This is a genomic window from Paeniglutamicibacter sp. ZC-3, assembly GCF_025847175.2.
GTDB lineage: Bacteria > Actinomycetota > Actinomycetes > Actinomycetales > Micrococcaceae > Paeniglutamicibacter > Paeniglutamicibacter sulfureus.
The window spans coordinates 57,672-288,357 of record NZ_JAOYTG010000003.1 but is presented as its reverse complement, the minus strand read 5'-3'; the positions used below and the strand labels follow the sequence as shown (position 1 = coordinate 288,357).

Below are 230,686 nucleotides of genomic sequence, written 5' to 3'. Positions count from 1 at the left end.
CCAGGGGCAGGTGCCGGTATTCGCCGGTAAGCTCCGGCAGCAGGGTGTGGGCATTGGCGTCGATGGCGCGGACGCCGGAGAGTGCGTCCTGGTGCACGCGCAGCCCGCGCACCCCGGCCTCCAGCGCCCCGAGGACCAGCGCGCCGTAGTGGTCGTTCAGGACCACCACCCGGCCTGGCTCGCCCGGCCATCCGGCCTCGGCCGCCAGATCCAGCAGCAGCCTGTCCGCTGCATCGACGGCCAGCAGGTTCTCCGCCTCCACGTCGGGCCAGCGGCGCAACTTCTCGAAGTCAAGGCTCATCGGACATCCACCCATTCGGTTCCAAGGTTTATTGCGGTGCTGGCCCCGGCACTGAGGCTGGCCAACCGGTCGGCGAACGCCGCGAGGACCGGCGCCTGGTCATTGAGCGCCACCCGCAGCGTGGCAAGCCGTGGCCCGTACTCGGTGCCCAGGACCTGGATGCCGGCGGCGCGCAGGTCGTTTTCCAGCCGGCCTGCAGCGGCGTAGTCCGCATCGACGCCCAGGATCCGCAGGCGTTCGCGGCGCAGCAGCGGGGCAGCGTCCAGCGCCGTGGACACCGACTCGGAATAGGCGCGCACCAAACCTCCGGCGCCCAGCAGGATCCCGCCGAAGTAGCGCACCACCACTGCGGCGATGTCGGAGAGGTCGGTGGTCCCGGGCGCGGTCTCCCGCTTGGCCAGCGCGTCGAGCATCGGGATGCCGGCGGTGCCCGATGGCTCGCCGTCGTCGTTGCTGCGCATCGCGGTGCGGTCCGGGCCCAGGATGAAGGCGCTGCAATGGTGGCGTGCGTCGAAGTGCTTCTTGCGCAACTCGGCGACCAGGGCGCGGGCAGCTGCCTCGGAATCGACCCGGCGCAGGTAGGTGATGAAGCGCGAGCGCTTGATCTCCAGCTCGGCGGCGAAGTCGCCGTCCACCGTCGTGTAGGCCGTCGCCACCGAATCATTGTCCATTACCTGATCAGTCTAGTGTTTTGCGCCTCCGCGTGCCCGCCGCGCCTCGGTATGCTGGGACACATGCTCAATGTGGGACTCACCGGCGGGATAGCCGCCGGAAAATCGGCAGTCGCCCGGCAGCTTGCCGAACTCGGCGCCGTGCTCATCGACGCCGACGCCATCGCCCGCTCCGTGGTGAACCCCGGAAGCCCGGGCCTGGCGGAGGTCGCCGAGGCCTTCGGCCCCGGAATGCTCACGGAAGCCGGCGAGCTGAACCGCCCGGCATTGGGGGCGCTGGTCTTTGCCGACGCGACCGCCAGGGAAAAACTGAACTCCATCGTCCACCCGCGCGTGCGGGCCGAGGCCGCCCGGCAACGCGCCGCGGCGCCGGCGGACGCGGTCATCGTCCAAGACATCCCGCTGCTGGTGGAAACCGGGCAGGGGAGCGACTTCGACCTGGTCATCGTGGTCGCAGCGCCGTTGGACGAACGCCTGCGCCGCATGGTCGAGGACCGCGGAATGGACGAGGCAGATGCCCGCGCCCGGATTGACGCGCAGGCCACCGACGCGCAGCGAGCGGCCGTCGCCGACATCGTCATCAACAACTCCGGCACGCTGGCGCAGCTGCGCCAACAAGTCACAGAGATCTGGGAGAAGAACATTGCCCCATCCACCAGCCGTGCCCGCTGAGCCCCCTGCGGACCCCGGGAACGACGGGAACTCGCGGGCCCGGGCGGAACTTGCGGCGCTACTGGCCGCCGAATCCGCCAAGGCCCGCACCGAAATGCGCGTCGTCCGCGGACTCTGGGCCTTGGCGTTCATCGCCCTGGCCGGTGCCCTGGTGCTCTGGCTCTTCTTCGGCGGGCGCGAGCAGTTCGTCTCCCGGGACTCCGGCTACGACGCGCAGGTGCTGCTCCCGGCCTGGCTGGCCCTTGCCGGGCTCCTCTCCGCCACCGGAGCCACCATCGTGTTCATGATCCGGTTGATGCGCGGCGCGCTGGGCAACATCGTGGAGCGGCAGGCCCGCAAGTGAGGACCTCGATGGTCGCCGAATCCTTCCTGAGGCACGCACCTGTCGACGGCTCGGCCCCGCAGCTTCTCAGCATCCAGCGTGACCCCGAACGCGCAGCGACGCTGGAAGGCACCATCGGATCGGTCCAGCTGCGCTACCACTCGCTGCAGCTGGTCCCCGTCGACCTTGTCGACGACCTGCCCGGGATCTGGCATGCCCTGCTGGAAGCCGTCGAGGGCTATCTGGCCGACGGGAGCTCGGAGGTTCCCTACCCGTCCATCGAGGCGAACATCCTGCTGACGGGAACCGGGAGCATCGCCAAGTTCACCGTCGGGAAGGTGCGCCACATCGTGGATGCCGGCGAGCTGGTCGAGGGCATCCTGGGCGGGGCGGCCGACTACTTCGGCTTCGCCTCCGGCGCGCAGGACGAGCCGATCGCCCGCATCGGCCGGCTGCGTACAAGGGTCGCCGCTGCCGGCCTTTCAGCCTGAGGCGAGCGCGCGGGCAAAGCGGGGGTGCCAGGGCGTAGCCTAGATGCATGAGTCTTGCGCAGCAGATCAACCGCGTCGTCGCCCCCTTCGAAGTCATCAGCGAGTTCAAGCCCGCCGGAGACCAGCCAACCGCCATCAAGGAGCTGTCCACCCGCATCAACGCCGGGGAAAAGGACGTGGTCCTGCTGGGTGCCACCGGCACCGGCAAGTCCGCGACCACCGCCTGGCTCATCGAGCAGGTGCAGCGCCCCACGCTGGTGATGGTGCAGAACAAGACCCTCGCCGCGCAGCTGGCCAACGAGTTCCGCGAGCTGCTGCCCAACAACGCCGTGGAGTACTTCGTCTCCTACTACGACTACTACCAGCCCGAGGCCTACGTCCCGCAGACCGACACCTTCATCGAGAAGGACTCCTCGATCAACGAGGAGGTCGAGCGGCTGCGCCACTCGGCCACCAACGCGCTGCTGACCCGGCGCGACGTCATCGTGGTCGCCACGGTCTCCTGCATCTACGGACTGGGCACCCCGGAGGAATACGTCGCCGGCATGGTCACCCTGAAAAAGGGCATGGAACTGAACCGCGATACGCTGCTGCGCAAGTTCGTCTCCATGCAATACGCCCGCAACGACATGGACTTCCACCGCGGCACCTTCCGGGTGCGCGGGGACACCGTGGAGATCATCCCGATGTACGAGGAGCAGGCGCTGCGCATCGAGTTCTTCGGCGACGAGATCGAGTCGATCCACACGCTGCACCCGGTCACCGGCGAGGTGATCCGCGAGGAAAACGAGATGTACGTGTTCCCCGCCAGCCACTATGTCGCCGGCGCCGAGAGGATGAGCCGGGCCGTCAAGGACATCGAGGACGAGCTGCAGCAGCGCCTGTCCACCCTGGAGAACCAGAACAAGTTGGTGGAGGCCCAGCGGCTGCGCATGCGCACCACCTACGACCTGGAGATGATGGAGCAGATGGGCTTCTGCAACGGCATCGAGAATTACTCCCGGCACATCGACAACCGTGCCCCGGGCACCGCCCCGCACTGCCTCATCGACTACTTTCCCGATGATTTCCTGCTGGTCATCGACGAATCCCACGTCACCGTCCCGCAGATCGGCGCGATGTACGAGGGCGACATGTCGCGCAAGCGCACCCTGGTGGAGCACGGCTTCCGCCTGCCCTCCGCGATGGACAACCGGCCGCTGAAGTGGGACGAGTTCCTCGAGCGCATCGGGCAGACCGTGTACCTCTCGGCGACCCCGGGCAAGTACGAGCTCGGCAAGGCAGACGGCGTGGTCCAGCAGATCATCCGGCCCACGGGCCTGATCGACCCCGAAATCATCGTCAAGCCCACCAAGGGCCAGATCGACGACCTGCTCGACGAGATCCGCGCCCGGGTCGAACGCAACGAGCGCATCCTGGTCACCACGCTGACCAAGCGGATGGCCGAGGACCTCACCGACTACTTCACCGAGCACGGGGTGCGGGTCCAGTACCTGCACTCCGACGTGGACACGCTGCGCCGCGTGGAATTGCTGCGCGAGCTGCGCATGGGCCTGTTCGACGTGCTGGTCGGCATCAACCTGCTGCGCGAGGGTCTTGACCTGCCAGAGGTCTCGCTCGTGGCGATCCTGGATGCCGACAAGCAGGGCTTCCTGCGCTCGGCCACCTCGCTGATCCAGACCATCGGGCGCGCCGCGCGAAACGTCGACGGCCAGGTGCACATGTATGCGGACAAGATCACCGACGCCATGGCCCAGGCGATCGAGGAGACCAACCGGCGCCGCGAGGTGCAGCAGAAGTACAACAAGGACCACGGCGTGGACCCGCAGCCGCTGCGCAAGAAGATCGCCGACATCACCGATTCCCTGGCCCGAGAGGACGCCGACACCCAGGAACTGCTGAACAACCAGCGCCTGGCCAAGACCGCCAAGCGTTCCAGTGCCGGCACCAAGAAGGCCCACGAGACGGTGCGGGCCGACGGGCTGGCTGCGGCGCCGGCGGAGAACCTGGTGGACATGATCGAGCAAATGACCGAGCAAATGCACGCGGCCGCCGCGGAGCTGCACTTCGAGGTCGCCGCCCGGCTGCGCGACGAGGTCTCCGAACTGAAGAAGGAATTGCGCCAGATGAAGAACGCGGGCCACGCGTAGGTCAGCCAGCCGATCCTGCCGGCAATGCCGCGCGGATCAATAATTCCAGACCAGGTCATACTCGCGGTATGCGTGCACGTCGAGGGCATGTATGACGATATGGGCCGGATGCGTTGCCGCTTCCTCATGGGCAGCCTTTACTGCCTCTTTGGCCTGGTCATTCACGTGCCTGAAACATGTTTGCGTTAGAGTGGTCCAAGCGTAGGGGAGTATCCCAATTGTGCTGTGATCGTCAACACGCGGGGCAATGATGCCCCGCCGGGCGCAGCGGCCGACCTAATCTGAACGGGCGGCGGAGAGACTTGCGGTAATTCCACGTACCCCGTTTTGAAAGGCCCCACATTGGGAAACCACGGCTTGTCACTGCAGTTTGAGATTATTTCTCTTTCCGCATTGTGCATCATTCTTCTGCTTGACCTGCTTTATGTGGTCAAGAAACCACACGAACCCTCGATGAAGGAATCCGGCCTGTGGGTCGGTTTCTATGTCACCCTGGCCCTGATCTTCGGCGCCGTTGTCTGGTGGCAGGCGGGCCCGGACATCGGCCAGCAATTCATTGCCGGCTGGGTCACCGAATACTCGCTGAGCATCGACAACCTCTTCGTGTTCATCATCATCATGGCCCGCTTCTCGGTGCCGCGTAAATACCAGCAGGAAGTGTTGATGTTCGGCATCATCATCGCCCTGATCCTGCGCGGCATCTTCATCATTCTCGGTGCAGCTGTCATCGAAAACTACTCGTGGGTCTTCTACATCTTCGGTGCGTTCCTGCTCTGGACCGCCTGGAAGCAGGCCACCGACAAGGGCGAGGACGAGTCCGAGGGCGCCAACAACGGCCTGGTCTACAAGATGACCAAGAACCTGCCGATCGCCAAGGAATACGACGGCAACAAGCTGCGCACCGTCGTCGACGGCAAGAAGATGTTCACCCCGATGGTCATGGTCTTCGTGACGATCGGCATGACCGACCTGCTCTTCGCCGTGGACTCGATCCCGGCCATCTTCGGCCTGACCCAGTCGCCGTTCATCGTCTTCACCGCGAACCTGTTCGCGCTGATGGGCCTGCGCCAGCTGTACTTCCTGCTCGGTGGCCTGATGGACCGCTTGATCTACCTCAAGCACGCGCTGTCGATCATCCTGGCCTTCATCGGCGTCAAGCTGGTCTTCCACGCGATGCACGTCAACGAGCTCTCCTTCATCAACGGTGGCCGTCACATCGAGTGGGTGCCGGATATCTCGATCACCGTCTCGCTGGTGGTCATCCTGGGCACCATCGTGATTGCCACGGTTGCCTCGCTGCTTTCCCCGGCCGGCCGCCGCGCCGCCGAGGAGCACAAGGCAGCAAAGGCAGAACAGGCAATAGAGGACGCCAACAACGACTCCAAGTAGTCGCCAGGCGCAGGCGGGGTCTGTTTCCTTCGGGAAGCGGGCCCCGCAGCTCTTTAACCCCCGCGTACGTTGCTAGACTGCCGAGGTGACTGTATCCCGGAAAACCCTGCTCATCCCCGAGTCAACGCGCACCAGGGCGCAGCGCCGCGTGGTCTTCACGCTTTCCGCCTCCCAGCTGCTGTCCGGCGTGGGAAACGGCGCGGGGCTGGCCATCGGGTCGCTCATGGCCGTGGAGCTGACCGGGTCCAACGCCTTCGCCGGTGCAGCCACCACCGCGATCTCTGTCGCGGGCGCGCTCAGCGCCCTGCCGCTGGCGGCCCTCGCGGTGAAGCGCGGCCGCCGCGTGGCGCTGTCCTTCGGCTACTTCCTGGCCGGGCTGGGCGCCGTCGGCATGATGCTGGCCCCGGTGCTGGAGAGCTTCGCTGTGCTGATGCTCGGGGCTGCGCTGCTGGGCGTGGGGTCCGCGGCAAACCTGCAGGCCCGCTTTGCCGCCACCGACCTTGCCGAAGACGCCACCCGCGGTCGCGATCTGGGTCTGGTGGTCTGGGCCATCACGATCGGAGCGGTTGCCGGCCCGAACCTCATTGGACCGGGAGCAGTGCTGGGCCAGGGCTTGGGGCTGCCGCCGATGAGCGGGCCGTTCCTCTTCTCGCTTGCCGGAATGGTCCTGGCCATCCTGGTGCTGAACATCGGGCTGCGCCCGGACCCCATCGACCTGGCCCGCGCCTGGGAGGCCGCCGACGGCATTGCCCCGCACCCGCCGGCGGTGGGCCGCCGACGCGGATCGCTGGCCACCGGGCTGGTGGCGGTGCGGGAATCGCCGGGGGCGACCCTGGGCATCTCCACCATCGTGGTGGCGCACCTGGTGATGGTGGGCGTCATGTCGATGACCCCGGTGCACCTCAAGGATCTTGCCGCCATCCCGGGGCACGAGATGCACGGGGGCACCGCCGACATCTTGGTGGTCATCGGGTTCGTGATCTCGCTCCACATCGCCGGCATGTATGCGCTCTCCCCGCTCGTCGGCTCACTGGCCGATAGGATCGGGCAGCCGCGGATGATGCTGGCGGGCCAGGGCGTGCTGGTGGCGGCGGTGCTGGTCGCCGGGCTGGGTGCCGACTCGCGGGCAGCGGTCACCACCGGCCTGGTGCTGCTGGGCCTGGGCTGGTCCATGTGCACCGTTTCCGGCTCGGCGTTCCTGGCCTCGCGGGTGGAGCGCGGCCGCCGCGTGCTGGTCCAGGGTGTTTCCGACACCCTCATGGGTGCCGCCGGGGCATTGGGCGCCGCCGGTTCCGGATTGTTGCTGGCGTGGCTGGGCTACGCCGGGCTCGGCTACCTGTGCCTGGGCTTCATCCTGCTGGTTGCCGTCTTCTGCGTGCGCGAGGTTGCGCGGGCCTAGGAATCCGCGTTGCTCATTTCCAGCAGCTTCGCGAAGATCATCGAGCCGTCGTCGCCGATTCCGTCGTGGTGGAATTCGTCGGTTTCCCACACGCGCATGTTGCCCACCGCGGCGGCGGCCTCCATCGACAGGTCCCTGTCCACGTACACGTCGTGCGTGTAGACGGCGGCAGCGACCGGCACGGTGTTGGCAGCCAAGACCTCCGGGTCGTAGAGTCGGCCCCAGTCCTCGTGTTCGGCCAGGATCCGCGCGGTTTCCTCCAGCGGGCGCAGCACCGGGTCGGAGTCGAAGTACCAGCTGTACACCATTTCCCCGGTCAGCAGCGGGGACGCCGCGTCGGGGGAGAAGGCCGGGAATTCCCCGAGCACGCGTTCGGCGGCCCAGTTGGTGGCTGAGCCCTGTCCGTAGATCGACTCGTGCAGCACCGCATAGAGCGGGTTCGTGGTGCGGTCGGCCTGCTCGGCCACGGCGGCCAGGAAGGTGTCCGAGAGCCGCTTGCCGCCGGGGGTGTCGATGAAGGCGCCCTCCAGGACATGGTGCAGGGAGTGCACCCGGGTGTTGCCGCCCAGGAACTGGCCGAGCATCTGCACTAGCGGCACGGTCAGGGACCGCCCGTTGGGCAGGTGCTCCTCGGTGGCGCGCAGGTGCGCGACGACCTCGTCCAGGACCAGGCGGTCTTGCGGGTACCAGCCGAAGTATTCCTCGTTGCGCGCGGCCATCCGTGCATAGGTGGCGCGGTAGACGGTGTCGGCGTCGGCGGTGAGCGAGGCCAGCCCGCCGGTGACCAGGCAGCGGTCAAGGGCCGTGGGGGCCAGGGACAGGTAGGTCAGCGTGCAGAAGCCGCCGTAGCTTTGGCCGAAGGTGCTCCAGGAGGAGATCCCCAGGGCGCGGCGGATCGCCTCGGCGTCGTGCACGATCGCATCGGCGCGGAAGTGGGTGAGGTAGGCGGCCCGAGCCGCCGCGTCCCCGCGCAGCGGCAGGGACTGGCGGTTGGCCGGGGTGCTCAGGCCGGTGCCGCGCTGGTCCAACAGCAGGATCCGGAAGGTCTTGGCGGCCTCCGCCATCCAGCCGGTGAGCGAGGCGGGGCGCGGGGACTTGCCGCCGGGCCCGCCCTGCAGGAAGAGCAGCCACGGCATCGCCGAGGGGTCCTCGTGCTTGGTGGAGGTGATTTCGCGGGCGAACACCGTGAGGGTCTCGCCATCGGGCCGGGAGTGGTCAAGCGGCAGCTCGAAGTAGTGCTCGGTGCTGCGCATGCCGCGGAAGACGTGGGTGGTGCTCATTTCCGGTTCCCCAATGCAGCCAGCGCCGCTCCCTCGAGCCGGCGCACCGTCCAGCCGTCCATCGATCCGGCGCCCAGCGAGTCGTAGAAGCCGATGGCCGGTTCATTCCAGTCCAGCACGCTCCACTCCACGCGGCGGTAGCCGCGCTCCACCGCGATCTGCGCCAGGGTGGCCAGCAACGCCTTGCCGTGTCCGGCGCCGCGGGCACTCTCGCGCACGTACAGGTCCTCCAGGTGGATCCCGTGCGTGCCCTCCCACGTCGAATACGTCAGGTACCACAGGGCGAAGCCCAGGACGGTGCCGTGCTCCTCGACCACGTGCGCATGGACCTTCGGGTCGGCTCCGAAGAGGTGGGCGACGAGATCGGCCTCGGTGTTTTTCACCGCGTCGGGCTCGCGCTCAAAGATGGCCAATTCGTGGATGAGATCCAGGATGGCGGCGGCGTCGGAGGGCTGTGCCGGGCGAATCAAATGCATGTGACCAAGCCTACCGGCAGCGTTTGCGTGCCGTGAATCCAACGCGTGGGTGCGGGCCCCTAAGGTTGGGGGCGATCGACACGCAAGAACAAAAGCAAGGACGGCACCAAGCAATATGATGGGCGGCCACCACGCGGCCACCGGCGCAGCAGCCTGGATCGCGTTGACCACGAATTTCAAGCTCCCCACCGGGAGCCTCCCCGAGCACCTTCCCTGGCTGCCCGACGCCATCCCGCTGGGCTTCGGCCTGCTGGAGCAGTCCCCGATTGCCGGGGTCGCGGGGGCGATGGTCTGTGCCGGGGCGGCGCTGCTGCCCGACGCGGACCATCGCCGGGCAACCATCGCGCACTCGCTGCCGCCGGTGTCCAACGCGATCTGCGCGGGCATCGGCGAGGTGTCCGGCGGCCACCGCAACGGCACGCACTCGTTGCTGGGCATTGCCGCATTCACGTTCATGGCGTGGGTGCTGGGCATGTGGACAGTGGATTCCACCCGCTTCGGGTTGGTCTATCCGGGTGCCGGGTTGCTGGCGGTGCTGCTGGTGTCCTTCGCGTTGAAGGCGTTGAAGTTCATTCCCGACACCATGGCGAAGCTGCCGTGGATCCTCTCGGTGCCGGCCGGCATCTTCGTGGCGGTGTTCTCGCCGGACGAGCAGAATTGGCTGGTGCTTGCGGTGGCAGTGGGCTGCGCGGTGCACATTGCAGGTGACATGCTCACCGTTGGCGGCTGCAACCTGATCTGGCCGGTGCGGATCCGTTCCCCGCGTTTCATCCGCCGCGTTCCGCTGCTCAAGGACGTGTGGAAGCCAGGTGGTCGCATAGCCATTCCCGTGCTGGGGCGGGCCGGTTCGGTGCGCGAGTGGCTGCTCTGCGTGCCGGTCTCCGCATACGCGCTGGCCGGGCTGGTGGTGCCGATGGTGCTGTTGGCCCACAACCAGGTGCTGCCGCTGACGAAGTTGCTGGGCTTTTAGCGCAAAGGAAATGCGCCCGCCGGAATGATCCGGCGGGCGCATTTGCAGGTGCCGTCCTAGTCCTGGCGCCCCACGCCTGTCACCGTGATGACCGGGTAGCCGGCCTCGTCGGAGTCGGCCAGGTTCACCGTCGCGTCGATGCCCCAGTCGTGGTGATTGGCCGGGTCGGCGAAGACCTGCCGCACCTTCCATGACTCCTTGGACGGGGTGATCAGCAGAAGGTTGGGGCCACGGCCACCGGGGCCGTCGTCGATGTCCTCATGTTCCTCGAAGTACGCGTCCATGGCATCGGCCCAGACATCGGCACCGAAGCCGCTGTGCCCGTCCAGCTCGCCCAGGGCACCGTCCTGCTCGTCGGCGAAGAGCTTCACGCGGCGGAACATTTCGTTGCGCACCATCACGCGGAAGGCGCGCTCGTTGGAGGTCAGGCGCTCGGGGGCCGGCGGGATGATCTCGGCGTCGGGCTCGTGCAGCACGCCGTTGGCCAGCTCCTCCCATTCGTCCAGCAGCGAGGAGTCGATCTGGCGGATCAGTTCCCCGAGCCATTCGATGAGGTCCGACAGGTCCTCGCGCAGCGCGTCCTGCGGCACGGTCTGGCGCAGCGCCTTGAAGGCGTCGGTGAGGTAGCGAAGCAACACGCCCTCGGAGCGGGCCAGCGAGTAGAACTGCACGTATTCGCTGAAGCTCATGGCGCGTTCGTACATGTCGCGGACCACCGACTTGGGGGCGACCTCGAAGTCGCCGAGCCACGGGGCGCCGGCGCGGTACTGCTCAAAGGCGTTGCCCAGCACCTCGGCCAGCGGCTGCGGGTAGCTGACCTCCTCGAGCGCCGCCATGCGGTCGTTGTACTCCATGCCCTCGGCCTTCATCGCGGCGATCGCCTCGCCGCGGGCCTTCTTCTCCTGGGCCGAGAGCACCTGGCGCGGCTTTTCCAGCGTCGCCTCGATGACCGAGACCACATCCAGCGCATAGCCGGGGGACTCGGCGTCGAAGAGCTCAAGGGCCGCCAGCGCGAAGGGGGACAACGGCTGGTTCAGCGCGAAGTTTTCCTGCAGGTGCACCGTGAGGGCCAGCATGTTCCCGTGCTTGTCGGGGTGTTCGAGACGCTCAACGACGCCGGTGGCCAGCAGCTCGCGCAGGATGCCCAGCGCCTTGCGCTGCAGCGCGCGCTGGCGCACCGGCGGCTCGTGGTTCTCGGTGAGCAGTCGGCGGGCCGCGGCAAAGGAATCGCCCTCGCGCGCCAGCAGGTTCAACAGGATCGAGTGGGTCACCGCGAACGAGGAATTCAGCGTCTCGGGGGTGGAGACGATGATCCGTTCGTAGGTCTTCTCGCCCCAGGTCACGAAGCCCTGCGGCGGCTTCTTCTTGGTCACCTGGCGCAGCTTCTTGGAGTCGTCGCCGAACTTCGCCAGGGCCTTCTCCATGGCCTTCTTGTTCTCGATGGAGTGCTCGGGGGCCTGCACGACGACGGTCCCGGCGGTGTCGAACCCGGCGCGGCCCGCGCGTCCGGCGATCTGGTGGAATTCGCGGGCGTTCAGGATGCGCGTGCGCACCCCGTCGTACTTGGACAGCGCGGTGATCAACACCGTGCGGATGGGCACGTTGATGCCAACGCCCAGGGTGTCGGTGCCGCAGATGACCTTGAGCAGGCCGGCCTGGGCCAGCTGCTCGACCAACCGGCGGTACTTGGGCAGCATGCCGGCATGGTGCACGCCGATGCCGTGGCGGACCAGCCGGTTCAGCGTCTTGCCGAAGCCCGGGGCGAACCGGAATCCGGCGATCAGCTCGGAAATCCGGTCCTTTTCCTCGCGGGTGCACACGTTGATGCTCATCAACCCGCTGGCCCGGTCGATGGCCTCCAGCTGGCTGAAGTGCACCACGTAGATCGGCACCTGCTTGGTGCCCAGCAATTCCTCGATGGCTTCCTGCACCGGGTCCTGCGAGTAGTAGTAGTGCAGGGGGATGGGGCGTTCGGCGTGCGCCACGGTGGTGGTGGCGCGCCCGGTGCGCAGCGTGAGTTCGTCCTCGAACCGGGTGACGTCGCCGAGGGTCGCGCTCATCAGCAGGAATTGCGCCTGCGGGAGTTCCAGCAGCGGGACCTGCCAGGCCCAACCGCGCTGCGGGTCGGCATAGAAGTGGAACTCGTCCATGACCACCGGACCCAGGTCGGCGTTCTTGCCTTCGCGCAGCGCAATGTTCGCCAGGATTTCGGCGGTGCAACAGATGATGGGTGCATCCTGGTTCACCGAGGAGTCACCGGTGACCATGCCGACGTTCTCCGCGCCGAAGATCTTGCAGAGGTCAAAGAACTTTTCCGAGACCAGCGCCTTGATCGGCGCCGTGTAGTAGCTGCGTTCCCCGCGGGCCAGTGCATGGAAGTGCGCGGCGACCGCCACCAGGGACTTGCCTGAACCCGTGGGTGTGGCCAGGATGACGTTGTTGCCTGCCACGAACTCCATGACGGCCTCGTCCTGCGCCGGGTACAGCCCGATGCCGCGGTCCTCCACCCACTTCACGAAGGCTTCATAGGTTGATTCGGCGGTGGCACCGCGCGGGGGAGTGTTGGGCAGCAACTCGGTAAGTTTCATGATGTGTCCAAGACTATCGGTTTACGTGGACCTTTCCGCCTACGCTGTGGTTATGAAATGGGACCCGAACAAGTACGTGCAGTTCGCAGATCACCGAGATCGTCCGTTTTACGATCTGACGGCCCGCATCACCGCCGCGACACCGCAACTGGTGGTGGACATGGGGTGCGGTCCCGGACCGCTGACGCATTCCCTGGCCGAGCGCTGGCCGGACGCCCGCGTGGTGGGCCTGGACTCGTCGGTGGAAATGATCGATCAGGCGCGCTCCAAGCACCATGCGGAATACCTCTCCTTTGAATTCGCCGATGCAAGGCAGTGGACGCCAGAGCCAGATACCGACGTACTTGTCTCCAACGCCATGCTCCAATGGATTCCCGAACACCGGCAGTTGATCGCCCGCTGGCTGGAGGCGTTGGCGCCGGGGGCGTGGTTTGCCGCGCAGGTCCCGGGCAACTTCCATTCGCCGTCGCACGCGCTGATGAGGCAGCTCGCGGAATCGGAGCGCTGGGCGCCGCAACTGTCCGGCGTGCTGCGGCAGGACGACGCGTCGGGGGAACCCTCCGATTACCTGAAGATCCTGCTGGATGCCGGGTTTGAACCCGATGTCTGGGAGACCACCTATGGGCAGATCCTCTCTGGACCGGACCCGGTGCTGGAGTGGGTCCGCGGAACCGCGCTGCGCCCGGTCCTGGCCCGGCTCAGCGCGACAGACGCCGCCGACTTCGAGGCCCAGTACGGAGCCTTGGTGAGCGAGGCCTATCCGGCCGTTGACGACCACGGCGGCGGGACCGTCACGCTCTTTCCCTTCCGTCGCATCTTCATGGTGGGCCGCAAGCGCTAGATTGCCCCGGGGACCCGTGCCCTCTCGTAGGGTGGGGACATGGGAAAAAGCCTCTTGCCCGCGCTCGCCGTGGCCACCCTTATGCTCAGTGCCTGTGCAGGACGATCGGCCGACGAATTTCGCCAGCGCGATGTCCAGGGAAACACTGCCTGCATCCACTTTGGCAGTGGTTATACGGACGATGGAAGCGTAGGCCGCGCCAACATGGCCAAGGCCGCGGAACATGGCGCCGCGTCGTCAACCGAGTCGATTCGCGCGGCGGTGTCAACTGATGCCGCCGGAGTACCGGTCATCACGGACGAGGAATCTTTCAAGAGCGCCTGCGAGGCGCAGGGGATGCGTTTCAAGTAGGCAGGGGGTGTCGAACGTGCTCCTCCGCACGTTGCCCAAGGTGGTATCTCGATCCCGCGGTGACATGGATTTTCGGGAGCCTGAAAATTCATCAAGCTCTTCATATTTGTCTGGAACAGGCGTATAGTAGTAAATATGTTCGAAGAGTGCGAAGGCTACTTGTCGAACCCGAGCTCGCTCTCCGCCGAGGCTGCCGGGGAAATTCTCCTTGGCCACCGCCACATACCCGTAGGCATGGAAATGCCCGCCAGGGAACGCGCGTTGGCGCAAAGGCCAGGGGATGAATACGTCGATTTCATCGACGATGTCGGCGTTGCCATGACCCTCCTGCCCCAGAATGTTGGAGAACGGGTCAGAGTGGCGAGGATTTCGGCACTGGAAAGGGCCAAGGCCGCAATCTGTGCGGCCCAGGCCAAGGAAGCCTACGGGCTCGAGCAGGACATCATCGCCCGGCATGAGGATGAGGGGATCTACACGGAGAACCCGAACCGCGGTGCTGGTGCCGAAGTGGCGCTGGCTCGCAAGGTCGCACAACGCCTAGGGTCGAGCTTTATCTCTTACTCGAAATCCATGATCGAGCACATGCCCTATACCTATAACGCCTTGGAGCGCGGAGAACTCAACGAAGATCGGGCCATGCTCCTGGTGCGCGAAACCAACAAGTTGGATCCCGGCGTCCGAGAACTCATTGACCGGGAAATCGCTGGCGAGCGTGGGGCGTTGGAAGGCGTAGGCGACAAACAACTCCTGGCTCGAGCCAAGAAGGAAGTTCTGGCGTTCAGCAACAAAACGGATATGAACAACCATGCCGACGCGATGAACAAGCGACGCATATCCGTGACGCCCACTCCGGACGGGATGATGCGAGTGAGCGGGCTGCTGCCAGTGGTGCAAGGCGTCGCCCTTAAAGAGGCGCTGGCCAAGGCTGCTGCCAAACGCCGCTCAGCGGAAGACAAGCGAACCGATGCGCAGGTCATGGCCGACTTCGTGGTGGAGTGTGTCACCGGCCAGCAACTGGCCTCGCGACCGCCACTGTCGGTTGAGGTCGTGATGACGGACCGATGCTTAATGGTAGGTGACAGCGAGCCGGCATTCATCAAAGGCTACGGAACCGTATCCGCAGAGTATGCACGCTGGATGATCACTGGTGACCGCACCGGTCCCGACGGTGAAAATGAAGCAGAAGCATGGGTCCGACGCCTATATACGGCTCCGGTTAGCGGTCAGCTCGTGGCCATGGACTCGGAAGCTCGGATTCTTCCCCAAAAGCTGAAGGAATTGATCTCGATACGAGATCAGTTCTGTCGCACACCCTATTGCGACGCCCCGATTCGCCACTACGACCACGTTTACCAAGTGGCCAGGGGCGGAAAGACGACGGAAGTCAATGGCGATGGACGATGCGTTCGCTGCAACCAGACCAAGGAAACGTCCGGTTGGGAAGAATTCGTGATTCTGGGTCCCCGGCACACGATCCTGATAAAAACGCCCAGCGGGCAGATGTACCGAGCCATGGCGCCGCCGTTGCCGGGGACGCCCGAATCGCCTCCACCTGGCTCGACCGACAGTGTCGTGATTACCAGCCTCTAGCGCGCCACTCCGCCAGGCTCGGCCGCTCCGCGCCCAACGTCGTCGTGGCCCCGTGGCCCGGAAGCACCAGGGTTTCATCGGGATACTGCTCGAAGAGTCGTGTGGTTACGTCATCAAGCAACGTCGTGAAGCGCTGCGGATCGTTCTGCGTGTTCCCCACGCCACCCGGGAACAGTGAGTCGCCACTGAAGATCACCGTGGTGCCTCCGCTGTCACGAAGTACATAGGCGATGGATCCTGGGGTATGGCCACGCAGGTGCACGCACTCCAGGACCGTTGTCCCCACCGACACCGTGTCGCCGTGGTTCAATGCAACGTCAATGGCCACATCGGCACCCTCGGCAATTCCCTGTACGTCCTCAGTACCCGCATAGGTCTTCGCGCCGGTGCGCTTCGCGTACTCGTGCAGCGCCCTGATGTGGTCCCAGTGCTGGTGAGTGGTCGCGATGCCCTCAAGCCTCGGGGCAACCTCCGAGTCGGACGAAGCGGATGCGATCAGGCCGTCGATGGCCGGCACGTCGTCGGCGGCATCAATCAAGAGTTGCGAGCCGTCGCTCTTCGAAGTCACCAAGTAAATGTTGTTGGACATTTCGGAGACGCTCAAGGATCGTATGCTCACGTCGGTGAGGTCAAGGAAGATTTCTGTCATGACTTCACCTTACGTGGCGCAGCCATGGCCAGGCGATAGTCTGAAACGAAGGCCCTGCCCCCAGCATCAACGAAGGAAGGCTCGCATGGACAGCAATCCACTGGCATTTGTCACTGTCGACAGCACCGACAAAACCCCTCCCTACCAACAAGTCAGGCAGCAGATCCTGGCCGCCATCTCCAAGGGGCGCCTCAAGGCAGGAACCAAGTTGCCTTCGGTTCGGGCGCTCGCCGAGCAGTTGGGCCTCGCGGTCAACACCGCGGCAAAGGTCTACAAGGAGCTGGAAGCCAGCGGTGCGGTCGTGACCCGCGGGCGACACGGCACCATTGTCCAGGCCACCGGCGACGAAGGATCGGTTGCGGTAGCCGACGCCGCGTCGGAATTTGCTGCCGTTGCGACACGCTGGGGGATCTCCGAAAAAGCAGCCGTCGGCTACGTTCGCGCAGCGTTCAGTTCCCAGGTCGGCTAGACCCAAGTCTTGTTCCTCACAAGGACGCGCAATTCGAACCAGTTTTCGATTAGCATGTTCTGGTGGCTACTTCCCGCTCCCTTGAAACCCTCCGTCCGCACGACCTGACCCGCTTGGTGGTCAAGGGCGCGCGCGAGCACAACCTGCGCAATGTCGACCTGGATTTGCCGCGCGACGCGATGATCGTGTTTACCGGCCTCTCCGGCTCGGGCAAGTCCTCCCTCGCATTCGACACCATCTTTGCTGAGGGGCAGCGGCGCTATGTCGAATCGCTGTCTGCTTACGCCCGACAATTCCTCGGCCAGGTCGACAAGCCCGACGTCGACTTCATCGAGGGACTCTCGCCGGCGGTGTCGATCGACCAAAAGTCGACCTCCAAGAACCCCCGCTCCACCGTGGGAACCATTACGGAAATCTACGACTACATGCGCCTGCTCTGGGCCCGTGTGGGTCGCCCCTATTGCCCTGTCTGCGGCGAGGCCGTCACGAAGCAGACCCCGCAACAGATCGTTGACCAACTGCTTGAGCTGGAACCCAAAACCCGTTTCCAGGTCCTGGCACCCGTGGTCCGCGGCCGCAAGGGGGAATTCGTCGACCTGTTCAAGGAACTGGGTTCCAAGGGCTATTCCCGCGCACGGGTCGACGGTGAAACGATCCAGCTCAGCGATCCGCCGAAGCTCGGCAAGCAGTTCAAGCACACCATCGAGGTCGTCATCGACCGTCTGGCCATCAACGACACCGTTCGCCAGCGCCTGACCGACTCCATCGAAACCGCGCTCAACCTCGCCGAGGGCCGGGTCCTGATTGATTTCGTGGACCTCGATCCGGAAGACGAGGGTCGTATACGCGCCTTCTCCGAAAACCTTGCCTGCCCCAACGAACACCCGTTGGCCATCGATGAGATCGAGCCCCGCTCGTTCTCCTTCAACAATCCATTTGGCGCATGCCCGGCCTGCAGCGGCATCGGCACGCGCCTTGAGGTCGACGAAGACCTGATCATTCCCGACGTCGAGATGCCGCTGGGACAAGGCGCCATCGCGCCATGGTCGCTGGGAGCAGCAACCAGCGAATACTGGAACCGCCTGCTCGAGGGCCTTGGCGCCGAACTCGACTTCACACTCGAGACCCCTTGGAACAAGCTGCCCGCGGTGGCCCGGCAGGCCATTCTGCACGGCAAGGACCACAAGGTTGTCGTGCAGTACAAGAACCGCTTCGGTCGGGAACGGAAGTACTCCACCGGTTTCGAGGGAGTGGTGCAGTACATCCACCGCAAGCACCTGGAAACCGAGTCGGACAATGCCCGCGACAAGTACGAAGAGTACATGCGGCAGATCCCGTGCCCGGAATGCAACGGCGCACGCCTGAACTCAGCGTCCCTCTCGGTGCTGATCAACGGCAAGTCCATTGCCGAGGTCTCCGCCATGCCGATGCGCACTTGTTCCGAGTTCCTTGAGAACCTCGTCCTGAGCGGGCGCGAGGCACAGATTGCCACCCAGGTGCTCAAGGAGATCCAGGCCCGCCTGCGCTTCCTGCTGGACGTCGGACTCGAGTACCTGAACCTGGAACGCGCCGCCGGCACGCTCTCCGGCGGCGAGGCCCAGCGCATCCGCCTGGCCACGCAGATCGGCTCCGGCCTGGTCGGCGTGCTCTACGTGCTTGACGAGCCCTCCATCGGCCTGCACCAGCGCGACAACCGCAGGCTCATCGAAACCCTGACCCGGCTGCGTTCGCTGGGCAACACCCTGATCGTCGTCGAGCACGACGAGGACACCATTGCCGAGGCCGACTGGATCGTCGACATCGGTCCGGGCGCCGGGGAACACGGCGGCGAGGTCGTGCACTCCGGATCACTGGCGGACCTGAAGGCGAACACCCGCTCCATCACCGGCGATTACCTCTCCGGGCGTAGGAAGATCGAGGTGCCCGCCAAGCGCCGCAAGATCGACAAGAAGCGCCAGGTCACCGTCGTGGGCGCCCGCGAAAACAACCTCGAGGACCTCACCGCGCGCTTCCCGCTCGGTGTCCTGACGGCCATCACCGGCGTCTCCGGCTCGGGGAAGTCCACCCTGGTCAACGACGTCCTCTACAAGGTGCTGGCCAACAAGCTCAACGGCGCCAAGCAGGTCCCGGGGCGGCACACCCGCGTCGAGGGCCTCGAGCACCTGGACAAGGTCATCCACGTCGACCAGTCGCCCATCGGCCGCACCCCGCGATCGAACCCGGCGACCTACACCGGGGTCTTCGACCACATCCGCAAGCTCTTTGCAGAGACCAACGAGGCCAAGGTCCGCGGCTACCTGCCGGGCCGATTCTCCTTCAACGTGAAGGGAGGACGCTGCGAATCCTGCTCGGGCGACGGCACGCTGAAGATCGAGATGAACTTCCTGCCCGACGTGTATGTCCCGTGTGAGGTTTGCCATGGTGCGCGCTACAATCGCGAGACCCTGGAAGTGCACTACAAGGGCAAATCCATTGCCGACGTGCTGAACATGCCGATCGAGGAGGGCGCGGAATTCTTCGCCGCCTTCACCCCGATCGCCCGTCACCTGCGCACGCTGGTGGACGTGGGGCTCGGCTACGTCCGCCTCGGACAGGCCTCCACCACGCTTTCCGGCGGCGAGGCTCAGCGCGTGAAGCTCGCCGCGGAATTGCAGAAACGTTCCAACGGCCGCTCCATCTACGTGCTCGACGAACCCACCACGGGCCTGCATTTCGAGGATATCCGCAAGCTCCTGCTGGTCCTGCAGGGTCTCGTCGACAAGGGCAACACCGTGATCACTATCGAGCACAACCTCGATGTCATCAAGTCCGCCGACTGGGTCATCGACCTGGGCCCCGAGGGTGGATCCGGCGGCGGCGAGATCATTGCCGTCGGCACCCCGGAAGAGGTCGCCAAGGTCGAAGACAGCTACACCGGAAGGTTCCTCGCGCCGCTACTTGGATAGGCCCCACGGCCGTTCGTGTATGCCGCTTCGGGCATGCACGAACGGCGATGGCGCCCAGTCCATGCGAGAATACAACAGTGATGATTGCTCCCTCCGCCGTGCTCCTTGACCTCGATGGAACCCTCGTGGATCCGGCCGGGGCCATCACCTCGGGTATCCGCCATGCGTTGACGCAGGCGCAGATCCCCGACCCGGGTGAAGAAAAACTCCGTTCCCTCATCGGGCCGCCGCTGAGCATCGGGCTGGCCTCCATCGACGGCGTCACCGCCGCCGACATCGGCTTCCTGATCGCCACCTACCGCGCGCAATATGCCGAAACCGGCATGGCAGCCTCGCGTCCCTACCCGGGCGTGAAGGAGCTTCTGGCAGCACTTCGCACCGCCGGGACCACGGTGCTGGTGGCCACGGCCAAGCCCACGCACATTGCCCGCCAACTGCTTGCGGTGCAGGAAATCACACCGCTGCTTGACGGGATCTTCGGCAACGACGACGAGGGCGACGGCACATCGTCCTCCAAGACCCACATCATCGCCGCGGCGATGAGCGAACACAACCTGGACCCGGCAAGCTGCGTCATGGTGGGGGACCGCCGCTACGACATCGAGGCCGCCCACGAGAACAACATCGCGTCCATCGGCGCGGGCTGGGGGTTCGCCGACGACGGCGAACTGGCAGCCGCCGGGGCAGGCGCCCACGCGGCGGACCTTGCCGAACTTGCCGACCTCTTGCTGGGCAACGCCGCCGGGGAAGCCGTGCGCGCATCGGTCATGGCCGCCACCACCAAGGGAGCCATCGCCTAAATGAGCCTGTACACCATGACCCGCTCTTCGATCCGCGGGCTGCTTTCGGGGCTGTGCCGTCCCACCGTCACCGGCCTGGAAAACGTGCCGCGCACCGGGCCCGTCATCATCGCCTCAAACCACCTCTCCTTCCTGGACTCCATCATCATCCAGGCGCTGACCCCGCGCGACGTGGCGTTCTTCGCCAAGGCCGAGTACTTCACCACCCCCGGCCTCAAGGGCAAGGCCATGAAGACCTTCTTCGAGTCCGTGGGCTCCATCCCGGTGCAGCGCGGCGAGCAGGCTGCCTCCGTGGCGGCACTGGAATCCCTGGTCGACATCCTGGAAACCGGCGGCGGCATCGGCATCTACCCCGAGGGCACCCGCTCCCGCGACGGCATGCTCTACCGCGGACGCACCGGCGTGGGCTGGCTGGCGCTGAGCACCGGGGCGCCGGTGGTGCCCGTCGGACTCATCGGCACCGAGAAGCTGCAGCCTGCCGGAACCAACCGGATTACCCCGCACCACTTCACCCTGGCCTTCGGCAAGCCGCTGCAATTCGAGCACCTGGGACGCAAGCACCCGCTGCCGCAGCGCCGCGCAGCCACCGACACCATCGTCGATGCCATCGCGGAGCTCACGGGCCAGGAACGCGTGGACGCCTACAACCAGACACCCATCACCGACTAGCAACGAAGGGCGCAGACGTGGCAGACCCAAGAAGCTACCGCCCCGCGACGGGGGACATCCCGGTCAACCCCGGGGTGTACCGCTTCCGCGACGAAGTGGGACGGGTCATCTACGTCGGCAAGGCCAAGATGCTGCGCTCCCGGCTGAACTCCTACTTCGCCAACCCGGCCGGGCTCACCCCCAAGACGCACGCCATGGTGCACACCGCCGTCTCAGTGGAGTGGACCGTCGTGGGATCCGAGCTCGAGGCCCTCCAGCTGGAATACACCTGGATCAAGGAGTACAACCCGCGGTTCAACATCGTCTTCCGCGACGACAAGTCATACCCGTACCTCGCGGTGACCATGGGGGAGAAGTACCCGCGTGCCCAGGTGATGCGCGGGGACAAGCGCAAGGACACCAAGTACTTCGGGCCGTTCTACCCGGCCAAGGCCATCCGCGAAACCCTCGACACGCTGCTGCGTGTCTTCCCGGTGCGCAGCTGTTCGGCAGGGGTGTTCAAGCGCGCCGAATCCTCCGGGCGGCCCTGCCTGCTGGGCTACATCGACAAATGCGCGGCCCCCTGCGTGGGGCGCATCAGCCCCGAGGACCACAAGCAGCTCGCCGCGGACCTGTGCCAGTTCATGGGCGGTGAGGGCACCCGCTTCATCAAGGAGATCGAAGCCAAGATGGCCGATGCGGTCTCCAAGCTCGAGTACGAGCAGGCCGCCCGCCACCGCGACGACATCGCCGCGCTGCGCCGGGTCTTCGAACGCAACGCGGTGGTGCTGGCCGAAAACACCGAGGCCGACATCTTCGCCGTGCACGAAGACGAGCTCGAGGCAGCCGTGCAGGTCTTCCATGTGCGCAACGGGCGGATCCGGGGCCAGCGCGGCTGGATCGTGGAAAAGGTCGAGGACTCGACCCCTGCCGAATTCATCGAGCACCTGCTCACCCAGGTCTACGGCGAGGCCGCCGGGGACGACAGGATTCCGCGCGAGGTGCTGGTCCCGGTGCTGCCGGAGAACACCGAGCAGGTGGCCGCGTGGCTGCACGAACGCCGCGGCTCGGCCGTCTCGCTGCGCGTTCCCCAACGCGGGGACAAGGCGACGTTGGCCGAAACCGTGCGGGAAAACGCCGAGCAGTCGCTGCGCCTGCACAAGTCCCGGCGCGCCGGGGACCTGACCACCCGCTCGGCCTCGCTGCAGGAACTGCAGGACTCGCTCGGGCTTCCCACCCCGCTGCTGCGCATCGAATGCTATGACGCCTCCCACACCCAGGGCACCAACGTGGTCGCCTCCATGGTGGTGTTCGAGGACGGGCTGCCGAAAAAGAGCGACTACCGCAAGTTCGCGATCACCGGTGACGCTGCGCGGGACGACACCGCCTCGATGTACGACGTGATCTCCCGCCGCTTCAGGAACTACCTCGCGGAAATGGCCGACACCGTGCCGATGGTCAGCGGCGAAATCGACATCGCCGACGCCTCCGAACGACTGCCGGCGCGCAAGTTCGCCTACCCGCCCTCGCTGGTCATCGTCGACGGCGGCCCGCCGCAAGTCGCCGCCGCCTCCCGGGCGCTCGCGGACCTGGGCATCGACGACATCTACGTCGTCGGCCTGGCCAAGCGGCTGGAGGAACTGTGGCTGCCCGATGACGAGTTCCCGGTGATCCTGCCGCGGGCCTCCCACGCGCTGTACATGGTCCAGCGGATCCGCGACGAGGCGCACCGTTTCGCCATCACCTTCCACCGCCAGAAGCGCTCGGCCTCGATGACCACCTCACTACTTGACACCATCAACGGCCTGGGCCCGGCCAAGCGCGACGCCCTGCGCAAGCACTTCGGCTCGATGAAAAAGATGCGCGCCGCCTCCGTCGAGGAACTCACGGCCGTTCCCGGCATCGGCCCGGTGCTTGCCGCCACGGTGCATGAGGCGCTGGCCGCCGCCGGCACCGGTGCGCCGGCAGTGAACATGACGACCGGAGAGGTACTTGACTAGCAGGTTGGGCGCGCAAAGGCGACTAGGCTAGGGGTCATGACCTCCGAGCTTGCCCCCGTGAAACCTCCCGAGTCCGAACTTCTGGTGATAACCGGCATGTCGGGTGCCGGCCGCACCACCGCCGCCCACGCGCTGGAAGACCACGGATGGTACGTGGTGGAAAACCTCCCCCCGACGCTGCTGGGCATGCTCACCGAGATCGTGGCCCACTCCGGGGGATCGATCCCCAAGCTCGCGGTGGTGATGGACGTGCGCTCCAAGTCGCTCTTCCCGCAGCTGCGCGAGAACCTGAACGCGCTGACCAGCGCCGGCATCGCCTACCGCGTGCTCTTCCTTGACGCGGCCGACGACCTTCTGGTGCGCCGCTTCGAGCAGGGCCGGCGCCCTCACCCCTTGCAGGAGGACGAGCGGATCGTCGACGGGATCAACCGCGAACGCGAGGTGCTGCGCGAGCTGAAGGAAGCCGCGGAGATCGTCGTGGACACCACCGAGATGTCGGTGCACGACCTGGCGCGCTCGATCACCGAGCTCTTCTCCGAGTCGGGCCCCATCGTGCTGCGGCTGAACGTGATGAGCTTCGGCTTCAAGTACGGGCTGCCCACCGATGCCAACTACGTGGCGGATGTCCGCTTCATCCCCAACCCGCACTGGGTCCCGGAACTTCGCCCGCACACCGGAAAGGAAAAGCAGGTCTCCGACTACGTGCTGTCGGCCAAGGGGGCGGCGGAATTCATCGAGCGCTACATCGGCGCCCTGGAACCGGTCTTCGAGGGCTACCGCCGGGAAAACAAGCACTACGCCACCATCGCGGTGGGCTGCACCGGCGGCAAGCACCGTTCCGTGGCCACGGCCGAGGAGATCGGGCGCCGGCTGGCCCAGCTGCCCAGCGTGCGGGTCAACATCACGCACCGGGACCTGGGGCGCGAGTAGTCCACCATGGCGTTTTTCACCGGCCCCATCCCCATCCAGCCCCCCGCACGTTCCGCCGAGGACAACCAGGTGGTGCGCGTCGTCGCCCTCGGCGGCGGCCACGGTCTCTCCGCCTCGCTGTCGGCGTTGCGCCGGCTCACCACCGACTTGACCGCCGTTGTCACGGTCGCCGACGACGGGGGCTCCTCCGGGCGCCTGCGCGAGGAACTCGACGTGCTGCCACCCGGGGACCTGCGCATGGCCCTTGCAGCCTTGTGCGATGACACCGACTGGGGGAGGACCTGGCGCGATGTCATGCAGCACCGCTTCACCTCCAAGCCGGGCACCAACGCCACGCTGGACCAGCACGCTGTCGGCAACCTGCTGATCGTGGCCCTGTGGGAATTGCTCAAGGACCCGGTGGCGGGGCTGCGCTGGGCAGGTGCACTGCTGGGCGCCCGCGGCCAGGTGCTGCCCATGAGCACCACCCCGCTGACCATCACCGGGGACGTGCTGCAGGAGGACGCCGGCACCGGTCTGGTGCGCAGGCGCATCTCCGGCCAGGCGAACCTGGCCGAGGCAGGGGAGAGCGCGCTGGTTTCCAATGTGCGCCTGGAACCCGCCGACGCCGCCGCCTGCACCGAGGCGCTTGACGCCATCGAGCTGGCTGACTGGGTCGTGTTGGGCCCCGGCTCCTGGTACACCTCGGTGCTGCCCCACCTGCTGCTGCCGGAAATGCGCGAAGCGCTGCAACAAACCCCTGCCCGCCGGCTGCTGACCATGAACCTCTCCACGACCACCGCCGAGACCGGCGGGATGGATGCGGCGGCGCACCTCGAGGTCATCTCCAGGTACGCTCCACAGCTGCGCCTGGACGCCGTATTGGCCGACCCGACGACGATTTCCGACCACGAGGCCTTCACCCAGGCCGCCGCCCGGCTAGGTGCCCGCACGTTTTTCGGTAAAGTAGGGGTTGGTGCCGGACGAGCAGTCCACGACCCCTTGAGACTTGCCGCCGCCTACCACGACGTGTTCACCACGTTCAGCACAGACGAGCCCAGCAGTTAGGAAACAATCCATGGCACTGACGGCTTCCGTCAAGGACGAGCTGTCCCGGCTTGAGATTCGGAGATCCTCCGAACGCAAGGCTGAGGTATCCACCATGCTGCGATTCTGCGGTGGACTCCACATCATCTCCGGACGCATCGTCATCGAGGCCGAGGTCGACCTCGCCTCCACCGCCCGGCGGCTTCGTGCCGCCATCGCCGAAGTCTACGGACACACCTCTGAAATCATCGTCGTCTCCGGCGGCGGCCTGCGCCGCGGCAACCGCTACGTGGTCAGGGTCGTCCGCGACGGCGAGTCCCTGGCGCGCCAGACCGGCCTGCTCGACGGGCGCGGCCGCCCCGTGCGCGGATTGCCCTCGGTCATCGTCAACGGTTCCACCGCCGACGCCGAGGCCGTGTGGCGCGGAGCGTTCCTCTCCCACGGCTCGCTGACCGAACCCGGGCGGTCCTCCGCACTGGAAATCACCTGCCCCGGCCCCGAATCGGCGCTCGCTCTGGTCGGTGCCGCGCGGCGCCTGGGCCTGGTGGCCAAGGCGCGCGAGGTCCGCGGCGTTGACCGCGTGGTCATCCGCGACGGCGAGGCCATTGCGCAGCTGCTCACCCGCATGGGCGCCCACGATGCGTTGATGGTCTGGGAGGAGCGCCGCATGCGCAAGGAAGTCCGTGCCACGGCCAACCGGCTGGCCAACTTCGACGACGCCAACCTGCGCCGCTCGGCCCAGGCAGCCGTTGCCGCCGGTGCCAGGGTCGACCGCGCGCTGGAAATCCTCGGCGAGGAAGTCCCCGAGCACCTCAAGTACGCCGGAGCCCTGCGCGTGGCGCACAAGCAGGCCAGCCTCGACGAGCTTGGCCGCATGGCGGAGCCGCCCATGACCAAGGACGCGATCGCCGGGCGGATTCGCCGGCTCTTGGCCATGGCCGACAAAAGAGCTTCCGAGTTGGGAATACCCGGCACCGAGGCGAGCGTTCCCTTGGATATGCTGGAGCACTGAAACCACGAGTTTTCCGCCAGCTGCGCGGAGATGCAGTAACGAAGAAGAGTGCGCCCGCGTCCCGCTGGGTGCCGAAGAGAATGAGGAGTCATTTTGGCTATTTATACCTTGCCTGAGCTGCAGTATGATTACGCGGCCTTGGAGCCGAACATTTCGGCGCGGATCATGGAGCTGCACCACTCGAAGCACCATGCTGCCTATGTGGCCGGTGCGAACACGGCGTTGGAGCAGCTGGCCGAGGCGCGGGAGAAGGGCGAGTTCGGGAACGTTCCGAAGTTGTCCAAGGACCTGGCGTTCCACTTGGGTGGTCACACGAACCACTCGATCTTCTGGAACAACCTGTCCCCGGAGGGCGGGGACAAGCCCGAGGGCGAGTTGGCTGCGGCGATTGACGACGCGTTTGGTTCCTTTGACGCTTTCCGTGCGCACTTCACGGCCGCGGCGATGAGCCTGCAGGGTTCGGGCTGGGCGTTGCTGGGCTTTGAGGGCCTGGGCGGCCAGTTGGTCATCGAGCAGTTGTATGACCAGCAGGGCAACGTGCCGGTGGCGACGACTCCGTTGTTGATGTTGGACATGTGGGAGCACGCGTTCTACCTGGATTACGTGAATGTGAAGGCCGATTACGTGAAGGCTTTCTGGAACATCGTGAACTGGGCCGATGTTTCGGCCCGCTTCGAGGCGGCGCGTGCCGGTGCCCCGAAGCTTGTCGTCCCCGGCAAGTAATCCGAGGACTTGGAGACGTAAGCCTCCTCACATTTATCGCCTCTATGGCGTAAGATGTAAACATCGAGTTTTGCGTGTCTTGCGGTTAATTCCGCAAGACACGCAATAACCCGGTCAGCATCCCAGCTGACGACACAACGGAGTGTCCAATTTTTTCCAAGCCACTCCGTTTCCTGTGTCCCAACACCGGGGCCCTCTTTTCGCGGCAGTGGCAACACCACTCTGTTTAGGAGAAATACACGTGACTACCCGTGTTGGCATTAACGGTTTCGGACGCATTGGTCGCAACTTCCTGCGAGCCAGCCTGGCTCATGGCGCAGACATCGAAGTTGTTGCAGTAAACGACCTGGGGTCCATCAACGACCTGGCCATGCTGGTCAAGTACGACTCGATCATGGGCCGCCTGGAAGAAGACGTGACCGTCGACGGCGCCTTCATCGTTGTGGGAAAGAAGCGCATCAAGGTCCTCTCGCAGAAGGATCCCGCCCACCTGGGCTGGGGCGAACTGGGAGTGGACGTCGTCATCGAGTCCACCGGCTTCTTCACGAAGGCCGCGGATGCCGAGAAGCACCTGCAGGCAGGCGCCAAGAAGGTCATCATTTCCGCGCCGGCTTCCAAGGAAGACATCACCATCGTCATGGGTGTCAACCACGAGAAGTACGAGGCCGACAAGCACCACATCATCTCGAACGCCTCCTGCACCACCAACTGCCTGGGCCCCGTGGCCAAGGTCCTCAACGACCAGTTCGGTATCGTCGACGGCCTGATGACCACCATCCACGCCTACACCGCAGACCAGCACCTGCAGGATTCCCCGCACAAGAAGGATCCGCGCCGCGCACGCGCCGCCGCCTTGAACATGATCCCGACCTCCACCGGTGCAGCGAAGGCCATCGGCCTGGTCCTCCCGGAGCTCAAGGGCAAGCTCAACGGCTACGCCATGCGCGTCCCGGTCCCGACCGGCTCGGCCACCGACCTCACCGTGAACCTGGCCCGCGAGGCCTCCGTCGAGGAGATCAACGAGGCCTTCAAGAAGGCAGCGGAAGAGGGTCCGCTCAAGGGCTTCCTGAAGTACTCCGAGGATCCGCTGGTCTCCACCGACATCGTCCACGATCCGCACTCCGCGGTCTTCGATGCCGGCCTGACTTCCGTCATCGGCACCACCGCGAAGGTCGTCGCCTGGTACGACAACGAGTGGGCCTACTCGACCCGACTTGTTGACCTCACCGTTTATGTCGGCGCGCGTCTCGGTTAGTCCCGGACTCTTCCGATAGCCTAGTCAAATGACTTCCCACACTCTCGACGAATTGATCGCCGATGGTGTCCTTGGGCGGCGCGTTCTGGTCCGCAGCGACCTGAACGTGCCGCTCGATGGCCTCACCGTCACCGACGATGGGCGTATTCGCGCCTCCATACCCGTGGTGCAGAAGCTGGCCGAGGCCGGCGCACGCGTCATTGTCATGGCTCACCTGGGTCGCCCCAAGGGCGAACCCGACCCCCAGTACTCCATTGCCCCGGCGTCCACCCGGCTCGCCGAGCTCTCCGGGCTCGACGTGCGCACGGCCACCGACGTCGTGGGCCCCTCGGCCCGCCAACTGGCCGGGGAACTGACCGACGGCGCCGTCCTGGTCCTGGAAAACGTGCGCTTCGATGCGCGCGAGACCTCCAAAGACGCCTCGGCACGCGCCGAATTCGCGGCGGAGCTCGCCGCGCTGACCGGCGAAGACGGCGCGTACATCAACGACGCCTTCGGTGCGGTGCACCGCAAGCACGCCTCGGTCTTCGACATCGCCGCACTGCTGCCGGCCTACCAGGGCGACCTGGTGGCCACCGAGGTGAAGGTCCTCAAGACCCTCACCGAGGCTCCCAAGCGCCCCTACGTGGTCGTGCTGGGCGGGTCCAAGGTCTCGGACAAGCTTGCCGTCATCGACAACCTGCTGGGCCGCGCCGACCACCTGCTGATCGGCGGCGGCATGGCCTTCACCTTCCTCAAGGCCCAGGGCCACGAGGTCGGCGGGTCCCTGTTGGAGGAAGACCAGCTCGAGACCTGCCGCGGCTACCTCAAGCGCGCCAAGGAACTGGGCTGCGACATCGTGCTGCCCACCGACGTGGTCGTGGCCTCCAAGTTCGGGGCAGATGCCGAGCACGAGGTGCTGGCCGCGGACAACATCACCGGCGGTGCCTTCGGCGCCACCGGCCTGGGCCTGGACATCGGTCCGGATTCCGGGGAGAAGTTCGCCAGCTACATCCGCAGCGCCAACACGGTGTTCTGGAACGGCCCGATGGGGGTCTTCGAGATCCCGGCGTTCGCCAACGGCACCCGTGCCGTTGCCGGTGCGCTGTCCGACTCGGAGGCATTCAGCGTCGTCGGCGGCGGCGACTCCGCCGCGGCCGTGCGCACGCTGGGTTTCCACGACGACGACTTCGGACACATTTCCACCGGCGGCGGTGCCTCCCTCGAGTACCTCGAGGGCATGGAACTGCCCGGCCTGACTGCCTTGGAGGCGCGTAAGTGACCACATCCACGAATGGAAAATTCGACCGGAAGCCGCTGATTGCCGGCAACTGGAAGATGAACATGGACCACGTCCAAGGCATCACGCTTTTGCAGAAGCTGGCCTGGACCCTTGCCGACGCCGAGCACGACTTCGAGCGCGTCGAGGTGGCGGTCTTCCCGCCGTTCACCGACCTGCGCGGCGTGCAGACTCTGACCATGGGTGACAACCTGCCGGTGCGCTACGGCGCCCAGGACCTCTCGGCGCAGGACTCAGGTGCCTACACCGGGGAAATCTCCGGGCAGTTCCTCTCACGGCTCGGTTGCGCCTACGTGCTGGTGGGCCACAGTGAGCGCCGTGCGCTGCACGGGGAGTCCAACGAGCTGCTGGCCACCAAGGTCGCCGCAGCGTACCGCCACGGGCTGGTCCCGGTATTGTGCGTGGGCGAGGGACTTCAGATCCGCCAGGCCGGCACCCACGTTGAATACACGTTGGAGCAGCTGCGCGGTTCGCTGGCAGGCATCACTGCGGAACAGGCCGAGACCCTGGTGGTGGCCTACGAACCGGTGTGGGCGATTGGCACCGGCGAGGTGGCGGGACCGGCCGACGCGGAGGAACTCTGCGCGGCCATCCGCACCGAGCTCGCGCAGCTGTTCGGCGACGAGACGGCCTCCAAGGTCAGGGTCCTTTACGGCGGTTCGGTGAAGGCGTCGAACGTGGCGCAGATCCTGGCCGAACGCGATGTCGACGGCGTGTTGGTCGGAGGGGCATCCTTGGACGCCGCCGAGTTTGCTAATATTGTTAGGTTCGAGCACCACCTGGTGACCGACTAATCGCCACCGAGCTGATTGAAGGGCAATTATGGACGTCATCAAGTTGGTTTTGCAGATTTTGCTGCTCATCACGAGCCTGCTGCTCACGCTACTGATCCTGCTGCACAAGGGTCGCGGCGGAGGCATGTCAGACATGTTCGGCGGTGGCATGACCACCTCGCTGGGTTCTTCCGGCGTCGCCGAGCGCAACCTCAACCGGGTGACCATCGTCCTGGGCATCATCTGGGCCGTCGTCATCATCGGGCTGGGCCTGGTCATGCGCTTCAGCGTGGAGTCCTAGCCCCCGGCACCCCAAGCAGCACAAAGCGCGGCCCGCCCTCTTCGAATCGACGAGGGCGGGCCGCGCTTTTGCGTTTGCCGGCTGTTGCTAGATCAGTGCCGCGGCGGCGGCATCCATGAGCCACCAGGTGCCCTGCGTGCCGGCGACCCCCGAGGCAGGGACGCGTTCACGTGTCACGGGAGCCTCGCCGAGGGCGACTCCTGCGGCCGGCGCCTTGTCGGCGCCCGCCACCACGAGCCACACCGCGCGGGCGGTGTTGATGGCATCAAAGGTCAGCGAGACGCGCATCGGCGGCGGCTTGGGCGAATCGTGGACGCCGATGACGGAGACCCCGGTGCGGGTGGCGCCCTCGTGGTCGGGGAAGAGCGACGCGACGTGCGAATCCGGGCCCATGCCCAGCATCAGCACGTCGAAGACGGGCAGCGCGCCCGCGGTGCCCTCGGCGGCGGCTTCCTCGGCCAGCAGCTGCGCGTAGGCCCCGGCGGCGAGTTCGGGGGTGGCGAAGTCGTCGGGGGAGCCCATCGGGTGCACCCGGCCGCGGTCCAGCCCGTGGCCGTCGAGCACGCCCAGGAGCACCTCGGCCTGCACGGCGTTGCGGTCGGGGGAACCGGATTCGACGAAGCGCTCGTCGCCCCAGTAGATGTTCACCCGCGACCAGTCCACAGCGCCGAGGGCAGGGGAGGCGGCCACCTGTTCCAGGGACTTGATGCCCAGTGTGCCGCCGGTGAGCACGATGCTCGCCTCGCCGCGTGCGGCCTGCGCGTCGAGGATCGCGGTGACGAGCCGGGCCGCGACGGCCGCCGCGGTGGCTGGCAGGTCGGGATGGATGACGACGTGTCGCCTAGCGTTCACTGGCACGGATGCTCCTCAGGTTGGTGCGCTTCAGGCCCTCGCGCACGACCTCGCCGAATACCTCGTCCGGGTCCAGGCGACGCATTTCCTCGGCCAGGCAGTCTGCCACGGGGCGCTGCGGCAATGAAATCAGCTGGGCCTTCTGGCCCGGCTGGTACAACTCGGCCACATCCCCCGGAGGACGGGTCAACTCGACGTCCCCGGAGGGCAGGGAAAAGCGCACGGAGCGTACACCGGTGCCCTCGGGGGAGGAAGCGAGGGTCACCGGGATCTTCAGGCACAGCCGCAGCCAGGCCGCGAGCAGCACGGTGGAGGGGGAATCCACGGCACCGGTGACGGTCGCCGCGGTGACCTGCGCCGGGTCCAGCTGGTCGAAGACCGAGGCCAACTGGGCGCGCCAGAGCGTCAGCCGGGTCCAGGCCAGGTCGGTGTCGCCTGCACGGTAGGATTCGGCGAGCGAGAAGAGCGCGGCCCGTGGATCCGTCTCGGCACCGGAATCGGTGATGCGGCGGTGCGCGATCTTTCCCAGCGGGCTGCCGGCGGCGTCCTTCGGCACCCCGTGCGGCCACCAGGCCACGATCGGGGCGTCGGGCAGCAGCAGCCCGGAGACCAGGGACTCGTCCACGTGCGCGTCGGGCCCGAAGGTGTGCAGCACGATGACCTCGGCGGCGCCGGCGTCCCCGCCCAGGCGGATCTGGGCGTCCAGCCGGGTCCTGCCGTCGGCAGCGCCCTGGACCACCACCACGATGCGGCAGGGGTGTTCGCGACTGGCCAGGGAGGCAGCTGCAATGGCGTCTTCCTCGTACCCGGCACTGGTGATCACCAGCAGGGTCAGCACGCGGGAGAGCGCCGAGGATCCCCCGGCCCGACGCATGGTGACCAGCTCCTTGGAGATCTTCGAGGTCGTGGTGTCTTGCATCTGCACTATCATGGGCGGCGCCATGTCCTTCCGTCGCGGGCCATCAATTCGTCGGCCGAGGCCGGGCCCCAGGAGCCGGGGGCGTAGGGTTCGGGCTGTTCGGGCAGCGACGCCCAGTGCTCCTCGAACGGGTCAAGGATGCGCCAGGACTGCTCGACTTCCTCGTGGCGGGGGAACAGCGGGGGCTCGCCCAGCAGCACGTCGAGGATCAGCCGCTCGTAGGCCTCCGGGGAGGACTCGGTGAACGCGTGCCCGTAGCCAAAGTCCATGGTCACGTCGCGCACCTCCATCGAGGTCCCGGGGACCTTGGAGCCGAAGCGGATGGTCACGCCCTCGTCGGGCTGGACCCGGATGACGATGGCGTTCTGCCCGAACACGTCGTCCTTGTGGTCGGTGAAGAGCAGGTTCGGGGCGCGCTTGAACGCCACGGCGATCTCGGTGACCCGGCGGCCCAGGCGCTTGCCGGCGCGCAGGTAGAACGGCACCCCTGCCCAGCGGCGGGTGTTGATCTCCAGCTTGATGGCCGCGTAGGTCTCGGTCTTGGACGCGGGGTTGAAGCCCTCCTCGTCCAGGAAGCCGGTGACCTTCTCCCCGCCCTGCCAGCCGGAGGTGTACTGGCCGCGGGCACTTGCCTGCGCAAGGTCTTCGGGCAGCCGCACGGCGGCCAGGATCTTTTCCTTCTCGCTGCGCAGGTGCTCGGCGTCGAAGGAGATCGGTTCCTCCATGGCCGTCAGCGCCAGCAGCTGCAGCAGGTGGTTCTGGATGACGTCGCGGGCCGCGCCCACCCCGTCGTAGTAACCCGCGCGCCCGCCGATGCCGATGTCCTCGGCCATGGTGATCTGCACGTGGTCCACGTGGTTGGCGTTCCACAGCGGCTCGAAGAGCTGGTTGGCGAAGCGCATGGCCAGCAGGTTCTGCACCGTCTCCTTGCCCAGGTAGTGGTCGATGCGGAAGACAGCGTCGGGCGGGAAGACCGACTCGACGATTTCGTTCAGCTCGCGGGCGGACGCCAGGTCGTGGCCGAAGGGCTTTTCGATGACCACCCGTGACCAGCCGGCGTCGGCGGATTCGTCGTTCGCCAGCCCGTGCCGCGAGAGCTGCTCGCAGACGGTCTCGAAGGAATTCGGCGGGATCGAGAGGTAGAAGGCGTGGTTCTTGCCGGTGCTGCGGCTTTTTGCCAGGTCGTCGAGGGTCTCGCGCAGCGCGATGAACGCTTCGTCGTCGTCGAACCCGCCGGAGATGAACCGGAACCCGCTGGCCAGCTGCTCCCACACGGTCTCGTTGAAGGGGGTTCGTGCGTGGTCCTTGACCCAGGCCTTGGCCTCGGCGGCGAACTGCTCGGCGCTCCAGGAGCGGCGCCCGAAGCCGACGACGGCGAAGTTCGGCGGCAGCAGGCCGCGGTTGGCCAGGTCGTAGACGGCGGGCATGAGCTTCTTGCGGGCCAGGTCGCCGGTGATGCCGAAGAACACCAGGGCGGAGGGCCCGGCGATGCGGTCAAGCCGCCGGTCCCGGCGGTCACGCAGGGGATTGTGGTGGTTGCGCGCGGGGCGCCGAGCGGACTCAAGCATCAAGATCGGGACCTTCGGATGTTGGGAGGGGGGAACTTAAACAGGGGTGCGCACACCGGGTGCGGGGGATGCACCCGGTGTGCGGCGGAAGGAACGGAGGATCAGGCCTGGGCCATCTCCCGCGCCAGCTTGTCCAATTGCCGGATGCCGGCTTCCTTGTCCGTCAGGTGCAGGCGCAGCACCGGGCGACCAAGGTCGGCCAGTACCTGCGCATCGCCGCTGGCCTGGGCGGCAATCAGCTCGCCGAAGGTGAAGGCCCGCTCCGGAATGGACAGGTCCATCGAGGACTCCGCGGTGAGCTGAAGGTAGGCGCCCACGCGCGGTCCGCCCTTGTGGAACTGTCCGGTGGAGTGCAGGAAGCGCGGCCCCCACCCGAAGGTCACCGGGCGGTTGGCGGCGGCGGCAAGCAACGGACGGATGTTCTCCAGCTCGATGTCCGACCGGCGGTCCAGGTAGGCGTGGATGCCGAGGTAGCCGTTGGACGGCATCGCGGCAACCAGGGCCGCCAGGGCGCCGGCGAGCGAATCGACGCCATCGAGCAGGCCCGCGGAAGCACGGACCTCGATGGCGCCGTCGGTGAACGCGGCCGGAACGGATTCCGGGGTTCCTTCCAACAGCGAGCGGGCGGCAACCTTGGCGGCCTCCACGTCGGGCTGGTCGAACGGGTCGATGCCCAGCAGGCGCCCGGCCACGGCGGTGGCGTACTCCCACAGCAGCATCTGCGCGCCCAAGGCGCCGGAGAGCGCGACCGAGGCGGCCTCGGCGTCGATGTCCTCGTCGGTGAGCAGGCCGGTGTCGGCGACCAGGCGGATCTGCAGGAAGTCGGCAGCCGCGCTGATCGTTTCCGGTGCCCGGTCCTCCACGACAACCGGCAGCACGCCGGTCTGCTCCTTGCCGGTGGATTCCGAGATGAGCTGTTCCGCCCAGTCGGCGAAACCTGCCAGTCCCGAGCCCTCGTCGGCGAAGATGAGCTTGTCGCGCAGGGGGCGCGTGCCGGCCATTGCGGCGCCCAGGGCCAGGGCGATGTTGTCCTCGTCGTCCTCGGCCAGGAACTCGGCCGCGGCAGCGGCCTCGTCCAGGAAGGCCTCGATGTCGACGCCCGCCAGGCCGGCGGGAACCAGCCCGAAGGCGGTCAGCGCCGAGTAGCGCCCGCCCACGGACGGGTCGGCGTTGAACACCGCGCGGTAGCCCGCCTTGCGGCTTGCCTCGTCCATCGGCGAGCCCGGGTCGGTGACCACGATGATGCGCGAGGCGGCATCGAGGCCGGCGTCGTTGAACGCCTGCTCGAAGACCCGGCGCTGCGAGTCGGTCTCCACCGTGGAGCCGGACTTGGAGGCAACCACCAGGGCGGTGGTGGCCAGGCGGTCGGCGAGGATGCCGGCGACCATTTCCGGGTCGGTGGAGTCGCAGACGACCAGCTCGACGTCGTTGGTCGCGCAAATGACCTCGGGCGCCAGGGAGGATCCGCCCATGCCGGCAAGCACGATGCGGTTCACCCCTTCGGCGCGCAGCTCGTCGCGCAGTGCCAGGATGCCGGGTACCAGGGCGCGGGAGTTTTCCGGCGCGTCGACCCAGCCCAGGCGGACGGAGGCCTCGGCGCGGGCCGACTCGACCCACACGGTCGCGTCCTTGGCGGCGATGCGGCTGGCGACCTTCTCGGCCACCAGCGACGGCACATGTGCCTCGATGGCCGCCTGCGCGGCCCCCGTGGCTATGAACCCCAGGGAACTCATTTCACGTTCGCGTTCTTGAGCGAGGCCTCGAGGTCGGTCAGCAGTTCGTTCCAGGCGGCCTCGAACTTCTGAAGTCCCTCGACCTCGAGCTTGGCCACGACGTCGTTGTAGCTCACGCCCAGGGCCGCCAGCGCGTCAAGCACCGCGTTGGCCTCGGCGTAGCTGCCGGACACAGCATCCCCGCTGATTTCTGCGTGGTCGGCGGTGGCCTCGAGGGTCTTCTCCGGCATGGTGTTGACGGTGTTCGGGGCGCACAGCTCGGTGACGTAGAGGGTGTCCGGCAGGGCCGGGTCCTTCACGCCGGTGGAGGCCCACAGCGGGCGCTGGGCGTTGGCGCCGGCCGCGGCCAAGACGTTCCAGCGCTCGGAGGTGAAGGTCTCCTCGTAGACCTGGTAGGCCAGGCGGGCGTTGGCGACGCCGGCCTTGCCGCGCAGGGCCAGGGCTTCGTCGGTGCCGATGGCATTCAGGCGCGCATCGATCTCGGTGTCCACGCGGGAGACGAAGAAGGAAGCGACCGAGTGCAGCTTGGACAGGTCATGCCCGTTGACCTTGGCTGCCTCCAGGCCGATGAGGAAGGCGTTGATGACAGCGCGGTAGCGCTCCAGCGAGAAGATCAGCGTGACGTTCACGGAGATGCCTGCCGCCAGGGTCTCGGCGATGGCCTCCAGGCCCTCGACGGTTGCCGGGATCTTGACCAGCACGTTCTCGCGGCCGACCATCTCGTGCAGGACCTTGGCCTCGGCGATGGTCTCGGCGGTCTTGCGGGCCAGGCGCGGGTCGACCTCGATGGAAACGCGTCCGTCGACGCCGTTGGTGGCGGCATTGATCGGGGCGAACAGGTCGCAGGCCGCGGCGACGTCGTCGCTGGTGATCTTGAAGACGGCTTCCTCGGCGTCCATGCCGGCTGCCGCCAGCTCGGCGACCTGCGCCGCGTAGGACTCGCCGTCGGACAGGGCAGCGTGGAAGATCGAGGGGTTGGTGGTGACCCCGACGACGTTCTTTTCCTTGATCAGGGCCTCGAGCGAACCGGAGGTCAGGCGTTCGCGGGAGAGGTCATCGAGCCAGATCGAGACGCCGGCGTCCGAAAGGGCCTGGGTGTTTGCGTTGCTCACGGTAAAAATCCTTTGCGTGTTGGGGGGTGTTACTTGGCGGCCGAGATGGAATCGAGGGCGGCGGCGGTGATGGCCTCCGCGGTGATCCCGAACTCGGTGAAGAGGCGCTTGTAGTCTGCCGAGGCGCCGTAGTGGTCAAGGGAGATGATGCGTCCGGCATCGCCCACCAGCTCGCGCCAGCCCTGGGCCACGCCGGCCTCGACCGAGACGCGGGCCTTGACGGCGGCGGGCAGCACGGATTCGCGGTAGGCGGCATCCTGTTGGTTGAACCATTCCAGGCACGGGATGGAGACCACGCGGGCGGCAACGCCCTGGGCCTGCAGGGCCTCGCGGGCCTCGATGGCCAGGGAAACCTCGGAGCCGGTTCCCAGCAGCAGCACCTCGGGGGCGACGACCTCGCCGTTGGCGGTGGCGTCGGCGAGCACATAGGCGCCCTTTTCGACACCCTCGGCCGAGCCGAAGCCCAGCTGTGCACGGTCGTAGACCGGGAGGTTCTGGCGCGAGAGGACGATGCCGGCGGGATTGGACGTGGTTTCCAGGATCTTCTTCCACGCGTAGGAGACCTCGTTGGCATCCGCCGGGCGGACCACGTCAAGGTTCGGGATGGCGCGCAGGGAAGCCAGCTGCTCGACCGGCTGGTGCGTCGGTCCGTCCTCGCCCAGGCCGATGGAGTCGTGCGTCCACACATAGATGGATGGCACGCCCATCAGCGCGGAGAGGCGGATGGCCGGGCGCTGGTAGTCGGAGAAGATCAGGAAGGTGCCCGAGTAGGCACGCGTCGGGGAAGCCAGCGTGATGCCGTTGACGATCGAGGCGGCAGCGTGCTCGCGGATGCCGAAGTGCAGCACCCGGCCGTAGGGGTTGCCCTTCCAGGAATCGGTGGAACGCGATTCCGGGATGAAGGACGGTGCGCCCTCGATGGTGGTGTTGTTCGAGCCGGCCAGGTCGGCCGAGCCGCCCCAGAGCTCGGGCAGTACGCCGGCGACGGCGTTGATGACCTTGCCGGAGGCCGAGCGGGTGGCGACGTCCTTGCCGGGCTCGAAGACCGGCAGGTTCTCGTCCCAGCCGGCCGGCAGCTCGCCGGATTCCAGGCGCGCCAGCAGGGCGGCGTTTTCCGGGTTGGCGTTCGACCATGCGTCGAAGCCTGCCTGCCAGGTGGCGCGGGCGGCGGTGCCGCGCTCCTGCACGGAGCGGGCGTGGGCCAGGACTTCGTCCGCGATCGCGAAGTTGGCTTCCGGGTCGAAGCCCAGGGCGGTCTTCAAGCCTGCAACCTCGGCGCCGCCGAGCTTGGAACCGTGGATGCCGCCGGTGTCGGCCTTGGTCGGCGAGGGCCAGCCGATGACGGTGCGCAGGGAAATGATCGAGGGACGGTTGCTCTCGGCCTTGGCGGCGCGCAGGGCGGCGTCGAGCTCGGCCAGGTCCTCGACGTAGTTCCCGGTCTTGGTCCAGTCCACGCGCTGGGTGTGCCAGCCGTAGGCCTCGTAGCGGCCGAGCACGTTTTCGGTGAACGCCACGTCGGTGTCGTCTTCGATGGAGATGTGGTTCTCGTCATAGACCACGACGAGGTTGCCGAGTTCCTGGTGGCCGGCCAGCGAGGAGGCCTCGGAGGTGACGCCCTCCTGCAGGTCGCCATCGGAGGCGATGACCCACACGGTGTGGTCGAAGGGGCTGGTGCCGGCGGGCGCGTCGGCATCAAGCAGGCCGCGCATGCGGCGCTGGGCGTAGGCGAAGCCCACGGCCGAGGCCAGGCCCTGGCCGAGCGGACCGGTGGTGATTTCCACGCCGGCAGTGTGGCCGAATTCCGGGTGCCCGGGGGTCTTGGCGCCCCAGGTGCGCAGTGCCTCGAGGTCTTCGAGCTCCAGGCCGTAGCCGGAGAGGAAGAGCTGCAGGTACAGGGTCAGCGAGGTGTGCCCGGGGGAGAGCACGAAGCGGTCGCGGCCGATCCAGGCCGGATCGGACGGGTCGTGGCGCAGGTGCTGCTGGAAGAGCAGGTACGCGGCCGGGGCCAGCGAGATCGCCGTTCCGGGGTGGCCGTTTCCAACCTTCTCGACCGCATCCGCGGCGAGCACGCGGGCCGTGTCGACGGCTCGCTGGTCAAGATCGGTCCAAGCGAATTCGCTGTTTTCTGCTAGTGGCGCCACGTTGTGGGTCCTCCCTGTACGGTGTGCATTTCAAAGTCATGTGGTTGCGGGGCATCCCGCCCTGTAAGCACAACGCCGCCGTCCATCCAATGATTCACGGGACGGTTTCGGCGGCGGCGCAACGGTTCCAGCTTAGCGCCATTGGCCTCAAAAATGCCCGTTTGAGACCGCTTGTTGAGGCATGGCGAAAACTATTGTTGCCGGAGATTGCGGGCGGGCGCGCCCGCGTGTCGCCCGCACGGAAAGATCGCGGCCCATTTCTACGTGCTGTAAAAGGGTATGCTAGAGGGTGATTGTCCTTATTGACCCCCGTAGAACTGAGTAGATGTCTGTGAAGACCGTGTCCGTTGACTCCGCAACGAGGGCCCGTGCAGCTCGTCAGCCGAATGAATCGGTTGGCGACTTCGTGTCGCGAAAGGCCAAGGCCTATGTGGCCCTGACCAAGCCTCGCGTCATTGAACTCCTGCTCGTGACCACGCTGCCGACCATGATGTTCGCCGAACGCGGTTTCCCCTCGATTTCGCTGGTGCTGGCCACCTTGCTGGGTGGGGCCATGGCTGCCGGGGCATCTGGCTCCTTCAACTGCTACATCGACCGCGACATGGACAAGGTCATGAAGCGCACCAAGGGGCGCCCGCTGGTCACCGGCGAGGTCACCCCGCGCGAGGCGTTGATCTTCTCCTACGCACTTGGCTTCGCGTCGCTGGCGGTGCTCTGGTTCGGAACGAACCCACTGACCACCGCACTCGGCCTGGCTGCAATCCTCTTCTACGTGGTGCTGTACACGTTGATCCTCAAGCGCCGGACCGCACAGAACATCGTGTGGGGCGGGATCGCCGGCTGCATGCCCGTGCTCATTGCCTGGGCAGCGGTCACCAACAAGATCGAATGGCCCGCCATCATCTTGTTCCTGATCATCTTCCTGTGGACCCCGCCGCACTACTGGCCGCTGTCCATGAAGTACGCCGACGACTACAACGCCGCACGGGTGCCGATGCTCGGTGCGATTTCCAGTGCCCGCCGGGTCTCGGTGCAGGTTGTCCTGTACGCCTGGGCCACGCTGGTCTGCTCGCTGCTGTTGGTCCCGATGGGCTACGCAGGCATCGTCTACACCGTGCTGGCCGGCGTCTCAGGCCTGTGGTTCGTCTACGAGTGCCACGTGCTCTACCGCGAGGCCCAGCGCGACCATGAGCCGGCGGACATGAACAAGAAGGCCATGAAGGTCTTCCATATCTCCATCACGTACCTGACGCTCGTCTTCGTCGCCCTGGCCATCGACCCGTTCGTGGGCGGCCCGCTCTTCTAGGAAACACGCCAGGGACAAGGCCGAAGCACCGATGGCGGCTCGCACGGGGAAACCCGGGCGGGCCGCCTTCTCGTTGCCCGGCAGTTTCTTCCACGGGCCTTGCGGGGCGGTTCCCCGTCCGACCGGCGTGGCTTGCCGCGCTCGTTCCCGCTGCCTGGTCCACGGGCGATCGGCGTGGAACTGACTTCCGGATATTGCGCGACCTCGAAAACGCCGGCAGGGAGCTCCGGCAGGAAGACCTGGCGGCGATATGCGGTGCAACGCAAAACGCCCGCCTGCGCCATGCAGGCGGGCGTTTGCTGAACGAGGGGGGAGGTCCTAGAAGGGGAACTTCCCGGTGGTCCGGTCCCAGACGTTGGCGGCTGCCGCTGCCAGCAGCGAGGCCCCGAGCATGTGGGCCAGCACCAGGAGGATCGGCAGGCCGGTGAAGTGCTGGACGTAGCCGATAACGCCCTGCAGCAGCACGACTCCGGCCATCAGCAACAGCGGATTGCGCAGCTTCACGTCCGTGGCCCGGCGGAATGCCAGCACCAGGGCAACGACGTTCGCTGCGACCAGCAGGTAGACCGGAACCACGTGGATGCGCGTGACGATGTACGGGTCGAACATGTGGCGCGGGGCATCCGCGTCCCCGGCGTGCGGGCCGGTCCCGGTGACGATGGTGCCCAGCACCAGAGCCAGCGCCGAGGTGGCGAAGATGGTCCAGGCAAGGAAACGCTGCGTGGATCCGGCGGGCGTCCCCAGCGAGGATTCGCCGCGGCGCAGGGCGCCGGTGCGGTTGACCAGCAGGGTGGCGGCCATGACCAAGGCAGCCGAGACCAGGAAGTGCAGGGACACCACCCACGGGTTCAGGTTGGACCAGACGGTGATGCCGCCGATGACCGCCTGGGCGGGGATGACCGCGAGCAGCGCGATCGACAGGCGGTAGATGGTCCTGTGGGTGGTGCGCATGCGCCAGATCGACACGATCATGGCCACGGCGATGGCCGCGAGGATGAAGGTGAGCAGGCGGTTGCCGAACTCGATGAGTCCGTGGATGCCCATTTCCGCAACCGGGGTCATGGACCCGGGCACGCAGTTGGGCCACTGCGAGCAGCCCAGGCCCGACTTGGTCAGGCGCACGGCGCCGCCGGTGACGATGATGCCGATCTGGGACGCGAGGGACGCAATGGCCAGGCGGTGCACCGTGGTGTTCACGGTGGCGGGCAACTTGTCCGTCCAGCGGTTGGTGGCGGGGGAGGTGGTGCTCATGGTGTTGTGCTCCAGGATTCTAGTTCCACTTGAACCAGCGTGTTGCGGCGAAACCGGCAATGATTGTCCATGCCAGCAGGATGAGGATCCCGGAGACCGAGGTGGTTCCGGTGATCAGGGCCGCCCGCAGGGAATCACCCAGGGCGGCGGAGGGCAGCAGGTCGACGATCGGCTGCAGGTATGCAGGTGCCCGGTTGCTGGGGAACAGGATCCCCCCGACCGCGGCCAGCAATACCCAGGCAAGGTTGGTGATGGCCAGGGTGGCCTCGGGGCGCACGGTGCCGGCGACCAGCAGCCCGAGGGCGGTAAACGCCGCGGCGCCCAGCACCAGCAGGGCAATGGCCCAGCCGATGCCGGCCGGCGCCGGCCGCCATCCCAGCAGCAGGGCGGTGCCGCCGATGACGACGACCTGGAGGAACAGGACCACCAGGACCGCTATGACCTTGCCGTAAATCAGACCGGCGCGGCCCAGCGGAGTCGTTGACAGGAAGCGCAGCACCCCGTAGCGGCGGTCGAAACCGGTGGCGATGCCCTGCCCGGTGAACGCGGTGGACACCACGCACAGGGCCAGAACCCCGGGGGCTGCGGCGTCGATGGGCTTGGCGGCGACATCCTTGAGCAGGTCGGTGAAGACCAGGCCGAAGAGCGCCATGAGCGGCAAGACCACGGCAACGACGAGTTGTTCCCCGTTGCTGATCATGCCCATGGTCTCGTAGCGCCCCTGGAGCAGGATGCGCTTGAGGGTTCCCTGGGCGTTGGCGGCCGCCGGCGCGGCCTGCATGCTAGTTGGCATTGTTTCCCTTGTCGGCAATCTCCAGGAACACGTCTTCAAGAGTTCGCGGTTGCATTGTCAGTGCGTGGGGCAGGACGCCCTCGCGGGACCACCACGTCGTCAGTTCCGCCAGGTCCCCGGGGGAGCGCACGCCGTCGAGGCGGTAGTGCCCGGGGGAGGCCTCGGTGAGGGTGAGGTGCGGCGGCAGCGGGGGTGGGACCATGGCTGCCGCGGCGGTGAAGTCAACGGCCTGGGTCGCGGTCTCCTGGTCGGCATGGGCGGTGAGTTCCGCGACAGTTCCCTGGGCCACGTTGCGTCCCTCGTGAATGATGTAGACGTAGTCGGAAAGCTTCTGCGCGTCTTCCATGAGATGGGTGGTCAGCACGATGCATTTGCCTGCCTCGCGCAGCTCGCCGATCAGGTCGAAGACCACGTGGCGCGATTGCGGGTCCAGCCCGGCGCTCGGCTCGTCGAGGAAGACGACTTCCGGATCCCCTGCCAGGGCGGCGGCCAGGGCCACCCGCTGCTTCTGGCCGCCGGAGAGCCGGCGGATGGAGGTTGTGGCAAACTCGTTGATGCCCAGGCGCTCGATGAGGGCGTCAAGGTCCGCCGGGTGGCGGTAGAACGAGGCGACGTGGCGCAGCAGCGGGATCGGGCGCAGCGACGGCGGCAGCCCGCCGTCCTGCAGCATGACGCCCACGCGCGAACGCAATGCCGGGCTGGCGCCGTAGGGATTCTCGCCCAACAACCGGACTGTGCCCCCGTTGGGGCGCAGCAGGCCCTGCGCACAGCCAAGGGTGGTGGACTTCCCGGCTCCGTTGGAACCCAGCAGCGTGGTGACGGTTCCGGGGTCGGCCTTGAGGCTGATGCCGTACAAGACGCGCATCATGCGGCCATCCAGGGCGGGGACGGGACCGAAATCTTTGAGCAAGTCCTCGATGACGAGACTTGGAGACACATTGGACACCCAGTTATTCTAGGCCAGGTAGAACTGAGGCGGAGCCGGATGTGGCCCCGGTCTCCACGGCGCGCGGTCCCGGCGCCGCCGCGTTACGCCGGTGGCGAGGTAAGCAATGCCTTACTAGACGGGCTGGCTGGATTAGCGCATGCTTGTGTTGTGTATTCATCGAATCAGACAGTGCCGGTCGGCGACGCCCCGGCACACAACATTCCCGCGACAGGGGAAGCCGAAGAACGCACCCGCGACCGAGTCCTGTATTCCGTGTTGGAAGACGGCCCGGTCAGCGCCGCCGAACTGGGCGAGCGCCTGGGCTTTACCCCTGCAGCCGTCCGTCGCCACCTCGATGCGCTCTCCAAGCAGGGGCTCGTCGAGGTCAAGCTCGTGGCCAACCAGCGCACCGGCGCCGGTCGGCCCTCACGCCGCTATGTGCTCTCGCACCGCGGCCAAACCAAAATGGGCAACGACTACCTGGATATCGCCACCGATGCACTGGCCGAACTTGGCCGGGCCGCCGGACCGGCAGCCGTCGAGGCCTTTGCCGCCCGTCGCTTTGCGAGCATGGAACGGCGCTACCGTCCCGTGGTCGCCGAGATCGAGGGCCTCGAGGAACGCGCCGAGGCGCTGAGCGAGGCCTTGAGTGCGGATGGCTTCGTTGCCTCCACCCGCAAGGTCGGCGCAGATTCGCCGACCGCCACCATGCTCAGCGTCCAGCTGTGCCAGGGGCACTGCCCCATCCAAGATTTGGCTCGGGAATTCCCCGTCTTTTGCGAGATGGAAACCCAGGCCTTTTCCCGTCTGCTGGGTGTCGATGTGCGAAGGCTCTCGACACTTGCCAGCGGCGGGCATGTGTGTACGACCCACGTTCCCGTGGGCCGGAACCAAACTCCTCAGCGCGCTGAGAAGAGAACTCGAATCAAGATTACGAAGCAGGAGAGGCCGCGATGACGGATCAGATTGCACAGGAGTCCCCCGACGCCGGCGTAATTTCCGAGATCCTGGAGAAGAACCCCGAACTCCAAGGAATCGGCAATTACGAGTACGGATGGAGCGACAAGAACGACGCGGGCGCCAATGCGCGCCGCGGCATCAGCGAGGATGTTGTCCGCAACATTTCGGAGCTCAAGTCCGAGCCCCAGTGGATGCTGGACATGCGCCTCAAGGGCCTGAAGTACTTCGATCGCAAGCCCATGCCCACCTGGGGCGCAGACCTCTCGGGCATCGACTTCGACAACATCAAGTACTTCGTGCGTTCCACCGAGAAGCAGGCCACCAGCTGGGAGGATCTGCCCGAGGACATCAAGAACACGTACGACAAGCTCGGCATCCCCGAGGCTGAAAAGCAGCGCCTGGTTTCCGGTGTCGCCGCCCAGTACGAGTCCGAGGTTGTTTACCACCAGCTCCGCGAGGACCTGGAAAAGCAGGGTGTCATCTTCCTTGACACCGATACCGCGCTGCGCGAGCACGAGGACATCTTCAAGGAATACTTCGGCACGATCATCCCGGTGGGCGACAACAAGTTCGCCTCGCTGAACACCGCGACCTGGTCCGGCGGATCCTTCGTCTACGTCCCCAAGGGCGTCCACGTGGAAATCCCGCTGCAGGCATACTTCCGCATCAACACGGAAAACATGGGCCAGTTCGAGCGCACCCTCATCATTGCCGACGAGGATTCCTACGTGCACTACATCGAGGGCTGCACCGCCCCGATCTACACCTCGGACTCGCTGCACTCGGCAGTTGTGGAAATCATCGTGAAGAAGGGCGCCCGCGTCCGCTACACCACGATCCAGAACTGGTCGAACAACGTGTACAACCTGGTGACCAAGCGCGCCGTCTGTGAAGAGGGCGCAACCATGGAGTGGGTCGATGGCAACATCGGTTCCAAGGTCACCATGAAGTACCCGGCCGTCTACCTGGTTGGCGAGCACGCCCGGGGCGAGACCCTGTCGATCGCCTTCGCCGGCGAGGGCCAGCACCAGGACACCGGTTCCAAGATGGTCCACATCGCACCGAACACCTCCTCCAAGATCGTGTCCAAGTCGGTGGCCCGCAATGGCGGCCGCGCCGCCTACCGCGGCCTGGTCCAGGTCCGCGAGGGTGCAAAGGGCGCTCGCAACTCGGTCGAGTGCGACGCGCTGCTGGTCGACCAGATCTCGCGTTCGGACACCTACCCGTACATCGACGTCCGCGAGGACGACGTGACCATGGGCCACGAGGCCACCGTTTCGCGCGTGTCCGAGGAGCAGCTCTTCTACCTGATGAGCCGCGGCATGACCGAAGAGGAAGCCATGGGCATGATCGTGCGCGGCTTCGTCGAGCCGATCGCCCGCGAGCTCCCGATGGAGTACGCCATGGAACTGAACCGCCTCATTGAACTGCAGATGGAAGGATCCGTCGGTTAATCATGACTGATACCGCAACTCACTCAACGGGCGAAAAGGCCCGTATCGGTGCACCCAGCATTTCCGGTTTCACCGAAGAGGGCGAGAACCTCTCGCCGTTGAACGAAGCAGAAGTAGCAGCCTCGCCGTTGGGCGGCGACGCAGCCAAGGCGCACAGCCACGGCGGCGGGGCAGGAATCCCTGATTCCTCCCGCGCCGGTCGCAAGACCAGCTACAACGTCGAGGACTTCCCGGCGCTGACCGGACGTGAAGAGGACTTCCGCTTCACCCCGCTCAAGCGCATGGGCGGCCTGCACAAGAACGCGTTGGCCGGGGTTGCCCCCGAGCTGACCGTGGCCGGTGCCAACGTCTCCACCCTGGAAACCGTTGCGATGACCGATGCACGCGTCGGTTCCGCCGGCATCCCGGAGGACCGCATCTCGGCCAACGCCTGGAAGCATGCGGCCGAGGCCAAGGTGCTGACCATTCCCGCGAACTCCAGCGGCGAACAGGTCACGCTGACCTACACGGGCACCTCCACCGAGGCGGCCGCCAGCCACCTCGTGGTCGTCGCCGAGGCCAACTCCGAGTCCGTCGTGGTCATCGACCACGTCGGGTCCGCAGTGCTGGCGCAGAACATCGAAATCGATGTCCGCGAAGGCGCCAAGCTGACCGTGATCTCGCTGCAGGCCTGGGCCGACGACGCGATCCACGCTTCCTCGCACTTGGCGAAGGTCCGCAAGGACGGCCACCTGAAGCACATCGCCGTGACCTACGGCGGCGACTTGGTGCGTCTGACCCCCTCGGCGCACTTTGATGGCCAGGGCGGCGAGGTGGAGCTCTTCGGACTGTACTTCGCGGATGCCGGACAGCACCTGGAACACCGCTTGTTCGTGGACCACGCCACCGAGAACTGCAAGTCCAACGTGTTGTACAAGGGTGCCCTGCAGGGCAAGGACGCACACACCGTGTGGGTCGGCGACGTCTTGATCCGCAAGGAAGCCAAGGGGACCAACTCCTACGAGGCCAACCGCAACCTGGTGCTCACCGAAGGCGCACGCGCCGACTCGGTGCCGAACCTGGAAATCGAGACCGGTTTGATCGACGGAGCCGGACACGCCTCCACGACCGGACGTTTCGACGACGAGCACCTCTTCTACCTGATGAGCCGCGGCATCGACGAGAAGACCGCACGCCGCCTGGTGGTGCGCGGCTTCCTGAACGAGATCGTGCAGCAGATCCGGGTACCGGAGATCGAGGAACGCCTGGCCGAGACGATCGAGCGCGAGCTCGCCGCCACGGACAGCTAGTCCAGGCTTTTCCCCCCACCAACACCAAAACTTCGTCGATCCACATCGACTTCACAACAAAGAGAACGGACTCAAGGCATGTCTACTCTGGAAATCAAGGACCTGCACGTCTCCATCGAGACCGAGCAGGGCAACAAGGAAATCCTCAAGGGTGTTTCCCTCACCATCAAGACCGGCGAAACCCACGCCATCATGGGCCCCAACGGCTCGGGCAAGTCCACCCTGGCCTCGACCATCGCCGGACACCCGCGCTACACCGTCACCTCCGGCTCGATCACCCTCGACGGTGCCGACGTCCTGGAGATGGGCGTTGACGAGCGCGCACGCGCCGGCCTGTTCCTGGCCATGCAGTACCCGGTCGAGGTTCCGGGCGTCTCGATGACGAACTTCCTGCGCACCGCCAAGACCGCCATCGACGGGGAAGCCCCGAAGCTGCGGACCTGGACCAAGGACGTCAAGAGCGCCATGGAAAAGCTGAAGATTGATGCCGAGTTCGCCTCGCGCAACGTCAACGAAGGCTTCTCCGGCGGCGAGAAGAAGCGCGTGGAGATCCTCCAGCTCGAGCTCTTCAAGCCGAAGTTCGCCATCCTGGACGAGACCGACTCCGGCTTGGACGTCGACGCGCTGAAGGTCGTCTCCGAAGGTGTCAACCGCGCCCAGGAAGAGAACGAGATGGGCACCCTGCTCATCACGCACTACACCCGCATCCTGCGCTACATCAAGCCCGACTTCGTGCACGTCTTCGTTGACGGCAAGATCGCCGAGCAGGGTGGCGCCGAGCTGGCCGACCGCCTCGAGGACGAGGGCTACGACCGCTTCCTGAACGTTCCGGCCTAGTCATGAGCGTATCGAACGAAACGACCAGCGGGTCGGCAGAAACCGAACTCGAGGACGTCGAAGAAGCGCTCAAGGATGTCATCGACCCGGAGCTCGGCGTCAACATCGTTGACCTGGGCCTGCTCTATGGGCTGAAGTACGCCGAAGACGGCGCACTGCTCATCGACATGACCCTGACCACCGCCGCCTGCCCTTTGACCGATGTCATCGAAGAGCAGGTCAGCCAGGCACTGGAGTCGGTTGTCGATTCCTACCGGCTGAACTGGGTCTGGATGCCGCCGTGGGGTCCGGAGCGGATCACCGATGACGGCCGCGACCAGATGCGGGCCCTGGGCTTCAACATCTAGTCCTGCGGACAAGACAAAAGCGAGGTGCGTTTCCCCTTCAAGGGGGGGATCGCACCTCGCTTTTCGTCTTTTGGATTCAGCCGCCGGGCTTGTCCAGGTTCCGCGCCGAGAGCGTGTCGCACTGGTTGATGTCCCCGGTCGCATATCCCTGCAGGAACCAGGACTGGCGCTGTGCCGAGGAACCGTGGGTCCAACCCTCGGGATTCACCCGCCCGGTGGCTGCCTCCTGGATCCTGTCATCGCCCACGGCCGAGGCCGCCGACAGTGCCGAGCGCAGGTCTGCCTCGGTGAACGGCTCCATGAAGGTGTTGCCCTCGGCGTCCTTGGTGTTCGCCGCATGCGCGGCCCACATGCCGGCAAAGCAGTCGGCCTGCAGCTCCACGCGCACCGAGCCGGAGGTCGCACCCTTGCCCCCCTGCTGGGAGGCTGCGAGGGTGCCGATGGTGTTTTGGATGTGGTGCCCGTACTCGTGGGCCACCACGTATTCCTCGGCCAGCGCCCCGCCATCCGAACCGTAGTTGGTGCTCAAGTCGGCAAAGAACCCGGTGTCGAAGTATGCGACCTGGTCAGCGGGGCAATAGAACGGGCCCACCGCGCTGGTCGCGGTCCCGCATTCCGTGCTCACCTGCCCGTCGAAGACCTCGACCCCGGGCTGCCGCACCTGCACGTCGTACTGCGGCAGGTAGCTGAGCCAGAAGCTGTCAAGCGATTGCGTGGTTGCCAGGATCCGGCAGTCGGTGCGCGCATTGGCGTCGGCCCCGGTCTGGCATTCGGTGATGCCCGCCGGCCCGTTCTCGTTGGCTCCCTGCTCGATGCCGGGATCCCCGCCGAGTCCCAGCTGCGTGAGCATGTCGGGATTGACACCCAGCAAGGCGGCAAGCAGCACCACGATGATGCCGCCACCGCCGGCGGCGATCTTGCCGCCGCGGCCCCGGCCGCGCGAGTCCCTGATGCGTCCGGAATCGAGTTGTGCGTCGTCATTGAAACTCATGGTTCATACAATACGTGCGCATAGCCGATTAGGGAGGTATATCGGGCGATCGCCCCGCCGTTGCCCCGGGACCCTACGCAGGAACCGGGCGGGTCAGGGGCGCGGAGGTGCCCAGTGCACGAGAGCGCCTGCCATGGATTCGGCCACGTAACGTGCGAATCGCTCGGTGCTCCAGCCGCGCTGCAGCACCAGCAGCTCATAAAGCTCGGGCGAGCTGTGCAGCCACATGACATCGACGGCCTCGTCGAAGCTGACGTCCTCGCGAAGGTACCCGCGCTCCTGCAGGAAACGTGCGTTGTGTTGCATCCTCTCCAGGCGCTCGGCGCTGGATTGTTCCTGGAGTTCGGCCATGTTCGCGTCGCTTGCCGCAGCCGAGCGCACCAGCAGCAGGATGGGAGTCAGCGTGGCCGCAACCTCCGCCGTGAGGCGTCCCCACGTGAGCATCAGGGACTGGGCGTCGGCGGCGTGCTGCCGCAGCGCATCCGAGCGGTCGAATGCCGCTTCGGGACCGCTGCCGCGAAGCCCGCGATCGTAGATGGCCCTGACCAGCCCGGGTTTTCCGCCGAACGACTTGTAGATGGTCTCGACCGAGACCTGGGCGTCGGCGGCGATCAGGGCGACCGTTGTCGCCGGGTATCCCTGGGCCAGGAGCCGTTCCCGGGCTGCGTCAAGAATCGCTTCCCGCGTTTTCTCTGCGGCCGCGCGCCGGCTCCGGGAATCGTATCCGCGGCGGGTATTGACTGTGGGCATCATTGGTTCCATACTTCGTATTGGATACACCGTACTGTATCAAATAGGAGTTGTCATGGTCGACCCTTCAAGCCCGGGCCTTGAGGCGTTGCTGATCCGTCTGGTGGACGCCGTCAACGCCCACGACCTGGACTCCCTCGTCGCCTGTTTCGCCCCCGGCTATCGAAACGAAACGCCCGCCCATCCCGCGCGCGGCTTCACCGGCACCGGGCAAATCCGGCGCAACTGGAGCCGGATGTTCGCCGGCATCCCGGACCTCCGGGCACAGCTGCTCGGCTCGACCATCGACGGCCAGAGAGCCTGGACCGAGTGGGAAATGCGCGGCACCAGGGTTGACGGCGCGCGGCAACTGTTGCGCGGCGTCATGATCTTCACCGCCGGTGACGGGCTCCTGACCGGGGTGCGCCTCTATCTGGAACCGGTCGATGAAACCGGCGGCGATGTCGACGCCGCCATCGCACGAACAGCAGGTGCCGCAGGGACGGCACCGGAAGAGGACTTGCCATGATTCTCGTCATCGGAGCCACCGGCCAACTCGGCGGACTCATCGCGCGGCGGCTACTGCTCCGCGGCGATGCCGTGCGGGCGTTGGTGCGGGACCCGGCCTCCGCTGCTGCCCGCGACCTGGCCGACGCCGGCGCCCATCTTGTTCTTGGGGACCTGACTGACGCCGCTTCCCTGCGGACCGCCTGTGAATCGGTGCGGGGAATCATCACCACCGCGAACTCGATGTCCCGCGGCGATCCGGACACCATTGAATCGGTTGATCGACGCGGCAATGCCAACCTCGTCGATGCGGCCGTCGAGCAGGGAGTGCGGCGCTTTGTCTTCATCTCCGCGCTCGGGGCCGACGCGCACCACCCGATGCCGCTGCTGCAGGCCAAAGGCGAAACCGAGCAGCGCCTGCGGGAGAGCGGCATGGACTGGACGGTGCTGCAGCCGGAGTTCTACATGGACATGCTGCCGATGGCCGTCGTCGGCGCACCGGCGCTGGCCGGAGGTGCCGTCACGCTGGTCGGCGAGGGTCGGCGCAGGCATTCGATGGTGGCGATCTCCGACGTCGCGGACTATGCGCTCGCGGCCTTCGACAGCGACGACGCCGTCGGCCAGGCCCTGCAGATCGGCGGTCCCGAACCGGTGGCATGGCGCGATGTGCTCGCAGCGTTCGAACGGCACCTGGGACGGGAGATTCCGGTGAGCTTCGTTGCCCCCGGGCAGCCAATCGACGGGATGCCCGGGATGCTCTACGGACTGTTGGCCGCGCTGGAAACCTACGACTCCCCGCTGGACACCGGCCGGTTGGCCAAGCGCTTCGGGGTGGTGCCGACGTCGCTGGATGACTTTGTGCACGCCGTGGTGGCGGCGGCCCGCGGCGGCGCGCAGATGCGCACGGCCTGAATCCGCGGTCAGGGAGAGGGAAGCGTTAGTTGCGTTCCATGATGCCGCGGGCGGCCAGCGCGTCCGCGGTGCGCTGGGCATAGGCCACGGTGTTGATGACCACCGGTGCTGCCAGCGTCGCTGGGTTGCGCCCGATTCCGCGGGCCTTGGCAGCGTCCGCGAGGTCCTGCACCGAACTTGCTATCGCCGGGATGCTGCGCAGCATCAGGGCCACTGCCAGCGCGATGGTGGCGGGGTTCCCGCCGATCAGGCGGACCGGCGCGGCGGCGCGTTCCAACCCGTCGAGCAGCGCGGCCTGGGTGGTGGTCAACAGGACCAGGCGCCCGCACTGGATGACAGCGAGCATCCCGCTGACCAGCGTCAGGGCGAAGAGCGGCGTGTTGAGGATCGACTGGTAGATGCCCAGGATCGCGAAGATCCACCACAGCTGGCGCAGCGGAGCGGCCCACGCGCGCAGCACCCGTGGACCGGCCAGGGCGAAGAGCCCCACACCCAACAACAGGGTGCCGAGCCCGACGGCGGGAATCCGCCAGAGGAGCACCGCGGCACCCACCGCCAGGACCACCAGGTACTTGGCCAGCAGCGGTGCCCGGTGCACCGGGCTGGCACCGGGCAGGTAGTGGCCGAGCAGCATCTGGTGCGAGGCGCTCACGTGGCCAGGCTTCCATGGCGGACCAGCCGGCGGTAGGTGTCCACGGCCTCGGGCGCCGGGCCGTCAAAGACGATCTTGCCGCCGGCCACCAGCAGCGCCCGGTCGGCGGCCGCGGCGAAGTCCAGGTCGTGGGTCGCGTAGATGACCTGCTGGTCCAGTGCACCCAGCGTTTTCTTGAGCAGTTCGTTGTTGGCCAGATCCAGCAGCGTGGTCGGTTCGTCCGCCACCAGGATGTCCTGGCCCGCGGCCAGCACGCTGCACAGGGCCACCAGCTGGCGCTCGCCCCCGGAGATGTCGTAGATGCTGCGGTGGGCCAGGTGTTCCAGGCCGAGCGCTGCCAGCGCGCGCAATGCGGAGGCGCTCCGCTTGGCCCGGTCCTTGTGCAAGGCCTTGAGGGAGAGCTCGACGTCCTCGGTGACGATGGGCATGACCAGCTGCGAGAGCGGATCGGTGAACAGGAAGCCCACGCGCCTGCGCACGGACTTGGCCTGGCGGACCGTGTCGAAGCCGTGGACCTCCACTGCCCCGGTCGAAGGGGTCACCAACCCGTTGAGCATGCGCAGCAGCGTTGACTTGCCTGACCCATTTGCGCCGATCACGGCGATGCGCCGTTCGTTGAGTTCGAGGGTGCACGGGGCCAGGACGGTGCGCGGGGCCTGCGCCGGGTCGTCGGCGGGCACTGACAGGCCGGCATTGTTGAATCGGATCACGCTTAACGGTATTCCCTGCTGGTGGTGTGGATCGAATTGCGCTGCTGGCGCAGCCGGCATTCTATGCGTTGAAGCGGCGGCGGGCGAAGGACGGGAAGGCCTTGAAGACGCTGACCGCGATGGCAGCGGCCAGCAGGTTCTTCACGACGTCTCCGGGCCAGTAGGCCATGTCCAGGATGAAGGCCTGGCCCAGCGGGATCTGCGCGTTCAAGCTCATGCCCAGGATGCCCAGCGGGTGGATCACCAGGATCGAGCCGCACATGGCCGAGAGGAACAGCCAGACGAAGCGCCGGCGGGTGACCCTGCGCAGCACCAGCGTGGCGAGCGCGCCGGTGACCAGGGCGGCAAGGGGGAAGGCGAGCAGGTATCCGGCGCTGGGTGCGGCGAGCGAACCCAAGCCGCCGGAGAACTTGGCAAAGATCGGCACTCCGGCCAGCCCCACCAGCAGGTACAGGCCCACGGCCGAGCCGCCGCGCAGCGAGCCGAGGATCAATGCGGTGAGTGCCACGCCCATGGTCTGCAAGGTGATCGGCACGCCAAGGGCTCCCACCGGGACGGCCGGAACCAGGGTGAGCACGGCGATGAGCGCGGCAAAGACCGAGACCAGGGCGAGATCGCGGGCGCCGATCCGGGCAGGGGTGTGCGCGTCGATGCGCGGGCTGGAGGTCGTCATGGTTGGGTGTTCCTGTCGATTCGAGATGGTGGCGCTGCGGTGCGTGGATTCGCGTCGCGGTTGCGTTACGAATGACAATACTTGAACACTGTTCAAAAGTCTTGGTCGCCGGTCACAAAAGTGTTGGCCACCACCCGACGCCTGGCCAAAAACCGTCGCCGCGGCATCGGGCTCGAGCGTACCGTTTGGCCCGATTCATCAACCATGCATCGCTTCAACGCCTGAAGCCTTCGACTGCCGCGCCTCAGCCGATGTGGTCGCGAACGGTGGACGGCAGGCAGAATGGTGGCATGGATACGGGTGATGGAACGTCGCAGGATCTGTCCGTGGGGCAGCTGGCTGACAGGTCAGGCGTTGCAGTCTCGGCGCTGCACTACTACGAGCGCGAAGGGCTGATTTCTTCCTGGCGAACCACGGGTAACCAGCGGCGGTTCGACCGAAGCGTGCTGCGCCGCGTGGCAGTGATTCGTGCCGCCCAGCGCGCCGGCATCCCGCTTCGGTCAATCGCCGAACTCTTCGCCGGGCTGCCCGCTGACGGAACGCCACGCAAGGAGGACTGGCAAGCTGTTTCCGCGGCCTGGAGGGACGACTTGCAGGAGCGGATCCACCAGTTGCAGTCGTTGCGGGACGGGTTGGGTGGCTGCATCGGCTGTGGTTGCCTGTCGCTGGCCGAATGCGGATTCGTCAACCCCAATGACCGATTGGCCGACGGTCTTGGAGGCGCGACGTTGTTCCGGGAGGACACGGAATTTGACCTCAACCAAGGTTGAGGTTCTAGCGTGGGGGAGTAGTTGGACCAAGCCCGCCGCACCCGTGCGGGCGCCCCGCATGACGAGAGGAACCTGGACCCGCCGTGCAAACCCACATTCCAGCCGCCACGATCGCGGATCAATTTCGCCTCGCCTTTGGAAACCATCCGGCGGGCGTTGCCGTGGTGACGGCCACCGGCCACTGCGGACCTGTTGGAATCACTGCCTCATCCTTGATCTCCGTTTCGGCCGAACCGGCCTACCTGGCGTTCAACATTGCGCAGCGATCGGGCTCCGCCGAAGTGATCCTGGACGCCGAGCACATCGTGGTCCACTTCTTGACGGAGCCCAACGCCGATGTGGCAACCTTGTTCGCCACACCCGGCGAGGAGCGCTTCTCGAAACTGGCAGGGTGGGAACAGCTGCCCACCGGGGAACCCCTGATCCACGGGGTGGGTGTCGCGATGCGGTGCACCATCGAATCGCGGGTTGCCGCCGGACCGGCCACGGTCGTCGTCGCTTCGGTGCTCGAGGTCATCCCCGGCCAATCCACCGCTGCCCCGCTGGTGTACCACCGGCGCGGCTACCACAGCATCGGTGAGCACACCAGGCTCATCGCTTGACCGTCCCCGGGAAAACCCGGGTCCGGTTTTTCACCGAAACATGAGTTGAGGAGTCATTTTGGCTATTTATACCTTGCCTGAGCTGCAGTACGATTACGCGGCCTTGGAGCCGAACATTTCGGCGCGGATCATGGAGCTGCACCACTCGAAGCACCATGCTGCCTATGTGGCCGGTGCGGACACGGCGTTGGAGCAGCTGGCCGAGGCGCGGGAGAAGGGCGAGTTCGGGAACGTTCCGAAGTTGTCCAAGGACCTGGCGTTCCACTTGGGTGGTCACACGAACCACTCGATCTTCTGGAACAACCTTTCCCCGGAGGGCGGGGACAAGCCCGAGGGCGAGTTGGCTGCGGCGATTGACGACGCGTTTGGTTCCTTTGACGCTTTCCGTGCGCACTTCACGGCCGCGGCGATGAGCCTGCAGGGTTCGGGTTGGGCGTTGCTGGGCTTTGAGGGCCTGGGTGGCCAGTTGGTCATCGAGCAGTTGTATGACCAGCAGGGCAACGTGCCGGTGGCGACGACTCCGTTGTTGATGTTGGACATGTGGGAGCACGCGTTCTACCTGGATTACGTGAATGTGAAGGCCGATTACGTGAAGGCTTTCTGGAACATCGTGAACTGGGCCGATGTTTCGGCCCGCTTCGAGGCGGCGCGTGCCGGTGCCCCGAAGCTTGTCGTCCCCGGCAAGTAACTCACCGTCCCGGCCTTTGCGGGCCAAGCAAGCGGGCTGCCGATCGGAAACATTCCGGCCGGCAGCCCGCTTGTTATCTGAGGGCCCTCGAGGGGCCAAAGACTAGAAACGCGACGAGGAACCCGACCCGGAGAAACTGCCGCCGCTGGATCCGTAGCCGGTGCTTCCGCCTGAGGACGAACTTGCGCTGCGGGATTCCTGGACGCTGGACTGGCCGGAGCGGAAACCCGAGGTGAATCCGACGACCGACCAGAACCTGTTGGACGGGTACACGGTTCCAAGGATGCTGTGGCTCGAGGATCTCCTGGTGTCGGGTGCCTTCGGAGTTCGCATCGCCTCGCGCATGAGCTTGGCTTCCTTGGTGGTTTTCGCGTACTTGGCGATCACGGCCTCGGAGTGATCCTTGAGCAGCCCGGTCAGCTCCTGCCGGGCAGCGGCGATCTTGTCCAGGGCGTCCTCCGGGTCCAGGTTGCCCGCTTGGAGCCCCGCCGCCCACTTTTCCGCCTCGGCCGCTGTCATGGACTTGAATCGGCGCAATGCCATCGCCGACGGGGCCTCCGGGGCGGCATCCTTGTGGCTGAGCAGTTCTTCGATTTCGGCAAGGTCCTCCCGAAGCGGTGCGAGCTGCCGCTCCCAGGCTCCCGCCCAGCCCGAGCCCATGTTCAAGAGCATGTTGGTATCGGCGATCACGTCATCCATCCGGTCCAGCTCCGAGGCGTTCGCCGCGTACTTTTCCAGGAACTGCGCCGTCTGCTTGCGAACGTGTAATTTTGTCTCCAGGCCATTGGCCTTGTTGCTTTGTTCGGCGAGCTGGTTGTAGGCGGAGGAAAAGCCGCGGTATTTCTCCAGCACCAGACTTCCGTACCGGGAGTCGCTGCCGATGGTCTTGGCGTTCAGTTCGGTGACTTCGAGGTCCATGCTTACATTCGCGTAACTCGCATTGCCCGCGCCCAGAGCCTTTGCGGAACGTTTCCGGTAGGTCCTGCGCACGTACAGGGTGCTGCCAGTGCTGATGCCGCCAACGACGAGTATGACGCCGCTCCAGGCATACAGCCTTGGTGATTCGTACCATGGCCGGTTCATCATTTGAGCGGCACGCTCGATCCCGGCCACCGTTCCCTCGGTCCACTGGGCCTCGCTGAACAAGTCCTTGGTGGCTGCCTGGATGTCGTCGCGCTGGCCGGGGGAGACCTTGCGATCTTCGCCGAAGTAGGTTCCCACCTGCCTACCCATCGGATCGAGGGCGAAAAGGAACAGCGAGTCGGCCCATTTTTGCTTATCCGGGCTGAGCCATTCGGGGTGGTTCTCGCGCGCGAAGCGCAGCACTTCCTCGTTGAGGTTGTCGCTGAATTCACCGTTGCGGGTGTAAATGGCGACCTTGGTCGGTTCGTTGAAATCGATCTCTTCGATGGCCGGGAACAGCGTGTCCAAATCCAGCGTCCCGGCGGTGTCCTCGACAACGATGTCGGTCGCCGCGGCGGCTTGGGCAGCGGGTGCGCCGCCGATCAGCAGCATGGCACCCAGTGCCAGGACGGTCAGAAGCTTTCGCATGCGTTTTGCCGTTCGTCGATTGCGGTCGTCCCTATGAACCCTATCCGGGTTACGCAAATCGTTCGACTTCGAGCTTGTGCGTCGAATGGGGTCAGCCCCCGAGCAGTACCACCAGCATCTGGATCGAGCCCCACAAAGTGGGAACTTGCTCGATGAGCAGCACCAGACCCAGCGCGATCATGACCAGTCCGCTGGCCAAGGTGATAAATCGTGCCGCGGTGGGGCGCTGGCGCAACAACGCCCTGGCACCCAGGGCGACACCAGTGTAGATGAACAGCGAAAGCACCATATGGCTGGTGCCCAGGATGGCGGTTTGCGCCGGGACCGGCAATGCGGCATCCGCGTGGATGAACTGTGGGATCAGCGCCAGGTAGAGCAGCAGCGCCTTGGGGTTGGTGCCGCTGGTTCCCAGTCCACGGAAGAAGGCAGGGCCGAAGAAGCGTTGCCCGCTCGTGGTCGTGCTTGCCGCGGAGACCTTTACCTGCAAGAGCGTGCCTGCTCCGCTGTGCGTACCCGCTGGCTCCGACGGATCGAGGTCCGCGCCGAGTGGCTCCCGAGCGGGGCTTTCTTCGGCGGTGAAGCCGGCCTTTCGCCAAGAGCGGCAGGTGCTGATGCCCAGCCAGAGAAGGTAGGCGGCGCCGATGAGCGTGAGCCAGGAAAGCAGCTGCGGCAGACCGGCGATCAGGGCTGCCATTCCGCCAACAATGAGCAGTGTGTGAAAGACGTATCCGCTGCACAAGCCGGCAACCGCGGACGAGACCCGGTGGCGGCCGAGACCCGCGGAAATGGCGTACGCCCAGTCGGCACCTGGCGTCATGGCCAGGGCGAAGGACACTGCGATAAAGCCGTAGATGACTTGAAGGTCCATGACCGAATCTCTTTCCTGCTGGGAATCTACCGGCAAGCTTAGGAAGAAAACGACGAAATGTGCTTGCCAGTTCTCGCGCAATTCATCACGAATGAACAAGAAATCTCCTGCTATGTTTGGTTGAGAGCAAGAATATAGCGCGACCATCACGGTTGATCGAGAAAACAAGCGAATGGAGCTGTCACATGGACGGAATCGACCGGGCAATCCTGCGGCGCCTGCAGGACGACGGGCGCATGACCGCCACTGCCTTGGCGGAGGAGGTGGGTCTCACCTTGGCTCCCTGCCACCGGAGGTTGCGAGAATTGGAAAACAGTGGCGTCATCCGCGGCTATCGGGCCGACGTGGATCCCGCGAAGGTGAACCTCGCGTTCGAGGCGCTGGTTTTTGTCACGCTGAAGGACCGGCTGACCATGAAGGACTTCGAATACGAGGTCGGCAAGATCGGCCAAATCATCGACGCCCAGCGGCTCTTTGGGGAACCGGACTTCTTGTTGCGGGTCATGGCCGTAGACTTGCCGGCGTACCAACGCTTTTATGATGATGTACTGGTGACATTGCCTGGCGTGGAAAAGCTCACGAGCACCATTGTCATGAAGAACCTCAAATCCGGCGGGCGGCTCCCGATCTAGGCGACGAAGCTGCCTCTTGCGGAATTCAACCGGCTGCGTGAAGCTGGGGTTGCCGCGGCAACCGCCCGCGTGGGAGCCAACAAGCGATTGAGGACAAGACGATGAAAATCCGCGAGCCCGTTCAGGTCGACGTTGGCCAGGTCGCGGGGTCGCATTGGCTGGCGACCTGCGGTTCCGACGCAGCAGCTCCAAGGGCCGGGGGTCGACGATGACAACTGTTCAGGTTGTGTTGCGCGGCGGTCCATTCGACGGTCGCCAGCTGACTTTCTCGAATTGGCCGGACCCGTTGACGGTGGAATCCTTGCCCGAGGACCTGCACGCGGAAGCCAGGGTCCGCGCCCGGTATGTTGCCATAACTGCGGACGAACCGGTGACCGGGCCGCGGGTGATGATATGGGACGGCGCCCACCGGGTCGGGGGAATCCACCATGCCTGAGAAGCCGGCCAAGTAAGCGTCGGGGAGATTCGGCCGAGGGCCCGTAAGACCGGTCAACGTCCAGTTGGCCCAAACGGAATCCCGCAGATCGAATCAATTCTCCTGGAACGAAGAACGGTCTTGACTCGGTAAGTACCTAGTCAAGACCGCCTCGTATGTGTGCCCCCGGCGCGATTCGAACGCGCGACCGACAGATTAGAAGGCTGTTGCTCTATCCACTGAGCTACGGAGGCGGGCACAAGAATCATAGCCCAAACACGGGCCGGGCCGATATTTCACCGATGGCGATACTGCGTTTTGAACGAGCGTGGGGCCGTGAAAAACAATTACTCCGGACGTATGATGAAATAGCAGTCAACCTCTGCGGGCGATAAAAGACCGACACCGTCCGAAGCCACAGTTTCAAAGCCGAAAGAATGCCATTGCCGCGCCAATCCGAAGCAACCGTCGAAGTGGACCCAACGCCAAGCCACACCGCCTGGCGCAACTCCATCTTTGGCATCTTCTTTTTGTGCGGTTTCGCGTTTGCGACGTGGGTTGCCCGGCTTCCGGCGGTCCGGATGGAGCTCGATCTTTCAACCTCTGACGTTGGTATCCTGCTGTTTGCCCTGGCCATTGGATCCATCGGAGGGTTGGCCTTCGCTCCAGGTATCCTGGCACGACTGGGTATCCGCCGCGGCATCATGCTGGGCCTGCTCATTCTGGGCGCGGCGCTGGCAGTCCTGGGAACAGTGACCGAAATGCTCGGCAGTACCGTGGGCGCCATGACGATCCTCGTCCTCTACGGCTTCGTTTTTAGCACCACCGACGTGATGATGAACGTCGACGGAGCGGCGGTCGAACGTTCCCAGGGCAAGACACTCTTGCCGCTGATGCACGCGTTCTTCAGTTTCGGAACCATCATCGGAGCGGTCTTGGGCGCCGGTGCGGCAGGCATAGGGATCAACGTAATGTGGAACTTCACCATCGTCGGCGTTCTGATCATGGGTCTGGGCCTCTACTTCGTCCGCAACGTGTCGGGGCTTGAACCGCCAGCAGCCCGTGGCGGCGAAGTTGCTGTCCGCGCCGCGACGTGGTGGCAGCGCTTCACCGGCATCTTCCGCGATGGACACCTGATGCTGATCGGGCTCATGGTCGCCGGGCTGGCCTTTGCCGAAGGCACGGCCAACGACTGGCTCACCATTGCCTCCGTCGACGACCACGGATTCAGCGAGGCCTCCGGGGCGCTGGTCTTCGGCGCGTTCGTCGCCGCCATGACCGCAGGACGCATTTTCGGCGGACCGCTGATCGACCGGATCGGCCACAAAAGGGTTCTGGTGTTCATGGGCCTGCTTGGGCTGGCCGGCATCGTGCTGTTCATCCTGGCCCCGGCCCCCTGGGCCGTTTTCACCGGCGCAGTCCTGTGGGGCTTGGGTGGATCCCTCGGTTTCCCTGTTGGCATGAGCGTGGCCGCGGCCCACCCAACCGATGGGCCGCGTCGCGTGGGCATTGTTGCAGTCTTCGGCTACTCATCCATGCTTGTGGGGCCGCCGGTGCTGGGCTTCCTCGGCGAACACTACGGGGTGCTCAATGCCTTCATCCTCGTGGCGGGAATCCTGTTCGTGACGTTGCTGATCACGCCAAAGGCCACTGCGGTCCCGGGGCTGACCCCGAGGCCGCAGCGAGTGGACTAGTGCCCGAAACTCATTGGATCGGCCGGCTCATCGGCGGTGCCGTCCAACGCGTCAATGGCCTTGATCTCCTCGGGGGAGAGGTTGAACGCAAAGACATCGAGGTTTTCGGCCAGTCGCTCGGGGCTTGAGGTCTTGGGAATGGGCACGACGCCGCGCTCGATTTGCCAGCGCAACACGGCCTGCGCCGGAGTGACACGGTGATCCTCGGCCGCAGCGAGCACCGGTGCAGAGCTGAGAAGGTCGTGCTTTCCACGGCCAAGCGGAGCCCAGCCTTCGGTGAGTATCCCGTGTTTGGCGTGGAAGGCCAGCCGTTCGTCGTTGAGCCAAAACGGCGAGTGCTGTACCTGGTTGACGTCCGGAACCACGCCGGTGGCGTCCATCAGTTCCTGTAGCTGCCCGACCGTGAAGTTCGACGTGCCGATGGCCCGGACCCTGCCGCGCTTCAGCAGCTTGACCAAGCCCTCCCAGGCCTGGACGTAATTTCCCTCCTGCGGATTGGGCCAGTGGATCAGGAACAAGTCAAGGTATTCCATGCCCAGCCGCTTGCAGCTGTTCTCCCAGGCGTCCTGCACGCCCTGGACGGAATGCCACTGCACATTGAACTTGGAAGTGATGAACAATTCCTCACGGGGAACCGACGTCGAGCCGATGCCCTCGCCGATGCCTTCCTCGTTGCCGTAGTTTTCCGCGGTGTCAATGAGCCGGTATCCGGCATCCAACGCGTGGGCTACTGCTGCTCCGGCCTGGATGTCATCCAGCGGCCACGTGCCCAAGCCGATGGATGGCATGAAGGCGCCATTATTGAGTTCACGTAACGGGACCGATGCATAGTTGTCTGGCATTTGGCCATGCTATGGCACCAGCTGGAATACCGATAGGGGCAGGACACGCTTACGGCCTAGTGAGTCAATGACTCTAGACGGCGCGGGGTCTGCTCCGGGGAGGTGAAGGCCGGTCTTCCGCGACCAGTGCGATTCAACGAAGCCGCCTCGGGGCATAGTGCGAAAGCGATGCTGTCGCCGGTGGCCCAGCGCTATGCCCCTGTCCATCGGGTTGCGAGGTCACCCGCTCAGTTCCCCACACAAACATCGCGGGCGGGAAACCATTTCAATCCCTCCAGCCACTTGTCCACAGCACCGACCCCTCGCTGCCTGGCGGCGCGATAGCGACACCAAGCTTGGGTGACGGGGCAAGAAGTACTTGCCCAGAGCCGAACATTGGAGTGCACCATGACGGACCACATTACGTTGCGCGGTGTGGTGGGAACCGAACCCCGCCCGAGCGGGGGGAGCAGCGGCACGCTCATTGCAAAGTTTCGCCTGGTCAGCAACGAGCGGAGGCAGGACCCCGAGACAGGGCAATGGAACGACGTGCACAGCAATTGGTACACCGTCTCCTGCTTTCGTGCCATGGCCACCAACATGCTTGCCAGCATTCACATGGGCGACCATGTGGTGGTCTACGGCAAGATGCAGGTCCGCGAATACGACCGTCAGGACGGAACGCGTGGATTCAGCGTGGACATCGATGCCATGGCGCTTGGCCACGACCTGCGGTTCGGGGTCAGCCGCTTTGAAAGAGTCAGGCGCGCAGGGGGAGACGACAACACCGAGCAGCACCTCCGTCACGGCAAGGCGGAGAGGGAGCCCGAGGAGTCGAACAGCGAGTTCCCGGTGACCGGCTGGCCGGACTCGGGGCAGGGCGCGGACACGGAGGCTGCCTAGCGTCCCCGGGCACAAAAGTCGACGAACGTGTGGACGGCCACGGCGCATTGGCGCCGTGGCCGCCGGATGTGGGCAGGAACATGCCCCCTCGGCTTAAACCGGGCGCGATAATTGGGAGTAAGACTCTCCGAGGCACTAGCCTTGATGGCATGGCGGAATTCATTTACACGATGACCAAGGCTCGCAAGGCCGTTGGCGACAAAGTCATCCTCGACGATGTCAGCATGTCCTTCTACCCAGGCGCAAAAATTGGCGTGGTTGGACCGAACGGTGCTGGCAAGTCGACGATCCTTAAGATCATGGCAGGGCTGGATATACCTTCCAACGGCGAGGCACGCCTCAGCCCGGGATACAGCGTAGGAATCCTGTTGCAGGAACCGCCGCTGAATGAGGAAAAGACGGTCTTGGGCAACGTCCAGGAAGGCGTTGGGGAGATCTACGAAAAGATCACCCGGTACAACGAGATCTCTGAGGAGATGGCCCAGGACGGTGCCGACTTCGACGCGTTGCTCGAAGAAATGGGCCACCTGCAAGAAGCCATTGACAGTGCCGATGCCTGGGATATTGACTCCCAGCTCGAGCAGGCCATGGATGCCTTGCAGTGCCCGCCGGGAGACTCCGAGGTGTCCCACCTTTCCGGTGGTGAACGACGCCGCGTGGCGCTGTGCAAGCTGTTGCTGCAGAAGCCAGACCTGTTGCTCCTCGATGAGCCCACCAACCACCTTGACGCCGAGTCCGTGTTGTGGCTCGAGCAGCATTTGTCCGCGTACCACGGTGCCGTTCTGGCCGTGACCCACGACCGGTACTTCCTGGACCACGTGGCCCAGTGGATCTGTGAAGTCGACCGCGGTCGCCTGCACGCCTACGAAGGCAACTACTCGGCCTACCTGGAAAAGAAGCGCGAGCGCCTCGAGGTCCAGGGCAAGAAGGACCAGAAGCTTGCCAAACGACTGAGCGAGGAACTCGAATGGGTTCGCTCCAATGCCAAGGGCCGCCAGACCAAGTCGAAGGCCCGTCTGGCTAGGTACGAGGAAATGGCTTCGGAAGCCGAACGCACTCGAAAGCTCGACTTCGAGGAGATTCAGATCCCGGCGGGCCCACGATTGGGCTCGGTTGTCATCGAGGCCAATAACCTGAAGAAGGGCTTCGACGACCGTGTGTTGATCGACAACCTTACTTTCTCGTTGCCGCGCAACGGCATCGTGGGTGTCATCGGCCCCAACGGCGTGGGCAAGTCCACCCTGTTCAAGACCATCGTGGGCATGGAACCGATCGACTCCGGTGAACTCAAGGTCGGCGACACCGTCAAGATCTCCTACGTTGACCAGAACCGTGGCGGCATCGACCCGGAAAAGTCGCTGTGGGAAGTGGTTTCCGAGGGAAACGACTACATTCAGGTCGGCCAGGTCGAGGTTCCCTCGCGTGCCTACGTTTCGGCCTTCGGCTTCAAGGGTCCGGATCAGCAGAAGAAGGCAGGTGTGCTCTCCGGTGGTGAGCGCAACCGCCTGAACCTCGCACTGACCCTCAAGCAGGGCGGCAACCTGTTGCTCCTTGACGAACCGACCAACGACCTCGACGTCGAAACCCTCGGCTCGCTGGAAAACGCGTTGCTCGAATTCCCGGGTTGCGCAGTGGTCGTGTCACACGACCGTTGGTTCCTGGACCGTGTGGCCACCCACATTCTGTCCTACGAGGGCACCGACGAGAACCCGTCCAACTGGTACTGGTTCGAGGGCAACTTCGAGTCTTACGAGGCAAACAAGGTCGAACGCCTGGGTCCGGAAGCTGCCAAGCCGCACCGCGTCACGCACCGTCGACTGACCCGCGACTAGCAGTCGCCAGGGCTTCGGCCCGGGGTATCCCGGGACCCGGCCCGCAAAGAGGGGCAGGCGGTGCGGATGAAAATTCATCCGCACCGCCTGCCCCTTCTTGGTGTAGCCGCGTCGCTAGCCTTCCTCCGGAATGCGCACCATGCCCTCTTGGGCGACGGTGGCCACCAGCTGGCCCTCGCGGTTGAAGATCCTGCCCGTGGCCAGTCCGCGGGCACCGGAGGCGCTGGGGGATTCCTGCACATAGAGCAGCCACTGATCCACGCGGAACGGGCGGTGCCACCACATGGCGTGGTCCAGGCTCGCCACCGACATGCCCGGGGCGATCCAGGTCAGTCCGTGGCGGCGCAGCACCGGTTCCAGCAGCGTGTAGTCGCTGGCATAGGCGAGCGCGGCGCGGTGCATGGCATCGTCGTCGGGCATCGGGGCCGTCGTCTTCATCCAGACGGCGTTCACCGCCCGTCGGTCCCGCGGTCCCTTGAAGTACAGCGGTTCGCTGATGTATCGGATGTCGAAGGGCCGGTTGAACGCGTACTCCTGCGCGACCGGATGGTCGAGGTCTCCGATGAGCTCGGCGGTGGTGGGCAGCGAATCGGGATCCGGGATGCCTTCGGGCATGGTGTCCTGGTGGTCGAGCCCCTCCGAGGGGGTCTGGAAGGATGCGATCATCGACAGGATCGGCACGCCGTTTTGGTACGCGTGCACCCGGCGGGCGGAGAACGACCTGCCGTCACGCAGCCGCTGCACCCCGAAGGTGATGGGCAGGGCAGCATCCCCGGCGCGCAGGAAGTAACCGTGCATGGAATGGATCGGGCGGTCCCCGGCGATGGTCTTGGACGCGGCCATGACCGATTGCCCCAGCACCTGGCCCCCAAAGACCCTGTTGCGCGCCTGTGGCGGGGTGTGGCCCACGAAGATGTCCTCGTCGGTGCGGGCCTCGGGGTCCCCGCTGAGCTCCAGCAGCTCAATCAGCTTCTGCGTCGTGGTGTCGTTGGTGCTCACGTGTCTGCTCCTAAGGGCCAGGAATATTGATCTGCTAAGACACTATCGCCCCCGCGGCGGGTTCGCCGTAACCTCCGGCGGGAGGCAGCTGCCGTGTTCCGGCATGCGTCGGCGCGGGCAACGGCATTGAGTCCAGCGGTGCGGGACATGAAAGTATGAAGGCATGGCAAGTGAAACCGTTGTACTCGAGGACCAGGAAACCGTCGCGGACCTGGCTACGTTTTTCTCCCGCGCACGCTCGATCGAGGACGGAGCGGTGCTGATCCAGGCCGCCGGCAGCGCGTTGGCGCTCTACGTCCCGGTGCTCTATCCCGAGTTCCTGGGGGACTCGGTACCCACCGTGCTGGGGATGCGCGCGGTGCGCCTGGGACGCCCCGCCGAGGCCGGCGGGGTCTTTGCCATCTCCGCGTTGACCGACCGGCTGGCCCGCATGGGCGGGACCTCGCTGGAGATGTCGATTCCCCCCGCGGAGGTCCAGGCATCGTGGGCGGGCCAGCAGGTTCCACGCGGCGGCTGGGAACAGCGAGAGACGCTCGAGGACGATGCGCTGCTGGTCGAGGCGATGCGGGGGATCGGCGTGGTGGCCCAGGCCCTGCCGGAGAATGCCGGCAAGCCGGTGCTCAAGACCGTGCGCGCCCGCATCTGGTCCTCACCCGTTCAGGGTGTCCAGACGCCGATGCCGCTGGGCATGGCCTTCGGCGCGCATGCGCTGGGGTTCCTGCGTGCGGGGGCCACCTCCACGCTCTTTGCCTCCGGGCAGTGGCTGCGCCTGAGCAGCGGCGGCGGGCACGTGGTGGCACGCCAGGGCGGCGTCCTGGGCTAGGTGGACTGGGCGCCGGCCGGGCACCCCGGCGCCTCGTCAGGCGCGTTCATCAGCGAATGCGCAGCACGGTCGAAGTAGTCCCAGAGCGTGTCTGCCTGCAACGGCGGCAGCTGAAGGGAATCCACGGCGATGCGCATGTGGTGCAGCCAGACGTCGCGGTTGTGCGAATTGATGGTGTACGGCACGTGCCGCATGCGCAGGCGCGGGTGGCCACGGCGCTCGGAATAGGTCGTGGGGCCGCCCCAGTACTGCTCCAGGAACAATTGCAGGCGCATGGTCGCCGGGCGCAGGTCGGTCTCCGGGTACATGGCACGGAATTCCGCGTCCTCGCCGACCGATTCATAGAACTTCTCCGCCAGCTTGCGGAACGTCTCCCGGCCGCCGACCTGGGCGTAGAAGGTGCCCTCGTACTGGCTTGGGTCGTGGTCGTCGTTTGGCGTCAGGCGGCCCTCGGGCAGGCTGGCACTGAGCGAGGCGCCCACCGGGCGCAATTGCGCCACGGGCTTGCCGAGGCTCTGGCCGGCCGGCAACAGGACCGGCTTGGGGGTGGAATCTTGTTCCGGGTGGTTCGCGTTCACGGCGGTGGTGTCCTTTCAGTTCCCGGCTGAGGCCCGGGACCCTTCAACGCCCATTATCCCGTGGAAGCGGTGCCGTCCGCCGGGCTTTCGCGCAGGGCGTGAGAACGCCGCCGACGGGCCACGGGCAGGCTACGGCGTTTCGCCCAGGTGCTTGAGCGCCTCGCGGATGGACAGCGGGCTCATCCGGGCCCGGTGTGCGTCGACCCAGGACCTTACCCAGGCGGGGTCGGTCTTGCCGTATTGCCGCAGCGCCCAGCCCAGTGCCTTGCGAATGAAGAACCACGTGTCGTCCAGGTTGGCTGCCAGGGCGTCATCGAGCAGGTCGGTGTCGGTGTGTTCACCCAGGTGCAGCTGGCAGATCATGGATTGGCGGCGCTTCCACCCATTGGCGTCCCGGGACCACTCGCGCATCATCGGGCCGATGGTTTCCGGATGGGCGCGCAGCAGCTCCCCGTAGCGCCGCGAACAACCGTCGACGATGTCCCACCAGGCGCCCTCGGTGACCATCCGCTCATACAGCGGCAGGAATTCCAGGCGCCCTCGGCAGGATGCGGCGGCGCAGATCTCCTGGGCGGCGTACCAGTGTTCCCGGTGCGTGGCCTCGGAGAAGAGCTCGGTGGCAAGTGCCAGGCGGTCCGCGGCACTTGCGGCACCCGTCTCCCGGGCGAAGTCGCGCGCGATGCGGCGCACCTCGGGGACCGGAACGCCCAGGAAGGGCTGCGTGGTCTTCATGTAGGCCTGTGCCGCCGTTGCCTTGCCGTCCACGATATGCGGCAGCAGCCTGGCGGTGAGCAGGTCAAGGGCCGAATGCGCCTGCCTCCCGTCCATGGTTCAGGCGCCCGGGGGCACCGGGGCGTGGTGCACCGGGAAATTCACGCTGCGGGCGATGAAGCAGACGGCGTTGGCCGCCGCATGAAGCGAGTCGGCAAGTTCGCGCTGGGATTCGTCCTGCAGTGCCACGCGCGGGGCGAGGGTCGCCTCGAGGAACTCCCCGCTGCCGTCGCGGTTCAGCCGCAGCACCCCGGCGGCAGCGTCGGTGTAGCCGGTCACCACCACGGAGTGCTTCACCGCCACGTGCAGATAGGAAAGCATGTGGCACTGGGACAGGGCGGCAAGCAGCAGCTGCTCCGGGTTCCAGCGGTCCTTGTCCCCGTGGAAGGTCGGGTCGGCGGTGCCGGGCAGGTCGGGCAGGCCGGCGGCGCGGATGACGTGGTCGCGTCCGTAGCTGCGGTACCCGGAGGTCCCTTGGCCGCGGTTGCCGGTCCAGGAAATGTCAACGCGATAGTTGTGCAGGGCCAGGTTCATGACTCCATTCTCGCCGCAGGCGGGGGATGCCGGTGCACATGACGCACCGGCATCCACCCGAGTTTCCGCGGCCTCGGTGGCGCTAGGCGTCGGCCGCCTGGGCTGCAAGCGCGCGGACCACCGCATCGCGGCTTTCGATGACCAGCCGTCGCAGGGCGGGGGAGTCCTCGCCCAGCGAATGCAGGAACGCGTCGGTCTTGGCCAGCGTTTCCGGGGTGGTTTGCGCCGCAGGGTAGAGCCCGGTGACGATCTGCTGGGCAATCTCGTAACTCTTCGTTTCCCACACCGTGCCGGCTACGTCGAAGTACTCCTCGACGTAGCCGGCGATCAGGGCGGGATCGTGCACGTGGTTGAAGCCGGTGATGGCGGCGCGCTGTTCGAGGTTAGAGAGCTTTCCGCCGATCACCGCATCCCAGGCCGCACGCTTGGCCTCGGGGGTGGGCATGGCGGCCCGCGCCGTGTGGGCGGACAGCTGCCCGGTGGAGGTGGCATCGCGTTCCAGCTCCGCCGCGATGGCCCCGGCGTCGGCGCGACCGCCGGCGGACAGGGAGGTCAGCAGGTCCCAGCGCATCTCCGCATCCACCTCCAGCCCCTCCAGCACAAGCTCGCCCGAGAGCAGCGCGGCCACGGCGTCGAGCTGTGGGCCGGTGTGCGCCAGGTGGGCGAAGGCGCCGACAAATTGCAGCTGTGCGTCGGAGCCTGCTTCCGCCGCCCGTGCCAGCTCCCAGAGCCGGTCGGCGGCGGCAAGGCGCGCCGCCGGGGCTCCCATGCGGTCGACGTAGTAGTCAAGGGCTGTATTCAGCTGGCGCAGCAGCACCATGATGACGGTGGAATCGGTTTCGTGCCCGATGTTGCCCAGCACCAGCTCCAGATAGGCGCGGGCAGGGGTCTCGGCGTCGCGGACCGCGTCCCAGGCAGCGCCCCAGACCAAGGTGCGCGGCAGTGATTGTTCGAAGTCCTTCAGGTGTGCGGTGGCGGTGGCCAGCGACTGCCCGTCCAGCCGGATCTTGGCATAGGCCAGGTCGTCGTCATTGACCAGCACCAGCGCCGGTCGCTTGCGCCCCACCAAGGCCGGGACGGCAGTGGTGGGGCCGGCCACGTCGAGTTCCTCGCGGTGCACGCGGATGAGCGACCCGGCGGCGTCCAGGTCGTAGAAGCCCACGGCCAGGCGGTGCGGGCGGATCACCGGGTGTTCGGCGACTGCGGTCTGGGTGATGGAGAAATCGGTGATCAGTCCCGCATCGTCGGTGGAGATCACCGCGCGCAGCGTGTTGACGCCGGCGGTTTCCAGCCACAGCTTCGACCACTCTGACAGGTCGCGGCCGGAAGAGGCCTCAAGCTCGCGCATCAAGTCCGGCAGCTCGGTGTTGGACCAGGCGTGCTTGGCGAAGTAGCTGCGCACCCCGGCCATGAATTCCTCCTGGCCGACCCAGGCGACCAGTTGGCGCAGCACCGAGGCGCCCTTGGCGTAGGTGATCCCGTCGAAGTTGACCTGCACGTCCTCGAGGTCGCGGATCTCGGCGACGATCGGGTGGGTTGAGGGCAGCTGGTCCTGGCGGTAGGCCCAGTTCTTCTCCAGGATGTTGAAGGTGGTCCACGAGGAGGTGAACTCGGTGTTCTGCGCGGCGGCGAGCGTCGACATGAACTCGGCGAAGGACTCGTTGAGCCAGAGGTCGTTCCACCAGCGCATGGTCACCAGGTCGCCGAACCACATGTGGGCCAGTTCATGCAGCACCGTGATGGCACGGCGTTCGACCATGGCATCGGTGGGACGGGACCTGAACACATAGGACTCCAGGAACGTCACCGCCCCGGCGTTTTCCATGGCCCCGGCGTTGAACTCCGGCACGAAGAGCTGGTCGTACTTTTCGAACGGGTACGGGGTGCCGAACTGCTTCTCGAAAAACTCGAAGCCCTGGCGGGTGAGCGTGAAGATGTTCTCCGCGTCCAGGTGCTCCATGAGCGAGGCGCGGGCGAAGACGCCCAGCGGGATCACCCGTCCGTCGCTGCTGGTCAGCTCGGAGCGGACGCATTGGTACGGGCCGGCGATGAGCGCCGTGATGTACGAGGAGATGCGGGCCGTCGGCGCGAAGGCCCACGTCCTGGCGCCGTCGCGGGCGTCGACCGGCACCGGGGTGGCGGCGTTGGAGATGACGTCCCAGTGCGCGGGTGCGGTGATCGTGAACGCGAAGGTGGCCTTCAGGTCGGGCTGCTCGAAGACCGCGAACATGCGCCGGGAATCGGGCACCTCGAACTGCGAGTAGAGGTACACCTCGTCATCCACCGGGTCCACGAACCGGTGCAGCCCCTCGCCGGTGTTCATGTAGAGCGCATCGGCGTCGATGACCAGGGTGTTCTCCGCGGCGAGGCCCGGCAGGGCGATGCGCACGCCGTCGGAGACCTCGGCCGGGTCCAGCTCGGTGCCGTTGAGGTTCACCGAGCGGACGGCATCGGTGACGGCGTCGATGAAGGATTCCGCGCCCTCGGCGGCGGAGAAGCGGACGGTGGTGCGCGAGGAGAAGACCGTGTCCGACCCGGTCAGGTCCAGCTCGACGTCGTAGGAGTGGACGGTGATCAATGCGGCCCTGGTGCGGGCCTCTTCGCGGGTGAGGTTCATTCCTGGCATGGTCGCTGACGCGCCTTTCGATGGTTGCCGGTGGCGAAAATCTTGGTGTTTCGGGCCTGCCACCCGGCGTGGCGCCGCGGCGGTGTGGATTGCGGGGCGGCACCGGAGTGTGAAACAAGCCTTGAACAGTGTGCCTATTGTCTCACCAACACCCCACGGTGCCGCAAGTGGCGCGGGACTGGTTTGATGGATGACATGGGAATTGATGTGGTTCTTCTGGGATATGGCGCAATCGGCCGGGCTGTCCACCGGATGCTGGCGCCGCATGCGCAGGACGTGCGGGTGCTCGGGGTGCTTGACCGGGCCGCGCTGGAGGGCCGGGCCGGAGCGACCCGCGTGGCTGGTCCTGATGGGCACGGGGTTTCGGTGATGGATCTGGAAAGCGCCACGGAACGGGCCGATGTCATTGTTGAATGCGCCTCCCCGGCGGCGGTGCGCACCTATGGCCCCGGGATTCTCGGGGCGGGCACCGACCTGCTCGTCGCCTCCCTGGGGGCGCTCGTCGATGACAGGCTGCGCGCCACGTTACTGGACGAAGGGCCCGGACGCTGCCACCTGTCCACCGGCGCCATCGGCGGGCTGGACCTCATCCGTGCCTCGGCGGGGACCATCGAGCGCATCGCCCTGGGCACGCGCAAGGCGCCGGCGGCACTGTTGCACCCGGGACTGGCGGATGAACTGCGGGAATCGATTGCCGCGGCGGGGGCCGCGGGCGTGCCCCGCCACGTCTTTGGCGGTTCCGTGGCCGATGCCGTCCGGCATTTTCCCTCCAACATCAACGTTGCGGCGGCGCTGGGGCTGGCGGCCGGGGACATGGGCCTGGTCCGCGTTGACATCGTTGCCGATCCGGGCGCGACGCTGACCAGCCATGTGATCGAGATGCGCGGGCACGGCGGGAATTACAGGTTCGCGATCGAGAATTTCCCGGACCCGGCCAACCCCGCCACCAGCGTCCTGACCGCGCGCTCGATGGTCTCCGGCCTGCTTCGGTTGGGCGGGCGGGGGCCGCACTTCATCTAGCGGCCGCACCCCCGCACTCGCTCGCCTTGCGGGTTTCGGCTTCGTCATCGTGGTGGATCGCCGGCGACCGGCGGGTCATAGACTTAGTGCCATGCTGCACCCGGGGCTAGGCTTGTGCCTGCATCTTCCCCCTCCACGGTCTAAGGACACAACACATGCGCGTTCACATTGCCACCGACCACGCAGGCCTCGAGCTCAGCGCCCACCTCATCGAACACCTCCGCGCCAAGGGCTACGAGATGGTCGACCACGGTCCCACCGCATACGACGCCGAGGACGACTACCCCTCCTTCTGCATCAATGCTGCCCTTGCCGTTGTTGCCGACCGGGCCGCCGGCCTGGACTCGCTGGGCATCGTGTTGGGCGGCTCGGGCAACGGAGAGCAGATCGCCGCCAACAAGGTCGTGGGCATCCGCGCCGCACTGGCCTGGAACCTCGACACTGCGCGCCTGGCCCGCGAACACAACGACGCCAACGTCGTGGCGGTCGGCGGTCGCCAGCACTCGTTGGTGGAAGCCACCGGCATCATCGAGGCCTTCTTGTCCGAGCCGTTTTCCAATGTCGAGCGCCACATTCGCCGCATCGGCAAGATCGCCACCTACGAAACCACCGGCGAGGTCGTGGCCTAACGTCGCCACGGCACACCACCATGCCCGAAGGCCACTCCGTACACCGACTCGCCCGCCAATTTGACGACGTCTTTGGCGGGCAAGTCCTTGCCGTCTCCTCCCCGCAGGGCCGCTTCGCACCAGCGGCCAGGTTGATCGACGCCCAACGACTCATCTCCTCCCACGCGCACGGCAAGCAGCTTTTCCTGGGTTTCGAAAACGACCTGGTGCTGCGGGTGCACCTGGGACTCTATGGCGCCTGGAGTTTTGGCGGGGACGAACACTTCTCCGGCGCCTCCTCGATCGGTGCCCCGCGCAAGGTGGGGGAGAGCGAGCAGGGGCCCGACGAAGAGGCGGGCCCCTATGCCGGCCCGCCCGAGCCGGTGGGCCAGGTGCGCGCTCGTCTGGTGTCCGAGCACGGCTGGGCGGACCTGCGCGGGCCCAGCGCCTGCGAGGTGCTCACCCGGGAACAGGTGCTGGCGGTGCGTGCCAAACTTGGGCCCGACCCTCTGGTGGCCGCCGCCGGCGAATTCAACCTGGCCAAGGGCAGGGGCTCCACGGAGGCGAACGAAGCCGCTGCGCGTGCGGCGCGCAAGGACTTCGTGGCGCGCCTGGCACGCAAGAGAACCCCGATCGGAACCACCCTGATGGACCAAGGCGTGCTGGCGGGGGTGGGCAACATCTACCGCGCCGAAACACTCTTTCGCACCCGGATCGACCCGTTCCTGCCCGGCAACGAGCTGTCCTCACGAAAGGCCGGGATCCTGTGGGACGACATCGTCTCGATCATGGGCGATGGGGTCCGCGACGGAAAAATCATCACCACCCGGGCCGAACACCGCGACGAGTCCGGACCGCTGTGGCCGGAGAACGCCTACTACACCTACCAGCGGCAGGGACGCGGGTGCCGCATCTGCAGCGCCACCATTTCGCTGGCCGAGGTCGCGGCACGCAAGCTCTACTGGTGCCCGGGCTGCCAGCCGCCGGCACGGTCCCGGAACTGAACGGCTCGGCGGACATGGCCCCGTCCGATTCGCGAACAAGCGGATTGACAAGGATCTGTGCAGTTTCGGACCCTGATTTGCGCAGCGTGGAATGGTGGTGCTAAGGTTTTATCCGTTGCCACCGACGAGGTGGGCAAATGCGGGGATGTAGCTTAGTGGTAAAGCCTCAGTCTTCCAAACTGATGATGCGGGTTCGATTCCCGTCATCCCCTCCAATAAAGAGTGATTTGGTTCCCCGGGAACCAGGTCGCTCTTTTTCTTTCCCCGAGCAATGGGGTCCCGCCCCCAGTGCCGAATTGTGACGTCGGTCCCTTTTCGCCCGGCGGGGCGGCGACACGTAGGTTTTTTGGTTTCCCGCCCAGGCATCGTGACCCCCGAAAACTGTGGCGATCCGGGGCTTTTCCCCATGCGAAAGCACGAATTTTGTTTTCCCGCGTTTGCTTGTATGGTTGTTCCGCGCCGTCGACGAAATCCAAACTTCTGGTTGACGGGCCGATTAGTGAAAACTTGTTTATTTTGCATAGACTGTTTCAGCACTTATCGGGGTGTAGCTCAGCTTGGCTAGAGCGCGCGCTTTGGGAGCGTGAGGTCGCAGGTTCGAATCCTGTCACCCCGACTCTGTACCTTCAACCCCGTAACGGTTACCGTTACGGGGTTGAAGTCCAGCTCAGACCAAACATCACACACCAGGAGTACACCGCTGTGAAGAGCGCCGTCGAAACCCTCACCCCCACCCGGGTCAAGCTCACCGTTGAAGTTCCCTACGATGAACTGAAGCCGCGCATTGCTGAGGCCTACAAGACCATCGCCAAGCAGATCCAGGTTCCCGGCTTCCGCGCCGGAAAAGTCCCGTCCCGCTTGATTGATCAGCGCGTTGGCCGTGGCTACGTCCTGGAAACTGCCATCAACGAAGGCATGAACACCTACTACCAGCAGGCCGTCACCGAGAACGAAATCGTTCCGCTCTCGCGCCCCGAGGTCGAAATCACCGAGCAGCCCTCCGCAGAGGTTGCAGGCGAAGGCCAGCTGGCCTTCCAGGTCGAGATCGACATCCGTCCGAGCATCGAACTGCCGGACTACAAGGGCCTGGAAGTCACCGTTGAAGCCGCCGAAGCCGGTGACGCCGACATCGAGAAGGCACTGGATGACCTGCGCGGCCGCTTCGGCACGCTCAAGACCATCGAGCGCCCGGCAGCCGACCAGGACTTCATCACCCTTGACTTGACCGCATCGGTCGAGGGCGAAGAGGTCGACTCGGCCACCGGCCTGTCCTACCAGGTTGGCTCCGGCACCATGCTCGAGGGCATGGACGAGGCAGTCACCGGCCTGTCCGCAGGCGAAGACGCCACGTTCGTCACCAAGCTGGCCGGTGGCGAGCACGCAGGTGCCGACGCACAGGTCAAGGTCACCGTCACCGCCGTCAAGGAGCGCGAGCTTCCCGAGGCCAACGACGACTTTGCCCAGCTGGCTTCCGAATTCGACACCATGGCCGAGCTGCGCGAGTCCCTCGCCAAGGATGCCGCCGAGTCCAAGGTCATGGACCAGGGGGTTGCTGCCCGCGACCTCGTCCTGGACAAGCTCATGGAGCTCGTCGAGGTTCCGGTTCCGGAATCCGTCATCACCGAGCAGGTCGAGCAGCACTTCGAGCAGGGCGCCCACAACGAGGGTGAAGAGCACGACACCGAAGAGCACCGCACCGAGGTTCGCGAGAACACCGCCAAGGCCTTCAAGAACGAGATCGTGCTCGACGCCGTCGCCGAAGCAGAGAAGATTGGCGTTGCCCAGTCCGAACTGATCGACTACATCGTCCAGACCGCCGGCCAGTACGGCATGGACCCGAACCAGTTCGCCCAGATGCTCGACGGCGCCGGCCAGGTCCCGATGCTGGTTGGCGAAGTCCGCCGCCGCAAGGCCCTTGCCAAGGTCCTGGAGCTGGCTGTTGTCACCGACAGCAACGGCAGCGTCGTTGACCTGAGCGACTTCGTGCGCCCGGCAGGCGAAGAAGAAGAGGGCTCCGCATCGTCGGCCTCCTCGGCTTCCTCCGCCTCCTCGGCATCGGCAGCATCCGCCAAGTAGCGCGGCGCCGCTGACGCGGCATTGGATTCCCAGGCGCGGAGCCACCTGCAAAAGGTGGCTCCGCGCCTGCTTTTAACCCCTCTTTTAAGCCCACGGCGATGGCTGCCCCGCGCACCATGCGCCGACAGCGAACAGCTGCCCCTGCGCCGCCAAAGTCGCTGGCCAAGGCAGTAATGTTCAAGGAAGTAAAGAGCCAGTGGCCCGACGGACAGAACATCGGGGCACGGCATCACGGAGAGGTATCAGAACATGTCCAGTGACTCCCGCACTCCCACGATGGCTTCGGTAGATCCGGCCAATCGCGAGGACTACATCTACAATCGACTCCTCAAGGAGCGGATCATCTGGCTCGGCTCGGAAGTCCGAGACGACAACGCCAATGCGATCTGCTCGCAGTTGCTCCTGCTCTCCGCGGAAGACCCGGAGAAGGACATCTACCTGTACATCAACTCCCCGGGTGGTTCCATCACCGCGGGCATGGCGATCTACGACACCATGCAGTACATCCCCAACGATGTCGTCACCGTGGCCACCGGCCTGGCAGCTTCCATGGGCCAGTTCCTGCTGTCCTCGGGCACCCCGGGCAAGCGCTACGCCACCCCGAATGCCCGCATCCTGATGCACCAGCCGTCCGGCGGCATTGGCGGCACCGCCTCGGACATCCGCATCCAGGCCGAGCTGATCCTTCACATGAAGAAGATCATGAGCGAGCTGACCGCTGCTCAGACCGGCCAGACCGTGGACACCATCCTGAAGGACAACGAGCGCGACAAGTGGTTCACCGCCACAGACGGCCTCGAATACGGCTTCTTTGACCACATCGCCCAGTCCTCCGGCATCGTCTCCGGTGGCGGCGGGGTCGCGAAGTAACGCGACGGAACCCGGCAGACCTAACTGATTTCCCAGGAGATACGATGAATTTCACCCCGAATGCCACCTCCGGCGAAATGCCGTCGGCACGCTACATCCTCCCGCAGTTCGAGGAGCGGACCCCCTACGGGTTCAAGCGCCAGGACCCGTACGCGAAGCTGTTCGAAGACCGCATCATTTTCCTTGGTGCCCAGGTCGATGACGCTTCCGCCGACGACGTCATGGCCCAGCTGCTCGTCCTGGAGTCCATGGACCCCGAGCGCGACATCACCCTGTACATCAACTCGCCCGGCGGCTCGTTCACGGCGATGACGGCGATCTATGACACGATGCAGTTCGTGCGCCCCGAGGTGCAGACCGTGTGCCTGGGCCAGGCAGCCAGTGCCGCTGCGGTGCTGCTTGCCGGCGGCACCCCGGGCAAGCGCCTGGCGCTTCCCAACGCACGGGTGCTGATCCACCAGCCCGCCATGGGCGGCGGCGAACGCGGCACCGCGTCGGACCTGCAGATCCAGGCCGAAGAAGTCATGCGCATGCGCGCCTGGCTCGAGACGACCCTGGCCGGGCACAGCAACAAGACCGCAGAAGAGGTCGGCAACGACATCGAGCGCGACCTCTACATGACCGCGGCCGAGGCCAAGGTTTACGGATTGATCGACGAGGTCCTGACCCCGCGCAAGATCAAGTCCCAGGGCAGCATCGCCCACTAAGGCGGGACACGGCGAACGGGCTGCTGTTGCGGGGCGCGAAATAAGCGCACCACGGGCCGCCCGTTCGCCCATTCTGTCGGCACTCTGTCATAGAGTTAAGGCAGTTCAGCATTTCCGGTTCTCTCGGGCCGGTCTTACCGGTACCAGATAAGGGGACCAAATCGATGGCACGCATGGGTGAAGGGTCTGATCTGCTCAAGTGTTCCTTCTGTGGCAAGAGCCAGAAGCAGGTTCGCAAGCTGATCGCCGGCCATGGCGTCTACATCTGCACCGAGTGCATTGAACTCTGCAACGAGATCATCGAGGAAGAGCTCGCCGAGGTTGAAGAGGGCGTCGACTTCGAATTGCCCAAGCCGAAGGAAATCTTCGACTCCCTGCAGGAATACGTCATCGGCCAAGAGGGCGCCAAGCGCTCGTTGGCGGTGGCCGTCTACAACCACTACAAGCGCATCCAGGGCGGCGCTGCGGCCAAGTCCGTTGCGGCGCTTTCGGACTCGAACTCCCTCGACGAGGTCGAGGTGGCCAAGTCCAACATCCTGCTGATCGGGCCCACCGGCTGCGGCAAGACCTACCTGGCCCAGACGCTGGCCCGCCGGCTAAACGTCCCCTTCGCCGTCGCCGATGCCACCTCGCTCACCGAGGCCGGATACGTCGGCGAAGACGTCGAAAACATCCTGCTCAAGCTTATCCAGGCAGCGGACTATGACGTCAAGAAGGCCGAACAGGGCATCATCTACATCGACGAGATCGATAAGATCTCCCGCAAGAGCGAAAATCCCTCAATCACCCGGGACGTCTCGGGCGAAGGGGTCCAGCAGGCACTGCTGAAGATCCTCGAGGGCACCGTTGCGGCTGTTCCGCCGCAAGGCGGCCGCAAACACCCGCACCAGGAGTTCATCCAACTGGACACCACCAACGTGCTGTTCATCGTTGCGGGCGCCTTCGCAGGTCTCGAGGAGATCATCTCCTCGCGCGCAGGACGCAAGGGGATCGGCTTCGGCGCACCGCTGTCGGCGTTGAAGTCCGAGGCTGCGTCATATGCCGACGTCCGCCCGGAAGACTTGTTGAAGTTCGGCCTCATCCCGGAATTCATCGGCCGGCTGCCGGTGATCAGCACGGTGGAAAAGCTGGACCGGGAGTCCCTCATCAAGATCCTGTCGGAGCCCAAGAATGCGCTGATCAAGCAATACCAAAAGATGTTCCGCATGGACGGTGTTGAGCTGACCTTTGAGCTGGGCGCCTTGGAAGCCATCGCAGACCTCGCGCTTGCCCGGGACACCGGTGCCCGCGGGCTGCGCGCAATCCTGGAGGAAACCCTCAGCGCCACCATGTTCGAAATGCCGAGCCGCGACGATGTCGTCGAGGTCGTCATCACCGGCGACGTGGTGCTCAACGGGGCGGATCCGTCACTGATTTCCGCGCAGGTCGCCGACAAACGCGGCAAAAAGTCCGCTTAGTACTTGACTTGTTCACTCCGGGCTCCGCACCAACGCGATGTCCCGGACCTTGAACCCTTGCCATTGATTTAAAGGAGATGCACGTTGTCCGAGAAGACTCACGTTGATTTTTGGTTTGACCCGGCCTGCCCCTTTGCCTGGGCGACGTCCCGCTGGGTCCTCGAGGTTGAGAAGGTGCGTGACATCGAGGTTGCTTGGCATGTGATGTCGCTTTCGGTGCTCAACGACGGTCGCGAGGGCCTGAGCGACGATTACCGCGATTTCGTGGCCAAGGGCTGGGGCCCTGTCCGCGTGCTCATCGCCGCCGCCCAGAAGCACGGCGACGCGGTGCTCGGCGATCTCTACACCGCCATGGGCGAGATGCTGCACCACGAAAAGGTTGCGGACTACAGCGAGGTCATTTCCCGCGCACTGGCCAAGGCCGGGCTGGAACCGGAATTGGCCGATGCGGCGACCGGGACCGAGTTTGACGAGGCACTGAAGTCGAGCCACGAAGACGGGATCTCCCGAGTCGGCCAGGACGTCGGCACGCCCGTCATGGCGCTAAACGGCACCGCATTCTTCGGTCCGGTCATTACGCGGGTTCCCTCCGGCGAAGAGGCCGGCAAGATCTTCGATGCCGCCGTCGGCCTGGCGTCGTACCCGTACTTCTTCGAAATCAAGCGCAGCCGCACCGAGAGCCCGCAGTTCGACGTCGAAGCCAACTGACCTGAAAATCCTGTCAATGGCACCAAGGGCCAATGTTTTCAGCAGGGGACCGGAGCAAACCTCAAAGTTTGCCCCGGTCCCTTGCCGGTCTCCGGGGCAGGGCGTATAAAAGTAATACGCATCACTACCGGAATGATGCTGAACAAAAACCGAATTCGCGGTGACGAGCTATTGGAATCTCTTCTAGCTCGGCTGCAGCAGCGAAGCAGCAAGACCCACGCAACGAGGATTTTGTTCGGTTCTCTAAATCAACGCTGTACGAGAACCAACACCGAGTCGAAGCCCCTCCGACATTAGTTTGTCAGCCGAAGGGGCTTCCCCTCTGTCTGCCGCCAGGTGCGATGTCGGAGGAGGGGACGGTCCCGGATGAAAGGACGAGGGCGCCGTGCCCCACCCCGCGGGGTGGGGCACGGCGCCCTCGTTGCCGGGACCCCGGCACATGGAAGCTTAGGCCTGGACGGTGTCCTCGGCCGGTGCCAGCACCACGTCGCTGACCGTCAGGTCCCCGTCGGCGGCAACCAAGGTCATGTCCTTGGCGTTACCGGCGGCCAACAGGTCGCCCAGTCCGCTGCGCAACAATTCCAGGGTGGCCTCGGGCGCGGAAATCACGCCGGAGAGCACCTCGGTGCGCTGCTTGACCTTGGCCTCGGACTTTGCCTTTCGGATGCCCGAGAGAGCCTCGCCGACGATCGGCAGCACTGCGGTGTTGGCGCCTTCGACGGCGCCGGCCAGATGGGCGGAACCGGGCCATGGGGCGCGGTGGACGGATCCGGCACGCCACCAGCCCCAGACCTCTTCGGTGGCGAAGGGCAGGAACGGGGCAAAGAGGCGCAGCACCGAATCCAGCGTGGTGGCCAGGGTGGCAAGCACCGATGCCTGTTCCGCGTCGCCGCGGGCACCGTAGGCACGGTCCTTGATCAGCTCCACGTAGTCGTCGGTGAACGACCAGAAGAACGACTCGGTGATGTCCAGTGCACGTGCGTAGTCGTAGGCATCGAAGGCGCGGGAGGCGTCGTCGATGACCTGGGACAGGCGGGCGAGCAAGGACTTGTCCAGCCCGTTGGTGATGACAGAGGCGTCGCCGGCGATGACATTCGCTTCGGTGGCGCCCAGGTTCAGCACGAACTTGGAAGCGTTGAGGATCTTGATCGCCAGGCGGCGGCCGATCTTCATCTGGTTGATCTCGTACGCGGTGTCCGCGCCCAGCTTGGCGCTGGCCGCCCAGTAGCGAACGGCGTCGGAGCCGTAGTCGTTGAGCACGTCGGTGGGGACCACCACGTTGCCCTTGGACTTGGACATCTTCTTGCGGTCCGGATCCAGGATCCAGCCCGAGATCGCCGCGTGCTTCCACGGGGCCACGTCGTGCAGCGCATCGGCGCGCACTGCGGAGGAGAAGAGCCAGGTGCGGATGATGTCGTGGCCCTGCGGGCGCAGGTCGAACGGGAAGACCTTGTTGAAGAAGTCCGTATCGCGGGACCAGCGGCCCACGATCTGCGGGGTCAGCGAGCTGGTGGCCCAGGTGTCGAGCACGTCGGCGTCACCCACGAAGCCGCCGGCTTCGTTGCGCTGGGACTCCTCGTAGCCCGGTGCCACGTCCGCGGCCGGGTCGACCGGCAGCATTTCGTCGGTGGGCAGGATCGGGTTCTCGTAGTCGGGTTCCCCGGCCGCATCCAGCGGGTACCAGACCGGCACCGGCACGCCGAAGAAGCGCTGGCGGGAGACCAGCCAGTCGCCGTTCAGGCCCGAGATCCAGTTCTCGTAGCGCGAGCGCATGAAGGCTGGGTGGAACTCGATCTGCTCGCCGCGCTTGATGAGGCGCTCGCGGCGTTCCTCGTCGCGCCCGCCGTTGCGGATGTACCACTGGCGGGAGGAAACGATTTCAAGGGGCTTGTCGCCCTTTTCGAAGAAGTTCACCGGGTGGCTGATCTTCTTCGGCTCGCCGTCGAGCAGGTTGGCGGCGATGAGCAGCTCGACGACGCCCTCCTTGGCGGAGAACACCGTCTTGCCGGCGATCGCGGCGTATGCCGTACGTCCGGCCTCGGTGGTGATCCACTCCGGGGTCTCGGCGATGACGCGGCCGTCGCGGCCGATGATGGCCCGGGTCGGCAGCTGCAGTTCGCGCCACCAGGTCACGTCGTTCAGGTCGCCGAAGGTGCAGACCATCGCGATGCCCGAGCCCTTGTCCATCTTGGCAAGTGCGTGCGGGAAGACCGTAACCGGAACGTCGAAAAGCGGGGAGGTGACGGTCTTGCCGAAGAGCGGCTTGTAGCGCTCGTCGTCGGGGTTTGCCACCAGGCCGGCGCAGGCAGCCAGCAGCTCGGGACGGGTGGTCTCGATGAAGACCTGGGTGCCGTCCTCGGCGGTGAACGGGTAGCGGTAGTAGGCGCCGGGCACTTCCCGGTCCTCCAGTTCCGCCTGGGCCACCGCGGTGCGGAAGGTGACGTCCCACAGGGTGGGTGCCTCTGCCATGTAGGCGTCGCCCTTGGCCAAGTTGGCCAGGAAGCCGCGCTGCGAGACGGAACGCGACACGTCATCGATGGTGCGGTAGGTCAGGTCCCAGTCCACGGACAGGCCCAGGGTGGAGAAGAGGTGCTCGAAGACCTTCTCATCCTCGACCGCGAGTTCCTCGCAGAGTTCGATGAAGTTCTTGCGGCTCACGACGTCCCAGTCGCGCTGGTTCTTCGCCGGGGTCGCCGGGGGACGGTAGCCCTCCACGTGGGCGTACGTCGGGTCGCAGCGCACACCGTAGTAGTTCTGCACACGGCGCTCGGTGGGCAGGCCGTTGTCGTCCCAGCCCATCGGGTAGAACACGTTCTTGCCGCGCATACGCTGGTAACGGGCCAGCACGTCGGTCTGCGTGTAGGAGAACATGTGCCCCACGTGCAGCGAGCCCGAGGCCGTCGGCGGGGGAGTGTCGATCGAGTAGACCTGCTCGCGCGTGGTCTCTGCGTTGAATTTGTAGGTGCCCTGCTCGCGCCAGCGGGCGCCAAGGCGTTCCTCCAGGCCCTCAAGAGCGGGCTTGTCCGGAACGGAAACGATGACGGGCGTGTCTGTGCCCAAGGTGTCTTCTGCCATGGGCCCATTCTTCCATGAGCCCGGGCATTACCCCCAGTCGACCGCGGTTGATGCACGCCACAGGCACGCCACAGGCACGCCACAGGCACACCGGGCGGCGCCCCCGGCGATGCGGTGTGCGCCACCTGCGACGTCGGGGCGGGCCGAAACAGTGCGCCCGGGGCGGGGGGGGTCAGGGTGCGAACCAGAGGGTGGTTTCCCCCGGGACCAGCCCGGGCAGCACGGGCAGCGCACCGCTGGTGACGACGATCCTGGCCGGGTCCAGGCCATCGGGCAGGTCCGTCGGAGCGGTGCCGAAGTTGGTCAGCACCTCCCAGCCGTTGGGCCGGCGGTAGTGCGCGAGTGCGGCATCGGGTGCAGACACCCAGTGGAGGGACTCGGTGGTTTGCAGCTTGCGGCGCCACGCCAGGGCGCTGCGGTAGAACTGAAGGGTGGAGCCCTCCGCCGCGTCCTGGGCGCTGACGGCATGCTCGGCAAACCAGGCAGGCTGGGGCAGCCACGGCGGGCCGCCGAAGCCCAGGTGCTCCTCCTGCGCGTTCCAGGGCAACGGCACGCGACAGCCGTCGCGGCCCTTGAGCGTCTTCCCGGTGCGGAACCACGTGGGATCCTGCAGGGACTCAAGGGGCAGGTCCGCCGCCTCAAAGAGACCCAGTTCCTCGCCCTGGTAGAGGTAGGCGGAACCCGGCAGGCCCAGCATGAACAGCGTTGCGGCCCGGGCCCGGCGGAGCCCGCGTGCCGGATCGGCGACAGGTTCCCTGCCGCCGGAGAGCAGCCACGCGTCCTGGGCCGCCGCGTCGGTGCCGTCGGGCAGGGAATAGCGCGAGGCATGGCGCACCACGTCGTGGTTGGAGAACACCCAGGTGGAGGATGCCCCGGAGACCTCGGCCTCCTCGAGGCACCGCGCCACGATCTCGCGGAACTCCGTGGCCGCGAAGGGGGCCTGCAGCAAGTCGAAGTTGAAGGCCTGTCCGAGGCCGGTGGGCCGGGCGTAGCGCAGGCGCCGGTTGGTGAAGGGCACCCATGCCTCCGCCACCGCAATGCGCGGCGGGTCGTATTCGTTGAGCACCGAGCGCCAGCCCGCATAGATCTCGTGGACCTCGTCGCGGTCAAAGAGCACGTCGGTGCCGTCATCGACCAGGATCTCCAGCGAGGGCTTGGAGCGCAGCGGATGGGCCATGTCCTTGACCAAGGCGTGGGCAACATCGACGCGGAACCCGTCCACGCCGCGGTCCGCCCAGAAGCGCAGCGTGGTGTGGAAGTCCTCGCGGATCTCCGGGTTGTCCCAGTTCAAGTCCGGCTGCTCGGGAGCAAAGAGGTGCAGGTACCACTGGCCGGGCGCCCCGGCGTTTTCCCCGGTGGTTTCGGTGATCCGGGTCCAGGCGGGTCCGCCAAAGTGCGATGGCCAGTCCGAGGGCGGGAGTTCGCCGTTCTCGCCCAGCCCGTCACGGAAATGGTAGCGGGCGCGTTCGGGAGAGCCGGGTGCCGAGGCGAGGGCGGCGGTGAACCATTGATGGCGGTTGGAGCTGTGGTTGGGCACCACGTCGGCGATGACCTTGATGTTTGCCGCATGGGCAGCGGCGATCATGGCGTCGAAGTCCTCCAAGGTGCCCAGTCGTTCATCGACGTTCCGGTAGTCGTCTACGTCGTACCCGCCGTCGGCAAGGGCCGAGGGGTAGAACGGGGACAGCCAGATGGCGTCGATGCCCAGCTCGGCGAGGTAGCCCATGCGCGAAGTCACGCCGGGCAGGTCGCCCAGGCCGTCACCGGTGGCATCGGCAAAACTGCGCGGGTAGATCTGGTAGACGGCGGCCTGGCGCCACCATTCGGCGGCGGGCACGGGAGCTGGAACATGGCTGTTCATGGGCGGGTGGATCCTCTCGGACTGCAGGTGGGCCGGGTCGGTGCCTTCAGTATGTCTGGACGGGGCGGGGAAGTCCCGTCATTGCGGCCCACGGGTCCTGCCTGCCGCCACGGACCGGGTCTTGAACGGCTGGAAGATGCGCTGCGGCGGTCCTACGCTGTTGGCATGGGTAACTTTCGATTGTTGCGCGCCTACGAACCCGCCGACGGCGGCTACCGGGTCCTGGTGGACAGGCTCTGGCCCCGCGGGCTGGGCAAGGAGCGGGCGGCGCTCGATGACTGGGCCAAGGACGCGGCACCCTCAACCGGGCTACGCGTCGCCTTCAGCCGCAAGGCCGAGCGGTTCACCGAGTTCACCGACCACTACCGCCACGAGTTGGAGGCCGGGGCCGCCGCCGAGGGTGCCCACCGCCTGCTGGGGATCGCCCGCAAGCACGAGGACGTGGTGCTGCTCTACGCCGCCCGCGACACCGTGCACAACCACGCGGTGGTGCTCCTGGACTTCCTGCGCGAGGCCCAACAGGGGACCGTGGACGCCCCGGGCGACGGGGCCTGAGGCGTTTGTCCCCCCACCCCCCGGTGCCACGAAGCGACATCGCTGTTGGGGCCGGGCCACCGTGCTGGATAGGCTTTGCTCATGTCATCACAGAATCAAGTCACCCAACATGCAGCCGTCGTCACCGGGGCCTCCAGCGGGATCGGCGAGGCAACCGTCCGCGCCCTCGCTGCCGCCGGATGGAAGGTGTTCGCCGTGGCCCGCCGCGCGGAGCGGCTTGCGGCGCTCGCCGAGGAAACCGGCGCGGTGCCCGTTCCCGCCGACGTGACCAACGACGCCCAGGTCGCCGGCCTGCTGGAAGCCGTGGAGGCCGGCGGCGGCATTGACACGCTGATCAACATCGCCGGCGGCGCCCGCGGCGCCGACTACCTGGCCGAGGCGAAGAACGAGGACTGGGACTTCATGCTCCAGACCAATGTCATGGGCACCATGAAGGTCACCCGCGCGTTCCTGCCGATGCTCCGCGCCCACGGCGAGGGCACCGTGCTCAACCTGACCTCGACCGCCGGAATGGTCAGTTACGAGGGCGGCTCCGGCTACAACGCCGCCAAGGCCGCCCAGCGCGCGCTGACCCAGGCGCTGCGCCTGGAGGAAGTCGAGCACAATGTGCGCGTCATCGAGGTGCTGCCGGGCCTGGTGCACACCGAGGAGTTCGCCTTGCGCCGGATGGGCGGGGACCGCGAGCTGGCCCAAAAGCCCTACGCCGGGGTGGCCAAGCCGTTGCTGGCGGAGGACATCGCCGACATCGTCGCCTATGCCGTCAACGCCCCGCACCATGTGAACCTCGACGAGATCGTCGTCCGCCCGGTGGCGCAGGCAGCAGCCCACAAGCTGATCCGCGGCCAGGCGTGATCGGCCCCGCCGGCGGCCCCGGGCCGCGGCGGCTGCACATCGTGGCTTGTGCCCACGGCACCGACAACCCCGACGGGCGTCGGCTCATTAACGGCCTGCGCGGGGACTTGGCCGACGAGCTCGCGCTCCAGGGCATCGACGCTGTCGTCCACGAAGCCTACGTCGACGTGCAGGAACCCCGGCTCGAGGCGGTCCTGGCCGCACTGCCGCCCGGCGAGGACGCCATCGTGGCGCCCCTGCTGCTCTCCGAGGGCTTCCACAGCCGCGTTGACATCGCCGATGCGGCGGCCGCGCGCCCGCACACGGGCGTGAGCGCGCCGGTGGGCCCCGACCCGCGCCTGGCCGCGGTGCTGGCCCGCCGGCTGGCCGAGGCCGGGCACCAACCCGGGGACGCCGTGGTGCTTGCCGCGGCGGGCACCCGCATCGAGGCAGGACAGCGGCAGGCTGCGCGGATGGCGGAGCTGCTGGCCGCCGAACTGGGCCACCCGGTGGCCGTCGCCTTCGGCTCCGCCGCCACGCCGTCGGTGACCGAGGCGGTGGGCGCGGCACGGGCCGCGGGGGCGCCGCGGGTGGGCGTCGCCTCCTTCCTGCTGGCCCCCGGGTTCTTCCACGACCGACTGGCCGAAGCCGGCGCCGACTATGTGTCAACGGCGTTGCTCCCGGGCGTCACAATCGCGAAATGTGTCGCCGGAAGACTCGCTGAAGCCATCTCCGCGGGACCCGCCGACACCGAATAGGTCGCCGGGTTACGGCATGACGTTGCGGGTAGGAGGTCGTTGGTGGGCCCCCGCCGGCCCGCCCTAGTGTCGAAGCCATGACACAGGCAACCGACACCCAGGCAAGCACCCGGCCCGCCCGGCCGGCCCGCCCGGCGGCCAAGCCGCACGGACAGTGGAAGATCGACGGCACCACGCCGCTGAACGCCAACGAGGCGTTCAAGGCGGACGACAACGGGCTGAACGTGCGCGAGCGCATCGAAACCGTGTATGCCCGGGGCGGGTTTGATTCCATCGACCCCACCGACTTGCACGGCCGCTTCCGCTGGTGGGGCCTCTACACCCAGCGCAAGCCGGGCATCGATGGCGGGCGCACCGCCACCCTGGAGCCGCAGGAGCTCGAGGACCGCTACTTCATGCTCCGCGTCCGGATCGACGGCGGAACCGTTACCACTGCGCAGCTGCGCACCATCGGGGAGATCTCCCGCGACTTCGCCCGCGACACCGCCGACGTGACCGACCGGCAGAACATCCAGCTGCACTGGATCGACGTCGTGGACGTCCCGGAGATCTGGCGGCGGTTGGAGGCCGTGGGCCTGGACACCACCGAGGCCTGCGGGGACGTGCCGCGGGTCATCCTCGGCTCCCCGGTGGCGGGGATCGCGAAGGACGAGATCCTGGACCCGACCCCGGTGATCCGCGAGATCCGCGAACGCTTCATCGGCGACCCTGAACTGGCCAACCTGCCGCGCAAGTTCAAGACCGCCATCTCCGGGCACCCGTCCCAGGACGTGGTGCACGAGATCAACGACATCTCCCTCATCGCGGTCAACCACCCCGAGCACGGGCCGGGATATGACCTGTGGGTCGGCGGAGGCCTGTCCACCAACGCCCGGCTGGCCGAGCGGCTCGGCGCGTTTGTGCGCCCCGAAATCGCGGCCGAGGTGTGGCTGGGCGTGGTCTCGATCTTCCGCGACTACGGCTACCGGCGGCTGCGCAACAAGGCGCGGCTGAAGTTCCTGATGGCCGACTGGGGACCGGAAAAGTTCCGCAAGGTGCTCGAGGAGGAATACCTCGGCTACGCGCTGCCCGACGGGCAGGCACCGGACAAGCCGACCACCCCGGGGGACCACGTGGGCATCCACGAGCAGAAGGACGGGCGCTTCTTCATCGGAGCGAGTCCCAAGGCCGGCCGGCTCTCCGGGACGCTGCTGCTGGAGTTGGCGGACCTGCTGGAGCGCCACGGTTCGGCGCGGCTGCGCACCACCCCCCACCAGAAGCTGCTCGCTCTGGACATCCCCGCCGAATCGGTGAGGGCCGCAGCCGCTGAACTCGATGCGCTGGGCCTGGCCACGGCGCCGAGCATCTTCCGCCGCTCCGCGATCGCCTGCACCGGCATCGAATTCTGCAAGCTGGCGATCGTTGACACCAAGGACACCACCATCGCCGCGGTCGCCGAACTGGAGGAGCGTTTCGCGCAGAAGTCGGCCGTGCGGCTGCCGCCTTCGCTGAGCCTGCACGTGAACGGCTGCCCCAACTCCTGCGCCCGCATCCAGACCGCCGACATCGGCCTCAAGGGCCAGCTGCTTCCCGACGGGCACGGCGGGCAGACCCCGGGCTTCCAGGTCCACCTGGGCGGGGGACTGGCCTCCACCGAACGGGGAGAGGCCGGCCTGGGACGCACCGTGCGCGGGCTCAAGGTCACCGCCGATCAGCTGCCCGACTACATCGAGCGGGTGCTGGAAAATTATTCGGCCGGCTCCGAGATGGGCGAATCCTTCGCTGCGTGGTCGCACCGTGCCGCGGACGAGGACGTCGTATGAGCACCGACACCCACACCGTGGACCAACTCGCCGCCGACCGTGCCCTTGCCGAGTCAGGTGCCGCCGAACTGGGCTTCGACGCCTCGGCAACCGACGTCATCGCCTGGGTCAAGCGGAATTTCGACACCGCAGAGGTCGCCGTCGCCTGCTCCATGGCCGATGCCGTGCTGCCGTCGGTCGTCGCAGAGGCGCTGCCGGGTGTCGACGTGCTCTTCCTGGAAACGGGCTACCACTTCGCCGAAACCCACGCCACGCGCAACGAGGTTGCAGCTTCGCTGGACGTGCGGATCATCGACGTGCTCCCGGTGCGCACAGTGGAAGAGCAGGACGCCGAGCACGGGCCCCGGCTGCACGAGCGCGACCCTGCCGCCTGCTGCCGGATGCGCAAGATGGAGCCGCTGGCCAGGACCCTGGCCGGCTACCGGCTCTGGTTCACAGGGGTCCGGCGCGACGAGGCACCCACCCGCACCAACACGCCGTTGGTCACCTGGGACGAGGCCCACGGGCTGATCAAGGTCAACCCGCTGGCCGGATGGAGCTTCGACGAGCTGATTTCCCACGCCGCGGCCAACAGCGTGCCGGTGAACCTGCTGCTGTCCAACGGCTACCCGTCGATCGGATGCGCCCCCTGCACCCGGCCGGTGGCCGAGGGCGAGGACCCGCGCGCCGGCCGGTGGGCAGGGGTCGCCAAGACCGAATGCGGCATCCACCGGTGAGCCCGGCACCGCCTGCCCGTCCCGAACGCACCACCACACCCCTCCCACCGACGAAGGAGCAAGAGATGAGCACCACCGCGCGCACCGCAGCCCCCGAGCGACCACGCCCTGCCACCGCCACCGCACCCGAGATCGACGTGCTCGACGCCCTTGAGGCCGAATCCATCCACATCCTGCGCGAGGTCGCCGCCGAGTTCGAGCGTCCCGCGATGCTCTTTTCCGGGGGCAAGGACTCCGTGGTGATGCTGCACCTGGCCACCAAGGCCTTCTGGCCAGGGGCCGTCCCGTTCCCGGTGCTGCACGTGGACACCGGACACAACTTCGAGGAGGTCATCGCGTTCCGCGACAGCACCGTGGAGCAGCTGGGCCTGCGCCTGGTGGTCGCCAGCGTGCAGGACTACATCGACGACGGGCGGCTCACCGAACGTGCCGACGGAACCCGCAACCCGCTGCAAACCACGCCGCTGCTGGACGCCATAGCCGCCAACCGCTTCGACGTGCTCTTCGGCGGCGGGCGCCGCGACGAGGACAAGGCCCGGGCCAAGGAACGCATCCTGTCGCTGCGCGACGAGTTCGGCCAGTGGGACCCGCGCAACCAGCGCCCCGAGCTGTGGAACCTGTACAACGGACGCCACACCCCGGGTGCGCACGTGCGGGCCTTCCCGATCAGCAACTGGACCGAACTGGACATCTGGCGCTACATCGAACGCGAGAACATCGCGTTGCCGCCGCTCTACTACGCCCACGAGCGCGAGGTCTTCGAGCACTCGGGCATGTGGCGGGCCGTCGGGGAATTCAGCCGGCCGGGCGACGACGTGGCCGTGACGCGGCGCACCGTGCGCTACCGCACCGTGGGGGACATGTCCTGCACCGGGGCGGTGCTCTCCGAGGCGTTCACCACCGCGGAGGTCATCGCCGAAGTGGCCACCACCACCATCACCGAACGCGGCGCCACCCGCGCCGACGACCGCATCTCCGAGGCGGCCATGGAAGACCGCAAGAAGGACGGGTATTTCTAAGATGAGCACCACCAACCTGGACACCAGCACCCTGGACACCGCCGCTTTGGACACCCTCGCACCGGCACTTGGCCGGCGCGGGCTCTTCCGCTTCGCCACGGCAGGATCCGTCGACGACGGCAAGTCGACGCTCGTTGGCCGGCTGCTGCACGACGCCAAGGCGGTGCTCGCCGACACCCTCGAGGCACTGGCCCGCACCTCCGCGGAGACCGGCTTCGGCGGAGGTGACGGCACCCTGGACCTGGCCCTGCTCACCGACGGGCTGCGCGCCGAACGCGAACAGGGCATCACCATCGACGTGGCCTACCGCTACTTCAGCACCGGGGAGCGCTCCTTCGTGCTGGCCGACTGCCCCGGACACGTGCAGTACACCCGCAACACCGTCACCGGGGCCTCCACCGCCGACGCCGCGATCGTGCTCATCGACGCCCGCAAGGGAGTGCTCGAACAGACCCGCCGGCACCTGGGCGTCATCGGCCTGCTGCGCGTGCCCAACGTGGTCGTCGCGGTGAACAAGATCGACTTGATCGGATACGACGGCCAGCGCTTCGCCGACATCGCCGCCGACGTGGCGCGGGTCGCCGCCGGGCTCGGCCTGCGCCCCCCGCACACCCTGCCGGTCTCCGCCCTGGTAGGGGACAACGTGGTTGAACGCTCGGCGCACACCGGCTGGTACACCGGGCCCACGCTGCTGGGGCTGCTCGAAACCCTGCCCACGCGCGACGAGGCGGACACCGCTGCCGAGGCCTTCCGCTTCCCGGTCCAGCTGGTGCTCCGGCCGCAGGGCGCGCTGGCCCCGGGGCTGGATGCCGCCGCCTTCCGCGACTACCGCGCCTACGCCGGGGCGATCGCCGCCGGCTCCATCGCCGTGGGGGACCCGGTCACCATCGCCACCCCGGGGCAGCCTCGCCGGGAAACGACCGTCATCGGAATCGACGCCGCCGGACGGGACCTGGCCTCCGCCACCGCACCGGCCTCGGTGGCGCTGCGGCTGAAAGATGAGCTGGACATCGCCCGTGGAGACACCATCGCCGCTGCCGGGACCCTGCCGGACTCCTCGGCGGACCTGTTCGCCGAGCTGTGCTGGCTCGCGCCCGCACCGCTGCGCCCCGGCGCCACGGTGCTCATCAAGCACGGGACCGCGACGGTCCGCGCGAAGGTCACCGCCATCGAGGGACGGCTTGACCTGGAGGACTTCGGGCTCCTTCCCGCCGACGGGCTGGAACTGAACGACATCGGCTCCGTCGCGTTGCGGCTGGCTGCCGAACTGCCCACTGAGCCCTACGTGCGACACCACCGCACCGGGGCGTTCCTGGTCATCGACCCGCAGGACGGCAACACGCTCGCCGCCGGGCTCGTGGGCGAACGCCCCGCCGCCGGCTAACCCCGCCGCCGGCCAGTGCCAACCGCAACCCACACCCACAGAGAAGGACACCTCAGCCATGGAGAACATCCGGTACACCGCCGCCGGTCCGCACCGCGGGCCAGGACGGCGGGCGCTGCTCGCCGGCGGCACCGGGCTGCTGGGCCTGCTGGTGGTCGGGGCCGCGGCCACCACCACGGTGCCGCGGCCCGGGGCGGCCGGCAGCGTTCCCGCGGGGCCGGCCGGCGCCCTGCGGCTGGGGTTCTTCGCCAACCTGACGCACGCGCCGGCGCTGGTGGGCACCGCCAAGGGGTTCTTCGCCGCGCAGCTCGAGGGATCCGGAACGCAGCTGGCCACCAGCGTGTTCGGGGCCGGTCCGGCGGCCGTCGAGGCGCTGAATGCCGGGGCCATCGACGCCGCCTACCTGGGGCCGAACCCCGCCATCGCCGCCTTCGCCGCCAGCGGCGGGCAGGGGGTGCGCGTGCTGGCCGGGGCCGCAGCCGGAGGCGCACAACTGGTGGTCCGCGCATCGTTGGCCAACGCCGCGGCGCTGCGCGGCACGACCTTGGCCACCCCGCAGCTGGGAGGCACCCAGGACGTCGCGCTGCGGACCTGGCTCGCCACCCAGGGACTGGAAACCGACCTGGCCGGCGGGGACGTGGGCATCACCCCGACGGCCAACGCCCAGACCCTCGAACTGTTCCGCGCCGGAAAGATCGACGGGGCGTGGCTGCCCGAACCCTGGGCCTCCCGGCTGGTGCTGGAGGCCGGGGCGAAGGTGCTCGTCGACGAGGCCGAACTGTGGGACGGTGCCGACACCGGTGCGCCGGGGCTGTTCCCGACCACGGTGCTCGCGGTGTCCCCGGACTTCGCAACCCGCCACCCGGACACCGTCGACGCGTTGCTGCAAGGCCACCTGGCCGCCCTTGACTGGATCAACACCGCCAGGGAAACCGACGTGCTGGCCACCTTGAACGCCCGGATCGCCGAGACCGCCGGCGCCGCTTTGGCTCCCGCCGTGATCAAGCGCGCGCTGGGAAAACTCAGCTTCACCGCCGACCCGCTGGCAGGGGCCTACCCGCGCCTGCTGGGCAACGCTGTCGCAGCGGGCCTCGCCGAACCGGCGTCCCTGGACGGGCTCATCGACAGCACCCACCTGGCGCGGGCACGTGCCGCAACATCGACCGGGACGGAGGCGGGTGCATGAGCATCGTCATCGAGAACCTGTCCAAGGACTACGGCGCGGCCCCCGTGCTCTCCTCGATCACCACCACGATCGCCGACGGGGAGTTCGTGGCGATCCTCGGTGCCTCGGGGTGTGGGAAGTCCACGCTGCTGAACGTCATCGCCGGGCTTGAACCGCCCTCCGCCGGCTCCGTGAGCGTCCCGGCGGGAGGCGCGGCGTTCATGTTCCAGGACGCTGCCCTGCTGCCCTGGCTCACTGCCCGGGCCAACATCGAACTCGCCCTGGAGCTGCGCGGGGTGCCGCGCGCCGAGCGCCGGGAACGCGCGGGGGAGCTGCTGAGGCTGGTCCACCTGGGCGATGCCGGGGCCAAGCGCCCGCACGAGCTCTCCGGGGGCATGCGCCAGCGCGCCTCGCTGGCCCGCGCGCTGGGGCAGGACCGCCCGGTGCTGCTGATGGACGAACCGTTCGCCGCGCTCGATGCAATCACCCGGGACCTTTTGCACGAGGAACTTGAGCGGATCTGGCGCGCCCACCGGCGCACAGTGGTGTTCGTGACCCACAACGTCCGCGAGGCCGTGCGGCTGGGCCAGCGGGTCCTGCTGCTCTCCTCCCGGCCCGGACGGGTCGCCGCGCAATGGGAGATCCCCGAGCACGTCCGCACCGATCCGGCCGCGCAGGCCGCCCTGACCCGCGACATCACGCAGAGGCTACGCGAGGAGATCCGCCACCATGCCCACTAGCATCACTTCCGCCACTGCCATCGCCCGCGAACGCGCCGCTGCGCGCGCCGCGGAACCGGCACCGCCCGAGGACATCGACGGTCCGGGCGGCGCCGGTGGCCCGGGCGGCGCCGATGGTCCGGGCGGCGCCGACAGCCTCGGCGAAATCGAGGCCGGCCTGGACAGGTTGCAGGACTCCGCCGCCGCCTCGCGGCCCGCCGTCGGCCGGATCCTGCTGCCGCTGGGCACCCTCGCTGGCCTGCTAAGCCTGTGGCAGCTGGCTGCTTGGTTCGGCTCCCCGCGCACCGACCTCTTCCCCGGCCCGCTCGATGTGCTGGGCACCGCCGGGCAGCTCGCCGCCGACGGACGGCTGGCCGAGGCGGTGTTCACCTCGCTGCAGCGCGGGGTGCTCGGCTTCCTGCTGGCCCTGGCCATCGGGACGCCGCTGGGGCTGCTGCTCTCGGCCTCCTCGACTCTGCGCCGCGGCCTGGGCCCGCTGGTCTCCGGACTGCAGGTGCTGCCCAGTGTCGCCTGGGTGCCCGCCGCCATCATCTGGTTCGGGCTCACCGACGCCACCGTCTTCTTCGTGGTGCTGATGGGCGCCACCCCCTCGATCGTCAACGGGTTCCTCTCGGGCGTCGATACGGTCCCGCCGCAATACCGCCGGCTGGGCACCGTGCTGGGGGCCAGTCGCACCCAACAGCTGCTGCGGATCGTGCTGCCGGCTGCCCTGCCCGGCTACGTGGCCGGGCTCAAGCAGGGCTGGGCCTTTTCCTGGCGCTCGCTGATGGCCGCCGAGATCATCGCCGTCGGCGGGTCCATCGGCTTCGGCCTGGGTTCGCTGCTGCAACAGGGCCGCGACCTGTCGCAGATGGCCGTGGTCGTCGCCGCGATCCTGGCGATCCTGGCCGTCGGCATCGCCGTTGAGCTGCTGGTCTTCGCCCCGCTGGAGCGCCGCCTGCTGCGCCGCCGGGGCCTGGCTCCCGGAGCCGGGCGATGACCGGCCCGATGAGCCACCCGATGAAGCACCCGAACCAACCCGCCACCTTCAACCACCCCGAGGAGCCGAGCATGAACCCATCGACGATGAACCAGACAAGTGCACCCGGCGAGGCACCCATCCACCCGCTGGCCCTGCGCCTGGCCGGCAAGGACGTGCTCTGCGTCGGGGCCGGCGCCGTGGCCGAACGCCGTGTCAACCAGCTGCTCGAGGCCGGCGCCCGGGTCACCGTCATCGCCCCCGAGGCCACCGATTCGATCGCCGAGGCAGCGGCCGCCGGCACCCTCGCTTGGCTGCGCCGCGGCTACCGGACCGGGGACCTGGCGGGCATGTGGCTCGCCCACACCGCCACCGGGAACCCGGCGCTCGACGCACAGGTGGGGGCCGATGCCGAGGCCCAACGGACTTGGTGCGTCAACGCCTCGGACCACGTCGCCTCCAGCGCCTGGACCCCCGCCGTCACGCGGAGCCCGGAAGGGATAACCGTCGCGGTGACCGCCGGCGGGGACCCGCGCCGCGCCGCCGGGCTGCGCAACGCCATCGCGCTGGCCGCCGACACCGGATTGCTGCCGCTGCGCCGCCGCCGGGCCGGGACCGGCTCGGTGTCCCTGGTGGGCGGAGGCCCGGGGGACCCGGGGCTGATCACCGTCGCCGGGCGCCGGCTGCTGGCAGCCGCCGACGTGGTGGTTGCCGACCGGCTGGGCCCGCGCGCACTGCTGGAGGAGCTGGATCCGTCGGTGCGGATCATCGAGGTCGGCAAGGCCCCCGGGGACCACCTGGCCTCGCAGCAGGAGATCAACGCGGTGCTGGTGCGCGAGGCACGCGCCGGGAACCGGGTGGTGCGGCTCAAGGGCGGTGATCCGTTCGTCCTGGGCCGCGGCGGCGAGGAAGCGGCCCACTGCCGCGAAAACGGCGTCGAAGTTTCCGTTGTCCCAGGTGTCACCAGCGCCATCTCGGTGCCGGCCGCCGCCGGGATCCCGGTCACCCACCGCGGCGTGGCCACCGGATTTTCGATGGCCACCGGGCACGAGGAACTGTCCGAGCTGCCGGCCCGCGCCGACCACACCCTGGTCCTGCTGATGGGCGTGGCCCGGCTGGCCAGCAACACCGCGACCCTGCTGGGCCGCGGGCTGCCCGCCGACACACCCGTCGCCATCATCGAGCGCGGCTGGTGCCCCGACCAACGCATCACCATCGACCGGCTGGATTCCATCGCGGCCACCGCCGAAGGAATCGGGGTTGCAAACCCCGCGGTGATCGTCATCGGCGACGTGGTGCGGATCAGCCCGCACGCGGCCGGCCGGCTTGCCCCGGTCGCCAACACCCGGACTCGCGCCCGCCAACCGCAGCCCGTCGGCTAGGACCTTTCCCGCACACCCCCCAGAACACCAGCCCCCCATTGCCACTTAGGAGAACCAATGACCGAGAAGAACACGCCCGCGCCGGCCGCCGTCCCCGCGGCCTTCGCCGCACGCCCACTGCGCGTCGCCATCATCGGGGCCGGCCCGGCCGGCGTCTATGCCGCCGACATCCTCACCAAGGCGGAGCGCGACTTCGAGGTAGCCATCGACCTCTTCGACCGCTACCCGGCACCCTACGGGCTCATCCGCTACGGCGTCGCCCCCGACCACCCGCGCATCAAGGGCATCGTCAAGGCCCTGCACAAGGTGCTTGACCGCGGGGACATCCGCTTCTTCGGCAACGTCGACTACGGCACGGACCTGGACCTGGAGGAGCTGCGGGTGCATTACGACGCGGTCATCTTCGCCACCGGCGCCATCAACGACGCCGACCTGAACATCCCGGGCATCGAACTACAGGGCTCGCACGGGGCCGCGGACTTCGTCTCCTGGTTCGACGGGCACCCCGACGTGCCGCGCACATGGCCGCTCGCGGCCACCGAAATCGCGGTCATCGGCAACGGAAACGTGGCACTGGACGTCGCCCGGATGCTCTCCAAGCACGCGGAGGACCTTTTGGTCACCGAGATCCCGGACAACGTGTACGAGGGGTTGCGTGCCTCCCCGGTCACCGACGTGCACGTCTTCGGCCGCCGCGGCCCCGCCCAGGTCAAGTTCACCCCGCTGGAGCTGCGCGAGCTGAGCCACAGCCGCGACGTGGACATCGTGCTCTACCCCGAGGACTTCGAGTTCGACGAGGCCTCGGACGCGCTGATCAAGTCCAACAACCAGGTCAAGACCATGGTAGGCACCCTCACCAACTGGCTCATCGAGCAGGAAGAGCGCGAGGAACGCGGGGAGGCCGGGGAGCGCGCCAGCCGGAGGCTGCACCTGCACTTCCTGCATTCCCCCGTTGAGATCGCCGGGGCGGACGGCAAGGTCGAGGGCATCAGGTTCGAGCGCCAGGAGCTCGACGGGACCGGCCAGGCGCGGGGGACCGGCGAGCTCGTCGACTACCCGGTGCAGGCCGTTTACCGGGCCGTCGGCTACTTCGGATCCGCGCTGCAGGACGTCGAGTACGACGGACGCACCGGCACCATCCCCAACGACGGCGGCAAGGTCCTGGACGGCAGCGGCACCCAGGTGCCCGGGCTCTACGCGACCGGCTGGATCAAGCGCGGCCCGGTCGGGCTCATCGGCCACACCAAGGGCGACGCCGCAGAGACCATCGCCCACCTGCTGGCCGACCTCGCCGGGTTGCCGCTGGCCACGAACCCCGCCCCGGATGCCGTGACCGGCCTGCTGGATTCCAAGGGCGTCGAGTACACCAGCTGGGAAGGCTGGCTGGCATTGGATGCCCACGAACAGGCGCTCGGCGCGGCCGCCGCCCCGGCCCCCACCCGAGAGGGGCCGGTGCCGCGCGAACGCGTCAAGGTCGTCGAGCGCGCGCAAATGGCCGCGGTCTCGCGTACGGCTGACGAAGCGGCCCGCTCCCGCGCCTGAGGCGGACGAAACCCCGGCCTGGCGGGCGTGCGGTGCCACACCCACGCCGCCCGGCCGGGGTTTTGCGTTCCCAGGGCTGGGCGGCACTGGGGAACTTCCCGCCCGGAACCCAGGTCTTCGTCTTCCGCGGGGGAGCGGCAACGTGGTTCGGCACGCAATTGCTGGGCATGGCCATCACCATCTTCACGTTGGGGATCTGCTACCCGTTTGCGGTGGTGTTGGTGGAGCGCTGGCGGGCCAAGAACACCTTCCTGTTGGGCCGGCCGCTGCGGTTCGTTGGCACCGGGTGGGGAATCTTCGGGTTGTGGATCAAGTGGTTCCTGCTGATCCTCATCACCCTGGGCATCTATTCGTTCTGGGTGTACCCGCGACTGACCGCGTGGAAGATCGAAAACACCGTCTTGGACTAGCCTCCGGCGCACCTTGCCCGCGGGCAGTCTGCCGCTCCGGACGGCAGGCGGATCAGGCCGCCGCTCAGGCCGCTCGCTCGGCTTGGGCGGCGGGGTGGAAGATCCAATTGCGCCGCGGCAGCTGCAGCGGGTCCCGGGATTTGGGCAGGATCACGTGCGGGTGCCCGTCGATCATCTCGATCCGGAATTTACCGCTGTGGTACGCCTGGTGGCACATCGGGCAGAGCAAACAGCCTCGTGAGACATTGGTCAGCCCCCCTTGGTTCCATTCGTCGAGGTGGTGGGCCTCGCATCGGCCGATCCTCATGGTGCACCCAGGGTTGATGCATCCCTTGTCGCGCACGGCGATGGCCCGGCGCTGGGCGCGGTTGAAGTATCTTCGGCTGCGGCCGAGTTCCAGCGGAACCCCGTCACCGTTGAGGATGATCGGGGTGATCCCCGCGTTGCAGGCCAGGCGCCGGCAACTGGCCGCCGAGATGTCTTCGCCGCGGTCACTGACCCCCGCCGCCTCGAGCTGGCCCAGGAAGGTCTTCAGGTCGATGGTGACGTTCAGGGTGACGTTCGGTGCCAGCGGCATCTGCCCCTCCCCGACGCGCCCGTTCTCGGACCCGGGCTCGAGGGGGCTGGTGGCGATGCGCACCGAATCGAGGATGAGCTGGTGCAAGCGGCGGGCCCGCTGCCGGGTGAGCGCCTGTTCGACGGTTTCCCCGGGGCGCAATTCCATCCCCGGGTCCAGCTCCGGCGCCACACCGAGATCGGTGAATCCGGCAAGGGGACGTGCTTCCGGCGGTGTGCCGGGATCCACGGCCCAGTCGGGGATCGGCGGACCCGCCTCCTTCGTCGGCGCGGGAGCGGTGCCGGCCTTGGTCTTGGGGCTGTTGAGGATGTCCGCGGCGGTGGCCAGCAGTTCGTGGCCCTCGGCCGTGGTGATGACCTTGTACTCGTAGCCCTTGCGCGTATGGCCCAGGAAGTGCGCGCCGATGAACAGCTCCTCGATGTCTTCGCGACGGGCTGCGGCATCTGCGTCAAGGCGTTTGGCCTGGTCCTTGAGCAACTTCGCGGTGCCCTGGGCATTGCGGGTGCGGGCCGCTTCGGCCAGTTCCGCTTCCAGCCGCCGGGCCGTGGCCGCCCCGTCGCCGCCGGGTGCCAGGTCCGGGGCCAGGTGCTCGAACTTCTTGGCCAGCGTGGCCACGGCCTTGGGGTCGGCGGCGGCATCGGTGAGCACCCGGCCCAGCAGGGGGAACTTCGCGGGGACTTCCATGCCGTTGAACCCGGTGTGCGGCAGCAGGTTTTCGGCGCTTTGCACCCGGTGCTGCGCTTGGAAGTGCGTGAGATTCAGCCGGGCCGCCAGGAAGTCGGCGTCGTCGCGGTACAGCGGCGTGCGCCCGGGCTTGGCAGGAACATCGCCCGGCAGCGCGGGGCCGGTGGCGAAGGCGGCGGGGTCCGCCAGCAATCCGTTGAGCGTTGCCAGCGGCTCCTCGGCGATGGTGTGCACCTGGGCATCCCCGGCGCAGGATGCGGCCAGCAGCTGGCCGTACCCTGCCTGCCGGTAGAAGTCCTCGGCGAGCTTCACGAAGGCGGCGGCCCGGACCGGGGACGCACCGATGCCCGACGCCGCCTGGTCCAGGGCCAGGCGCAGCACCGGAACCAGCACCGCGAGCACGCGCAACGCCTCGCCCCGGGCACCGGCGGCGGTCGCCGGGCCTTCCAGGGTGTCGGTCGGGCCCGGCAGCGCCGCCTTGACGGCGTCCAGGACCTCCGCAACGAGTGTTGGCGTGTTGGTCATGGTCCCAGCATGGACCCCGCCGGGGCACCGTGGGGCGCAATGCGCGGATCTGTGGATAACGGTGGTCGGCGACCGGAACCGGAGGGATTGAGCGCCGGGAGCCCGGGCGCGCTAGACTGGTGGCACTACGACGTCGACCCGGCAATCACCGGCGAGTCCTTGGAAGAACGGTGAACGCCCGGCATGCCGGGGAGACACCTGGTAGAACCAAGCGGGTAAGCCCGTCACAGCAGTCAACGAGCGGCCAGGAACGGTCCGGGAACACCCCGGGGCGAACCGGGCAAGCGGGGTGGTACCGCGAGGTGGAGTGACCAATTGCTCCGCCATCGTCCCTGTGTTGGAGAACGCCTAAGCGCACACGCGCCTTCGATCACCAGGACTGCCGCAGATGACCAGCTACCCCAAGGCTTCGACCGACCCGCATGGCACAACGCCATCCTCTCCCCGCTTCCCGGAGATCGAGGAACGGGTCCTTTCCTACTGGAAGAACGATGAGACCTTCCAGGCCTCCATCGACGCCCGCGATGCCGGTGTCGACGGGGCCAACGAGTTCGTCTTCTACGACGGCCCGCCCTTCGCCAACGGCCTGCCGCACTATGGGCACCTGCTCACCGGGTACGTCAAGGACCTGGTCGCCCGCTACCAGACGCAGCGCGGCTCGCGCGTGGAGCGCCGCTTCGGCTGGGACACCCACGGGCTGCCGGCCGAGCTCGAGGCCATGAAGCAGCTGGGCATGAGCGACAAGGCGCAGATCGAGGCCATGGGCATCGACAAGTTCAACGACGCCTGCCGCAGCTCGGTGATGAAGTACGCCGGCGAGTGGCAGGACTACGTCACCCGCCAGGCACGCTGGGTCGACTTCGAGAACGACTACAAGACGCTGAACGTCGAGTACATGGAATCGGTCATCTGGGCCTTCAAGCAGCTTTCCGAGAAGGGCCTGACCTACAAGGGCTTCCGCGTGCTGCCGTATTGCTGGAAGGACGAGACCCCGCTGTCCAACCACGAGCTGCGCATGGACGACGACGTGTACAAGGACCGCCAGGACCAAACCGTCACCGTTTCCTTCCCGCTGCTCGCCGGCGACACGGAAATCTCCCGGGATCTCGCCGGAGTGCAGGCCCTGGCCTGGACCACCACCCCCTGGACGCTGCCGACCAACATGGCCCTGGCCGTGGGCCCCGACGTCGTCTACGTCGTGGTGCCCGCCGGCGAAAACGGCGTGAAGGCCTCGGCGGCAACCGGCAGCTTCCTGCTGGCCGAGGACCTGCTCGGCTCGTACGCCAAGGACCTGGGCTACGCGGACGCCGCCGCGGCAGCCGCCGCAATCACCGCCCGCCACTCCGGAAAGGACCTGGCCGGGATCAGGTACGCGCCGCTGTGGGACACGTTCGCCGACGCGGAGACCTGGGGCACGGCCAACGCCTGGCAGCTGCTGGTCGCCGACTACGTCACCACCACCGACGGCACCGGCATCGTCCACCAGGCCCCCGCCTACGGCGAGGAGGACCAGAAGATCTGCGAGTCCGCCGGCATCCCGGTGATCCTCTCCATCGACGAGGGCGCGAAGTTCCTGCCGGTGTTCAAGTCCGGCCCGCTGGCCGGCATCGTGGGCGTGCAGGTGTTCGAGGCCAACAAGGCCATCACCAACGTGCTCAAGGACGACGCGCGCCTGATAAAGCAGGCCTCCTACGTGCACTCCTACCCGCACTGCTGGCGCTGCCGCACCCCGCTGATCTACCGCGCCATCTCCTCCTGGTACGTCCAGGTCACCGCGGTGAAGGACCGGATGCTGGAGCTGAACCAGCAGATCAACTGGATCCCGGAGAACGTGAAGGACGGCCAGTTCGGCAAGTGGCTGGCCAACGCGCGGGACTGGTCGATCAGCCGCAACCGCTACTGGGGATCCCCGATCCCGGTGTGGGAATGCGACGGCGCCGAGTGCACCCACAGCGAGGTCCACGGCTCCCTGGAAGAGATCAAGGCGGCCTTCGGGCGCCTGCCGCTGAACAACGAGGGGCAGCCTGATTTGCACCGCCCGTTCATCGACGATCTGGTTCGCGAGCACGAGGGCTGCGCCGACAACGGCACGCTGCGCCGCGTGGAAGACGTGCTGGATGTCTGGTTCGACTCCGGGTCGATGCCCTACGCCCAGGCGCACTACCCGTTCGAGAACAAGGAGTGGTTCGACACCCACCACCCGGCGGACTTCATCGTCGAGTACATCGGGCAGACCCGCGGCTGGTTCTACACCATGCACGTGCTCTCCACCGCGCTCTTTGACCGTCCCGCCTACAAGAACGTGATCAGCCACGGCATCGTGCTGGGCAGCGACGGGCAGAAGATGTCCAAGTCGCTGAAGAACTACCCGGACGTCAACGAGGTGCTGGACCGCGACGGCTCCGACGCGATGCGCTGGTTCCTGATGGCCTCACCGATCCTGCGCGGCGGCAACCTGGTCGTCACCGAACAGGGCATCCGCGAGGGCGTGCGCCAGGTCCTGCTGCCGATGTGGAACGTCTGGCACTTCTTCTCCCTGTACACCAACGCGGCCAACGGCGGCGCGGGCTACGAGGCGAAGATCGCCCACAGCTCCGAGGATCCGCTGGATGCGTACATGCTCGCTGCCACCGGCGACCTGGTCCGCGAGGTCACCAAGTCGCTGGATGCCTACGACATCTCCGAGGCCGCCGAGCAGATCCGTCGCTACATGGACACGCTGACCAACTGGTACGTGCGCCGGTCCCGCCAGCGCTTCTTCGACGAGGACACCCGGGCCTTTGACACCCTGTACACCGCACTGGAGACCCTGACCCGCGTCGCGGCCCCGCTGCTGCCGCTGGCGGCCGAGGAAATCTGGCGCGGGCTCACCGGCGGGCGCTCGGTGCACCTGGCCGACTGGCCCGACGCGGAGCTGTTCGTCCGCAACGATGATCTGGTCGCCGCGATGGAGACCACCCGCAAGATCGCCTCGGTCGGCTCCTCGCTGCGCAAGGCCGCGAACCTGCGCGTGCGCCTGCCGCTGGCCGGCATGAGCGTCGCGGTGCCGGGCGCCGCCGCGCTCGAAGGCACCTTCGCCGGCATCATCAAGGACGAGCTGAACCTGCGCTCGCTCACGCTCATCGACGCCGCCGACGCCAACGCCGCCGAGTACGGCATCAGCCAGCGCCTGGTCGTCAACGCGCGCGCCGCGGGCCCGCGCCTGGGCAAGAACGTGCAGGTGGCCATCAAGGGCGCCAAGTCCGGGGACTGGTCGGTGGACGACGACGGAACCGTCACCGCCGGGGGACTGGGCCTGGAGGAACACGAGTACACGCTCGAAACCGTCGTGGAGGCCTCCGAAGGCGAAAACTCCATCGCCGCGGCCGTGCTGCCCGGCGGCGGCTTCCTGGTGCTCGACACGCAAGTCACCCCGGAACTCGCGGCGGAGGGAACGGCACGGGACATGATCCGCGCCATCCAGTCCGCCCGCAAGGACGCCGACCTGCTGGTCGGGGACCGCATCCGCACCGAGATCACCGCCGACGCCGCCACCGTGGCGGCGCTGCACGCCAACGCCGAGCTCATCAAGGGCGAAACGCTCAGCCTCGGGCTCGTCCTGGTGACCGCATCCGACGGGGAAGCCCCCGTGGTCAGCGTCGAAACCGTGGCCGCGGCCGAAGCCGCCGAGAACGAAATGGGACCCAACACATGAGCAACACCTTTGACAGGTTCTCCGTGGAGAGCGTGTACGCCGAGCTTTTGGCGCGCGCCCCGGAAAACAAGATCGAGCCGCGCATGGAGCCCATGCGCCGGGCCATGGAGATCCTGGGGGAGCCGAACAAGGCCTTCCCGATCATCCACGTCACCGGCACCAACGGGAAGACCTCCACGGCGCGGATGATCGAGTCCCTGCTGCGCGCCCACGACCTGCGCACCGGGCGCTACTCCTCCCCGCACCTTAATTCGGTCACCGAGCGCATCGCGATCGACGGCGAATCGGTGGACGATGCGACCTTCGTGCGGATCTGGGACGAGATCCGCCCCTACCTGCAGATCGTCGACGACGAGCTCACCGCCAAGGGCGAAAACCGGCTGACGTACTTCGAGGCCGTCACCATCCTGGGCTTCGCGATCTTCGCCGACACCCCGGTGGACGTGGCGATCATCGAGGTGGGCCTGGGCGGCATCACCGACGCCACCAACGTGGGCGACGGGCAGGTCTCCGTGGTGACCCCGATCTCACTTGACCACACCGACCTGCTGGGCGACACCGTCGAGCTGATCGCCACCGAGAAGGCGGGCATCATCAAGCCCGGCGGCTTCCTGGTCTCCTCCGCGCAACCGGCAGCCGCCGCCCAGGTGCTGCTGGAGAAGGCCCGCGAACTCGAAACGCCCTACCGCTTCGAGGGCGTGGAGTTCGGCGTCGAGCACCGCACGGTCGCCGTCGGCGGCCAGCAGCTGGACATCCAGGGCCTGGCCGGGCGCTACCCGGGCATCCTGCTGCCGCTGCACGGCGAGCACCAGGCGCAGAACGCCGCCGTCGCCCTGGCCGCGGTGGAGGCATTCATCGGGGGCGGGGAAACCGCGCTGAACCACGATTTGGTGATGGAGGGCTTCGGTGCCGCCACCAGCCCCGGGCGCCTGGAAGTCATCCGCAAGGCCCCGACCGTGCTGCTGGACGCCGGGCACAACCCCGACGGCATCCGCGCCTCCGCGGCCGCGGTGAAGGAGTCCTTCGGCTTCACCAAGCTGGTGCTGGTCATCGGGATCCTGGCCGAGAAGGACGCACCGGCCATGCTCGCGCAGCTGCGCGAGTCCTATCTGGACCTCACCGAGGACATCTGCATCACCCAGTCCAATTCCCCGCGCGCCATCCCCGCCGGGGAACTGGCGGGAATGGCGCTGGAGGCCGGGTTCAACGAGGAGGACCTCTTCGTCACCGAGCGCCTGGACGACGCCCTGGAATGGGCGGTGGGACGCTCCGAGGCCGGCGAGGACTTCGGCGGCGGCGTGCTGGTGACCGGGTCCATCACCTTGGTGGGCGAGGCCCGCATGCTGCTGGGAGGGGAGTAGGAACATGGCGAAAATGACCAAGGCGCAACGCGAATGGCGCCCGGGACAGCCCAAGAAGCCCCGCTCGACCCGTGTGATGTTCGCCTCCACCGTGCTGACGCTCGAGGCGTTCCTGGCGATCTTCGTCGCACTCACACTCTTCGGGCTCAAGCGCGCTGAATGGTCACCGGCACTGGTGCTCGGCGCCGGTGCCGCGGTCGCGCTGGTGTGCCTGCTCACCTGCGCGCTGCTCAAGAAACCGCTGGGATTCGCCATCGGCTGGGCGCTGCAGCTGCTGTTCATCTTTACCGGGTTCCTGCTGACTTCGATGTTCTTCATCGGGGCCGCGTTCGCCCTGACCTGGTGGTACGCAGTCACCAAGGGCAGGGCCATGGACCTGGAGACGGCCCGCCGCGCCCGCGAGCAGGCCGCCTGGGATGCGGCGCACCCGCAGGAAGGTCCCGGCGCGGAGCCGGCCCAACCGTAGAATCATTACCGACGACAACTTGCACCACCACGACAAAAGGAGCCGCACCCATGGCCATTGAACGCACCCTGATCCTCATCAAGCCCGACGGCGTCAAGCGCCAGCTGACCGGCCAGATCCTTTCCCGCATCGAGGCCAAGGGCTACGTGATCGCCGAGCTCAAGCAGGTGGCCGCAACCCGCGAACTGCTCGAGGCACACTACGAGGAGCACGTGGGCAAGCCGTTCTACGAGCCGCTGGTCGAGTTCATGCTCTCCGGCCCCTTGGTGGCGGTCATCGCCGAGGGCCACAACGTGATCCCCGGCTTCCGCTCGCTGGCCGGCACCACCGACCCGACCACCGCCGCCCCGGGCACCATCCGCGGCGACCTGGGCCGCGACTGGGGCCTGAAGGTCCAGCAGAACCTGGTCCACGGTTCGGACTCGGTCGAATCCGCCACCCGCGAAATCGGCATCTGGTTCTCCTAACCTCCGGACCACCCCCCAAGCCGCACGAAAGAGGGCCCGTCGTTTCCACGCGAGTGGAAACGACGGGCCCTCCCGTCTTGTCCTCGGCAGGTCGTGATCGGGTCTAGGCCGCCGGCCTGGCCCGGATCCTGCCCAGCAGCATGTCGATGCCCAAGGCCAATGCTGCCCCGATTGCGTAGGCCACCAGGTCCAGGGGCGCGAAGCCGGTGCCCAGCACCAGCCGGATTGGCCCGAAGACCCGCGCCAGATCCGCCGGAATTGCGGTGAGCTGCAGCAACTCAATGAGTACGCAGAGAACCAGGGCGATGGAGGCGTTGGACCAGCGGGCAGCCTGTGGGCGCAGTACCGTGAGCAGTACGTACACCAGCACCGCGTAGAGCACCCCGCCGGCGAGGTCTGCGGCCAGGCCGGTGCCGCCGAAACGCGAGGCCAGTCCCACGACAACGACCGGGAGCACCCAGGCCGCCGCCGCCAGCCGCCGGGTCCTGGCCCCTCGGTGTTCGCCGGTGTGCGTCCTAGGCGCCGACAAAGGCACCGGGGAAGCGCAGGACGACGGTTGCAGCGGTGATGAGAAGCAGCACGATGACAGCGACCCAGGTCCATTCGCCCGCCACGCGCCGCAGCGTCGAAGGAGCGGGAAGCACGCCGTGGGCGATGTTGCGCGCCGTGGTGTAGAGGAACATCGGGATCATCATCGCCCAGACGACCATGCAGTAAGGGCACAGGGCGTTGATCTCGTAGAGGGCCTGGGACCAGAGCCACACGATGAAGACCATTGCCAGGGTGACGCCCACCTGCACGCCGACCCAGTACCAGCGCGCGAAGCGCGCCCCGGCGAGCAATGCCATGCCGATGGTGATCACGATGCCAAAGCCCACGATGCCCAGGAAGGGATTGGGAAAGCCCAGCAGGGCTGCCTGGGTCGACTTCATGACGGTGCCGCAGGAAACCCACGGATTGAAGTCGCAGCTGGTCACGTAGTCGGGGTCCTTGTACAGGGCGATGCGCTCGAGCACCAGGATCCCCGAGGCGACCCAGGCGACCGCGCCGGTGAGCACCAGGAACAGGCCAAAGGGCCGTGCGCGGGCCATGCGCGGCACGGCGTCCGGTTCGCGTTGCGGTGCTGCTGCTTCGGACAAACTCATGGGGGTGCTCCCTCGTGGCGGTTCGTGTTTTCCCCGTTTGCCGCCACCCGGAAGGTGGCGTGGGCGCCCGGTCGGGCCGGTGTTCGCCGGCGGCCCTAGCTGAAGTCTAGTGGCCCCCGGCGGTGCCGTTCATGCCCCGCGCCGGGGTTGGCACAAGGGGCGGGGCAAAGCGCGGCAGCCCTCTTGCCGCGCCGAAACCCCTCGGCGGCGTGCTTCGGCGTGTCGATGTGAGACAATTGCAGTGGTTGTTCGTGGATCCACAGTCTGCTTTCAACCCAACGACAGGCTTTCAAGCCCGATTGCGATGCATCTGCTGCGAAGAGACCGCCTATACGAAGGTCTTCAGCGAATACCGCGATATGGTCGCCGCAACGTAAAGCGGCTTGCTTGGAAAAGCGCCGTTGGTCTTGCACGGATGCCGCGCCCCGCAACGGTGGGCGCACCCGGTCAAGGCAAATCCAAGGATTTCCGCTGGGACACGCGGCCACAAGGCCCGGTCCGGCGAACCAACCAGGGGAGACGCGCTATCTGTGGGAGCAGTCGACCCGCCGAGGAGCACTCTTTTAACATGGCATTGAATCGCGACGAATCAAAGGCAGCAATGGGCCAGGGGCCAAAGGGCCGCAGCCGTACCTCCCGCCCCCCGCGCGGCAACTTCAACGAACCGTCACCGCCGCCCCCGCGCCGGGCCATGACCCTGGCCGAGCTCAACGACGCAGCGGCCGCACCGACGCGCAAGGTGCGCGCCAACGTTTCCCCGCGCGCAACCACCGCACGCCGCGCCCCTGCCACCCGGAACGCCCCGGCCAAGGCCGCCACCGTTGAGTCGGTCGTTGCCGAGGCAACCGCCAAGGCGCAGATCCCGGCACCCGTGGCCGAGGCGGCCAAGGCTCCTGCACGCCGCGGCCCGCGCCGCGCAACCTCCGGGGTCACCTCCCCGGGAGCAGCCGCAACCGAGGCCCCGGCCGTCATCGAGGCACCTGCCGCGCAGGCCGCAGCCGAGGCCCAGACCGAATCCATAGGCGAGAAGACCGAGGCACCTGCCGCGGAGGAAACCGCACCCAAGGCAGCCGCCAAGCGCCCTGCCCGGGGACGCGGCCGCAAGGCAACCGCCCCGGCCTCGAACACCGAGGCCCCTGCCGCCGACGAAGCCCCCGAGGCCCCTGTCACCGAGGCCCCGGCCGAAGCACCGGCCGAAGCCACCGCGGAACAGGCCGAAGACGCCGAGCCCGCCAAGGCCACCCGTCGCCGCCCGGCCCGTGGTGGCCGCGGAGCCCGCGCCACCCAGGAGCCGGAAGCCGCCGATGCCGCCGCGGTCCAGGCCCCGGCCGCAGCCGAAGCCAAGATTGTCGAAGCCGATGAAGAGGAGTCAGCCGCCGCGGAAGCCGAGCCGGCGACCATCTCCGATCCGTTCGCCATCCCCGAATCCGCGCTCTCGCTGATCTTCCAGGCACCGAGCATCCCGGTTGCCGCCAAGGCAACCGACGAGGACGAGCTCGAGGAACCTTCCGGCCGCCGCACCCGCAACGAGGCAGCCCACGCCGATTCCGATGAGGAAAACGCGGACGGCTCAGGCGTGTCCTCCCGCCGTCGCCGTCGCCGTCGCCGCGGCGAGGCCGACCTGGAATTGGCCGGCGGCTCGGAGAGCGATCCGCCCAACACCGTCACCCGGGTCCGTGCCCCGCGCACCACCCTGGAACCGGTGGTCTCCAACAAGGTCACCGCCGTGCGCGGATCCACCCGCCTGGAGGCCAAGCGCCAGCGCCGCCGCGACTCCCGCGAGTCCGGCCGTCGCCGCCAGGTCATCACCGAGGCCGAGTTCCTGGCCCGCCGCGAATCCGTCGACCGCCAGATGGTCGTGCGCCAGCGCGAGGACCGCATCCAGATCGGCGTCCTCGAGGACGGCATCCTGGCCGAGCACTTCGTCTCCAAGACCCAGCAGGACTCCCTGATCGGCAACGTGTATGTCGGCAAGGTGCAGAACGTGCTGCCTTCCATGGAAGCCGCCTTCGTCGACATCGGACGCGGACGCAATGCCGTGCTCTACGCCGGCGAGGTCAATTGGGACGTCGCGGGCCTGGACGGCCAGCCGCGCCGCATCGAACACGCCCTGAAGTCAGGGGACACCGTCCTGGTGCAGGTCACCAAGGACCCGGTCGGCCACAAGGGCGCCCGCCTCACCAGCCAGATTTCCCTTCCGGGCCGCTACCTGGTCTACGTTCCGGGCGGCTCGATGACGGGCATCTCGCGCAAGCTTCCCGACGTGGAGCGCAACCGCCTGAAGAAGATCCTCAAGGACCACCTGCCGGAAAACGCTGGCGTCATCGTGCGCACCGCCGCCGAGGGCGCCTCCGAGGAAGAGTTGATGAACGACATCAACCGCCTGCGCGCCCAGTGGGAAGGCATCGAGGCCGCCTCGACGTCCACTAAGACACTGGCACCGGAACTGCTCTACGGGGAACCGGACCTGACCATCAAGGTCGTCCGCGACGTCTTCAACGAGGACTTCACCAAGCTGATCGTCTCCGGCGAGGAAGCCTGGGACACCATCGAGGCCTACGTGACCTACGTGGCCCCGGACCTGGTGTCGCGCCTGGAGAAGTGGGAATCCGACGAGGACATCTTCGGCGCCTTCCGCATGGACGAGCAGATCCACAAGGCCCTGGACCGCAAGGTCTTCCTGCCCTCGGGCGGTTCGCTGGTCATTGACCGCACCGAGGCCATGACGGTTGTCGACGTGAACACCGGCAAGTACACCGGCTCGGGCGGAAACCTCGAGGAAACCGTCACCAAGAACAACCTGGAGGCGGCCGAGGAGGTCGTTCGCCAGCTGCGCCTGCGCGACATCGGCGGCATCATCGTCATCGACTTCATCGACATGGTGCTCGAGTCCAACCGCGACCTGGTGCTCCGCCGCCTGGTCGAGTGCCTGGGCCGCGACCGCACCAAGCACCAGGTTGCCGAGGTCACCTCACTTGGCCTGGTGCAGATGACGCGCAAGCGCATGGGCACCGGACTGCTGGAGGTCTTCGGTGAGAACTGCGAGGCCTGTGCAGGCCGCGGCGTGATCACCCACGACGAGCCGGTCGAGCACCGCCGCTCCTTCAACTCGGCAGGTGAGCCGCAAAGTGCCGGCAGCCGCGCCGACCAGAAGCCCTCGCGGGCCGAACGCCGCCGCCGCAACCGCGGCCCGGAATCCGAGGCGCAGGCCGAGGACCAGGGTGCCGCAACCGCGCACGCCGAGACCAGGGAGCCTGAGGTCGACGAGGCCAAGGCAACTGCCACGCGCAACGCCTTTGCCACGATCGCCGCGGCCGCACATGCAGCCCACGAACACGACGATGCCGAGGCCGCCGAGAGCGGTGCCACGCTGACCGTGGCGGGGGAGTCGGTCACGGTTCCCGCTGCGCGCCGCAACCGCCGTGCAGCCTCCTCCGAGGCCGCTGCGCCGTCGCTGACGTTGGAGAACCTGGAAGCCGCGCTTCCCGACAACTCCCCGGCCGAGGCGCCCGCCGAGACCGAGGAGGGCGAGTCCGCGCAAACGCGTCCGGCACGCACCCGTACCCGCCGCAAGGCCCGTTCCAAGGCTCCCGAGTCGAACGCACCAGCCGCCGGCGAACAGCCGGAGGTTGCTGCCGCGCCGGTGATCTCGGGCGTGGCCGGGCAGGCGTCCGACGATGCGCCTTCCGAGGCGCCGTCGGCAACGGCAACCAAAAAGACTTCGGGCATCGAGCCGGTGGCGCGCGTCAAGCGCAGCCGCCGTGCAACGAGCCCGCAGGGTGGATCCGACACCGCAGTTTCTGTGGCATCGGACACGCTGGCGGCATCGGGTACCTCCCATGTCGCTTCGCTCGCTGACCCATCCAAGGCCCCACAGCCGCGAATCGCCGCCAATGCGCCGATTATGCTGGGTGTCGGGGTGCCGGTCAAAGAGTTGAAAGAGTAGGGATCTTGACGACTCGCGGGGCAGGCTGTATTTGCCCCTGCAGCGCTTTTTAGCGTAGTCTAGATCCTCGGTGCGAACGCCAGCTATCGGATTCTTCCGCTCGGCGTGCCAGCACAGCGCAATCCCCGGTTTCTTTTGGGGTAGTGATGCGCAGCAAGACAGATTGAACGTCGAGTAGAAGTGAGTACCCACGTGGTGTACGCAATTGTCCGCGCTGGCGGCCGCCAGGAAAAGGTTTCTGTTGGAGACCTCGTTACCCTTGACCGCCTGAAGGCTGCCCCAGGCGCCTCCATTGAATTGCCAGCCCTGTTGCTGGTTGACGGCGAGAAGGTAACTTCGGCAGTCGATGAGCTTGCCAAGGTCAAGGTGACCGCCGAGGTCATTGAGAACCTTCGCGGCCAGAAGATTGTCATCCAGAAGTTCAAGAACAAGACCGGTTACAAGAAGCGCCAGGGCTTCCGCTCTATGCTGACCAAGGTCAAGGTCACCTCGATCGCTTAATTGCGGTTGATTCCAAGAATTCTCATTACCTGAAGGTAGGCATTTTCAATGGCACATAAGAAGGGCGCGAGTTCCACTCGCAACGGTCGCGATTCCAACGCCCAGTACCTTGGCGTCAAGCGCTTCGGTGGTCAGGTCGTTTCGGCCGGCGAAATCATCGTTCGCCAGCGTGGCACCCACTTCCACCCGGGCGCCGGCGTGGGACGTGGCAAGGACGACACCCTGTTCGCACTTGAAGCCGGGGCTGTCGAATTCGGCACCCGTCGCGGCCGTAAAGTCGTGAACATCGTTACCGCTGGCTAATTAGCGCGTAACCGCATTCATTACACTGTAGAGGGTGGGCCGCACGGCTCACCCTCTATGTGTTTTTCCAAAACCCCCAGCGTTTTCCGCACCACGCCCCTCGGGCGGGCAGCGGAAGACGCCACCCCTTTTTTTGCTAGGAGCTTTCAACCGTGGCAGCCTTTATCGACCGAGTGGTCCTCCATGTCTCCGGTGGTTCCGGTGGGCACGGCTGTGTCTCCATCAAACGCGAAAAGTTCAAGCCCCTGGGCGGACCCGATGGCGGCAGCGGCGGCAACGGCGGTGACGTGATCCTGCGCGTTGACGCCCAGACCACCACCCTGCTGTCCTACCACCACTCGCCCCACCGCCACGCCGGCAACGGCGAAGGCGGCAAGGGCGACCTGCGCCCCGGCAAGAACGGCGAGACCTTGGTCCTGCCCGTGCCCGAGGGCACCGTGGTGAAGAACCGCGACGGTGACATCCTCGCCGACCTCATCGGTGACGGATCCGAATACATTGTTGCCTCCGGCGGCCTGGGCGGCCTGGGCAACGCAGGGCTCTCCAGCCAGCGCCGCAAGGCCCCCGGTTTCGCGTTGCTGGGCACCCCCGGCACCGCCGCCGAGGTCATCCTCGAACTCAAGTCCGTCGCCGACGTCGCCCTGGTGGGCTACCCCTCGGCCGGCAAGTCCTCGCTGATCGCCGCGCTCTCCGCCGCACGGCCCAAGATCGCCGACTACCCCTTCACCACCCTGGTCCCGAACCTTGGCGTGGTCCAGGCCGGGGAAGTCCGCTACACCGTGGCCGACGTGCCGGGCCTGATCCCGGGTGCCTCGCAGGGCCGCGGCCTGGGTCTTGAATTCCTGCGCCACGTCGAGCGTTGCGCCGCCCTGGTGCACGTGCTCGACTGCGGCGCCCTGGAAACGGACCGCGACCCGGTCGCAGACCTGGAGACCATCCAGGCCGAACTCGACGCATACGAGGTCGACTCCTCCTTTGCCGGGGCCGATGGCCAGATCATCCCGCTGAACGAGCGCCCGCGCCTGATCGCCCTGAACAAGGTCGACATGCCCGACGGACGCGACATGGCCGAATTCGTGCGCCCGGAACTGGAGAAGCGCGGCTACCGCGTCTTCGAGGTCTCGGCGATGAGCCGCGAGGGATTGCGCGACCTCTCCTTCGCCATGGCCGAACTCGTCACCGAGGCCCGCGCCAAGATCGAGGCCGCCCCGTTGCCCGTGCCCGTTGAGGTGTTGCGCCCGCGGGCCACCAAGGCCAGCAAGGCAGGGTTCGTCATCCGCAAGGAGGAGCGCAACCTCGAGCCGCTCTTCCGCGTGATCGGTGAAAAGCCCGAGCGCTGGATCATGCAGACCGACTTCCGCAACGACGAGGCCGTTGGCTACCTCGCCGACCGCCTGGCCAAGCTCGGCGTCGAAAACCAGCTCTACAAGCTCGGCGCCAAGCCCGGCGATGCCGTGGTGATTGGCTCCGAGGCCGACGCCGTGGTCTTCGACTGGGAGCCGACGATGGCCGCCGGCGCCGAGCTGCTGGGCTCGCGCCGCGGACAAGACGAGCGCCTCTCCGAGTTCGGTGCGCGTCCCTCCCGCGAGGAGAAGAAGGCACTGCACGAGCAGCGCAAGGGCGCCAAGGCGGCGGCCCGCGAGGACCTGGAAGCCGAGCGCAAGGCCGGAATCTGGACGGAGTCTGTCAACTACAAGCACCAGCTACCCAAGTCCGGGGAGTAAAACAGCACCGTGCGCGCCACAAACCATCCCTCGGGCATCACCCAGCGCCAGGACCTGCCGCGTGCCTCGCGCATCGTGGTCAAGGTCGGTTCCTCGTCCCTGACCACGCTGGCCGGGGGGATCTCCGAGGAAGCGTTAAGCTCCCTCGTCGACCGACTCGCGGCAGTCAACACCGCGGGAACCGAGCTGATCCTGGTGTCCTCCGGAGCCATCGCCGCCGGTCTGGCGCCCCTGGACCTGGGGCGCCGCCCACGCGACCTGGCCACCCAGCAGGCTGCCGCCTCGGTGGGCCAGGGGCTGCTCATGGCCAGATACACCCAGGCGTTTTCCGCCCACGGCGTCACTGTCGGCCAGGTGCTGCTCACTGCCGACGACCTGATCCGCCGCCAGCAGTACGCCAATGCGTTCCGGGCGCTGAACCGGCTGCTGGCGCTGGGCGTCGTGCCGATTGTCAACGAAAACGACACGGTCGCCACCCATGAGATCCGCTTCGGCGACAATGACAGGCTCGCCGCCCTGGTGGCGCACCTGGTCAAGGCCGACGCGCTGCTGCTGCTTTCCGACGTCGACGCCGTCTACGACGCGCCGCCGAACGCCGGGGGAGTGCGAGTGTCCCGGGTCGATCGCGCCGAGGACCTGGCGAGCTTGCGCATCGGATCCACCGGGGGAGCCGGGCTGGGCACCGGGGGCATGGCCACGAAGGTCGAGGCCGCCACCATGAGCGCCGAATCGGGCATCCCCGCCCTGGTGACCTCCACCGCGAACGCGGCGGCGGCATTGGCCGGGGCGGACGTGGGAACCTGGTTCTCCGCCCGCGGCGGTCGGCGCTCCACCCGGATGCTGTGGCTCGCGCACCTGGCCACCACCCAGGGACGGCTGCTGCTGGATCCCGGTGCCGTGCGTGCCGTCGCCTCCGGTGTCGCCTCGCTGCTTCCTGCAGGGATCACCGGGATCAACGGCTCCTTCGAGGCCGGGGACGCGGTGGAAATCACCGACGCCGCCGGACAGGTCATTGCCCGCGGACTGGTGAACTTCTCTTCGGCCGAATTGCCGCAGATGCTCGGCCGCTCCACCCGGGAACTCGGCGAGGACCTGGGCAGTCAATTCGAACGTGCGGTGGTGCACGTCGACGACCTCGTCGTTGTCTAGCCGATCCACCGCGAAAGCCGCCGCCCGCCACCATGCTTAACATGGGGGCGGGCTTCGTCGCATCCACCGTAGAATAGGTGATCATGAGCCAGAACATCGACGCATCGCAGAATCTTTCCTCCGTGGACGGGGCCGCCGCCGGCATCCAGGATGCACGGGTTGCCGTGGGCAAGCTGGCCGACCGCGCCCGCTCCGCATCGCGCGTGCTGGCCCGCGCCGACCGCAATTGGAAGGACCGGGCGCTGCTGGCCATTGCCGCATCGCTGGATACCCACCGCGCAGCCGTGATCAAGGCCAACGCCAAGGACATCGCCGCGGGACGGGCCAACGGGACCTCCGACGCGCTGCTGGACCGGCTCAAGCTCAGCGACCAGCGCGTGGACGCACTGATCGCCGCGCTCGAGGAACTGGCCGGGCTGCCGGATCCCGTGGGCACCGTGCTGCGCGGCCAGACCCTGCCCAACGGGCTGCGGCTGCGCCAGGTCCACGTCCCGATGGGCGTTATCGGCGCGATCTACGAGGCGCGCCCCAACGTCACCGTTGACATTGCCGGGCTCGCCCTGAAGAGCGGAAACGCAGTGCTGCTGCGCGGTGGCAGCGCAGCGGCGCACTCCAACGTGGCGCTGCTGGCCTTGATCCGCGACGCCCTGGAATCGGTCGGGCTGCCCGCCGACGCCGTGGCCTCGGTGGATGCCTGGGGCCGCGACGGCGCCGACGCCATGATGGGTGCCCGCGGCCAGATCGACGTGTTGATCCCGCGCGGCGGCCGCGAGCTGATCCAGCGCGTGGTCACCACCGCCAGCGTCCCGGTCATCGAGACCGGCGAGGGAAACGTGCACATCTACCTCGACGAATCGGCCGATGCCGCCATGGCCGTGCCGATCCTGCTCAACGCCAAGACCCAGCGCCCCTCGGTGTGCAACACCGTCGAGACACTGCTGCTCAATGCCAATGCCAAGGCGTCCGGCGAGGTCCTCGCCGCCCTGCACAAGGCCGGTGTGCGCCTGCACGTCGATGCGCGCGCCAAGGTGCTTGCCGGTTCGACCCCCACGATCGATGCGCAGGAGTCCGACTGGGACACCGAGTACATGGACCTGGACCTGGCCGTTGCCGTGGTCGATGACTTGGGTGGTGCCATCAAGCACATCCGCAGGCACAGCACCGGGCACACCGAGGCGATCCTGACCAACAATCTTTCCCACGCCGAGCGCTTCATTGCCGAGGTTGATTCGGCCGCGGTGATCGTCAACGCCTCCACCCGCTTCACCGACGGCGGGCAGCTGGGCCTGGGCGCCGAGGTCGGCATTTCCACGCAGAAGATGCATGCGCGCGGCCCCATGGGACTGCGCGAGCTCACCACCACCAAGTGGATTGTGCAAGGCGATGGGCATGTTCGTTCGTAGCCGCGTGCCAAGGTGGGTACGATAGAGGCTAACGAGTCATAAAAGTTACAAGACAGTGCCGTGCACGCATGTGCGCGTCCGGCACGCAACAACCTGGAGAAACATGTTTACCCAGTCCCTGAATGCGGCCATTGCCGCTGCCGAAAGCACCGGTGGAGGCATGTCCACCGAAACGCAGGCCCTGATTGTCGGAGGCAGCATCTTCGTGATCTTCATGCTGCTGCTGTTGATCGCCATGTCGTACTCCAACGTCGCGAACCGCCACGACGTCAAGGCCGAGCCCGAGGACACGCACCGCACGCACGCCAACAAGCACGGCCATCACTAGCCGTCTCGAGGCCGAACGAACGGACCGCCCATTTCGCCTGGGCGTCATGGGCGGCACGTTCGATCCGATCCACCACGGCCACCTCGTGGCCGCCAGTGAAGTCGCAGCCGTCTTCGACCTTGACGAGGTCGTATTCGTTCCCACCGGGGAGCCCTGGCAGAAACTTGACCGCGACGTGGCTCCGGCCGAGCATCGCTACCTGATGACGGTGATCGCCACTGCGGCGAACCCCCGCTTCACGGTGAGCCGGGTGGACATCGACCGTCCCGGCCCCACGTACACGATCGACACGTTGCGGGACCTGCGCGCACAGCGTCCCGACGCGGAGTTGTTCTTCATCACCGGCGCGGACGCCATGGCCCAGATCCTAGGCTGGAAGGACGCCGAGGAGCTCTGGCAGCTGGCCCACTTCGTGGGGGTCACCAGGCCGGGCCACGAATTGCCGGTGCTGGACCGCAACGACGTCTCGTTGATGGAAGTGCCGGCCATGGCGATTTCCTCGACGGATTGCCGGGAACGGGTGCGGACCGGACATCCGGTGTGGTACCTGGTGCCCGACGGCGTGGTGCAGTACATCGCCAAGTACAAGTTGTACAACGACAAGAACAACGCAGTAAGCAACGGCCAGGACTAGAGACGGCCGGGAATGGACAAGATGAGCGACGAGACCGGGCCCGCGCTCAGCAGGCGAGCCCTGCGGGAGCAGCGACGTGCCGAGGCCGAAGCGAAGCTTGCCCAAGAGCAGGCGTCGGGCCAGCCGCCCGCGAGCCCTGCCGGCAAGACGGCGACCGCCCAGCCTTCCGCTCCCGCCTCCCCGGCGGCGACGACTCCTGCGCCTGCGCCGAAATCCCCTGCGCCGTCGGCCAAGGCTCCCGCCCCGGCGGCCAAGACCCCGGCACCTGCAGCGAAGACGCCTGTACCCAAGGCTCCCGCACCGGCCGTCAAGAGCCCTGCACCGGCCGCCAAGCCCGCGGCGAAACCGTCAAGTACGACACCGGCCGCCACCCCCGCACCTCAGCCGGTGCCGCAGCCCGAAGAACCCGTTCGCAGCCGCCGCGCCGCCGCCGGGGAAGTCGATGCCGTTTCGCAACGCACCGAACGAACATCCCTGCAGCGCGCCCGCGACCGCGAAGCCCTGCGCACCCGCCGCCGGCTGGAGCAGGAAGTCTCCGAGCTTTCCCCCAAGGATCCGTCGCCGGGCGACGATCCCGCGCCGTTGACCCGCAAGCAGATGCGCCTCCAGGCGCTCGGCACCGCCAAGGACACGGGTTCCGTCGCCAAACCGGGCACCGCGACCGGGGTTCCTGAATCCCGGCCCCAGGATGATGCCGCTTCCAAGCCCGCGGACGCCAAGCCGGCGGATGCCAAGCAAACGCCCGCCAAGCCTGCGGCGTCCGGGCCTGCAGCCGCCAAGCCTGCAGCCGCTACGAAGCCTCCGGTCAAGACACCCGCGAAGCCCGCCGCTGCAAAACCATCCGTTGGCCCCCCGGTTCCTTCTCCCGGAACGGCGCCGCAGATGAGTGTGGAGGACGCGCTTGCGCTTCGTCGGCGCTCCGGTGGGGCTGCCCCAAGCGAGCCGTTGCTGATCCAGCCCGAAGAGGACCTGGGCGAAGTGGACCTGGAGGTCCTGGCACAGCAGCGCGAACTTGCCGCCCGCGCTGCCATCATTTCCCGCCGCGCAGCAGAACGCCAGCGCATGCAGGAAGAAAACACCCAGCGTGCCGGCGCCCGCCGCTCGGACCCCTTCACCGGGGCGATGAACCACCTCCGCGAAGAGGACATCGAAAAGAAGCTGGTCAACACCGGCGTCTCGGGTCCGCTGACACGCGGCTACAACATTGCCATGACCGACCAGGGCACCATCGTCGAGGGCCGCCAGGCCCCCGCGGCCCCGGCCACAAAGACTCCGGCTTCAGCGCCCCACGCGCAGAAGCCGACGACCCCGGCAGCGAAAGCCCCGGCGGTCACACCTGCGCACAAGCCAAAGGCTGCTACTCCGGCCCAGGCAACGGCTCGCGACTCCACGTCGCCCGCCGCTTCACAAGCTGCCGCAGCAGCACCGGCACGGACGGCGGCGGCGAAGCCCGCTGCCTCCGCACCCGCCGGCCCCAAGGCCCCCGTGGCCCCGGGCGCCGGCAAGGCAGTGGAAGCACCCGATACCAAGGATGCCCCCGCCGAAAATGTTGGGCCTTCGCTGGCTCGCCCACCCGTGCGTGCCGTGCGCGCGCAGGGGCTTGAGCCACTGGATGTGCAGACCGCCGGAATGCGCCGTGCCAACAACATGTACTTGATGGTCATCGCGGCTTTGTCCGTTGGAGGCGCGGCACTCGTTGCCGGTCTCATCATGTTCCTGAACTCAAACTAGCGCCCACCGCGTCGCACCCAATTCTCAAGGAGAACCCCCATGAGCGCCCACGAACATTCCATCGACCTGGTGCAGACAGCTGCCCTTGCAGCAGCCGAGAAGCAGGCAGAAAACCTCGTCGCATTGGACGTTTCCGAACGCCTCGGCGTCACCGATGCATTCCTGATTGCCTCGGCTGCCTCAGAGCGGCAGGTGAATTCGATCGTCGACGAGATCGAAGACAAGCTCGCCGAGAAGTTCGAGATCCGTCCGGTTCGCCGCGAAGGCCGCGGCCAGGGCCGCTGGGTCCTGCTTGACTACTCGGATGTCGTCATCCACGTCCAGCACAACGAAGACCGCGTTTTCTATGCCCTGGAGCGCCTCTGGGGCGACTGCCCGGTCATTGAACTGCCGACCACCGGCGAACCTGCCACCGACATGTCGCACGTCGAAACGCTCCCGGATTCGCTCTAGGCCCCTCGATTTGCGCCACACGTTTTGTGTGGCCTATGATGGTTGAGTTGCCCGCAAAGGCGGCTCTCATTTGGGGGTATGGCGCAGTTGGTAGCGCGTCTGCATGGCATGCAGAAGGTCAGGGGTTCGAATCCCCTTACCTCCACCAAAATGTATGAATGAAAAGGTCTCCGGCTTCGGTCGGAGGCCTTTTCGTTTCCCTGAGGCCCAGGCGCGCCGCGGTTCCGGACCCGGAAGCGCGAAGGCGCTCCGCTCGTTGCGGGGCATGTTCGGAGAGGGGCTTCGTTTCCTGCCAGATGGTGCCGGGGAACTGGCATATGCTGACCTTTGTAAAACGATCAACAAGCCTTAGGCATTGTGAATGATGCTACAAGTCTGTAAGTTTGTGTCATGATTGTCATCACCATAGACCAGCGTAGGTCCCGCTCGGGGCCGGACAAGGTCGAATCCCTGCTGCGCCGACTGGACAGCGAGTACAACGCGGTGCGGGGATTCGAGAGAACCGCGGGCGATGAGCTGCAAGGAGTGCTCGACGACGGTGTCATGGCCGTTTCCTTGGCCCTGGCCGTTGCACACACGGGGGAGTGGAGCGTGGGAATCGGCGTGGGGTCGGTGCAGACCCCGCTGCCCCGGGAAACCCGGGCAGGACGAGGGCAGGCCTTTGAATATGCGCGGGATGCGGTTGAGCGGGCAAAGAATTCAAGTGGCGCCCTGGCGCTGTCGGGTCCCGGGCCGGAAGCGGAACGGATCGAGGCCGAACTGCAGCTCCTCGCGCTGGTTAATGCGCGACGAACCAAAACGTCGGCCGAGGCCGGCACACTGCTATCACAGGGCCTGACCCAGCAGCAGGTCGCTGCGCGCCTAGAGATCTCGCAGCAGGCCGTTTCGGCCCGTCTGGCTTCGGGGCTCTGGTATGAGACCGCCAGGCTCACCGATTTGGCGGGTCGGGCGCTGGCAGACTATTCGATGACGATGGAAGGCGGGCAGCGTTCATGAGCTGGATTGCCTGGGCCTTGCTGGTCAGTGTTATTCCGTTGGGCATACCTAGATACTTCGCGGATTCCGGCTTTCGCTGGCCGTTGAAGCAGTCGACGACCAGCTACCTGCTCGTGGCCGTGCTTGGCCTGGCAGGTCTTGCCGCTGCGATCGGCGACCACCTTCCCGCAGCATCCTCCATCCCCCATGAACTTGTGGTCGTGGCCAGTGTTGCGGCTGCAACCCTGGGTGGAGGGCCAGTCACCGAAACGGTCTTCCGGCTTGCGGCGTTCAAAAGGAAGGCAGGGGACGACGCTTCCGAAGAGGTGGAGCCGAGTCCGCTGCGCGGAGGCATGTGGATCGGGTTGCTGGAACGCGCGGCTATAGCCTCGACCCTGTGGGCCTCCTGGCCGGAGGGCCTGGCGGTCGTTCTGGCAGTGAAGGGATTGGGGCGATTTTCCGAGCTTAAGCAACACGCGGCCGCGGAGCAGTTCATTCTGGGAACCTTCGTCAGTGTTTTGTGGGCATGCGCGGCAGTTGGCGTGGGTCGGATCATCAGTCTCTAGGCCAGGGGCCGCGGGATGTACTGCTGCGTGGCGTATGCGGACAGACGGACGAGTTCTGCGGACGCATTAGAATGATGGGCATGAGTGACGTATTGCCATCGTGCCCGCAGTGTTCAAGCCCCTATACATACGAAATGGGCGCGCTGCTGGTTTGCCCCGAGTGCGCCCACGAATGGTCGGTCGAAGCTGACGCAGTGGACGAGCCGAAGGATGCTGTTATCAAGGATTCCGTCGGCAAGGTACTTTCCGACGGCGATACCGTCACCATCGTCAAGGACCTGAAGGTCAAGGGGCAAGCCCAGTCCATCAAGGTCGGCACCAAGGTGCGCAACATCCGTCTGGTCAACGGCGTCGACGGCCACGACATCGACTGCAAGGTCGATGGGTTCGGGCCCATGCAGCTCAAGTCATCCGTCGTAAAAAAGGTCTAATACGCCGCATTCAGCCATTAGCCTAGCGCCACCTCTCCCGTGATGGAGGGGTGGCGCTTTCCTTTGGACTGCAGTTGAACCTGGCGACCTGTCATGAAGCCGACATCGCTGAACCAATCGGAAGGTACGACGGCAATACCCCGAGGCGTCATGGTGCTCGCGAACTCTGCCGCAAATCAGGCCACTGGAGTTGCCGGTGCATATACACCTGTGGCGGCCAGGTCGGTAATCCCTAAAAGCATCCCCGTCTTGTTGGCCACGGAGTTGTGGACCGACTGGATCGCGGCGCCGCGTTCGCGGGCCAGACCATTGGGTGTGTCTGGATGAGGGGAATCCGTGAAAAGGCATAGAGCTCCAGTGACTGGAAGCGTATCGTAGCGACACAGCGACCAAGGCTTCAGGCAATGAGGAGACCGCCATGAAAAGCCAACGACAAAATCACTTCACCATCATCATTGGAGCTGGCCACTGCGGATTGGCCATGGCCCACGAACTGGCGGTGAAAGGCGAAGAATTCGTGGTGCTTGAAGCAGGGCAGACCCCGGGGAACAGCTGGAGTTCCCGGTGGGAATCTTTGGAATTGTTCACACCTGCGGAACATGACGGGTTGCCCGGCAAGAGGTTTCCGGCAGCACACGGAACATTTCCCACCGCCAGGGCCGTTTCCGAGTACTTGCGGACCTACGCCGCGTCCTTCCAGCTGCCGATCCAGACCTCGACAACAGCCCGCCGCTTGGAAGTGGGCCTCGGCGGCGTATTTCGTGTACGAACCGATAGGGGCTTGTTCGAGGCCGGCCGGGTGGTCGTGGCCACGGGGGTGCACCAGGTGCCCCGGATTCCTCCGCTGTCGACACAAATCTCTGCAGATGCAATGCAACTGCATTCCAGCGAATACCGGAACCCTGCCCAGATCCCGGATGGCCCCGTGGCAGTGGTTGGATTCGGGACCTCCGGTGCCCAGATCGCCTGCGAGCTGGCTCCTAGCCACCGGGTAACCATTTTCGGAAGACCCACATCCCACGTACCGGAAGCATTCATTCGATACGCCCCCGCGCTTTATTGGCTCCTGGTCCATAGACTGCTGACGCGATCGACTCCGGCCGGCCGAAAGGTCGCCCAGCGGATCCACCATCGAGGTGCGCCACTGATCCGGGTATCCACCCAGGACGTTGCAGCCGCAGGCGTGGCCGCTGTCGGGAGAATCGAAGCGGTCCGCGACGGGGTGATGCTGACCCAGGACGGGATCCCGGTCGAGGCGTCCACGATCATCTGGGCCACGGGATATCACCCGGACTATTCCTGGATCGACGGGCTCGGGACGGATGAGAACGGCTATCCATTCCACCGCCGGGGCGTCAGCACCGAGTTTGCCGGATTGGGTTTTCTCGGCATTCCCTTCCAGTATGGCCTGACCTCCGGCATCATCGGCGGGGCGGGTCGCGATGCGCGCCACCTGGCGCGTCGGTTGGATCCCGACCCTGCGGTTGCGAACAAAATGGGGTTCGTGCCAGATGCGGAAGGGACGGCGAACGGGTAAGGCCGGGAACTGGCGGGACATGCTATGTTGGCGTTGGTGCACTGGCCATCCGCATGATGCGCCCTGCCTTCGACGCTCCTCATCGTGAAAGACTTTCCCCCTCCATGACACAGCCGCTGAACTCCTCCAACCCTGCCGCCGTCCAGGCCAACTCCATCGACGATTTCAAGCAAAATCTTGCCTCTGTCAGATCCCGGATCGATGCCGCGGCGCGGAAGGCCGGGCGGGACCCCGCCTCGATCCGGTTGTTGCCGGTTAGCAAGACCGTGCCGGAGGACCGCCTTCGTCTGGCTATCGCGGCGGGAATGGACTTCCTGGGCGAAAACAAGGTCCAGGAGGTGGCTCGCAAGGCGGAGCTCCTGGCCGACATTCCGGGACTGAAGTTCTCCGTCATTGGAAGCCTGCAAACCAACAAGGCAAAATTCGTGGCGAAGTATGCAGACGAATTCCAGGCGCTCGACAACCTTCGCCAGGCCGAAGCCCTGCAGCGCCGGCTCGAAGTCGAGGACCGCCAGCTCGATGTCTTTGTCCAAGTCAATACGTCCGACGAGGAAAGCAAGTCGGGACTTGCGCCCGACGACGTTCGAGAATTCGTGAATCAGCTGCCCCGGTTTGACCGGCTCCACGTCAAGGGCCTGATGACGCTCGCATTGTTCAGTGACGACAGCGAAGCGGTTCGGGCATGTTTCGTGCGACTGCGGGAACTCCGGGACTCACTGCGCGAAAGCGCGCCCGCCGAAATGTCCATCGAGGAACTGTCCATGGGCATGAGTGGCGACTTTGAGCTGGCCATTGCCGAAGGTGCCACAGTGGTGCGTGTGGGGCAGGGAATCTTCGGCGCTCGGGCAATGCCCGTCGCCGGCTAGCTGCCCGAGCAGGCCGAACCTCTCAGGTTTCGGCGGGATCTGGTGGAACAATCCGCGGGAAATGTTTCGATCGCCGTGGCAACGGTCGGGAATTTGACTTGAATCAGGGCGGGTGGAGACGGAACCCCGGATTCGCCGGGAGCCCGACTGCGGTGGGCGGTTTATCTTTTGCCAGCACCCGGAACCAAGGTTCCAGTCATGCGCAACTCAACGCTGGATGCTGCACAGGTAGGCCTCCTGTGCTTTCCGCATCACTCGTCTCCGGGCCGCCGCGCGAATGGATGGCGGGGGTCGGGCGTCCATCAGGTTGGCCGCCGTCTGAGGGGCAAATTTTCGTCATGGGTGCGGCTCTCGACCCGATGCAGTCTTTGTGGGGGAGAGTGCGGCGTTTGGCGGCTCGATGTACCACCAGTAGTGCTAGCGTTCATGCTGTCGGGGCATATCTAGTGGTTTGGCGCCATGTACTCGACACGCCGTGCTGAACGACACGCCAGTTCTTTAATCTGTGGTTGATTGCTCCACAGGTTGTGGATAGATTTTCGATTTTACTGGATTCATGCGGTTTAACGGCCACTCTTTATCCACAAGGCTTGTGGACAGGCTTGAGGTCGAATGACAGGGGTGTAATACATCATGTTGGGGTCTAACGCCCCGACCCCTACTAGATGTAGTATTGAATTAGCTGGTGAGGCCTAGTGCGCGAACCTCCGGAAGACGGAGAAATGTACGAATCCCCGCCTCCTGAGGGCTCAGTCGCCGTCGGAGCAAAACGTTCGTATGTCTCTTCCCGCGGGGAATACGCATAGGGACCCAGCCACTTCACATACACAGATTTTTGCACGAGGGGATTTACGGATATGACCGTCACGGTTTACACGAAGCCAGCATGCGTACAGTGCAACGCAACCTACCGAGCTCTTGATAAGAAGGGCATCGTCTACCAGAGCGTTGACATTTCGCAGGATCCCGCTGCCCTGGAGCGCGTACGCGCCCTGGGCTACATGCAGGCACCGGTCGTCATCACCGATGCCGACCACTGGTCGGGCTTCCGACCGGACAAGATTGATGAGCTGGCCCAGGATTTGAGCTCCTCCGTGGCCTAACCAACCACCTCCAGCCTTACCGATTCCAGTGATTTCGAGGCGATCAAGATGCCTGCTTCATCGTTGGCCACACCGCCAATGCATGATCACGCCGTTCCGGCAGAGGTACTTACCAACAACAAATTGATCTATTTCTCCTCGGCCTCGGGTTATACCCACCGATTCGTGGAGAAACTCGATCTGGAATGCGCTCGCATTCCGTTGCTGAACCACGAACCGCACTTGGTGGCGGCTGAGCCGTATGTGCTACTGCTTCCCACCTATGGCGGTGAAAAGGGCGAAAGATCAATACCCCCGCAAGTCGTCAAGTTCCTCAACGATGAGCGCAACCGAAACCTATTACGAGGCGTAATTGGTGCCGGAAACACAAACTTTGGAACCACATATTGCTTGGCCGCAATCAAGATCGCAGCCAAATGCAACGTTCCGCTTCTATATAAATTTGAGCTCATGGGCACTCCAGAAGATGTGACCCGGGTTCGCGAAGGATTGGAAGTCTTTTGGACACGAAAGTCGCAGTACCTGAAATGAAGCAGGATTCTAAGGAATTGCCGGCCGCTTTTCAGGGCCTGGGTTATCACGAGCTGAACGCCATGCTGAACCTTTACGGGGCAGATGGGCGCATCCAGTTCGAGGCCGACCGTGCAGCGGCACGCCAGTACTTCCTGGAGCACGTGAACAACAACACCGTGTTCTTCCACGACCTGGACGAGAAGCTCGAATATCTGGTCAAGCACGAGTACTACGAGCGCGAGACGCTCGACCAGTACACGATGAACTTCATCCGCGACCTCTACCGCGGTGCCTACGCCAAGAAGTTCCGCTTCGAGACCTTCCTGGGTGCCTTCAAATTCTACACTTCGTACACGCTGAAGACCTTTGACGGCAAGCGTTACCTGGAGCGCTACGAGGACCGCGTGTGCATGGTTGCCCTGCACCTGGCCCGCGGCAACGAGGAAATGGCAGTCGCCCTGGTCAACGAGATCATCGAGGGACGCTTCCAGCCCGCCACCCCGACGTTCCTGAACGCTGGCAAGGCCCAGCGCGGCGAACTCGTCTCCTGCTTCCTGCTGCGCATTGAAGACAACATGGAGTCGATCTCCCGCGGCATCAACTCCTCGCTGCAGCTGTCCAAGCGCGGCGGCGGCGTTGCCCTCTCGCTGACCAACGTCCGCGAGCACGGCGCCCCGATCAAGCAGATCGAGAACCAGTCCTCCGGTGTCATCCCCGTGATGAAGCTCCTCGAAGACAGCTTCTCCTACGCCAACCAGCTGGGCGCACGCCAGGGTGCCGGTGCCGTGTATCTCAACGCGCACCACCCCGACATCCTGCGCTTCCTGGACACCAAGCGCGAAAACGCCGATGAGAAGATCCGCATCAAGACCCTCTCCCTGGGCGTCGTGGTTCCGGACATCACCTTCGACCTGGCCCGCAAGAACGAGGACATGTACCTCTTCTCGCCCTACGACGTCGAGCGCGTCTACGGCGTGCCGTTCAGCGACATCTTCGTCACCGAGAAGTACTACGAGATGGTCGACGATGCTCGAATAAAGAAGACCAAGATCAATGCACGCGAGTTCTTCCAGACCCTGGCGGAGATCCAGTTCGAGTCCGGCTACCCGTACATCATGTTCGAAGACACCGTAAACCGCGCCAACCCGATCAAGGGCAAGATCTCGATGAGCAACCTGTGCTCGGAGATCCTGCAGGTTTCGACTCCCTCGGAGTACAACGAAGACCTCGGCTACAAGACCGTGGGCAAGGACATCTCCTGCAACCTCGGCTCGATGAACATCGCCAAGGCCATGGACGGCAAGGACCTCGGGGCATCGATCGAGACCGCGATCCGCGCGCTGTCCGCAGTCTCGGACATGTCCTACATCAACTCGGTGCCCTCCATCGCCCAGGGCAACGCCAAGACCCACGCCATCGGCCTGGGCCAGATGAACCTGCACGGCTACCTGGCCCGCGAACGCGTCCACTACGGCTCCGAAGAGGGGTTGGACTTCACCAACATCTACTTCTACACCGTGGTGTTCCACGCGCTGCGTGCCTCGAACAAGCTCGCCATCGAAACCGGGGAGGCCTTCGACGGCTTCGCGGATTCGAAGTACGCCTCGGGCGAGTTCTTCGACAAGTACACCGAGCAGGAATGGGTCCCGGCCACCGAGCGTGTGCGCGAGCTCTTTGCCGGGATCGACATCCCGACGCAGGATGACTGGCGTGCGCTGAAGGCTTCCATCATGGAGCACGGCATCTACAACCAGAACCTGCAGGCCGTCCCGCCGACCGGCTCGATTTCCTACATCAACAACTCGACCTCCTCCATCCACCCGGTGGCGGCGAAGATCGAGATCCGCAAGGAAGGCAAGATCGGCCGCGTCTACTACCCGGCCCCTTACCTGGACAACGACAACCTGGAGTACTACCAGGACGCGTACGAAATCGGCTACGAGAAGATCATCGACACCTACGCGGTTGCCACGCAGCACGTGGACCAGGGCCTGTCCCTGACCCTGTTCTTCAAGGACACCGCCACCACGCGCGACATCAACAAGGCGCAGATCTACGCATGGAAGAAGGGCATCAAGACGCTCTACTACATCCGCCTGCGCCAGCTGGCACTCGAGGGAACCGAAGTCGATGGTTGCGTCAGCTGCATGCTCTAGTCGCAGCCGTTTCACCCCCGGTTGCCAGGTCGCGATAACCTGACAACCGAATGCGTACGACGGCGGGTTCACACCCGCCGTCGTACGCGCACCCGTTACAACCAAAAATTTAGCAAGAAGAGGGACGGAAATGACTGAGAAGCTGAAGCTGGCCAGCCACGTCGAAGCCATCAACTGGAACCGCATCCAGGACGACAAGGACGTCGAGGTGTGGAACCGACTGGTCAACAACTTCTGGCTGCCGGAGAAAATCCCGCTGTCCAACGACGTCCAGTCGTGGAACACGCTCACCGAGCCCGAGAAGCTGCTGACCATGCGCGTCTTCACCGGCCTGACCCTGCTGGACACCCTGCAGGGCACCGTCGGCGCCGTCTCGCTGATCCCCGATGCGCTCACCCCACACGAAGAGGCCGTGTACACCAACATTGCCTTCATGGAATCGGTGCACGCCAAGAGCTACTCCTCGATCTTCTCGACCCTGTGCTCGACCAAGGAAATCGACGACGCATTTCGCTGGTCCACCGAGAACGAGAATCTGCAGAAGAAGGCGCAGATCATCGAGAGCTACTACTACGGTGAAGATGCGCTGAAGCGCAAGATCGCCTCGACTCTGCTCGAGTCGTTCCTGTTCTACTCCGGCTTCTACCTGCCGATGTACTGGTCTTCCCGCGCCAAGCTGACAAACACCGCTGACCTGATCCGTTTGATCATCCGCGACGAGGCCGTGCACGGCTACTACATCGGCTACAAGTTCCAAAAGGGTCTTGAAGGCCTTTCCGAGGAGCGCAAGCAGGAGCTGAAGGACTACACCTTCGAGCTCATGTTCGAGCTGTACGAGAACGAGGTCCAGTACACCCACGACCTCTACGACGGTGTCGGCCTTGCCGAGGACGTTAAGAAGTTCCTGCACTACAACGCCAACAAGGCGCTGATGAACCTGGGCTACGAAGCCATGTTCCCGGCATCGGTCACCGATGTTAACCCGGCGATCCTTTCGGCACTGAGCCCGAACGCCGACGAGAACCACGACTTCTTCTCCGGATCGGGTTCCTCGTACGTGATCGGCAAGGCCGTAAACACCGAAGACGAGGACTGGGACTTCTAGGTCCCAGCCCAACCACATCGGCCCATGGGCGTCGGCGTCACCACAACGGTGAAGCCGGCGCCCTTGGTGATTTTCAAGTTAGGTGGCGAAAACCGCTGGCGTTCCTATTCGGACGCCAGCGGTTTTGTGGTTAACGATTCTAGAGTGAAGTGCGTCCCGCCCGGATACCCGTCATGCCAAGACGGGAGTTTCCCCCAAGGCTTCGAACCGTCTGGAGATCAGAATGAAAGGTCCGCCCTCGGGATCGGGATCGACCGGGACGTGGCAGCGTCAAGGTGAAAATTCTGGGACCGTGCACTTGGAGGCATGCCAGCTGCGCTCCATGCAACACTCCTTCACGAAGAGCCCCGGTTTTGAGAACGCGCCCCAAGTCACCTATCTTTGACTAAAGTAAGCCTTACCTAAGTTCGAGAGTGCCCTTGTGAACATGACGCCTGACCCCGCCGGCCCCGGCAACCACACCTCCGGCAATGCCCCAGGCGCAGGCACTTACCGCGATGCGTGGGGGATCCCGCATCTGCGTGCCGATTCCGCAGACCAGCTGGCGCGCCTGCAGGGCTTGAACGCCGCCACGGACCGTTCATGGCAGATCGAACTGGAACGCTGGCGCTCCGAGGGACGCACCGCCGAAATGCTGGGTGCCGACGGCCTGCCGTGGGACCGTTTCTCCCGGCAGTGCAGGCTTGACGACACCGCGCGCCGCTGCTTCGAGGCCCTCGACGTCGACACTCAGCGCTGGTGCACCAGCTTCGTAGACGGCATCAACCAGGCGCTCGAGGCCGGGGTGCGCGGAGGACCGGAATTCGAGGAGTCCGGCACCGCTCCGGCACGGTGGAACCTCTGGACCCCTTTGGGGGTGTTCCTTGTCCAGCACATCCTCTTCTCCACGTTCCCGAACAAGCTCTTCCGCGCCCATGTCGCCCGTACCCTCGGCCCCGAGGCCGTCGCCCTGTTCAGCATCGAGGCCCCGGTGTTCTCCGGTAGCAATGCCTGGGCCGCCCATGGGTCGGCCACCGCGGGCGCATCCCCGCTGATAGCCGGAGACCCGCACCGCCTGCTGGAACTGCCCGGCGTCTACCAGCAAGTTCACCTTTCCTGTCCGGAGTTCGACGCAGTCGGCTTCGCCTTCCCCGGTGTTCCTGGCCTGCCGCACTTCGGCCACACCGGCCACACCGCCTGGGGCATCACCAACGCCATGGCCGATTACCAGGACCTCTTCGAAGAAGAGCTGCGCCGCAGTGAAGACGGCGGCATCCAGGCGCGCGGCCCGCGGGGCTGGGAATCCGCCGTCGCGGGCATCGAAACGATCCTGGTCCGAGGCGGCAATCCCGAGGCCGTGGAAGTTATCGAGACCGCTCGCGGTCCGGTCATCGCCGGAGGGCGAGATGGTGGCGCGTTGAGCCTGCGGATGCCTGCCCGGGCCGAGGGGCGGTTGGGTTTCGACGCGCTGCTGCCGTTGCTGCACAGCCGCCGCGTCGCCGACGTGGAGACGGCTCTGCAGCGCTGGGTGGAGCCGGTCAATAGCGTTCTCGCCGCGGACACCGAGGGGACAGTCCGGCATTTCCTCGCCGGGTTGGTGCCGCAGCGGAACCAAGAAAACCGGCGCGTGCCGGTGCCGGCGGCCTCGACCGAACATGCCTGGGACGGCAGCTATGTGCAGCTGCCGAGGACCGGGGTGGAATGTTTCGCGGTGAGCGCCAACGACCGCGAAGCGGGAGGCGGGGATTCTGTCGGGATGGAATTCGCCCCCGCCCACCGCGCCCGGCGGATCCGCGAACTCCTGGAAGACCCAGATGCCGCACCCCTCACCGTGGACGCCATGCAGGCCATTCATTCGGACACGCTGCTCGGCTCGCTGCCCGCCTTCCGTGCCCTGCTGGAATCGCTCGATGCCGGTGTATTGCCGCCCGCCGCCGCCCGGCTCCGCTCCCGCATCCTCGAATGGGACGGCCACATGTCCGCGGACAGCGCCGATGCCGGGGCGTTCGCCGCGTGGCGTTCGGCCCTGGTCCACGGGATTGCGCGGCATCCTGCCCTGGAGCCCTTGGCCGGAGCACACGGGTATGCGCCGCTGTTCGGGCCATGGCTTTCCGTGGAGTCCCGGGTGGGCTTCGCCGTTGAGACCCTGTTGCTTCGCGGCTCGGAGCTGGGGATCGATCCTGCGGTGGAGGCTGCCGCTGCACTGGCCGAGGCCTCGGCCGGATCGGAGCAAAACTGGGGCGAGCGACACACGCTCCTTGCCGTGCATGAGCTCCCCGGCCGACTCGCGGCCGGCGTCCCGACCGCGGCCCTCTCCGGGGACAGCGGCTGCGTGCTCTCCACCGAGTCCCTGCCCGGTGTCGAGGACCGCAGCTTCCGCGGCCCGGTGGCCCGCTACGTCTGGGACCTCGCGGACCGCGCCAATTCCCGCTGGGTCGTCCCCTTCGGCGCGGCCGGCAACACGGGAAGCCCCCATTTTTCCGACCAACTGCCGCTCTGGGCGGCCGGCGACCTCGTTCCAGTCATCACGGACTGGAACCTGCTGGTCAAAGACGCCTCACGTGCTACGGAACCCCCATCCGGAAGGACCCCATGAACACCACCTCCGCAACGGCCCAGGACTTCGGCCTTCGCACCGCCCTCTACACCGAGGACCTCGAATCCGGGGGGACGGTGCGGATCGTGCCGCTGTCCCCGGAGGGCGACCTCGACCTCATCCACGGCTGGGTCATCCAGGACCGTGCCCGATTCTGGGGCATGACCAAGTACTCCCGCAGCGACGTCCTGGAGGTCTACCAGTTCCTCGAGTCGCTTCAGACGCACCACGCGTTCCTAGTGCTGTTCAATGGCGAACCGGTGGCCCTCTTCCAGACCTACGAACCCCTGCATGATCCCGTGGGCGAGGCCTACCCGGCCCGGGTCGAGGACATCGGGATGCACCTGCTGCTGGCACCGGCCACCCGTCCCGTCCCGAATTTCACGCCTCGGCTGGTCACCTCGTTGATCAACTTCATGTTCGCCGACCCAGCCATCGACCGGATCGTGGTGGAACCCGATGCCCGGAATGACAAGGCAATGCGCCGGCTGGAGGCCACGTGCTTCGAGCTCGGGCCCAAGATCCAGCTGGAGGAGAAGGAAGCGCAGTTGGCCTTCCTGACCCGGGGGCGCTTCGAGCGCACGGAAACGTTGCGTACGCGCTAGGACTTGACCCGTGGCTGATGCGGATGCGGCGTTCACAGTGTCGCTGGTCGCCGGGTTGATTGGCGGAGCGGATGTCTTGATGCCACGGCCGCACGCAGTGGGCTCTTCGCTACCTGTTGCGTGCTTTCGGGGCTCGGCCCTGCGCCCGGGGAACCGCGGAAGTGAAATCTTCTCCATGAGTCAATTCGGGTTTCCCCTATTTCGCGAGCACTTTTGATGAGTCTCGCCGACCCCTTGAACTCCGTTGGGACCGGGCCTAGCATTGCTGGCACGGGCACCGGCGGAGCACCCGATGGTCGCGGTGCCGGTGAGGCCCGAACACGAAATGGCCGTCCTCGGGAGAGGGGACCGGCAGAGGGCTACGTCGGTTGGATCGGGGAGAACGTCATGGGCGAGACTACGGCCGAGGCGTCGTCGGCGGAGCTGATGGTGGATCTGATCATTTCCTTGGACGGGTATGCCTCGGCCGAGGGGTGGCCCGGCTGGTGGGGCCTGGAAGCGCCGGAATACCTCGCCTGGCTCGAGCGGGAAGGGCAGAAGCAGTACACCTACCTCCTCGGCGCAAACACCTACCGGTTGATGTCTGCCATGTCGGCTGAGGCGGCGGCCGCGGATTCCAATTTTTCCGAGACCGAGGCAGCCAGTCTGACGGGCCTTGCCGACGTGGCCAAAGTCGTCTTCTCTTCGTCCCTGCGGGCACCCCTGAGCTGGCCGAATTCGAGGCTGGTGAGCGCAGATGCGGTCGAGGCCGTGGCCGAGATGAAGCGGAGCGGGAACGGACCGATGAGCACCCTCGGGAGCCTCAGCCTGAGCCGGTCGCTACTGGCCGCGGGACTCGTGGACCGCTTCCGGGTAGTCGTTTTCCCTGTGATCACGGGCAGGACCGGGAAGGAACGCATCTACGACGGGTATCCTGACGTGGCACTCGAAATGGTGGACAGCAGAACCTTCGACGGACGGCTTCAGCTGCTCGAATACGTCCCCACCGTGCTCAGCGGCCCGCCTGGCACCGCACCGAAATGATCCCATATTAGTGCGTTTGCCTTTCAGCGGACGTGGGCCGGCAGGGCAGCCCCATCTGCCGGGCGTGCTAGGAAACCGCAGGGGGTCTTCCGTGTTGGCCTGGCCCGAACATGCATGCGTTCGCCCTGCGGGCCAAAGAGGCTGAGGAACTCCACGCCCTGTCCGTCCGCCAGCCCAAACCAGTGCGGGGTATGAGTATCGAATTCCGCCGCCTCGCCGGCGGGGAGTACCAAGTCGTGGTCCCCGAGCCGCAACCTGAGGTTCCCCTTCAGGACGTAGAGCCATTCGTAGCCCTCGTGGGTCGCCAGCGGCGGGTCTGCAACGGTTTTGCCGGCCGGGATCACGTGCTTGAATGCCTGGAGTCCGCCGCCGGCCCCGCGGCTCAACGGCAGGATGGTCATGCCGTGGCGGACAATGGGCTTGATATGGATGCGCGGATCCCCGGTCGCCGGAGCTCCCACGAGGTCGTCCAGGGGCACACCGTGGGCGCGCGCCAGCGGCAAGAGCTGTTCCAGGGTGGGCCGGCGCTGGCCGGATTCGAGCCGGGACAGGGTGCTGACCGAAATACCGGTCTGCGCCGAGAGCTCCTGGAGGGTCTGGTTGCTGCCGTTCCGCAGGCTGCGCAGCCGGGGTCCCACTTGCGCGAGGGTGCTGTCCATGTCTTGTTCCATGGTCCTATTTTGCCACATCGGCAAAAATGATTGCCAGAAGTTGGGAGATGGGTCCATGCTGGGTGGTGCACCGGATTTCCCCGGTGAAAACACGATCCAGGGAGCATGAACCATGAACACGACGCCGGATACATTCGACGTGGCCATCATCGGCGGGGGAGCGGCGGGACTGGCCGCAGCCCAGGCGCTGGGACGTTCGCGCCGCAGCATCGTCGTCATCGATGCCGGGGAACCTCGCAACGCCCCGGCCGAGGGCGTGCACAACTTCCTCACGCGCGACGGACTGCCGCCGCGCGAGCTGCTCGCCCTCGGTCGGAAAGAGGCGGAGGGCTACGGTGTCCGGTTCCGCGATGCCCGCGCTTCGGCGACCAGGCGGAACGCCGACGGGTTCGGGATCGAGTTGGACGACGGGACCATGCTCGCCGTCCGCAAGATCATCCTCGCCTCCGGAGTCAGCGACACGCTTCCGGCAGTCGAGGGATTGGAGGCGTCCTGGGGCAAGAACGCGTTGCACTGCCCCTATTGCCACGGCTGGGAAGTGAGGGACCAGGACATTGCCGTGTTGGACAGCCCCTTCGCCGTCCACCAGGCCCTGATGTTCAGGCAGTTGAGTGATCGCGTCACCTTGTTCACCGCTCCAAGACGGGAATTCGATCCGGTTGAGCGGGAGAAGCTGGAGGCACGGGGCATCGGCGTCGTGCCGCAGGAAATCATCGCCGTACGCGGCAACGACAACCACCTGACCCACGTGGTTTTCCGGGACGGTGGTGAGCGCGCCGTCGATGCCCTGGTTGTCATGCCGCACTTTGCGGCGGGGGTCGAGGTGCTCTCCGGCGTTGGCCTGGAGGCGACGGCACACCCGTCGGGCATCGGCACGTACGTTGCCACCGACGAAATGGGCAAGACGGAAATCCCGGGCCTGTGGGCGGCGGGGAACACCCGTGACCCCATGGCCCAGGTGATGATGGCGGCCGCAGACGGGCTGCGCGTGGGCGCCATGGTCAACGCCGACCTCATCCAGGAAGAGACCGACGCGGCGGTGGCCGCCCTGCGCGCCGGTGCGGTTGCCGCGGTCGGGCAACGTAGCTAGCCAAAAAGAGCGGCGGCCCTCCACCACCTGTTCGGCTGCCGATGCTTCCCGAAGTCCACCTGCTCGATGCCTTCGGGTATCAAGGGATGGGGGTCAAACAATGCGAGCCAGGGCTCCCAGCAGGTCCTTGGCCCGGCGGTCCTGGTCTTCGGCGAGCATTTCGTTGGTCAAGAACGAGAATCCTATGTTCTTTCCCGGCCAGGCCCCATGCAATCCGCCACCGGCACCGGAATGCCCGAAGGCCGGGGCTACCGGGCCGTAGGTTCCGAGGGGATCGGCCAACTCATAGCCGAGCCCGAAGCGCAGTGGCCGGTCATTGACTGCGTCCACGCCCTCGGACCAGGTCGCCGTGGAGGACGCGAGGGCCCCGGCGGACAACAACGGTGAATGTGGCGTGGCCAGTTGGGAATAGAGGGATGCCATCGCATCGGCGGTGCCAATGCCACCGCCGGAGGCCATCTCCGCTCGCCTCATTTCCACGGAATTGAACGGATCGCCGGTTCCGGTGAGGGAGCCCGCGTACATCCGATCCACGATCTTCCGCCGTTCCGGATCCTGCAGGAACGTGGAGATCGCATAGTTCTCCGACCGGAAAATGGTGGCCAGTCGCCCGTCCAGTGATTCGGGTAGACCCAAGTGAATGTCCAGGTCAAGCGGCACCGCGAGCAATTCCCCAACCAGTTCACCCGGGGTTTTTCCCGTAACGCGGAAGAACAGCTCGGCCGCCAGGTACCCGTAGGTCAGTGCGTGGTAAGCGACCTTGGTGCCGGGTTCCCACAAGGGCGACTGGGCCGCCAAGACCGCTGCAACGGCCCGGTTGTCGTATCTCAGGCTATCGTCGGGGTCCGGGTCGACATAGACGAGGCCAACGGTGTGGCTGAGCACTTGGGCGACGGTGACATCCTGCTTTCCGGCCCCCGCGAATTCGGGCCAGTACGAGGCGACGGTGGCTTCCGGGTCCAGGACGCGCCGATCAATCAGGATCGCGGCAATGGTGGCCATCAGGCCCTTGGTGCCGGAAAACAAGACTGCCATGGTTGATTCCGACCACGCCCGACGCGTTCCGGTGCCCGAAGCGGGGGCGGCTCCATTCTTGACCGTGGTGCCTCCGTAGAACCGGGCCAGGGGCTTGCCCTCGCGGTACACGCAAAAGGCCATGCCACCCTCGGCGGCTGCCAGGTGCCGGGCGAAGACTCCGGACAGCATCTCGAAGCCGGGTAGGGGCAGCCCGTCATTGTGGCTGGTCAGGGACATTTCAAGTGACATGTTCAGGTTCTTCCCTACTTGAAGGCCGGGACGTTGGCGAGCAGTTCCTGCGTGTAATGGTGCTGCGGGTTGTTGAGCACTTCCTCGGTGGTCCCCATGTCCACGATCTTGCCCTTTTGCAAGACGGCGAGGCGCTGGGAGATGTGCCGGGCCAGGGCGATGTTGTGCGTGACAAAAAGCATCGACATGTTGTGGTCGGTCTGCAGCGTGCGCAGCAGATCCAGGATCGAGGCTTGCACCGAGACGTCCAGGGCACTGGTGATCTCGTCGCAGACCAGCAGCGAGGGGGCATTGACCAGGGCACGGGCAATCGCCGCGCGCTGGCGTTCACCGCCGCTGAGGTCGCCGGGACGGCGTTCCATGTAGCGTTCGCCGAGCTTTACCTGGTCCAGGGCTTCCAGGACCAAGGCGCGGCGCTTGCGCTTGTCGTTGATTCCCGACATCTGCAAGGGGACACCCACCGACTCGGCAATGGTTCGACGCGGGTTCAGTGATGAGAATGGCGACTGGAAGATGTATTGGATCCGCCGCCGGTCCTCGGATGACCGCATCCGCGTGCCGGTGGCCAGCCTCTCGCCGAAAAGCTCGATCGAGCCGGTATAGGCATCATTGAGCCCGGCCACGCAGCGCGAGAGGGTGGTCTTGCCGGACCCCGACTCGCCCAGCAGCATCATCGACTCTCCCTCCAGCAACTGGAAGTCGATCCCGTCCAGGACCGCGTGTTTGCCGTATGACAGGGCCAGGTCGCTCAGTTGCAGCAGCGGGCGGGCAGCCACCGCAACGGAAGCCGGCCGTGGCAGGATGCCGGGCAAGGACTTGGCGTCATCGACGAGCTGGGTGGAGCCGGTGGTGTCCGGCACGCCGAGGGGGCCGGCGACGACCAATGGCTGTTCTCCGGTGATTGCTTCCACCTGGCCCACCCGGCGTCTGCCGGCGAGATCGGGAACCGCGGCGAGCAGCCTGCGCGTGTAGCCGTGTCGCGGGGCGAAGAGGACCTGGTCGGTCGCACCGTGCTCCACGATGTCGCCCTGGAGCATGACGGCGACCTCGTCGGCGATCTCTGCGACCACGGCCAGGTCGTGTGTGATGTAGAGCCCGGCGACCTGGTGCCGTTCGGCCAATTCGCCGATTGTTTGCAGCACTATGGCCTGGGTCGTGACGTCCAGGCCGGTGGTCGGCTCGTCGAGCACGATCACCGACGGCCGGCAGGCGAAGGCCATCGCAATTCCCACGCGTTGCTGCTGTCCTCCGGATAGCTGGTGGGGGTAGCGCCGCTGGTAGGCGGGGTCATTGGCCAGGCCCACCTCGGCCAGCACTTCCCCAACCCGCGACCGGCGTTCGGAATCGGTGGCGCCGACTTGGTGCACGCGCAAGGTCTCGGCAATCTGCTCGCCGATGCGCATGGACGGGTTCAGCGACAGCGACGGGTCCTGCGGGACGTAGGAGATGACCTTGCCGCGCAGGCGCCGCAATTGGGCGTCGGGCAGATCCAGGATGTTTCCGTGGTCCCCGCTGCCCAGGCGCACCGTGCCGGTGCCCTTGGACAGCCCTTGGCGGAAATGCCCCATGCATGCGAGCCCGGCGGTTGTCTTGCCCGAGCCGGATTCACCGACCAGGGCCAGGATGCGGCCAGGCGCCAGGGTGAAGCTGACCCCGTGCAGGATTTCCTCTCCGGCATCCGTTTGCACCCTCAGGTCGGTGGCGCACAGCGCACTCGCCGCGATGTCGTTCTCAACAATCGTGGTCATTGTCATTTCCCCGCATTCATGTTGGCCGAGGCCCGCGCGAGCGAGTCGGTCAGGAGGTTTGTGCCCACGGTCAGCACTGCGATGGCCGCAACTGGCAGCAGCACGCCCCAGGGTTGGACGACCAGGGCGATCCGACTCTCGTTGATCATCAGGCCCCAGTCCGCGGTGGGCGGCTGCATGCCAAGCCCGAGGAAGGACAGCGCGGCGACAAAGCCGATCGAGTAGGTCATGCGCAGCCCGAGTTCGACCATCAACGGGCCGGTGATATTGGGCAGGACCTCGGTGAGCAGGATCTTCCACTTCGGCACTGCGTACATTTCACTGGCACGGATGTAGTCCTCGGTGATCACCGATGCGGTGGCCGAACGGGTGACCCGGGCAATGCGCGGGGCGTGGGTGATCCCGATGACCACCACGAGAACCCAGCCCTGCGGGCCGAGCACGGTGATGGCCAGCAGCGCGAAGACCAGCTGCGGCAGGGCCAGCAGCACGTCGTTGCCGCGCATGATCAGCGCATCGACCCGTCCGCGGGAGTAGGCCGCGGCCATTCCCACGGCGACTCCGATGACCATGCCCAGCGCCGTGGCAAGCGCCGAGTAAGCGATCAATCGCAGTCCGCCGTCCAGGAAGCGCGAGAGCACATCCCGGCCCAGGTTGTCGGTGCCGAACAGTCCCACGGGGGTGAACGGGCGTCCCGTGAATTCGGTGCTGGTATGGCCGGTCAGCCAGGGCAGCAGCAGCGGCCCGGCCAGGGCGACCAGCAACACGGCCACCGTCAGCACCAGGCCGACCTTGGCCTGGCGCTGGCGCATCATCCGGGCCAGCAGCCGAGGGGGACGGGAGGGTGACACTTTTGCTTCAATGACATCATCGACGGTGCTCATGCGGCCTTCTCCGTGCGTAGTTTCGGATTCGTGAGGATTCCCACCAGATCGGCCAGCAGGTTCACCACGATGTAGGCCGCGGCGATCAGGATGGACAGCGCCTGCACCACCTGAACGTCGCGGTTGGTCACCGCGTCCACCAGCGCCTGGCCGATGCCGGGGTACCTGAAGAGGAATTCGATCACGACCACGCCGCCGGCCATCCAGGCCAGCTGGATGGCGATGACCTGGGCGACGGGGGCCAATGCGTGGGGCACCGCGTGCCGCAGCACCACCTGGTGCTCGGGCACACCCTTGAGCCGCGCCATCTCCACGAACCCGGAATCCAGCACCTCGAGCATCGTGGCGCGCATCATCCGGACAATGTACGGGGTCACCACCAGCGCGAGCGTAATCGTGGGCAGGACCAGTTGGACCGGGTGGTTCCACACGGCCTCACCGGGCGGGGCCATGGTCACCGAGGGGAGGATCTTGAACACGGTGGTCGAGAACAACGCCACCAGCCCGATGCCGATCACGAATTCGGGGAGGGAAGCCAACACCAGCGAAACACCGGTGCTGGCGTTGTCGAAGGCCCGTCCACGCTTCAGGGCGGAGAACGTGCCAACGACGATGCCGACCGGAATGGAAATCAGTGCGGCAAGGCCCATGAGCACCAGCGAGGATTCGATGCGGTCGGACAGCAGGGCGGTCACGGGGCCGCCGGTGGCGGCCGAGTATCCGAGGTTGCCCGTGAGCAGGCCGCCGAGCCAGGTGAAGTAGCGCACCCACACCGGGTCGTTGAGGCTCATTTGCTCACGGAGCGCGGCCAGCCGTTCGGGCGTGGCCTGCTGGCCCAGGATTGCCTGGGCGGGGTCGCCGGGCAGCAGCAGGGTGGCCACGAACACCAGCAAGGAGACGATGAAGAGGATGGCCAGGCTGACCATCAGTCGTTTGGCGATCATGCGGGCGATCATTTGGCGACCCCGATCCAAGCGCGGCGGAATTCGAAGCCCGACAAGGCCAGGCCGGTCTTGTTTGGAATCAGCCCCGCCACGTATTTCTGGTAGGCGTCCGCCTGGTTGGGGTGGCCCCAGATGATGTATCCGCCGCGCTCGTACTCGATCTGCTGCGCCTTGGTGATCAGCGCGTTGCGCTTGGTTTCGTCGACTTCGGTGGTGGCGGATTCGATCAACTCCAGGAACTCCGGGTCGTCCCAATGGGTTTCATTGAACGGGCTGGTCGGCAGTGAACTGTTGTTGACCTGGGGCAGGAAGTTGCGCGTGTACCAGAAGTCCTGGGCGAACGTCCACGAAAGGTAATCGTCACCAAAGAACGTCGTGGTGTCCACGCGGCGGATCCTGACGCGGATCCCCGCCGCCTTGGCCTGTTGGGCGAATACCTGGGCCGCTTCGACGGCGCCGGCCTGGATTGGTGCGGTGACCAATTCGATGTCCAGCCCGTTGGGGAAGCCGGCCTCGGCAAGCAGTGCCTTGGCCTTGCCAATGTCCTGGGTGCGTTGGGGGAGATGCGTCGCGTAGCCCGGATCGAAAGGCGCGTAGAGGTCGTTGCCCAGGGAGCCGTTGCCGCTGAGGACCTGTTCGATCATCTGTTGCCGGTCCACCGCGAGGCGGAATGCCTGACGGACCCGGACGTCGTCGAACGGGGCCTTGTCGGTGCGCATCGTGAAGGGCATCCAAGCGCCGGTTTCGGAGTTCAGGATACTGATGCGGGGATCTGCGGAGATGACTTCCAGCAGGGCCAGCGGGATCTGGCCGATGGCATCGACCTGGGTGGACAGCAAGGCGTTGAGCATCGCGTCGTCGTCCGAGAAGTTCAGGATGGTCAGCTCATCCAGGTACGGTTCGTGTTCCCGCCAGTACGCATCGTTGCGTACGAACACCGACCGGAGTCCGGGATCGAAGCTGGAGGCCTTGAACGGCCCGGTGCCAATCGGGTGCTGCACATCGAAGTCCTCCGGGACGATGCCCAGCGCATATTGCCCCAGTGAGTCGTCGAAGGTGGCGGTGGGCGTGTTGAGCCTGAATTCGACCGTCAGGTCGTCGATGACCTTGACCTCGTCGAGGATTTTCAGGGCGGCGGCCCCGCTCTTGGGGTCATCGGGGTTGGTGACCCGGGCAAAGGTGGCGGCGACATCCTTGGCGGTGACAGGGCGTCCATCGTGGAACTTCACTCCGGGCCGCAATTCGACGGTCCACACCAGGGCCGTGGCATCGGGGACGGCACTGAGGGCCAGCAACGGCTTGAGCTCGAAGTTCTCGTCGCGGTAAAGCAGCGATTCGTACAGGTTGACCACGCGGGCGATATCCGTGGTGCTGACCGGGGAATGGGGGTCGAGGGTGTCCGCGGCCCCGCCGCCTGCCAGGCCCACCCGCAGGGAACCCCCGCGGACCGGCTCGCCGGTGGGCGCGTTTTGCAACGCAACGCCGGAGGAACCACAGGCGGTGAGCAGCAAGCCCAGCCCCAGGGCCATGCCGCCGCCCAGGACTGCGCGGCGGCTGGGAGCGGTGCCCGGCGTTCGTTTGGATGGTGATTCGTGGGAATTCAAGACGTACTCGATTCTCGTGAAGGGCGCGAAGGATTCATGCAGTGATGGATCGGCCACTCCAATCGGGGGTCCTGTGCTCATGGGCGGCGATATGGGCCAGGACGTCGGCCGGGAAGGGCGTCGTGGCGCCGGTGCCCTGGTCAACGTGGAGTCCCAGTATTTCCTCCGTGGCGATGAGCTCCGACCCTCGGCGCATTTCGTGGGCAAGGTGCAGCTTCTTGGGCCCGGCGGCGACAATGCAGGTGGTGATTTCCAGCTCCTCGGCGAGGGAAGCCTCCCGCAGGTAGCGCACATGCGCCTCAACCGTGTACAGGGAGCATGCGCTGGAGCGGCGGTAGCCCTCGTCCAGGCCCAATGCGTTCATCACCGAGGTGGTCGCGTCACCGAATGCCAGTACATAGAAGGCCTCGGACATGTGGCCGTTGTAGTCGATCCACTCGGCCGGCACTGTGCAACGATACGGATCAAGACTCACTTCGCCTGCACCCCCTGCGGATTCCGGATGGTCTCCACCACCTGGCGAACGGCAATGATCGCCGCATCGCGCTGGGCTATCAGTTCGCCGAAGGAGCGCCCCGCGGCCTCGTCGTCACACCCGTCAATGACATCCTGGCGCAACGTGGCGGTTAGTTCGGGCGCGTCCAGGCGCGTCCAGGGGGACTTGAGCGACGGGCCGAAATGGTCAAGCATGTGTGCCATGCCTCCCTCGCCTCCGGCCAGGTGGAAGGTGAGCATGGGTCCTTGCAGCGGCCACCGCAGTCCGGGGCCGTCGGTGATTGCCAGGTCGATCTGCTCGACGGTGGCCTCGCCGTTGTCGACCATGTGAAGGGCCTCGCGCCACAGGGCTTCCTGCAGCCGGTTGGCGATGAATCCGGGAACTTCGCGATCCATGGTGATCACCGACTTTCCGATGAATTCGTACCAGCCCGAGGCCCAGTTCGTGGCCTGCGGGTCCGTTTGCAGACCTCCCACGACCTCGACCAGGGGGATCAAATAGGGGGGATTGAACGGGTGGCCAACGACAAGGCGGGACGGGTCCTCCGCCTTCTGCGCCATCTCGGTCATCCCGTATCCGGACGTTGAGGAACCAATGACCACCTCGGGGGAAACGGCCTCGGCGATCCGTGCCAGCAGGTCCTGCTTCAGCTCCAGGTTCTCCGGCGCGCTCTCCTGGACGAACCCGACTCCGCGAACAGCGTCTTTCAAGTCGGCGTGGACGGTGAAGTTGTCCTTGGAAGCGCTCTCGGCAAGACCGAGCGCGGTCAACGCCGGCCAGGCCGCGTCGATGAGTCTGCGCAGCTTGGCTTCGGCATCCGGGGAGGGGTCCCACGCTCGGACGCTCAGGCCGCGGGACAGGAAGTAGGCGGCCCAGCCGCCGCCGATGGTGCCCACGCCAACGCAGGCAACACTCGAGATGTCTTCGAACTTGGGGTACGTGACCATGCTTAGGCCGCCTTATCGAGCTTGAGGATTTCACGGGCTTCGTCCGGGGTGGCCACCGAGTGGCCCATCGATTCAACGATCGTGATGGCGCGTTCGGTCAACTGAGCGTTGGTGGCCTTGACCCCCCTAGACAGGTACAGGTTGTCTTCCAGGCCCACACGCACGTGGCCGCCGAGCAGCACCGATTGCGCGACCCACGGCATCTGGTTGCGGCCAATGGCAAACGAGGTCCACTGGGCGCCATCGGGCAGCATGTTCACCATGGCCTGCAGCAGGCCGGGATTGGTCGGTGCCCCGTAAGGGATGCCCATGCAGATCTGGTAGAGCGGCGGGGGAGCAATGAGGCCCTCCTCGACCATGACGTTGGCAAACCACAGGTTGCCGGTGTCAAAGATTTCCATTTCCGGCTTTACCCCGAGGTCCCGGATCCGTGCGGCGCCTTCGCGCAACATGTCGGGGGTGCTGACATAGAGCTGGGAGCCTTCGCCGAAGTTCAGCGAACCGCAGTCGATGGTGCAGATTTCGGGGCGCAGTTCCTCGACGTGGGCCAGACGCTCGAGCCCGGAGACCAGGTCGGTGCCCGGCATGTGCACGGTGGGGTTGGCAGGATCAATGAAGAGGTCCCCGCCCATTCCTGCGGTGAGGTTGATTACCGGGTCCACGTCCGAGGCCTTCACCTGGCGCACGACTTCCCTGTACAGGGCCACGTCGCGGGAACCTTGGCCCGTTGCGATGTCCCGAACGTGGATGTGCACTACTGAGGCCCCGGCCCGGGCGGCGGCGATGGCGTCGGCAGCGATCTGGTCCGGGGAAACCGGAACGTGCTCGCTCCGTGATGTCGTGTCTCCGGCCCCCGTGAGGGCACAGGTGACGATGACTTTACGACTCATGATGTCGCTCCTTGCTGTTGGATGATGGTGCGGTCAATAAAACCGCAAATATTTGCGAACATTTGACTTGGAGTCAGGTTTCCTGTCAGGACCTGGATTCCCATTCCGTCGAACATGGCGGTCAGCTCGGCGGTTAGGGTGCCGGCATCGACGGTCACAAAGTGTCCAGTTTTTTGTCCGGCGGAGATGATGTCATGCACAGTCGAGGTCCAGCGCCGGTAGCCGGGGGAATGGGTGTCGAGCCCTCCCTCGCTAACGGCGAGCTTGGTCCAGGTCTGCAACCAGATGGACCACTCGGCGCGACCTTCGGCGCCGAGGGGAAGCTGGAGCTCGACAAGGCGCTTGAGCTGGGCCACCGGATCGGTGATCGGCTGCAACCCGGCGACCTGTCGGTCGTAGGCGAGTTTTACCGAATAGTGCAGGGTTTCGGCAAACAAGGCCTGCTTTGACGGGAAGTAGTAATGCACCGTTGGCGTGCTGACACCGACATCCTTGGCAATGTCTGCGATGCGTACCGCTGCATAGCCTTGCTCGGAAAACAGCCACCAGGCACGTTCAATGATGCTTCGACGGCGTTGGGCATGCTTTTCGTCTTCCCGGTGACGCTTCGGAAGGATGTCTGCCGGTGGTGCCGCGGAGGGTGTCTGCGCCGCATCCGAACCGGTGATAAGCCAATTGGCTGTAACGCCGGTCACGGTTGCCAGCAGGACGATTTCCTCGCTGGTGAATTTCCTGGTGCCGCTGAGTGACTTGGACAGCTTGGACTCTTCGAATCCCGTCCGGCGTGCGATCTTGCGCTGCGGCAGGCCGGTGTTGCGGATGGCCTCGCGGATGCGCTCGGCTATCCCCGAGGGGATGTTCTCTGGTTCGGGCATGGTGCAACCCTAGGCCCATGTTTGCGATTAACGCAAGGGTTCTGACTCAAGGTCAGTAAATGTTGCGGTGGGGCCCTTCGGTGCCGGAGCGGGAACCTATGGCGGATCGGCCTGGATGACTGCTCTAGCCGGAGTGGGTTCGCAAATGGGGCACCAGCAACTCGGTAACCATCGGCCAGATTCGGACGGCGCATATCGGGACGGCAAAAAGACATGCCTGCCATGGAGCGCGAATTGTTCAGGCCGTACACCGCGATGCGAAGACGGGCGGCTTCGCACCGGCCCAGGGGAATCGGCAAGCCTGTCCGGCCTTGGGGCTGCGCCGATGTTCCGACCTCTCTTACGTATTTCTAGAAGAGCTGGCGCCAGTTGGTCGCCGCGAGGTCCAGCAGCTCGTCGCCCTTTCCCGACATCACGGTGCGGACGGCGTAGAGCGCAAAGCCCTTTGCCTGCTCGGCGGTGACGGCCGGTGGCATCGAGAGTTCCTGCCGATCAGTCACCACGTCGATGAGGGCGGGTCCGTCGTGGGCCAGGGCCTCGCGCAGGACATCCGGCAGGTCCTTGGATTTTTCCACCCGGAACCCGCGGATGCCCATGGCCGTGGCGACGTCGGCAAAGTTGGGGTTGGACAGGTCGGTGGCGAAGGTGACGAACCCGGCGGCCTTCATCTCCAGTTCCACGAAATTCAGCGAGGAGTTGTTGAAGACAACGATCTTCACCGGCAGCTTCGACTGGACCAAGGTGAGCAGGTCGCCCATGAGCATGGCCAGTCCGCCGTCGCCCGAGAGCGTCACGACCTGGCGCTGCGGATGGGAGGCCTGGACTCCGATGGCCTGCGGGATGGAGTTGGCCATGGTGCCATGGCTGAAGGATCCCAGCAGCCGGCGCCGTCCGTTCATGGTGAGGTAGCGGGCCGCCCAGACCACCGGGGATCCGACATCGGCCAGGAAGACCGCGTCGTCGTCCGCCAGCTCGTCCAGCGTGCGGGCCACGTACTGCGGGTGGATCTTCGCGCCCCGGCGCGAGGGGGTGGCCAGGTCGTCAAGCTTCTCGCGGGTCTTGCGGTAGTGCTTCTGCGCGTCGGCCAGGTGCGTGGTGTCGGTCTTGCGCTGAAGCAGCGGTGCCAGCACCTCCAGGGTGTCGGCCACGGTGCCGACCAGCCCCGCATCGATCGGGGTGCGCCGGCCCAGCTGTTCCCCGCGCACGTCGACCTGGATGATCTTCGCGTCCCGCGGGTAGAACTGCTGGTAGGGGAAGTCGGTGCCCAGCAGCAGGATGGTGTCGGCGGCGTCCATGGCCCGATACCCGGAGGCGAAGCCGAGCAGGCCGGTCATCCCGACGTCGTAGGGGTTGTCGTACTCGATGTGCTCCTTGCCGCGCAGCGCGTGCACCACCGGGGCGCCCAGCAGACCTGCGATCTCCATGACCCGTGCGTGCGCACCGGCCACCCCGGCACCCGCGAGGATGGTGACCCGCTTGGCTGCGTTCAACAGCTCCGCGGCCCGGGCCAGGTCCTCGGCGTGGGGCAGGACGGCGGAGCGGCTGGCGTTGAGCACCGAGACGCGCGTGCCCACGGCCTCGGCCAGGGCAACGTCCCCGGGGATGACCAGCACCGCGACCCCGCGCCGTTCGATCGCGGTGCGCATGGCGATTTCCAGCAGCCGCGGCATCTGCTCCGGGGCCGAGACCGTCTCGCAGAACACGCTGGCCTCACGGAAGAGCTCGGCCGGGTGGGTCTCCTGGAAGTAGTTGCTGCCGATCTCGGACGTGGGGATGTGCGCCGCGATGGCCAGCACCGGGACGCGGTTGCGGTTGGCGTCGTAGAGCCCGTTGATCAAATGCAGGTTTCCCGGGCCACAGCTTCCGGCGCACACCGTGAGGTTGCCTGTCATCTGAGCCTCGGCACCGGCGGCGAATGCGGCGGTCTCCTCGTGCCGCACCGGAAGCCAGGCGATGGACCCGTCCTTGCGCATGGCATCGGTGAGGCCGTTGAGCGAGTCGCCCGCCACCCCGTAGATCCTTTTGACTCCGTTGGCCTTGAGGGTTGCGATCATGGTTTCGGCGACAGTGGGCATCGGTATCTCTTCCTGGCGGGTCGGGACGATTGTTCCCCACCCTACGCCGGGGCCTCGCGGCCCGCCAAGGATCTTTACTGGTCACCGGGTGGTTCCGCGGCCGAATTGTGGCCCGGGTCGCATTGCTCGCTAAGCTGGGTCCCGGATACACGGTGGCAGGGTTGCCACGGGAACAAGGGACGAGAGACGCATGACGCAAACGGCGGCCGAACAGAATCTTCCGGAACTCGCGGTGGGGGATTTCTACTACCTTCCCACCGGCGTGGGCACCTACCGATCCACGGTGCACGCCCAGGGCGCCTGGAACCCGCACGAGCAGCACATGGCACCGGCCACCGGGGTGCTGGTGCACGCCCTGGAGCTTTTCGCCCCGCGGCCAGAGATGCGCATGGCCCGGGTGTCCCTGGACATCCACGGCATCATCCACGGCGGGGAATTCGAAATCACCACGCGGATGATCCGCCCCGGCCGCACCATCGAACTCATCGAGGCGGAGATGGTGTCGCAGGGGCGCACCTGCATCGTCGCCCGCGGCTGGCGCCTGAGAACCCTGGACAGCTCCGCGGTGGCCGCCACCGAGGACGCCGGCGTCATCCACCCCGAGGAACTTGCGACCTTTGAGGGCATGTCGCCCTGGCCCGGCGGGTACATCGAGGGCCTGGAATTCCGCGGCGCCGACGGCCACCGCCCGGGCAAGGGGGTCGTGTGGATGCGCAACAACTTCGAAATGGTGGCAGGCACGCACACCTCCGACCTGGTCAGGCTCCTTGGCATGGTGGATACCGCCAACGGCGTGGCCCCGCGGGTGGAGCCGGGGCCCGAGTCCTGGACGTTCCCGAATGTGGACCTGCAGATCCACATGCACCGCGGGCCCGCGGGGCAGTGGCTCGGCATCGAGGCCCAGCAGACCTACGGAACCGACGGCATCGGGCTAACCAGCGCGGTGCTGCACGATGTGCATGGACCGTTCGGGCGCAGCGAGCAGATCCTCACGGTGCGTCCTGCCCCGGCGGGATCCTAGCCCCCGGAACCATTCGGCCGGAGGAACCCGCGAGGGACTGCTCGGCCCTGGTGAATGCCGATTCGAGTTCGATCACTGCCCGCCGGTAGTCAACCCGAACTCCATCGACCGCGCCGTTGGGTTGGCGGCCGCGCAGGCGTTCGGCCTGCGCCAGGGCCTTGGCCAATGCCGCAGTCTCCGGGACCTCGACATCGTTCATCCCCGGGCTTGCAATGGCCGCGGCCGGGTCCAGTTCGTAGCGGCTCCACTGCCTGAGAACCTGGTCATGCCGCGACTCGAAGGCCGAGTGCTCGGCAAGCAGCCGGGAACCGGTCTGCACGGCCGTCCGCTGCATGGCTTCGTGCACCAGGAAGCGGTGGGTGGCAAGGCAGGCGCCGCAGGCAGCAACCAACACCGCCACGCCGGCCAAGGGGTTCACCAGCGCGGCACCCAGTGCCAACGGTGCCAGCACGCAGAAACCGCAGAAGCCGTACCAAAACCGGGCGTCGGGATCCTGTTCCAGTGATGGGCCGGAAACCATGAGCCAAGCCGTGGCCATGCCCAAGAGCATGGCCAACAAGCCAAGTATCGGGGACAACACGCTCCACCTCCGGATCCTGGGCCCGATGCCGCAAAAATCCGGACCTCATGCTCCATTCCAACCCGTTCCGAAACGGAGGTCAAGGGGTTGTCGAAGAACCTGCTCAGGAGGTGATGGAGGCCAGAGTTTCCTTGAGCGCCTTTTTCTTCACGGGTTCAAAACCGGCGGCCAGGTGCCTGGCCCGGATGTCCCGATCGGCACGGAACAGCGCGTAGCCGCGCTTGAGCAGGAACGGCAGCGGCTTGCGCCGCTCCCGCACATCGCGCACGAGCCGTCGGATCGCGGTGCCCAGGGCCGAGACCTCGATGTAGTAAGCCCGCACCGGAACCCCCAGGCGCTGCAGCGGGGCCAGGATCTCGGAAACGAAGATTCCCTCGGCGACCAGCGGGCCGCCGCTGAGCTCGATCCGGCGCATCGAGTCGTAGCTTGAGGTGCTGATCGCATAGTTCGGGACCTCTGTTGCGCCGCTTTCGAGCAAGTCCACCAGGGCGTCAACGGCCAGGGCGCAGTTCCACGTTCCGGCGTGGTCCCAGTCGATTTCGCCGTAGCCGGTCTGCGGCAGCGGGGTCTCGGGGGTGTGCTCGGAGATCTCGCGGTAGAAGTTGTCGAGTTCCACATGGGGTCGGCCGAAGCGGTGGGCCAGGTAGGACTTTCCGGATCCGGAGGCCCCTCCCAGCAAGATCAGGGGGGAAAGTTGTATCGGCACGACATCCATTATTCACTGCCGCGCATCCGGACCTAGAATCGTCCCCATGAGTCTTTGGAATCCCGATGCCGACCACCCGCTGCACGTGCGGATCGAGGATGCCTCGGGGGACCCGGAGGCCGACCTGGGGGCCGGGATCGAGTTGCTGGGTGCGGTGCGCAACGGGGAGGCGCCGGCGACGCTGCGCATCTACCGGCCCGATCCGACCCTGGCCTTCGGGCAACGCGACGTGCGCCTGGCCGGCTACCCGCTTGCGGTGGCGCGGTCGCTGGAACACGGCTTTGCCCCGGTGGTGCGCAAGGCCGGTGGTCGGGCAGCGGCCTACCACCGCGGCACGGTGATCGTGGACCATGTAGAACCGGCCGACGAGGCCATGATGGGGCACCAGCACCGCTTCAAGGCGTTGGGCGCGCTCTATGCCGACGCCCTGCGCCGCGGAGGCATCGATGCACGGGTGGGGGAGATCGCCGGGGAGTACTGCGCCGGGGAGTTCAGCGTCCACGGTATGCCGGGGACGGCCTCCCGGACGCGGAACGCGGTGAAGCTGGTGGGCACCGCGCAACGCGTGGTGTCCGGGGCGTGGCTGTTTTCCAGCGTCTTCGTGATTGCGGATTCGACGCCCATTCGCGCGCTGCTGGACGACGTGTACCGGGCCATGGGCATCCCGATGGATCCTGCCACGGTAGGCGCCGCCGATGACCTGCTGCCCGGCTACACGACCGAGGCGTTCATTGACGACCTGCTGGCGGAATACGCGCAGCACGCGGAGTTGGCCGGGGCGTAGTCCCGGGATTCAGCGAGATCGCCTGCCCATGGCCAGGCCCGCACAAAATGCGGCGGCGCAGGCGGCCAGGGCGACAAGCAGCCAGCCGGTGATTTGCTGCGGGCCGAGAAATACCATGCCGGGGGCGAAGGCGCCTTCGCTCAGGGGTGCGTAGGCGAACCAGCCGAATTCGGCCACCTGCCCGCTGCCCGCGACCAGAGTCGCGATGCCCGCAACCAGGGCGAGCAGCGCAACCACAGCAGTGATTCTCCGCAGCGTATTTCCTTGATTGCCCCGAGGACCTTGACCCAACTCCGATGTATCGCCCATGCGCTTCAGTATGCCCTGTCCAATCATCAAAGGCCACGTGGGAGCCCCTATTGTTGCGGATTTAGCTGTCGGATTGGAAAGTGATCGACCGGGTCAGAAGTGTGGCCTGTAACATGCTACTGTGTGTGAGGACACAAACTTACCCCCTATTCGAAAGGTGCTGCCCATGGGTGTGTTGGCACTCGGCGTTTTTATCGCAGTCACAGTACTCATCAACGTTGTGTTGAAACGACGTATCTCCGAAGCCCTGATTGTTGCGCTGATCGCCTGCGCCCTGGTTGGCGGCGCAAGTGCGCCAAAGTTGCTCTACGAAGCCGTCGCCGAAGGCTTTCGGTCCGAGGTTACCTTTGCCGGTCTGGCATTCGTCTTCATGGGCGTCATCGTTGCCTCCACGGGATTGATCGAACGGCTGATCCACATCCTGAACTCCATGTTCGGGCGCGTCCGCGGCGGATCGGCCTACGTCTCGACGCTGGGTTCGGCTGCCATTGGGTTGGTGGCCGGTTCCACCGCCGGCAACACCGCCACCGTGGGATCGGTGACGATCCCCTGGATGAAGGAAAACGGGTGGTCTTCCACGCGCAGTGCCACTCTCGTGGCGGGCAACTCGGGTTTGGGTGTGGCGCTGCCTCCCAACAGCACGATGTTCATTCTGTTGGCCATGCCTGCTGCCGTGGGTGTTGCCACCGGACAGGTTTACGTTGCCTTGGCGGTTGCCGGTGCCTATTGCGTGCTGTACCGCATGGTGTTGGTCTTCTTTTGGACGCGCAAGGACAACATCCCGCTCCCCGATACGACGGATTTGGCCCCGCTGCGCACCGCGCTGCACGAGGGCTGGCGTTCGCTGCTGATCTTCGTTGGCATCGCGGTTCCGGTGGCCGTGACTTTCGGTCCGCTCTACAACTTTCTCGCCACCGAGGACGTAATTGGCAAGTTCAACATGTCCGCGATCTCCATCATCGTGTGGGTGCCGATCCTCATCTCGATGATTGCGCTGATCGAGGGGCGGAAGCGGCTCTTTGCCGACAAGGCCGCGTTCGGGAAGCTGCTGAACAAGGAGATTCCACAATTTGCCACCGTCGGCGTCTCGCTGTTTGCCGCCCTGAGTGCATCCAACATCATGGAAGCGCTCGGTGTGGGTCCCCAGCTCAGCGAATTCCTCGGCGGGCTGACCTTGCCCAAGGCGGCCATTGTGGCGATCGTCTGCATCATGGCCGTAGTTGTTGCCACGCCGCTGTCCTCGACCGCGAGCGCCGCGGCCATCGGAGCACCTGCCGTGATGGCGCTGACCTCCGTGGGCGTGCACCCCCTGGTCGCCATTATTACCGTGTTGATCTGTACCTCAACAGAGGGGGCCTCACCACCCGTAGGAGCGCCGATTTACTTGGCTGCCGGCTTGGCCGAGGCCAATCCCACCAGGATGTTCATGCCGCTTATTACCTATTTCGTGATCCCCATCGTGGTGATTGCCTGGCTGTTGGGCATGGGCTGGTTGCCCATCCCGTTCTAAGACGAAGGAGAAACAATGAAAGTCATCAAGGTTCTGTTCTTGCTGTTTCTTGCCGCATTCATGCTCGGCGGCCTCATGTTGGTTACCGGGCAGGTTGTAGGGGTGTTGACGCTCAATGGTGCACTCGTTGGTGGCAGCAAGGATGCCCTGTCTGGGGTCACATTTGCCGCCGCAACGGCCGCGGGCCTCTGCGCGTTCGTGCTGCAGTACTCCAAGTCAATGGTGGACGAGGAGGATTAGTAGTCCTGCGTCAGGTCCGTCCATAGCTGGTCGGGATCCACGTCAAGGCCTTGCGCGGCGATGGCCTGAGCAACGAGAAGCCGCCCGGTCCGTGTGAGGTGATCCCGCATGGCCGTGGCGGCCTTTGCGCTTTGGCCCGCCTTGACGGCCTCGATGATGGGGGAGTGCTCTTCGACGATGTCGGTCAGGGTGCGCTGTTTGCCTGCCGTTGAGACGCCAAGCAGGCGTGTTGCCACGCGAAGGCGGTTGACGATGTCGCGTCCGCGGTTCGACCGCGCCGCGCCCAGGATCAGGTCGTGCAATTCCTGGTCGAAGGCGAAGAATTCGTCCTCGGCGTCGGCCGCCGCGGCGGCTCGCATCTTTTTCTCCAGTTCCACCAGTGCCTCGGTGAGTTCCGGGGTGCAGGAAGTCGCTGCGCGTGAGGCCGCGGGCACCTCCAGGGCAAGGCGCAGTGAGAAGATCTCCGCCACGTCGTACGGGCTGGTGGGGATGATGCGGAAACCGCGGTTGCGCGCGAATTCGACCAGGCCAGCCTCCTCGAGGCGCAGCAGTCCGTCGCGGACGGGAGAGCGCGATATGCCCAAGCGGTCGGCGATTTGATACACGCTATACAGCTTTCCCGTTTCGAGTTCGCCGGAAATCACCGCGGCACGCACGAAATCCATGACCTGCTCGGTCAATGTCGCCCCGCGCTGCGGCAATGGGGATGATGCAGGACTAGTCATGTCCTGATTCTCTCACCCATTTCGATGACTCGGTGGGTCATTTCGCCCACGGCATCTTTCATTCGCCTGTAACATGTTACTCTGGTTTCAATTGCCCTACGAGAGGTCCTTCTCATGGAATCCCTGCCCCTTGAATCGGTGCCGACACCGGCGAGCGCCGAGCTGCGATCCCGGCTGCGCACCGACATGACCACGCGCGCCGCCTATGTCTCAGACGCCTCGATCTTTCGGCGTGTGCCCGCCGCGGTGCTTGAAGTGCGCAGCGAGGCCGACGTCGCCGAGGCCCTGGGCTACGCCGCGGAGGAGGGTCTGAGCGTCACCATGCGTGGCGGCGGGACCTCGGTGGCGGGCAACGCCATCGGCGAGGGCCTGATCCTCGACACCTCGCGCCACTTCAATAAGATCCTGGAAATCGACCCGGTTGCCCGAACCGCGCGCATCCAGCCAGGGGTGATCTGCGATGCCCTGCGCGATGCGGCAGCCGAATTCGGATTGACCTACGGACCGGACCCCTCCACGCACAGCCGCTGCACGGTGGCCGGCATGGTGGCGAACAACGCCTGCGGGTCGCACTCGCTGGCCTGGGGTACGGCGGCGGACAACGTCGAGTCGGTCAAAGTCATGCGGGCCGACGGCTCCACCGTCACCCTCGGATCAACCGGCTGCGATGACCACGGGCTCAATGTCGAGCTGAAGAAGCTGCGGGATGCGAACCTGGCCGTGTTGCGCACCGAATTGGGACGCTTCCCCCGTCAGGTCTCCGGCTACGGTCTGCACTACCTCTTGCCGGAAAACGGGTTCAACACCGCCCGCGCCTTCGCCGGCACGGAGGGCACCTGCGGCATCATCACCGAGCTCACCGTGAAGCTGGTGGAAAAACCCAAGGCCACCGCACTGGCAGTGCTCGCCTTTGAAACCGTTTTTGATGCGGCCGCCGCGGCCGCCACCATGCGCCGTCCGGGTATCACCACGGCGGAGGGCATGGGCGGGGACCTGCTGGACGCACTGCGTTCGCGCCCCGGCCAGGAGTTTGCCGGCTCCGAGCTTCCGGGCATGGGCGGACCTTACGGATCGATCGAGCGCGCCGGGGGTTGGCTTTTTTGCGAAACCGCGGGGGACACACCGGAGGCCGCTTGTGCCATCGCCGAGGCGCTGGCTGCCGAATACCTGGCCGCGGATAAAACCGCCGCGATCGACGCGGTGGTCGTCACCGAGCATGCCTCGGTCCGGGCCCTGTGGCGCATCCGCGAGGCGTCCGCCGGCATCGTGACCCGGCTCCCCGACGGTGGGGAGGCTTGGCCCTCTTGGGAGGACTCGGCAGTTCCGCCCGAGCATCTTGCCGACTACCTGCGAGACCTCTACGAGCTGATGTCCGAGCACGGCCTGCGCGGCATCCCCTTTGGGCATTTCGGCGAGGGATGCGTGCACGTGCGCATCTCCTTCACCCTGGGGACCGAGGAAGGCGTTGCGGTCTTCCGTTCGTTCATGGAGGCGGCGGCCGAGACGGTCGCCCGCTACGGCGGATCGCTTTCCGGCGAACACGGGGACGGCCGCGCCCGCTCCGAACTGCTGGACCGGATGTACAGCCCCGAGGCCATGGACGCGTTCAAAGGCTTCAAGAAGATCTTCGACCCGACCGGCCTGTTCAACCCCGGGGTGCTCATCGACCCGGAGAAGATCGATGACAGGCTGCGCCCGGGACCCGGGCAGCGCAAGCACGAACTGCTGCCGGTCCACGTCCTCTCCCGCGATCGCGGCTCGCTGGTCAACGGCGTGAACCGCTGCGTCGGGGTGGGACTGTGCCGCTCGGACGAGGGGGCTATGTGCCCCTCCTTCCAGGGAACCGGCGACGAGGTGCACTCGACCCGGGGCCGGGCGCGGGTGCTCTCGGAGATGTTCCGCGGCGAATCCCTGCCCTCGGCCTACAAATCCGAGGAGGTCAAGGAGGCGCTGGATCTGTGCCTGTCCTGCAAAGCCTGTGCCTCCGAATGCCCGGTCAACGTGGACATGGCCACGTACAAGAGCGAATTTTTGCACCGCTTCTACGAGAAGCGGCTGCGTCCCATGGCCCACTACACCATGGGCTGGCTGCCGGTCCTCACCAGGGTCCTGCACCTGGTTCCGGGGGCGGCCGGTGCCACCAACGCCCTGTTGCGGCTGGGGCCGGTCGAACACCTGGTCAAGAAGCTCGGCGGGATCGAACCGACACGCAAGATGATCTCCTTCGCCCCCGAATCCCTGCAGGCCTGGTACCGGAAACGCGGCCACGCCCCTGCGGGCACGGGCAAGACCGTGGTGCTCTGGCCGGACTCCTTCAACAACCACCTCGACACCGGCCCCGGCAAGGCGGCCGTCGAGGTGCTCGAGGCACTCGGATACACGGTCATCATCCCCGACGGATTCGTCTGCTGCGGACTCACCTGGCACTCCACCGGGCAACTGGATGCGGCCCGCAAGGTCATCCGGTACACCCTGAAGGTCATGGAGCCGCTGCTCGAGGCCGGCTACCCGGTCATCGGGCTCGAGCCCTCCTGCACCGTGATGCTCGGACACGAAATCACCGAACTCGTCCCGGACGATCCGCGCGCAGCCGCCCTGGCCGCCGCGGTGGTGCCCTTCGGCGAACTGGTCGCCCGGCACGTGCCCGCCGACCGTAAACCCAGTGCGGCCTGGCCCTTCGGCACGCTGGACGTCGGCGCCGTTTCGCAAGTGCACTGCCACGAACGTTCCCAGGGCGACCATTCGCCCTCGGCCAAGGTGCTCGCCTCCGTGGGCATTGACGAGCGCGAGATCGAAACCGGTTGCTGCGGGTTGGCGGGCAACTGGGGCTTCGAGCCCGGGCATGCCGAGCTCTCCCGCACGCTCGGCGAGCGCGAGCTCTTCCCCGCGATCCGGGGGCGGGCCAGGGGCGATTTGGTGCTGGCAGACGGCTTCTCCTGCAGAACCCAGATTTCCGAGGGGACCGACGCCTCGGGCCTGCACTTGGCCCAGGTGCTTGCCGCAGCACGCCTGGATCCCGCGCGAACCTAACTGCCGGACAACCGGCCCGGGAACCCCCAAAGGCCGCACGCACACGCCTTGTGCATCGATGCGCATTGCGTGGCGGGAGAGACCGGGCAATACTCGGCCTAGTGCACCGCGCATTGCCCGACCCCCGGAGGTAGACGACATGGCCGAAAAGCCGGCACCCACCCCCTATCCGTCATTGGTCACCGGACTGGCGGGCAAGCGCGTCCTGGTGACGGGAGGTGCCGGGGGACTCGGCGCGGCCATGGCCCGCACGCTGGCGGCCCAGGGGGCGCACGTAGTCGTGGCCGACCGCGACGGGGCCGCGGCCGATGCGCTGGCGCAGGAGGTAGGCGGGGAGAGCTGGGAGGTGGACTTTCTTGACACCGCCGCGCTCGAGTCGTTGAAGCTGGAGGTGGACGTGCTCGTGAACAACGCCGGGGTGCAAACCATCAGCCGCGTCCAGGACTTTGAGCCAGCAGCTTTCCGCCGGATCCTCACCCTGATGCTCGAGGTCCCGTTCCTGCTCACCCGTGCCGCGCTGCCGCATATGTACTCGCAGGGGAACGGGCGCATCATCAACATTTCTTCCATCCACGGACTGCGCGCCTCCGAATTCAAGTCGGCCTACGTTGCGGCCAAGCACGGCCTGGAAGGGTTTTCCAAGGCCGCCGCCAGGGAAGGCGGGCCGCACGGGGTGACCAGCAATTGCGTGAACCCGGGCTACGTGCGCACCGCAATGGTCGAAGGCCAGATCAGGGACCAAGCATCCACCCACGGCATCGCTGAGGGCGCGGTGCTGGAACAGGTTATGCTCACCAAAAACGCCATCAAGCGCCTGGTCGAGCCGCACGAGGTCGCCTCGCTCGTCGCATTCCTGGCCTCCGAGCAGGCGGCGATGGTCACCGGGGCCTCCTACGTGCTCGATGGCGGGTGGAACGCCTGATGCGCGCCGCGATCCTGCGCGAGCTGCCGGGGGCCGGGAGCTATGCCGAAAGCCGGCCGCTGGCCATCGAGGAACTTGCCACACCCGGGCCGCGGGCCGGGGAGGTGGGCGTGGACATCATCTACTCCTCGCTGTGCCACTCGGACCTCTCGGTCATCAACGGGTCTCGGCCCCGCCCGCTGCCCATGGCACTGGGCCACGAGGCGGTCGGACGCATCGCTTCCCTGGGCCCGGGAGTGGACCACCTCGACGTCGGCACCAAGGTCGTGCTGGTCTTCGTGCCCGGCTGCGGCACCTGCCGTGCCTGTGCCGCCGGACGCCCCGCCTTGTGCCACCGGGCAGCGGTGAGCAACACCGCCGGGGACCTGCTGCACGGAGAGGCGCTGCTGCGCGGGCCCGGCGGCGAGCGGATCAACCACCACCTGGGCGTCTCCGCCTTTGCGGACCACGCGGTGGTGGCGGTCGAATCCGTGGTGCCAGTGCCGGAGGATGTCCCCGATGAGGTGGCTGCCATGTTCGGCTGCGCGGTGCTCACTGGCATCGGGGCCATCAGGCACACCGCGCGGCTTGAAGCGGGCCAGTCGGTGATTGTTTACGGGCTGGGCGCCGTGGGGCTGGCTGCGATCATGGGCGCGGTGCTTGTCGGTGCGGGAAGCATCATTGCCATCGACCCGAACACGGCCAAGCATGACCTGGCACTTGCCGCCGGGGCCACCGCCGTGGGGACACCGGAACAGGCCCGGGCACTCGTTTCCGCGGCCACAGGGGACGGGGTCGACGTGGCGATCGAGGCGTCGGGCTCGGCCCGGGTGATCGGCGAGGCTCTTCAGGTGCTGACCCGCGGCGGGGCGGTCATCTGTGTGGGGCTTCCTCATCCGGAGGCCGAGCTCACGGTGCCGGCGCTGACGTTCGCCGGGGCGGGCAAGCGCCTGCTGGGTTCCTACATGGGCGATGCCAAGCCAGCCGAGGACATTGCCTACTTTGTCAAAGCGTGGCGCGAAGGCAGGCTCCCGGTGGAATTGCTACACAGCGACACCCGACCGTTGGAGGAAATCAACCAAGCCCTGGACGCACTGGCCGAGGGCCGGGTTATCCGCCGCCTGCTCAAGCCCTGAACGGGTCGTGCGCCGCCTTAGGCCCGGGGTCGGAGGCGGCTGCGCTGGCCAACCGGGAATCTGCGGTACCGGCCGGCGTCTTGTTCAGCGACACGCCATGGCGGGCTGGGTGACAGGCATGGTTCCGGTTTAGTTGTTGTCGCCCAACTCTCCACCTCGGCCTGAACGGCCGTGGATGACTTTCCCGAAGGACAAGTCGCGGAGCGGACGCGGCGGATGCCCAACAGCTGGTCGACCAAGGTGGTCAGCAGTCAAGCGCGGTAAGCATTAGAGGGTTCCAGCCGGTATCCTGGACCAGGTTGCGGGCCTTTGCCGTCAATGCTCAGAAATCACCACCCGGATACACTCCTTCAGGCAAGGTGAAGCATGCAGAGCCAGATGCAATACGAATTGCATTCGGGTCATCCCTGACGATGATGTAGGACGCTGCGGTGTGTGGAGAGCGTAGCTGCACCCGATAATTTCCAGTGATGCTGAGATCTGTTTCGATGGTGAAGCGGCTGTCCTGGTACTGCGCTTCAATCGCCTTGACGAGAGGCTCTGGTTCTGTCCCCTTGCTCAGAGTGACGGTTGTCGCCCCATTCCAATTATGTTGTGTCTCGCTGCAGCTGAATAAAGTACCGGTTTTCCCCTGGTCGATCTTCACCACTTTGTCTTCGGGAATCAGCCGGGCGATCTCCAGTTCCAGGTCTTGTGTCTGGGCCTTGGCCTCCTGCCACGTCAACCCGTTCCCCACAGGTGCGCCCTCTTTCGTTGTCGTCGATTTGGACGGTTCACCAAACTGATCACTGGGTGCGCACCCAGTGATACCAACCAGCACCAGCACCGCACCGACGGTCAGTCGCAACGGATTCATTTCTTCACCAGCTTTTCCATCTCCCTGAGTACTTTCTTATTGCCTTGGCGGTTAGAAGCGATAAGCGTGTGATTGTCCAACGAGTCGCCTTCGCCGAAAGGCCTCGTGTAGCAATGGCTCGCAAAAGCCTCATGGGGTACTTGGTACTTTAGCGTGGGCGAGGCGTCGCTACGGCACCGGTTAAAGGTCTGTGGGAGCCACGCACACACGCGACTCCCACAGGAAACAACAGATCAAACCCGACTTAGTTCCCGCGCTTGATCCATTCGTCCAGGTTCGGTGCCTCGGCGCCGATGGTGGTGGCATCCCCGTGCCCGGTGTTCACCACGGTGGTGGCCGGCAGGGCGAGCAAGCGTTCGCGGATCGAGTCGATGATCGTTTCGAAGCTCGAGTAGCTGCGCCCGGTGGCACCGGGTCCGCCGTTGAACAGCGTGTCGCCGGAGAACAGGGTTCCCAGCGACTCGGCGTAGAAGCAGGTCGATCCGGGGGAGTGCCCGGGGGTGTGCAGCGCCACCAGGGTGGTCCCGGCGACCTCGAAGGTGTCGCCGTCCTTGATTTCCGCGTCCGCGGTGGTGCCCGGGAAAATCGCTTCCCAAAGCATCGTGTCGGCGGGGTTCAGGTGGATCGGTGCCTCGACCAGGTCGGCGAACGCACGGGCATAGCGGATGTGGTCGTCGTGCCCGTGGGTCAGCAACACGGCCTTGACCGCGCGGTTGCCGACGGCCTGCTTGATCTTGGACGGCTCGTGGGCGGGGTCGATGACGAAGACCTCGTTCTCGTCCCCGATGATCCACACGTTGTTGTCCACGTCCCAGGTTCCCCCGTCCAGGCTGAAGGTACCGGAGGTGACCAGGTTTTCAATCTGCGCGCTCATTAGAGTTCCACCACCGAACGCAGGACCTTGCCTTCGTGCATCTTGGTGAAGGCTGCCTCGACGTCGTCCAGCTTGATGCGTTCGGTGACAAACGCGTCCAGGTCCAGGCGGCCGAGCTTGTACTGCTCGACCAGCATCGGGAAGTCGCGGGACGGCAGGCAGTCGCCGTACCAGGACGACTTCAGCGACCCGCCGTGGCCAAAGACATCCAGCAGCGGCAGTTCCAGCTTCATCTCCGGGTTCGGCACACCCACCAGCACCACGCGGCCGGCGAGGTCGCGGGCGTAGAACGCCTGCTTGTAGGTTTCCGGGCGGCCCACCGCATCGATGACCACGTCGGCGCCGAAGCCGCCGGTGGCGGCCTTGATGCCCTCGACGGCGTCATTGGTCTTGGAGTTCACGGTGTGCGTGGCTCCCATGTTCTTGGCCATGGCCAGCTTGTCGTCATCCAGGTCCACCGCCACGATGGTGGTGGCCCCGGCCAGCTTCGCCCCGGCGATCGCGGCAATGCCGACGCCGCCGCAACCGATGACCGCGACGGACTCGCCGCGCTTGACCTCGCCGGTGTTCATGGCGGCCCCGATGCCGGCCATGACGCCGCAGCCCAGCAGGCCCACGGCGGCGGCGTCGACGTCCTCATCGACCTTGGTGCACTGGCCCGCGGCGACCAGGGTCTTCTCGGCGAAGGATCCGATGCCCAGGGCCGGCGAGAGCTCGGTGCCGTCCTCCAGGGTCATCTTCTGGGTGGCGTTGGCGGTGTTGAAGCAGTACTGCGGGGTGCCCTTGGCACAGGCGCGGCACTGCCCGCAGACAGCACGCCAGTTCAGGATGACCCGATCGCCAACCGCGACGTTGCTGACGTTCTCGCCGATCTGGCTGACCACCGCGGTGGATTCGTGGCCCAGCAGGTACGGGTAGTCGTTGCCGATCCCGCCGAGCTTGTAGTGCAGGTCGGTGTGGCAAACACCGGCGGTCAGTACGTCGACGACGACCTCGCCGGGCCCCGGGTCGGGAACGATGATGGTCACCGTCTCAACGGGAGCATCCTTGGCGCGGACGATAACGGCCTGGACTTTTTGTGACATGTCACTCCAATTCTTGCGGACGGTCGCGCGCATGCGCGACAAAAAAATGCTTAACGCGGAAGGGGTGCCTCCTGCCTTTCGGCAAGTGGCACCCCTCCATCCAAGCACAGCCCGACTAGACGCGCTCGAGCACTTCCTCTATCCGCGGATTTGTTGCGGCGGTTCCGTCGGGGAATATCAAGGTCGGCACGGTCTGGTTGCCGCCGTTGAAGGCCTCCACCAGCTCGGCGGTCCCCTCCACTTCCTCGATATTTACCTCGGTGTAGCCGATCCCCTTGGCATCCATGAGGCGCTTGAGGTTGCGGCAATAGCCGCACCACGAGGTGGTGAACATCGTGACGGCGCCGGCTTCGGGAATGTACGGGGCAAGTTTTTCATTTTCGCTCATACCCCACGTAACCGAGGACGTGAGAGTCTTATTCCATGTGCGGACGATTTGTGATGGCCAAGGCAATTGGCGACCTGGTGGCCGAAGCGGAAGCCGAGGCGGATGCGAACCTGGAACTGCGGCAATCCTGGAACGTGGCCCCGACCACCGACGTGCCGATCGTGCTCGAGCGGCTCGTCGAGGGGGCGGTGCGCCGGCAGGTGCATGTGGCCAAGTGGGGTCTGGTGCCGGGGTGGGCGAAGGACCCCGCCGTGGGAGTGCGCGCCTTCAATGCCCGTAGCGAGACCGTGATCGAGAAACCGACCTTCCGGTCCGCGGTGGCCTCCAGGCGTTGCGCGGTGCCGGCCGAGGGCTATTACGAATGGCTGGCCGGGGACAGCCCCAAGGCCAAGAAGCGCCCGTTCTATGTGCATCCTGCCGACGACTCGCTGATCTTTTTTGCCGGGCTCTATGAATGGTGGAAGGACCCGTCCAAGGACGACGGGGACCCGGAGCGGTGGCTGCTCTCGACCACGATCCTCACCGCTCCCTCCCCGGAGGCGGACTCGGAGTTGCCGGTCCTGCAGGAATTGCACGGTCTGCACGACAGGTTGCCCATCCCGCTGGCCAAGGATTCGCTGGCCGAATGGCTGGATCCGGAAAACAAGAACGCCGCCGAGCTCGTGGAGATGGTGCGCTCCGGGGCCGCGACGGTGGCCTCGGGCTGGGAGCTGCGCGAGGTCGATCCGGCGGTGGGCAACGTGCGCAACGACGGCCCCGAACTTATCGAGACGCACTCGGGACTTTTCTAGACTTCAGCTTCCGTGGTGACCGGCGGGTGACGCTGAAGTTTTCGCAGACGGTGGACGGTGCGGACCGTCTTGATCTCCGACTTCCACTCCGACTCCGTAAGCGGGACGCGCAGCGGCTTTGCTGCAGGCCACTTGATCCTCTCTCGCGCGATATCGAGCCTCCAAGTGATGATCCAAGCCACCACGATTGCCGTACACCGGGTTATCAGGACAGCTGGAAACGTCGGTTCCACTCCAAAAAAGTCCAGAAGTCCGCTTGCCCCAAAGAAAACGGCAACAGCCAAGCCCACAGTGAAACCAGTGGCAAGCCGCGAATATCCCCGGACCCGTCGCCGCGCCATCTCCAGAAGATCCTGTTTGTAACGGCCATCAAGCGTTGCGGCTTCGCTACGCAAGGTAAGGCACTTGTTGTTGGTTGAATCCAGTTCCGTTCGTGCGTCGGCAAGCTGCTTCGTGATTTCTTGAAGGTGGGCCAGGGAACTTGCTGCCTTTTGCTCAGCCTTGGCTTTCAATCCATTACTGAATTGCATATCGTGCGACTTGGATATTGCTGAAGCTGCCGCACTCGGTGCCACGAATGATGCCCGCGCCACCCGATCTGCCAGGAAGACATCGTCCTTGTGGCCAATGGCCGTAATAACGGGAACTTCGGAGGCGGCAATCAGTTCAGCGACAATTTCATCGTCAAACACCTGCAGCTCGGACCAATGTCCTCCTCCGCGCAGCAGAACGATCATTCCATAACGGTGTTCATGAGCTGAATGGATCAGCGAGCGCAAACGGTCCGGTGCCTTGTCCGTGCTCCACGTTATCGCTTGGTATGTGATTTTTGAGCGCTGGGAGTGGTGGCGCACCAGTTGGCGTTTGAAATCATTTGTCCCACGGGTATTCTCGGGAGCAATGACCATTACCCGTTCAAGATTGGCATGCGGGACGGGAACTCCGGAGGTCGAATCGATATGGACCAGATCGTGCTCGAGGTGAAGACGAGGATGGCCAGGATAGCGGTCCCTGAATCGTGTAAGCAGTTCCATCTGGTCGCGGTGGAACTGGCCGTTGCGTATTGAGGGTGAACTGATTTCGAGAGTTCGCAGTTGGAGGCGGTTGTTCCACATCCGAGTTTCGCCTCGTACTGTCAAGCCCATTCCGTCGGTCAACACCTTCTCGAGGGATGAACCGCCTTCGGTGAAGCCTTTGTCAATGCGTTTTTGTCCGTCGGGCCATATTCGACATGGAAGGAAGTGGACGCTCCCGGTGACTGCATCCTTGGTGACCAGATCGAAATTCCAGGAGGAGTCCGGCCACTGTCGTGCATCCTTGCATTCACCGGTGATCGAGTAAACCCTCCCCTTAATCGAATCTTGAATGAACTTGCTGAGGTCCCCCGCGGATATTGTTTCGGGCGGGAAATCAAGTGGATTGTTCATGTCCGGGCCCTCTCGCCGGTGGCTGCTGACGGATGCTGCGAGTGTATGGCAGAGGCTACCGAAGAGGGTGGACAGATAGCAGATTCGGCACTGCCAGAGGCCAAAGGATGGAACCGAAATGCGTAGCGGCATTGCAAGTCGATGCCGACCTGCAGGCATGTCATGCCCCACGGTTCAACCGAAGCGGAGGCACCCAGGGGAACATGAAATTGTCAGCGATATCACCTGTCGGACGGAAGTCAGCGACCGGCGGCCAAGGCCACCAGCGCACCGCGGCTTTGCACCCCGCCGGCCGAGGGTAACGCCCCGGCCGCTGGCGTGACGACGTCCGGGTCCTGCTACGCACCACTGCGTATGGCACACACCGGAAACGTGGTGAACACTGGGAGGTGTCGGCGCGAAGGGAACGCGCCACCAAACTCGGAGGAATCGGGCATGGAAATCAAGACTTGGGGGATCCGTGCCGCTTCGGTCGTCGGAGCCGTGGCACTGCTGACGGCCCCGGCGGCGCCGGCCCACGAAAGTTTCAAGGAGAGGTAGTCGTATCTGGCCTATGCGAAGCAGCTGCAAGAGAAGGGGGCGGTGGATCGCGTTGGATGATCCGGCGAACCGGTTCATCATCCCGAGGGTCGCCCCGAACTGCGTGGGCAAGGTAGATCTCGTCTCCTCCCTAAAACCGTGGATGGAAGAGGAAGGCATTTCGCACGTGCCCGTGATCTACAACAACTCCAACATCTCCCCGGCATGGTCGCCGGGAAAATCGTAGGCACCGTCGGGCTGCTGGGGGAGCAACCCGCATTCCTGGGCGCGGAGGACCGCCGACAGACGGTCCACCGCGCCCAGCTTTCTATATAGGTTCTCTTGGTGCTTGTGGATCGTGCGCGGTGATACACAGAGACGGGCAGCGATGCCATTTGCCGTGCGCCCCTGGGCAACCAGGGCCAGAACCAGCTGTTCGCGCGCGGTCAGCGGGTGCTCTGGTGCGGACACCGGGGCGGTCAACAACGACTCGAGCATGCGGATGTGTGCATCCAGGCCGCGAACAATCGGCTGGATGGACCGGGCAGACTCTTGGTCGCGCTCAAGGTAGGCGCCGTCACTGACAAATCCGTAGGTAGCTGATTCCGGCCCGACGGTGGCCAGCGGCAGTGAGAGCTGGTGGATGCTGAGACCTAGCCTGTCGATCATGGACGCCGCGAAATCTGAGACCGGCCAGCCTCGCTCCGCTGCCTGGCGAAGCGTCACCGGCGCGGGGTCGCCGGTGACGTTGTGGTAGGCGAACACCGGGTGGTCACTACCGGCCCGCTCCACCGCCAACGGCCAGTCCGAGGTGTCAAGCGCCGCGTACTGGCCGAAGATGGATGGCCCGCCGATTCCGCCGTTCATGGCCAACGGGGCACGGACCGCCGCGAAGGCACGGAACGAATCCAGCAGAGCCTCGTGCAATTGTTGACGGGCAATCCCCGGGTCGCTTTCCTGCAGGATCCCGGCGGCAGTATCGAGCCATCGGTCCCGCAACCGGTCGGAGCTCTCCATGCAGGCTTTCCTTTCCCCCAGTAAGCCGCGACGGAAGTACACGTTGGTGCTAGGTTACGCCCCTGTGCGCCCGGACGGGAGAGCCGGCGGGGAGCAGACGAGATGGACCGGGGAAACGAGGGGGACCATCGGAAGTGGAGGGGGCCGGACTTGAAGACACGCGCTGCGCCGCAAGGCACCGCCAGTGCGCTTCGCGGTTATGGTTCAAGAGTGCCTAGGTCTTGGTAAGCCAGCAGTTGAATTGGTGTTTGCAACCTTTGCCGGCACCCGAATGAAGGGACATCATGGAACTCAAGGACCTCCTGAAGGAATTGGATGCGGGCCGCACGATCACGGGGGACTCGCCGTTGCATGTACTGATGCACCGGGTCAGCCAGGAAGCGCTGCACATCACCGGTGAGCTCAACAGCGGCTACCGGGAGCCGGACCGCGTTCGGGAGCTGCTGGCGCAGCTGACCGGAAGTCCGGTTGACGAATCCGTGACGCTCTTTCCGCCCTTCAACGCCGACTTCGGGAAAAACATCACCCTCGGGAAGCGGATCTTCATCAATGCCGGGTGCAAGTTCCAGGACCAGGGCGGGGTGAGGATCGGGGATGACACCCTCATCGGGCACAACGTGGTCATCGCGACGCTGAACCACGACCTTGCACCGAGCCGACGCGCGGACATGATCCCGGCACCTGTCGTGATTGGCAGGAATGTGTGGATCGGATCCAACGCCACCATCCTGCCGGGGGTGCACATCGGGGATGATGCCGTGGTGGCCGCAGCCTCGGTCGTCACCAAGGACGTGCCAGCAGGAGCCGTTGTGGTGGGTTCCCCCGCACGGGTGGTGCGCTCGGTCACCGAGTAGGACCGCCCGGCTTCGGCGCGGTCGCCATGCCGTGCCGGGGTGGCGCTGATAATCTCGATCGCATGAAGCAGTACGAGCTCGAGGTGCTCACCGCACTGCGCCGCGCCAAGGACATGATCGACCGCGACTACGCGAAGCCCCTTGACGTCCCCACCATGGCGGCCAGGGCCATGATGTCCCCGGCGCACTTCTCCCGGCAGTTCAAGTCCGCCTACGGGCAGAGCCCTTACGCCTACCTGATGACCCGGCGCATCGAGCGTTCCATGGCGTTGCTCAGGTCCGGGATGAGCGTCACCGACGCCTGCATGGAGGTGGGGTGTACCTCTCTGGGATCCTTCAGCACCAGCTTCACCCAGATCACGGGCGAAAGTCCCAGTGGATACCGGAACCGGGAACATACCGCGGTGGAAGCCATGCCTGCCTGCATTGCCAAATCCGTGACCCGTCCCAAGAGCACCAGGATCCAGCGGTACTAGCAGCTTTCATCCCCCTTCCGGCGCCGGATGCTCGCGGATGGCCGCATGGACCGGCGCTCGCCGAGGGACACCGTGACCGGCCGCGCCCGGTAGGCAGTGGGGAGTCTTAAGCCATTCTTCGATATCGAGCAGGATCCAAGAAGCGCACCCGGGGGCTTGGTGCCTATCGTGGAGCCATGGATATTTCACTGCAATACTCACACATCACCGTCAACGACGTCGACGAAGCGATCCCGTTCTACCGCGACGGGCTGGGCCTGAAGGTGGAGAACGACGTGGCCTCGGGCGAGCACCGCTGGGTCACCCTGGCCTCGGACACCCAGCCGGGGCTCGGAATCGTGCTCTCGGACCCGCACGCGGGGCGATCGGAAGCCGACGGGGACACCATGCAGGAGCTCCTCACCAAGGGTGTGCTGCCGATGACTGTCTTCAGCACCAGCGACCTTGACGCGCTCTTCGAGCAGGTTCGCGCCACCGGGGCCGAGGTCCTCCAGGAACCCATTGACCAGCCGTGGGGCCCGAAGGACTGTGCGTTCAGGGACCCCTCGGGCAACATGATCCGCCTTTCCCAGCGCTAGGCAAGCTCCGTCTGAGAACCGCAACGGGCAGGGGCATCGTCGTGCTGACGATGCCCCTGCCCGTTGCCGTGGCCTGTGTGCCTACCGGATCGGCGGGTACGGCCCGATGGGTTCGGGTTCGGTCGGCGGGTAGGGGGGTTCCGGCGCTGGCGGATGTGGAACGGGGCCCGGGTCCGGCGGCGGCTCGTTCGGCGGACCCGGTGGAACGCCGTCGGGTTCGGCCGGTTTGACCGGGGGCTCGGGAGGCTGTGGGATTGTCATGGTCACTCACTTTCTTCCGATAGTGGAGGCAAGGCCAGTGTATGGCGAGCGCCGGTGCCGGCGTAACCCCCGGAACGGCATGTAGCATCACCGCGTCGCGGCCAATGCGCGGCGGCGATCGTGCAGCACCAGCACGAAGACCAGCCCCATCGGCACGCCAACCACGATGGCCGCTTCGCCGGCCAGGACGCGGCCGACAGGTGCTCGGGAGAGGGCCGTGCGTCGGCGCGGGTGTCGGGCAGGGTGCCGGAGAGGTTTTGGGCGATAAGGATCCCGGAGGCGAGCCATGTCGCCGCCATCGGCGGAAGGAACCTCAAGCGCGCCCGGACACGTCGAAGGCTATGGGACGGCCCGGTCGGCCTCCATTGCCCGGGGCTGGTTGCCGCCGTGTCGAGGCGGGCCCGATGCCGCGGCATGCGCAAGGTAGGTACGTTCCCGGTACCCGGTGGGGCTCACCCCGAACCGTCGCTTGAAGGCCGTGCTCAGGGCGAAAGGGCTGCCGTACCCGACCCTGGCGGCGATCTGCGTGGTGGTCAGCCGGGGGTCGGCGAGCAGCTCGCTGGCGAGCAGCATCCGCCAATTCGTCAGGTAGGTCATGGGTGGTTCGCCGACGCCGGCGCGAAACCGGCCGGCAAGGGTCGCTCGGGACACGTTCAGGCGCTGAGCGAGGGACTCAAGGTTCCAGGCCTCGGCGGGGAATTCGTGAAAAAATTCCAGTGCCCGGGCGATCAGCGGATCCGTGCCGCCGGCGAGCCAGCCACGTGCGGTGTCGGGATGGAGCGCCGCCCACGCGCGGATCGAATGCACCAGAAGCACATCGAGCAACCTGTCGATGGCGCTGCCTTGCCCCGGCGCGTCGCTGGTGATTTCACCTTCCAGGAAACCCAGCAGGGACGGACTGACGTGGCCGGCCGGAACGACGGCGATGCGGGGCAGTGCCGTCGTCACCGCCGCGCCGATTTCCGCGTCGGTTTCATAGGTGCCGATCAGCATCGTGGTCTGCCCGGCGGAGGCGTTGCCCCAGGTGCGTATCCCGTGGTTCATGCTCGTTTGGAGATCCCTTCCGGACGGGGAAGTGCACCGCTGGCCGGGATGGATGAGGACATCCGGGATGCGGGACGGATCATCCGACACCGTATAGGGGTCCGGGCCACGAACGATTGCCACATCACCCTGCCGCAATTCGAATCGTTCATTCCCGGCTTCCAGCCACGCATTGCCCGACATCATGGCGATGACAGTCAAGGGCGCCCTGTCCTGCACGTTGATGGACCAGTTCGGGGCCATGACCACGCGGAGGGCAAAGGCGCGGCGCGCCCGGGGGCCGTCGAGCAGGTGGGTGAGTGGATCCATGCGCCCACTCTAGACGATCGCGTATGGATCTCCGCTGTGGAACTATTCAAAGTGTGAACCGGGTGCCGTTGACTGGTGCCATGACCAATACAAATGTGCTTGTCCTCGGCGGTACCGGTCGCACCGGAAGCCGCATCGTTGGCCGCCTTCGCGACCGCGGCATCCCGACCCGTGTGGCCTCGCGGCAGGGTGGCAGTCCGTTCCGGTGGGACGACCGTTCAACCTGGGATGCCGCGCTGCGGGGGGCCTCGGCCGCCTATGTGTGCTATTCGCCGGACCTGGCCTTTCCCGGCGTGGCCGAAATGATCGGGGAATTCGCCGAGCGGGCACGGAGTCTGGAAGTGAATCGCCTGGTGCTGCTCTCGGGCCGCGGGGAGGAGGGGGCCCGCGCCAGCGAGAAGGCAGTCCAGGAAACGGCGGCGGAGTGGACGATCATCCGCTCTTCGTGGTTCGCCCAGAACTTCAGTGAACACTTCCTCCTCGGACCCACCCTGCGCGGACGGCTGGTGCTCCCCGCGGGGGATGTCCGTGAACCCTTCATCGACATCGATGACCTGGCCGAGATCGCGACCGCCGCGCTCGTCGAGGACGGTCATGCCGGGGTCCTCCATGAGGTGACCGGTCCGCGCCTGTTGTCCATGCACGATGTTGCGGCCGAGATCTCCGCTGCCGCGGGACGAAACATCGAATATGTGCCAAGCACGGCGGAAGAGTTCGTTGCCGACGTCGCCCGCGACGGAGTGCCGCACGATGATGCCCGGCCGCTGGCCGAACTCTTCGAGTCGATCCTCGACGGGCGCAACGCCTCCGTCACCGCAGATGCGGAATCTGCCCTGGGCCGGCCCGCGACGGACTTCGCCGACTATGCCCGCCGAACTGCTGCCATCGGAATCTGGAACCCACGCATCGAGTCGCGCGCATGAGCGGCACACTCATCACCGCGGTTACCGCCACGTCGGCCGTCTGCGCCGGGGTGGCGGGCGGGGTGTATTTCGCCTTCTCCGCAATCGTCATGCCCGCACTGCGTGCCCTTCCCGCCGACCACGGAGTTGCAGCGATGCGGCGCATCAACACCGGCGCGGTCCGGCTGCCCTTCATGACCGTCTTCTTTGGGGGCGCCGCCGCCTCGGCCGCGGTGGTGGTCGCGGAACTCGTCTCGGACGCGTCCGCCCCGGGAGCGGGACATCGCATGGCCGGTGCCGGACTGGCCCTTGCCGCCTTCGGCATCACCATCGTGCGCAACGTCCCGCTCAACAATGAACTTGCCCGAAACGTGCCCGAGGGCGTGGACGCCGCGGCACGATGGAGCGCATTCGACAGGGGGTGGAGCCCGGCCAACCATGTACGGGCAGCGGCCTCGCTAGCGGCAGTTGTCGTTTTCCTGGATTCCCTGGCAAGAACTGGATGACCAACCCCCGTGCCGTTATCCGCCGAAGGGTCCTGGGCCGTTTCGCACGGCCAATGCGGTGAAGCGCGGCGGCTGGCCCAGCGTCGCGCTCTGGCAGCGGCATTGGCGCCGTCCCGCACCAATGGTTGTTCCCGCGCATGGCTGCCGTGGTCCACCACGCAGGAGCGGGTACCACCGCGGCGGGTCTGCGCGCCGGTGCACCGACGGTCAGCGTGCCGATATACACGGACCAACCGTTCTGGGCCGCCAGGATCACATCCCTCGGCGCGGGCCCGCAACCGGTTCCCTACAAGGAGCTCACCACCGAACGCCTGGCTGCTGCCATCAGGCAGGCCACCGCGACGCCGGCGTATGCCGCACGCGCGCGCCACCTGGCGGCAGTGCTCGCATCGGAAGACGGAACCGCGCCAGTCGTGGCAGCACTACGGGCTGCCGGCAAACAGGGGTAGCTCCGCAGGACTCTTTTCCGTAGGTGTGGACGTAAAATGGGAGGGCCAGAATCCCATGAAGGATGGTTCCCATGTCACTTTCAAACAGCCCGTTGACCACCATGATTCCCGTCACCGATGCGGGGCGGGCGCGGAAATTCTACGAAGACTCGTTGGGTCTGCCTTTCCGGGAACAAGGTCCGGACGGCAACTTTGTTTTCGCGCTTGACGGCTCCGGATCGCTGGCCCTGTTCAGCGACCCCGAGGCGAAACCATCCCCGCACACCGCGGCAAGTTTCGAGGTCAAGGACATCCCCAAGGTCATTGACGAACTCGAGGGCCGCGGCGTGGTCTTCGAGGACTACGACTTGCCGGACCTGAAGACCACCGGCCACATCTGCGACCTGGGCTCGGAGAAGGCGGCCTGGTTCAAGGACCCCGACGGAAACATCCTCTGCCTGCACGAGAACACCGCATAGTCTTCACTTAGCTCCTGGCTCCTGGCTCCTGCCGTTGGCGAAGGGTGGCAGGTGCCAGGAACTGCTACGTCGCGCACTGGAAGCGAAGTTCGTGCCCGTCGGGATCCTTCACGTGGGACAGCACCCAGCCGATGGTCCCGGGGTGGACGCCGGGATGGAGTTCGCCCAGGGAGGTCAGCCGGTCGGCGAGTTCTTCCAGTGCCTTGCGGTTTGGCGCGCCGAAGGCAAAGTAGTCGAAACCCGCCACCGTGGACGCCCGCTCCGGGTCGAGCCACAGCCCAAGCGCCGGACCTCCCCGTGGATGACTCATCAGCAGCCCGGTGACGTTGCCGCCGTCGCGGAATTCCATGACTTGTTCGTAGCCCAGACGGCTCTCGTACCAAGTGCGGCTGCGTTCCAGATCCGTCACCGGAAGCTTCACGTGGTGGACTCCGTCAAGTTCGGGAACCTCGGGATTCATGGGCTTGACCTTTCGTCAGCGGACAATTCCACGATATGTCCGCAGGCGGCAAAAGCACAGGGTGCAGATGCGTATGCGGTTGCCTGCAAGGATGGCAGGATGTGGTTATTACCGGAAAGCTTCTTGGACGGTTTCGCATGAAGGGGGAAAACCATCAAAAAAAACATTCAGGGTGCCGTTGACGCGACCGAACAGGCCTCGAATTCCCGGGCCTTTGTAGCGGTCGCGAGAGCCGGTTTCGTGGTCAGTGGCATCTTGCACCTGCTGATCGGGGTCATCGCCATCCAGTTGGCCTTCGGGGAATCCGGGGAAGCCGACCAGGATGGGGCGCTTGCGCAGCTTGCCGCCCAGCCTGCAGGGTACGCCTTGCTCTGGATCGGCGCGTCCGCGTGCCTTGCATTGGGTTTGTGGGAAGCCAGCGGTGTGGTCTTTGGCTACCGGAACGCGCCGGCAAAAAAACGAATGGGCAAGAAGCTGGCTGCCGCCGGGCGGGGAGTCGTATTCCTTGCCTTGGCCGCGAGCTTTGCCTCCTTTGCCCTGGGCAACCGCAAGGACAGCGGTGAATCCACCAGTGATGCCTCGGCCCAGGTCATGCAGATGCCCGGCGGTCCGCTGCTCCTGATGGCCGTGGGCGCCGGCATTGCCATCACCGGAATCGTGTTTGTCGTCAGGGGCCTCATGAAGTCCTTCACCAAGCAGGTGGAGCTGCCCGCTTCAGGAACCTTGCGCAGGGTCACCGAGGTCGTGGGTGTTGTTGGCTACGTGGCGAAGGGCATTGCGCTTTTCCTGCTCGGGCTCTTGTTCATCGTGGCGACGTTGCAGGCGAACCCGGAGGAGTCCACGGGGCTGGATGGCGCGCTCAAGTCGGTGCGGGCGCAGCCCTTCGGGGTCTACGTGCTCGCCTTCATCGGGTTCGGGCTGGGATGCTATGGGATCTTCCTGATCTTCAAGTCGCGTTTGGCGAAGATGGACTGAGGCCTTGCCCCGGTTTGTCCGCGGGGACATGCCCTATCGGAAACCGATGCTGTGGAAACCCGGCGAAAGGCGATAGCGTGGGCCACATGAGTGCAGACACACCGAACGCTGAAAATGAAGAGTTTGAGAACAACCTGACACCCAACACCGACGAACGGATGGTGAGCGAGAAGCAGCTCTCCAAGTGGAAGAGTGAAGGCGGGGCGTTGCCGACCGACTTCGACCCGGACCGGACCGAGGGCGATTCCGAGCAGTAACCGCCGATTGCTTTTCCGGGGTGCAGGGCCAAGTGCCCTGCACCCCTTTTCTATAAGTGCCGCAGGTAGCGTCCGGGCATGTTCATGAAGGATCGCCAGTTGGCGACCAGATCGAGGCTTTCCCATTCGCCGGCACGCAATCCCCATGGGCCGACTTCATAAATGTCTGCTCCTGGCAGGGCCGCCAGCAGCGGCGAATGCGTGGACATGACGACCTGGGAATTTCCCTCGGCGATCAGGTCCTTCAGGATGCCCACCAAGGCCAGGGATCCGGAGAACGAGAGTGCCGACTCGGGCTCATCCATTACCCACAGGCCGCCCGCGCGAAACCTGTCCACCATGAGCTCGAGGAACGACTCGCCGTGGCTCATGGTGTGGAATTCCGGGTCCTTGCGCCGCATGGAGGGATTGTCTTCCAAATAGGTGTAAAGCCCGTGCATGGTTTCGGCGCGAAGAAAGTAGCCGCGCCGGCTCGCGCCGACGTTCCTGACCAGCTGCAGGTGCCGCTCCAGGCCCGATTCCGTGACCCGGGTACTGTGCTGTGCGCCGGTGGAGCCGCCCTCGGGCGAGAGTCCGTAGCCGAGGGCGACGGCCTCCACCAGGGTTGACTTTCCCGAGCCGTTTTCGCCCACGAATATGGTGGCCGGACCGAAGTCCAGACCCTGGTCGAGAAGCTGGCGCACCGGCGGGAGGGTGTGGGGCCATTGGTCGCGGGGCGCGGGGGAAAGCCCGTCTTCGGCGATGCGGCGGATCGGCAGGTTGGAGAGTCTCACGGGCGGCCGGAATTTTCAGCGGTGAGGGGGGTGCATCGGTGCCGGCTAGACACCGGTGACGGTTCCGTCGTCGTCGATGGCGAAGGACGGGTTGTGCACAAAGTCCCAGCGGAACCCGTCGGGGTCGGCCACGCAGGCGCTGGTGCCGCCCCACTCCCGGAGGGTCGGTGCGCCGATCGAGGTCGCGCCGGCGGCAAGTGCCCTGGCGTAGAGCTCGTTGACCTCCTCGACGCTTGCGCTGTTGTGCCCCACGGATAGCGGCGGGGCCAGCGGGCCGTGCCCGACTTCCCCGTATTCGCCGGGCATGGATTCGACGTTCCACAGTGCGAGCATCAGCCCGTACCCGGCCTGGACGAACAGGATCTCGCCGGGGATGTAGTTGATTTCGCGGAAGCCCAGGCCCGTGACGTAGAAGTCGCGTGAGCGCTGGACGTCGCGCACGCCAAGGGTGAGCGCAGTGATGGCCGGAGGCGTGTTTGAAGTCATGCTCCCCAGCATAGGCCCACGTGAGACCCGGGCAATAGGGCCCCGAAACAACAAATCGTCGTACATGCGTTCTAGTCTCCTCTTGTATAGAACAAAGTTTCTAATAAAATGGTTCAGTGCATGGGTGTGGCCCGCTGCCGCCGCCCACCTCTTCGGGGTGTGGCGGCAACGGGCACGTTTGTGCGAGGGGAAGGTGGCGAGCGAATGGGAATCTTTACCCAGTCGATCGAAGTTGACTGCACGCCGGCGGGGGTGCCGATTCGCCTGCGCTGGCAGGGTCGGGAATACAAGCTGGCGGCCGAGCCGGTGCGCTGGTTCGAGCGGCGCAAATGGTGGACCGAGGAATTGCGCGCCGAACGCGGACGCGGGCCGGGACTCGTGGACTATGAGGTCTGGCAATTGCAGGTCAAGCTCGCCGGCGTGGGGCCGCTGCGCACCTTTGAGGTTTCCCGGCAGGTTGAGACCGGCCGTTGGCGCATCATTCGCATGCCCGAGGCCTACCGGGAGAGCGCCTAGTGCGAAGGATCGGACCACAAGACCCCGCGCCGGTCACCGGGTTCGCGGCCGTGGACTCTGGTTGTTGGAGGGGCGAGGTGCAAGGCTAGGGAGCAGGCGCCTGGATGGCGGCCGCGAGGAACCTAACCACGGGAGTGCTCAGATGGAAGAAGTATTCGATGCGGCAATCATCGGCATGGGCCCCGGGGGCGAGGTCGTTGCCGATCGGCTGCTGACCGCCGGCAAGAAGGTCGTGGTCTTCGAATCCGAACTCATTGGCGGGGAATGCGCCTACTGGGCCTGCATTCCCTCCAAGACGATCCTGCGTGGACCTGAGGTGAACATCGAGGCCGACGGCGCCGCGGGTGCCTCCTCGAGCACCCTGGACTGGGAGAAGGCCAGGGACTACCGCGACTACATGGCTCGACACCTCGATGACAGCGCCCAAGCCGAGGGGTACTCCCGGCGCGGGGCAACGGTGGTGCGCGGGAAGGCCTCCATCTCGGGTCCCGGGCACGTGGTGGCCAACGGGGAACAATACCTGGCACACCACATCATCATCGCCACCGGGACCTCGCCCTCAATTCCCGACTTCCCCGGGATCGGCGACATCACCGCCTGGACCAACCGCGAGGTCTATACGCTCGACACGCTGCCCCACTCGGTGGCCATCGTGGGCGGAAGCGCAGTGGCCCTGGAAACGGCGTTCTTCCTGTCCGGATTCGGGGTAGAGGTCACCGTGCTGAATCGCAGCGCGCGGCTGCTGGGTCGCGAGGAGCCCGAGGTTTCCGCGCTCGCCGAAGGGTACCTGCGCGAGCGCGGGGTCAAGGTCATGGCCAACAGCTCCGTGGCCGTCGGGCGGCGCGGGGACGATGGAAGCAGCATCCTGGCGTTGCGCGAAGGCGGAGAGGTCGTGGCCGACGCCGTCATCTTCGCCACCGGGCGCACCCCGCGCACCGAGGGCCTGGATGTGGCCACGGCGGGGGCGACCCTCGATGGCCGCGGCAACGTGCGGGTTGACGAGCATTGCTGGGCGGCAGAGGGGCTCTGGGCCATCGGGGACGTCACCGGGATCATGCCCTTCACCCACGTGGCCAAGTACCAGGGGCGCATCGTCGCCGACTGCATCCTGGGCGGGGACCGAAACGCGAGCTATGACGGGATCCCGCGCGTGGTGTTCGCTGCCCCGGAAATCGCCGCCGTGGGCCTCACTCGCGAACAGGCCGAGGGGCGCGGGATCGACGCGGTGTCCATCCAGGTCAACCTGCCCGAGGCGATCGCCCGGCCGTGGACTTACGAACAAGACCCGCACGGGGACCTTGGCATCCTGGTGGATCGGCATCGCAGGGTCCTGGTCGGAGCCTGGGCCATTGCCCCGCAGGCCAGCGAATGGATCCACCAGGCGTCCATGGCCATCAGGGGCGAGACCCCGCTGAGGGTCCTGCGCGACGCGGTGCCGCAGTTCCCCAGCTATTCCGAGGCCTATCTGGTGGCCCTCGACAGGCTCGGGGCCGCCGAGGGGATCTAGCCCCGGGGCCGGGGTGGGCATTCTCACCGGAATAATCCCGCCACAGGTCAGTGGCGGGATCTGGTTGCCTGTCCACCGTGATTGCGCAGTGGGGTCGTTCCGGGACTTGAATCGAACACACGTTCTAATATGATGGTGTCATCCCTCCAGCGGGCGCGGTGCCCACCCGGACCCCAAGCCCAAACACAGCCAGGCCCCCTCTCGGGGCGCATGGAACAAAGGTGGAGGAGCGGGAACAGGCAAGGAGGGCACACCGGCATGGGCTTCACCCACCTGCACGTCGCCTCGGCCTTCAGCGCACACTACGGGGTTTCCTGGCCCGAGAACCTTGTCGCCGCGGCGCTCGCCGACGGGGCGGACGCCCTGGCCATCACCGACCGCGACGGACTCTACGGAAGCGTCAAGCACCTCAAGGCCTGTATCGAGCACGGAATCGACCCCATCCTCGGGGTGGACCTTGCCATCCTTGAACCCGCACCGCCCCGGGCCGCCCACGGCAAGCCCCTGCCCATGCGCACGGCCGGACGCATCGTCGCCCTGGCCAGGGGGCATGACAACGGCGCAGGGTACGCGGCACTCTGCCGCCTGGTCACCGCAGCACACCAAAAAGCCCCGGCGACGGCTGCGCCCCAGGGCCACATCGGCATCACCCGCGAGGAACTGGCCACCCATGCACTGGGCCCGCAGGGGGAGGTGCTGCTGACCATCCTGCTGGGGCCGGGCTCCGACATCGGCCTGGCCACCGGACACCGCCACTACTCCCAGGCGCGCACCGCCCTGCACACCTGGCGCAGCCTGCTGGGGCCCGAGGCACTGCGGGTGGAGATCACCACCCACCTGAACAACCCCGGGGACAGGCTCAGCACCGCACACGCCATCCGCATGCTGCGCTGCGCCGCCTCCGCTGACATCGCCCCCATCCTCACCAACGCCGTGCGTTACACGGACCCCGACGGGGCTGCAACCGCCGACGTCCTGGACTCCGCGCGGGCGCTGAGCTCCCTGGAAACCCTCAACGACATCCAACCCAACGGGCAGGGCTGGCTCAAGCCCGCCGGGCACATGCACCACCTCGCCACCGAAATCGCCCGCTACGCCTCCGACTCCACCCTGGCTGCCACCCTGCTGCGCAACACCGCCGCGCTCGCCGACTGGGCACGGATCGACCCGGTCCCCGACACCGGATGGGGAATCCCCGTGGTCCCCGAGGCACACATCATCGGCATCACCGCCGAACCCGACAGCGAACTCGCCGCCCGCGCGGAAGCCGGAATCACCCGGCTGCTCCCCGCCGATGCCAACGACCCCGCGCTGCGCCACCGACTCCAGGCCGAACTGTCCACCATCTCCGACCTCGGCTTCGCCCCCTACTTCCTCACCGTCGCGGAAGTCAGCTCCATGATCACCGGGATGGGGATACGCTCCGCCGCCCGCGGGTCCGGCGCCTCCTCACTGGTCAACTACCTCATCGGCATCAGCCAGGTGAACCCCCTGGCCCACGACCTGCTCTTCGAACGCTTCCTCTCCCGCGACCGCGCCACCCTGCCCGACATCGACATCGACGTCGAATCCGCCCAACGCCACAACATCTACCAAAAGATCTTCGACCGCTTCGGGCACCGACGCGTCAGCCTCATGAGCATGCAAAACGGCTACCGCGCCAGGGGGGCTGTACGCGACGCCGGCCAGGCCCTTGGCATGGAGGAGGAAGACATCGACGTGATCGCCAAGCAGCTCTGGCGCTTCTCCGCCTCGTCCTTCCGCGAAGCCCTGGAGGAAAAACCCGAACTCGCCCCCTTCGCCGACCGCCTCGGCACCGAAAAACAGCTCGACCTGCTCGTGGACCTCACCGAACGCCTCGACAGGCTGCCCCGCCACATCTCCATGCACCCCTGCGGCGTCATCCTCTCCGACGCGCACCTGCTCGAACGCACCCCCGTGGAACCCAGCGGGATCGGGCTGCCCATGAGCCAATTCGACAAGCACGACATGGACCCCATGGGCATGCTCAAGCTCGACGTGCTGGGGGTGCGCATGCAATCGGCCATCACCTACGCCCTGGAGGAAATCCAGCGCCTCCACCCCGACGCACAGGCAGTCGCCAAGGCGGGGGGACACCAGGGAGCCAAGCCCGGGGAAATCCCCGACTACATCCTGCCCAACGGCGCCATCGACCTCGCCCTGGTCCCACTGGACGACGAACCCACCTTCGAACTCATCCGCTCCACCCACACCCTGGGCTGCTTCCAGATCGAATCACCCGGACAGCGCGAACTCATCGGCAAGCTCGCGCCCAGGGAATTCAACGACATCATCATCGACATCTCCCTCTTCCGCCCCGGACCCATGAAATCCAACATGGTCAAGCCCTACCTGGAAAACCGCCACGGATTCGCACCCGAAAAATACCCCCACCCGGATTTGGCACCCGCGCTCGCCGAGACCCACGGGGTCACCGTCTTCCACGAACAGGTGCTGCGGATCTTCCACGTGATGACAGGCTGCGGGCTGGCCAAGGCCGATGTCTACCGCAGGCTGCTGGGCAACCCGAAGGCGGAGCCGGCGGTGGAGTCCCTCTTCCGCTCGCGGGCACTGGGGCGCGGCTATTCCCTGGAAGTCATCGACGAGGTCTGGCACACGCTGGCGGCCTTCGGGTCCTTCGGGTTCTGCAAGGCCCACGGGGCGGCCTTCGCCGTGCCCACCTACCACTCGGCCTGGCTCAAGGCCCACCACCCCGAGGCCTTCCTGGCCGGCATCTGGGAACACGACCCCGGCATGTACCCCAAGCGCCTGCTGGTGGCCGAGGCCCGGCGCATGGGCATCGAAATCCTGCCGCTGGACATCAACCGCTCCGCGCCCGGCTACAAGGTGGAAAGGCTCGACGGGCTGCTGCCTCCGGCGCAGCTGCCGGTGGTGCCGCGGGCCGTGGGGGCGGCGCCCCCGGGACGATTCGGCATCAGGATCTCCCTGCGCGGGATCCGCGGGGTCTCCGAACGCGAGGTTTCCCGGGTGGCGGCCGGACAGCCCTACGACTCGATCGCCGACGTGCGGGCCCGCTCCGGGCTCACCCGCACCTCGCTGAACCACTTTGCCGCGCTGGGCGCCTTCGATTCGCTGCAGGCCGATGTCGGGCGCGGGAACCGTGCCGACCTGGTTGAGCACCTGCGTGCCGGACCGGGAAAGGCCCTGCCGCAGCGCTACCGGCCGATTCCCGGGCAGCTTGCCCTGCCGCTGGGGGACGTGGAGCTTTCCAACATGGCGATCGGGGCGGCGCACACGCCCTTGGACGAGGTGGTGCGCACCGAGCTGGACCTGATGTCCATCGATGTCAGTGCGCACCTGATGGAATCCCACGCCCCGCTGCTGGACTCCCTGGGCGTCTCGCGCGCGCAGGACCTGCTGGGCATGCGCAACGGCACCGAGGTCCTGGTGGCCGGGGTGCGGGTGGCCACGCAGACCCCGCCGATGCGCGGCGGGCGACGGGTCGTGTTCATCTCGGTGGACGACGGCACCGGCTGCGTCGATGCAACGTTCTTCCACGAGGCCCAGCGGCGTTGCGGCCCGCTGCTCTTCTCCACCCGCCTGCTGCTGATCCACGGGCTCACCCGCCGCACCGGGCCTCGCGGCATCAGCCTGCAGGCGCTCGATGCCTGGGACCTGTCGGAAAAGGGCACGCTGCCGGCTTCGGGCTACCTGGCCGACCCCGCCAGGGCGCGCAACGAGGACTTCGGGTCCTCCGCCGCCGGGCCTGCCGTGAAGCACACCGGGATGTCGTTGGCCCAACGCATGGCCGCCGAGGACCTGGACACCCGCGGCTATCTGGGTGCCTGATTGCGCCGGGGTTATTGGCTAGCCGAGACGTTCCCCGTTGCGCAGGTGTTCGCGCAATCCAGGAATCGAGTACCTGACTTCGCCGCGTCCGGCCGGTTCGATCAGCCCGGCCTCAATGAGACGGGCGCGGTAGTTGGCGGCCAATTGCAGCGAGGCCTTCATGCGCTGGGCCACCGCGGCGGTGCTGGACGGGCCGTTGTCGCGGGACATCGCCCGGAGATAGTCCATGTCCCGGTCGGAGGCCTTGGAGATGGCCGGGCCGACAACCATGCGGATGTTTCGCTTCAGGGCCGCGGCAACTGCCTTGTCCGCTGATTCCCGGTCAACCGCGCCCCCACCCCGTTCGGCTTCCTTCCACAGGAAGTAGCCGATCAGCTGGATGAGGAATGGGTAGCCGAAGCTCGCCTCGGCCGCCTCTTCCAGGAACCCGTCGGGAAACCGGATCCCGGCCGCCGAGAATTGCCGCGCGTAGGAATCCCTGACATCCCGAACCTCGACGGAGTGCAGGTCGATCTTGTCGGCCCTGCGAAGGAAGGTCGCCACGCCTTCGTTGAGGATGTCGGAGATCGCAGCCGGCAGGCCGGCGCAAACGAAGCTGATGGGCAGCCCGTCCCGCACCCAGTGCTGGATGACGGCGGCCAGCTGCAGCAATTCACTGCGGTCGGCGTCCTGGATTTCATCCAGCGTGATCAACAGCCCGGTGCCATTTTCATCCAGGCGATGCAAGAGATTCGCCCCGAGATTGCGGAACTCGACCTGGCGCTCCCGGGGAAGCTGCGTGGTGACCCCGAAGCCGGCGGCCGAGAACGCAAGAATTTTCCTGGGTGGCGGGCCGTCACCCAATTCCTCATCGATGAGGAGTGCGGAGTCTGCGATCCTGGCCAGGAAGCCTGCGGTGGAAGTCTCGGAGATGACGGCCCAGCCCTGCTCCTGCGCCAGCCCCTGCGCCTCGTTGAGCATGACGGTCTTCCCCACGCCGCGGGCCCCGGTGATGATGCTCAGCAAACCCAGGACGCCGGATCGGATGCGCAGACCGTATTCGAACTCTTCCAAGGTGTCGTTTCGGTCAATCAGCTCCGGGGGAGTCCTGCCGAAGGTCGGCCGGAACGGGTTTTGCAAGCCTGGCATCGGATCTCCTGCCGGTGAAATGGTGTGAATTCTATTTATTCACACTTTACACATCTATTCACAACGCAGCCAGCCTGACCATACAACCGGGCAGCGAGGATCTGACCCAATGGGCCCGGTTGCGCGACGTTGCCATCGAGTGCTTCGCCGCGCACGGGTTCGGTGAATCCCGCAACCTCTTTACACGGGTTTCGTGGCGGCGTTAGCGTGTGCAGCATGGATTGGAAACTGGAGCTTGTGTTTGTCCCCGTGTCCGATGTGGACCGCGCCAAGGATTTTTACGTGAACAAGGTTGGGTTCAATGCCGACTACGACGAGCGGCCCACCGAGTCGATCCGCTTCGTCCAGCTGACCCCGCCGGGGTCGGCCTGCTCGATCACCATTGGCGAGGGACTGAACGATGCGGCGCCCGGGACCGCACCCAGCCTGCAGATGGTGGTCAGCGACATCCAGGTCGCCCACGACCAGCTCAAGGCCAACGGCGTGGATGTCAGCGACATCGACATCCAGCCGTGGGGGCATTTCGTTCACTTTGCCGATCCGGACGGGAACAAGTGGGCGGTGCAATACCTGCCGCAGCGGCCGAACGGATAGCCACTCAACCGGCAGCAAATTGCCGGTCAGGCCCTTGTTGCGGGTTCTTCGAGGGACGGAGCGGGAACTGCGGTTTCGCAGGAACGAGCCGCAGCAATAGGAAGGCCCCGATTCCTCACCAGGACGGTGAAGGCCGGGGCGATCCGTCAATTTCGCGTCCAACTTAGTGTCGGCCGGTAACCCGCTTGCTGGGCGGCAGGTCCCATTCGCCGTTGCCCATGCGCAGGACGGCCAGGCTCACCATGAAACTCGCCACGGTCGTCAAGCCCCAGCCTAGCGTCACGTCAAGCAGCCTGCTGGGAATCACCACTGCCGCAATGAAATGGAACGGTTGGGAGACCATCAGGGCAATGGCCGCCCACCATTTGATGATTCCGGCCCGCCCCAGCGCAATGCCAATCAGCACCATGCCCCCGATGTGTCCAATGAGCCAGATGATTCCTCCCACGGCCGCGAAAGTGCTGTCTTGGAGTGCGACACCGATCGCGGTAATGCTCGGTTGGCCGAAACCGCTGGCACCCAATTGCGAGACCAAGTAGTCCATGTTGACCGTGGTCGCACCCATGCTCCATCCAACAAACGTGAGCGCGCCGCCAATGGTGGCCAAGGCAGGTGATCCCCGCCTGGCCACATATGCGATCGCCACAACGCCAAACAGCAATGCCGGGGCGAAGAAGAGTCCGGACCACACCATGAAGTCCAACGTCGACCCATGGGCCAGGGACTGGGCCACCACCGACGCCGGGGCATCGGTGGTCCAGTACGGCATGATGGCTCGGATCACGAGGATTCCCAGCGGGCCGAGCGTAATGACCAGGGCGGCGGCGATCCGCCAAAAGGTGCGCATGTCCCGCGCCGCAGCCAGCGACGAAGACTCGGCGCGCACCTCGTTCATCCGTGTCATGGTCTTGCCTTCCTTGATAGGGGGCGGCGATGGGTTCGTCAGCCACAACCCCAGCATGGGCGGATGCGGCGCAGCACGAATCGTGGAGGGCACCTGAAAAACCTCGGTGCTGGCACGGAGGGCCCAACCATGGATCCGGGCTTATGCTGTGCCCATGGCATGGGCCCGCGCGGTTTCGATTGCAGTGCTTCCGCTGGCGGCGGTGTCGTTGTCGTTGGCGGCATGGGCGCTGACTTCCGGCGTGGATGCGCCCGCCGCACGTTGGCTGGGGCTCTGCATCTTCATGTCCCTGCCCGCGCTCGTCTTGGGGCACCTCATCACCCGTCGCCTGCCGCGCCAGGGCGTGGGCGCGCTCCTGGGTTGCGCAGGGCTGGTGATCCTCGCCGTGGGCTGCACCGACACCTATCTCGCAGCCGCGAAAGCATCCAGTGCCCTCCCGGTGAACGGCCTGTGGATCTCCTTGGCCCAGGGTGCCTGGATGCTGCTCTACCTGCCGTGGGCGCTGATGCTCCTGGTGTTTCCCTCTGGAATCCTGGGTGATCGGTCCGCCCGGCGACTGGCTGCCGGGCTTGCGGCAGTCGCGGCGGCCTTCGGGGTCTTGGCGGCATTGAGCCCCTCACCCTATGGAGATCCATTTCAGCAGCAGCACCGGGGGCTGGGTTCGGTGCCCGGTGCAGACATTGCCGCCGTCGCCCTGTTGCCGGGCTTTTTGGCCCTCCTGGTGCTCAGCGTCGTAGACCTAGGCAGGCGATTCAGGCGGGCCGATCCCGCCGAAAGAAACCAGATCCGCTGGCTGGCGCTGGCCGGGACCGGCATTCCCGCAACCCTGCTGCTGTGCTGGGCCGGCTACCTGGTGAACCGCAACGAATCCATCGTGATGCTCGGGCTGGCGGCCATGTACCTGTTCATCCCCGCTGCCATCGGCCTGGCGATTCTGCACGAGGACCTCTTTGACGCCGGGCGCGTGCTGGTCTCGGCGATGGGCGTGGGTGCGGTGCTCGGTGCCGTCGTGGCCTTGGCCGTGCTGCTGATGTGGTGGCCCGGGACTGGGTCCCGTCCGGCCATGGCACTGGTCGTGGCCGGCACCGCCGCGGGGACAGTGGTCCTGATGGCGCTGCGGCCACGCATCCAACGCCTGATCGGCCGCCTGGTCTACGCCGAGCACGAGCGCCTCGTCGAGACCCTGAAGGCGTTTGAAAACCGGGTCTTCACCAATGCGGCACGGCCTGCGGACCTCGAGGGGATCCTGCGCGCCGCCACCGCCGACCCCCAGCTGCGGATCGGCTATGCCCTCTCGTCCGGCGACGGTTTTTGCGATGCGAGCGGTTCCCGGCTTGGGGCGGACTCCGGGATACCCGTGGCCCTGTCCGGGAAGGTCTCCGGGATCCTCATTCCGGGTCCGGGGCGCGGCCGGGTGTTCAACGCCGAGGCCACCAGGGCGCTGGCGCTGATGCTGGAGATGGGGCGGCAGCAGGTTGAACTTTCCGGGGCGCTGGCCGAAGTTGATGCCAGCCGCACGCGCCTGCTCTTGGCCTCGCTCGGCGAACGCAAGCGCCTCGAGCGAGACCTGCACGACGGTGCGCAGCAACGGCTGGTTGCCCTGGGCATGGGACTTCGGCTGATGCAGCGGCGGCTGCCGGCCAACGGCCAGGAACTTGCCGCCCAGCTTGACGCCGCGGTCGCCGAACTGGCCACCGCGGTGGCCGAATTGCGGCAAATTGCCCACGGCATCAGGCCCAGCGCCCTGGACGAGGGGCTCGAGGCCGCACTTCGCCAACTCAGCGGCAGGTCCCCGACCCCCGTGTCGCTGCACATTGACGGGTACCTGGCCGACGTGCCGGAGGTTGTTGGCGCGACGGCCTACTTCGTGGCCGCGGAGGCGGTACACAATGCGAACAAGCATGCCGCGGCGCAGCGCATCACCGTGCGACTGGGGTCGGAGGGGCAGGCCATCAGGCTGTATGTCAGTGATGATGGCCGCGGCGGAGCCCGGAGCACCCCGGGTGGGGGACTTGCCGGGCTGGACGACAGGGTCAACGCGTTGGGCGGAAAATTGGTTGTCAGCAGCGAGAGCGGTTGCGGCACCACCATCGAGGCGGTGCTGCCATGCGGCTGGTGATTGCCGAGGACTCCGCGCTCTTTCGCCAGGGGCTTGCGAACCTGCTGGTGGATGCCGGGCACGAGGTGCTCGCGGCCGTCGGCGATGCCGAGGCGGCAGTGTTGCAAACAAGGGCCCTGGGACCCGACGTCTTGATCTGCGATGTGCGCATGCCGCCGGATCTCAGCGACGACGGCGCGCGCGCCGCCGTGGTGCTGCGCGGCGAGTTTCCCCGGCTTGGCATTGTGCTGCTGTCCCAGCGCATCGAAACCAAACACACTGCACGGTTGGTCCCCGGTGGATATTTTGCCTACCTGCTCAAGGACCGGGTGCTGGACGTGAATGAATTCCTGGACACCCTGCGCCGGGTGCGGGAGGGTGGAAGCGCCCTGGATCCGGAACTGGTTCTCGAACTCATCGGCGCGGCACGCACGAACCGCACCGTGGAATCCCTGACCCTGCGCGAGCGCGAGGTGCTGGCGCTGATGGCCGAGGGGCGCACCAACCTGGGCATTGCCCAGCGCCTGTGGCTGACCGAACGCACCGTGGAGACACATGTGGGCAACATCCTGGCCAAGCTCGAGCTGCCCGTGGCCGCGCAGGACCACCGCAGGGTCCTGGCGGTCATCGCCTACCTGCAGGCGCAGGGACGCACCTAGGGCTTGACCGGGTAGCGGGACGTGATCGCAACCCGGTTGAACATGTTGATCGCCGCGCTCAGCCAGGCGACCGCGGAGATCTGTTCGTCGGAAAGCACCGCCCTGGCCATGGTGTACACCCCATGCGGGACGTGGTCCACCGAGACCAAGGTGATGGACTCGCACAATGCCAAGGCCGCGCGTTCCACCGCCGTGAAGTATTCGGAGTCGGCCCACGCCGAGACCAAGGCCAGGCGGTCGGTGCTCTCGCCGAGTTTCAGGGCGTCGCGGGTATGCATGCGCAGGCAATAGGTGCAGCCATTGATTTGCGAGGCCCGCACCTTGAGCAGCTCGCGAAGCTTGGGATCGATTCCCGCGGCATCGGCGGAATCGCTGGCGGCCTTGTTCATGGCGAGCAGCGCCGCATACGCAGCAGGATCGGACTTGCTGAGATTAACCCTGGGTTCCATGACTAGATGCTAGCCCGGCTTGTCGACAAGTAGTAGAGGGGCTGAATGCCGGCCTCAGGAACCCGGCAGCCCGCGTTTGGACAGATGGGCCCGTATATTGGGCATCAACAGGTTCTCGCGATATTCGCCGATGCGCTGCATGAGACCCTCTGCCTCCGCAGTGACGTCGGCGGCGTTCCACGCTTGATCGTGTTTCCCGCGCCCACCGAATTTGAGCGCTCCCGCATCAACGAGCTTCTGGTTCCCCGAGTTGGCGGCGGTTTCGTTGGGATTCAGGCGCCGCGCGGTCGTTTCGACCGCGAGCAAGGGTTGGCCAGGGTTGAGGCCCTAACCTTGGCTGACTCCATTGGATAGCGGCTGTGTTGACCAAGGTTGGCTCCCCAACCCTGCCCCGCCCATGCATCGGGAGCGTGCCCGCGACTCGCACTGCCCTGCCAGGACACGATGACATGCACGGTTTTCGATTGGTTGGCACGCGCGGGCGTCGGTTAAGCTGGTGGTTGGCTGGCTGTGGCCACCGTACGCCACAAGCCATGAAGCCGAACCACGAAACGAGGAGCCGTAGTGCTTGAGCAAATCACACTGACCGTCGATGGGGAACAACGCGAGGTGAATGCCGGCACTACCGGGGCCGAGCTGTACTTTGACGACCGCGAGGTCGTAGTCATGCACGTCGATGGCGTGCTGCGCGATTTGGCCCGCCCGCTGGAGGCCGGAACCTCCGTCGAGCGTGTCACCATTGATTCCCCTGCCGGCCTTGAGGTCCTGCGCCACTCCACCGCGCACGTGATGGCCCAGGCCGTGCAGCAGCTGCGCCCCGATGCCAAGCTGGGCATCGGCCCGTACATCACCGACGGTTTCTACTTCGACTTCGACGTCGCCGAGCCGTTCACTCCCGAGGATTTGAAGACCCTCGAGAAGATGATGCTTAAGATCGTCAACCAGAACCAGAAGTTCGCCCGCCGCGTCGTCACCGAGGACGAGGCCCGCAAGGCCATGGCCAACGAGCCGTACAAGCTCGAGCTGCTGAACAAGGCCAACGAGGCCGATTCGGCCGGCGAGGGCGTCAACGTCGAGGTCGGCGCCGGCGAAATCACCATCTACGACAACGTCGACCGCAAGTCCGGCGACACCGTGTGGTGCGATTTGTGCCGCGGCCCGCACCTGCCCAACACCAAGCTGATCTCCAATGCCTTCGCGCTGACCCGCACCTCGGCCGCCTACTGGCTGGGCAACCAGGACAACCAGCAGCTGCAGCGCATCTACGGCACGGCCTGGCCGACCAAGGATGCCCTGAAGGCCTACCAGGAGCGCATCGCCGAGGCCGAGCGCCGCGACCACCGCAAGCTCGGCGTCGAGCTTGACCTCTTCTCCTTCCCGGACGAGCTGGGCTCGGGCCTGCCGGTGTTCCACCCGCGCGGCGGCATCATCCGCAAGGAAATGGAAGACTACTCCCGTGCACGCCACGTCGAGGCCGGCTACGAGTTCGTCTACACCCCGCACATCACCAAGGGCCACCTCTATGAGGTCTCCGGGCACCTGGACTGGTACCGCGACGGCATGTTCCCCCCGATGCACGTGGACGCCGAGCTCAACGAGGACGGCACGGTGCGCAAGCCCGGCCAGGACTACTACCTCAAGCCGATGAACTGCCCGATGCACAACCTGATCTTCCGCTCCCGCGGACGCTCCTACCGCGAACTGCCGCTGCGCCTGTTCGAATTCGGCTCGGTCTACCGCTATGAGAAGTCCGGCGTGGTCCACGGCCTGACCCGCGTGCGCGGCATGACCCAGGACGACGCGCACATCTACTGCACCAAGGAGCAGATGAAGGATGAGCTGACCGAAACGCTGAACTTCGTGCTGGGGCTGCTCAAGGACTACGGGCTGGACGACTTCTACCTGGAGCTCTCCACCAAGAACCCGGAAAAGTTCGTCGGCGACGACGCCATCTGGGACGAAGCCACCCGCACCCTCGCCGAGGTCGCCGAGGCCTCCGGCTTGGAATTGGTCCCGGATCCGGGAGGAGCGGCGTTCTACGGTCCGAAGATCTCCGTCCAGGCCAAGGACGCGCTTGGCCGCACCTGGCAGATGTCCACCATCCAGCTGGACTTCAACCTGCCCGAGCGCTTCGAGCTCGAATACCAGGCCGCCGACGGCACCCGCCAGCGCCCGGTGATGATCCACCGTGCGCTCTTCGGCTCGGTCGAACGCTTCATGGGCGTGCTCACCGAGCACTATGCCGGCGCCTTCCCGGCCTGGCTCTCCCCGGTCCAAGTCGTGGGCATCCCCGTGGCCGAGGCCTTCAACGAGTACATGTTCGATGTGATCGACAAGCTCAAGGCCGCGGGCATCCGGGCCGAGGCCGACATCTCCTCGGATCGTTTCCCGAAGAAGATCCGCACCGCGTCCAAGGACAAGATCCCGTTCGTGCTCATTGCCGGCGGCGAGGACGCGGAGGCAGGTGCGGTGTCCTTCCGTTTCCGCGACGGCAGCACTGACAACGGCGTGCCGGTGGACGAAGCTGTGGCCCGCATCGTCGCCGCGGTGAAGAACCGGGAAGCCTAGAACCCATGGGGGAGTCCACACGCGAACACGCCATCGAAGCACCGCGCGGTATTTCGCAGGAGGAACAGGACGCGGCCATCACCGACGATTTCGAGATCGCCGGGGTGCCCGATTCCTTCCAGCGCCTGTGGACTCCCTACCGGATGGCCTATATCAAGGCCGGCCAAAACCGGGACAAGGGCGAGGAGGCCTGCCCGTTCTGTGTTGGGCCGACCCGCAGCGACGAGGATGCGCTGATCCTGCACCGCGGGAAGACCGCGTACGTGATCCTGAACCTCTTCCCCTACAACCCGGGGCACCTGCTCATCTGCCCGTACCGGCACGTTCCGGACTACACGGACATCACCGAGGAGGAAACCGCGGAGATGGCGGCCCTGGCGCAAAAGTCCATGCGGGTGCTGCGCCACGTCTCCCGTCCCACTGGATTCAACCTGGGCATGAACCAGGGAGTCACCGGAGGAGCCGGCATCGCCGCACACCTGCACCAGCATGTCGTGCCGCGCTGGGCGGGGGACGGGAACTTCTTCCCGATCATCGCCCAGACCAAGGCGATCCCCGCCACCTTGAGCGACATCCGTGAGGACCTGGCCGCCGGTTGGCTTGAGATCGACTAAAGACGAATAGAAATCCATGAATGGACTGCCGTGCGTGTGCGCGGCGGTCCATTCAGTTAAGTCCCGGGCGCCCCTAAGTGGACTTGGTCTTGCGCTCGGCGGGATTCCTGTGCGCCGCCGACAAAACCCTATGATCCAGCGGAAAACGATGTTTTGCTGGTAGGCGGGCAGTCCGAAAAATATAGGGGACTTATCTACTGATATTCATTTGTGACGACATGACCGAGGTCTTTATTACGTCCCCGTCCTACGATGATTCGCATACTGCTCACCTTATTGAAAGGAAACCAAGGTGTCTGAAAACGAAGGCGTCTCGACCCCCGCAACTACCGTAGGTAGCGACCGCGTCAAGCGCGGCATGGCGGAAATGCTCAAGGGCGGCGTCATCATGGATGTTGTCACTGCCGAACAGGCCCGCATCGCCGAAGACGCAGGCGCCGTCGCCGTCATGGCCCTCGAGCGCGTCCCGGCCGACATCCGCGCCCAGGGTGGCGTTTCTCGCATGAGCGACCCGGACATGATCGACAGCATCATCGATGCCGTGTCGATCCCCGTCATGGCCAAGGCCCGCATCGGCCACTTCGTCGAGGCGCAGATCCTTCAGTCCCTGGGTGTCGACTACATCGACGAGTCCGAGGTCCTGTCCCCGGCCGACTACGAGCACCACATCGACAAGTGGCCGTTCAAGGTCCCGTTCGTCTGCGGCGCCACGAACCTCGGTGAGGCGCTGCGCCGCATCAACGAGGGTGCTGCCATGATCCGCTCCAAGGGCGAGGCAGGCACCGGCGACGTCTCCAACGCCACCGGGCACATGCGCAAGATCCGCGCCGAGATCGCCAAGCTGGCGGCCCTGCCCAAGGACGAGCTCTACGTGGCCGCCAAGGAACTGCAGGCACCGTACGAGCTGGTCAAGGAAATCGCGGCCACCGGCAAGCTGCCGGTCGTGCTCTTCACCGCCGGCGGCATCGCCACCCCGGCCGACGCAGCGATGATGATGCAGCTGGGCGCCGACGGCGTCTTCGTGGGCTCGGGCATCTTCAAGTCCGGCAACCCGGCACAGCGTGCAGCCGCCGTGGTCAAGGCCACCACCTTCTACAACGACCCGGACGAGTTGGCGAAGATCTCCCGCGGCCTGGGCGAGGCCATGGTCGGCATCAACGTCTCAGACATCCCGGCGCCGCACCGCCTGGCCGAGCGCGGCTGGTAACACCTGACGCTCACCTGTTGGTAGATCCGGTTTTGCCGGTGGTCGGGCCTGTCGAGACCTTTGTCTCGGCGGGCCCGACCACTTTCGCTTTTAAGTAAGGATTTCACCCCATGCACCGTTCACAGGCCTTCCTGCCTACCTCATCGCACCGCTGAAGTACGACGGCGAACTCGAGCCGAGTACTTTGATTCTTGGTGCGAAACGCTGCTGCTGCGAGGATGTCCGGTGTGACCGTTCTTGCTACCTCGGATGCCGGTGTGACCTTCTTTCACGGTTCCCGGGCGCTTCCGATTTGGGCCCGAATTTGGGCTCGAACCCGAATTGGATGACGCACTCCTTTGCTGCGTACGGTGGAGCCCACGCGGGCGCTATTGTTGAAAGCGCGAAATTCGTGGGTGGAGAAGTTATTGGGAGATGGACAGGAGTAGAGCCGTGGTGACAAGAGCGAAGATTCTGGGCAGAAAAATGAGGCTTCGGAAGACGTTCTTACTGAGCAGGACTTGATTCTCGGTAAGAAAGTCACGAAATATATGAGGACGATTTGCGTTGCCGCTTTTACGGTTTGCATGGCAGTGGCAGTTTTTGTCTTTATTAGCGTTCCACTGGATACTTCAGTCCCTTACGACGGGAAATACAACCGTGGTGGGGGTGGGGTTCCAATGCCTATCACGCTGGTTCTGTTCCCGATCGCTCTCATCCTTCTGTGGCGAACTGGGAAGAAACCGGACGCGCATCATATGGGCAAGGGCGCAAGGGTGGCTGCATATATTATTGGAACCATATTGGTAGGCGTATGTGTTTATTATCATTTCGTTTTTGCGGAAGGGATTCTCGTCGAGGGGGGATATCTCGCGGGGTGAAATGATTCGGGGGTCCGGACGTCGGTGGTTTGAACCCAAGTAACTCGGCTCACCCCAAGACCCTTCCTTGATGGCGTATCGCAGAATCAGGTCGATGCCCGGTTTACTTCAAGATGGTTTTTACGAAATGAGGGAAACGTGGTCAACCCTTCCAGACGCGGTGAGCGACCAAGTGTGAAGAGCAAGATAACGTTCTTCTCGATTTTGGGAATGATCGTACTTCTTGGACTATTAATTATAGTGGGATTGCCGGCATTATTCGCGTATGACCGGAATAATCTGGACTCTATAGTGTGCACTGTTTCCAGTGTCGAAGAAGAGGTCGGTCCTCGCACAGGAACTTCCATCCTAATCAACACACAAGAGTGTGGCCAACTTAGATTCTCGGACGGAGTGACATTCGAAAATTGGAAATCCGTGGCAGAGAATCTCGAGCCTGATAGCCGTTATGAGTTTCAAGTCGGGAAGATTTCCAAGGCGGCAATGTCAATTGCCGGATCAATTGGATGGAGCGTTTCGGTGTGGTCATTTCGGGAGCTGTAGCGAGGTGTGCATCGTGCACCATGAATCCGGGCGATAACCAAGAAATGAGACGACGAGAACACCCTGCAGAGAGGGGATGACCATCTGTACATTGACGGTACAGTTCCTGACGACTCGGTGCGTACGATGATTTTAAGATCACCAGCCGAAAAGGTTGAGGGCTACTTTTCGAAGCATAGAAGAGCCAGTTTGGTCCTGCCGGACGGTTGGTACGGGCGACCTTTCGATTCGCTCTTTTCACTAACGCTTGCTGAAGATACGGCAAATGGTCTGAGGATTGAGCTTGAAGGCGGGCGACAGCTGATTTTTCAAGGCGACTTGGATATTGTCAAGACGGGCTTTGAAAAGTTTCCTGCTTTGAAACTAGACAGGTATCGATCATTTTCCTGGTGGCCGCATGACGGAATCTCTGAGGAACGTAAATTCGGAAATTCGGGTCCGGTGTTTTTTGTTTCTTAACGCTTGAACGGATAGGTGGCAGCTTCGGTTCGGCCGCGACGGAAGGGTTCTCGGTTCTTCAAGACTCGATATTTATTGGGACCAACCGTTCATGGCACAATTGCGGATGCTGAGGTGGAAGGTCCGGTCATTTGGTATACGAATGCTATTCGCAAAATTGCTCGCGAGTGCCCCAGGCCTTGTTGTGAAGGCGCTTTCTTGCGGCAAGAAGGAGAGCGATTCCTTCGAGGCCTTTTCGCAGTTGCCGACGTGGTCCAATTAATCGGGCAGCCCCGTCGCCGCCGATGCTGAGGTAGGTTCTGTCTGGGGTGTTGTGGTGGTCAAGCCAGGTTGACTGGGACAGCTGTGCCGTCTGGGTTCGATGTGCGGGAGCACGCAAAGATACATTCGTTGGTCCAGGTGCAGTGCGGTCGATCGACTTTTCGGTTGGCCCACGAAGTACGGGTGGATGAACTCCTGCTCCATATTTCGGCCGCCGAGAATTTCGCGGATTCCTCTCAAGCGCGGGCAGGCGAAGGTGGTGTCAGTGATGAGCCGGAAGCGAGGGGGCTCCTCGAGAAACGAACGCGGGATTGCACCTTGCAAAGCTTAAACACCTGTGAAGGCGACGCCCGCTCCCAGACCCCGGTTTCTTCCGGATCAAAGGCCATCTTGCGGCAGCCCATCGGCGCATTGGCCTTGTCACCGAGCAGACGTCTCTGAGCCCCGCCGCAGCGGTACACGAAGAACGAACTTCGGGCCCATGTGTTGCGCCCGGAGCCGTTCTTCGTGTACCACTTGTCGAGGCTGGATGTCAGCGCAGCACGAGGTGCCGTCCGCGGCCGAGCAGGCGCATGCCGTTGGCCTCAAAGAACGGTGCCGAGCGCGGGGAAGCGGCGGCTATGAGTTCGATGCTTGATTCCTCGTCCAGCCCCAGCGGGTTGACCATGCCGCGGGCCAGCCCATTGAGCAGGGCCGATCCAATGCCAAGCCGGCGATGCGCAGGCGAGACAGCCAGTCCGTGGATGGCCAACTGGCCGCCGAATGCCTGCTGGGCAAAGGCGCGGCCCACCAGATCGCCCTCGAGGGTGCGTGCGGTGGCTTGCTCGACGCGGCGCAACGCCGGGTGTCCGGCGCTGAGGCCCGCGGTGGCCGGATCGCGCCACAGGTTGGCGACCTGGAGTTCCTTCGCATCGGGACCGACGGCCTCGGGGATGTCCGTTCCCAGGCGCACGCGCCCGTCCCAGGGCTCCTCGGGTCCCACCAGTTCCCCGGCATGCCAGGAAATCTGTGCGGCATCGGAGAAGCCGGCTGCCTCCAGCGGGCCCGAGGGTGCACCGGAATTGACCCAGGCATCCACCCGGCGTGCACCGAGGCGGGTTCCCTCGGCCAGACCCGGGCGCAACCCGGCTTCCTGGGCATGGGCGGGGAAAAGCAAAACCAGCCGCGCTCGGGCCGGCTGCCAGGCCCACGAGCATCCGTGGGTGGTGAAGAGCTTGCCGCCCGTGGCAATGGCTACCGCCTGGTGCCAGTGGGAGAGCGCCTCCTGGGCAAAACTAATGGTTGTCACGCTTTGATTTCCTTTGCCAGGCCGCGGCGAAGCAGCAACGGTTCGATCAGTGGCGGACGGCCGCGGAAGACCTCATAGGACTCCAGCGGGTCCCGCGTGTTGCCGCGCGAGAGCAGCTCTGTGCGGAACCTTTCCCCGTTTTCCCGCTTCGGCCCGCCGTTCTCGGTGAACCATTCACCCGTGTCGGCGTCGAGCACCTCGGACCAGATGTAGGAGTAGTACCCGGCCGAGTATCCGCCGTCGAAAATGTGCTTGAAGTACCCGGTGCGGTAGCGCGAAGGGACCAAGTCCGGGATCAGCCCGGCCTCGGTGAGTGCCCGCTGCTCGAATGCGAGCGGATCCGCGACGAGTGCGCCGTCCGTGAGCGAGTGCCAGGCCAGATCCAGGACGGCGGCGGAGAGGTACTCGGTGGTGGCAAAGCCCTCGCCCCACAGGGCAGCGGCCTCCAGCGCCTCGACCGTGCCGTCGGGCAGCGGGTCCCCGGTGCGGGTGTGCGCCGCATAGCCTGGCAGCACCTCGGCGTGCAGGGCCCACATCTCGTTGACCTGCGAGGGGTATTCGACGAAGTCCCGCGGGACGCTGGTGCCGGCCAGCGAGGGGTAGACGCCATTGGAAAAGAGCCCGTGCAGCGCGTGCCCGAACTCGTGGAAAAGCGTGTTGACCTCGTCCAGGCTCACCAGGGCAGGCTCGCCCGCTGCCGGCTTGGGAATGTTCAGGGTGTTGGTGACCGCCGGAAGCTCGCCCAACAGCGACGCCGATTCGCGGATGGAGTTCATCCACGCGCCGCCGGCCTTGGTGGATCGGGCGAAGTAGTCGCCCAGGAACAGGCCGAGTGTCGACCCGTCTTCGTTGAAGACCTCCCAGGTGCGCACGTCAGGGTGGTAAGTCGGCAAATCGAAGCGTTCGGCGAAGCCCAGCCCGTACAGCCGGGTGGCGGCGGCGAACACGCCGCGCTCGATCACCGCATCCAGCTCGAAGTATTCGCGCAGCGCCGCGGTGTCCAGGGCGTGGCGTTCGCGCGCCACTGCCGCCGAGTAATAGGCCCAGTCCCAGGGCATGATGGGGGAGCCGGAGATCTTTTCCAGCTCATTCGCCTCGCCGCGGGCGTTTGCCACTGCAGGGGGAATGAGTTCGGCAAGACGTGCGCGCACGGCGTCCAGGCCTGGGGCCGTGGCTTCTTGCAACACCACGTCGGCGTGCGTTTCATGGCCCAGCAGCCGGGCGCGGGTCGAGCGCAACGACGCCATCCGGGCGGCCAGCTCAAGGGTCCGGTTCTCGCCCTCCAGCCCGCGGTTCAGCGACGCCTCAAAAAGGCGGCGGCGGGAACCGGAACGCTCCAGCCGCTCCAGCAGGGGCTGCGAGGTGGGAAGCACCAGGGTCAGGAGGTATCCGTCGGGATGGCCGGCGGCACGGGCGGCATCCGCGGCCGAGGCCAACTGCCCCTCGCTGAGCCCCGCCAGTTCCGCGGCATCGGTGAAGTGCACGGCTGCCTCGTTCATGGCGCCCAGCAGCCTGCGCGAGTATTCGCTGGATAGGTCGGTGATCTCGCTGTTGAGGGCACGCAGCCGTGCCTTGCTGGCCTCGTCGAGTTCGGCGCCGGCGGCACGGAAGGTGCGCAGGGTCTCGGAGACCAGCCGGGCATCTTCGCCCGCCAGCCCGGCCGCATCCAAGGAGACCAGCCGGGCGAAAAGTTCCTCGTCCAGGTGGATGGCATCTTCGTGCGCCGAGACCAGCGCCTGAAGCTGGGGGTCTATCTCGCGCAACGCATCAGTGCCGTGTGCCGAGAACACCGTCCAGTACGCCATCAGGGCCCGGCGCAGCAGCGCGCCGCTGCGTTCCATGGCCACGAAGGTGTTCTCGAAGGTCGGCGCCTCGGGGTTTTGTGCGATGGCCTGGAGCTCCTCCAGCTGACCGTCCACGCCGTGCCGGACCGCGTCCAGGTAGTGGGGAGCTTCCAGGGCTGAATAATCTGGGAATTCAAACGGCAAGGTGCTTCGCTCAAGCAACGGATTATGCATGCTGTTAACCCTGTCATAAGCCCGCGGTGCTGTCCGTTTCCCGCGCCGCAAGACCCGGCGCAGGGTTAGGCTTTTGGCTATGTCCCATCGATTCGCGCGCGGCACCGTTGTCCGAAGAAGCGCAGCCCTGTGCGCGGCGTTGCTGCTCGTCTCCGCCTTGGGTGCCTGCGCCCCCGCGCCGCCTTCGCCGGGGCCCTCCGGAAGCACCGCGGCGACGGCTTCAAGCCTCTCCGCTCCCACCGGGCAGCCCGCGCCAAGCGAAGCTGCGAGCGCGCCGGGGACCCCAACCAATGCCGCGTCGGCGTCCCCGAAGGCCCCTGATTGCCCGGGGGATGAGTGCATCGAGGTGGCCGTGGCCGGCGACATCCTGCTGCACCCGGCCTTGTGGGACCAGGCGGAGGAGGATGGGAAGGGTGCCATGGACTTCGGGCCGCTGCTGGAGGGCATCGAACCGTACCTGGCGGACAGCGACCTGGCGCTGTGCAACCTGGAAACCCCGGTCGCGGCCCCGGGCGGGCCGTTCAAGGGGTACCCCATGTTCAGCGTTCCGCCATCGGTCATCCCCGCCCTGAAGGACGTTGGCTACGACGGCTGCACCACCGCCAGCAACCACTCCATGGACGCCGGCGTGCCAGGGGTCAAACGGACCCTGGATGCGCTCGATGCGGCGGGGCTGGTCTCCACCGGGTCGTACCGCAGCGAAGCCGAGGCAGCCAAGCCGTTGATGGTTGAGGTCGGTAGCGCACGGGTGGCCGTCATAGCCGGCACCTTCTCGCTCAACGGGGTCGCGGAGGATGCTCCGTGGCGGGTGGACGACATCGCCAAGGCCTCGCTGGTCTCCAAGGCAAAGGCCGCACGGGCGGCCGGCGCCGACATCGTCATGGCGGCGCTCCACGATGGGGCCGAATACAGCAGCGAGCCCACCGCATCCCAAATCACGCTGAATCGTTCGCTGGCCGAGAGCGGAGAATTCGATTTCATCTACTCCCACCACACCCACTCGGTCCTGCCGATCGAGAAGCACCAGGGCACCTGGATCGTCTACGGACTGGGGAATTCGGTGGCCAAGCACGCAACCAGGACGGTGCTGAACCAAGAGGGCCTCACGGTGAAAATGCAATTCGTGCGCACCGGGAAAAGCTGGAGTCCCGGGAAGCTGGCGTGGGCACCGCACATCATGAAGCAGGACCCGCTGCGGTGGTGCGCGCTGCCCGCCGCCGACGGGGAACCCTGCACCACCAAGCGCCAGGACAGCGCCTCGCTCAAGCGCACCACCGACACCGTGAACTCCATGAACGCACGCACCGATGGCGCGAAAATGTGGTCGTTGCCACAGCCGTAGCCGTCCGACGCGCCCGAGAGCGTCATCAAAATATTGCCGGAAGGCCGCCCGGGTTTACGCTGAGCTGTCCACGTGCTCCATCGCGGTGCGCCGGCCACCCACCATTGATTTCCACGAACCAGAAAGTGATCCACGATGGCGCCACGTATTGGGGTTCTTGCCCTGCAAGGGGATGTACGCGAACACCTGGCCGCACTTGATTCACTGGGCGCGCTGGCGTTGCCGGTGAAGTCCCCGCGCGAGCTGGCAGACCTTGACGGGTTGGTCATTCCCGGCGGCGAATCAACGGTGATCGACAAGCTCTCGCGCATGTACGGCGTGGCCGAGGTGCTCAAGGCCAGGATCGCCGACGGGTTCCCGGTCTACGGGTCGTGTGCCGGAATGATCATGCTGGCCGACACCATCGCCGACCCGACAAGCAACCTCAAAGGCGAACCCCAGCAAAGTTTCGGGGGAATCGATATGGTGGTCAAGCGCAACGCCTTCGGGCGCCAGGTCGACTCCTTCGAGGTGGACCTGGCGATCCGCGGGCTCGAGTCCCTCCCAAGCCAGGACCCGAACCGGGTGACAGCACCGGTGCGGGCGGCATTCATCCGAGCGCCGTGGGTCCAAAGCGTGGGTGAAAAGGTGCAAGTACTGGCCAAGGTCCCCGCCGAAAACACGCCTTTGGGCGCGGATGGGCTTCGGGTGGATAGAATTGTTGCAGTACGTTCGGGAAATTTGCTGGCGACCTCCTTCCACCCAGAGGTGGGCGGAGAGCGTCGGATCCACGAACTCTTTATCCAAATGATCAGAGGAGACGCGTAAGCATGTCCGGCCACTCCAAATGGGCTACCACCAAACACAAGAAGGCTATCCTCGACAGCAGGCGTGCCAAGTCCTTCGCCAAGCTGATCAAGAACATCGAGGTCGCCGCCCGCGCGGGCGGCGCCGACATGGCCGGAAACCCGGGCCTTGAACTTGCGGTATCCAAGGCCAAGAAGACCTCGGTCCCCAGCGACAACATCGATCGCGCCATCAAGCGCGGCGCCGGCCTGACCGGTGAGGTCATTGACTACACCGAGATCATCTACGAGGCCCGCGGCCCGCAGGGTTCGGCGTTGCTCATTGAGTGCCTGACCGACAACAAGAACCGCGCTGCCTCCGAGGTCCGCCTGGGAATCACCCGCAACGGTGGATCGATCGCCGATCCCGGATCCGTGGCCTACATGTTCACCCGAAAGGGCGTCGTGGGCTTGCCGAAGAACGGCCTGACCGAAGACGACGTGCTGATGGCAGTGCTCGACGCGGGTGCCGACGAGGTCAAGGAAGCCGGGGAATCCTTCGAGATCCACTCTGAACCCACCGACCTGCGCGCCATTGTTGCGGCACTCGAGGAAGCCGGCATCGCCTACGAGAGCGACGAAATCGAATTCGTTCCCTCGATGCAGGTGGAACTGGATGCCGACTCGGCCCGCAAGTTCCTGAAGCTGGCCGACGCGCTCGAGGAACTGGACGACGTCCAGAACGTCTACTCGAACGCCGACATCAGTGCCGAGGTCATGGCAGAACTCGAACAGGACTAGTCCTTTTCCATGCCCTTAAGAGTGGTTGGCGTCGACCCCGGACTGACCCGTTGCGGTCTGGCCGTGGTCGACGTCGAACCCAACCGCCGTGCCACGCTCATCGACGTGCGCGTCGTTGGAACCCCGCCGGGCACACCGCTGGATGCGCGCCTGCTGGCCATCGCCGACGGTATCGATGCGTGGCTTGACGAGCACAAACCCGATGTGGTGGCCCTTGAACGGGTCTTTAGCCAGCTGAACGTGAGCACCGTGATGGGCACCGCCCAGGCCTCGGGAGTCGTCATCGTTGCCGCGGCACGACGCAACATACCGGTGGCGCTGCACACCCCCACCGAGGTCAAGGCCGCGGTGACCGGCTCCGGAGGAGCCAACAAGGACGCCGTGGGCAAGATGGTGGCCAAGATCCTGCGCCTTGACGCGCCTCCGTCGCCCGCCGACGCGGCAGACGCCGCGGCCCTGGCCATCACGCACGGCTGGCGCGGTGCCGCATTCGGTGCCGCCGGTGCCGCCGCCTCCGCCTCGGGCTCACGCCCCGCAGGCGGGTCTTCGGGGCTGACCCCCGCCCAGCGCGCATGGATCGCCGCCGAAGCGAAGGCCCGTTCGGTCAAGGCCCGGTAGCCCGGAGGGCGGCGCCTCCGCGGGAGGCGCCGCCCGAACCTGTAAGCTGTTCGTAGATATATTCGCATGGCTGGCGTGTTCGACGAACTTCCGCGCGGCCCGGTACCACGGAGGAACGCCCACATGATCAGTACGCTGCGAGGAGTGCCGCAACAGGTCAACCTGAACAATGCGGTCATTGAGGTCGGCGGCTTCGGCATGCTGATCCAAGCCACCCCGCAGACGCTGGCCACCTTGCAGGTGGGCCGCGAAGCGCTGGTGCACACCTCCATGGTGGTGCGCGAGGACTCGATGACGCTCTTCGGCTTTGCCAGCGGGGACGAACGCGAGGTCTTCGAGGTCCTCACCGGGGTCTCGGGCATCGGGCCGCGCACCGGCCTGGCGATCCTCTCGGTGCACACCCCCGAAGAGGTCCGCATTGCCGCGAGCACCAAGGACACCAAGGCCTTCACCAAGGTCTCGGGCATCGGACCCAAGGGCGCCGAGCGCATCGTGTTGGAACTCAACGGCAAGCTCGTCCCCACCGGGGCCCCGGTGCCGGCAGGCAGCCCCGTGGCCGCCAGGTCCTGGGAACCGCAGGTCCTCGAGGCGCTGACCGGCCTGGGCTGGACGGAGAAGGATGCGGTCAAGGCCCTGGACGCCCTGACCAAGAACGACCCGCAAATCGTTGCAAGCGGCAGCGTGCCGGAAATCCTGCGGGCGGTGCTGCGTTCCCTGGGGCGTGGCAACCGGCCGGGAAACTAGGAGTAGGCCATGGCAGAAACCGGTGCGTTGACCGACGCCGGCTCGGAACCCGAGGAGCGGGTGCTCGAGGCGGCGTTGCGCCCCAAGAACCTGGACGACTTCGTTGGCCAGGCGCGCGTGCGCCAGCAGCTTTCGCTGGTGCTCGAGGCCTCCAAGATCCGCGAACGCACCGCAGACCACGTGCTGCTCTCGGGCCCGCCTGGCCTGGGCAAGACCACGCTGTCGATGATCATTGCCGCGGAGATGAACGCGCCGCTTCGCATCAGCTCCGGCCCGGCGATCCAGCATGCCGGCGACCTGGCCGCCATCCTCTCCTCGCTCACCGAGGGGGAGGTGCTGTTCCTGGACGAGATCCACCGGATGAGCCGCCCGGCCGAGGAAATGCTCTATATGGCCATGGAGGACTTCCGGGTCGACATCATCGTGGGCAAGGGTGCCGGCGCGACGGCGATTCCGCTTGAGCTTCCCCCGTTCACCCTGGTCGGTGCCACCACTCGCGCCGGGTTGCTGCCCGGGCCGCTGCGCGACAGGTTCGGCTTCACCGGCCACCTGGAGTTCTACAGCGTCGAGGAACTCGAGCTGGTGCTGCGCCGCTCGGCGATGATGCTCTCGCTGAAGGTCAACTCGGCGGCGTTCTACGAAATCGCCTCCCGCTCGCGCGGCACCCCCCGCATCGCCAACCGGCTGCTGCGCCGGGTGCGCGACTGGGCGCTGGTGAACCGGCTCGAAAGCATCGACGCCCGCGCAGCCTCCGCCGCCCTGGACATGTACGAGGTCGACGCCCGCGGTCTGGACCGCCTGGACCGTGCAGTGCTCCATGCCCTGTGCACCAAGTTCGGCGGGGGACCGGTGGGCCTCTCGACACTCGCGATTGCCGTCGGCGAGGAGACCGAGACGGTGGAGACCGTCGCCGAGCCGTTCCTGGTCCGCGAGGGCCTCCTCGGGCGAACCCCGCGGGGCCGCATCGCCACCGCGGAGGCCTGGAGCCACCTGGGACTCCGGATGCCCGCCGATGCCGTATTTGCCGGGCAGGCCAGCTTCGAGCTCGACGCTGACGACGCGGAATAGGTGCCGGCCAATGCCCCGCGCCGGCGCGCGCCAGGATTCAGAGGACATTCGCAGGCCAAAACGCCTGCGCGGTCGGGGTTTGGCCAGAAAGTCCCTATAGTATGGAAAAGCCCACCGGCTGCGCAATTGCGATTGTGCGCGCCGTTGACCATGACTTAGAAACAGGTATTATCTCGTGACCGAAAACGTTTTGGCCCAAGCCGCTGCCGGCGGAGCGGCCCCGTTCGACCCGACCATGTTGATCATGCTCGCCGCCTTTGGCCTGCTGATCTTCATGATGATGCGTGGCCGTAAGAAGGCGGCCAAGGCGCAGGAGGAAATCCGCTCCAATCTTGCCCCGGGCGCCGAGGTGATGACCCAGTTCGGACTCTTCGGCACCATCTCGAGCATCGACACCGATGAAAACAAGATCGTCCTGGAGGTATCCCCGGGCAGCTTCGTCACCGTGCACTCCCAGGTCGTTGCCAAGGTTGTCGCCCCCGAAGCTGCCGCAGCCGACGCCGTTGAGGTCCCGAACGATGCATCCTCGCTGACCTCCGAGCAGGCCGGGAACACCGAAGCCGCCGACGTCGAAAGCCCCGAGGAGACCCTGCGTCGCCTCAACAACGACGACAAGGGCCCCAAGGCCTAAGGGGCCGTGCCCCCGGGCACCCTCACCCCCGTAGCAGTGAACGGCGGCCGGATTTCTGTGGGCCCTTGGCCCGCAGGTGAGCAACCCGGCCTCGACCGAACTTCACCAAGCGGCCCGGAGCCGCCCCGAATCCCCCCTGAGGGGGGAGTTGCGGCCGGCTTCGGGTTTTCCGCGGAATCTTCGTCCCCGCGAGGGCGGCGGAACAACCAGAAAGCCCCACGATGTCATCTACTGGTCCGATCAAGCAGGCGCGTAAATCCCTGCTGTGGCTCGGCGTGATCTTCCTTATTTCGGCAGCCATCCTCATTACCGGCGTGCTGAGCGGGAAGGCAGCATTTGCCCCCAAACTTGCCCTCGACCTTGAGGGCGGCACCCAAATGATCTTGGCCCCGCGAGTTGAGGGCGGTGCCGCGGCAACGCAGGAGCAACTGGACCAGGCGGTGGAAATCATCCGCCAGCGTGTGGACGGCACCGGTGTGTCCGAAGCCGAGATCACCACCCAGTCCGGGCGTAACGTCGTGGTCTCCATGCCGGGCGTCCCGGACACCCGCACCCGCGAACTGATCCAGGCCTCGGCCAACATGGAGTTCCGTCCGGTCATCCTGGCCGGGCCCTTCACGGCCGTTCCCGAGGACCAGCGACTGCCCGAGGCGGAGCTTCCCAAGCCGTCTGCCGAGCCGGAGAACGGTTCGGACCTGAACTGGATCGACGCGGCCCTTTACCAGCAGTTCGAGGCCTACGATTGCCCCGCCGAGCTCGGCCAGGGATCCGAGGAATCGCACGACCCGTCCAAGCCGATGATCTCCTGCGACCCGGACATGGGACAGAAGTACATCCTGGGCCCGGTCGAGGTTCCCGGCGCCGACATTGCCGATGCCTCCTTCGGCATGGTCCGCGGCCAGCAGGGCGCGGTCACCGGCCAGTGGGGCGTGAACCTGGAATTCAACAACGAGGGCAAGACGAAGTTCGCCGAAGTCACCCAGCGACTGGTTGGCATGCAGGGCGCGCAGAACCAGTTTGCGATCGTGCTTGACGGCACCGTGATCTCCGCCCCGACTGCAAACGCGGTGATCCCCGACGGGCGCGCCCAGATCACCGGCAACTTCACCGAGCAGTCCTCCAAGGCCCTGGCCGACCAGCTGAAGTTCGGCGCCCTGCCGATCAGCTTCGACATCCAGTCCGAGCAGCAGATCTCCGCAACCCTAGGTTCGGACCAGCTGCGCAGCGGCCTCATCGCGGGCCTGATCGGCATGGGGCTGGTGGCCATCTACTCGCTCTTCCAGTACCGACTGCTGGGCATGGTGACCATCGTGTCGCTGATTGTTTCAGGACTGCTGACCTATCTGGCGCTGGTGCTGCTGGGCTGGTCGATGAACTACCGGCTCTCGCTGGCAGGCGTTGCGGGCCTGGTGGTGGCCATTGGCCTGATCGCCGACTCCTTCATCGTGTACTTCGAACGCATCCGCGACGAACTGCGCGACGGACGTCCGCTGACCTCGGCGGTGGAGATCGGCTGGAAACGCGCCAAGCGGACCATCCTGGCCTCCAAGGCCGTGAACATTCTGGCCGCGGTGGTGTTGTACATCGTTGCCGTGGGCAACGTGCGGGGCTTCGCCTTCACCCTGGGCCTGACCGCAATTGTCGATATCGTCGTGGTCTTCCTGCTCACCCACCCGACCCTTCAGCTGCTGGCCAAGACCAAGTTCTTCGGCGAGGGGCACCGCCTGTCGGGGCTCGACCCGTCGCTGCTGGGAGCGGTGCCGCTGTACCGCGGTGCCGGACGCGTCCGCAGCTTCAGCCCCGAGGCCGAGGCGGCGCGCGGCAAGAAGAACGCCAATGCGGCCTCCGAAGCCGGGCGCCGGCAGACCATCGCCGAACGCCGCAAGGCCGCTACCAGCGTCTCGGCGCCCACCAAGCAGGACGAACCAGCCGGTAAGGATTCTTCAAATGGCTAATCTCGCAACATGGGGCAACGAGCTCTACACCGGCAAGCGGTCATACCCGTTCACCGGACGGCGCAAGCTCTGGCTGGTGCTCTCCGCGGTCCTGGTGCTGCTGGCCATCCTGGTCCCCGTCGCCAAGGGCGGATTCAACCTGGGCATCGAGTTCCGCGGCGGATCCGAGTTCACCATCTCGAAGGTGGAACACACCGAGGTGCCCGCCGGCGAGTCCGCCGTTGTGGCGATCGCCCCGGACCACCACCCGCGGGTCACCAACATCGCCCCGAACACCATGCGCGTGCAGACCGACAAACTCACCGACGACCAGACGCTGGACGTCGCCGAGGCACTGGCCGGCGCCTACGGCGTCACCAAGGCGGAAGTGACCTCGACCTTCGTCGGCCCCACCTGGGGCGCGGACATCTCCAAACAGGCAATCATCGGCCTCATCGTGTTCGTGGTGCTGGTGGCGCTGCTCATGGCGGCCTACTTCCGCACCTGGAAGATGTCGCTCGCGGCCATCATCGGGCTGCTTCAGGTCGTGGTGATCACCGCCGGGATCTACTCGCTCTCCGGCTTCGAGGTCACCCCCTCGGCGATCATCGGCTTCCTGACGATCCTGAGCTACTCGCTCTATGACACCGTGGTGGTCTTCGACAAGGTCCGCGAAAACACCGCGGGGTTCGAGGGGCAGTCCAAGCGCAACTTCGAGGAACTCGTGAACCTGGGCATCAACCAGACCCTGGTGCGTTCCATCAACACCTCGGTGGTAGCAGTGCTGCCGGTGGCCTCGATCCTGTTCATCGGTTCCTACCTGCTGGGTGCCGGCACGCTGAAGGACCTGTCGCTGGCGCTGTTCATCGGCATCATCGTCTCGGCACTCTCGACGCTCTTCGTCCAGGCTCCGCTCTACTCGTTGCTGCGCGACGGCGAACCGGAGATCGAACGCCACAACAAGAAGATCGAGGCAAGCCGACTGGCGAACGTCTAGTCTTTGCCTGCACACCCGGTTGAACCGGTGCATTGGACGGCGGGGCCCCCGGAGGATGACTCCGGCGGCCCCGCCGTCCGCCGTTGGCCCGGAAGTGCTATAACCTAGCAAGAGGAAGTTGGAGTGGCCTTCGCCGGCGCTGCCCGCAGCGGCACCCGGAACGAGGGCCTGTTTCGACTTCCCGTGAACTTATTGCGGCGCCAGCGCCACGGCGACGGACCCTGATCGAAAAGGAGGCACCCGATGGCCGAGAACCACGGTGTCATGATGCCAGGGGCCCCGAATCCCGCACCCAGGCGCGGGACGATCTCCCGGCTGGTCCGCCTGGCCGGACGCGGGCCCAGTGCCCAGCCCCCGACTCTGGAGCCGTTGCTGCGCACTGTTCGTGCCCAGAACCCCAAGGCGGACCTCGACCTGCTGGCCCGCGCCTACGCCGTGGCCGAACGCTGCCACGAGGGCCAGAAGCGCAAGAGCGGTGACCCATACATCACCCACCCCGTGGCGGTGGCCACGATCCTGGCGGAAATGGGCATGAACGGGGCGATCCTGGCCGCGGCACTGCTGCACGACACCGTCGAGGACACCGACTACTCCCTGGAGACCCTCACCCGCGAGTTCGGCGAGGAGATCGCCAAGCTGGTGGACGGGGTCACCAAGCTGGACAAGGTGCAGTTCGGGGAGGCCGCGCAGGCGGAGACCGTGCGCAAGATGGTCATCGCAATGTCCAAGGACATCCGCGTGCTGCTGATCAAGCTGGCCGACCGCCTGCACAACGCGCGCACCTGGCGCTACGTCTCCCCGGAGTCCAGCGCCAAGAAGGCGCGCGAGACCCTGGAGATCTTCGCACCGCTGGCCCACCGCCTGGGCATGAACACCGTCAAGTGGGAACTTGAGGACCTGTCCTTCGCCGCCCTGCACCCCAAGGTGTACGAGGAGATCGTGCGCATGGTCGGGGAACGGACCCCCGAACGCGAGAAGTACCTGGGCACGGTGCGCAGCGCCATCGCCGAGGACATCGCCGCCGCCCGGCTCAAGGCCGCCATCAGCGGCCGGCCCAAGCACTACTACTCGATCTACCAGAAGATGATCGTGCGCGGCAAGGACTTCGATGACATCCACGACCTGATGGGCGTGCGGGTGCTCGTTGACACGGTCAAGGACTGCTACGCGGTGCTGGGGTTGATGCACGCGCGCTGGACCCCGCTGCCGGGGCGGTTCAAGGACTACATCGCGCTGCCCAAGTTCAACCTGTACCAGTCGCTGCACACCACCGTGATCGGGCCCGACGGCAAGCCGGTGGAGATCCAGATCCGCACCCACGACATGCACCAGCGCGCTGAATACGGTGTGGCGGCGCACTTCAAGTACAAGCACGGCGCCGCTTCCGACGGCCGCTCGGTCGAGGAACAGGACATGGACTGGCTGCGCAGCCTCATGGACTGGCAGAAGGAAACTTCCGACTCCAACGAGTTCCTGGACTCGTTGCGCTACGAGATCAACACCGCCGAGGTCTTCGTCTTCACCCCCAAGGGACAGATCATGTCCCTTCCCGTGGGATCCACGCCGGTGGACTTCGCATACTCGGTGCACACCGACGTCGGCCACCGCACCATCGGCGCGCGTGTGAACGGCAAGCTGGTGCCGCTGAATTCCGAGCTCCACCACGGTGACATGGTGGAGGTCTTCACCTCCAAGGCAGAAAACGCCGGACCGTCCCAGGACTGGCAGGGCTTCGTCAAGAGCGCCCGAGCGCGAAACAAGATCCGCCAGTGGTTCACCAAGGAACGCCGCGAGGAAGCCATTGAGAAGGGCAAGGAACAGCTGACGAAGGCGCTGCGGAAGAACAACCTTCCGCTGCAGAAGCTGATGACCCACGACGTGCTTTCCGCCGTCGCCCAGGAGCTGCGCCACCACGACATTTCCGCGCTCTATGCGGCAGTCGGCGACGGGCACACCTCCGCGCAGAACGTCATCGAGCACCTCACCGCACTGGTCGGCGGGGAAAACGGCGGCGTCGCGGAGGTTCTGGAGGAAACCCCCATCTACGCGGTGCCGGGCCGGTCGATCGATTCCGACGCCGGGGTCATCGTCCCGGGCGCCGGAGAGGTGCTGGCCAAGCTGGCACGTTGTTGCACGCCCGTGCCGCCGGACCCGATCCGCGGGTTCGTCACCCGAGGCTCCGGGGTGTCGGTGCACCGGACCGACTGCGTGAACCTCAAGCAGCTCGAGGAACAGCCCGACCGGCTGGTAGAGGTGCAGTGGGCGCCGACGAAGTCCAGCGTCTTCCTGGTGGAGATCCTGGTCGAGGCGCTGGACCGCAAGTCGCTGCTCTCCGATGTGACGCGTGTGCTCTCCGAGAACCACGTGAACATCCTGGCCGCCAGCGTCTCCACCTCGCGCGACCGCGTTGCGTTCTCCCGCTTTGCCTTCGAGATGGGTGACCCGAAGTACCTCAGCCACGTGCTCAATGCCGTGCGCCGGATCGACGGTGTGTACGACGTGTACCGCACCTCTGGCGGGACCCGCCGCTCCTAGCCGCCGGTCCCGGCTCGAACGCCTTCAGCCCGCCGCGGGCAGCTCGGTGTCCATCAGGCGGGTGATGGCCATCAGCGCGCGACGCCGACCCGGCCGGCGCACCTGCGCGTTGATCTGCTCGAACATCTCCCGGTACCCGCAGCGCAGGCGGGCCGAGTCGTTGATGGCGGCCAGCACCGGCAACGATTCGCGCAGCTCGGAATTGAAGGCAATGTCCATCGCCGTGCGCAAGGGCGAGGTGACGGCGATGCCTCCCACCGTGCAGATCTGGTCTTCGTCCATGGCCCCTTCGCTCAGGCGCAGCACCATCCGCGGCGTTGGCGCGCAGGGCCGGTGGTAGCGCGGCACCACGATGTCCAGTTCGCGCGGCATCGGCGCGCAGCCATAGACCCATGCCGCCGTGCACTTGCACAGGGCACGGCCGGGCACCAGTTGTTCCCCGGCCACCGCGGCGGCCACCCGCGCGCGGGTCACCGAATTGTCCGGGTGGGCGACTGAGACGTAGGCTCCGGGAAGCATCTCGCGCAGGGAACCGCGCAGCCTCAGCGCCTGCAGCTCGTTGAGGGTGAACGGCGCATCGACGAGGATGACCTGCAGGGCGCCGAGGACCGGGGCCGGTTGCAGGAGTTGTGGTTCGGCCGGCTCGCTCCGGGGGATTGTACGTTCCATTCCCCCACTCTCACAGGCGAGGGTGCCAGGTGGCAGGGGAGTGGCGGAAACTGTGGATAACCTTCGAGCACCCCCGATGCCGCGGGCACCCGCTTCCGGGGGGGATTAAACGCCGCCGGGCGGGTGCGGTTCGAAGGAACCGTACCCGCCCGGCGGAGCAGTGCGTGTGTGCCGTTACTGGAAGTCCGCGGAGGACTTCTGCAGGGTCTCGAGCCACAGGCGACGCGCATCCAGGGCTTCCTGGGCGGCCTTGACCTTGGACTCGACGCCCTTGGCCTTTGCCTTGGCCAGGTCCTCCTCGAGGCCGGCGATGGCCTCCTCGAGCTGGGTCAGCATGGAGTTCGAGCGTGCCTTTGTCTCCGGGTTGGACCGGCGCCACTGCTCGTCCTCTGCCGAGCGAACAGCCTCTTCGACTTGACGCAGCGAGGACTCCACGCGCTGCATGTCGGCACGCGGTACCTTGCCTGCCGCCTCCCAGCGGTCACGGATCGAATCCAGCGACTTCTTGGTCGCGGCCAGGTCCTTGATCGGCAACAGGGCCTTGGCCTCGACCAACAGGGCCTCCTTGACGATGAGGTTCGCGCCGAACTCCTCGTCGATGGCGGCGTTCGCGGACTGGCGGGCCTCGAAGAAGACGTCCTGCGCGGCGCGGAAACGTGCCCACAGGGCGTCGTCGTCCTTGCGCGAAGCGCGCTTGGAGGCCTTCCACTCGTCCATCAGGCGACGGTATTCGCCGGCGGTCGGTCCCCAGTCGGTCGAACGCGAGAGTTCCTCGGCGCGTGCGATCAATGCTTCCTTGGCGGCCTTGGCCTCGGAGTTGGTCGCATCGAGCTGCGAGAAGTAGGCCCGGCGGTGGCGGTCGAAGGTGGTGCGGGCGCCGCGGAAGCGCTTCCACAAGGAATCCTCGGTGGATCGTCCCAAGCGAACGCCTGACTTCTGGGCGGTCTTCCAGGCGTCGAAGAGGTCGTTCATGCGGTTGGAGCCTTGCTTCCACTGCACGGTCGTCGGATCCGTGGCGGCCAGCGCCTCGGCCTCGGCGACGATGGCCTCGCGGGCGGCGAGCTCGGTGGCGCGCAACTCCTCATTGGCCTTGCGCTCGGTGGCAACCAGTTCGGCGACGGCGGCGCGGGCGGTCTCGATGCGCGCTTCCAGTGCCGGGATGTCCCCGACCATGGCACGCTCGGCCACCGTGGCGGCGAGGTGGTCCAAGGTCTTGTTCATGTCAGAGCTCGGGGCCTTGGCGGCGACGCGCTGCTCCAGGAGCATGAGCGAGGAGACGACCTCGTCGTGCTTGCGCACGAAGTAGGCCAGGGCCTCTTCGGCGGTGGCATCCGGGTACTGGCCGACCGGGTGCTCGGCGCCGTCGACGAGAAGGAAGACATGGCCGTCCTCGGAAACGCGGCCGAACTTGGCGGCTTCCTCCGGCGGGGTGGTAAACGTCGGGGGAGCGGCCACGGGGGTGGCGACCTTCGCGGCGTGCTTGCCCGATGGGCGCGCGGACGGGGCCATGGCCGCCGGAGTCGGCACGGCATGTGCAGCGGGCTTGGCTGCTGCCGGGGTTGGCTCGGCGGCGGGTGCTTCCTGGGCCGCTTCTTCCTCAACTGCCGGGGCTTCCGTTTCGGGTGCCTCCGCTGCCGCTTCGGGTTCTGCAACCGGGGTTGCCGCGGCAACGGGTGCTTCCTGCGCTGCCGGGGCTTCCGTTTCCGGTGCCTCCACTGCAGCTTCGGGCTCGGCAACCGGGGTTGCCTCTACCGTGCTTTCGGTTTGCTGCTCCTCGGCCGCTGCTGCTGGCTGGAGATTGTCGTCGGATTGCTGACTGGTGGTCACCGCTGAAACTCTTTCGCTAAGGTTCGGCCCCGGTTATGCGCCGGGACACAACTGTCTCCGCCACTTTACCCGCCATGTCCCAACCGCCGGTACTCCTGCGCCGCAAAACCCTGACGCATTCGCGTCGTTTCGCCATCGGCGCAGTGGCGCGCCATTAGACTTGGTTCCCTACGTGCCCGCCGCCGATGGCCGAATCCCTCGGACCGACGGCCCGCGGTCCGTGGCAACCAACCAGTTTTCCCCCTCACTAGGAGTACAGACTTCATGGCACGCAAGGCCTCACTATCCGGCTTCCCCGAATGGCTCCCGCAGGAGCGTGCGGTGGAGCAGCATGTATTGGACACGCTGCGTCGGATCTTCGAGCTGCATGGGTTCGGCAACATCGAGACCCGCGCCGTGGAAACCGTCGGACAGCTGCTGCGCAAGGGCGAGATCGACAAGGAAGTCTACGGACTCTCCCGCCTGGCCGCCGAGGAATCCGCCAAGCACGACCCCAACGCGCTGGCCCTGCACTTCGACCTGACCGTCCCCTTCGCCCGCTACGTGGTGGAAAACGCCGGACACCTGGCCTTCCCGTTCCGCCGCTACCAGATGCAGAAGGTCTGGCGCGGCGAACGCCCGCAGGACGGCCGATTCCGCGAATTCACCCAGGCCGACATCGACGTGGTGGGCGACGGAGAACTGCCCTTCCGCTACGACGTGGAACTGGCCCTGGTCATCGCCGAGGCACTTTCCGCCCTGCCCATCGGGGACTTCCGCCTGCGCGTGAACAACCGCAAGCTCGCCGAGGGCTTCTACCTTGGCCTGGGGCTCGAGGACACCGCCGGCGTGTTGCGCTCCATTGACAAGCTGGAGAAGATCGGTGCCGAGAAGGTGGCCGAGCTGCTCAAGACCGAGCTCGGCGCCAACGACGAGCAGGCTGCCGCTGCCCTGGCACTGGCGCAGATCTGCACAGCAGATGTCTCCTTCGTCGGGCAGGTCCGCGCACTGGGTGTCACCCACCCGCTCATGGAAGAGGGCCTTGACGAGCTCACGCAGGTGATCGAGGCAGCCGTGTTGCGCGCCCCGGGCAAGGTCGTCGCCGACCTGTCCATCGCCCGCGGCCTGGACTACTACACCGGCACCGTCTACGAGACGGTCCTGGTCGGCCACGAATCGCTCGGCTCGATCTGCTCCGGCGGGCGCTACGAATCCCTGGCCTCCACCGGCAAGAAGAACTACCCGGGCGTCGGGCTGTCCATCGGGGTGACCCGCCTGGTTTCGCGCATGCTCGCCGAGAACACCGCCGTAGCTGCACGTTCGGTGCCCAGCGCCGTGTATGTCACCTTGGCCAACGACGATTCCTGGAACGATGCCCAGGACGTGGCCGCCGAGCTGCGCTCCCGCGGCATTGCCTGCGAAGTTGCCGCCAAGGCGGAGAAGTTCGGCAAGCAGATCAAGTACGCGGACAAGCGCGGCATCCCCTTCGTCTGGTTCACCACCGCCGAGGGCACCCACGAGGTCAAGGACATCCGCACCGGGGCCCAGGAAACGGCGGACCCGGCCCTGTGGACCCCTGCGGCCGAGGACCTCAACAACCTGGTGGGCGCGCCGGCCCCGGCCGTGGCCTAGCAAAACCTCTCTGCCGAGTCACGAAAGCGGGTGCCGCCTGCCCCCGCTTTCGTGACTCGGCACACACCTTTCCCGGTTCCGTGGTTGCCACCGACCGCATGCCGGTAAACTCGCACATAGATTCTTCCCAATTCCGCGCTCCCCATGGGGGGTGCGCCCGTGCCGCGGGCGCCCGCCCGTGACCGGAAACCCACGCGGAAATTTGCACCTTTGTAGAAAGGAATGCAGTGCTACGCACTCATCAGCTCGGCACCTTGACCGCCGAGCACATCGGAGAAACCGTCACCCTCACCGGTTGGGTGGCCCGCCGCCGCGACCACGGCGGGGTCGCCTTCCTTGACCTGCGCGACGCCTCGGGCTTCGCCCAGGTCGTGGTGCGCGAGGAAGAGGTTTTCCACCCGCTGCGCAACGAATTCGTCCTGCAGATCACCGGCAAGGTCGAGCGCCGCCCCGAGGGCAACGAGAACCCGGCGCTGGCCACCGGCGAGATCGAAGTCATCGCTGAATCCGTCGTCGTGCTGAACACCGCCGCGCCGCTGCCGTTCCAGATCGACGAGCACGTCGAGGTCGGCGAGGAGGCGCGCTTGCGCCACCGCTACCTGGATCTGCGCCGCCCCACCCCGAACCGCAACATCCGCCTGCGCTCCGAGGCCAACCGGATTGCCCGCAACCTGCTGCACGACGACGGCTTCGTGGAAATCGAGACCCCGACGCTGACCCGTTCCACCCCCGAGGGCGCCCGCGACTTCCTGGTCCCGGCCCGCCTGGCCCCCGGATCCTGGTACGCCCTGCCGCAGTCCCCGCAGCTGTTCAAGCAGCTTTTGCAGGTCGGTGGCTTTGAGAAGTACTACCAGATCGCCCGCTGCTACCGCGACGAGGACTTCCGCGCGGACCGCCAGCCGGAGTTCACCCAGCTGGACATCGAGGCCTCCTTCGTCGAGCAGGACGACATCATCGCCGTGGGCGAGGCCCTGGTGAAGGAACTGTGGAAGCTGATCGACGTCGAGATCCCGACGCCGATCGCCCGCATCACCTACCACGAGGCCATGGCCAAGTACGGTTCGGACAAGCCGGACCTGCGCTTCGGCCTCGAGCTGACCGACATGACGGAGTTCTTCAAGGACACCGAGTTCGGCGTCTTCAAGGCCCCGCACGTCGGTGCCGTGGTCATGCCCGGCGGCGCCTCCCAGCCCCGCCGCACCCTGGACGGCTGGCAGGAATTCGCCAAGCAGCGCGGCGCCAAGGGCCTTGCCTACGTGCTCTACAAGGAGGACGGCGAACTTGCCGGCCCCGTTGCCAAGAACCTGACCGACGTTGAGCGCGCCGGCCTGGCCGAGGCCACCGGAGCCAAGCCCGGCGACTGCATCTTCTTCGCCGCCGGTTCCAAGAACGAGGCACGCGCATTGCTCGGCGCCGCCCGCGTGGAAATCGGCCACCGCACCGGTTTGATCAAGGAAGGCGACTGGGCATTCGTCTGGGTCGTCGACGCACCGATGTTCGAGCCCGCCGCTGCAGCTGTCGCCTCGGGCGACGTGGCCGTCGGGTCCGGCGCCTGGACCGCCGTTCACCACGCCTTCACCTCCCCGAAGCCAGAATTCATGGACACCTTCGACACCGACCCGGAGAACGCACTCTCCTACGCCTACGACATTGTCTGCAACGGCAACGAAATCGGTGGCGGCTCGATCCGTATCCACCAGCGCGACCTGCAGGAGCGCGTGTTCAAGATGATGGGCCTTGACCAGGAAGCGGCACAGACGAAGTTCGGCTTCCTGCTCGAAGGCTTCAAGTACGGCGCCCCGCCGCACGGAGGAATCGCCTTCGGCTGGGACCGCGTGCTGCAGCTGCTCACCGGCTCGGACTCGATCCGCGACGTCATCGCCTTCCCGAAGACCGGTGGTGGATTTGATCCGCTGACGTCCGCTCCGGCTCCGATCACGGCCCAGCAGCGCAAGGAGGCCGGCGTCGACTCGAAGCCGGAGGCCAAGAAGGCCGACTCCAACGAGCCTGCCCCGGCCGAAGCCAAGTAGTCCGCACCGCTCTTAAGCGGTTGCCGGGAGGGCGTCCACCATCACGGTGGGCGCCCTCTTGCTTGCCAGTGAGGTTTTGCGCGGGGGAGCGGCAGGGTGTCAAGCGGCAGGCCAGGGCAAATCCGGCGGGCGTGGCGGGGGGTCTTGGGAATGGAAACGTCGCCTTGTCGGCGACCGATTTGTTGTGCCCGGCGCTGGCGGTGCTGTCGCACCCTTGCCGTGCGCTGACGACATGTGAAGGAAGGCGTGGAAAACAGGTGCGAAAAGTGGACAACCTTAGTAATATTAATTATCTAGATAAATTTTTGACTTAGTCCGTCTTTTGGCGGCGTGCGTCATGGCGGTACCTCGCCTCCACAGAAAGGCCACGACATGAACCCCTTGATCCCGGCGTCCTCACGCCGTTTCGCCCCGAATCATGGTGCCGAACAACGCCGCAGGGCGGGGGAGCGGTCATGCTGAGCAACGACAAGGCGTTTCCCGGTGCGTGGCAACGGGCGCTGCTGCCCTTGAGCCTGCTCGATGCGCTGGAGGCAGGACCCAACCACGGCTATGCATTGGAGCGGATGCTCGAAGCGCGCGGGTTCTCTCCCATCAAGGGATCGACGCTGTACCCGGCCCTGGTCAAGCTGGAGGCTGCGGGACTCATGGACAGCATCTGGGAAGACGGCGACGGGGCACCGGGCCGCAAGGTCTACACGCTCACCGGCACCGGTCGCGGCCATCTGGCCGCCCAACGCGAACTATGGGCCTTCTTCCAGGACGCGGTGCTGCGGGAATGATCACGTGCCCCAATGTCGATGTCCATCAGTTGTGCCGGCGAGCCCGGCCGGCCCTCCGCGTTGCCGATGCCCGGGATCCCCTTGTACTTCAGCAGGATTGACCAGGGTGCCGGGTGGGGTGTGACCGGCTCAGCCGGGCAGGTCGTCGGTGTCGACGATGAGGGTGTACGGTCCTGAATTCACCAGCGAAACCTCCATCATCGCGCCGAAAACGCCGGACTCTACGTGCGCCCCGAGCTTGCGGAGCTGATCCATGAACTCCTCGTACAACGGCTCGCTCACCGCGCCGGGAGCCGCGGCGGTCCAGCCGGGCCGCCGACCCTTGCGCACGTCCCCATACAGCGTGAACTGGCTGATGACCAGCAACGGCGCCCCCAGGTCCTCGCACGATTTCTCGTTCTCCAGCATGCGCAGACGCCACACCTTGGCCGCGAGCTTGGCCGCCAACGCCGGGGTGTCGCCGTGGGTCACGCCCAGCAACACCACCAGTCCGGGTCCGTCGATCTTCCCGACCACCAAACCCCCAACCTCGACCGAGGCCCGGGAAACCACCTGCAACACAGCCTTCATTCATCCGCCTTCTCATCGTTGTCCATCGCCCCGGCGCACTTTCGCCGCGCAAGTGCCGCCGAACGTAGCGAGCCTACCGTTTTGCCCGGGCCCGGGCACATTCGGGCGACGCAGGGACACCGCCCCACTTCCCCGCACAACCGGGACGATCCCGGGGCAGGCGCGGGCCGGAAGGCGGACACTGGTGGACATGGGCACACCTCTAGCTGCACCACTTTCGGCGCAGGAGTTGACCGCGGAGCTTGGCCGGAAGATGGCCGCCGCGGCACTTGCCCTGTCCGAGGTCACCGCGCAGCTGGGACAGGTCGCGCTCGATGCGGCCTCCGGAGCGGCGATGATGGGCCTGCTCGAGCGCAGCCACCGCGCCATCGCCTATGGCCAGCTCGTGGTCGTCCAGCGCGCCGCAGCCGCCGAGGTTCACCGACTTGAACCTGTCATCGCCCAGGAGATCGACGAACTCGTGGCCCACCCCGAGGAGCTGGCAAGGGGCACCGCCGCCATCCCGACCGAACAATTGCGCCCCGGGATGGCGCCGCACCGCAACATCCTGGCCTATATGCAGGCGCACCTGCATATTTCCAGTTCCGATGGCCGACGCCGCATCACCGGCGCCAAGCTCCTGGTGGCCCCGGCCAAACCAGTGAACGACGACGGGCCCTCGGCGGCACCCAGCTACCCTATTCTGGCCAGGGCCGCCGCCGACGGCAGCGCCGACGTCGGCAACCTCGCTTCCGTCGCCGGCCGGCTCGACTCCATGCAGCCGCGCATCAAGCCGCGGCCCGACGCCGGCAAGGTCAACAACGCCATCGAGGAATCCCTGGTCCATGAGGCACGCAACGGCGAGCCCAAGATGTGCGGCAAGGCACTGCAGGACTGGGGCAGCTTCCTGGCCGAGAATGGGACTCCCCTCAGCGATGAGGAAATCCGCGCCAGGCGGGGCTGCTTCTACCGGGGATTCCGTGACGGCAGCGACGAATACCTGCTGCGCTGCGATCCCCTCGACTCGGAAACCATCGTCGCCTTTGGCGAGGCTTGGACCAATCCCCGCTCGCTGAAGGCCCCGCCGTACTCCGCCTCCACGAACCCCGGTCCCGCCACGTCCGCCCCGGATGACGACACTGCCGCCCCCGCCGGTGGGGCCGCCACCGGGACCCCGCGCTTTTCCCCGGCGGGCGCACCCGCACCGGGGTGGGCCGTGCCAGCAGATGGCGGGGACGAGGACATCCCGCTGAGTGGAATGGCCTGCGGACTTCCCCCGGAAGGCCCGGGGCTCGCGGCCCTGACGGCACAGGACCCACGCACCAGCCCGCAGCTGCTCCTCGATGCCCTCGTTGCCGCATGCTCCGGAGCATTGAACGGCACCGACATAAGCGAAACCGGCGGCATGCGAGTCAAGATCGGCGTCCTGATCGGCTACCGCAGCCTGCTGGGCCAGTGTGAAGAAGCGGGATTGACCGCACACAACCGTCCCATCTCCGCGGCCAACATCAGGAGACTCGCCTGCAATGGCGACATCCTGCCGGCTGTCCTCGGAGAAAACGGGGAGGTCCTCGACCTGGGCCGCGAAGTCCGCGGCTTCTCCAAGGCCCAGCGCAAGGCCATCGCCATCAGGGATCGCGGGTGCATCATGCCCGGCTGCACGCGGCCCGCCTCGACCTCCGAATGCCACCACGTCATACCCTGGCTCGAAGGCGGCGAAACCAATGTGGGAAATTCGGCACTCCTGTGTGAATACCACCATGTCCAGGTGCATGCGGGACTCATTACGCTTAAGTCGATCGATGGTGTTCCCTATGTCATCGCCATCGACGGACAACCTCGCGGCGCACCGCAGCGGAACCTTTACTGGCACCCCGAGCTTCGCACCGTCGGATTCACGGCGCCCCTGTTCGACTAGGGCCGCCAGCGATTCGCGACGGCGGCACGCCGGTCGTGCCGCACCAAACTCCCGGGTGTTGTCTTTCCTGCTGGTGGGGTTGTCCCCAGCACCGCCGTTGGGACTGATGTGACAGCACCCGGGCCCTACCGCCGACGAAGCGCCGTCAGACGCTTTGGGGCGCACCGATGCATCCACGGTCCCGTCAAGCCCCGCCGAGGGGGAAAACCACCCTAATCGGGGGCGGGGAATCGTCGGCGGCAATGCTGAACTAGGCTGGTGGAGTGAACGATCTGCTCAGTGCCTTGGGTGACGACGAGGAAAACGACGAAGAACATGTGCGCCCGCGCGCGCCCTTGGCGGTACGCATGCGCCCGCGCTCGGTCGAGGAACTGGTTGGCCAGCAGCACTTGCTCAAGGCCGGCTCCCCGTTGCGCCAACTGGCAGGCATCGACGGGCCGGGCCCCTCCGGGCCCTCAAGCATCATCCTCTGGGGTCCGCCCGGCACCGGAAAGACCACCATCGCCCACGTGATTGCCCGTGCCCCGGGCCGCCGTTTCGTCGAGCTCAGCGCCATCACCGCCGGAGTCAAGGACGTCCGTCGCGTCATGGACCAGGCGTTGGAGGACCGCGACTTGCGCGGCTTCACCACCGTCCTGTTCCTTGACGAGATCCACCGCTTCAACAAGGCCCAGCAGGACGCCCTGTTGCCGGGGGTGGAAAACCGCTGGGTCGTACTTGTCGCGGCAACGACGGAAAACCCGTCGTTCTCCGTCGTCTCCCCGTTGCTCTCGCGCTCATTGCTACTGACGCTGCGCCCCCTGGTGGAGGGTGACATTGCCGCGCTCATCACTCGCGCCCTGGCCGACGAACGCGGATTCAACGACGAGCTGGTTCTGGACCCGGCGGCACTAGACCATTTGGTGCGCATGGCCGGAGGGGATGCGCGCCGGGCGTTGACCGCCCTTGAGGCCGCCGCCGCAGTGGCCTGGAGCGCCGCCGAGTCACACGGACTGCTGGCTCGCCGCACCGCGCAGAAGTCGGAGGCGGAATCCGCCGGGGAACCTTCGGACGCACAGCCGGGGAAGGGCCCGGCGGAGGAACCCCCCGGAGCACCGCAGGATCCTGACACTGCCAGTGGCCTGGAAGCCGAGACCAGCGACGGGGACCGTGACGCCGATCCGGGCACGGACGAGACGCCCGCGGCCGACACCGCCGAGGAGGCCCCCGATGGCGGTGGACTGAGTCCCACCGGCCAGATCATCATCACCATCGAGCACACCGAACGCGCCATGGACGCAGCGGTGCAGCGCTACGACAAGGCGGGGGACCAGCACTACGACATCATCAGTGCCTTCATCAAGTCCATCCGCGGTTCGGACGTGGATGCGGCCCTGCACTACCTGGCAAAGATGTTGGAGGCCGGGGAAGACCCGCGCTTCATCGGCAGGCGCATCATGATCAGCGCGTCGGAGGATATCGGCATGGCCGATCCCAGCGCCCTTCAGACGGCCGTCGCCGCGGCCCAGGCCGTTCAGCTCATCGGCATGCCCGAGGCCCGGCTCATCCTGGGACACGCCGTCGTGCACCTTGCCACGGCTCCGAAGTCCAACGCCGCCTACAACGCCATCAACGCCGCCGTCGCGGATGTCAGGGCCGGCCGCGGCAGGGGAGTGCCCATGCATTTGCGCGACGCCCACTATGCCGGCGCCCAAGGGCTGGGTCACGGCAAGGGCTACCAGTATTCACATGACGCCCCGCATTCGGTGGCCACCCAGCAATATGCACCCGATGACCTGCTGGGGGTCGATTACTACAAGCCCACCGCCAACGGGGCCGAACGTTCCATCGGTGAGCGAGTTGAACGCATCCGCGGAATCATCCGGGCCAAGGACCGCCGGACGAAGTGATCGATCGTGGGCAGCGGACAGATCTCACATGCCCGCCACCCTCCGAAGGTTAACGTTGGGTTTGGCGGCGGTGGTAGGATTGATCCTTGGCTGGCAAGCTGTCCAACTGCACACCATCCGAAACCCCGGTCTCGGAAGGTGCGCAATGTGGCAGTTGTAGTGAATAGGGAAGCGGCTTCCCACAACTCTCCATCATGGAGGCCAGACCCAATGACAGCCGCTCACAAAAGATAAGGACACTCGTGGCTAACAACACTCGTGCCCGCCGCAAGGTTCGCCTCTCGCGAGCCCTCGGCCTTGCCCTGACTCCCAAAGCTGAAAAGTACATGGAGCGTCGTCCCTACGGTCCGGGCCAGCACGGCCGTGCCCGCAAGAAGCAGGACAGCGACTACGCAGTGCGTCTTCGCGAAAAGCAGCGTTTGCGCGCCCAGTACGGCATCCGCGAAGCACAGATGACCCGTGCCTTCGAAGAAGCCAAGCGCACTGCGGGCCTGACCGGTGAAAACCTGGTTGCCCTTCTGGAAATGCGTCTGGATGCCTTGGTTCTGCGTGCAGGCTTCGCCCGCACCATCGCCCAGGCCCGTCAGCTGGTTGTGCACCGCCACATCATGGTCAACGGCCAGCGCGTGGACCGTCCGTCGTACCGCGTGTCCGAGGGTCAGCTGATCCACGTTCACGAGCGTAGCGAAAAGATGGGCCCGTTCCAGATCGCCGCTGCAGGCGCCCACCGCGATGTTCTCCCCGCCGTTCCGGCCTACCTGGACGTCAAGCTTGAAGCCCTTCAGGCCAAGCTCGTCCGCAAGCCGAAGCGCTCCGAGGTTCCCGTAACCTGCGAAGAGAACCTCGTCGTCGAGTACTACGCACGCTAAATCCGTCGGGTTCACGCCCAACGAATTGAGCTTGCAACACGAAGCCCGTGGCCACGCGCCGCGGGCTTCGTGTTATCCAAGACGTTTCGGTTCCGTGCTATCGCCAACCTTTCGGTAAGGTGGAAAAGCACATGTCACCAACCGTAGAGGAAAAGCACATGACAGGGTCGGATATCGCCGGACTCATCGCGGCAGGCGTTTTTGCCGTGCTGGTGGCACTGCTTGCCATCCCCATCTGGAAGCTCGGCAAGGTGTTCGATGAGCTCCGCGCCGCAGTGAAGGACGTCTCCGACGGCACGACCCCGCTGCTGACCGAGGTCACCAGTACCGTGGCCACCACCAACGACCAGCTGCGCAAGGTCGACGGCATCACCTCGCACGTCTCCGACGCATCGGCGAACATCAGCGCCTTGTCCTCCTTGACCGCAGCCACCGTCGGGAGGCCGCTGATCAAGGTCGCGGCATTTACCGCCGGGGTCCGTTCGGTCCTCGACACCAAGCCGAGCGGCAAGGGACGACGTTCGCGCTGATTCTTGCCCGCGGCAACGAGGGCATCGGTCGCGGCCGCCTGCCGGTACGTGCCATGCAGCAGCACCAGGCAGGGCACGAACCAACCATCCACGAAACGAGGAAACCGCAGATGAAGAAACTATTCTGGGTCGGCATCGGAATCGGCGTCGGCGTCCTGACCGCCCGCAAGCTCGGCCAAGCCAGGGATCTTGCCAGCTCCGACGGACTGAACCGCACCGTTGGGCGCATCGGCGATTCGCTGCAGGAACTGGCCGAGGCCTTCCGCACCGGCATGAATGAACGCGAAACGGAATTGCGCCAGGCCCTGGGCCTGGATGAAACACCCGGCCCAAGCCACCACTAGACTTATTTTCGTGGCACGCGTGCCGGTCGCCTCCGCCATGGGGGTTCCCGGCACCACGCGGTTCCCCGGCCGATAGGCCCCGGGGGAGCGGCACGTGTACGCCACACCCGAGCACAGCGCCCGTAAGCACGAAGGGATCGAAGAGGAACGATGAAATCGCAGGAAATTGCACGCCGGTGGGTCGACTACTTTGAGTCGAAGGGCCACACCGCGGTTCCCAGCGCCTCGCTGGTCTCCTCCGACCCGTCGTTGCTGTTCACCGTCGCCGGCATGGTGCCGTTCATCCCGTACCTGACCGCCCGCGAGGAGCCGCCCTTCAACCGGGCCACCTCGGTGCAGAAGTGCATCCGCACCGGCGACATCGAAGAGGTCGGCAAGACGGTGCGCCACGGCACCTTCTTCCAGATGTGCGGCAACTTCTCCTTCGGGGACTACTTCAAGGAAGGCGCGATTTCCTACGCCTGGGAGCTGCTGACCAGCTCCGTCGCGGACGGCGGCTACGGCCTGCCCGCCGAGAAGCTGTGGATCACCGTCTACCACGAGGACACCGAGGCGCTGGAAATCTGGCGCGACAAGATCGGCATCCCGGAAGAGCGCATCCAGAAGATGGGCAAGGCCGACAACTACTGGTCCACCGGCCAGCCCGGCCCCGCCGGCCCCTGCTCGGAGATCTTCTACGACCGCGGACCCGAGTACGGCATCGAGGGCGGCCCGGAGGCCGACGACACCCGCTACATCGAGATCTGGAACCTCGTGTTCATGCAGTACCAGCGCGGCGAGGGCACCGGCAAGGACAGCTTCGAGATCCTGGGCGAACTGCCCAAGAAAAACATCGACACCGGCCTGGGACTCGAGCGCCTCGCGCTCATCCTGCAGGGCGTCGAGAACATGTACGAGACCGACCAGGTCCGTCCGGTGCTCGACAAGGCAGCTGAGCTCTCGGGCAAGGCATACACCTCAACCGAGGATCCCGCAGACCCGCACCACGCCGACGACGTGCGCATGCGCATGGTCGCCGACCACATCCGTTCCTCGCTGATGCTGATTTCCGATGGCGTCTCCCCGGGCAACGAGGGCCGCGGCTACGTGCTGCGCCGCCTGATCCGCCGCGCCGTTCGCGCCATGCGCCTGATGGGCGTGGAAACCGCGGTGCTCCCCGAGCTCCTGCCGGTCTCCCGCGACGCCATGAAGGGCGTCTACCCGATCGTCGAAACCGACTTTGAGCGCATCGCCCGCATCGCGTACGCCGAGGAGCGTGCCTTCCTGCGCACCATCGCCTCCGGCACCACGCGCCTGGAAGAGGCACTGGAGGTCTCCAAGTCCAAGGGCGGCTCTCTCTCCGGCGAGGACGCGTTTTCACTGCACGACACCTACGGTTTCCCGATCGACCTCACCCTGGAAATCGCCGCAGAGGCCGGCCTGGCCGTTGACGAGCCCAGGTTCCGCGAGCTGATGAACGAACAGCGCACCCGGGCGCAGAAGGACGCCAAGGCAAAGAAGGCCGGCCACGCCGACCTGACCGTCTTTACCCAACTGCACGATGCGGGCGACGTCATCTTCACCGGCTACGAGGAACTGACCAGCGAATCCACCGTGCGCGGCATCGTGCACAACGGCTCCCTGGTGGAGGTGGCCGAACAGGGCCAGCAGATCGAACTGGTTCTCAACGAGACCCCGTTCTACGCCGAGGCCGGCGGACAGGCCGGCGACGTCGGACTGATCACCGGAGACGGCTTCGTGCTCGAGGTGCTCGACGTGCAGGCCCCGATCCGCGGGCTGAACGTGCACCAGGCGATCGTGCGCGAGGGCGAACTGCCCGCCAACGCCAGCGTGCTGGCCGAGGTCGACCGCCAACGCCGCCACTCCGGGGAACAGGCGCACTCCGCCACCCACCTGGTCCATGCTGCACTGCACGAGATCCTGGGCCCCGACGCCCTGCAGTCCGGTTCCTTCAACAAGGCCGGATACCTCCGCTTTGACTTCTCCTGGACCGAGGCGCTCTCCACAGCTGCCCGCAACGAGATCGAAGAGGTCGTGAACCTGGCCATCCGCAACAACCACCAGGTGAACACCAACGTCATGCCGCTGGCAGAGGCCCGCGCCATGGGTGCCATGAGCCTGTTCGGCGAGAAGTACGGCAACACCGTGCGCATGGTGGAAATCAACGACGCATGGAGCCGTGAGCTTTGCGGTGGCACCCACGTGGGTGCGACGGCGCAGATCGGCACGCTGACGCTGTTGGGCGAAGCCTCCGTGGGTTCGGGCAACCGGCGTGTCGAGGCACTGGTGGGCATGGAGGCCTTCCGCCACGGTGCTGCCGAGCGCGCCCTGGTGTCCGAGCTTTCCTCGATGTTCAAGGTCCCCGCCGCACAGCTCAACGAGCGCATTTCCGACACGGTTGCGAAACTGCGCACCGCCGAAAAGGAAATCGAGAAGCTCCGCGGCGCGCAACTTGCAGCCCAGGCGGGCGCCTTGGTGGCCAAGGCACGGGAGATCAACGGGATCAAGGTCCTGGCCCACGATGCCGGAGAGGTCCCCTCGGCCGAAGCCCTGCGCACCCTGGCCCTCGACCTGCGGGACCGCCTTGGCTCGGAGGCGTCCACCGTGGCGCTGGCCGGCGCGGCCAACGGCCGCCCGCTGGTACTGGTCGCAACCAACGACGAGGCCCGCACCAAGGGTGCCAAGGCCGGTGCCCTGGTGCGCACCGCGGCCAAGATCCTTGGCGGCGGAGGCGGCGGCAAGGACGACGTGGCACAGGGTGGCGGCCAGGACGTGGCCAAGATCGCCGAGGCGCTTGACGCCATGGTCCGCTCGATCCAGGAGCTGTCATAGCCTCGGCGCCCGGCCCCTTGGCACCGACCCCGCGTCCCGGGGTGCTGCTTGGCGTCGACGTTGGCATGGCCCGCGTCGGCGTCGCGGCCAGTGACCGCGACGGGATGCTCGCCACCCCGGTCAAGACGCTGAAACGCGACGTGAAGAAGTCCAGCGACATCTACGTACTGGTGAAGCTGGCCGCCGAGCGGGAGGCCGCACAAATCTTTGTGGGCCTGCCGCGCTCGATGTCGGGCGGGGAAACCGCTTCCACCAGGATGGCGCGTGATTATGCCCGTGATTTGGCGAATGCGCTCATGCGTTCCGGTTCTAGCGTGGACGTGCGACTGGTGGATGAACGCCTGACCACCGTCAGTGCGCACCGTTCCCTGCACGAAGCCGGACTCGACGGGCGCAAGCACCGCGCAGTCGTTGACCAGGTCGCCGCGGTGGAGATCCTCCAGCAGGTCCTCGAAATGCGCCGCAACGGCCAGCACTCTCCGGGGCAGCTGGCGGCGCCCGACATCCAGGGGACCGGCGATGACGACTGAGCCGGGACGAGGCGCCGCCCCCGGCCAGGGGCCGGCAAGGCCCGATGACCGCGATGTACTGCCCGAAAACCCCGCTTTGGGTTACGATCGCATGAGATCTCAATCGGCTGAAGAAGTGGGCCTGCGTCGCCCCTCGGCTACTACGTTGCCTGCGGGCATGGGAGAATACCGCATGACTAACGAATCGTTCAACGATTCTCCGCGCCGCGAATCCGGGGTATCGCCCCGGCGTGCAGCACGTGCCGCGCGCGAAGAGGAAGATCGCACTCGCAGTGCGGCAAAGCCCCCCGTCCCGGAGCAGGAAACTGGCCGGCGCAAATCCACGGAGCCCGCCACGGGCCCGAGGGCTGGTGCCGGAAGCGTCTCCCGGGAACCCGACCGCCATGGCTCGGCCCACCACCACGGCGCGGCCCCTGATCCGGAATCCCGGGCGGCGACCACTGCCGATGAGGCCGCCAAGGCCAAAGCCGAATCCAAGGCGGCCACGGACGCGGTGCAAGCGGAGGAAACCCGACTCCGGGTACTTGAGGAAGCCCGGGTGCTGGCCGAGGGGGAGCGGACCAAGGCTCTTGACGCCGCCCAACGGGCACGGACCCAGAGTGCCCAGCGTGCGCGCAAGGAGGCCATCGAGGCCCAGCGCGCCGCCGCAGAACGCGTCCGCCAGACTCTTCGCGCCAACGCGGCGCCGCTGCGCGACAGGTCGGCAGCCGCCCGAAGTGCCATTACCCCCGCTTCGGCTGCCGCCGCGCCGCCGGCGGAAGACCGTAATCAGGCCAACCCCGCCCGGAACACGCCCTTTGACCAAACCGAGCGGCGGGAGCCGCCCGCGAGCCGGAACATCGCAGAGGTCCCCGATTCATCCCCGGCCAAGGTTCCTGCCCCGGCCGATTCCCTGGTTCCGCCCCCGGCCCCTTCCAAGCCCCCCGTCGTGAAAACGGATCCTGCCGCCAGGGAAACCCGGCCAGCGACAATGGGCGCGACAATGACCGCGCCAGCGGGCAGGCCGGAAAACGCCGCCGTGGCGGATTCCTCCCACGAGGATCCGGAACCCCACCCCGAGCAGACCGACCACACCGGCGAATCCCGCCACGACGGAGTCGACGAGGCACCCGTGGACCGGCACGTTCAACCGGGGTACAACTCCGTCGACCCCGCCGAGCCGTTCGCTCGCCAAAACCTGTTCCTGACCTCCACCGCGACAGACCCCCAGGTCCGCAAGGCCCGCCGCCGCCGCCGCAACTGGATCGTGTTCTCGGTGCTCCTTGGCTTCTTCGCGGCCATCTTCGGCGTCGTGATCTTCCTTCAGGGAGTCCTGGACCGGTTGAGTCCCCCGGACTTTCCGGCGCCCGGTGGCGAGGCAGTCACCTTCGAGGTGAAATCCGGCTGGGGGGCCCAGCAAATCGGCCGCGAACTCGAAAGCCGGGAGATCGTGGCCAGCGACAAGCTCTTCCTCGAGGCCATCCAACTGGTGGAGGCCGAGAGCCGCGAGATCCACCCGGGCACCTACGAGCTGCGTCGCGAAATGCCGGCACTGTCAGCAGCCGAGATCCTGATCGGCGAACCCGCCGCGAAGGTCTCTTACGTGGCCATCAAGCAGAACACGCGCATGAACCAGGTGCTGGAGGATATTTCCGAGGCCACCGACCTGCCGCTCAACGAACTTCGGCGACTCGCCGAGGACCCCGCGGCCTTCGGCATCAGTGCCGATGTCCCGAACCTGGAAGGATACCTGCACCCCGGTGAATACCGGTTCCCGCTGGATACCGATTCCAAGACGGTGCTCAAGGCGATGGTCGATGCGACCGCCAAGACGCTGATTGACAACGGAATCACCGACGCCGCCCAGCAATACCACGTGCTGCAAGTCGCCTCGATCCTGCAGGCCGAGGCGCGGCCCAACGACTACGGCACCGTGGCCGGGGCACTGGAGAACCGCCTGCACACCAACAACACCGAGACCAACGGCCTGCTTCAGGTCGACTCGACGGTGATCTACGGGCTGGACAGGTACAGCCTGCAAATGACCGAAGCGGAAAAGAAGGATGCGGGCAACGCCTACAACACCTACATCCACAAGGGCCTGCCGCCGACGCCGATCGGTTCCCCGGGAGACTCGGCCATCAAGGCAGCGGCGCACCCGACGCCGAACGACTTCTACTACTGGGTCACGGTGGACACCAACAGCGGAGAGACGAAGTTCGCGAAGACGTACGCCGAACACCGCGTGAACCAGAATGAATTCCGCGCCTGGTGCGCCGCCAACACGGACGTTTGCAAGTGAGTTCCGCCGCGGCCGCGTGCCGTGCGGCGGTGCTCGGCCACCCGATCGGGCACTCTCGCTCCCCGCTGCTGCATTCGGCGGCCTACCGGGCGCTGGGAGTGGACATCGACTACACCGCGATCGACATGCTCCCGCAGGAAGCCGGGTCCTTTGCTGCCCGGTTGCGCACGGAGCCCGGCTGGGTCGGCGTCTCTGTCACCATGCCGCTGAAGGCGGCGCTGATCCCGCACTTGGACGTGCTCTCGGAGCGCGTGCTGCGCCTGGGTGCGCTGAACACCGTGGTGGTCGAACACCTTGCCGGCTCCGTTCGGCTGACCGGGCACAACACCGACGTCGACGGGATCGTGCGTGCGATGGAGGATGTCCTTCCCGCGCGCCGTGGCGACGACGCGCCCCGGGAGAATCCCCGCGCCGCGATCCTGGGTGCCGGCAACACCGCACTGGCGGCGCTGGAAGCCTGCGCCCTGCTCGGGTACACCCACGTGGACCTGGTGGTCCGCAACCCGCAGCGCGCCGCCGCCGCACTGGTCCTGGCCGAAACGCTCGGCTTGGCCTGCGCCACGGTCGAAGTTGCAGATGCCGCGGCCCGGCTGGCTGACTACGGGTCCGTCATCTCAACACTTCCCGCCCATGCCGCGGACACGCTTATCTCCCCGCTGGGACTTGGCCTGACCCCTGTTCGGTCAGGCGTGCTGGCCCCCGGTGCCGTATTGCTGGATGTCGCCTACGACCCGTGGCCCTCGGCGATCGCCGCCGCCTGGGAGGCTGCCGGCGGCGCCGTCGTGTCCGGGATGTCGATGCTGGTGCACCAGGGCGTGGAACAGGTCAAGTACTTTTCAGGAATTCAGGACGCCGACTGGGCCCACGTCACAAATGTGATGTGCGACGCAGTGGGGCTATCCCGGCCCTAATCGGAGCACGGGTACATGGCAGGATGGAGTGCATGTTGCGTTGGTTGACGGCGGGCGAATCACACGGCCCCGCATTGGTTGGAATTATCGAGGGACTGCCCGCGGGCATTGCCATCTCTTCACAGGATGTGCGCGATGCCCTCGCGCGCCGGCGCCTGGGCTACGGCCGCGGTGCCCGGATGAAGTTTGAGCAGGACCAGGTCTCCTTCATGGGAGGGGTGCGCCACGGGATCACCCAGGGCGGCCCGGTGGCCATCGAGGTGGGAAACACCGAGTGGCCCAAGTGGGAAAAGGTCATGAACCCCGACGCGGTGGACCCCGAGGAACTGGCCTCGATGGCGCGCAACGCGCCGCTGACCCGCCCGCGCCCCGGACATGCCGACTTCACCGGCATGCAGAAGTACGGCTTCGACGACGCCCGCCCGGTCCTCGAGCGCGCCTCGGCCCGCGAGACCGCCGCCCGCGTGGCGCTGGGCTCGGTGGCCGCGAACTTCCTGGCCCAGCTGGGCGTCGAACTGGTCTCCCACACCGTCTCGGTCGGCAGCGTCGCCTCCCCGGAAGGTGCCCGGCTGCCGCGCGCGGCCGACGTCCGCGCGCTGGATGCCGATCCGCTGCGCTGCTTTGACGCGGACACCTCCGAGGCCATGGTCGCGGAGGTCGACGCCGCCCACAAGGAGGGCGAGACCCTCGGCGGCATCGTCGAGGTGCTGGCCTACAACCTGCCCCCGGGCCTGGGTTCCTACGTGCACTGGGACCGCCGCCTGGACGCGCGCCTTGCCGGTGCCCTCATGGGCATCCAGGCGATCAAGGGCGTGGAGGTCGGCGACGGCTTCCTCACCGCCTCCCGCCGCGGCTCGGCCGCCCACGACGAGATCGTGCGCGGGGTAGACGGCGTCATCGACCGTTCGGGCAACAAGGCCGGCGGCATCGAGGGCGGCATGAGCATCGGCGACGTGCTGCGCGTGCGCGCGGCCATGAAGCCGATCGCCACCGTCCCGCGCGCGCTGCGCACCATCGACACCGCCACCGGCGAGGCAACCACCGCGCACCACCAGCGCTCTGATGTCTGTGCGGTCCCGGCCGCCGGCGTGGTCGCCGAGGCCATGGTCGCCCTGGTGCTCGCCCAGGCCATGCTGGAAAAGTTCGGCGGCGACTCGCTCACCGAGGTCAAGCGGAACCTGGAAAACTACCTCGGGGCCATCCCGCAGAACCTGGGGTCGGTCCGCCTTCCATGAGCACCCCGATCTTCCTGATCGGGCCGATGGCCAGTGGCAAGAGCGCCATCGGGGCGATCCTCGCGCGCCTTCTGGGCAGCACCCTGGTCGACACCGATGCGCGCGTCATCGCCGCCCACGGCCCGATCCCCGACATCTTCGCCGCCCACGGCGAAGCGGGATTCCGCCGCTTCGAGACCCAGGCACTGGCCGATGCCGTGCGCCCCGCCCGGCATGGCGACGGCGCGGCCGAGGGTGCCGCGCCGGCCGTCGTGGCCACCGGGGGAGGCGCAGTGCTTTCGGCCCAAAACCGGGCGGTCATCGCCACGGGATTCAGCGTGTACCTGCTCACCGATGCCGCCACGGTCGCCCCGCGCATCGGTGCCGACCTGACCCGGCCGCTGCTCGGCGACTCGCCGCTGGAATCATGGATCCGGATCTTTGCCCAGCGCCGCGGACTCTACGAGGCCACGGCCAGCATGTGCATCGACACCAGGGGGCGGACGACGGAGGAAATCGCCGAGTCCATCCTCACTGCCTACCGTGATGCCGGACACTGAAACCCCATCTGGCAGGCCTCAACACGTACGCTTAAATTTGGCAACGGACGCAACGACGCGCCCCGAGCACGGCTAGCCAGTCACCCGCGATGACGGGGTGACGCGTTTTCACTCTCGCGCCGAAGGCCAGCAGCAGCACCGCGCAAGCGGAGTTCGGCCCCGGCGCGCTACGCAGCACTTTGGAGGATCCAACGATGAACCCAGCACCCACGACGATTCAGGTCACCGGATCGGCTCCTGCCGAGAACTACGAGGTGATCGTGGGCAACGGCCTGCTGGGCCGCCTGCCCGGCCTGCTGGGCGAGCGTGTCAAGAAGGTCCTCATCATCCACCCGCGCGCCCTGCGTGCCACCGGCGACATTGTCAAGGACGAGCTCGAGGCCGCCGGCTACGGCGCGATGAGCGCCGAGATCCCCGACGCCGAAGAGGGCAAGCACATCGAGGTCGCCTCCTTCTGCTGGCAGGTGCTGGGCAAGAACGACTTCACCCGTTCGGATGCCATCGTCGCCGTCGGCGGCGGCGCGGTCACCGACCTGGCCGGCTTCGTGGCCGCCACCTGGCTGCGCGGCACCAAGGTCATCCACATCCCGACCTCCCTGCTGGGCATGGTCGATGCCGCGGTGGGCGGCAAGACCGGGATCAACACCGCCGAGGGCAAGAACCTCGTCGGCGCCTTCCACCCGCCGGCCGGCGTGCTGGTGGACCTGGACACGCTGTCCACCCTGCCCAAGAACGAGTTGGTCACCGGCTTGGCCGAGGTCGTGAAGTGCGGCTTCATCGCCGATGAGCGCATTCTCGAGCTCATCGAGGAAGACCCGGCCGACGCCACCGACGCCACCTCCCCGCGCCTGCGCGAACTCATCGAACGTGCCATCGCGGTGAAGGCCAAGGTCGTCTCCAACGACCTGCGCGAATCCGGGGAGCGCGAATACCTGAACTACGGGCACACCCTGGCCCACGCCATCGAGTTGGCCGAACGCTACTCGATGCGCCACGGCGCTGCGGTGTCCATCGGCATGGCCTTCGCCGCCGAGCTGGGCCGCAGCGTGGGACGCACCTCCGACGCGGTTGCGGACCGCCACCTGTCCATCCTCCGGACCCTGGGCCTGCCCACCACATACCGCGGGGACCGCTGGCAGACCCTGCTCGACGGGATGCGGCGGGACAAGAAGACCCGCGGGGACCTGTTGCGCTTCGTGGTCCTTGATGGCATCGGCCGCCCGCGCATGCTCGATGTCCCGGACACCTCCCTCTTGTTCGCCGCCTACCAGGAGATTGCAGAATGAGCACCGCCACGCACATGGACCTGACCCACACCGAGGCACTGCTGCAGGTGCCCGAGGGCGGACTGGCCAGCGCCCCGCGGCAAAACATCGAATCCGGGATCCCCGGGGTGCGGCTGAACCCCACCCTGATGCGCCACGAGATCTTCGACGCCGAGCTTGCCGAGGAAGTCCTGCGAACCGGTGACCCCAGTTCCCAGGTGGTGGTGCTGCTGGCCAAGGGCGAGCTGCGCGCCGCGAGCGAACTGGTTGCCGAGACGCGGTTCATCGACCCGCAGAACTTCGCCATGCGCGTGCTTGACACCTCGCTGACCCGCGCTGCAGGCGACGCGCCCCGGGCCGTGAACCGGCTGCGCGCACTGCTGACCGAGTTCAAGGACACCGAGCACGAGTCGATCCTGCAGCAGCACCTGGGCTTCGCCTACGTCGAGAGCGGGGACGTGCTGGCAGCGGCCAACCGCTTCCGCAAGGCCCTGGACCTGCGCACCGCAGCGGATGCCGATGCGCACCTCATCGAGTCCTCGCGCGCCTGCCTGGAATCGGTGCTGGAACACACTGCGAAGACCGCCGGAAGCGCCGATGCCCCGCATCCGGCGGCGGTGAATGCAGCTGCCCAGCACCCGGCACCGGCCACCGCAGCGATTGCGCTGCAGCCCCGCGCGGCAGGCTAGGAAGCGCGGCGTCCGGAAAATCACTACCGCGGGGAAACCCGCAGCGCCGAGTCGTGCGCTAAGCTTAATCTTGGATTTTTGACAACACGCCTGAGGTCGCCGCCTGGCAGCGACCTCCGTCCGCCCAGCGCCTCGTGCGCATTGCGGGCCCCGGGCGACATACGGAAGAAGAGTAGATCGTGGCATCAACCACTGACATCAAGAACGGACAGGTCCTCAAGATCGAGGGCCAGCTCTGGACCATCATTGACTTCCAGCACGTGAAGCCGGGCAAGGGCGGCGCCTTCGTGCGCACCAAGATGCGCAACGTGCTCACCGGCAAGGTCGTCGACAAGACGTACAACGCCGGCGCCAAGATCGAGACCGCGACCGTTGACCGCCGCGACTACCAGTACCTGTACCAGGACGGCGAAGACTTCGTGTTCATGGACCTGAGCGACTACGACCAGATCACGGTTCCGGGCACCGTCGTCGGCGACCAGGCCGGCTACATGCTCGAAAGCCAGACCGCCACCATCGCCATGCACGAAGGCTCCCCGCTCTACATCGAGCTGCCGGCCTCGGTCGTCCTCGAGATCACCTACACCGAGCCGGGCCTGCAGGGCGACCGCTCCTCTGCGGGCACCAAGCCCGCAACGCTGGAGACCGGTGTCGAGATCCAGGTGCCGCTCTTCGTTGAGCAGAACACCAAGGTCAAGGTTGACACCCGCACCGGCGATTACCTGGGGCGTGTCTCCTAGTGAGCGCACGCGCCAAGGCCCGCCGCCGGGCACTTGACATCCTTTTCGAAGCCGAACAACGCGATGTCTCGCCCCTGGCAGCCATGCGTTTGCGCCGTGAAGCCACGGACATCACCATCAACGAGTACACCGTCACTCTCATCGAGGGCGTCATGAGCGAGCTGGACAGGATCGACGAGGTCCTTTCCTCCTACTCCAAGGGCTGGACCCTGGAACGCATGCCCACGGTGGACCGCACCGCGCTGCGCATCGGCACCTGGGAGTTGTTGTACAACGACGACGTGCCCGACGGCGTTGCCGTGGCCGAGGCCGTTGCGCTGGTCCGCGAGTTGTCCACCGACGAGTCCCCGGAGTTCGTCAATGGCCTGCTCGGACGCATCCAGCAGATGAAGCCAACGCTGCTGGCCTAGTCGCGCAACTCTTCTCCAGCACCGCCGGCCGGCGGGATCCCGAAGCAATCGGGCATCCCGCCGGCCGCTGCCGTTAAGCGGCAATGCGCCGCGTCAACGGACAACCTGCAGCGCAGGGCGCACGGCGTGGGCAGTGACACGGGGGAGGTGAAATGTGCCACACTGTGTGCTTGGGCCACGGAAACCGGCAACTGCCTGGTTCGGTCCCCGGCATCACCCCCCGCGTCCAGAGGAGAAACCATTGAATTGGCTTGACCGCTCCCGTTCCCTCGCACCTGAGGGCTTCAACCGCTGGCTGATCCCGCCTGCGGCCCTGGCGGTGCACCTGTGCATCGGCCAGGCCTACGCCACCAGCGTGTACAAATCTGCACTCATCGGCCACTTCGAGGTCTCGCAAACCGCCATCGGCGTCATCTTCTCCATCGCCATCGTGATGTTGGGCCTCTCGGCCGCCTTCATGGGCACCTGGGTGGAGCGCAGCGGACCGCGCAAGTCGATGTTCGTTGCCGCCTCCTTCTGGGGTGCAGGCTTCCTGGTCGGCGCGGCCGGCATCTTCACCGGGCAGCTCTGGCTGCTCTACCTGGGCTACGGCGTCATCGGCGGCATCGGGCTGGGCATCGGATACATCTCTCCGGTCTCCACGCTCATGAAGTGGTTCCCCGACCGCCCGGGCATGGCCACCGGCATGGCGATCATGGGCTTCGGCGGCGGGGCGCTGATCGCCTCGCCCATGTCCACCGCGCTGCTCAAGGCCTTCGACGGCTTCGACCCGGTCAGCGACGGTGCCGACTGGATCGCCTCGGGCGCCTCGGTCGGCAAGCTCTTCCTGACCCTGGGCGTGGTCTACTTCGTGGTGATGATGTACGGGGTCGCCAACATCCGCGTCCCGGCACCGGGCTGGAAGCCGCGCGGCTGGGACGACTCCAAGACCAAGTCTTCGGCCATGGTCACCACCGGCCACGTCTCTGCTGCCAACGCCATCAAGACGCGCAGCTTCTGGCTGGTCTGGACGGCGCTGTTCCTCAACGTCACCGCCGGCATCGGAATCCTCGAGCAGGCTTCCCCGATGATCCAGGACTTCTTCCGCGGCGCCGACGGGAACTCCGCTGTCAACGCGGCGGTCGCCGCCGGATTCGTGGGGATGCTTTCCATCGGCAACATGGCCGGGCGCTTTATCTGGTCCAGCACCTCGGATGTGATCGGCCGCAAGCGCATCTACATGGTCTACCTGGGCATCGGCGCCCTCTTCTACGTGGTGCTCGCCTTCTTCGGGGGCGGCTCGATACTGCTCTTCGTGGCCATGGCGGTGGTGATCATCAGCTTCTACGGAGGCTCCTTCGCCACCGCACCCGCCTACCTCAAGGACCTCTTCGGCACCTTCCAGGTCGGGGCGATCCACGGGCGCCTGCTCACCGCCTGGTCGGCGGCCGGCATCGCCGGGCCGTTGATCGTCAACGGGCTGCTGGACCTGCAGGGCAAACCGGGCACCATGAGTGCCCACAACTATCTTCCGGTGCTGCTGACCATGGTGGTGCTGCTGGTCATCGGCTTCATCGCCACCACGCTGATCAAGCCGGTGGATCCGAAATTCCACGAGCCGGGCGAAGAACTCGCCCCCGCCACCACCAAGGGAGCCTAGATGCCGACGCAACAGCCCGATCACATCGATGCAGCGGACGTTCCGGTGAACCCGGCCGTGGGCCGGCTGGTCTTCGGCTGGCTATTGGTAGGCGTGCCGCTGGCCTACGGGGTGATCACCACCCTCTCGCGGGTGGGACAGCTCTTCCAATAGACACTCTTCCAATAGCCGGGCGCCGCATGCCGGACGTCCAGAGGCGCGGGAGAAGCCGGGTGG

The 230,686-nt window shown here is 66.1% G+C and carries 211 protein-coding genes and 4 tRNA genes (1 of these 215 running past the window's edge); 147 read left to right on the top strand and 68 right to left on the bottom strand.

Annotation, left to right across the window (positions count from 1 at the left end):
- Together OIU93_RS05935 and OIU93_RS05930 are read right to left on the bottom strand one after the other, a co-directional pair.
- Positions 1–301: the 5' portion of a methyltransferase gene (locus OIU93_RS05935; protein ID WP_264269159.1), read on the bottom strand. 839 nt of this gene lie to the left of the window's left edge; only the first 301 of its 1,140 coding nucleotides appear in the window; the start codon lies at positions 299–301; its stop codon lies off the left edge, out of view.
- Positions 298–972 (bottom strand): YigZ family protein, encoded by a 675-nt coding sequence (locus OIU93_RS05930; protein WP_264269158.1) that lies wholly within the window; start codon positions 970–972, stop codon positions 298–300. Before OIU93_RS05930 ends, OIU93_RS05935 begins: the two co-directional genes overlap by 4 nt.
- A gap of 63 nt (positions 973–1,035) precedes the next feature.
- Between OIU93_RS05930 and coaE the strand changes: the two genes are divergently transcribed.
- The 6 genes from coaE to OIU93_RS05900 all read left to right on the top strand — a co-directional run bounded on the left by coaE (position 1,036) and on the right by OIU93_RS05900 (position 7,395).
- Positions 1,036–1,644 carry a dephospho-CoA kinase gene (coaE, locus tag OIU93_RS05925; protein ID WP_264269157.1) on the top strand — a complete coding sequence of 203 codons (609 nt, stop codon included), beginning with the start codon at positions 1,036–1,038 and terminating at the stop codon, positions 1,642–1,644.
- Positions 1,634–1,987, top strand: a complete 354-nt coding sequence (locus OIU93_RS05920; protein WP_264269156.1) for a hypothetical protein — start codon at positions 1,634–1,636, stop codon at positions 1,985–1,987. The genes coaE and OIU93_RS05920 overlap by 11 nt, the downstream gene beginning before the upstream one ends.
- Positions 1,984–2,457 carry a hypothetical protein gene (locus OIU93_RS05915; RefSeq protein WP_264269155.1) on the top strand — a complete coding sequence of 158 codons (474 nt, stop codon included), beginning with the start codon at positions 1,984–1,986 and terminating at the stop codon, positions 2,455–2,457. Before OIU93_RS05920 ends, OIU93_RS05915 begins: the two co-directional genes overlap by 4 nt.
- Positions 2,458–2,504: 47 nt before the next feature.
- Positions 2,505–4,607: an excinuclease ABC subunit UvrB gene (uvrB, locus tag OIU93_RS05910; RefSeq protein WP_264269154.1), complete on the top strand. Its 2,103-nt coding sequence runs from the start codon at positions 2,505–2,507 to the stop codon at positions 4,605–4,607.
- Between the two features lie 357 nt (positions 4,608–4,964).
- Positions 4,965–5,996 (top strand): TerC family protein, encoded by a 1,032-nt coding sequence (locus OIU93_RS05905; protein ID WP_372342874.1) that lies wholly within the window; start codon positions 4,965–4,967, stop codon positions 5,994–5,996.
- 85 nt (positions 5,997–6,081) lie between these two features.
- Complete coding sequence (locus OIU93_RS05900; RefSeq protein ID WP_264269153.1) at positions 6,082–7,395, top strand: MFS transporter; 1,314 nt, start codon at positions 6,082–6,084, stop codon at positions 7,393–7,395.
- On the opposite strand, the gene OIU93_RS05895 is transcribed toward OIU93_RS05900, so the two are convergent.
- Both OIU93_RS05895 and OIU93_RS05890 read right to left on the bottom strand, forming a co-directional pair.
- Positions 7,392–8,675, bottom strand: a complete 1,284-nt coding sequence (locus OIU93_RS05895; RefSeq protein ID WP_264269152.1) for an alpha/beta hydrolase — start codon at positions 8,673–8,675, stop codon at positions 7,392–7,394. The two genes, OIU93_RS05900 and OIU93_RS05895, sit on opposite strands and share 4 nt — an antisense overlap.
- Positions 8,672–9,151, bottom strand: a complete 480-nt coding sequence (locus OIU93_RS05890) for a GNAT family N-acetyltransferase (RefSeq protein WP_264269151.1) — start codon at positions 9,149–9,151, stop codon at positions 8,672–8,674. Before OIU93_RS05890 ends, OIU93_RS05895 begins: the two co-directional genes overlap by 4 nt.
- 115 nt (positions 9,152–9,266) lie before the next feature.
- Here OIU93_RS05890 and OIU93_RS05885 point away from each other — a divergent pair, with 115 nt between their 5' ends.
- The gene (locus tag OIU93_RS05885) at positions 9,267–10,121 is read left to right on the top strand and encodes a metal-dependent hydrolase (RefSeq protein ID WP_264269150.1); all 855 of its coding nucleotides are present in this window, start codon (positions 9,267–9,269) and stop codon (positions 10,119–10,121) included.
- 56 nt (positions 10,122–10,177) lie between these two features.
- On the opposite strand, the gene OIU93_RS05880 is transcribed toward OIU93_RS05885, so the two are convergent.
- Positions 10,178–12,709 carry an RNA helicase gene (locus tag OIU93_RS05880; protein WP_264269149.1) on the bottom strand — a complete coding sequence of 844 codons (2,532 nt, stop codon included), beginning with the start codon at positions 12,707–12,709 and terminating at the stop codon, positions 10,178–10,180.
- A gap of 52 nt (positions 12,710–12,761) precedes the next feature.
- On the opposite strand from OIU93_RS05880, the gene OIU93_RS05875 reads away from it, so the two are divergent.
- The 3 genes from OIU93_RS05875 (at position 12,762) to OIU93_RS05865 (ending at position 15,491) form a co-directional block, all read left to right on the top strand.
- The gene (locus OIU93_RS05875) at positions 12,762–13,550 is read left to right on the top strand and encodes a trans-aconitate 2-methyltransferase (RefSeq protein WP_264269148.1); all 789 of its coding nucleotides are present in this window, start codon (positions 12,762–12,764) and stop codon (positions 13,548–13,550) included.
- 39 nt (positions 13,551–13,589) lie between these two features.
- Positions 13,590–13,901, top strand: coding sequence for a hypothetical protein (locus OIU93_RS05870; protein ID WP_264269147.1), 312 nt, complete (start codon positions 13,590–13,592; stop codon positions 13,899–13,901).
- 135 nt (positions 13,902–14,036) lie between these two features.
- Complete coding sequence (locus tag OIU93_RS05865; protein ID WP_264269146.1) at positions 14,037–15,491, top strand: DUF222 domain-containing protein; 1,455 nt, start codon at positions 14,037–14,039, stop codon at positions 15,489–15,491.
- Here the strand turns inward: OIU93_RS05865 and OIU93_RS05860 are convergent.
- Entirely contained in the window at positions 15,478–16,140 is a 663-nt protein-coding gene (locus tag OIU93_RS05860) for an MBL fold metallo-hydrolase (RefSeq protein ID WP_264269145.1), read from the bottom strand. The two genes, OIU93_RS05865 and OIU93_RS05860, sit on opposite strands and share 14 nt — an antisense overlap.
- Before the next feature lie 85 nt (positions 16,141–16,225).
- On the opposite strand from OIU93_RS05860, the gene OIU93_RS05855 reads away from it, so the two are divergent.
- The 13 genes from OIU93_RS05855 (at position 16,226) to secG (ending at position 30,301) form a co-directional block, all read left to right on the top strand.
- Positions 16,226–16,609: a GntR family transcriptional regulator gene (locus OIU93_RS05855; RefSeq protein WP_264269144.1), complete on the top strand. Its 384-nt coding sequence runs from the start codon at positions 16,226–16,228 to the stop codon at positions 16,607–16,609.
- A gap of 62 nt (positions 16,610–16,671) precedes the next feature.
- Positions 16,672–19,554, top strand: coding sequence for an excinuclease ABC subunit UvrA (gene uvrA, locus OIU93_RS05850; protein WP_264269143.1), 2,883 nt, complete (start codon positions 16,672–16,674; stop codon positions 19,552–19,554).
- Between the two features lie 80 nt (positions 19,555–19,634).
- Positions 19,635–20,354, top strand: a complete 720-nt coding sequence (locus OIU93_RS05845; protein WP_264269207.1) for an HAD hydrolase-like protein — start codon at positions 19,635–19,637, stop codon at positions 20,352–20,354.
- Entirely contained in the window at positions 20,355–21,023 is a 669-nt protein-coding gene (locus OIU93_RS05840; protein ID WP_264269142.1) for a 1-acyl-sn-glycerol-3-phosphate acyltransferase, read from the top strand. It abuts the gene before it with no gap.
- Between the two features lie 17 nt (positions 21,024–21,040).
- Positions 21,041–23,002, top strand: coding sequence for an excinuclease ABC subunit UvrC (gene uvrC / locus OIU93_RS05835; protein WP_264269141.1), 1,962 nt, complete (start codon positions 21,041–21,043; stop codon positions 23,000–23,002).
- A gap of 36 nt (positions 23,003–23,038) precedes the next feature.
- The gene (gene rapZ / locus OIU93_RS05830; protein ID WP_264269140.1) at positions 23,039–23,932 is read left to right on the top strand and encodes an RNase adapter RapZ; all 894 of its coding nucleotides are present in this window, start codon (positions 23,039–23,041) and stop codon (positions 23,930–23,932) included.
- Positions 23,933–23,938: 6 nt separating this feature from the next.
- Complete coding sequence (gene yvcK / locus OIU93_RS05825; RefSeq protein ID WP_264269139.1) at positions 23,939–24,979, top strand: uridine diphosphate-N-acetylglucosamine-binding protein YvcK; 1,041 nt, start codon at positions 23,939–23,941, stop codon at positions 24,977–24,979.
- Positions 24,980–24,989: 10 nt separating this feature from the next.
- Positions 24,990–25,970 (top strand): DNA-binding protein WhiA, encoded by a 981-nt coding sequence (gene whiA, locus OIU93_RS05820; RefSeq protein WP_264269138.1) that lies wholly within the window; start codon positions 24,990–24,992, stop codon positions 25,968–25,970.
- Positions 25,971–26,063: 93 nt separating this feature from the next.
- Positions 26,064–26,693, top strand: a complete 630-nt coding sequence (locus OIU93_RS05815; protein WP_264269137.1) for a superoxide dismutase — start codon at positions 26,064–26,066, stop codon at positions 26,691–26,693.
- Between the two features lie 241 nt (positions 26,694–26,934).
- On the top strand, positions 26,935–27,948 hold the full coding sequence (gene gap, locus OIU93_RS05810) for a type I glyceraldehyde-3-phosphate dehydrogenase (protein ID WP_264269136.1): 1,014 nt from the start codon (positions 26,935–26,937) through the stop codon (positions 27,946–27,948).
- A gap of 28 nt (positions 27,949–27,976) precedes the next feature.
- Positions 27,977–29,209, top strand: coding sequence for a phosphoglycerate kinase (gene pgk / locus OIU93_RS05805; protein WP_264269135.1), 1,233 nt, complete (start codon positions 27,977–27,979; stop codon positions 29,207–29,209).
- Positions 29,206–30,021, top strand: coding sequence for a triose-phosphate isomerase (gene tpiA / locus OIU93_RS05800; RefSeq protein ID WP_264269134.1), 816 nt, complete (start codon positions 29,206–29,208; stop codon positions 30,019–30,021). Before pgk ends, tpiA begins: the two co-directional genes overlap by 4 nt.
- Before the next feature lie 28 nt (positions 30,022–30,049).
- A complete protein-coding gene (gene secG / locus OIU93_RS05795) occupies positions 30,050–30,301 on the top strand; it encodes a preprotein translocase subunit SecG (protein WP_264269133.1) in 252 nt (83 codons plus the stop codon).
- A gap of 87 nt (positions 30,302–30,388) precedes the next feature.
- Here secG and pgl read toward each other — a convergent pair whose 3' ends face one another.
- From pgl to tkt, 6 genes are all read right to left on the bottom strand, one after another.
- On the bottom strand, positions 30,389–31,153 hold the full coding sequence (gene pgl / locus OIU93_RS05790; RefSeq protein WP_372342873.1) for a 6-phosphogluconolactonase: 765 nt from the start codon (positions 31,151–31,153) through the stop codon (positions 30,389–30,391).
- A complete protein-coding gene (locus OIU93_RS05785; RefSeq protein WP_264269131.1) occupies positions 31,143–32,084 on the bottom strand; it encodes a glucose-6-phosphate dehydrogenase assembly protein OpcA in 942 nt (313 codons plus the stop codon). The genes pgl and OIU93_RS05785 overlap by 11 nt, the downstream gene beginning before the upstream one ends.
- Complete coding sequence (zwf, locus tag OIU93_RS05780) at positions 32,081–33,640, bottom strand: glucose-6-phosphate dehydrogenase (RefSeq protein ID WP_264269130.1); 1,560 nt, start codon at positions 33,638–33,640, stop codon at positions 32,081–32,083. Before zwf ends, OIU93_RS05785 begins: the two co-directional genes overlap by 4 nt.
- A 101-nt stretch (positions 33,641–33,741) precedes the next feature.
- On the bottom strand, positions 33,742–35,373 hold the full coding sequence (locus OIU93_RS05775; protein WP_264269129.1) for a glucose-6-phosphate isomerase: 1,632 nt from the start codon (positions 35,371–35,373) through the stop codon (positions 33,742–33,744).
- A complete protein-coding gene (gene tal / locus OIU93_RS05770; RefSeq protein ID WP_264269128.1) occupies positions 35,370–36,485 on the bottom strand; it encodes a transaldolase in 1,116 nt (371 codons plus the stop codon). Before tal ends, OIU93_RS05775 begins: the two co-directional genes overlap by 4 nt.
- A gap of 29 nt (positions 36,486–36,514) precedes the next feature.
- Positions 36,515–38,626 (bottom strand): transketolase, encoded by a 2,112-nt coding sequence (gene tkt, locus OIU93_RS05765; RefSeq protein ID WP_264269127.1) that lies wholly within the window; start codon positions 38,624–38,626, stop codon positions 36,515–36,517.
- 325 nt (positions 38,627–38,951) lie between these two features.
- On the opposite strand from tkt, the gene OIU93_RS05760 reads away from it, so the two are divergent.
- Positions 38,952–39,932: a heme o synthase gene (locus tag OIU93_RS05760; RefSeq protein WP_264269126.1), complete on the top strand. Its 981-nt coding sequence runs from the start codon at positions 38,952–38,954 to the stop codon at positions 39,930–39,932.
- Between the two features lie 318 nt (positions 39,933–40,250).
- Here the strand turns inward: OIU93_RS05760 and OIU93_RS05755 are convergent, their stop codons facing one another.
- From OIU93_RS05755 to OIU93_RS05745, 3 genes are read right to left on the bottom strand one after another with little or no spacing between them, the layout of a single operon-like run.
- A complete protein-coding gene (locus OIU93_RS05755) occupies positions 40,251–41,183 on the bottom strand; it encodes a heme A synthase (RefSeq protein WP_264269125.1) in 933 nt (310 codons plus the stop codon).
- Between the two features lie 19 nt (positions 41,184–41,202).
- Positions 41,203–41,976, bottom strand: a complete 774-nt coding sequence (locus OIU93_RS05750) for an ABC transporter permease (protein WP_264269124.1) — start codon at positions 41,974–41,976, stop codon at positions 41,203–41,205.
- Complete coding sequence (locus OIU93_RS05745; protein ID WP_264269123.1) at positions 41,966–42,922, bottom strand: ABC transporter ATP-binding protein; 957 nt, start codon at positions 42,920–42,922, stop codon at positions 41,966–41,968. The genes OIU93_RS05750 and OIU93_RS05745 overlap by 11 nt, the downstream gene beginning before the upstream one ends.
- A 150-nt stretch (positions 42,923–43,072) precedes the next feature.
- Here OIU93_RS05745 and OIU93_RS05740 point away from each other — a divergent pair, with 150 nt between their 5' ends.
- The 5 genes from OIU93_RS05740 (at position 43,073) to OIU93_RS05720 (ending at position 47,791) form a co-directional block, all read left to right on the top strand.
- Positions 43,073–43,861: a helix-turn-helix transcriptional regulator gene (locus tag OIU93_RS05740; RefSeq protein WP_372342872.1), complete on the top strand. Its 789-nt coding sequence runs from the start codon at positions 43,073–43,075 to the stop codon at positions 43,859–43,861.
- Positions 43,858–45,318 (top strand): Fe-S cluster assembly protein SufB, encoded by a 1,461-nt coding sequence (sufB, locus tag OIU93_RS05735; protein ID WP_264269122.1) that lies wholly within the window; start codon positions 43,858–43,860, stop codon positions 45,316–45,318. Before OIU93_RS05740 ends, sufB begins: the two co-directional genes overlap by 4 nt.
- Positions 45,319–45,320: 2 nt before the next feature.
- Positions 45,321–46,607, top strand: coding sequence for a Fe-S cluster assembly protein SufD (gene sufD / locus OIU93_RS05730; RefSeq protein ID WP_264269121.1), 1,287 nt, complete (start codon positions 45,321–45,323; stop codon positions 46,605–46,607).
- 78 nt (positions 46,608–46,685) lie between these two features.
- Complete coding sequence (sufC, locus tag OIU93_RS05725; protein WP_264269120.1) at positions 46,686–47,444, top strand: Fe-S cluster assembly ATPase SufC; 759 nt, start codon at positions 46,686–46,688, stop codon at positions 47,442–47,444.
- A 2-nt stretch (positions 47,445–47,446) separates the two neighbouring features.
- The gene (locus tag OIU93_RS05720) at positions 47,447–47,791 is read left to right on the top strand and encodes a metal-sulfur cluster assembly factor (RefSeq protein WP_264269119.1); all 345 of its coding nucleotides are present in this window, start codon (positions 47,447–47,449) and stop codon (positions 47,789–47,791) included.
- 76 nt (positions 47,792–47,867) lie between these two features.
- Here OIU93_RS05720 and OIU93_RS05715 read toward each other — a convergent pair whose 3' ends face one another.
- Both OIU93_RS05715 and OIU93_RS05710 read right to left on the bottom strand, forming a co-directional pair.
- On the bottom strand, positions 47,868–48,782 hold the full coding sequence (locus OIU93_RS05715; RefSeq protein ID WP_264269118.1) for a neutral zinc metallopeptidase: 915 nt from the start codon (positions 48,780–48,782) through the stop codon (positions 47,868–47,870).
- Between the two features lie 93 nt (positions 48,783–48,875).
- Positions 48,876–49,532: a TetR/AcrR family transcriptional regulator gene (locus OIU93_RS05710; protein WP_264269117.1), complete on the bottom strand. Its 657-nt coding sequence runs from the start codon at positions 49,530–49,532 to the stop codon at positions 48,876–48,878.
- A gap of 55 nt (positions 49,533–49,587) precedes the next feature.
- Here OIU93_RS05710 and OIU93_RS05705 point away from each other — a divergent pair, with 55 nt between their 5' ends.
- Together OIU93_RS05705 and OIU93_RS05700 are read left to right on the top strand one after the other, a co-directional pair.
- A complete protein-coding gene (locus OIU93_RS05705; protein ID WP_264269116.1) occupies positions 49,588–50,040 on the top strand; it encodes a nuclear transport factor 2 family protein in 453 nt (150 codons plus the stop codon).
- Complete coding sequence (locus tag OIU93_RS05700) at positions 50,037–50,930, top strand: SDR family oxidoreductase (protein ID WP_264269115.1); 894 nt, start codon at positions 50,037–50,039, stop codon at positions 50,928–50,930. Before OIU93_RS05705 ends, OIU93_RS05700 begins: the two co-directional genes overlap by 4 nt.
- A gap of 25 nt (positions 50,931–50,955) precedes the next feature.
- On the opposite strand, the gene OIU93_RS05695 is transcribed toward OIU93_RS05700, so the two are convergent.
- From OIU93_RS05695 to OIU93_RS05685, 3 genes are all read right to left on the bottom strand, one after another.
- Positions 50,956–51,582, bottom strand: coding sequence for an energy-coupling factor transporter transmembrane protein EcfT (locus tag OIU93_RS05695; protein WP_264269114.1), 627 nt, complete (start codon positions 51,580–51,582; stop codon positions 50,956–50,958).
- A complete protein-coding gene (locus OIU93_RS05690) occupies positions 51,579–52,292 on the bottom strand; it encodes an energy-coupling factor ABC transporter ATP-binding protein (RefSeq protein WP_264269113.1) in 714 nt (237 codons plus the stop codon). Before OIU93_RS05690 ends, OIU93_RS05695 begins: the two co-directional genes overlap by 4 nt.
- Positions 52,293–52,353: 61 nt before the next feature.
- Complete coding sequence (locus tag OIU93_RS05685; RefSeq protein WP_264269112.1) at positions 52,354–52,965, bottom strand: biotin transporter BioY; 612 nt, start codon at positions 52,963–52,965, stop codon at positions 52,354–52,356.
- Positions 52,966–53,255: 290 nt separating this feature from the next.
- Here OIU93_RS05685 and soxR point away from each other — a divergent pair, with 290 nt between their 5' ends.
- The 3 genes from soxR (at position 53,256) to OIU93_RS05670 (ending at position 55,025) form a co-directional block, all read left to right on the top strand.
- A complete protein-coding gene (gene soxR / locus OIU93_RS05680) occupies positions 53,256–53,735 on the top strand; it encodes a redox-sensitive transcriptional activator SoxR (RefSeq protein ID WP_264269111.1) in 480 nt (159 codons plus the stop codon).
- A gap of 83 nt (positions 53,736–53,818) precedes the next feature.
- Complete coding sequence (locus tag OIU93_RS05675; RefSeq protein ID WP_264269110.1) at positions 53,819–54,337, top strand: flavin reductase family protein; 519 nt, start codon at positions 53,819–53,821, stop codon at positions 54,335–54,337.
- Between the two features lie 58 nt (positions 54,338–54,395).
- Positions 54,396–55,025, top strand: coding sequence for a superoxide dismutase (locus tag OIU93_RS05670; RefSeq protein ID WP_264269109.1), 630 nt, complete (start codon positions 54,396–54,398; stop codon positions 55,023–55,025).
- A gap of 102 nt (positions 55,026–55,127) precedes the next feature.
- Here the strand turns inward: OIU93_RS05670 and OIU93_RS05665 are convergent, their stop codons facing one another.
- Both OIU93_RS05665 and OIU93_RS05660 read right to left on the bottom strand, forming a co-directional pair.
- Positions 55,128–56,576: a DUF5129 domain-containing protein gene (locus OIU93_RS05665; RefSeq protein WP_264269108.1), complete on the bottom strand. Its 1,449-nt coding sequence runs from the start codon at positions 56,574–56,576 to the stop codon at positions 55,128–55,130.
- A gap of 91 nt (positions 56,577–56,667) precedes the next feature.
- Positions 56,668–57,444, bottom strand: coding sequence for a LysE family translocator (locus OIU93_RS05660; protein WP_264269107.1), 777 nt, complete (start codon positions 57,442–57,444; stop codon positions 56,668–56,670).
- Positions 57,445–57,629: 185 nt separating this feature from the next.
- Here OIU93_RS05660 and OIU93_RS05655 point away from each other — a divergent pair, with 185 nt between their 5' ends.
- Positions 57,630–58,076, top strand: coding sequence for an Lrp/AsnC family transcriptional regulator (locus OIU93_RS05655; RefSeq protein WP_264269106.1), 447 nt, complete (start codon positions 57,630–57,632; stop codon positions 58,074–58,076).
- Positions 58,077–58,672: 596 nt separating this feature from the next.
- On the opposite strand, the gene OIU93_RS05650 is transcribed toward OIU93_RS05655, so the two are convergent.
- A tRNA-Arg gene (locus OIU93_RS05650) sits at positions 58,673–58,745 on the bottom strand.
- Positions 58,746–58,964: 219 nt separating this feature from the next.
- On the opposite strand from OIU93_RS05650, the gene OIU93_RS05645 reads away from it, so the two are divergent.
- Positions 58,965–60,185, top strand: coding sequence for an MFS transporter (locus tag OIU93_RS05645; protein ID WP_264269105.1), 1,221 nt, complete (start codon positions 58,965–58,967; stop codon positions 60,183–60,185).
- On the opposite strand, the gene OIU93_RS05640 is transcribed toward OIU93_RS05645, so the two are convergent.
- Positions 60,182–61,027, bottom strand: a complete 846-nt coding sequence (locus OIU93_RS05640) for an aldo/keto reductase (protein WP_264269104.1) — start codon at positions 61,025–61,027, stop codon at positions 60,182–60,184. The two genes, OIU93_RS05645 and OIU93_RS05640, sit on opposite strands and share 4 nt — an antisense overlap.
- Before the next feature lie 387 nt (positions 61,028–61,414).
- On the opposite strand from OIU93_RS05640, the gene OIU93_RS05635 reads away from it, so the two are divergent.
- Both OIU93_RS05635 and ettA read left to right on the top strand, forming a co-directional pair.
- Positions 61,415–61,909: a single-stranded DNA-binding protein gene (locus OIU93_RS05635; RefSeq protein ID WP_264269103.1), complete on the top strand. Its 495-nt coding sequence runs from the start codon at positions 61,415–61,417 to the stop codon at positions 61,907–61,909.
- A 149-nt stretch (positions 61,910–62,058) separates the two neighbouring features.
- On the top strand, positions 62,059–63,741 hold the full coding sequence (gene ettA / locus OIU93_RS05630) for an energy-dependent translational throttle protein EttA (protein ID WP_264269102.1): 1,683 nt from the start codon (positions 62,059–62,061) through the stop codon (positions 63,739–63,741).
- Positions 63,742–63,855: 114 nt separating this feature from the next.
- Here ettA and OIU93_RS05625 read toward each other — a convergent pair whose 3' ends face one another.
- Positions 63,856–64,740 (bottom strand): acyl-CoA thioesterase II, encoded by an 885-nt coding sequence (locus tag OIU93_RS05625; protein ID WP_264269101.1) that lies wholly within the window; start codon positions 64,738–64,740, stop codon positions 63,856–63,858.
- A 163-nt stretch (positions 64,741–64,903) separates the two neighbouring features.
- On the opposite strand from OIU93_RS05625, the gene OIU93_RS05620 reads away from it, so the two are divergent.
- On the top strand, positions 64,904–65,563 hold the full coding sequence (locus tag OIU93_RS05620; protein WP_264269100.1) for a hypothetical protein: 660 nt from the start codon (positions 64,904–64,906) through the stop codon (positions 65,561–65,563).
- Here the strand turns inward: OIU93_RS05620 and OIU93_RS05615 are convergent.
- From OIU93_RS05615 to pepN, 4 genes are all read right to left on the bottom strand, one after another.
- Positions 65,560–66,141, bottom strand: a complete 582-nt coding sequence (locus OIU93_RS05615; RefSeq protein ID WP_310287826.1) for a globin — start codon at positions 66,139–66,141, stop codon at positions 65,560–65,562. The genes OIU93_RS05620 and OIU93_RS05615 overlap by 4 nt on opposite strands.
- A gap of 129 nt (positions 66,142–66,270) precedes the next feature.
- Positions 66,271–66,969 carry a DNA alkylation repair protein gene (locus OIU93_RS05610; protein ID WP_264269099.1) on the bottom strand — a complete coding sequence of 233 codons (699 nt, stop codon included), beginning with the start codon at positions 66,967–66,969 and terminating at the stop codon, positions 66,271–66,273.
- Between the two features lie 3 nt (positions 66,970–66,972).
- The gene (locus OIU93_RS05605; RefSeq protein ID WP_264269098.1) at positions 66,973–67,446 is read right to left on the bottom strand and encodes an OsmC family protein; all 474 of its coding nucleotides are present in this window, start codon (positions 67,444–67,446) and stop codon (positions 66,973–66,975) included.
- 82 nt (positions 67,447–67,528) lie between these two features.
- Positions 67,529–70,072 carry an aminopeptidase N gene (pepN, locus tag OIU93_RS05600; protein ID WP_264269097.1) on the bottom strand — a complete coding sequence of 848 codons (2,544 nt, stop codon included), beginning with the start codon at positions 70,070–70,072 and terminating at the stop codon, positions 67,529–67,531.
- 195 nt (positions 70,073–70,267) lie between these two features.
- Here pepN and OIU93_RS05595 point away from each other — a divergent pair, with 195 nt between their 5' ends.
- The 10 genes from OIU93_RS05595 (at position 70,268) to OIU93_RS05550 (ending at position 78,522) form a co-directional block, all read left to right on the top strand.
- A complete protein-coding gene (locus OIU93_RS05595) occupies positions 70,268–71,092 on the top strand; it encodes an aspartate dehydrogenase domain-containing protein (protein ID WP_264269096.1) in 825 nt (274 codons plus the stop codon).
- 155 nt (positions 71,093–71,247) lie between these two features.
- The gene (locus OIU93_RS05590; protein ID WP_264269095.1) at positions 71,248–71,721 is read left to right on the top strand and encodes a ribose-5-phosphate isomerase; all 474 of its coding nucleotides are present in this window, start codon (positions 71,248–71,250) and stop codon (positions 71,719–71,721) included.
- Between the two features lie 20 nt (positions 71,722–71,741).
- Complete coding sequence (locus OIU93_RS05585; RefSeq protein ID WP_264269094.1) at positions 71,742–72,704, top strand: Fpg/Nei family DNA glycosylase; 963 nt, start codon at positions 71,742–71,744, stop codon at positions 72,702–72,704.
- A 141-nt stretch (positions 72,705–72,845) separates the two neighbouring features.
- Positions 72,846–72,919 (top strand) — tRNA-Gly (locus tag OIU93_RS05580).
- Positions 72,920–73,245: 326 nt separating this feature from the next.
- Positions 73,246–73,320 (top strand) — tRNA-Pro (locus OIU93_RS05575).
- A gap of 86 nt (positions 73,321–73,406) precedes the next feature.
- Positions 73,407–74,780, top strand: coding sequence for a trigger factor (gene tig, locus OIU93_RS05570; protein WP_264269093.1), 1,374 nt, complete (start codon positions 73,407–73,409; stop codon positions 74,778–74,780).
- Between the two features lie 276 nt (positions 74,781–75,056).
- Complete coding sequence (locus OIU93_RS05565) at positions 75,057–75,650, top strand: ATP-dependent Clp protease proteolytic subunit (RefSeq protein ID WP_264269204.1); 594 nt, start codon at positions 75,057–75,059, stop codon at positions 75,648–75,650.
- Positions 75,651–75,694: 44 nt separating this feature from the next.
- Positions 75,695–76,357, top strand: a complete 663-nt coding sequence (locus tag OIU93_RS05560) for an ATP-dependent Clp protease proteolytic subunit (RefSeq protein ID WP_264269092.1) — start codon at positions 75,695–75,697, stop codon at positions 76,355–76,357.
- A gap of 164 nt (positions 76,358–76,521) precedes the next feature.
- On the top strand, positions 76,522–77,814 hold the full coding sequence (gene clpX, locus OIU93_RS05555) for an ATP-dependent Clp protease ATP-binding subunit ClpX (protein WP_264269091.1): 1,293 nt from the start codon (positions 76,522–76,524) through the stop codon (positions 77,812–77,814).
- 84 nt (positions 77,815–77,898) lie between these two features.
- Complete coding sequence (locus OIU93_RS05550) at positions 77,899–78,522, top strand: disulfide bond formation protein DsbA (protein ID WP_264269090.1); 624 nt, start codon at positions 77,899–77,901, stop codon at positions 78,520–78,522.
- Between the two features lie 447 nt (positions 78,523–78,969).
- Here the strand turns inward: OIU93_RS05550 and valS are convergent, their stop codons facing one another.
- Together valS and OIU93_RS05540 are read right to left on the bottom strand one after the other, a co-directional pair.
- Complete coding sequence (gene valS, locus OIU93_RS05545) at positions 78,970–81,597, bottom strand: valine--tRNA ligase (protein WP_264269089.1); 2,628 nt, start codon at positions 81,595–81,597, stop codon at positions 78,970–78,972.
- Positions 81,598–81,769: 172 nt separating this feature from the next.
- Positions 81,770–83,458, bottom strand: coding sequence for a glycoside hydrolase family 13 protein (locus OIU93_RS05540; protein WP_264269088.1), 1,689 nt, complete (start codon positions 83,456–83,458; stop codon positions 81,770–81,772).
- A gap of 165 nt (positions 83,459–83,623) precedes the next feature.
- On the opposite strand from OIU93_RS05540, the gene OIU93_RS05535 reads away from it, so the two are divergent.
- The 13 genes from OIU93_RS05535 to OIU93_RS05475 all read left to right on the top strand — a co-directional run bounded on the left by OIU93_RS05535 (position 83,624) and on the right by OIU93_RS05475 (position 96,720).
- Positions 83,624–84,013, top strand: a complete 390-nt coding sequence (locus OIU93_RS05535; RefSeq protein ID WP_264269087.1) for a DUF488 domain-containing protein — start codon at positions 83,624–83,626, stop codon at positions 84,011–84,013.
- A gap of 81 nt (positions 84,014–84,094) precedes the next feature.
- Positions 84,095–84,865 carry an SDR family oxidoreductase gene (locus tag OIU93_RS05530; protein ID WP_264269086.1) on the top strand — a complete coding sequence of 257 codons (771 nt, stop codon included), beginning with the start codon at positions 84,095–84,097 and terminating at the stop codon, positions 84,863–84,865.
- Positions 84,862–85,602, top strand: coding sequence for a sirohydrochlorin chelatase (locus OIU93_RS05525; RefSeq protein ID WP_264269085.1), 741 nt, complete (start codon positions 84,862–84,864; stop codon positions 85,600–85,602). Before OIU93_RS05530 ends, OIU93_RS05525 begins: the two co-directional genes overlap by 4 nt.
- A 77-nt stretch (positions 85,603–85,679) precedes the next feature.
- The gene (locus OIU93_RS05520) at positions 85,680–87,404 is read left to right on the top strand and encodes a nitrite/sulfite reductase (RefSeq protein ID WP_264269084.1); all 1,725 of its coding nucleotides are present in this window, start codon (positions 85,680–85,682) and stop codon (positions 87,402–87,404) included.
- Positions 87,401–88,120 (top strand): phosphoadenylyl-sulfate reductase, encoded by a 720-nt coding sequence (locus OIU93_RS05515; protein ID WP_264269082.1) that lies wholly within the window; start codon positions 87,401–87,403, stop codon positions 88,118–88,120. Before OIU93_RS05520 ends, OIU93_RS05515 begins: the two co-directional genes overlap by 4 nt.
- A 65-nt stretch (positions 88,121–88,185) precedes the next feature.
- A complete protein-coding gene (cysD, locus tag OIU93_RS05510; RefSeq protein ID WP_264269081.1) occupies positions 88,186–89,139 on the top strand; it encodes a sulfate adenylyltransferase subunit CysD in 954 nt (317 codons plus the stop codon).
- Between the two features lies 1 nt (position 89,140).
- Positions 89,141–90,523 (top strand): sulfate adenylyltransferase subunit 1, encoded by a 1,383-nt coding sequence (locus tag OIU93_RS05505; protein WP_264269080.1) that lies wholly within the window; start codon positions 89,141–89,143, stop codon positions 90,521–90,523.
- 58 nt (positions 90,524–90,581) lie between these two features.
- The gene (locus tag OIU93_RS05500) at positions 90,582–91,709 is read left to right on the top strand and encodes an ABC transporter substrate-binding protein (RefSeq protein ID WP_264269079.1); all 1,128 of its coding nucleotides are present in this window, start codon (positions 90,582–90,584) and stop codon (positions 91,707–91,709) included.
- On the top strand, positions 91,706–92,428 hold the full coding sequence (locus OIU93_RS05495; protein ID WP_264269078.1) for an ABC transporter ATP-binding protein: 723 nt from the start codon (positions 91,706–91,708) through the stop codon (positions 92,426–92,428). The genes OIU93_RS05500 and OIU93_RS05495 overlap by 4 nt, the downstream gene beginning before the upstream one ends.
- Positions 92,418–93,407 (top strand): ABC transporter permease, encoded by a 990-nt coding sequence (locus OIU93_RS05490; protein WP_264269077.1) that lies wholly within the window; start codon positions 92,418–92,420, stop codon positions 93,405–93,407. Before OIU93_RS05495 ends, OIU93_RS05490 begins: the two co-directional genes overlap by 11 nt.
- Positions 93,408–93,478: 71 nt before the next feature.
- Complete coding sequence (gene cobA, locus OIU93_RS05485; RefSeq protein ID WP_264269076.1) at positions 93,479–94,768, top strand: uroporphyrinogen-III C-methyltransferase; 1,290 nt, start codon at positions 93,479–93,481, stop codon at positions 94,766–94,768.
- A 57-nt stretch (positions 94,769–94,825) separates the two neighbouring features.
- The gene (locus OIU93_RS05480; RefSeq protein WP_264269075.1) at positions 94,826–96,310 is read left to right on the top strand and encodes an FAD-dependent oxidoreductase; all 1,485 of its coding nucleotides are present in this window, start codon (positions 94,826–94,828) and stop codon (positions 96,308–96,310) included.
- 32 nt (positions 96,311–96,342) lie between these two features.
- On the top strand, positions 96,343–96,720 hold the full coding sequence (locus tag OIU93_RS05475; RefSeq protein ID WP_264269074.1) for a YjgN family protein: 378 nt from the start codon (positions 96,343–96,345) through the stop codon (positions 96,718–96,720).
- A gap of 64 nt (positions 96,721–96,784) precedes the next feature.
- Here the strand turns inward: OIU93_RS05475 and OIU93_RS05470 are convergent, their stop codons facing one another.
- Positions 96,785–98,506, bottom strand: a complete 1,722-nt coding sequence (locus OIU93_RS05470; protein WP_264269073.1) for an HNH endonuclease signature motif containing protein — start codon at positions 98,504–98,506, stop codon at positions 96,785–96,787.
- Between the two features lie 388 nt (positions 98,507–98,894).
- Here OIU93_RS05470 and ileS point away from each other — a divergent pair, with 388 nt between their 5' ends.
- From ileS to ndk, 4 genes are read left to right on the top strand one after another with little or no spacing between them, the layout of a single operon-like run.
- The gene (gene ileS, locus OIU93_RS05465) at positions 98,895–102,200 is read left to right on the top strand and encodes an isoleucine--tRNA ligase (protein WP_264269072.1); all 3,306 of its coding nucleotides are present in this window, start codon (positions 98,895–98,897) and stop codon (positions 102,198–102,200) included.
- Entirely contained in the window at positions 102,197–103,561 is a 1,365-nt protein-coding gene (locus tag OIU93_RS05460; RefSeq protein WP_264269071.1) for a folylpolyglutamate synthase/dihydrofolate synthase family protein, read from the top strand. The genes ileS and OIU93_RS05460 overlap by 4 nt, the downstream gene beginning before the upstream one ends.
- A gap of 4 nt (positions 103,562–103,565) precedes the next feature.
- Entirely contained in the window at positions 103,566–104,027 is a 462-nt protein-coding gene (locus OIU93_RS05455; RefSeq protein WP_264269070.1) for a DUF4233 domain-containing protein, read from the top strand.
- A 50-nt stretch (positions 104,028–104,077) separates the two neighbouring features.
- On the top strand, positions 104,078–104,494 hold the full coding sequence (ndk, locus tag OIU93_RS05450) for a nucleoside-diphosphate kinase (protein WP_264269069.1): 417 nt from the start codon (positions 104,078–104,080) through the stop codon (positions 104,492–104,494).
- A gap of 103 nt (positions 104,495–104,597) precedes the next feature.
- Here ndk and OIU93_RS05445 read toward each other — a convergent pair whose 3' ends face one another.
- The gene (locus OIU93_RS05445; protein WP_264269068.1) at positions 104,598–105,023 is read right to left on the bottom strand and encodes a DUF2809 domain-containing protein; all 426 of its coding nucleotides are present in this window, start codon (positions 105,021–105,023) and stop codon (positions 104,598–104,600) included.
- Complete coding sequence (locus OIU93_RS05440; protein ID WP_264269067.1) at positions 105,010–105,639, bottom strand: vitamin K epoxide reductase family protein; 630 nt, start codon at positions 105,637–105,639, stop codon at positions 105,010–105,012. The genes OIU93_RS05445 and OIU93_RS05440 overlap by 14 nt, the downstream gene beginning before the upstream one ends.
- 568 nt (positions 105,640–106,207) lie before the next feature.
- Between OIU93_RS05440 and OIU93_RS05435 the strand changes: the two genes are divergently transcribed.
- The 23 genes from OIU93_RS05435 to OIU93_RS05325 all read left to right on the top strand — a co-directional run bounded on the left by OIU93_RS05435 (position 106,208) and on the right by OIU93_RS05325 (position 131,266).
- Complete coding sequence (locus OIU93_RS05435; RefSeq protein WP_264269066.1) at positions 106,208–109,585, top strand: Rne/Rng family ribonuclease; 3,378 nt, start codon at positions 106,208–106,210, stop codon at positions 109,583–109,585.
- Between the two features lie 192 nt (positions 109,586–109,777).
- The gene (gene rplU / locus OIU93_RS05430; protein ID WP_264269065.1) at positions 109,778–110,086 is read left to right on the top strand and encodes a 50S ribosomal protein L21; all 309 of its coding nucleotides are present in this window, start codon (positions 109,778–109,780) and stop codon (positions 110,084–110,086) included.
- A 48-nt stretch (positions 110,087–110,134) separates the two neighbouring features.
- Entirely contained in the window at positions 110,135–110,389 is a 255-nt protein-coding gene (gene rpmA / locus OIU93_RS05425) for a 50S ribosomal protein L27 (RefSeq protein WP_217387816.1), read from the top strand.
- Between the two features lie 152 nt (positions 110,390–110,541).
- The gene (gene obgE, locus OIU93_RS05420) at positions 110,542–112,113 is read left to right on the top strand and encodes a GTPase ObgE (protein ID WP_264269064.1); all 1,572 of its coding nucleotides are present in this window, start codon (positions 110,542–110,544) and stop codon (positions 112,111–112,113) included.
- Positions 112,114–112,122: 9 nt separating this feature from the next.
- Positions 112,123–113,262: a glutamate 5-kinase gene (proB, locus tag OIU93_RS05415; RefSeq protein WP_264269063.1), complete on the top strand. Its 1,140-nt coding sequence runs from the start codon at positions 112,123–112,125 to the stop codon at positions 113,260–113,262.
- Positions 113,263–113,345: 83 nt separating this feature from the next.
- Positions 113,346–114,665, top strand: coding sequence for a glutamate-5-semialdehyde dehydrogenase (locus OIU93_RS05410; RefSeq protein ID WP_264269062.1), 1,320 nt, complete (start codon positions 113,346–113,348; stop codon positions 114,663–114,665).
- 103 nt (positions 114,666–114,768) lie between these two features.
- Positions 114,769–114,993, top strand: coding sequence for a hypothetical protein (locus tag OIU93_RS05405; protein WP_264269061.1), 225 nt, complete (start codon positions 114,769–114,771; stop codon positions 114,991–114,993).
- Entirely contained in the window at positions 114,986–115,627 is a 642-nt protein-coding gene (gene nadD / locus OIU93_RS05400) for a nicotinate-nucleotide adenylyltransferase (protein WP_264269203.1), read from the top strand. The genes OIU93_RS05405 and nadD overlap by 8 nt, the downstream gene beginning before the upstream one ends.
- A 12-nt stretch (positions 115,628–115,639) precedes the next feature.
- Positions 115,640–117,358 (top strand): hypothetical protein, encoded by a 1,719-nt coding sequence (locus OIU93_RS05395; RefSeq protein WP_264269060.1) that lies wholly within the window; start codon positions 115,640–115,642, stop codon positions 117,356–117,358.
- A gap of 39 nt (positions 117,359–117,397) precedes the next feature.
- Positions 117,398–117,811: a ribosome silencing factor gene (gene rsfS, locus OIU93_RS05390; RefSeq protein WP_264269059.1), complete on the top strand. Its 414-nt coding sequence runs from the start codon at positions 117,398–117,400 to the stop codon at positions 117,809–117,811.
- Positions 117,812–117,883: 72 nt separating this feature from the next.
- Positions 117,884–117,959: transfer RNA gene (locus tag OIU93_RS05385), tRNA-Ala, on the top strand.
- A gap of 242 nt (positions 117,960–118,201) precedes the next feature.
- Complete coding sequence (locus tag OIU93_RS05380) at positions 118,202–118,807, top strand: SatD family protein (protein ID WP_264269058.1); 606 nt, start codon at positions 118,202–118,204, stop codon at positions 118,805–118,807.
- Positions 118,804–119,352, top strand: coding sequence for a hypothetical protein (locus OIU93_RS05375; RefSeq protein ID WP_264269057.1), 549 nt, complete (start codon positions 118,804–118,806; stop codon positions 119,350–119,352). Before OIU93_RS05380 ends, OIU93_RS05375 begins: the two co-directional genes overlap by 4 nt.
- Before the next feature lie 80 nt (positions 119,353–119,432).
- On the top strand, positions 119,433–119,783 hold the full coding sequence (locus tag OIU93_RS05370) for a zinc ribbon domain-containing protein YjdM (protein WP_264269056.1): 351 nt from the start codon (positions 119,433–119,435) through the stop codon (positions 119,781–119,783).
- A 418-nt stretch (positions 119,784–120,201) separates the two neighbouring features.
- Positions 120,202–121,320, top strand: coding sequence for an NAD(P)/FAD-dependent oxidoreductase (locus OIU93_RS05365; protein WP_264269055.1), 1,119 nt, complete (start codon positions 120,202–120,204; stop codon positions 121,318–121,320).
- A gap of 104 nt (positions 121,321–121,424) precedes the next feature.
- Complete coding sequence (locus tag OIU93_RS05360) at positions 121,425–122,186, top strand: YggS family pyridoxal phosphate-dependent enzyme (protein WP_264269054.1); 762 nt, start codon at positions 121,425–121,427, stop codon at positions 122,184–122,186.
- A gap of 857 nt (positions 122,187–123,043) precedes the next feature.
- Complete coding sequence (gene nrdH, locus OIU93_RS05355; protein ID WP_217387827.1) at positions 123,044–123,289, top strand: glutaredoxin-like protein NrdH; 246 nt, start codon at positions 123,044–123,046, stop codon at positions 123,287–123,289.
- A 48-nt stretch (positions 123,290–123,337) separates the two neighbouring features.
- Entirely contained in the window at positions 123,338–123,820 is a 483-nt protein-coding gene (nrdI, locus tag OIU93_RS05350) for a class Ib ribonucleoside-diphosphate reductase assembly flavoprotein NrdI (RefSeq protein ID WP_264269053.1), read from the top strand.
- Positions 123,817–125,958 carry a class 1b ribonucleoside-diphosphate reductase subunit alpha gene (gene nrdE / locus OIU93_RS05345; protein ID WP_264269052.1) on the top strand — a complete coding sequence of 714 codons (2,142 nt, stop codon included), beginning with the start codon at positions 123,817–123,819 and terminating at the stop codon, positions 125,956–125,958. Before nrdI ends, nrdE begins: the two co-directional genes overlap by 4 nt.
- A gap of 130 nt (positions 125,959–126,088) precedes the next feature.
- Positions 126,089–127,063 carry a class 1b ribonucleoside-diphosphate reductase subunit beta gene (gene nrdF / locus OIU93_RS05340; RefSeq protein ID WP_264269051.1) on the top strand — a complete coding sequence of 325 codons (975 nt, stop codon included), beginning with the start codon at positions 126,089–126,091 and terminating at the stop codon, positions 127,061–127,063.
- 427 nt (positions 127,064–127,490) lie between these two features.
- Positions 127,491–129,638, top strand: a complete 2,148-nt coding sequence (locus tag OIU93_RS05335) for a penicillin acylase family protein (protein ID WP_264269202.1) — start codon at positions 127,491–127,493, stop codon at positions 129,636–129,638.
- The gene (locus tag OIU93_RS05330; RefSeq protein ID WP_264269050.1) at positions 129,635–130,243 is read left to right on the top strand and encodes a GNAT family N-acetyltransferase; all 609 of its coding nucleotides are present in this window, start codon (positions 129,635–129,637) and stop codon (positions 130,241–130,243) included. The genes OIU93_RS05335 and OIU93_RS05330 overlap by 4 nt, the downstream gene beginning before the upstream one ends.
- Positions 130,244–130,630: 387 nt before the next feature.
- Positions 130,631–131,266, top strand: a complete 636-nt coding sequence (locus OIU93_RS05325) for a dihydrofolate reductase family protein (RefSeq protein WP_264269049.1) — start codon at positions 130,631–130,633, stop codon at positions 131,264–131,266.
- Between the two features lie 23 nt (positions 131,267–131,289).
- On the opposite strand, the gene OIU93_RS05320 is transcribed toward OIU93_RS05325, so the two are convergent.
- Entirely contained in the window at positions 131,290–131,937 is a 648-nt protein-coding gene (locus tag OIU93_RS05320; RefSeq protein WP_264269048.1) for a helix-turn-helix domain-containing protein, read from the bottom strand.
- A 112-nt stretch (positions 131,938–132,049) separates the two neighbouring features.
- Between OIU93_RS05320 and OIU93_RS05315 the strand changes: the two genes are divergently transcribed.
- Entirely contained in the window at positions 132,050–133,027 is a 978-nt protein-coding gene (locus OIU93_RS05315; protein WP_264269047.1) for an NAD(P)/FAD-dependent oxidoreductase, read from the top strand.
- Positions 133,028–133,120: 93 nt separating this feature from the next.
- Here the strand turns inward: OIU93_RS05315 and OIU93_RS05310 are convergent, their stop codons facing one another.
- The 10 genes from OIU93_RS05310 to poxB all read right to left on the bottom strand — a co-directional run bounded on the left by OIU93_RS05310 (position 133,121) and on the right by poxB (position 144,756).
- A complete protein-coding gene (locus OIU93_RS05310) occupies positions 133,121–134,293 on the bottom strand; it encodes a serine hydrolase domain-containing protein (protein ID WP_264269046.1) in 1,173 nt (390 codons plus the stop codon).
- A gap of 14 nt (positions 134,294–134,307) precedes the next feature.
- Positions 134,308–136,041: an ABC transporter ATP-binding protein gene (locus tag OIU93_RS05305; RefSeq protein ID WP_264269045.1), complete on the bottom strand. Its 1,734-nt coding sequence runs from the start codon at positions 136,039–136,041 to the stop codon at positions 134,308–134,310.
- A 2-nt stretch (positions 136,042–136,043) separates the two neighbouring features.
- Positions 136,044–136,925 carry an ABC transporter permease gene (locus OIU93_RS05300; protein WP_264269044.1) on the bottom strand — a complete coding sequence of 294 codons (882 nt, stop codon included), beginning with the start codon at positions 136,923–136,925 and terminating at the stop codon, positions 136,044–136,046.
- Entirely contained in the window at positions 136,922–137,869 is a 948-nt protein-coding gene (locus OIU93_RS05295; RefSeq protein ID WP_372342871.1) for an ABC transporter permease, read from the bottom strand. The genes OIU93_RS05300 and OIU93_RS05295 overlap by 4 nt, the downstream gene beginning before the upstream one ends.
- A gap of 8 nt (positions 137,870–137,877) precedes the next feature.
- Positions 137,878–139,398 (bottom strand): ABC transporter substrate-binding protein, encoded by a 1,521-nt coding sequence (locus OIU93_RS05290; RefSeq protein WP_264269201.1) that lies wholly within the window; start codon positions 139,396–139,398, stop codon positions 137,878–137,880.
- A gap of 109 nt (positions 139,399–139,507) precedes the next feature.
- A complete protein-coding gene (locus OIU93_RS05285) occupies positions 139,508–139,921 on the bottom strand; it encodes a thioesterase family protein (protein ID WP_264269042.1) in 414 nt (137 codons plus the stop codon).
- A 23-nt stretch (positions 139,922–139,944) separates the two neighbouring features.
- Entirely contained in the window at positions 139,945–140,916 is a 972-nt protein-coding gene (locus OIU93_RS05280) for a 3-hydroxyacyl-CoA dehydrogenase NAD-binding domain-containing protein (protein WP_264269041.1), read from the bottom strand.
- A 2-nt stretch (positions 140,917–140,918) separates the two neighbouring features.
- The gene (locus OIU93_RS05275; protein ID WP_264269040.1) at positions 140,919–141,806 is read right to left on the bottom strand and encodes a 3-keto-5-aminohexanoate cleavage protein; all 888 of its coding nucleotides are present in this window, start codon (positions 141,804–141,806) and stop codon (positions 140,919–140,921) included.
- Positions 141,803–142,681, bottom strand: a complete 879-nt coding sequence (locus OIU93_RS05270) for a TetR family transcriptional regulator C-terminal domain-containing protein (protein WP_264269039.1) — start codon at positions 142,679–142,681, stop codon at positions 141,803–141,805. Before OIU93_RS05270 ends, OIU93_RS05275 begins: the two co-directional genes overlap by 4 nt.
- Positions 142,682–143,031: 350 nt before the next feature.
- Positions 143,032–144,756 carry a ubiquinone-dependent pyruvate dehydrogenase gene (gene poxB / locus OIU93_RS05265; protein ID WP_264269038.1) on the bottom strand — a complete coding sequence of 575 codons (1,725 nt, stop codon included), beginning with the start codon at positions 144,754–144,756 and terminating at the stop codon, positions 143,032–143,034.
- A 190-nt stretch (positions 144,757–144,946) separates the two neighbouring features.
- Here poxB and OIU93_RS05260 point away from each other — a divergent pair, with 190 nt between their 5' ends.
- The gene (locus OIU93_RS05260) at positions 144,947–145,777 is read left to right on the top strand and encodes a thioesterase family protein (RefSeq protein WP_264269037.1); all 831 of its coding nucleotides are present in this window, start codon (positions 144,947–144,949) and stop codon (positions 145,775–145,777) included.
- On the opposite strand, the gene OIU93_RS05255 is transcribed toward OIU93_RS05260, so the two are convergent.
- Both OIU93_RS05255 and OIU93_RS05250 read right to left on the bottom strand, forming a co-directional pair.
- A complete protein-coding gene (locus OIU93_RS05255; RefSeq protein ID WP_264269036.1) occupies positions 145,746–146,357 on the bottom strand; it encodes a hypothetical protein in 612 nt (203 codons plus the stop codon). The two genes, OIU93_RS05260 and OIU93_RS05255, sit on opposite strands and share 32 nt — an antisense overlap.
- A gap of 103 nt (positions 146,358–146,460) precedes the next feature.
- Positions 146,461–147,072 (bottom strand): uridine kinase, encoded by a 612-nt coding sequence (locus OIU93_RS05250; RefSeq protein WP_264269035.1) that lies wholly within the window; start codon positions 147,070–147,072, stop codon positions 146,461–146,463.
- Positions 147,073–147,109: 37 nt separating this feature from the next.
- Here OIU93_RS05250 and OIU93_RS05245 point away from each other — a divergent pair, with 37 nt between their 5' ends.
- Positions 147,110–147,847 carry a lipoate--protein ligase family protein gene (locus OIU93_RS05245; RefSeq protein ID WP_264269034.1) on the top strand — a complete coding sequence of 246 codons (738 nt, stop codon included), beginning with the start codon at positions 147,110–147,112 and terminating at the stop codon, positions 147,845–147,847.
- Positions 147,848–147,856: 9 nt separating this feature from the next.
- On the opposite strand, the gene OIU93_RS05240 is transcribed toward OIU93_RS05245, so the two are convergent.
- Positions 147,857–148,084, bottom strand: a complete 228-nt coding sequence (locus OIU93_RS05240) for a hypothetical protein (protein WP_264269033.1) — start codon at positions 148,082–148,084, stop codon at positions 147,857–147,859.
- 238 nt (positions 148,085–148,322) lie between these two features.
- Here OIU93_RS05240 and OIU93_RS05235 point away from each other — a divergent pair, with 238 nt between their 5' ends.
- Positions 148,323–149,666 (top strand): TRAP transporter large permease subunit, encoded by a 1,344-nt coding sequence (locus OIU93_RS05235; protein ID WP_264269032.1) that lies wholly within the window; start codon positions 148,323–148,325, stop codon positions 149,664–149,666.
- A 15-nt stretch (positions 149,667–149,681) separates the two neighbouring features.
- Positions 149,682–149,906, top strand: coding sequence for a hypothetical protein (locus tag OIU93_RS05230; RefSeq protein ID WP_264269031.1), 225 nt, complete (start codon positions 149,682–149,684; stop codon positions 149,904–149,906).
- Here the strand turns inward: OIU93_RS05230 and OIU93_RS05225 are convergent.
- Entirely contained in the window at positions 149,903–150,631 is a 729-nt protein-coding gene (locus tag OIU93_RS05225; RefSeq protein WP_264269030.1) for a GntR family transcriptional regulator, read from the bottom strand. The two genes, OIU93_RS05230 and OIU93_RS05225, sit on opposite strands and share 4 nt — an antisense overlap.
- A gap of 114 nt (positions 150,632–150,745) precedes the next feature.
- On the opposite strand from OIU93_RS05225, the gene OIU93_RS05220 reads away from it, so the two are divergent.
- From OIU93_RS05220 to OIU93_RS05210, 3 genes are all read left to right on the top strand, one after another.
- On the top strand, positions 150,746–153,661 hold the full coding sequence (locus tag OIU93_RS05220) for an FAD-binding and (Fe-S)-binding domain-containing protein (protein ID WP_264269029.1): 2,916 nt from the start codon (positions 150,746–150,748) through the stop codon (positions 153,659–153,661).
- A gap of 139 nt (positions 153,662–153,800) precedes the next feature.
- Positions 153,801–154,583, top strand: a complete 783-nt coding sequence (locus OIU93_RS05215; RefSeq protein ID WP_264269028.1) for an SDR family NAD(P)-dependent oxidoreductase — start codon at positions 153,801–153,803, stop codon at positions 154,581–154,583.
- Entirely contained in the window at positions 154,583–155,698 is a 1,116-nt protein-coding gene (locus OIU93_RS05210) for a zinc-binding dehydrogenase (RefSeq protein ID WP_264269027.1), read from the top strand. Before OIU93_RS05215 ends, OIU93_RS05210 begins: the two co-directional genes overlap by 1 nt.
- A 322-nt stretch (positions 155,699–156,020) precedes the next feature.
- Here OIU93_RS05210 and OIU93_RS05205 read toward each other — a convergent pair whose 3' ends face one another.
- From OIU93_RS05205 to OIU93_RS05190, 4 genes are all read right to left on the bottom strand, one after another.
- Positions 156,021–156,554, bottom strand: a complete 534-nt coding sequence (locus OIU93_RS05205) for a hypothetical protein (protein ID WP_264269026.1) — start codon at positions 156,552–156,554, stop codon at positions 156,021–156,023.
- Positions 156,555–156,798: 244 nt separating this feature from the next.
- A complete protein-coding gene (locus tag OIU93_RS05200) occupies positions 156,799–157,428 on the bottom strand; it encodes an MBL fold metallo-hydrolase (protein WP_264269025.1) in 630 nt (209 codons plus the stop codon).
- Positions 157,428–158,513 carry an S-(hydroxymethyl)mycothiol dehydrogenase gene (locus OIU93_RS05195; RefSeq protein ID WP_264269024.1) on the bottom strand — a complete coding sequence of 362 codons (1,086 nt, stop codon included), beginning with the start codon at positions 158,511–158,513 and terminating at the stop codon, positions 157,428–157,430. The genes OIU93_RS05200 and OIU93_RS05195 overlap by 1 nt, the downstream gene beginning before the upstream one ends.
- Before the next feature lie 115 nt (positions 158,514–158,628).
- On the bottom strand, positions 158,629–158,901 hold the full coding sequence (locus OIU93_RS05190) for a glutaredoxin domain-containing protein (RefSeq protein WP_264269023.1): 273 nt from the start codon (positions 158,899–158,901) through the stop codon (positions 158,629–158,631).
- 35 nt (positions 158,902–158,936) lie between these two features.
- Between OIU93_RS05190 and OIU93_RS05185 the strand changes: the two genes are divergently transcribed.
- The gene (locus OIU93_RS05185; protein ID WP_264269022.1) at positions 158,937–159,692 is read left to right on the top strand and encodes an SOS response-associated peptidase; all 756 of its coding nucleotides are present in this window, start codon (positions 158,937–158,939) and stop codon (positions 159,690–159,692) included.
- Here the strand turns inward: OIU93_RS05185 and OIU93_RS05180 are convergent.
- Both OIU93_RS05180 and OIU93_RS05175 read right to left on the bottom strand, forming a co-directional pair.
- Positions 159,689–161,119 carry an exodeoxyribonuclease VII large subunit gene (locus OIU93_RS05180; protein ID WP_264269021.1) on the bottom strand — a complete coding sequence of 477 codons (1,431 nt, stop codon included), beginning with the start codon at positions 161,117–161,119 and terminating at the stop codon, positions 159,689–159,691. The two genes, OIU93_RS05185 and OIU93_RS05180, sit on opposite strands and share 4 nt — an antisense overlap.
- Before the next feature lie 717 nt (positions 161,120–161,836).
- Positions 161,837–162,655 carry a helix-turn-helix transcriptional regulator gene (locus tag OIU93_RS05175; RefSeq protein ID WP_264269020.1) on the bottom strand — a complete coding sequence of 273 codons (819 nt, stop codon included), beginning with the start codon at positions 162,653–162,655 and terminating at the stop codon, positions 161,837–161,839.
- 284 nt (positions 162,656–162,939) lie between these two features.
- Here OIU93_RS05175 and OIU93_RS05170 point away from each other — a divergent pair, with 284 nt between their 5' ends.
- From OIU93_RS05170 to OIU93_RS05160, 3 genes are all read left to right on the top strand, one after another.
- Positions 162,940–163,509, top strand: coding sequence for a DapH/DapD/GlmU-related protein (locus OIU93_RS05170; RefSeq protein ID WP_264269019.1), 570 nt, complete (start codon positions 162,940–162,942; stop codon positions 163,507–163,509).
- A 62-nt stretch (positions 163,510–163,571) separates the two neighbouring features.
- Positions 163,572–163,985, top strand: a complete 414-nt coding sequence (locus OIU93_RS05165) for a helix-turn-helix domain-containing protein (RefSeq protein ID WP_264269018.1) — start codon at positions 163,572–163,574, stop codon at positions 163,983–163,985.
- 176 nt (positions 163,986–164,161) lie between these two features.
- Positions 164,162–164,563 carry a VOC family protein gene (locus OIU93_RS05160; RefSeq protein WP_264269017.1) on the top strand — a complete coding sequence of 134 codons (402 nt, stop codon included), beginning with the start codon at positions 164,162–164,164 and terminating at the stop codon, positions 164,561–164,563.
- A 600-nt stretch (positions 164,564–165,163) separates the two neighbouring features.
- On the opposite strand, the gene OIU93_RS05155 is transcribed toward OIU93_RS05160, so the two are convergent.
- Positions 165,164–166,177 (bottom strand): AraC family transcriptional regulator, encoded by a 1,014-nt coding sequence (locus tag OIU93_RS05155; protein WP_264269016.1) that lies wholly within the window; start codon positions 166,175–166,177, stop codon positions 165,164–165,166.
- Between the two features lie 80 nt (positions 166,178–166,257).
- Here OIU93_RS05155 and OIU93_RS05150 point away from each other — a divergent pair, with 80 nt between their 5' ends.
- From OIU93_RS05150 to OIU93_RS05135, 4 genes are all read left to right on the top strand, one after another.
- Positions 166,258–167,100 (top strand): NmrA family transcriptional regulator, encoded by an 843-nt coding sequence (locus OIU93_RS05150; RefSeq protein WP_264269015.1) that lies wholly within the window; start codon positions 166,258–166,260, stop codon positions 167,098–167,100.
- Positions 167,097–167,585 (top strand): DUF1772 domain-containing protein, encoded by a 489-nt coding sequence (locus OIU93_RS05145; RefSeq protein WP_264269014.1) that lies wholly within the window; start codon positions 167,097–167,099, stop codon positions 167,583–167,585. Before OIU93_RS05150 ends, OIU93_RS05145 begins: the two co-directional genes overlap by 4 nt.
- Before the next feature lie 101 nt (positions 167,586–167,686).
- Complete coding sequence (locus OIU93_RS05140) at positions 167,687–168,034, top strand: glycosyltransferase (protein WP_372342876.1); 348 nt, start codon at positions 167,687–167,689, stop codon at positions 168,032–168,034.
- Positions 168,035–168,105: 71 nt separating this feature from the next.
- Positions 168,106–168,492 (top strand): VOC family protein, encoded by a 387-nt coding sequence (locus tag OIU93_RS05135; protein ID WP_264269012.1) that lies wholly within the window; start codon positions 168,106–168,108, stop codon positions 168,490–168,492.
- A gap of 64 nt (positions 168,493–168,556) precedes the next feature.
- Here OIU93_RS05135 and OIU93_RS05130 read toward each other — a convergent pair whose 3' ends face one another.
- On the bottom strand, positions 168,557–168,952 hold the full coding sequence (locus tag OIU93_RS05130) for a VOC family protein (RefSeq protein WP_264269011.1): 396 nt from the start codon (positions 168,950–168,952) through the stop codon (positions 168,557–168,559).
- 240 nt (positions 168,953–169,192) lie between these two features.
- On the opposite strand from OIU93_RS05130, the gene OIU93_RS05125 reads away from it, so the two are divergent.
- Both OIU93_RS05125 and OIU93_RS05120 read left to right on the top strand, forming a co-directional pair.
- Positions 169,193–169,927, top strand: a complete 735-nt coding sequence (locus tag OIU93_RS05125; RefSeq protein ID WP_367281559.1) for a DUF1206 domain-containing protein — start codon at positions 169,193–169,195, stop codon at positions 169,925–169,927.
- An 86-nt stretch (positions 169,928–170,013) separates the two neighbouring features.
- Positions 170,014–170,184, top strand: coding sequence for a hypothetical protein (locus OIU93_RS05120; RefSeq protein WP_264269010.1), 171 nt, complete (start codon positions 170,014–170,016; stop codon positions 170,182–170,184).
- 50 nt (positions 170,185–170,234) lie between these two features.
- Here OIU93_RS05120 and OIU93_RS05115 read toward each other — a convergent pair whose 3' ends face one another.
- Positions 170,235–170,957: an AAA family ATPase gene (locus OIU93_RS05115; RefSeq protein WP_264269009.1), complete on the bottom strand. Its 723-nt coding sequence runs from the start codon at positions 170,955–170,957 to the stop codon at positions 170,235–170,237.
- A 45-nt stretch (positions 170,958–171,002) separates the two neighbouring features.
- Complete coding sequence (locus OIU93_RS05110) at positions 171,003–171,443, bottom strand: VOC family protein (protein ID WP_264269008.1); 441 nt, start codon at positions 171,441–171,443, stop codon at positions 171,003–171,005.
- A gap of 204 nt (positions 171,444–171,647) precedes the next feature.
- Between OIU93_RS05110 and OIU93_RS05105 the strand changes: the two genes are divergently transcribed.
- The 3 genes from OIU93_RS05105 (at position 171,648) to OIU93_RS05095 (ending at position 177,297) form a co-directional block, all read left to right on the top strand.
- Entirely contained in the window at positions 171,648–171,959 is a 312-nt protein-coding gene (locus OIU93_RS05105; protein WP_217387869.1) for a hypothetical protein, read from the top strand.
- A gap of 142 nt (positions 171,960–172,101) precedes the next feature.
- Positions 172,102–173,466 (top strand): NAD(P)/FAD-dependent oxidoreductase, encoded by a 1,365-nt coding sequence (locus OIU93_RS05100; RefSeq protein WP_264269007.1) that lies wholly within the window; start codon positions 172,102–172,104, stop codon positions 173,464–173,466.
- Positions 173,467–173,724: 258 nt separating this feature from the next.
- Positions 173,725–177,297: a DNA polymerase III subunit alpha gene (locus OIU93_RS05095; RefSeq protein ID WP_264269006.1), complete on the top strand. Its 3,573-nt coding sequence runs from the start codon at positions 173,725–173,727 to the stop codon at positions 177,295–177,297.
- 18 nt (positions 177,298–177,315) lie between these two features.
- Here OIU93_RS05095 and OIU93_RS05090 read toward each other — a convergent pair whose 3' ends face one another.
- Positions 177,316–178,425 carry an ATP-binding protein gene (locus tag OIU93_RS05090; protein WP_264269005.1) on the bottom strand — a complete coding sequence of 370 codons (1,110 nt, stop codon included), beginning with the start codon at positions 178,423–178,425 and terminating at the stop codon, positions 177,316–177,318.
- A gap of 216 nt (positions 178,426–178,641) precedes the next feature.
- On the opposite strand from OIU93_RS05090, the gene OIU93_RS05085 reads away from it, so the two are divergent.
- Entirely contained in the window at positions 178,642–179,019 is a 378-nt protein-coding gene (locus tag OIU93_RS05085) for a glyoxalase superfamily protein (protein ID WP_264269004.1), read from the top strand.
- Between the two features lie 163 nt (positions 179,020–179,182).
- Here OIU93_RS05085 and OIU93_RS05080 read toward each other — a convergent pair whose 3' ends face one another.
- Positions 179,183–179,923, bottom strand: a complete 741-nt coding sequence (locus OIU93_RS05080; protein WP_264269003.1) for a hypothetical protein — start codon at positions 179,921–179,923, stop codon at positions 179,183–179,185.
- A 154-nt stretch (positions 179,924–180,077) separates the two neighbouring features.
- Between OIU93_RS05080 and OIU93_RS05075 the strand changes: the two genes are divergently transcribed.
- Together OIU93_RS05075 and OIU93_RS05070 are read left to right on the top strand one after the other, a co-directional pair.
- A complete protein-coding gene (locus OIU93_RS05075; RefSeq protein ID WP_264269002.1) occupies positions 180,078–182,042 on the top strand; it encodes a histidine kinase in 1,965 nt (654 codons plus the stop codon).
- On the top strand, positions 182,030–182,680 hold the full coding sequence (locus tag OIU93_RS05070) for a response regulator transcription factor (RefSeq protein WP_264269001.1): 651 nt from the start codon (positions 182,030–182,032) through the stop codon (positions 182,678–182,680). The genes OIU93_RS05075 and OIU93_RS05070 overlap by 13 nt, the downstream gene beginning before the upstream one ends.
- Here OIU93_RS05070 and OIU93_RS05065 read toward each other — a convergent pair.
- The gene (locus OIU93_RS05065) at positions 182,677–183,129 is read right to left on the bottom strand and encodes a carboxymuconolactone decarboxylase family protein (RefSeq protein ID WP_264269000.1); all 453 of its coding nucleotides are present in this window, start codon (positions 183,127–183,129) and stop codon (positions 182,677–182,679) included. The genes OIU93_RS05070 and OIU93_RS05065 overlap by 4 nt on opposite strands.
- Positions 183,130–183,183: 54 nt before the next feature.
- Entirely contained in the window at positions 183,184–183,435 is a 252-nt protein-coding gene (locus OIU93_RS05060) for a hypothetical protein (RefSeq protein ID WP_264268999.1), read from the bottom strand.
- A 258-nt stretch (positions 183,436–183,693) separates the two neighbouring features.
- Between OIU93_RS05060 and thrS the strand changes: the two genes are divergently transcribed.
- The 4 genes from thrS to OIU93_RS05040 all read left to right on the top strand — a co-directional run bounded on the left by thrS (position 183,694) and on the right by OIU93_RS05040 (position 189,380).
- Positions 183,694–185,697, top strand: a complete 2,004-nt coding sequence (gene thrS / locus OIU93_RS05055; RefSeq protein WP_264268998.1) for a threonine--tRNA ligase — start codon at positions 183,694–183,696, stop codon at positions 185,695–185,697.
- Positions 185,698–185,702: 5 nt separating this feature from the next.
- Entirely contained in the window at positions 185,703–186,311 is a 609-nt protein-coding gene (locus tag OIU93_RS05050) for an HIT domain-containing protein (protein WP_264268997.1), read from the top strand.
- Between the two features lie 292 nt (positions 186,312–186,603).
- Positions 186,604–187,518 (top strand): pyridoxal 5'-phosphate synthase lyase subunit PdxS, encoded by a 915-nt coding sequence (gene pdxS / locus OIU93_RS05045; RefSeq protein ID WP_264268996.1) that lies wholly within the window; start codon positions 186,604–186,606, stop codon positions 187,516–187,518.
- 1,520 nt (positions 187,519–189,038) lie between these two features.
- Complete coding sequence (locus OIU93_RS05040; RefSeq protein WP_264268995.1) at positions 189,039–189,380, top strand: hypothetical protein; 342 nt, start codon at positions 189,039–189,041, stop codon at positions 189,378–189,380.
- Positions 189,381–190,173: 793 nt separating this feature from the next.
- On the opposite strand, the gene OIU93_RS05035 is transcribed toward OIU93_RS05040, so the two are convergent.
- On the bottom strand, positions 190,174–190,929 hold the full coding sequence (locus OIU93_RS05035; RefSeq protein WP_264268994.1) for a GNAT family N-acetyltransferase: 756 nt from the start codon (positions 190,927–190,929) through the stop codon (positions 190,174–190,176).
- On the bottom strand, positions 190,926–192,947 hold the full coding sequence (locus tag OIU93_RS05030) for a M3 family metallopeptidase (protein WP_264268993.1): 2,022 nt from the start codon (positions 192,945–192,947) through the stop codon (positions 190,926–190,928). The genes OIU93_RS05035 and OIU93_RS05030 overlap by 4 nt, the downstream gene beginning before the upstream one ends.
- Before the next feature lie 79 nt (positions 192,948–193,026).
- Between OIU93_RS05030 and OIU93_RS05025 the strand changes: the two genes are divergently transcribed.
- The 10 genes from OIU93_RS05025 (at position 193,027) to OIU93_RS04980 (ending at position 204,381) form a co-directional block, all read left to right on the top strand.
- Complete coding sequence (locus OIU93_RS05025) at positions 193,027–194,289, top strand: CapA family protein (protein ID WP_264268992.1); 1,263 nt, start codon at positions 193,027–193,029, stop codon at positions 194,287–194,289.
- Between the two features lie 135 nt (positions 194,290–194,424).
- A complete protein-coding gene (gene pdxT, locus OIU93_RS05020) occupies positions 194,425–195,096 on the top strand; it encodes a pyridoxal 5'-phosphate synthase glutaminase subunit PdxT (protein ID WP_264268991.1) in 672 nt (223 codons plus the stop codon).
- A gap of 2 nt (positions 195,097–195,098) precedes the next feature.
- Positions 195,099–195,854 (top strand): YebC/PmpR family DNA-binding transcriptional regulator, encoded by a 756-nt coding sequence (locus tag OIU93_RS05015; protein WP_264268990.1) that lies wholly within the window; start codon positions 195,099–195,101, stop codon positions 195,852–195,854.
- Between the two features lie 9 nt (positions 195,855–195,863).
- On the top strand, positions 195,864–196,472 hold the full coding sequence (gene ruvC, locus OIU93_RS05010) for a crossover junction endodeoxyribonuclease RuvC (protein WP_264268989.1): 609 nt from the start codon (positions 195,864–195,866) through the stop codon (positions 196,470–196,472).
- A 123-nt stretch (positions 196,473–196,595) separates the two neighbouring features.
- Complete coding sequence (gene ruvA, locus OIU93_RS05005; RefSeq protein ID WP_264268988.1) at positions 196,596–197,216, top strand: Holliday junction branch migration protein RuvA; 621 nt, start codon at positions 196,596–196,598, stop codon at positions 197,214–197,216.
- Between the two features lie 9 nt (positions 197,217–197,225).
- Positions 197,226–198,284 carry a Holliday junction branch migration DNA helicase RuvB gene (ruvB, locus tag OIU93_RS05000; protein WP_264268987.1) on the top strand — a complete coding sequence of 353 codons (1,059 nt, stop codon included), beginning with the start codon at positions 197,226–197,228 and terminating at the stop codon, positions 198,282–198,284.
- A 175-nt stretch (positions 198,285–198,459) separates the two neighbouring features.
- The gene (gene yajC, locus OIU93_RS04995) at positions 198,460–198,915 is read left to right on the top strand and encodes a preprotein translocase subunit YajC (protein ID WP_264268986.1); all 456 of its coding nucleotides are present in this window, start codon (positions 198,460–198,462) and stop codon (positions 198,913–198,915) included.
- Positions 198,916–199,136: 221 nt separating this feature from the next.
- Positions 199,137–200,870, top strand: a complete 1,734-nt coding sequence (gene secD / locus OIU93_RS04990) for a protein translocase subunit SecD (protein WP_264268985.1) — start codon at positions 199,137–199,139, stop codon at positions 200,868–200,870.
- Positions 200,863–201,846, top strand: coding sequence for a protein translocase subunit SecF (secF, locus tag OIU93_RS04985; protein ID WP_264268984.1), 984 nt, complete (start codon positions 200,863–200,865; stop codon positions 201,844–201,846). Before secD ends, secF begins: the two co-directional genes overlap by 8 nt.
- 243 nt (positions 201,847–202,089) lie before the next feature.
- A complete protein-coding gene (locus tag OIU93_RS04980; protein ID WP_264268983.1) occupies positions 202,090–204,381 on the top strand; it encodes a bifunctional (p)ppGpp synthetase/guanosine-3',5'-bis(diphosphate) 3'-pyrophosphohydrolase in 2,292 nt (763 codons plus the stop codon).
- A 24-nt stretch (positions 204,382–204,405) separates the two neighbouring features.
- On the opposite strand, the gene OIU93_RS04975 is transcribed toward OIU93_RS04980, so the two are convergent.
- The gene (locus OIU93_RS04975) at positions 204,406–205,050 is read right to left on the bottom strand and encodes a type IV toxin-antitoxin system AbiEi family antitoxin (RefSeq protein WP_264268982.1); all 645 of its coding nucleotides are present in this window, start codon (positions 205,048–205,050) and stop codon (positions 204,406–204,408) included.
- A gap of 174 nt (positions 205,051–205,224) precedes the next feature.
- The gene (locus tag OIU93_RS04970; protein WP_264268981.1) at positions 205,225–206,877 is read right to left on the bottom strand and encodes a DUF349 domain-containing protein; all 1,653 of its coding nucleotides are present in this window, start codon (positions 206,875–206,877) and stop codon (positions 205,225–205,227) included.
- A 264-nt stretch (positions 206,878–207,141) separates the two neighbouring features.
- Between OIU93_RS04970 and hisS the strand changes: the two genes are divergently transcribed.
- The 3 genes from hisS to OIU93_RS04955 all read left to right on the top strand — a co-directional run bounded on the left by hisS (position 207,142) and on the right by OIU93_RS04955 (position 211,300).
- Positions 207,142–208,488, top strand: coding sequence for a histidine--tRNA ligase (gene hisS / locus OIU93_RS04965; protein WP_264268980.1), 1,347 nt, complete (start codon positions 207,142–207,144; stop codon positions 208,486–208,488).
- Positions 208,489–208,715: 227 nt separating this feature from the next.
- Positions 208,716–210,518 (top strand): aspartate--tRNA ligase, encoded by a 1,803-nt coding sequence (gene aspS / locus OIU93_RS04960; RefSeq protein WP_264268979.1) that lies wholly within the window; start codon positions 208,716–208,718, stop codon positions 210,516–210,518.
- Positions 210,519–210,973: 455 nt separating this feature from the next.
- On the top strand, positions 210,974–211,300 hold the full coding sequence (locus tag OIU93_RS04955) for a PadR family transcriptional regulator (protein WP_264268978.1): 327 nt from the start codon (positions 210,974–210,976) through the stop codon (positions 211,298–211,300).
- Positions 211,301–211,429: 129 nt separating this feature from the next.
- On the opposite strand, the gene dtd is transcribed toward OIU93_RS04955, so the two are convergent.
- Positions 211,430–211,870: a D-aminoacyl-tRNA deacylase gene (gene dtd / locus OIU93_RS04950; protein WP_264268977.1), complete on the bottom strand. Its 441-nt coding sequence runs from the start codon at positions 211,868–211,870 to the stop codon at positions 211,430–211,432.
- Between the two features lie 190 nt (positions 211,871–212,060).
- Here dtd and OIU93_RS04945 point away from each other — a divergent pair, with 190 nt between their 5' ends.
- From OIU93_RS04945 to OIU93_RS04865, 17 genes are all read left to right on the top strand, one after another.
- The gene (locus OIU93_RS04945; protein WP_264268976.1) at positions 212,061–213,767 is read left to right on the top strand and encodes an HNH endonuclease signature motif containing protein; all 1,707 of its coding nucleotides are present in this window, start codon (positions 212,061–212,063) and stop codon (positions 213,765–213,767) included.
- A gap of 263 nt (positions 213,768–214,030) precedes the next feature.
- On the top strand, positions 214,031–215,656 hold the full coding sequence (locus OIU93_RS04940) for a replication-associated recombination protein A (RefSeq protein WP_372342870.1): 1,626 nt from the start codon (positions 214,031–214,033) through the stop codon (positions 215,654–215,656).
- A 242-nt stretch (positions 215,657–215,898) separates the two neighbouring features.
- Positions 215,899–216,525: a 30S ribosomal protein S4 gene (rpsD, locus tag OIU93_RS04935; RefSeq protein WP_264268975.1), complete on the top strand. Its 627-nt coding sequence runs from the start codon at positions 215,899–215,901 to the stop codon at positions 216,523–216,525.
- Between the two features lie 158 nt (positions 216,526–216,683).
- The gene (locus OIU93_RS04930) at positions 216,684–217,055 is read left to right on the top strand and encodes a DUF948 domain-containing protein (RefSeq protein WP_264269198.1); all 372 of its coding nucleotides are present in this window, start codon (positions 216,684–216,686) and stop codon (positions 217,053–217,055) included.
- A 110-nt stretch (positions 217,056–217,165) separates the two neighbouring features.
- The gene (locus OIU93_RS04925) at positions 217,166–217,399 is read left to right on the top strand and encodes a hypothetical protein (protein ID WP_264268974.1); all 234 of its coding nucleotides are present in this window, start codon (positions 217,166–217,168) and stop codon (positions 217,397–217,399) included.
- Positions 217,400–217,549: 150 nt separating this feature from the next.
- The gene (gene alaS / locus OIU93_RS04920) at positions 217,550–220,231 is read left to right on the top strand and encodes an alanine--tRNA ligase (protein WP_264268973.1); all 2,682 of its coding nucleotides are present in this window, start codon (positions 217,550–217,552) and stop codon (positions 220,229–220,231) included.
- A gap of 17 nt (positions 220,232–220,248) precedes the next feature.
- Positions 220,249–220,761, top strand: a complete 513-nt coding sequence (gene ruvX, locus OIU93_RS04915; protein WP_264268972.1) for a Holliday junction resolvase RuvX — start codon at positions 220,249–220,251, stop codon at positions 220,759–220,761.
- A 172-nt stretch (positions 220,762–220,933) separates the two neighbouring features.
- On the top strand, positions 220,934–223,042 hold the full coding sequence (mltG, locus tag OIU93_RS04910; RefSeq protein WP_264268971.1) for an endolytic transglycosylase MltG: 2,109 nt from the start codon (positions 220,934–220,936) through the stop codon (positions 223,040–223,042).
- Positions 223,039–223,953, top strand: coding sequence for a shikimate dehydrogenase (locus OIU93_RS04905; RefSeq protein ID WP_264268970.1), 915 nt, complete (start codon positions 223,039–223,041; stop codon positions 223,951–223,953). The genes mltG and OIU93_RS04905 overlap by 4 nt, the downstream gene beginning before the upstream one ends.
- A 32-nt stretch (positions 223,954–223,985) precedes the next feature.
- Entirely contained in the window at positions 223,986–225,188 is a 1,203-nt protein-coding gene (gene aroC / locus OIU93_RS04900) for a chorismate synthase (protein ID WP_264268969.1), read from the top strand.
- Entirely contained in the window at positions 225,185–225,727 is a 543-nt protein-coding gene (locus tag OIU93_RS04895) for a shikimate kinase (protein WP_264268968.1), read from the top strand. The genes aroC and OIU93_RS04895 overlap by 4 nt, the downstream gene beginning before the upstream one ends.
- A gap of 194 nt (positions 225,728–225,921) precedes the next feature.
- Positions 225,922–227,013, top strand: coding sequence for a 3-dehydroquinate synthase (gene aroB / locus OIU93_RS04890; protein ID WP_264268967.1), 1,092 nt, complete (start codon positions 225,922–225,924; stop codon positions 227,011–227,013).
- The gene (locus OIU93_RS04885; RefSeq protein WP_264268966.1) at positions 227,010–227,681 is read left to right on the top strand and encodes a tetratricopeptide repeat protein; all 672 of its coding nucleotides are present in this window, start codon (positions 227,010–227,012) and stop codon (positions 227,679–227,681) included. The genes aroB and OIU93_RS04885 overlap by 4 nt, the downstream gene beginning before the upstream one ends.
- 179 nt (positions 227,682–227,860) lie before the next feature.
- Entirely contained in the window at positions 227,861–228,421 is a 561-nt protein-coding gene (efp, locus tag OIU93_RS04880) for an elongation factor P (protein WP_264268965.1), read from the top strand.
- Positions 228,421–228,831 (top strand): transcription antitermination factor NusB, encoded by a 411-nt coding sequence (gene nusB, locus OIU93_RS04875; RefSeq protein ID WP_264268964.1) that lies wholly within the window; start codon positions 228,421–228,423, stop codon positions 228,829–228,831. Before efp ends, nusB begins: the two co-directional genes overlap by 1 nt.
- A gap of 241 nt (positions 228,832–229,072) precedes the next feature.
- The gene (locus tag OIU93_RS04870) at positions 229,073–230,470 is read left to right on the top strand and encodes an OFA family MFS transporter (protein WP_264268963.1); all 1,398 of its coding nucleotides are present in this window, start codon (positions 229,073–229,075) and stop codon (positions 230,468–230,470) included.
- Positions 230,471–230,623 (top strand): hypothetical protein, encoded by a 153-nt coding sequence (locus OIU93_RS04865; RefSeq protein WP_264268962.1) that lies wholly within the window; start codon positions 230,471–230,473, stop codon positions 230,621–230,623.
- Positions 230,624–230,686 lie beyond the last annotated feature (63 nt).

Bases quoted from the DNA above. Each gene is read 5' to 3' on its own strand.
- OIU93_RS05930 (WP_264269158.1), bottom strand. From the start codon at position 972: ATGGACAATGATTCGGTGGCGACGGCCTACACGACGGTGGACGGCGAC.
- coaE (WP_264269157.1), top strand. From the start codon at position 1,036: ATGCTCAATGTGGGACTCACCGGCGGGATAGCCGCCGGAAAATCGGCA.
- uvrB (WP_264269154.1), top strand. From the start codon at position 2,505: ATGAGTCTTGCGCAGCAGATCAACCGCGTCGTCGCCCCCTTCGAAGTC.
- OIU93_RS05895 (WP_264269152.1), bottom strand. From the start codon at position 8,675: ATGAGCACCACCCACGTCTTCCGCGGCATGCGCAGCACCGAGCACTAC.
- OIU93_RS05890 (WP_264269151.1), bottom strand. From the start codon at position 9,151: ATGCATTTGATTCGCCCGGCACAGCCCTCCGACGCCGCCGCCATCCTG.
- OIU93_RS05885 (WP_264269150.1), top strand. From the start codon at position 9,267: ATGATGGGCGGCCACCACGCGGCCACCGGCGCAGCAGCCTGGATCGCG.
- OIU93_RS05880 (WP_264269149.1), bottom strand. From the start codon at position 12,709: ATGAAACTTACCGAGTTGCTGCCCAACACTCCCCCGCGCGGTGCCACC.
- OIU93_RS05875 (WP_264269148.1), top strand. From the start codon at position 12,762: ATGAAATGGGACCCGAACAAGTACGTGCAGTTCGCAGATCACCGAGAT.
- OIU93_RS05870 (WP_264269147.1), top strand. From the start codon at position 13,590: ATGGGAAAAAGCCTCTTGCCCGCGCTCGCCGTGGCCACCCTTATGCTC.
- OIU93_RS05865 (WP_264269146.1), top strand. From the start codon at position 14,037: ATGTTCGAAGAGTGCGAAGGCTACTTGTCGAACCCGAGCTCGCTCTCC.
- OIU93_RS05860 (WP_264269145.1), bottom strand. From the start codon at position 16,140: ATGACAGAAATCTTCCTTGACCTCACCGACGTGAGCATACGATCCTTG.
- OIU93_RS05855 (WP_264269144.1), top strand. From the start codon at position 16,226: ATGGACAGCAATCCACTGGCATTTGTCACTGTCGACAGCACCGACAAA.
- OIU93_RS05845 (WP_264269207.1), top strand. From the start codon at position 19,635: ATGATTGCTCCCTCCGCCGTGCTCCTTGACCTCGATGGAACCCTCGTG.
- OIU93_RS05840 (WP_264269142.1), top strand. From the start codon at position 20,355: ATGAGCCTGTACACCATGACCCGCTCTTCGATCCGCGGGCTGCTTTCG.
- rapZ (WP_264269140.1), top strand. From the start codon at position 23,039: ATGACCTCCGAGCTTGCCCCCGTGAAACCTCCCGAGTCCGAACTTCTG.
- yvcK (WP_264269139.1), top strand. From the start codon at position 23,939: ATGGCGTTTTTCACCGGCCCCATCCCCATCCAGCCCCCCGCACGTTCC.
- whiA (WP_264269138.1), top strand. From the start codon at position 24,990: ATGGCACTGACGGCTTCCGTCAAGGACGAGCTGTCCCGGCTTGAGATT.
- pgk (WP_264269135.1), top strand. From the start codon at position 27,977: ATGACTTCCCACACTCTCGACGAATTGATCGCCGATGGTGTCCTTGGG.
- secG (WP_264269133.1), top strand. From the start codon at position 30,050: ATGGACGTCATCAAGTTGGTTTTGCAGATTTTGCTGCTCATCACGAGC.
- OIU93_RS05785 (WP_264269131.1), bottom strand. From the start codon at position 32,084: ATGATAGTGCAGATGCAAGACACCACGACCTCGAAGATCTCCAAGGAG.
- zwf (WP_264269130.1), bottom strand. From the start codon at position 33,640: ATGCTTGAGTCCGCTCGGCGCCCCGCGCGCAACCACCACAATCCCCTG.
- OIU93_RS05775 (WP_264269129.1), bottom strand. From the start codon at position 35,373: ATGAGTTCCCTGGGGTTCATAGCCACGGGGGCCGCGCAGGCGGCCATC.
- OIU93_RS05760 (WP_264269126.1), top strand. From the start codon at position 38,952: ATGTCTGTGAAGACCGTGTCCGTTGACTCCGCAACGAGGGCCCGTGCA.
- OIU93_RS05755 (WP_264269125.1), bottom strand. From the start codon at position 41,183: ATGAGCACCACCTCCCCCGCCACCAACCGCTGGACGGACAAGTTGCCC.
- OIU93_RS05750 (WP_264269124.1), bottom strand. From the start codon at position 41,976: ATGCCAACTAGCATGCAGGCCGCGCCGGCGGCCGCCAACGCCCAGGGA.
- sufB (WP_264269122.1), top strand. From the start codon at position 43,858: ATGACGGATCAGATTGCACAGGAGTCCCCCGACGCCGGCGTAATTTCC.
- sufD (WP_264269121.1), top strand. From the start codon at position 45,321: ATGACTGATACCGCAACTCACTCAACGGGCGAAAAGGCCCGTATCGGT.
- sufC (WP_264269120.1), top strand. From the start codon at position 46,686: ATGTCTACTCTGGAAATCAAGGACCTGCACGTCTCCATCGAGACCGAG.
- OIU93_RS05720 (WP_264269119.1), top strand. From the start codon at position 47,447: ATGAGCGTATCGAACGAAACGACCAGCGGGTCGGCAGAAACCGAACTC.
- OIU93_RS05715 (WP_264269118.1), bottom strand. From the start codon at position 48,782: ATGAGTTTCAATGACGACGCACAACTCGATTCCGGACGCATCAGGGAC.
- OIU93_RS05710 (WP_264269117.1), bottom strand. From the start codon at position 49,532: ATGCCCACAGTCAATACCCGCCGCGGATACGATTCCCGGAGCCGGCGC.
- OIU93_RS05705 (WP_264269116.1), top strand. From the start codon at position 49,588: ATGGTCGACCCTTCAAGCCCGGGCCTTGAGGCGTTGCTGATCCGTCTG.
- OIU93_RS05700 (WP_264269115.1), top strand. From the start codon at position 50,037: ATGATTCTCGTCATCGGAGCCACCGGCCAACTCGGCGGACTCATCGCG.
- OIU93_RS05685 (WP_264269112.1), bottom strand. From the start codon at position 52,965: ATGACGACCTCCAGCCCGCGCATCGACGCGCACACCCCTGCCCGGATC.
- soxR (WP_264269111.1), top strand. From the start codon at position 53,256: ATGGATACGGGTGATGGAACGTCGCAGGATCTGTCCGTGGGGCAGCTG.
- OIU93_RS05665 (WP_264269108.1), bottom strand. From the start codon at position 56,576: ATGCGAAAGCTTCTGACCGTCCTGGCACTGGGTGCCATGCTGCTGATC.
- OIU93_RS05660 (WP_264269107.1), bottom strand. From the start codon at position 57,444: ATGGACCTTCAAGTCATCTACGGCTTTATCGCAGTGTCCTTCGCCCTG.
- OIU93_RS05655 (WP_264269106.1), top strand. From the start codon at position 57,630: ATGGACGGAATCGACCGGGCAATCCTGCGGCGCCTGCAGGACGACGGG.
- OIU93_RS05640 (WP_264269104.1), bottom strand. From the start codon at position 61,027: ATGCCAGACAACTATGCATCGGTCCCGTTACGTGAACTCAATAATGGC.
- OIU93_RS05635 (WP_264269103.1), top strand. From the start codon at position 61,415: ATGACGGACCACATTACGTTGCGCGGTGTGGTGGGAACCGAACCCCGC.
- ettA (WP_264269102.1), top strand. From the start codon at position 62,059: ATGGCGGAATTCATTTACACGATGACCAAGGCTCGCAAGGCCGTTGGC.
- OIU93_RS05620 (WP_264269100.1), top strand. From the start codon at position 64,904: ATGGCAAGTGAAACCGTTGTACTCGAGGACCAGGAAACCGTCGCGGAC.
- OIU93_RS05610 (WP_264269099.1), bottom strand. From the start codon at position 66,969: ATGGACGGGAGGCAGGCGCATTCGGCCCTTGACCTGCTCACCGCCAGG.
- OIU93_RS05605 (WP_264269098.1), bottom strand. From the start codon at position 67,446: ATGAACCTGGCCCTGCACAACTATCGCGTTGACATTTCCTGGACCGGC.
- pepN (WP_264269097.1), bottom strand. From the start codon at position 70,072: ATGCCAGGAATGAACCTCACCCGCGAAGAGGCCCGCACCAGGGCCGCA.
- OIU93_RS05595 (WP_264269096.1), top strand. From the start codon at position 70,268: ATGGGAATTGATGTGGTTCTTCTGGGATATGGCGCAATCGGCCGGGCT.
- OIU93_RS05590 (WP_264269095.1), top strand. From the start codon at position 71,248: ATGCGCGTTCACATTGCCACCGACCACGCAGGCCTCGAGCTCAGCGCC.
- OIU93_RS05585 (WP_264269094.1), top strand. From the start codon at position 71,742: ATGCCCGAAGGCCACTCCGTACACCGACTCGCCCGCCAATTTGACGAC.
- OIU93_RS05565 (WP_264269204.1), top strand. From the start codon at position 75,057: ATGGCTTCGGTAGATCCGGCCAATCGCGAGGACTACATCTACAATCGA.
- OIU93_RS05560 (WP_264269092.1), top strand. From the start codon at position 75,695: ATGAATTTCACCCCGAATGCCACCTCCGGCGAAATGCCGTCGGCACGC.
- clpX (WP_264269091.1), top strand. From the start codon at position 76,522: ATGGCACGCATGGGTGAAGGGTCTGATCTGCTCAAGTGTTCCTTCTGT.
- valS (WP_264269089.1), bottom strand. From the start codon at position 81,597: ATGGCAGAAGACACCTTGGGCACAGACACGCCCGTCATCGTTTCCGTT.
- OIU93_RS05540 (WP_264269088.1), bottom strand. From the start codon at position 83,458: ATGAACAGCCATGTTCCAGCTCCCGTGCCCGCCGCCGAATGGTGGCGC.
- OIU93_RS05535 (WP_264269087.1), top strand. From the start codon at position 83,624: ATGGGTAACTTTCGATTGTTGCGCGCCTACGAACCCGCCGACGGCGGC.
- OIU93_RS05530 (WP_264269086.1), top strand. From the start codon at position 84,095: ATGTCATCACAGAATCAAGTCACCCAACATGCAGCCGTCGTCACCGGG.
- OIU93_RS05520 (WP_264269084.1), top strand. From the start codon at position 85,680: ATGACACAGGCAACCGACACCCAGGCAAGCACCCGGCCCGCCCGGCCG.
- OIU93_RS05515 (WP_264269082.1), top strand. From the start codon at position 87,401: ATGAGCACCGACACCCACACCGTGGACCAACTCGCCGCCGACCGTGCC.
- cysD (WP_264269081.1), top strand. From the start codon at position 88,186: ATGAGCACCACCGCGCGCACCGCAGCCCCCGAGCGACCACGCCCTGCC.
- OIU93_RS05505 (WP_264269080.1), top strand. From the start codon at position 89,141: ATGAGCACCACCAACCTGGACACCAGCACCCTGGACACCGCCGCTTTG.
- OIU93_RS05500 (WP_264269079.1), top strand. From the start codon at position 90,582: ATGGAGAACATCCGGTACACCGCCGCCGGTCCGCACCGCGGGCCAGGA.
- OIU93_RS05495 (WP_264269078.1), top strand. From the start codon at position 91,706: ATGAGCATCGTCATCGAGAACCTGTCCAAGGACTACGGCGCGGCCCCC.
- OIU93_RS05490 (WP_264269077.1), top strand. From the start codon at position 92,418: ATGCCCACTAGCATCACTTCCGCCACTGCCATCGCCCGCGAACGCGCC.
- cobA (WP_264269076.1), top strand. From the start codon at position 93,479: ATGAACCCATCGACGATGAACCAGACAAGTGCACCCGGCGAGGCACCC.
- OIU93_RS05480 (WP_264269075.1), top strand. From the start codon at position 94,826: ATGACCGAGAAGAACACGCCCGCGCCGGCCGCCGTCCCCGCGGCCTTC.
- OIU93_RS05470 (WP_264269073.1), bottom strand. From the start codon at position 98,506: ATGACCAACACGCCAACACTCGTTGCGGAGGTCCTGGACGCCGTCAAG.
- ileS (WP_264269072.1), top strand. From the start codon at position 98,895: ATGACCAGCTACCCCAAGGCTTCGACCGACCCGCATGGCACAACGCCA.
- OIU93_RS05460 (WP_264269071.1), top strand. From the start codon at position 102,197: ATGAGCAACACCTTTGACAGGTTCTCCGTGGAGAGCGTGTACGCCGAG.
- OIU93_RS05455 (WP_264269070.1), top strand. From the start codon at position 103,566: ATGGCGAAAATGACCAAGGCGCAACGCGAATGGCGCCCGGGACAGCCC.
- ndk (WP_264269069.1), top strand. From the start codon at position 104,078: ATGGCCATTGAACGCACCCTGATCCTCATCAAGCCCGACGGCGTCAAG.
- OIU93_RS05440 (WP_264269067.1), bottom strand. From the start codon at position 105,639: ATGAGTTTGTCCGAAGCAGCAGCACCGCAACGCGAACCGGACGCCGTG.
- OIU93_RS05435 (WP_264269066.1), top strand. From the start codon at position 106,208: ATGGCATTGAATCGCGACGAATCAAAGGCAGCAATGGGCCAGGGGCCA.
- rpmA (WP_217387816.1), top strand. From the start codon at position 110,135: ATGGCACATAAGAAGGGCGCGAGTTCCACTCGCAACGGTCGCGATTCC.
- OIU93_RS05410 (WP_264269062.1), top strand. From the start codon at position 113,346: ATGAGCCAGAACATCGACGCATCGCAGAATCTTTCCTCCGTGGACGGG.
- OIU93_RS05405 (WP_264269061.1), top strand. From the start codon at position 114,769: ATGTTTACCCAGTCCCTGAATGCGGCCATTGCCGCTGCCGAAAGCACC.
- OIU93_RS05395 (WP_264269060.1), top strand. From the start codon at position 115,640: ATGGACAAGATGAGCGACGAGACCGGGCCCGCGCTCAGCAGGCGAGCC.
- rsfS (WP_264269059.1), top strand. From the start codon at position 117,398: ATGAGCGCCCACGAACATTCCATCGACCTGGTGCAGACAGCTGCCCTT.
- OIU93_RS05380 (WP_264269058.1), top strand. From the start codon at position 118,202: ATGATTGTCATCACCATAGACCAGCGTAGGTCCCGCTCGGGGCCGGAC.
- OIU93_RS05375 (WP_264269057.1), top strand. From the start codon at position 118,804: ATGAGCTGGATTGCCTGGGCCTTGCTGGTCAGTGTTATTCCGTTGGGC.
- OIU93_RS05370 (WP_264269056.1), top strand. From the start codon at position 119,433: ATGAGTGACGTATTGCCATCGTGCCCGCAGTGTTCAAGCCCCTATACA.
- OIU93_RS05365 (WP_264269055.1), top strand. From the start codon at position 120,202: ATGAAAAGCCAACGACAAAATCACTTCACCATCATCATTGGAGCTGGC.
- OIU93_RS05360 (WP_264269054.1), top strand. From the start codon at position 121,425: ATGACACAGCCGCTGAACTCCTCCAACCCTGCCGCCGTCCAGGCCAAC.
- nrdH (WP_217387827.1), top strand. From the start codon at position 123,044: ATGACCGTCACGGTTTACACGAAGCCAGCATGCGTACAGTGCAACGCA.
- nrdI (WP_264269053.1), top strand. From the start codon at position 123,338: ATGCCTGCTTCATCGTTGGCCACACCGCCAATGCATGATCACGCCGTT.
- nrdE (WP_264269052.1), top strand. From the start codon at position 123,817: ATGAAGCAGGATTCTAAGGAATTGCCGGCCGCTTTTCAGGGCCTGGGT.
- nrdF (WP_264269051.1), top strand. From the start codon at position 126,089: ATGACTGAGAAGCTGAAGCTGGCCAGCCACGTCGAAGCCATCAACTGG.
- OIU93_RS05335 (WP_264269202.1), top strand. From the start codon at position 127,491: ATGACGCCTGACCCCGCCGGCCCCGGCAACCACACCTCCGGCAATGCC.
- OIU93_RS05330 (WP_264269050.1), top strand. From the start codon at position 129,635: ATGAACACCACCTCCGCAACGGCCCAGGACTTCGGCCTTCGCACCGCC.
- OIU93_RS05325 (WP_264269049.1), top strand. From the start codon at position 130,631: ATGGGCGAGACTACGGCCGAGGCGTCGTCGGCGGAGCTGATGGTGGAT.
- OIU93_RS05320 (WP_264269048.1), bottom strand. From the start codon at position 131,937: ATGGAACAAGACATGGACAGCACCCTCGCGCAAGTGGGACCCCGGCTG.
- OIU93_RS05315 (WP_264269047.1), top strand. From the start codon at position 132,050: ATGAACACGACGCCGGATACATTCGACGTGGCCATCATCGGCGGGGGA.
- OIU93_RS05310 (WP_264269046.1), bottom strand. From the start codon at position 134,293: ATGTCACTTGAAATGTCCCTGACCAGCCACAATGACGGGCTGCCCCTA.
- OIU93_RS05305 (WP_264269045.1), bottom strand. From the start codon at position 136,041: ATGACCACGATTGTTGAGAACGACATCGCGGCGAGTGCGCTGTGCGCC.
- OIU93_RS05300 (WP_264269044.1), bottom strand. From the start codon at position 136,925: ATGAGCACCGTCGATGATGTCATTGAAGCAAAAGTGTCACCCTCCCGT.
- OIU93_RS05295 (WP_372342871.1), bottom strand. From the start codon at position 137,869: ATGATCGCCAAACGACTGATGGTCAGCCTGGCCATCCTCTTCATCGTC.
- OIU93_RS05290 (WP_264269201.1), bottom strand. From the start codon at position 139,398: ATGGCCCTGGGGCTGGGCTTGCTGCTCACCGCCTGTGGTTCCTCCGGC.
- OIU93_RS05280 (WP_264269041.1), bottom strand. From the start codon at position 140,916: ATGGTCACGTACCCCAAGTTCGAAGACATCTCGAGTGTTGCCTGCGTT.
- OIU93_RS05275 (WP_264269040.1), bottom strand. From the start codon at position 141,806: ATGAGTCGTAAAGTCATCGTCACCTGTGCCCTCACGGGGGCCGGAGAC.
- OIU93_RS05270 (WP_264269039.1), bottom strand. From the start codon at position 142,681: ATGCCCGAACCAGAGAACATCCCCTCGGGGATAGCCGAGCGCATCCGC.
- poxB (WP_264269038.1), bottom strand. From the start codon at position 144,756: ATGCCCACTGTCGCCGAAACCATGATCGCAACCCTCAAGGCCAACGGA.
- OIU93_RS05260 (WP_264269037.1), top strand. From the start codon at position 144,947: ATGACGCAAACGGCGGCCGAACAGAATCTTCCGGAACTCGCGGTGGGG.
- OIU93_RS05250 (WP_264269035.1), bottom strand. From the start codon at position 147,072: ATGGATGTCGTGCCGATACAACTTTCCCCCCTGATCTTGCTGGGAGGG.
- OIU93_RS05245 (WP_264269034.1), top strand. From the start codon at position 147,110: ATGAGTCTTTGGAATCCCGATGCCGACCACCCGCTGCACGTGCGGATC.
- OIU93_RS05235 (WP_264269032.1), top strand. From the start codon at position 148,323: ATGGGTGTGTTGGCACTCGGCGTTTTTATCGCAGTCACAGTACTCATC.
- OIU93_RS05230 (WP_264269031.1), top strand. From the start codon at position 149,682: ATGAAAGTCATCAAGGTTCTGTTCTTGCTGTTTCTTGCCGCATTCATG.
- OIU93_RS05225 (WP_264269030.1), bottom strand. From the start codon at position 150,631: ATGACTAGTCCTGCATCATCCCCATTGCCGCAGCGCGGGGCGACATTG.
- OIU93_RS05220 (WP_264269029.1), top strand. From the start codon at position 150,746: ATGGAATCCCTGCCCCTTGAATCGGTGCCGACACCGGCGAGCGCCGAG.
- OIU93_RS05215 (WP_264269028.1), top strand. From the start codon at position 153,801: ATGGCCGAAAAGCCGGCACCCACCCCCTATCCGTCATTGGTCACCGGA.
- OIU93_RS05210 (WP_264269027.1), top strand. From the start codon at position 154,583: ATGCGCGCCGCGATCCTGCGCGAGCTGCCGGGGGCCGGGAGCTATGCC.
- OIU93_RS05205 (WP_264269026.1), bottom strand. From the start codon at position 156,554: ATGAATCCGTTGCGACTGACCGTCGGTGCGGTGCTGGTGCTGGTTGGT.
- OIU93_RS05200 (WP_264269025.1), bottom strand. From the start codon at position 157,428: ATGAGCGCGCAGATTGAAAACCTGGTCACCTCCGGTACCTTCAGCCTG.
- OIU93_RS05195 (WP_264269024.1), bottom strand. From the start codon at position 158,513: ATGTCACAAAAAGTCCAGGCCGTTATCGTCCGCGCCAAGGATGCTCCC.
- OIU93_RS05190 (WP_264269023.1), bottom strand. From the start codon at position 158,901: ATGAGCGAAAATGAAAAACTTGCCCCGTACATTCCCGAAGCCGGCGCC.
- OIU93_RS05185 (WP_264269022.1), top strand. From the start codon at position 158,937: ATGTGCGGACGATTTGTGATGGCCAAGGCAATTGGCGACCTGGTGGCC.
- OIU93_RS05180 (WP_264269021.1), bottom strand. From the start codon at position 161,119: ATGAACAATCCACTTGATTTCCCGCCCGAAACAATATCCGCGGGGGAC.
- OIU93_RS05175 (WP_264269020.1), bottom strand. From the start codon at position 162,655: ATGGAGAGCTCCGACCGGTTGCGGGACCGATGGCTCGATACTGCCGCC.
- OIU93_RS05170 (WP_264269019.1), top strand. From the start codon at position 162,940: ATGGAACTCAAGGACCTCCTGAAGGAATTGGATGCGGGCCGCACGATC.
- OIU93_RS05165 (WP_264269018.1), top strand. From the start codon at position 163,572: ATGAAGCAGTACGAGCTCGAGGTGCTCACCGCACTGCGCCGCGCCAAG.
- OIU93_RS05160 (WP_264269017.1), top strand. From the start codon at position 164,162: ATGGATATTTCACTGCAATACTCACACATCACCGTCAACGACGTCGAC.
- OIU93_RS05155 (WP_264269016.1), bottom strand. From the start codon at position 166,177: ATGGATCCACTCACCCACCTGCTCGACGGCCCCCGGGCGCGCCGCGCC.
- OIU93_RS05150 (WP_264269015.1), top strand. From the start codon at position 166,258: ATGACCAATACAAATGTGCTTGTCCTCGGCGGTACCGGTCGCACCGGA.
- OIU93_RS05145 (WP_264269014.1), top strand. From the start codon at position 167,097: ATGAGCGGCACACTCATCACCGCGGTTACCGCCACGTCGGCCGTCTGC.
- OIU93_RS05135 (WP_264269012.1), top strand. From the start codon at position 168,106: ATGTCACTTTCAAACAGCCCGTTGACCACCATGATTCCCGTCACCGAT.
- OIU93_RS05130 (WP_264269011.1), bottom strand. From the start codon at position 168,952: ATGAATCCCGAGGTTCCCGAACTTGACGGAGTCCACCACGTGAAGCTT.
- OIU93_RS05120 (WP_264269010.1), top strand. From the start codon at position 170,014: ATGAGTGCAGACACACCGAACGCTGAAAATGAAGAGTTTGAGAACAAC.
- OIU93_RS05110 (WP_264269008.1), bottom strand. From the start codon at position 171,443: ATGACTTCAAACACGCCTCCGGCCATCACTGCGCTCACCCTTGGCGTG.
- OIU93_RS05105 (WP_217387869.1), top strand. From the start codon at position 171,648: ATGGGAATCTTTACCCAGTCGATCGAAGTTGACTGCACGCCGGCGGGG.
- OIU93_RS05100 (WP_264269007.1), top strand. From the start codon at position 172,102: ATGGAAGAAGTATTCGATGCGGCAATCATCGGCATGGGCCCCGGGGGC.
- OIU93_RS05095 (WP_264269006.1), top strand. From the start codon at position 173,725: ATGGGCTTCACCCACCTGCACGTCGCCTCGGCCTTCAGCGCACACTAC.
- OIU93_RS05090 (WP_264269005.1), bottom strand. From the start codon at position 178,425: ATGCCAGGCTTGCAAAACCCGTTCCGGCCGACCTTCGGCAGGACTCCC.
- OIU93_RS05085 (WP_264269004.1), top strand. From the start codon at position 178,642: ATGGATTGGAAACTGGAGCTTGTGTTTGTCCCCGTGTCCGATGTGGAC.
- OIU93_RS05080 (WP_264269003.1), bottom strand. From the start codon at position 179,923: ATGACACGGATGAACGAGGTGCGCGCCGAGTCTTCGTCGCTGGCTGCG.
- OIU93_RS05075 (WP_264269002.1), top strand. From the start codon at position 180,078: ATGGCATGGGCCCGCGCGGTTTCGATTGCAGTGCTTCCGCTGGCGGCG.
- OIU93_RS05070 (WP_264269001.1), top strand. From the start codon at position 182,030: ATGCGGCTGGTGATTGCCGAGGACTCCGCGCTCTTTCGCCAGGGGCTT.
- OIU93_RS05065 (WP_264269000.1), bottom strand. From the start codon at position 183,129: ATGGAACCCAGGGTTAATCTCAGCAAGTCCGATCCTGCTGCGTATGCG.
- OIU93_RS05050 (WP_264268997.1), top strand. From the start codon at position 185,703: ATGGGGGAGTCCACACGCGAACACGCCATCGAAGCACCGCGCGGTATT.
- OIU93_RS05030 (WP_264268993.1), bottom strand. From the start codon at position 192,947: ATGCATAATCCGTTGCTTGAGCGAAGCACCTTGCCGTTTGAATTCCCA.
- OIU93_RS05025 (WP_264268992.1), top strand. From the start codon at position 193,027: ATGTCCCATCGATTCGCGCGCGGCACCGTTGTCCGAAGAAGCGCAGCC.
- pdxT (WP_264268991.1), top strand. From the start codon at position 194,425: ATGGCGCCACGTATTGGGGTTCTTGCCCTGCAAGGGGATGTACGCGAA.
- OIU93_RS05015 (WP_264268990.1), top strand. From the start codon at position 195,099: ATGTCCGGCCACTCCAAATGGGCTACCACCAAACACAAGAAGGCTATC.
- ruvC (WP_264268989.1), top strand. From the start codon at position 195,864: ATGCCCTTAAGAGTGGTTGGCGTCGACCCCGGACTGACCCGTTGCGGT.
- ruvA (WP_264268988.1), top strand. From the start codon at position 196,596: ATGATCAGTACGCTGCGAGGAGTGCCGCAACAGGTCAACCTGAACAAT.
- ruvB (WP_264268987.1), top strand. From the start codon at position 197,226: ATGGCAGAAACCGGTGCGTTGACCGACGCCGGCTCGGAACCCGAGGAG.
- secD (WP_264268985.1), top strand. From the start codon at position 199,137: ATGTCATCTACTGGTCCGATCAAGCAGGCGCGTAAATCCCTGCTGTGG.
- secF (WP_264268984.1), top strand. From the start codon at position 200,863: ATGGCTAATCTCGCAACATGGGGCAACGAGCTCTACACCGGCAAGCGG.
- OIU93_RS04980 (WP_264268983.1), top strand. From the start codon at position 202,090: ATGGCCGAGAACCACGGTGTCATGATGCCAGGGGCCCCGAATCCCGCA.
- OIU93_RS04975 (WP_264268982.1), bottom strand. From the start codon at position 205,050: ATGGAACGTACAATCCCCCGGAGCGAGCCGGCCGAACCACAACTCCTG.
- hisS (WP_264268980.1), top strand. From the start codon at position 207,142: ATGGCACGCAAGGCCTCACTATCCGGCTTCCCCGAATGGCTCCCGCAG.
- OIU93_RS04955 (WP_264268978.1), top strand. From the start codon at position 210,974: ATGCTGAGCAACGACAAGGCGTTTCCCGGTGCGTGGCAACGGGCGCTG.
- dtd (WP_264268977.1), bottom strand. From the start codon at position 211,870: ATGAAGGCTGTGTTGCAGGTGGTTTCCCGGGCCTCGGTCGAGGTTGGG.
- OIU93_RS04945 (WP_264268976.1), top strand. From the start codon at position 212,061: ATGGGCACACCTCTAGCTGCACCACTTTCGGCGCAGGAGTTGACCGCG.
- OIU93_RS04930 (WP_264269198.1), top strand. From the start codon at position 216,684: ATGACAGGGTCGGATATCGCCGGACTCATCGCGGCAGGCGTTTTTGCC.
- OIU93_RS04925 (WP_264268974.1), top strand. From the start codon at position 217,166: ATGAAGAAACTATTCTGGGTCGGCATCGGAATCGGCGTCGGCGTCCTG.
- alaS (WP_264268973.1), top strand. From the start codon at position 217,550: ATGAAATCGCAGGAAATTGCACGCCGGTGGGTCGACTACTTTGAGTCG.
- mltG (WP_264268971.1), top strand. From the start codon at position 220,934: ATGACTAACGAATCGTTCAACGATTCTCCGCGCCGCGAATCCGGGGTA.
- aroC (WP_264268969.1), top strand. From the start codon at position 223,986: ATGTTGCGTTGGTTGACGGCGGGCGAATCACACGGCCCCGCATTGGTT.
- OIU93_RS04895 (WP_264268968.1), top strand. From the start codon at position 225,185: ATGAGCACCCCGATCTTCCTGATCGGGCCGATGGCCAGTGGCAAGAGC.
- aroB (WP_264268967.1), top strand. From the start codon at position 225,922: ATGAACCCAGCACCCACGACGATTCAGGTCACCGGATCGGCTCCTGCC.
- OIU93_RS04885 (WP_264268966.1), top strand. From the start codon at position 227,010: ATGAGCACCGCCACGCACATGGACCTGACCCACACCGAGGCACTGCTG.
- OIU93_RS04865 (WP_264268962.1), top strand. From the start codon at position 230,471: ATGCCGACGCAACAGCCCGATCACATCGATGCAGCGGACGTTCCGGTG.